171 protein-coding genes and 6 pseudogenes (2 of these 177 running past the window's edge) are annotated in these 230,686 nt (G+C 44.5%); 129 read left to right on the top strand and 48 right to left on the bottom strand.

Going from position 1 to position 230,686, the window contains the following annotated elements:
- Window positions 1–3, top strand: the 3' end of a protein-coding gene (locus tag HP552_RS28730; protein WP_175398774.1) for an ABC transporter substrate-binding protein. 1,677 nt of this gene lie to the left of the window's left edge; the window shows 3 of its 1,680 coding nt (coding positions 1,678–1,680); its start codon lies off the left edge, out of view; it ends in the stop codon at window positions 1–3.
- 36 nt (window positions 4–39) lie between these two features.
- The gene (locus HP552_RS28725) at window positions 40–1,002 is read left to right on the top strand and encodes a glycosyl hydrolase (RefSeq protein WP_175398773.1); all 963 of its coding nucleotides are present in this window, start codon (window positions 40–42) and stop codon (window positions 1,000–1,002) included.
- 343 nt (window positions 1,003–1,345) lie between these two features.
- Here HP552_RS28725 and HP552_RS28720 read toward each other — a convergent pair whose 3' ends face one another.
- Window positions 1,346–1,525 (bottom strand): H-type small acid-soluble spore protein, encoded by a 180-nt coding sequence (locus HP552_RS28720; RefSeq protein WP_175398772.1) that lies wholly within the window; start codon window positions 1,523–1,525, stop codon window positions 1,346–1,348.
- An 11-nt stretch (window positions 1,526–1,536) separates the two neighbouring features.
- Window positions 1,537–1,707: a hypothetical protein gene (locus HP552_RS28715; RefSeq protein ID WP_175398771.1), complete on the bottom strand. Its 171-nt coding sequence runs from the start codon at window positions 1,705–1,707 to the stop codon at window positions 1,537–1,539.
- A 268-nt stretch (window positions 1,708–1,975) separates the two neighbouring features.
- Between HP552_RS28715 and HP552_RS28710 the strand changes: the two genes are divergently transcribed.
- The 21 genes and pseudogenes from HP552_RS28710 to HP552_RS28605 all read left to right on the top strand — a co-directional run bounded on the left by HP552_RS28710 (window position 1,976) and on the right by HP552_RS28605 (window position 36,678).
- Window positions 1,976–2,665, top strand: coding sequence for a glycosyltransferase (locus HP552_RS28710; protein WP_175398770.1), 690 nt, complete (start codon window positions 1,976–1,978; stop codon window positions 2,663–2,665).
- A 105-nt stretch (window positions 2,666–2,770) separates the two neighbouring features.
- A complete protein-coding gene (locus tag HP552_RS28705; RefSeq protein ID WP_175398769.1) occupies window positions 2,771–3,541 on the top strand; it encodes a glycosyltransferase in 771 nt (256 codons plus the stop codon).
- A gap of 529 nt (window positions 3,542–4,070) precedes the next feature.
- Window positions 4,071–5,783 (top strand): sensor histidine kinase, encoded by a 1,713-nt coding sequence (locus HP552_RS28700; RefSeq protein ID WP_175398768.1) that lies wholly within the window; start codon window positions 4,071–4,073, stop codon window positions 5,781–5,783.
- Complete coding sequence (locus tag HP552_RS28695; RefSeq protein WP_175398767.1) at window positions 5,780–7,177, top strand: response regulator transcription factor; 1,398 nt, start codon at window positions 5,780–5,782, stop codon at window positions 7,175–7,177. Before HP552_RS28700 ends, HP552_RS28695 begins: the two co-directional genes overlap by 4 nt.
- A gap of 388 nt (window positions 7,178–7,565) precedes the next feature.
- Complete coding sequence (locus HP552_RS28690; RefSeq protein WP_175398766.1) at window positions 7,566–9,302, top strand: extracellular solute-binding protein; 1,737 nt, start codon at window positions 7,566–7,568, stop codon at window positions 9,300–9,302.
- A gap of 61 nt (window positions 9,303–9,363) precedes the next feature.
- Complete coding sequence (locus HP552_RS28685) at window positions 9,364–10,278, top strand: ABC transporter permease (RefSeq protein WP_175398765.1); 915 nt, start codon at window positions 9,364–9,366, stop codon at window positions 10,276–10,278.
- Between the two features lie 13 nt (window positions 10,279–10,291).
- Complete coding sequence (locus HP552_RS28680) at window positions 10,292–11,185, top strand: carbohydrate ABC transporter permease (RefSeq protein ID WP_175398764.1); 894 nt, start codon at window positions 10,292–10,294, stop codon at window positions 11,183–11,185.
- Window positions 11,186–11,248: 63 nt separating this feature from the next.
- Window positions 11,249–12,877 carry a glycoside hydrolase family 13 protein gene (locus HP552_RS28675; RefSeq protein ID WP_175398763.1) on the top strand — a complete coding sequence of 543 codons (1,629 nt, stop codon included), beginning with the start codon at window positions 11,249–11,251 and terminating at the stop codon, window positions 12,875–12,877.
- Between the two features lie 222 nt (window positions 12,878–13,099).
- A complete protein-coding gene (locus HP552_RS28670; RefSeq protein WP_175398762.1) occupies window positions 13,100–14,767 on the top strand; it encodes a glycoside hydrolase family 13 protein in 1,668 nt (555 codons plus the stop codon).
- Window positions 14,768–15,083: 316 nt separating this feature from the next.
- Window positions 15,084–16,052 (top strand): LacI family DNA-binding transcriptional regulator, encoded by a 969-nt coding sequence (locus tag HP552_RS28665; protein WP_175398761.1) that lies wholly within the window; start codon window positions 15,084–15,086, stop codon window positions 16,050–16,052.
- A 171-nt stretch (window positions 16,053–16,223) separates the two neighbouring features.
- Window positions 16,224–17,180 carry an ABC transporter permease gene (locus HP552_RS28660; protein ID WP_175398760.1) on the top strand — a complete coding sequence of 319 codons (957 nt, stop codon included), beginning with the start codon at window positions 16,224–16,226 and terminating at the stop codon, window positions 17,178–17,180.
- A 13-nt stretch (window positions 17,181–17,193) separates the two neighbouring features.
- Complete coding sequence (locus HP552_RS28655; protein ID WP_175398759.1) at window positions 17,194–18,090, top strand: carbohydrate ABC transporter permease; 897 nt, start codon at window positions 17,194–17,196, stop codon at window positions 18,088–18,090.
- A 123-nt stretch (window positions 18,091–18,213) separates the two neighbouring features.
- The gene (locus HP552_RS28650) at window positions 18,214–19,830 is read left to right on the top strand and encodes an ABC transporter substrate-binding protein (protein WP_175398758.1); all 1,617 of its coding nucleotides are present in this window, start codon (window positions 18,214–18,216) and stop codon (window positions 19,828–19,830) included.
- A gap of 28 nt (window positions 19,831–19,858) precedes the next feature.
- Window positions 19,859–22,327, top strand: a complete 2,469-nt coding sequence (locus HP552_RS28645; protein WP_175398757.1) for a PfkB family carbohydrate kinase — start codon at window positions 19,859–19,861, stop codon at window positions 22,325–22,327.
- Window positions 22,324–24,597 carry a GH32 C-terminal domain-containing protein gene (locus HP552_RS28640; RefSeq protein ID WP_175398756.1) on the top strand — a complete coding sequence of 758 codons (2,274 nt, stop codon included), beginning with the start codon at window positions 22,324–22,326 and terminating at the stop codon, window positions 24,595–24,597. The genes HP552_RS28645 and HP552_RS28640 overlap by 4 nt, the downstream gene beginning before the upstream one ends.
- Window positions 24,598–24,761: 164 nt before the next feature.
- The gene (locus HP552_RS28630; RefSeq protein WP_246311099.1) at window positions 24,762–29,258 is read left to right on the top strand and encodes a GH32 C-terminal domain-containing protein; all 4,497 of its coding nucleotides are present in this window, start codon (window positions 24,762–24,764) and stop codon (window positions 29,256–29,258) included.
- Between the two features lie 285 nt (window positions 29,259–29,543).
- Entirely contained in the window at window positions 29,544–31,742 is a 2,199-nt protein-coding gene (locus HP552_RS28625) for a M1 family metallopeptidase (protein WP_175398755.1), read from the top strand.
- 141 nt (window positions 31,743–31,883) lie between these two features.
- Window positions 31,884–32,262, top strand: a pseudogene (locus tag HP552_RS28620) (response regulator transcription factor); the annotation flags it as partial.
- A 767-nt stretch (window positions 32,263–33,029) separates the two neighbouring features.
- Complete coding sequence (xynC, locus tag HP552_RS28615) at window positions 33,030–34,712, top strand: glucuronoarabinoxylan endo-1,4-beta-xylanase XynC (protein ID WP_175398754.1); 1,683 nt, start codon at window positions 33,030–33,032, stop codon at window positions 34,710–34,712.
- 305 nt (window positions 34,713–35,017) lie between these two features.
- Complete coding sequence (locus HP552_RS28610) at window positions 35,018–35,905, top strand: aldo/keto reductase (protein ID WP_175398753.1); 888 nt, start codon at window positions 35,018–35,020, stop codon at window positions 35,903–35,905.
- Between the two features lie 290 nt (window positions 35,906–36,195).
- Window positions 36,196–36,678: an HIT family protein gene (locus HP552_RS28605; protein ID WP_246311098.1), complete on the top strand. Its 483-nt coding sequence runs from the start codon at window positions 36,196–36,198 to the stop codon at window positions 36,676–36,678.
- 281 nt (window positions 36,679–36,959) lie between these two features.
- Here the strand turns inward: HP552_RS28605 and HP552_RS28600 are convergent, their stop codons facing one another.
- Window positions 36,960–37,364, bottom strand: coding sequence for a VOC family protein (locus HP552_RS28600; protein WP_175398752.1), 405 nt, complete (start codon window positions 37,362–37,364; stop codon window positions 36,960–36,962).
- Between the two features lie 461 nt (window positions 37,365–37,825).
- Between HP552_RS28600 and HP552_RS28595 the strand changes: the two genes are divergently transcribed.
- The 5 genes from HP552_RS28595 to HP552_RS28575 all read left to right on the top strand — a co-directional run bounded on the left by HP552_RS28595 (window position 37,826) and on the right by HP552_RS28575 (window position 43,781).
- Window positions 37,826–38,656, top strand: a complete 831-nt coding sequence (locus HP552_RS28595; RefSeq protein WP_175398751.1) for an amidohydrolase family protein — start codon at window positions 37,826–37,828, stop codon at window positions 38,654–38,656.
- Between the two features lie 181 nt (window positions 38,657–38,837).
- Window positions 38,838–39,617, top strand: a complete 780-nt coding sequence (locus HP552_RS28590) for an alpha/beta hydrolase (RefSeq protein ID WP_175398750.1) — start codon at window positions 38,838–38,840, stop codon at window positions 39,615–39,617.
- Window positions 39,618–39,896: 279 nt separating this feature from the next.
- Entirely contained in the window at window positions 39,897–41,117 is a 1,221-nt protein-coding gene (gene hmpA / locus HP552_RS28585; RefSeq protein ID WP_175398749.1) for an NO-inducible flavohemoprotein, read from the top strand.
- Window positions 41,118–41,488: 371 nt separating this feature from the next.
- A complete protein-coding gene (locus tag HP552_RS28580; RefSeq protein ID WP_175398748.1) occupies window positions 41,489–42,916 on the top strand; it encodes a PAS domain S-box protein in 1,428 nt (475 codons plus the stop codon).
- A gap of 337 nt (window positions 42,917–43,253) precedes the next feature.
- Entirely contained in the window at window positions 43,254–43,781 is a 528-nt protein-coding gene (locus HP552_RS28575; RefSeq protein WP_175398747.1) for a hypothetical protein, read from the top strand.
- Between the two features lie 266 nt (window positions 43,782–44,047).
- Here HP552_RS28575 and HP552_RS28570 read toward each other — a convergent pair whose 3' ends face one another.
- Window positions 44,048–44,920, bottom strand: a complete 873-nt coding sequence (locus HP552_RS28570) for a helix-turn-helix transcriptional regulator (protein ID WP_175398746.1) — start codon at window positions 44,918–44,920, stop codon at window positions 44,048–44,050.
- A gap of 309 nt (window positions 44,921–45,229) precedes the next feature.
- Here HP552_RS28570 and HP552_RS28565 point away from each other — a divergent pair, with 309 nt between their 5' ends.
- Entirely contained in the window at window positions 45,230–51,610 is a 6,381-nt protein-coding gene (locus HP552_RS28565) for a rhamnogalacturonan lyase family protein (protein ID WP_175398745.1), read from the top strand.
- Window positions 51,611–51,885: 275 nt separating this feature from the next.
- A complete protein-coding gene (locus tag HP552_RS28560) occupies window positions 51,886–52,701 on the top strand; it encodes a helix-turn-helix domain-containing protein (RefSeq protein WP_312884364.1) in 816 nt (271 codons plus the stop codon).
- 236 nt (window positions 52,702–52,937) lie between these two features.
- Here HP552_RS28560 and HP552_RS28555 read toward each other — a convergent pair whose 3' ends face one another.
- A complete protein-coding gene (locus HP552_RS28555) occupies window positions 52,938–54,101 on the bottom strand; it encodes a glycoside hydrolase family 27 protein (RefSeq protein ID WP_175398743.1) in 1,164 nt (387 codons plus the stop codon).
- A 794-nt stretch (window positions 54,102–54,895) separates the two neighbouring features.
- Here HP552_RS28555 and HP552_RS28550 point away from each other — a divergent pair.
- Window positions 54,896–56,107, top strand: a complete 1,212-nt coding sequence (locus HP552_RS28550; RefSeq protein ID WP_175398742.1) for a GNAT family N-acetyltransferase — start codon at window positions 54,896–54,898, stop codon at window positions 56,105–56,107.
- A gap of 194 nt (window positions 56,108–56,301) precedes the next feature.
- On the opposite strand, the gene HP552_RS28545 is transcribed toward HP552_RS28550, so the two are convergent.
- The 3 genes from HP552_RS28545 to HP552_RS28535 all read right to left on the bottom strand — a co-directional run bounded on the left by HP552_RS28545 (window position 56,302) and on the right by HP552_RS28535 (window position 57,831).
- Entirely contained in the window at window positions 56,302–56,724 is a 423-nt protein-coding gene (locus tag HP552_RS28545) for a hypothetical protein (protein ID WP_175398741.1), read from the bottom strand.
- A gap of 155 nt (window positions 56,725–56,879) precedes the next feature.
- Complete coding sequence (locus HP552_RS28540) at window positions 56,880–57,332, bottom strand: hypothetical protein (RefSeq protein WP_175398740.1); 453 nt, start codon at window positions 57,330–57,332, stop codon at window positions 56,880–56,882.
- A 52-nt stretch (window positions 57,333–57,384) separates the two neighbouring features.
- Window positions 57,385–57,831, bottom strand: a complete 447-nt coding sequence (locus tag HP552_RS28535) for a hypothetical protein (protein ID WP_175398739.1) — start codon at window positions 57,829–57,831, stop codon at window positions 57,385–57,387.
- 332 nt (window positions 57,832–58,163) lie between these two features.
- Between HP552_RS28535 and HP552_RS28530 the strand changes: the two genes are divergently transcribed.
- The 11 genes from HP552_RS28530 (at window position 58,164) to HP552_RS28480 (ending at window position 74,667) form a co-directional block, all read left to right on the top strand.
- A complete protein-coding gene (locus HP552_RS28530; RefSeq protein WP_512698971.1) occupies window positions 58,164–58,475 on the top strand; it encodes a kanamycin nucleotidyltransferase C-terminal domain-containing protein in 312 nt (103 codons plus the stop codon).
- A gap of 94 nt (window positions 58,476–58,569) precedes the next feature.
- A complete protein-coding gene (locus tag HP552_RS28525; protein WP_175398738.1) occupies window positions 58,570–59,178 on the top strand; it encodes a transglutaminase-like domain-containing protein in 609 nt (202 codons plus the stop codon).
- Window positions 59,179–59,625: 447 nt separating this feature from the next.
- Window positions 59,626–61,464 (top strand): sensor histidine kinase family protein, encoded by a 1,839-nt coding sequence (locus HP552_RS28520; protein ID WP_175398737.1) that lies wholly within the window; start codon window positions 59,626–59,628, stop codon window positions 61,462–61,464.
- Window positions 61,442–63,025 carry a helix-turn-helix domain-containing protein gene (locus tag HP552_RS28515; RefSeq protein ID WP_175398736.1) on the top strand — a complete coding sequence of 528 codons (1,584 nt, stop codon included), beginning with the start codon at window positions 61,442–61,444 and terminating at the stop codon, window positions 63,023–63,025. Before HP552_RS28520 ends, HP552_RS28515 begins: the two co-directional genes overlap by 23 nt.
- A 149-nt stretch (window positions 63,026–63,174) precedes the next feature.
- A complete protein-coding gene (locus tag HP552_RS28510; protein WP_175398735.1) occupies window positions 63,175–64,080 on the top strand; it encodes an ABC transporter permease in 906 nt (301 codons plus the stop codon).
- Between the two features lie 2 nt (window positions 64,081–64,082).
- Window positions 64,083–64,952 carry a carbohydrate ABC transporter permease gene (locus HP552_RS28505; protein ID WP_175398734.1) on the top strand — a complete coding sequence of 290 codons (870 nt, stop codon included), beginning with the start codon at window positions 64,083–64,085 and terminating at the stop codon, window positions 64,950–64,952.
- A 64-nt stretch (window positions 64,953–65,016) separates the two neighbouring features.
- Entirely contained in the window at window positions 65,017–66,588 is a 1,572-nt protein-coding gene (locus HP552_RS28500) for a type 2 periplasmic-binding domain-containing protein (protein ID WP_175398733.1), read from the top strand.
- A 115-nt stretch (window positions 66,589–66,703) separates the two neighbouring features.
- On the top strand, window positions 66,704–69,370 hold the full coding sequence (locus HP552_RS28495) for a glycosylhydrolase-like jelly roll fold domain-containing protein (RefSeq protein ID WP_175398732.1): 2,667 nt from the start codon (window positions 66,704–66,706) through the stop codon (window positions 69,368–69,370).
- Window positions 69,371–69,661: 291 nt separating this feature from the next.
- A complete protein-coding gene (locus HP552_RS28490; RefSeq protein WP_175398731.1) occupies window positions 69,662–71,701 on the top strand; it encodes a serine hydrolase domain-containing protein in 2,040 nt (679 codons plus the stop codon).
- Between the two features lie 35 nt (window positions 71,702–71,736).
- Entirely contained in the window at window positions 71,737–73,650 is a 1,914-nt protein-coding gene (locus tag HP552_RS28485; RefSeq protein ID WP_175398730.1) for a serine hydrolase domain-containing protein, read from the top strand.
- A 222-nt stretch (window positions 73,651–73,872) separates the two neighbouring features.
- Complete coding sequence (locus tag HP552_RS28480) at window positions 73,873–74,667, top strand: undecaprenyl-diphosphate phosphatase (protein ID WP_175398729.1); 795 nt, start codon at window positions 73,873–73,875, stop codon at window positions 74,665–74,667.
- Between the two features lie 387 nt (window positions 74,668–75,054).
- Here the strand turns inward: HP552_RS28480 and HP552_RS28475 are convergent, their stop codons facing one another.
- From HP552_RS28475 to HP552_RS28455, 5 genes are read right to left on the bottom strand one after another with little or no spacing between them, the layout of a single operon-like run.
- Window positions 75,055–75,351, bottom strand: coding sequence for a spore coat protein (locus HP552_RS28475; RefSeq protein WP_175398728.1), 297 nt, complete (start codon window positions 75,349–75,351; stop codon window positions 75,055–75,057).
- Between the two features lie 11 nt (window positions 75,352–75,362).
- Window positions 75,363–75,563, bottom strand: a complete 201-nt coding sequence (locus HP552_RS28470) for a hypothetical protein (RefSeq protein ID WP_175398727.1) — start codon at window positions 75,561–75,563, stop codon at window positions 75,363–75,365.
- Window positions 75,564–75,593: 30 nt separating this feature from the next.
- The gene (locus HP552_RS28465) at window positions 75,594–76,730 is read right to left on the bottom strand and encodes a zinc-dependent alcohol dehydrogenase (protein ID WP_175398726.1); all 1,137 of its coding nucleotides are present in this window, start codon (window positions 76,728–76,730) and stop codon (window positions 75,594–75,596) included.
- Complete coding sequence (locus tag HP552_RS28460) at window positions 76,727–77,113, bottom strand: spore coat protein (RefSeq protein ID WP_175398725.1); 387 nt, start codon at window positions 77,111–77,113, stop codon at window positions 76,727–76,729. Before HP552_RS28460 ends, HP552_RS28465 begins: the two co-directional genes overlap by 4 nt.
- Before the next feature lie 11 nt (window positions 77,114–77,124).
- Window positions 77,125–77,367: a spore gernimation protein GerQ gene (locus tag HP552_RS28455; RefSeq protein WP_175398724.1), complete on the bottom strand. Its 243-nt coding sequence runs from the start codon at window positions 77,365–77,367 to the stop codon at window positions 77,125–77,127.
- Window positions 77,368–77,549: 182 nt separating this feature from the next.
- Between HP552_RS28455 and HP552_RS28450 the strand changes: the two genes are divergently transcribed.
- On the top strand, window positions 77,550–77,831 hold the full coding sequence (locus HP552_RS28450) for a hypothetical protein (RefSeq protein WP_175398723.1): 282 nt from the start codon (window positions 77,550–77,552) through the stop codon (window positions 77,829–77,831).
- Between the two features lie 249 nt (window positions 77,832–78,080).
- A complete protein-coding gene (locus HP552_RS28445) occupies window positions 78,081–79,169 on the top strand; it encodes an L-dopachrome tautomerase-related protein (protein WP_175398722.1) in 1,089 nt (362 codons plus the stop codon).
- A gap of 707 nt (window positions 79,170–79,876) precedes the next feature.
- Here the strand turns inward: HP552_RS28445 and map are convergent.
- Window positions 79,877–80,623 carry a type I methionyl aminopeptidase gene (gene map, locus HP552_RS28440; protein ID WP_175398721.1) on the bottom strand — a complete coding sequence of 249 codons (747 nt, stop codon included), beginning with the start codon at window positions 80,621–80,623 and terminating at the stop codon, window positions 79,877–79,879.
- A gap of 7 nt (window positions 80,624–80,630) precedes the next feature.
- Window positions 80,631–81,215, bottom strand: a complete 585-nt coding sequence (locus tag HP552_RS28435; protein WP_175398720.1) for a TetR/AcrR family transcriptional regulator — start codon at window positions 81,213–81,215, stop codon at window positions 80,631–80,633.
- Window positions 81,216–81,547: 332 nt separating this feature from the next.
- Here HP552_RS28435 and HP552_RS28430 point away from each other — a divergent pair, with 332 nt between their 5' ends.
- A complete protein-coding gene (locus HP552_RS28430) occupies window positions 81,548–81,910 on the top strand; it encodes a VOC family protein (RefSeq protein WP_175398719.1) in 363 nt (120 codons plus the stop codon).
- A gap of 24 nt (window positions 81,911–81,934) precedes the next feature.
- Here HP552_RS28430 and HP552_RS28425 read toward each other — a convergent pair whose 3' ends face one another.
- Both HP552_RS28425 and HP552_RS28420 read right to left on the bottom strand, forming a co-directional pair.
- A complete protein-coding gene (locus tag HP552_RS28425) occupies window positions 81,935–82,390 on the bottom strand; it encodes an Rrf2 family transcriptional regulator (RefSeq protein ID WP_175398718.1) in 456 nt (151 codons plus the stop codon).
- A 625-nt stretch (window positions 82,391–83,015) separates the two neighbouring features.
- Window positions 83,016–83,957, bottom strand: coding sequence for a zinc-binding dehydrogenase (locus HP552_RS28420; protein WP_175398717.1), 942 nt, complete (start codon window positions 83,955–83,957; stop codon window positions 83,016–83,018).
- A 124-nt stretch (window positions 83,958–84,081) separates the two neighbouring features.
- Between HP552_RS28420 and HP552_RS28415 the strand changes: the two genes are divergently transcribed.
- Window positions 84,082–84,960, top strand: coding sequence for a hypothetical protein (locus HP552_RS28415; protein ID WP_175398716.1), 879 nt, complete (start codon window positions 84,082–84,084; stop codon window positions 84,958–84,960).
- 389 nt (window positions 84,961–85,349) lie between these two features.
- On the top strand, window positions 85,350–85,973 hold the full coding sequence (locus HP552_RS28410) for a histidine phosphatase family protein (protein ID WP_175398715.1): 624 nt from the start codon (window positions 85,350–85,352) through the stop codon (window positions 85,971–85,973).
- 122 nt (window positions 85,974–86,095) lie between these two features.
- On the opposite strand, the gene HP552_RS28405 is transcribed toward HP552_RS28410, so the two are convergent.
- On the bottom strand, window positions 86,096–86,584 hold the full coding sequence (locus HP552_RS28405) for a ferritin family protein (RefSeq protein WP_175398714.1): 489 nt from the start codon (window positions 86,582–86,584) through the stop codon (window positions 86,096–86,098).
- A gap of 878 nt (window positions 86,585–87,462) precedes the next feature.
- A pseudogene (locus HP552_RS28400) lies at window positions 87,463–87,633 on the bottom strand (SDR family NAD(P)-dependent oxidoreductase); the annotation flags it as partial.
- A gap of 21 nt (window positions 87,634–87,654) precedes the next feature.
- On the opposite strand from HP552_RS28400, the pseudogene HP552_RS28395 reads away from it, so the two are divergent.
- A pseudogene (locus tag HP552_RS28395) lies at window positions 87,655–87,875 on the top strand (winged helix-turn-helix transcriptional regulator); the annotation flags it as partial.
- Between the two features lie 212 nt (window positions 87,876–88,087).
- Window positions 88,088–88,669 carry a TetR/AcrR family transcriptional regulator gene (locus HP552_RS28390; protein ID WP_175398713.1) on the top strand — a complete coding sequence of 194 codons (582 nt, stop codon included), beginning with the start codon at window positions 88,088–88,090 and terminating at the stop codon, window positions 88,667–88,669.
- 361 nt (window positions 88,670–89,030) lie between these two features.
- Here HP552_RS28390 and arr read toward each other — a convergent pair whose 3' ends face one another.
- From arr to HP552_RS28375, 3 genes are all read right to left on the bottom strand, one after another.
- Window positions 89,031–89,447, bottom strand: coding sequence for an NAD(+)--rifampin ADP-ribosyltransferase (gene arr / locus HP552_RS28385; RefSeq protein WP_175398712.1), 417 nt, complete (start codon window positions 89,445–89,447; stop codon window positions 89,031–89,033).
- A gap of 437 nt (window positions 89,448–89,884) precedes the next feature.
- Window positions 89,885–90,793 (bottom strand): alpha/beta fold hydrolase, encoded by a 909-nt coding sequence (locus HP552_RS28380; RefSeq protein WP_175398711.1) that lies wholly within the window; start codon window positions 90,791–90,793, stop codon window positions 89,885–89,887.
- Between the two features lie 203 nt (window positions 90,794–90,996).
- On the bottom strand, window positions 90,997–91,605 hold the full coding sequence (locus tag HP552_RS28375) for a DUF2239 family protein (protein WP_175398710.1): 609 nt from the start codon (window positions 91,603–91,605) through the stop codon (window positions 90,997–90,999).
- 723 nt (window positions 91,606–92,328) lie between these two features.
- Here HP552_RS28375 and HP552_RS28370 point away from each other — a divergent pair.
- From HP552_RS28370 to HP552_RS28305, 14 genes and pseudogenes are all read left to right on the top strand, one after another.
- Window positions 92,329–92,697: a VOC family protein gene (locus tag HP552_RS28370; RefSeq protein ID WP_175398709.1), complete on the top strand. Its 369-nt coding sequence runs from the start codon at window positions 92,329–92,331 to the stop codon at window positions 92,695–92,697.
- A gap of 327 nt (window positions 92,698–93,024) precedes the next feature.
- Window positions 93,025–94,200, top strand: a complete 1,176-nt coding sequence (locus HP552_RS28365) for a sensor histidine kinase (protein WP_175398708.1) — start codon at window positions 93,025–93,027, stop codon at window positions 94,198–94,200.
- Window positions 94,187–94,831 carry a response regulator transcription factor gene (locus HP552_RS28360; RefSeq protein WP_175398707.1) on the top strand — a complete coding sequence of 215 codons (645 nt, stop codon included), beginning with the start codon at window positions 94,187–94,189 and terminating at the stop codon, window positions 94,829–94,831. The genes HP552_RS28365 and HP552_RS28360 overlap by 14 nt, the downstream gene beginning before the upstream one ends.
- Before the next feature lie 153 nt (window positions 94,832–94,984).
- Window positions 94,985–95,872: a CPBP family intramembrane glutamic endopeptidase gene (locus HP552_RS28355; protein ID WP_246311095.1), complete on the top strand. Its 888-nt coding sequence runs from the start codon at window positions 94,985–94,987 to the stop codon at window positions 95,870–95,872.
- Between the two features lie 358 nt (window positions 95,873–96,230).
- Window positions 96,231–96,521: pseudogene (locus tag HP552_RS28350) on the top strand (formylglycine-generating enzyme family protein); the annotation flags it as partial.
- A 293-nt stretch (window positions 96,522–96,814) separates the two neighbouring features.
- Window positions 96,815–97,762 carry an ABC transporter permease gene (locus tag HP552_RS28345; protein WP_053781115.1) on the top strand — a complete coding sequence of 316 codons (948 nt, stop codon included), beginning with the start codon at window positions 96,815–96,817 and terminating at the stop codon, window positions 97,760–97,762.
- Window positions 97,763–97,775: 13 nt separating this feature from the next.
- Complete coding sequence (locus tag HP552_RS28340) at window positions 97,776–98,645, top strand: carbohydrate ABC transporter permease (RefSeq protein WP_175398705.1); 870 nt, start codon at window positions 97,776–97,778, stop codon at window positions 98,643–98,645.
- Between the two features lie 69 nt (window positions 98,646–98,714).
- The gene (locus HP552_RS28335; protein ID WP_175398704.1) at window positions 98,715–100,301 is read left to right on the top strand and encodes an extracellular solute-binding protein; all 1,587 of its coding nucleotides are present in this window, start codon (window positions 98,715–98,717) and stop codon (window positions 100,299–100,301) included.
- A gap of 94 nt (window positions 100,302–100,395) precedes the next feature.
- Window positions 100,396–102,138: a sensor histidine kinase gene (locus HP552_RS28330; protein WP_175398703.1), complete on the top strand. Its 1,743-nt coding sequence runs from the start codon at window positions 100,396–100,398 to the stop codon at window positions 102,136–102,138.
- Entirely contained in the window at window positions 102,138–103,757 is a 1,620-nt protein-coding gene (locus HP552_RS28325; RefSeq protein ID WP_217506576.1) for a response regulator, read from the top strand. Before HP552_RS28330 ends, HP552_RS28325 begins: the two co-directional genes overlap by 1 nt.
- Before the next feature lie 99 nt (window positions 103,758–103,856).
- The gene (locus HP552_RS28320) at window positions 103,857–106,073 is read left to right on the top strand and encodes an FAD-dependent oxidoreductase (RefSeq protein ID WP_246311094.1); all 2,217 of its coding nucleotides are present in this window, start codon (window positions 103,857–103,859) and stop codon (window positions 106,071–106,073) included.
- Between the two features lie 17 nt (window positions 106,074–106,090).
- The gene (locus tag HP552_RS28315) at window positions 106,091–107,299 is read left to right on the top strand and encodes an SGNH/GDSL hydrolase family protein (RefSeq protein ID WP_175398700.1); all 1,209 of its coding nucleotides are present in this window, start codon (window positions 106,091–106,093) and stop codon (window positions 107,297–107,299) included.
- A gap of 258 nt (window positions 107,300–107,557) precedes the next feature.
- The gene (locus HP552_RS28310; protein WP_175398699.1) at window positions 107,558–112,621 is read left to right on the top strand and encodes a golvesin C-terminal-like domain-containing protein; all 5,064 of its coding nucleotides are present in this window, start codon (window positions 107,558–107,560) and stop codon (window positions 112,619–112,621) included.
- A 302-nt stretch (window positions 112,622–112,923) separates the two neighbouring features.
- The gene (locus HP552_RS28305) at window positions 112,924–114,663 is read left to right on the top strand and encodes an ABC-F family ATP-binding cassette domain-containing protein (RefSeq protein ID WP_175398698.1); all 1,740 of its coding nucleotides are present in this window, start codon (window positions 112,924–112,926) and stop codon (window positions 114,661–114,663) included.
- A gap of 324 nt (window positions 114,664–114,987) precedes the next feature.
- Here HP552_RS28305 and HP552_RS28300 read toward each other — a convergent pair whose 3' ends face one another.
- On the bottom strand, window positions 114,988–115,935 hold the full coding sequence (locus tag HP552_RS28300; protein WP_175398697.1) for an NAD(P)-dependent oxidoreductase: 948 nt from the start codon (window positions 115,933–115,935) through the stop codon (window positions 114,988–114,990).
- A 201-nt stretch (window positions 115,936–116,136) separates the two neighbouring features.
- Between HP552_RS28300 and HP552_RS28295 the strand changes: the two genes are divergently transcribed.
- From HP552_RS28295 to HP552_RS28275, 5 genes are all read left to right on the top strand, one after another.
- On the top strand, window positions 116,137–116,697 hold the full coding sequence (locus tag HP552_RS28295) for a helix-turn-helix domain-containing protein (protein ID WP_175398696.1): 561 nt from the start codon (window positions 116,137–116,139) through the stop codon (window positions 116,695–116,697).
- 215 nt (window positions 116,698–116,912) lie between these two features.
- The gene (locus HP552_RS28290) at window positions 116,913–118,145 is read left to right on the top strand and encodes a CynX/NimT family MFS transporter (protein WP_175398695.1); all 1,233 of its coding nucleotides are present in this window, start codon (window positions 116,913–116,915) and stop codon (window positions 118,143–118,145) included.
- 5 nt (window positions 118,146–118,150) lie between these two features.
- Window positions 118,151–118,582 (top strand): universal stress protein, encoded by a 432-nt coding sequence (locus HP552_RS28285; RefSeq protein ID WP_175398694.1) that lies wholly within the window; start codon window positions 118,151–118,153, stop codon window positions 118,580–118,582.
- 382 nt (window positions 118,583–118,964) lie between these two features.
- On the top strand, window positions 118,965–119,900 hold the full coding sequence (locus HP552_RS28280; protein ID WP_175398693.1) for a VanZ family protein: 936 nt from the start codon (window positions 118,965–118,967) through the stop codon (window positions 119,898–119,900).
- Between the two features lie 391 nt (window positions 119,901–120,291).
- Window positions 120,292–122,223, top strand: coding sequence for a fructose-1,6-bisphosphatase (locus tag HP552_RS28275; RefSeq protein WP_175398692.1), 1,932 nt, complete (start codon window positions 120,292–120,294; stop codon window positions 122,221–122,223).
- 559 nt (window positions 122,224–122,782) lie between these two features.
- Here HP552_RS28275 and HP552_RS28270 read toward each other — a convergent pair.
- Window positions 122,783–123,331, bottom strand: coding sequence for a TetR/AcrR family transcriptional regulator (locus tag HP552_RS28270; RefSeq protein ID WP_175398691.1), 549 nt, complete (start codon window positions 123,329–123,331; stop codon window positions 122,783–122,785).
- A 248-nt stretch (window positions 123,332–123,579) separates the two neighbouring features.
- Between HP552_RS28270 and HP552_RS28265 the strand changes: the two genes are divergently transcribed.
- The 16 genes from HP552_RS28265 (at window position 123,580) to HP552_RS28190 (ending at window position 142,924) form a co-directional block, all read left to right on the top strand.
- The gene (locus HP552_RS28265; RefSeq protein ID WP_175398690.1) at window positions 123,580–124,581 is read left to right on the top strand and encodes an NADP-dependent oxidoreductase; all 1,002 of its coding nucleotides are present in this window, start codon (window positions 123,580–123,582) and stop codon (window positions 124,579–124,581) included.
- Between the two features lie 41 nt (window positions 124,582–124,622).
- The gene (locus HP552_RS28260) at window positions 124,623–125,411 is read left to right on the top strand and encodes an SDR family oxidoreductase (RefSeq protein ID WP_175398689.1); all 789 of its coding nucleotides are present in this window, start codon (window positions 124,623–124,625) and stop codon (window positions 125,409–125,411) included.
- A gap of 71 nt (window positions 125,412–125,482) precedes the next feature.
- Entirely contained in the window at window positions 125,483–126,061 is a 579-nt protein-coding gene (locus HP552_RS28255) for a TetR/AcrR family transcriptional regulator (protein WP_175398688.1), read from the top strand.
- 217 nt (window positions 126,062–126,278) lie between these two features.
- A complete protein-coding gene (locus HP552_RS28250; protein WP_175398687.1) occupies window positions 126,279–126,977 on the top strand; it encodes an SDR family oxidoreductase in 699 nt (232 codons plus the stop codon).
- A gap of 43 nt (window positions 126,978–127,020) precedes the next feature.
- The gene (locus tag HP552_RS28245; RefSeq protein WP_175398686.1) at window positions 127,021–128,100 is read left to right on the top strand and encodes an alkene reductase; all 1,080 of its coding nucleotides are present in this window, start codon (window positions 127,021–127,023) and stop codon (window positions 128,098–128,100) included.
- 659 nt (window positions 128,101–128,759) lie between these two features.
- The gene (locus tag HP552_RS28240) at window positions 128,760–129,200 is read left to right on the top strand and encodes an NUDIX hydrolase (protein WP_175398685.1); all 441 of its coding nucleotides are present in this window, start codon (window positions 128,760–128,762) and stop codon (window positions 129,198–129,200) included.
- 284 nt (window positions 129,201–129,484) lie between these two features.
- Complete coding sequence (locus tag HP552_RS28235) at window positions 129,485–130,201, top strand: class I SAM-dependent methyltransferase (protein WP_175398684.1); 717 nt, start codon at window positions 129,485–129,487, stop codon at window positions 130,199–130,201.
- A gap of 289 nt (window positions 130,202–130,490) precedes the next feature.
- Complete coding sequence (locus HP552_RS28230; protein WP_175398683.1) at window positions 130,491–131,864, top strand: extracellular solute-binding protein; 1,374 nt, start codon at window positions 130,491–130,493, stop codon at window positions 131,862–131,864.
- Window positions 131,865–132,047: 183 nt separating this feature from the next.
- A complete protein-coding gene (locus HP552_RS28225) occupies window positions 132,048–133,064 on the top strand; it encodes an NAD-dependent epimerase/dehydratase family protein (RefSeq protein ID WP_175398682.1) in 1,017 nt (338 codons plus the stop codon).
- On the top strand, window positions 133,064–134,155 hold the full coding sequence (locus HP552_RS28220) for a dihydrodipicolinate synthase family protein (protein ID WP_175398681.1): 1,092 nt from the start codon (window positions 133,064–133,066) through the stop codon (window positions 134,153–134,155). Before HP552_RS28225 ends, HP552_RS28220 begins: the two co-directional genes overlap by 1 nt.
- Window positions 134,152–135,024: a Gfo/Idh/MocA family protein gene (locus tag HP552_RS28215; RefSeq protein WP_175398680.1), complete on the top strand. Its 873-nt coding sequence runs from the start codon at window positions 134,152–134,154 to the stop codon at window positions 135,022–135,024. Before HP552_RS28220 ends, HP552_RS28215 begins: the two co-directional genes overlap by 4 nt.
- 69 nt (window positions 135,025–135,093) lie before the next feature.
- Window positions 135,094–136,683: an extracellular solute-binding protein gene (locus HP552_RS28210; protein ID WP_175398679.1), complete on the top strand. Its 1,590-nt coding sequence runs from the start codon at window positions 135,094–135,096 to the stop codon at window positions 136,681–136,683.
- Window positions 136,684–136,772: 89 nt separating this feature from the next.
- On the top strand, window positions 136,773–137,750 hold the full coding sequence (locus HP552_RS28205; protein ID WP_175398678.1) for an ABC transporter permease: 978 nt from the start codon (window positions 136,773–136,775) through the stop codon (window positions 137,748–137,750).
- Entirely contained in the window at window positions 137,744–138,607 is an 864-nt protein-coding gene (locus HP552_RS28200) for a carbohydrate ABC transporter permease (RefSeq protein WP_175398677.1), read from the top strand. The genes HP552_RS28205 and HP552_RS28200 overlap by 7 nt, the downstream gene beginning before the upstream one ends.
- 26 nt (window positions 138,608–138,633) lie before the next feature.
- Window positions 138,634–139,641 carry a zinc-dependent alcohol dehydrogenase gene (locus tag HP552_RS28195; RefSeq protein WP_175398676.1) on the top strand — a complete coding sequence of 336 codons (1,008 nt, stop codon included), beginning with the start codon at window positions 138,634–138,636 and terminating at the stop codon, window positions 139,639–139,641.
- A 25-nt stretch (window positions 139,642–139,666) separates the two neighbouring features.
- Entirely contained in the window at window positions 139,667–142,924 is a 3,258-nt protein-coding gene (locus HP552_RS28190) for a PQQ-binding-like beta-propeller repeat protein (RefSeq protein WP_175398675.1), read from the top strand.
- Between the two features lie 355 nt (window positions 142,925–143,279).
- On the opposite strand, the gene HP552_RS28185 is transcribed toward HP552_RS28190, so the two are convergent.
- Genes HP552_RS28185 through HP552_RS28160 form a run of 6 tightly spaced genes read right to left on the bottom strand, consistent with a single transcriptional unit; the run spans window position 143,280 to window position 150,429 of the window.
- Window positions 143,280–144,257 (bottom strand): formylglycine-generating enzyme family protein, encoded by a 978-nt coding sequence (locus tag HP552_RS28185; protein ID WP_175398674.1) that lies wholly within the window; start codon window positions 144,255–144,257, stop codon window positions 143,280–143,282.
- A gap of 25 nt (window positions 144,258–144,282) precedes the next feature.
- Window positions 144,283–145,755 (bottom strand): sulfatase family protein, encoded by a 1,473-nt coding sequence (locus HP552_RS28180; protein ID WP_175398673.1) that lies wholly within the window; start codon window positions 145,753–145,755, stop codon window positions 144,283–144,285.
- Window positions 145,752–147,302: a sulfatase gene (locus tag HP552_RS28175; protein WP_175398672.1), complete on the bottom strand. Its 1,551-nt coding sequence runs from the start codon at window positions 147,300–147,302 to the stop codon at window positions 145,752–145,754. Before HP552_RS28175 ends, HP552_RS28180 begins: the two co-directional genes overlap by 4 nt.
- 7 nt (window positions 147,303–147,309) lie before the next feature.
- Window positions 147,310–148,176 carry a carbohydrate ABC transporter permease gene (locus HP552_RS28170; RefSeq protein WP_175398671.1) on the bottom strand — a complete coding sequence of 289 codons (867 nt, stop codon included), beginning with the start codon at window positions 148,174–148,176 and terminating at the stop codon, window positions 147,310–147,312.
- A 9-nt stretch (window positions 148,177–148,185) separates the two neighbouring features.
- Window positions 148,186–149,079, bottom strand: coding sequence for a carbohydrate ABC transporter permease (locus tag HP552_RS28165; protein ID WP_175398670.1), 894 nt, complete (start codon window positions 149,077–149,079; stop codon window positions 148,186–148,188).
- A 48-nt stretch (window positions 149,080–149,127) separates the two neighbouring features.
- Window positions 149,128–150,429: an ABC transporter substrate-binding protein gene (locus HP552_RS28160; RefSeq protein WP_175398669.1), complete on the bottom strand. Its 1,302-nt coding sequence runs from the start codon at window positions 150,427–150,429 to the stop codon at window positions 149,128–149,130.
- Window positions 150,430–150,649: 220 nt separating this feature from the next.
- On the opposite strand from HP552_RS28160, the gene HP552_RS28155 reads away from it, so the two are divergent.
- Together HP552_RS28155 and HP552_RS28150 are read left to right on the top strand one after the other, a co-directional pair.
- Entirely contained in the window at window positions 150,650–151,609 is a 960-nt protein-coding gene (locus tag HP552_RS28155) for an AraC family transcriptional regulator (RefSeq protein WP_175398668.1), read from the top strand.
- Between the two features lie 702 nt (window positions 151,610–152,311).
- Complete coding sequence (locus HP552_RS28150; RefSeq protein WP_217506575.1) at window positions 152,312–153,487, top strand: serine hydrolase domain-containing protein; 1,176 nt, start codon at window positions 152,312–152,314, stop codon at window positions 153,485–153,487.
- A 302-nt stretch (window positions 153,488–153,789) separates the two neighbouring features.
- Here HP552_RS28150 and HP552_RS28145 read toward each other — a convergent pair whose 3' ends face one another.
- Window positions 153,790–154,047, bottom strand: coding sequence for a GlsB/YeaQ/YmgE family stress response membrane protein (locus tag HP552_RS28145; protein ID WP_024630063.1), 258 nt, complete (start codon window positions 154,045–154,047; stop codon window positions 153,790–153,792).
- A 154-nt stretch (window positions 154,048–154,201) separates the two neighbouring features.
- Between HP552_RS28145 and HP552_RS28140 the strand changes: the two genes are divergently transcribed.
- From HP552_RS28140 to HP552_RS28130, 3 genes are all read left to right on the top strand, one after another.
- Window positions 154,202–154,909, top strand: a complete 708-nt coding sequence (locus tag HP552_RS28140) for a response regulator transcription factor (protein ID WP_076323558.1) — start codon at window positions 154,202–154,204, stop codon at window positions 154,907–154,909.
- Window positions 154,910–154,980: 71 nt separating this feature from the next.
- Complete coding sequence (locus HP552_RS28135; RefSeq protein ID WP_312884363.1) at window positions 154,981–156,333, top strand: sensor histidine kinase; 1,353 nt, start codon at window positions 154,981–154,983, stop codon at window positions 156,331–156,333.
- Window positions 156,334–156,447: 114 nt separating this feature from the next.
- Entirely contained in the window at window positions 156,448–157,167 is a 720-nt protein-coding gene (locus HP552_RS28130) for a hypothetical protein (protein ID WP_246311093.1), read from the top strand.
- 706 nt (window positions 157,168–157,873) lie between these two features.
- Here HP552_RS28130 and HP552_RS28125 read toward each other — a convergent pair.
- Both HP552_RS28125 and HP552_RS28120 read right to left on the bottom strand, forming a co-directional pair.
- Window positions 157,874–158,845, bottom strand: coding sequence for an aldo/keto reductase (locus HP552_RS28125; RefSeq protein ID WP_175398666.1), 972 nt, complete (start codon window positions 158,843–158,845; stop codon window positions 157,874–157,876).
- Window positions 158,846–158,861: 16 nt separating this feature from the next.
- Window positions 158,862–159,284, bottom strand: a complete 423-nt coding sequence (locus HP552_RS28120; RefSeq protein ID WP_145950312.1) for a MerR family transcriptional regulator — start codon at window positions 159,282–159,284, stop codon at window positions 158,862–158,864.
- Window positions 159,285–160,909: 1,625 nt separating this feature from the next.
- On the opposite strand from HP552_RS28120, the gene HP552_RS28110 reads away from it, so the two are divergent.
- The 4 genes from HP552_RS28110 to HP552_RS28095 all read left to right on the top strand — a co-directional run bounded on the left by HP552_RS28110 (window position 160,910) and on the right by HP552_RS28095 (window position 163,529).
- A complete protein-coding gene (locus tag HP552_RS28110) occupies window positions 160,910–161,116 on the top strand; it encodes a DUF5316 family protein (RefSeq protein ID WP_175398665.1) in 207 nt (68 codons plus the stop codon).
- Window positions 161,117–161,354: 238 nt separating this feature from the next.
- The gene (locus tag HP552_RS28105) at window positions 161,355–161,501 is read left to right on the top strand and encodes a hypothetical protein (protein WP_175398664.1); all 147 of its coding nucleotides are present in this window, start codon (window positions 161,355–161,357) and stop codon (window positions 161,499–161,501) included.
- 350 nt (window positions 161,502–161,851) lie between these two features.
- Window positions 161,852–162,298 carry a GNAT family N-acetyltransferase gene (locus tag HP552_RS28100; protein WP_175398663.1) on the top strand — a complete coding sequence of 149 codons (447 nt, stop codon included), beginning with the start codon at window positions 161,852–161,854 and terminating at the stop codon, window positions 162,296–162,298.
- Window positions 162,299–162,908: 610 nt separating this feature from the next.
- Window positions 162,909–163,529, top strand: coding sequence for an NAD(P)-dependent oxidoreductase (locus HP552_RS28095; protein WP_175398662.1), 621 nt, complete (start codon window positions 162,909–162,911; stop codon window positions 163,527–163,529).
- A gap of 355 nt (window positions 163,530–163,884) precedes the next feature.
- Here HP552_RS28095 and HP552_RS35195 read toward each other — a convergent pair whose 3' ends face one another.
- From HP552_RS35195 to HP552_RS28085, 3 genes are read right to left on the bottom strand one after another with little or no spacing between them, the layout of a single operon-like run.
- Window positions 163,885–164,223: a type 1 glutamine amidotransferase family protein gene (locus tag HP552_RS35195; RefSeq protein WP_246311092.1), complete on the bottom strand. Its 339-nt coding sequence runs from the start codon at window positions 164,221–164,223 to the stop codon at window positions 163,885–163,887.
- Window positions 164,224–164,252: 29 nt separating this feature from the next.
- A complete protein-coding gene (locus tag HP552_RS35190; protein ID WP_246311091.1) occupies window positions 164,253–164,453 on the bottom strand; it encodes a hypothetical protein in 201 nt (66 codons plus the stop codon).
- Entirely contained in the window at window positions 164,443–165,831 is a 1,389-nt protein-coding gene (locus tag HP552_RS28085) for an MFS transporter (protein WP_175398661.1), read from the bottom strand. Before HP552_RS28085 ends, HP552_RS35190 begins: the two co-directional genes overlap by 11 nt.
- 115 nt (window positions 165,832–165,946) lie before the next feature.
- Between HP552_RS28085 and HP552_RS28080 the strand changes: the two genes are divergently transcribed.
- Entirely contained in the window at window positions 165,947–166,834 is an 888-nt protein-coding gene (locus HP552_RS28080) for a LysR family transcriptional regulator (protein WP_175398660.1), read from the top strand.
- A gap of 387 nt (window positions 166,835–167,221) precedes the next feature.
- On the opposite strand, the gene HP552_RS28075 is transcribed toward HP552_RS28080, so the two are convergent.
- A complete protein-coding gene (locus HP552_RS28075; protein WP_175398659.1) occupies window positions 167,222–168,109 on the bottom strand; it encodes an NAD(P)H-binding protein in 888 nt (295 codons plus the stop codon).
- 229 nt (window positions 168,110–168,338) lie between these two features.
- Between HP552_RS28075 and HP552_RS28070 the strand changes: the two genes are divergently transcribed.
- From HP552_RS28070 to HP552_RS28055, 4 genes are all read left to right on the top strand, one after another.
- On the top strand, window positions 168,339–168,980 hold the full coding sequence (locus HP552_RS28070) for a TetR/AcrR family transcriptional regulator (RefSeq protein ID WP_175398658.1): 642 nt from the start codon (window positions 168,339–168,341) through the stop codon (window positions 168,978–168,980).
- 283 nt (window positions 168,981–169,263) lie between these two features.
- Window positions 169,264–169,836, top strand: coding sequence for a TetR/AcrR family transcriptional regulator (locus HP552_RS28065; protein ID WP_175398657.1), 573 nt, complete (start codon window positions 169,264–169,266; stop codon window positions 169,834–169,836).
- A gap of 105 nt (window positions 169,837–169,941) precedes the next feature.
- Window positions 169,942–170,574, top strand: a complete 633-nt coding sequence (locus HP552_RS28060) for an NAD(P)-dependent oxidoreductase (protein WP_175398656.1) — start codon at window positions 169,942–169,944, stop codon at window positions 170,572–170,574.
- Window positions 170,575–170,644: 70 nt separating this feature from the next.
- Window positions 170,645–171,553 carry an oxidoreductase gene (locus HP552_RS28055; RefSeq protein ID WP_175398655.1) on the top strand — a complete coding sequence of 303 codons (909 nt, stop codon included), beginning with the start codon at window positions 170,645–170,647 and terminating at the stop codon, window positions 171,551–171,553.
- A gap of 418 nt (window positions 171,554–171,971) precedes the next feature.
- On the opposite strand, the gene HP552_RS28050 is transcribed toward HP552_RS28055, so the two are convergent.
- Window positions 171,972–173,399: a VanZ family protein gene (locus HP552_RS28050; protein WP_175398654.1), complete on the bottom strand. Its 1,428-nt coding sequence runs from the start codon at window positions 173,397–173,399 to the stop codon at window positions 171,972–171,974.
- Between the two features lie 387 nt (window positions 173,400–173,786).
- Here HP552_RS28050 and HP552_RS28045 point away from each other — a divergent pair, with 387 nt between their 5' ends.
- Complete coding sequence (locus HP552_RS28045) at window positions 173,787–175,289, top strand: alpha/beta hydrolase family protein (protein WP_175398653.1); 1,503 nt, start codon at window positions 173,787–173,789, stop codon at window positions 175,287–175,289.
- 689 nt (window positions 175,290–175,978) lie between these two features.
- Here the strand turns inward: HP552_RS28045 and HP552_RS28040 are convergent.
- Complete coding sequence (locus tag HP552_RS28040; protein WP_312884362.1) at window positions 175,979–179,011, bottom strand: hybrid sensor histidine kinase/response regulator; 3,033 nt, start codon at window positions 179,009–179,011, stop codon at window positions 175,979–175,981.
- A gap of 781 nt (window positions 179,012–179,792) precedes the next feature.
- On the opposite strand from HP552_RS28040, the gene HP552_RS28035 reads away from it, so the two are divergent.
- The 6 genes from HP552_RS28035 (at window position 179,793) to csaA (ending at window position 184,151) form a co-directional block, all read left to right on the top strand.
- Window positions 179,793–180,056, top strand: a complete 264-nt coding sequence (locus HP552_RS28035) for a hypothetical protein (protein WP_175398651.1) — start codon at window positions 179,793–179,795, stop codon at window positions 180,054–180,056.
- A gap of 333 nt (window positions 180,057–180,389) precedes the next feature.
- On the top strand, window positions 180,390–180,965 hold the full coding sequence (locus HP552_RS28030; protein ID WP_175398650.1) for a TetR/AcrR family transcriptional regulator: 576 nt from the start codon (window positions 180,390–180,392) through the stop codon (window positions 180,963–180,965).
- A gap of 359 nt (window positions 180,966–181,324) precedes the next feature.
- Window positions 181,325–182,176 carry an SDR family oxidoreductase gene (locus HP552_RS28025; protein ID WP_175398649.1) on the top strand — a complete coding sequence of 284 codons (852 nt, stop codon included), beginning with the start codon at window positions 181,325–181,327 and terminating at the stop codon, window positions 182,174–182,176.
- Between the two features lie 14 nt (window positions 182,177–182,190).
- Window positions 182,191–183,282 carry an FAD-dependent monooxygenase gene (locus tag HP552_RS28020; RefSeq protein ID WP_175398648.1) on the top strand — a complete coding sequence of 364 codons (1,092 nt, stop codon included), beginning with the start codon at window positions 182,191–182,193 and terminating at the stop codon, window positions 183,280–183,282.
- Window positions 183,283–183,400: 118 nt separating this feature from the next.
- Complete coding sequence (locus tag HP552_RS28015; RefSeq protein ID WP_062327794.1) at window positions 183,401–183,724, top strand: putative quinol monooxygenase; 324 nt, start codon at window positions 183,401–183,403, stop codon at window positions 183,722–183,724.
- A 94-nt stretch (window positions 183,725–183,818) separates the two neighbouring features.
- On the top strand, window positions 183,819–184,151 hold the full coding sequence (gene csaA, locus HP552_RS28010) for a chaperone CsaA (RefSeq protein ID WP_175398647.1): 333 nt from the start codon (window positions 183,819–183,821) through the stop codon (window positions 184,149–184,151).
- Window positions 184,152–184,663: 512 nt separating this feature from the next.
- Here csaA and HP552_RS28005 read toward each other — a convergent pair.
- Window positions 184,664–184,807 carry a hypothetical protein gene (locus tag HP552_RS28005; protein ID WP_246311090.1) on the bottom strand — a complete coding sequence of 48 codons (144 nt, stop codon included), beginning with the start codon at window positions 184,805–184,807 and terminating at the stop codon, window positions 184,664–184,666.
- 325 nt (window positions 184,808–185,132) lie between these two features.
- Between HP552_RS28005 and HP552_RS28000 the strand changes: the two genes are divergently transcribed.
- From HP552_RS28000 to HP552_RS35670, 3 genes are all read left to right on the top strand, one after another.
- The gene (locus tag HP552_RS28000; protein WP_175398646.1) at window positions 185,133–185,735 is read left to right on the top strand and encodes a DUF7010 family protein; all 603 of its coding nucleotides are present in this window, start codon (window positions 185,133–185,135) and stop codon (window positions 185,733–185,735) included.
- Between the two features lie 701 nt (window positions 185,736–186,436).
- Window positions 186,437–188,077, top strand: coding sequence for a glycoside hydrolase family 127 protein (locus tag HP552_RS27995; protein ID WP_312884361.1), 1,641 nt, complete (start codon window positions 186,437–186,439; stop codon window positions 188,075–188,077).
- Entirely contained in the window at window positions 188,074–188,421 is a 348-nt protein-coding gene (locus HP552_RS35670; protein WP_312884360.1) for a hypothetical protein, read from the top strand. The genes HP552_RS27995 and HP552_RS35670 overlap by 4 nt, the downstream gene beginning before the upstream one ends.
- A 218-nt stretch (window positions 188,422–188,639) precedes the next feature.
- On the opposite strand, the gene HP552_RS27990 is transcribed toward HP552_RS35670, so the two are convergent.
- The gene (locus tag HP552_RS27990) at window positions 188,640–189,560 is read right to left on the bottom strand and encodes a helix-turn-helix domain-containing protein (protein WP_175398645.1); all 921 of its coding nucleotides are present in this window, start codon (window positions 189,558–189,560) and stop codon (window positions 188,640–188,642) included.
- Between the two features lie 111 nt (window positions 189,561–189,671).
- On the opposite strand from HP552_RS27990, the pseudogene HP552_RS27985 reads away from it, so the two are divergent.
- From HP552_RS27985 to HP552_RS27975, 3 genes and pseudogenes are all read left to right on the top strand, one after another.
- A pseudogene (locus HP552_RS27985) lies at window positions 189,672–189,917 on the top strand (arabinose transporter permease); the annotation flags it as partial.
- Between the two features lie 299 nt (window positions 189,918–190,216).
- On the top strand, window positions 190,217–197,533 hold the full coding sequence (locus tag HP552_RS27980; RefSeq protein WP_175398644.1) for a DUF5695 domain-containing protein: 7,317 nt from the start codon (window positions 190,217–190,219) through the stop codon (window positions 197,531–197,533).
- 347 nt (window positions 197,534–197,880) lie between these two features.
- Entirely contained in the window at window positions 197,881–199,443 is a 1,563-nt protein-coding gene (locus tag HP552_RS27975) for a glycoside hydrolase family 43 protein (RefSeq protein WP_175398643.1), read from the top strand.
- On the opposite strand, the gene HP552_RS27970 is transcribed toward HP552_RS27975, so the two are convergent.
- On the bottom strand, window positions 199,435–200,325 hold the full coding sequence (locus HP552_RS27970; RefSeq protein ID WP_175398642.1) for a helix-turn-helix transcriptional regulator: 891 nt from the start codon (window positions 200,323–200,325) through the stop codon (window positions 199,435–199,437). The two genes, HP552_RS27975 and HP552_RS27970, sit on opposite strands and share 9 nt — an antisense overlap.
- 71 nt (window positions 200,326–200,396) lie before the next feature.
- On the opposite strand from HP552_RS27970, the gene HP552_RS27965 reads away from it, so the two are divergent.
- The 3 genes from HP552_RS27965 to HP552_RS27955 are packed head-to-tail and all read left to right on the top strand — an operon-like array spanning window position 200,397 to window position 204,462.
- A complete protein-coding gene (locus HP552_RS27965) occupies window positions 200,397–201,287 on the top strand; it encodes a pectinesterase family protein (protein ID WP_175398641.1) in 891 nt (296 codons plus the stop codon).
- A 41-nt stretch (window positions 201,288–201,328) separates the two neighbouring features.
- Window positions 201,329–202,462: a glycoside hydrolase family 88/105 protein gene (locus HP552_RS27960; protein ID WP_246311089.1), complete on the top strand. Its 1,134-nt coding sequence runs from the start codon at window positions 201,329–201,331 to the stop codon at window positions 202,460–202,462.
- A complete protein-coding gene (locus HP552_RS27955) occupies window positions 202,459–204,462 on the top strand; it encodes a GDSL-type esterase/lipase family protein (RefSeq protein ID WP_175398640.1) in 2,004 nt (667 codons plus the stop codon). Before HP552_RS27960 ends, HP552_RS27955 begins: the two co-directional genes overlap by 4 nt.
- Before the next feature lie 77 nt (window positions 204,463–204,539).
- Here the strand turns inward: HP552_RS27955 and HP552_RS27950 are convergent, their stop codons facing one another.
- Window positions 204,540–206,843, bottom strand: a complete 2,304-nt coding sequence (locus HP552_RS27950) for a helix-turn-helix domain-containing protein (RefSeq protein ID WP_175398639.1) — start codon at window positions 206,841–206,843, stop codon at window positions 204,540–204,542.
- Between the two features lie 435 nt (window positions 206,844–207,278).
- Here HP552_RS27950 and HP552_RS27945 point away from each other — a divergent pair, with 435 nt between their 5' ends.
- The 4 genes from HP552_RS27945 to HP552_RS27930 all read left to right on the top strand — a co-directional run bounded on the left by HP552_RS27945 (window position 207,279) and on the right by HP552_RS27930 (window position 213,166).
- Window positions 207,279–209,609 carry a glycoside hydrolase family 95 protein gene (locus HP552_RS27945; protein WP_175398638.1) on the top strand — a complete coding sequence of 777 codons (2,331 nt, stop codon included), beginning with the start codon at window positions 207,279–207,281 and terminating at the stop codon, window positions 209,607–209,609.
- A 92-nt stretch (window positions 209,610–209,701) separates the two neighbouring features.
- Window positions 209,702–210,649 carry an ABC transporter permease gene (locus HP552_RS27940; protein ID WP_175399137.1) on the top strand — a complete coding sequence of 316 codons (948 nt, stop codon included), beginning with the start codon at window positions 209,702–209,704 and terminating at the stop codon, window positions 210,647–210,649.
- Window positions 210,650–210,663: 14 nt separating this feature from the next.
- Window positions 210,664–211,542 (top strand): carbohydrate ABC transporter permease, encoded by an 879-nt coding sequence (locus HP552_RS27935; protein ID WP_175398637.1) that lies wholly within the window; start codon window positions 210,664–210,666, stop codon window positions 211,540–211,542.
- A 34-nt stretch (window positions 211,543–211,576) separates the two neighbouring features.
- Window positions 211,577–213,166, top strand: coding sequence for an extracellular solute-binding protein (locus HP552_RS27930; protein WP_175398636.1), 1,590 nt, complete (start codon window positions 211,577–211,579; stop codon window positions 213,164–213,166).
- A gap of 85 nt (window positions 213,167–213,251) precedes the next feature.
- Here HP552_RS27930 and HP552_RS27925 read toward each other — a convergent pair whose 3' ends face one another.
- Together HP552_RS27925 and HP552_RS27920 are read right to left on the bottom strand one after the other, a co-directional pair.
- The gene (locus HP552_RS27925; RefSeq protein WP_175398635.1) at window positions 213,252–214,808 is read right to left on the bottom strand and encodes a glycine betaine uptake BCCT transporter; all 1,557 of its coding nucleotides are present in this window, start codon (window positions 214,806–214,808) and stop codon (window positions 213,252–213,254) included.
- A 175-nt stretch (window positions 214,809–214,983) separates the two neighbouring features.
- Entirely contained in the window at window positions 214,984–216,225 is a 1,242-nt protein-coding gene (locus tag HP552_RS27920) for a cation:proton antiporter (protein ID WP_175398634.1), read from the bottom strand.
- Window positions 216,226–216,659: 434 nt separating this feature from the next.
- Between HP552_RS27920 and HP552_RS27915 the strand changes: the two genes are divergently transcribed.
- From HP552_RS27915 to HP552_RS27900, 4 genes are all read left to right on the top strand, one after another.
- Window positions 216,660–217,445 (top strand): glucose-1-dehydrogenase, encoded by a 786-nt coding sequence (locus HP552_RS27915; RefSeq protein WP_175398633.1) that lies wholly within the window; start codon window positions 216,660–216,662, stop codon window positions 217,443–217,445.
- A 311-nt stretch (window positions 217,446–217,756) separates the two neighbouring features.
- Complete coding sequence (locus HP552_RS27910) at window positions 217,757–218,611, top strand: ABC transporter ATP-binding protein (protein WP_175398632.1); 855 nt, start codon at window positions 217,757–217,759, stop codon at window positions 218,609–218,611.
- Window positions 218,608–219,312 carry a fluoroquinolone export ABC transporter permease subunit gene (locus tag HP552_RS27905; protein ID WP_175398631.1) on the top strand — a complete coding sequence of 235 codons (705 nt, stop codon included), beginning with the start codon at window positions 218,608–218,610 and terminating at the stop codon, window positions 219,310–219,312. Before HP552_RS27910 ends, HP552_RS27905 begins: the two co-directional genes overlap by 4 nt.
- Complete coding sequence (locus HP552_RS27900; protein WP_175398630.1) at window positions 219,309–220,037, top strand: Rv2686c family ABC transporter permease subunit; 729 nt, start codon at window positions 219,309–219,311, stop codon at window positions 220,035–220,037. Before HP552_RS27905 ends, HP552_RS27900 begins: the two co-directional genes overlap by 4 nt.
- Before the next feature lie 548 nt (window positions 220,038–220,585).
- On the opposite strand, the gene HP552_RS27895 is transcribed toward HP552_RS27900, so the two are convergent.
- Window positions 220,586–221,164 carry an isochorismatase family protein gene (locus HP552_RS27895; RefSeq protein WP_175398629.1) on the bottom strand — a complete coding sequence of 193 codons (579 nt, stop codon included), beginning with the start codon at window positions 221,162–221,164 and terminating at the stop codon, window positions 220,586–220,588.
- A 130-nt stretch (window positions 221,165–221,294) separates the two neighbouring features.
- On the opposite strand from HP552_RS27895, the gene HP552_RS27890 reads away from it, so the two are divergent.
- From HP552_RS27890 to HP552_RS27875, 4 genes are all read left to right on the top strand, one after another.
- A complete protein-coding gene (locus HP552_RS27890; RefSeq protein ID WP_175398628.1) occupies window positions 221,295–222,176 on the top strand; it encodes a TetR/AcrR family transcriptional regulator in 882 nt (293 codons plus the stop codon).
- Between the two features lie 504 nt (window positions 222,177–222,680).
- Entirely contained in the window at window positions 222,681–223,574 is an 894-nt protein-coding gene (locus tag HP552_RS27885) for a helix-turn-helix domain-containing protein (RefSeq protein ID WP_175399136.1), read from the top strand.
- Window positions 223,575–223,640: 66 nt separating this feature from the next.
- A complete protein-coding gene (locus HP552_RS27880) occupies window positions 223,641–224,741 on the top strand; it encodes a phosphotransferase enzyme family protein (RefSeq protein WP_175398627.1) in 1,101 nt (366 codons plus the stop codon).
- A gap of 950 nt (window positions 224,742–225,691) precedes the next feature.
- Window positions 225,692–226,201, top strand: a complete 510-nt coding sequence (locus tag HP552_RS27875) for a pilus assembly protein (protein WP_175398626.1) — start codon at window positions 225,692–225,694, stop codon at window positions 226,199–226,201.
- On the opposite strand, the pseudogene HP552_RS35665 reads toward HP552_RS27875, so the two are convergent.
- Both HP552_RS35665 and HP552_RS27870 read right to left on the bottom strand, forming a co-directional pair.
- A pseudogene (locus tag HP552_RS35665) lies at window positions 226,195–226,380 on the bottom strand (hypothetical protein); the annotation flags it as partial. The gene HP552_RS27875 and the pseudogene HP552_RS35665 overlap by 7 nt on opposite strands.
- A 694-nt stretch (window positions 226,381–227,074) precedes the next feature.
- Window positions 227,075–228,673: a PucR family transcriptional regulator gene (locus HP552_RS27870; protein WP_175398625.1), complete on the bottom strand. Its 1,599-nt coding sequence runs from the start codon at window positions 228,671–228,673 to the stop codon at window positions 227,075–227,077.
- A gap of 271 nt (window positions 228,674–228,944) precedes the next feature.
- Here HP552_RS27870 and HP552_RS27865 point away from each other — a divergent pair, with 271 nt between their 5' ends.
- The 3 genes in view from HP552_RS27865 to HP552_RS27855 are tightly spaced (at most 30 nt apart) and all read left to right on the top strand, a layout consistent with a single transcriptional unit that may run on beyond the window.
- Window positions 228,945–229,742 carry an ABC transporter ATP-binding protein gene (locus tag HP552_RS27865; RefSeq protein ID WP_175398624.1) on the top strand — a complete coding sequence of 266 codons (798 nt, stop codon included), beginning with the start codon at window positions 228,945–228,947 and terminating at the stop codon, window positions 229,740–229,742.
- A gap of 30 nt (window positions 229,743–229,772) precedes the next feature.
- Window positions 229,773–230,651: an ABC transporter permease gene (locus HP552_RS27860; RefSeq protein WP_175398623.1), complete on the top strand. Its 879-nt coding sequence runs from the start codon at window positions 229,773–229,775 to the stop codon at window positions 230,649–230,651.
- A gap of 26 nt (window positions 230,652–230,677) precedes the next feature.
- A protein-coding gene (locus HP552_RS27855) for an ABC transporter substrate-binding protein (RefSeq protein WP_175398622.1) crosses the window boundary here: on the top strand, window positions 230,678–230,686 show its 5' end (the start). Its footprint extends 1,020 nt past the window's final position; only the first 9 of its 1,029 coding nucleotides appear in the window; its start codon is at window positions 230,678–230,680; the stop codon falls past the right edge of the window.

The raw sequence follows: 230,686 nt of genomic DNA, 5'->3' as shown, positions 1-230,686 counted from the left end.
TAACCATTCAAATGTGAATAGACAGAAAGGCAGGATAAAATGAAACCGATACCATGCAATCCTAATGCATCTGAAGAAGTACGATCTGTGCTCAACTATTTCCACGAGATTCAAGGGAATGGCATCATTACGGGACAGCACACACAGACCCTAGCGCAAGATGAATTGAACTACATTCATCAAGTAACGGGGAAGAGTCCAGCACTATGCGGCTTCGAGCTTCTTGGTTATTCTCCAAACATCAATTATGAAGATAGTGGTGAAGATTGTTTACTGGAAGTATCAGAGAATCAGGATACGCTGCAAAAAGCTTGGGAATGGACGCAGGAAAAAAGAGGCTTGCTTACGTTCACATGGCATTGGTTTTCTCCGCTTGGCGGACGAGATAAGAGTTTTTACACGGAACATACGGACTATAATGTAAGGAAGGCCATTGTAGAAGGGACCCAAGAACACAAAGCCTTGTTGTCTGATATGGATCACATGGCCGACATTCTCCGGGAATTCAGGGATAAGCGCATACCAATCTTGTGGAGACCCTTTCATGAATCGGAAGGAACCTGGTTCTGGTGGGGCAGCCAAGGTCCGGCTATTGCCAAAGAGCTGTACCGGATCATGTATAATCGGTACACGAATTATCATGCGTTGAATAATTTGATTTGGGTATGGAATTCACCGTTGGCTGAAGGCTATGTTGGGGATGACGTGGTTGACATTATTTCCAGGGATATGTATCCCCCGGCTCACCAACATACTGATTTGCGAGAGGAGTATGAGGAACTAGTTCGGGTCACACAAACACCCAAATTTGCTGCTATCGGGGAGATTGGTCCTATTCCGAGTGTCAAAAGCTTGTCCACCTCGCGTATTCCATGGCTCTGGTTTATGACTTGGTCCCAGGACTTTGGTAAAACAGAGAAGTTTACAACCAATGAGGAGCTGCGTAGCGCATATCATTCTGACTATGCCATTACACTTGATAAACTGCCAAAGCTCTATTGATACCTGAAGAATTTAAGAGAACTTTTCATGAAAAGTCGCTAAATTATTAGCGGCTTTTTTGTATTGAGGAATTAAGTTCCTGTCCGAAGCCGATGAGAAGAAGAGCTATCGCTTAAATCATTCGGTTTGGCAGTATCACATCAATTGGATCGGATATTTTACCACCGGGATATTGGATGATGCTCTGCGAAAAAAACAAAGCGGCGGCAGCATTTTTATTCCTGAAGAAGGCCGGCCAGTTATGAATCTTTGTTAACCGGAGCTTAAACGCCCCGGTTTTATTGTAAACCAAGAAGTTTTAAGGATGTATTACAAGGTGATAGCCTTCCTAACCCGTCATCTTCTAAGGATGCTCAGTCAGACTGGACAAAGGAACGGTCATTTCCTGCTCCGAGTTTCCGATCGGATAGATTCGAGCCGTCTCATCCTCATTAACATGCTGGATAAAGATAGGGGCATCCTGGTAGGTTACATTTTTCATAATGGCCGATTCCGAAATTTCAATCGCTCTTTGTTTGTTCATGAGAGTTCTCCTTATTCTGAATGCTCGTTCGATTGATTCAGATGACGGTGGGTGGCTTTTTTTATTTCTTGGTCGAGTTTCGATTGTCCTTGAATTTCTGCCGCAGCCTCCATCTGATTATTCAGCTGATGTTCAATCTGCCCGATTCCATGCGCTTCCTGTTGTTGTTTGCTCTTAGCCAAAACGATCCCTCCATGTAGTGATTTCTTTAATATACTTCCGCATCACTACATTGCACCAAACAGTTAGAGCTTATGCAAAAGTTTTTCTTGTACTCTGATTTGATTGCCTTTGCGTTACATTTGATATGAGAAAAATGAACTGTTTTACAGAAAGAGTAAGCCGCTTGGAAAGTAGGTGTTAAAGTGTCCGTTACGTCTTGTTTAGTTTTTCATAACTTATAGAGTTGGAAGATTTGAATAAAGACAGATTTTAAGAGGAGGCGGAAACATGAGTAGAAAAGTTGCGATTGAAATTAACTTCAACAACTACGGTTTCGACCCGCAGCGTCTGACGAAGGTATGGTTGGAGCGGAGAATGGACATTTTTCGCAGGTTTACCCTGAACTGTCTCAAGGCACAGACGAATCAGGATTTCTTGACCGTAGTGAAGCTCTCCAAGGAATCAGGAGAGTTGATGCAGGAAATTTTGGCAGAGCAGGAACCATTGCCGGCCAATATCCGTTTTGGTACGCATATCGAGAGCGTTCGCGCCATACTCGCCTTTGCAGAAGGGCATGAAGACATCTATATTGCCAGACTGGATTCGGATGACCTGTACCACAGAACGTTTGTCCAGCAGCTTTATAGCGTGGAGCCAAAGCCAGACACGATGGCACTAATCAATCAGAACGGGTATTTGTGGGACAGCGTTAATAATGAGATGGCACCGACGTTCCACCGTTCACCGCAGTTCTATGTGTATCTGTATAAAACGGAGCAATACGCCTCAGGATACCGCGTCAAGTTACCTGGCAGAGGTACTCATGGGAATGTCATCGATTTACCACATGAGCTGCTTTCTCCTCGCAATTATATCAATGTCGTTCATTCCAGCAATACCTCGGTAAAAAAGGTTCCACTTAAAGACCGACTGAGCGAAAGCGAGATTGAAGAGGTATTACGGGAATTCATGATCTGACAAGAACGCCTTGTCCGTATATGGTTTCATCCATTGCAGGTCTACCGGAAAATCATAAACTATTCACATGCTATATGATCCCTGTAACAAAGGAGGGCTAAGCGCATGTCTAAGGAAAAAAAGCTCATTGTAGAAATGCTTTTTAATAACTGGGGAGCGACAGCGGATCGACTAACCCAGACCTGGATAGAATACAGAATGGATTTATTCATGAAATATGCATTCAAGAGCCTGCTTTTTCAATCTTCTCAGGATTTTACCTGCTACGTGCTGTATGATCCGAAGTCAGAGAAGCTTATACAAGAGATACTAAACAAGTATCCTCCGCTGCCTTCAAACGTCGGTTTTGTAACACCCAAAGAATACCAGTCTCATATAATCCAAGATATTGTAGAGTTCAAGTATTTGTACCGCGTGTATCTGTCCAGTGACGATATGTATCACCAAGATTTTATCAGAAGGCTGCACGCCTATAAACCTCAAAAAGACACGGTTGCCTTGGTGCCGCAATACGGTTACATCTACGACTCGGTACAAAAGCGGCTGGGGAAATTTTTTTTCTGGCTTCCAAGCTACGGTGTCACAATTATCAATGTGGATGAGTATTTGAAAGGACAAGCGGCCCGTTATACCTGGCGCGATGCATACAAGGTTCCCAGGGAATTCATTCATATCAAAGAACCAATCTGGATTAATCATATTCATGGACAGAACACAGGAACAACTTTTGACAAGGTACTAACCTGGAAAATAGCAAATGTCCATGATGCTTGTACGTTGGAGCCTTGGAATAACAGTAAACAACCTAAAGCTGCTTTCGGTCCTGAGATCACAGAGCCAAATGAGATCGAACAGATCCTGAACCGCTTTTTCTAATGACGCAACTTTACCCACTGCCATAATGACTATGCTTTAGATAATGCTGCACCCAATGTGCTCCAAAAATCAATGAACGTGATAAATTCTAATCGTGCCCATGTCGCCTGAATGGCGACTTTTTTGAGGTGGAAATGGTATTTGATTAGTTGAATGGTAAAGTGAATAAGGGAGATCCGGACCTACTAAAACGCACAGGCTGTTTTTTGTATCATTGCATTAATTATTTTTCATTACATTAATTACGGGCTGGATGATGAGGTACCGGTATATTTCCCTTTAGTCCAATGCATGAAAGCGTTTGACTTATTTGAATATCAATCTATAATTATGAAAGTAAATTGGACTTGAACGTGTCGCAGCAGAGTGTCCTAGTTTGTGTCCGCCTGAATGGATTGAAATGCCGACGAGCTTCAAAATGGCCGAGGCCTATGGGGAAAACGATAATCGGTATAGCTGTATGATATTCACAGCAAGCTTCCATAACCAGGGGGCTTGCTGTTTCATTTTAGAAGGAGAATATGTCAGAATGACACTTAAAAAAAGAATCTTTTTACTGTTCTTTCTCAGTGCGTTTATCCCCTTTATCAGTATATTTGCGATATCTTACTATACCATCGACTCCATTTTCGCAAATAAGATCGATGATGGCATCCGCAGCAATTTACAGCAGGTGACATCTTCATTGGAGAATTCGATCACCAATCTGAATCACGTTACGCAGCAATTGTCTTACAGGGGTACTATAGGCAAAAGGCTGGATGAATTCTTGAAACCGTCTTCTGATATTTTCGAATTGATCGAGGCCAGGGACGAATTAAAAAGCGAGTTAAGTGTTGTCACATTTACCAATCCGAATATCGGTTTGACCTTATATTATTTCCAGAAAGAGGGCAATACGCAGTTCGGCAACTTTCCGATCAAGGATCGTTTTTCTCCTGAATCTTTGCCTGTGCTCTTCCAAACGTATGGCATCAAATACTATGGTCCTCATATCAGCATGAATCGGTTCGATGACCAACTCGTTCTGTCTGCTATGCGAAAAGTACAACTGCCTGAAAGGGATGACGTGTACATTTACGTAGAATCCGGCTTTCGCCTTACACAGGATGTCTTGGCTTACAATCAATACAATGGCGCTTTATCTCATCTGATTCTGGATGGTGAAGGTAACATTGTGTACAGTGAAATACCCGAAGCCATGAAGGTCGGGGAGAATTTCACAAGCTTAACGGCCGCCCCTGCCAAGGACGGAATATCCCGTGGGTATCACTGGTTTAAGGAGGATTCCTCACAGAAATGGAGTGTTGTATCGGTCATTTCGCAGGCGCAATATCAACAGGAGAAAAACCAGTGGTTGCTTCAAATATTGCTGGTTGCTTTATTTTTCCTCGGCTTTACCGTATTTCTTGCTTGGCTCCTGTGGAAGATGGTCTACAAACCACTCGGCCTGTTCCACTCAGAAATCAATGGGATGTCCAAAAATCCGCAAACGACAGGGAGCCGAGCTCGCACTCAGATTCCCGAATTTGATTTTTTGTTGGGTGAATTTTCAAATATGCAGCATCAAATCGGCGACCTCTTCAAGGAAGTGCAGCAGAAAGAGAAGATTCGTGCAGACCTGGAAGTGGAAAAACTGCTCTATCAGATTAATCCGCACTTTCTGATGAATACGCTGGATACGGTGCACTGGCTGGCCGTCATGAACGGGCAAGGGGAGATCGACAAGCTGGTGCAGTCATTAAACAAACTGCTCTATTACAATTTGGGCAAATTAGGTCAAGTATCCACGATGGAAGAGGAAATTGATGCGTTAAGGCAGTATCTGATTTTGCAGCAGATTCGATATGACTTTGAATTTGACGTCCGCATTACTGCAGATGAGCAAGTACTTCAGATTCCTGTGCCCCGCTTTATTCTGCAACCGCTGGTTGAAAATTCGCTTTATCATGGATTGAGTGATGAAGGTTTTATTCAAATTGAAGTTACCTGTACTTCAACGTTGAACATTATGATACAAGATAATGGTGCTGGCATGACGGAGGAAACCATTCATAAACTGCTGAACAATCGGGTAGCTGAACAACAAAAAGTAGGGATGGGCATCGGACTCAATTACGTTCACCGCATGTTGAAGGCACAGTACGGCGCTCAAGCACAACTGATAATCGAGAGTGAGTTGGGAACGGGGACAAGCATACTGCTCATATTGCCTATTAAAGGAGAAGATATCTCGGCATGATTAAGGTATTGATTGTGGATGACGATAAGCTGGTACGCAAAGGCATTAGCTCTGCAATGCCATGGAGCGAGTTCAACATGGAGGTTGTAGGGGAAGCAAGCAACGGAGCGAAAGCACTGGACTTCCTAAAATCCCAACCGGTCGATCTGATGCTGACAGATCTTGCGATGCCAGTAATGTCAGGGATTGAACTGATGCGAGCTGCGAGGCAGCTCTATCCTAAACTTCATATCGTAGTGTTGACGCTGCATCAGGATTTCGATTATATCCAGGAAGCGCTCAGGCTGGGTGCCATCGATTATATTGCCAAAGTCCAGCTGGAGAAAGAGCAATTCGAACATGTTCTGCATCGGATACATACGCGAATTGACGGGTTGACGAACATTAACCCAAGGATGCCTTCTCAGAATGAAATTAATGTCCATTATCAAAATGTGTATGCACTTGTTTCACAGGACCACAAATCAGATCAAAAGTGGCCATTGGAGCTGACTTCCCAAGGAGAGGAGATAAGATGGGAGGTTGAGCGGAATAGCTGGATGTGGGCAGCACCCCAGTACGGAGAGGAACAATTGTTTCATCAATTAAAGGAATCCCTGGATCAAGTCCCCCAAAGTACGTTGTTGGTTTTGTCTGATGTACAACAGCGAACGTGGTCGCAAATCAAAGACTGGATTATGAATTATACAGAGACGTCTTTATTCTATGCGTACAACCCCCATGAGCAAGTCATTGCCGTTTCAATGAATGAGGAGTACACATTTTCAAAAGAACCGCAGGATGAGGACATTGACCGGATAAAGAAAAGTTGGTTCCAAACACCATGGGCCCACCATGACAGTTACTACAACCAACTCATTGAGCAGTTCAAATCATTACAATTACGTAAAGGTCAATTGATGGGATTGCTGTACTCGATCGTGATGGAGTGGAACCACCTTTTTGCCCGAACTACGCTTGGAAAAATCTCAATGATCCATTCTTTCGAGTCCTGGTACGAGGTTGAAGAATGGATTAAGCAGACTGCTGCAGGCATTCGAAAGTCCGATGAAAAGACTGCCTATTCACAGGAAATCATCGATGCAGTGAAAAAAGCAGTAATGATCATGCAGCACGATATGGAGCAGGCGTACACAGCTTCTGGCCTCTCTCAACAACTCAACATCAGCCGAAGCTATTTTAGCCAATGTTTCAAAGATCTGATGGGGAAAACCTTTAATGAGTACTCCCGGTTCATCCGGGTCGAGAAATCCAAAGAGTATTTGCTCAATACGAACAACACGATTTTTTGGATCGCGGAGCGAGTGGGTTATACGGATGAGAAATATTTCAGCCGGATTTTTCGGGAGCTAACAGGTCATCTGCCAAGCGAGTATCGACAGCTAGGCAGATGAATTAAATAGCAGACATTTTTCAATGTTCGAACAGCCATAAATTGAAGGCAGTAACCGCATTTCATAATGATCGTTGATCGTTGCAGACCCTCATGTTAATGATATGCGAGACATTTTATTGCTTTTTGATAAATTAAGGCCGACAGTTTCCTGTTTTAGGAGCTGCCGGCTTTAATTTTCGATCAAGTATAAGGAGAGATAGACGAATGTAAGTCAGCAGGTAGGATAAATGCTCACCAGTTAACCATGCATCAGGGGACCGCTTGAAAACAGTAACCATTTCTCTATCCAAACGGACGTACAATCCCTATCTCGATTGGTGCTCACTTCAATTTATAATGAAAGCGTAAACAAAAATTTGATATCAGAATAAGGGGAATCGAATTAGATGAGAACAAAATGGTCCTTGAAAAGCAAAGTGTTGACGAAACGACTGGCCGTACTGTCGATGTCTGCCTTAATGGTTGCAGCCCTCGCGGCATGTGGAGGCTCTTCCAATCCTCCTACTGCTGAGGAAGCAGGCAAGTATGAGGTAACGCCGGGAGATCCGTTCAGTGCCTATAAAGACCAAATCACGGTAACCATGGGTCGCGTAACCACAGCTAACCCGAAACTGCCAGCTGGAGATACCTACGAGAACAACGCGTATACTCGACTGGTCAAAGACACGTTTAACGCTCAGATTACAGATCAATTTGAAGCCAATGGGGAAGATTATAGCCGTCAAGTTTCGCTCGCCATCGCATCCGGGGAATTGCCTGACATGATGCGCGTCGATTCCAAAGATGAACTGAAAGAATTGGTGGATAATGACCTGATTGAGGATCTGACGGCCATTTACGATCAATATGCCACGGATAACATCAAGCAGATTTACGATTCCTATGATGGCCGTGCATTAGACAATGCGACGATCGATGGACGTTTGATGGGCCTTCCGGCGACTTCCCTGGATTCCGCACCAACGATGGTTTGGGTCCGTCAAGATTGGCTGGATCTGCTGGGGATTCAACTGGATGCAGATGGAGACGGCGCCATCTCGCTGGATGAAGTGGAGAAAACAGCGCTGGAATTCCTAAAAAGAGATCCAGGCCAATCCGGGAACCCGGTAGGTATTCCATTTGTAAACACGATGAATACAACAGATTATAATGGGTCTGCTTATACCATGCTGGGTGTTGCCTCAACCGAAGGGGCGTTCCCGCAATATTGGATGAATGGGGAAGACGGCAAAATCGTGTATGGTTCCACGACAGAAGAAACGAAGCAAATGCTGGGGATCATGGCGGATTGGTTCAAGAACGGCATCATTGACCCGCAATTTGGTACCCGTACGTTTGATGATATTACCGCACTCTACGCCAATGGCCAAAGTGGTATTGCTTTTGGACCATGGCATATCCCTGACTGGGGACTGATTAGTGCGAAGCAGATGGATAAAAATGCAAAATTCTCGGCTTATACGCTGGAGGATGCTAACGGTAAGGTCAACGTGGCTCACGCCAATCCATCCAACCAGTTTATTGTGGTGAGAAAAGGATATGAGCATCCTGAACTGGCCGTTAAAATTGTAAACCTGTTCTACGATAAACTGGCCAATGATAAAGATGTTGCAACGACCATGCCGGAAGCTGCCAAGTATCAGGAAACCGGGGTAGACGGTTCCACGAGACCTTTCAATATCGAAGTCAACTCGGCTACATCGCTGCTGGATGATTACTCCGACGTCGTTCGCGGCATTAAAGGAGAGATTGGCTTGGATGAGGTTCGTACAACCGAATCGAAGAACAATATTGGAAGCATTAAAACCTATTTGAGCGACATGGATACAGATGACGTGACTGCTTGGTCCAAATATCATTCGCGGATCAACGGAGTTGGACTGATCGACAAATTGACAAAAGAAAACAAATTCGTATGGATGACACCTGCTTTCTCTGGAACTACACCAAGCATGAAGCAGACGTGGGCCAATCTGACGAAGCTCGAGCAGGAATCGTTCATCAAAATCATAACGGGTTCAGAACCGCTCGATTACTTCAATACATTCGTCAGCAACTGGAAGAAACAAGGCGGCGATCAAGTCATTCAGGAAATTGAAGACGAAATCGCATCGAAACAATAGACATCCATGAACAGGAGGAGGGCTGCGGTAAGCAGCCTTTCTTCAGGAAAGGGGCTCATCCATGAAACAGGAGAAATTGAAAGCAAGAGGCCGGCTAGGCCCAGGTGCCATGTACCATATGATGATGCTGCCGGGCATTTTGTTTTTGCTTGTATTCAGCTATGTTCCAATGGTCGGCATCATTACTGCGTTTCAGGACTATATACCGGCCAAGGGCATGTTCGGCTCCGAATTTGTAGGGCTGAAACATTTTATTTATATGTTCAAGCTGCCGGATATCGCGCAGGTCGTCAGCAATACATTGATAATTGCGATTGGCAAGATTCTGCTCGGAACGATGATGGCGATCATTTTTTCCGTTTTGTTAAATGAAATTCGTATCAAATACGTAAAAAAATCCGTGCAGACGATTGTTTATCTACCGCACTTTCTATCCTGGGTTGTACTGGCATCCGTCGTTGTCAACATGTTCAGTTTGGACGGAATCGTGAATCAGATGTTGGCGTTCTTTGGTCTGGAAAATATTAATTTCCTAGGCAGCAACACCTGGTTCCAACCATTGATTATAGGAACAGACGTGTGGAAGGAGTTTGGTTACAGTTCCATTGTCTACTTGGCGGCGATTACTTCGATTGATCCCGGTCTATATGAAGCGGCAGGAATGGATGGAGCCAGCTGGTGGAGAAAAGTATGGCATATTACGCTGCCGGGTATGCTGCCTATTATTCTGCTCATGGGCGTAATGAGCCTGACTAATATTTTGAGTGCCGGTTTCGATCAAATCTATAATCTGTATAATCCGGTGGTCTACGAATCGGGAGATATTCTGGATACTTATGTCTACCGGATCGGTCTCGTTGGGCGACAGTACAGCTTCGGTACGGCTGTTGGCTTGTTCAAGTCCGTGATCGGCATTGTTTTACTCTTGTCTGCCAATCAGCTTGCCAAAAAATATACGGACCGAAAAATATTCTAAGGAGGCCAAATCTGTGTCCTATTCTGCAAACTTCAAAGATCGAATTGGCCGGTTTGTCATCTATGCCATCGTCATCATGCTGGCATTGGTCTGCCTTCTTCCGTTATGGAATATCGTCGCCATTTCATTCAGCAGCAGCGAGGCGGTATCAGCTAATGCAGTAGGCCTCGTTCCGGTCAATTTTACAACAGCAGCGTACACGAAAATTATCGATGATGCACAGTTCTGGCGTTCCTTTGGCATATCTGTTCTACGTGTCGCACTTACTCTTGTGCTTAACATGATTCTGATTATTTTGATGGCATATCCGTTATCCAAATCGAAAAGGGAATTTAAAGGCAGAAACATTTATATGAATATCATGATTTTTGCCATGTTGTTCAGTGGAGGCATGATTCCGAGTTACCTGCTGATCAAAAACCTGGACATGCTGAATACGATATGGGCACTTGTTCTCCCAGGCGCTGTTCCGATATTCAGCGTCATCCTCGTGATGAACTTCTTCTCAGCTGTACCTAAAGCGCTTGAAGAAGCAGCGTTCATTGATGGAGCGAATCCTATTCAGGTATTGTTCAAAGTGTATGTCCCTGTGTCCATTCCTGCGCTGGCGACAGTCGCCTTATTCAGTATCGTGGGTACATGGAATGACTTCTTTAGTGGTTTGATCTACATGACCAAGGTCAGCAACTATCCGCTTATGACCTATATTCAGTCCCTTAACGTAAATATTGCCGATCTGCTTCAAGCCGGCACGAATTCCAGCGAGCTCAGCAACCTGACTGAAATTTCGAACAAAAACCTGAATGCAGCCAAAATCGTAGTCGCGGTCATCCCGCTATTGCTGATTTATCCGCTGCTGCAAAAATACTTTGTGACAGGCATCGTCGTAGGGTCGGTCAAAGAATAACGAGATACGGTGAGATGATGAAGATAAAACCACGTACTGTGTGATAGAGAGGTTGAATGGAGCATGGAAAATAAAAAATGGTGGAAAGAAACTGTGGTCTATCAAATATATCCAAGGAGCTTTCAAGATAGTAACGGAGATGGAATTGGCGACTTGAAGGGCATTGTGTCAAGGCTCGATTATTTGCAGGAACTCGGCATCGGTGCGATCTGGTTATCCCCCGTATGCAAGTCTCCTCAAGATGATTTTGGATATGATATTTCAGATTATCAGGACATCGATCCGATGTTCGGAACTCTGGAAGATATGGAATCGTTAATTCATGAAGCCGGAAAACGAGACATTCGCATCATTATGGATTTGGTGTTGAACCATACCTCGGATGAACACCCCTGGTTTCAAGAAGCCAAAAAAGGCAAAGACAATCCATACCATGACTACTACGTCTGGAGAAATGGAGTGGAAGGAACACCTCCGAACGACTTGGGTTCCACCTTCGGTGGTTCAGCCTGGGAATGGGCGCCTGAGATCGGGCAATATTATTTGCATCTATTTTCCGTAAAACAGCCGGATCTCAACTGGGAAAATCCAAAAGTCCGGCAGGAAATATACAACATGATCAATTGGTGGATTGACAAGGGTGTTGGTGGTTTTCGACTTGACGTGATCGACTTAATCGGCAAAGAACCAGATTTGAAGATTACGGGAAACGGGCCGAATCTGCACAAATATATCAGGGAACTGAGCAAGGAGACGTTTCAAAAAGCGGAAGACCTGCTAACGGTTGGAGAAACATGGGGTGCTACTCCGGAAATCGCCAAACTGTACAGCAACCCGGACGGCAGTGAATTTTCAATGGTATTTCAATTTGAACATATCGGCTTGGATGAACAAGAAGGGAAAGGAAAGTGGGATCTTAAGCCTTTGGATGTGATGGCATTAAAAAAAGTGCTGTCCAAATGGCAGACAGAGCTTAAGGGCGACGCCTGGAACAGTTTGTTCTGGAATAACCACGACTTGCCTCGAATTGTTTCACGTTGGGGGAATGATGGAGAATACCGAATTGAATCGGCTAAAATGTTGGCCACCCTTCTTCATGGCATGCAAGGCACGCCATACATTTATCAGGGTGAAGAACTGGGCATGACGAATGTTCAATATCCTATTGAAGATTATCGGGATATTGAATTGCTCAACTTTTATAAGGAAAGAATGGAGACAGGTTATCCTGAACACAGCGTTATGGAGTCGATCTATGCCAAGGGACGCGATAACGCGAGAACACCTATGCAGTGGGATGCTTCCGATAACGCGGGTTTTACACAAGGGGAACCTTGGATTAAGGTGAATCCGAATTATACGGATATCCATGCCGAGCAAAGTTTGAATAACCCTGAATCCATATTCCATTATTACCGGAAGTTAATTCAATTAAGAAAAGATCATGAAGTCATTGTATATGGCGATTATGAGTTGATCTTTCCAGAGAATCAAGACGTGTTTGCTTACACCCGATCGTTGAATGGTACAAAAATTATTGTTGTATGCAATTTTCAGGGTGATACGACCGAACTCCCGCTCCAGGAACAATTGGCTGAGACGAATCAACTGCTGATATCGAATTATCCAGGTAAATTGCCTCTGGACGAACTGCGTCCATATGAAGCGAGAATGTACCTTATGCATGCGTAGAAGAGGCAGAACCAATCTGGAGAAGCGAAGCATTCGCCTAATAGCTTTCTGAAGGAAAGCTGCATCGGAAGCATACGCTTAACACCGGATTTTCCCTTTAGAAAAGGGGAGTCAAAAAATCTGGGGATAACAGCGATCGGAAGATGGTACTGCGCTCGTAGTGCCCTTGTGTGATCGATTAGTGCAGTTTATATCGTGGTTGAGAAAGAAGGATTGCATCAAATGAAAAGAGTATGGTGGAAAGAAGCCGTAGCTTATCAAATCTATCCGAGAAGCTTTATGGATTCCAACGGGGATGGGATTGGCGACATTAAGGGGATCATTTCAAAACTGGATTATATCCAGGATCTCGGTATTGATCTGATATGGATCTGTCCGATGTATAGGTCACCCAACGATGATAATGGTTATGACATCAGCGATTACTGTTCCATTATGGATGAATTCGGCACAATGGCGGAATTCGATCAATTACTGAATGAAGTGCATCACCGCGGCATGAAACTCATCATGGACTTGGTGATCAATCATACAAGTGACGAACACCCGTGGTTTATTGAATCCAGAGCTTCGCTGGGTAACCCTAAACGAGATTGGTACATCTGGAGAGATGGAAAGAACGGCGAAGAACCGAATAACTGGGAAAGCATCTTTGGCGGTTCTGCTTGGGAATATGATGAAGTCTCCGGACAGTACTATCTTCATCTGTTCTCCAAAAAACAACCGGACTTGAATTGGGCAAATGAAGAAGTTCGGAAATCCATTTATGAAATGATGAATTGGTGGCTGGATAAAGGGATTGATGGTTTCCGTGTCGATGCGATCAGCCATATTCACAAAGAAGAGGGCCTTTTGGATATGCCAATTAAAGAAGGCTTCAAATACATCTCTTCTTTTGAAAAGCATATGAATGTCAAAGGAATTCAGCGATATCTGCAAGAAATGAAAGAGGAAACATTATCCAAATATGATGTTGTAACAGTTGGGGAAGCAAATGGAGTAAAGGTAGAGGACCAGGAAGATCTGTATGATTGGATATGTGAAGTCAGAGGGAAATTTAATATGGTCTTCCAGTTCGAACACCTTGACCTATGGAAAAACAGCACAGACAGGCAACTGGATGTTCCCAAATTGAAAAACGTCTTGAGCAAGTGGCAAAAATCGCTGGAGGGCATCGGTTGGAATGCATTGTTTATTGAAAATCATGATCAGCCTCGCAAAGTTTCATCCTGGGGAAATGATGCGGAGTATTGGTATGAAAGCGCCACAGCGCTTGGAGCCATGTACTTTTTCATGCAAGGCACCCCATTCATTTATCAGGGGCAAGAAATAGGTATGACGAATGTGGCTTACCCTTCCATAGAGGATTATAACGACGTAGCTGATCGGAATTTATATCAGATCAAACGTGAAGAGGGGATGTCGCATGAGGAGATCATGAGCATCATTTGGGCTTCGAGTCGCGATAACTCCAGAACGCCGATGCAATGGTCTTCGTCAAAACAAGCAGGGTTTACCACCGGTACTCCATGGCTGAAGGTGAATGATAATTACGTCAATATTAATGTTGAGAAACAGCTCCAGGAACCACGTTCCGTCCTTCACTTTTATAAACAAATGATTCAGCTGCGAAAAGAACACGATACGTTGACATATGGTATTTATGAGCTTCTTATGCCGGATCATCCCAGTGTATTTGCATATACACGTACACTGGCAGACCAACAGGTGCTGGTAGTAATCAATCTTACTGGACAAGTCGTGGAGCTTGAGGAAGAAGAGTCTCGCTTCAATTTTTCAGAAATCTGGCTCACCAATTACGATAATGACAAGCTGCCAATGATGTTGCGACCATTCGAAACAATCGTTGGTTTAAGTAATCAAGTATAATTCGGAGATCCCTCTGATATCGAATGGAACAAACAGGAAAGTTTATCTCTAATCCCTGATGGAAGGTGAAGTGCACCCTAAGAATAGACATTGGAATAAACCCTTAGTTTATCCGATGAAATTTTGGGGTGCATTTTTTTTACGCCAACGGTTATTGGTGTACCTCATACAGGTCAGACGTAGACAAGATGGATGGTTGAATATTCATGTTTTCACTGTGTCCTCATAATTTTGGTATCGCTCTCAAAATAAATATTGAAACGTTTCCAACTTGATGTTATTATGATTTTCATAACAGAGCTAAGTGGGGGGTTAGATGTCAAGTATTAAAGATGTAGCCAGTCTAGCTGGCGTAGCTGTTGGAACCGTCTCCCGCGTCATTAACAACTCGGGAGCCGTAAAGCCTGATACACGCAAAAAAGTAGAGAAAGCCATAAAAGAGTTAAATTATTTTCCTAATGAAATCGCTCGTAATTTTAAGATGCAAAAATCAAAGACAGTAGCATTGCTCCTCCCCAGTATATGGAACCCTTTCTTTTCTGAACTGGCTTACTACATTGAAGATGAACTGGATCTCGAAGGCTTCAAGCTTATGCTGTGCAATAGCGGAGGCAAGCCGGAAAAGGAACTCTATTATCTGGATATGCTTCGGCAAAACAAAGTGGCTGGCATAGTCGGTATTACTTACAATGATATTGAAAGCAGTGTGAGGAATAACATCCCGATTGTAAGTATTGACAGACACTTTAACAAGAAAATCACCTGTGTGACCTCGGACAATTATGAAGGAGGACGTCTGGCTTTAAGGGAACTGGTCAAGGCAGGTGCCCGAAAACCGGCCTTTTTGGGAAGCGTCACTTCCGTCTTTAGTGAAACCATGAATCGCAGAAAAGGGTTCGTTGACGAGGCCGAAAAAATGGAAGTCGACTATGTGATCTATGAAAAGCCAGACCCCATTATGGACGACGATGCCTACTTTGACGAGTTTTTCAAAACGCATCCCGATGTGGATGGAATTTTCGCTATTACCGATTTACTGGCTGCCAACTACATTGACAGGGCAGGAAGGATGGGTTTTCGCGTTCCGGAAGATGTTAAAGTCATTGGGTATGACGGGATTCAGGATCATCCCTATTTCCATCCCATATTGTCCACCATTAGGCAACCTGTTGAGGAGATGGCACGAACGACAATCAGACTTCTTTATCAAAAATTCGAAGGGGTAACTTTGGAGAAGGAAGTATATCGATTGCCTGTGTATTTCAGACAGGGAGAGACTACTTAACTTATACAAATGATCGTTAGCGGTGATCTCCTCTAGCGATCAAAGTAAGACCCCGATTCAGTTATCTAATTAGTAGATGGATATGCAGCAGGGATGTTTTTTTAAACTTTAAGTTGGAAACGTTTCAATTAAAATTGGAAACGTTTCAATATATCAACAAAGAGAGGACATATGAGGGTGAATCCAAAAGACTCCGCGAGCTATCAACCCGGAAGCCAAGTGAAACGTAAAACGTGGGCTCGGGTCAAACGTGACTATGAACTGTATCTGTTTCTGCTGCCAATCATCATTATTTATGCCGTATTCAAGTACTACCCGATGTACGGGGTACAAATTGCCTTTAAGGACTTTTCACCAAGTCAGGGAATATGGGGGAGCGATTGGGTAGGTTTTCAGCATTTCATTGATTTTTTTGATTCCTATAACTTCTGGTCCATCATAACAAATACGCTATCGCTTAGCTTCCTATCACTCCTATTCGGTTTCCCGGTTCCGATTATCATTGCGATCATGCTGAATCAGATGTTAGGCAAGCGGTATAAGAAATTTATCCAGACCGTCATTTATGCTCCGCATTTTATTTCTACGGTAGTGCTCGTAGGTATGCTCCATGTTTTTTTATCGCCCAACAGCGGTTTGGTGAATCACTTGATCACCTGGCTTGGCGGTGACCCAGTTCTCTTCATGGCGGACGAAGGATGGTTCCGACCCTTGTACATATTGTCAGGGATTTGGCAAGAGACGGGTTTCGCCACCATTATTTACCTAGCTGCATTAGCGGGAGTCAATCCGGAACTTCACGAAGCAGCAATTATGGATGGAGCGAGTAAATGGAAACGAGTATGGTACGTGGATATTCCAAGTATTTTACCGACAATCGTCATTTTGCTGATTCTCGCTCTAGGGAACATCATGAGCATTGGTTTTGAGAAGGCGTTTCTGATGCAAAACGATTTGAACTACGCCACTTCCAATATTCTTCCGACCTATGTTTATGAGATGGGGATTCAGAAAGCACAATACAGTTTTTCCACGGCAGTTGGACTGTTCAATTCCGTGATCAATATCATCCTGATTGTCACCGTCAACCGAATTGCCAAAAGATTGACAGAAACCAGCCTTTGGTAAAGGAGAGTTTAATTTGAATCAATTATTGAAAAGAAAAAGCAGAGGGGACATTTGGTTTGACGTGATCAACCTTGTTTTATTGAGCTTGATTATGCTTCTCGTGTTATTCCCGTTGTATTTTGTGTTGATTGCTTCATTCAGTGATCCAAATCAGATCTACTCCGGGAATGTTTGGTTGTTTCCAAAAGGGTTCACGTTAGATGGTTATATTCGAATTTTCAGCGATTCTTCGATTTGGATCGGTTATGCAAATTCCATTCTTTATGCGGGTGTAGGAACGCTGATTGGTGTAGCCGTTACCGTATTTGCAGCCTATCCTTTGGCTCGTAAAAATTTGATGGGCAAATCGGTAATCATGTGGTTTTTGATGATCACCATGTTTTTTAGTGGGGGGCTAATTCCCACATATCTGTTGATTAAGGACCTTCAGATGTTGGATACCATCTGGGCTCTAGTTATTCCAGGAGCCGGCAGTGTTTTCAATGTCATTATCGTGAGGACGTTTTTTCAGTCATCCATTCCGGATGAATTGTGGGAAGCGGCTTCAATTGACGGCTGCTCAAACACCCGATTTTTCTGGAGCATCGTAATGCCTTTGTCAAAATCAATCATTGCTGTCATGGTTTTGTACCATGTTGTTGGTTTCTGGAACGGTTTCTTCGATGCTTTGATTTATATGAATGATGAAAGCAAGTATCCACTTCAGCTGGTACTTCGCAATATCCTTGTCCAGAACCAGGTTAACTCCGGCATGATGGTGGATGTAGAATCATACGCGGCGAAGATGCGTGTTACTGAACTTATCAAATACGGTGTCATCATTGTATCCAGTTTGCCGCTGCTAATCTTGTACCCATTCCTTCAAAAGTACTTTGTTAAAGGCGTAATGATCGGTTCGATCAAGGGATGATATTGACAAAGTACTTGAAAGGGGGGATGTACGGGAGATTTATACGTCTCTGCAAACCGGATCCAACAAAGATGAAAAAAGTTGACCAGAGATTGGAATAAATTCTTGGGAGGTTTATGCATCATGAAATCTGTATTTAAAAGTGCGGGAATTTTAATACTGACTGGCGCATTTGCACTAAGTGCATGTTCAGGAGACGGGGGATCGAAGAAACAGACTTCCAACCAACCTGCCGATTTCAACAAAACCGGTCTTCCGATCGTTGAAGAAGCGATTTCCTTAAAAATGGTATCCCCGAAAGCTGCATTAGCACCGGAGTATGCGCAAATGGAAATATTTAAGCGTCTTGAAGAGCAGACCAACGTTAAGATCGAGTGGGAGAATATCCCGGACACTGATTTTGCAGAAAAGAAAAACCTTTTGCTCGCAAGCGGAAATTTACCAGATGCATTTTACGGGGCTGGTTTTACAGATTACGAACTCATTAATTACGGTGAAGACGGAACCATCATTCCTTTGGAGGATTTAATTGAGCAATATGCACCTAATCTGAAAGCGCTTTTAGATAGCAGACCTGATATCAAGTCCTCCATCACAGCACCTGATGGGCACATTTACGGCCTGCCTTCTTGGGAGGAGAACAACCTTGGAACCAACCCCTTCTTCCATGTGATTAATAAAAAGTGGCTCGACACACTGGGTTTGAAAATGCCTGAGACGTTGGACGAATATACGGAAGCTCTGGTTGCATTTAAAACTCAGGATCCAAACGGAAACGGAAAAGCCGACGAGATCCCATTGAGCTTTATGCATATGCAGTGGTGTATGGATATTGCAGGGATTTTCGGAGCGTTTGGACTGCCGGATAATCTGGAGCACCGGGTTGTTCGCGATGGAAAAGTTATTTTTACTGCGACGCAGCCCGAATATAAGGAAGCCCTTAAATATTTTAATGAGAAATGGTATAAGCAGGGATTGATTGATCCTGAATCCTTTACCCAGGACGCAGCGCAGTATCTGGCCAAAGGCAAAACAACAGACGAAACGCTCGGCTCCTATATCTGGTGGGAGGTGGAGGAAGTTGTTGGACCTGATCGAGGAAAGGATTATGCATTGTTGTCTCCGTTAAAAGGATCTAATGGTGCCCAAACCATTGGACGAAGCAATGGGGGTGGCCCCGGTCGTGGTGCGTTTGTGATCACGAAGGAAAACCAGAACCCAGAAATTACGATGCGCTGGATCGATCAGCAGTATGAACCGTACATGGCAGCTCAAATTCATTGGGGCCCGCTGGATGTTGTGTTCGAGAAGGATGAGAATGGGAAATTGGTAAACTTGCCCCTACCTGAAGGGACATCAGCAGGAGAATTTCGTCAAAAAGTAGCTCCGGGCACAGGCGGACCAGGTGTCATTACGATCGACGACTTCGGAAAAGTTGTAGACATGGAGCCTAGGGCACAACAGCGCGCTAAAGATTTGGAAAAATATTACGAGCCTTACATGGAGAAGGAAAGCTACCCAAGTATCTTCTTTGAACCGGAGGAGCTGGACAAAATTAATAGAATTGAGTCCGAGCTGATTAAATATGTAAATACCCAAAGAGGTAAGTTCATTGTCGAGGGCGGCGTGGATGAGCAGTGGGACAATTATGTGAAGACATTAGAGAAAATGGGATTGAACGAGTTGATGGAAATCTACCAAAACGGGCTGGATCGATATAACGCAACTTTAAAAAAATAATTTAACAAACGATGGGTGGAGAGAAGTTGTGCTTGATGTTATAGCTATAGGAGAAGTGTTGATAGACTTTACGCCAGTGGATTCTGCTGGGGGAAGCACCGAACAGTATGAGTGTAATCCAGGAGGGGCACCGGCTAACGTAGCAGTGGCGCTATCCCAATTGGGAGCCAAAGCTGCATTAATCAGCAAAATTGGAGAGGATCGTTTCGGTTCGTTACTGCACCAAGCCTTGCTTAGCAGTGGGGTTGATGTATCAGGGCTCTCATTTACCGATGAAGCGAATACAACGCTAGCCTTTGTTCACTTGGATGATGACGGCGACCGGTCATTCAGTTTTTTTCGGAAGCCAGGAGCGGATACCTTTTTATCCTCACAAGATGTTCCTTTCGATTTGATCGAGAACGCCAGAGTCCTGCATTTTGGATCATTGTCGATGACCCATGAGCCCGCACGGACGGCAACGAGAGCAGCTGTCGTTAAGGCCAAAGAGGCTGGTGCACTGCTTTCATTCGATCCGAATATCCGTCTTTCGCTATGGGAGACTGAAGAGGCAGCGAAGCAGAATATCCTTTGGGGCTTGCCGTATACCGACATTTTGAAAATATCGGAAGAAGAACTTGGCTTTATCACGGGTACAACAGACATCGAAAAAGGATCTTTGGAACTGCAGCAACAATTTGGGATTCCCTTGATTGTCGTAACGTTAGCAGATAGAGGCTCCTATTACCGGATGACCGCTCATGATGGATATGCTCCAGGTTTTCCAGTAAAAGCCATCGACACGACAGGCGCTGGCGACGCGTTTCTGGGCTGTTTTTTAACCAAGTTGCTGGAAATCGGGAATTTATTAAATCAGCTGACAAAACAGCAAATCATCGACATGTTAACGTTTGCCAATGCTGGCGGTGCAGTAGTAACAACACGGAAGGGAGCTCTCCAATCTATGCCAACGACAGATGAAATAAACAAAATGATAGACTCTAATAAAGAGTTCAAAATGGACAGTTTCAGACCGGGATTTCATTTCTCTCCTCCCACCCATTGGTTGAATGATCCGAACGGATTAGTTTATTACGAGGGCGAATATCATCTGTTTTATCAGAACCATCCCTTTAGTACCCAATGGGGCCCGATGCACTGGGGCCATGCCGTAAGTGAGAATCTGATTCACTGGCAGCATGCACCAATCGCTTTGTTTCCTGATGAGCATGGAGCAATATTTTCTGGCTGCTGTGTAGTTGACTGGAACGATAGCAGCGGGCTGTTTGAAGGTCACCATGGATTGATTGCAATCTTTACTCATGCGGATACATATCCGGAGACTGATCAGCCTCGACAACGGCAAAGCTTGGCTTACAGCCGCGATAAAGGAAAAACCTGGCACAAATATACGGGGAATCCGGTCCTTGCCGAACCTGATCTGGTTGACTTCAGGGATCCTAAGGTATTCTGGCATGCAGAAAGTAAGCGATGGATTATGGTTATAGTCGCGGGGGACCATGTTCGTTTCTATCGATCGGAAAATTTGATTGATTGGGCGCTCGTCAGTGTATTCGGTCAAGAGGAAGGTTCCCACGACGGTGTTTGGGAATGCCCAGATCTCTTTGAATTGCCTATCGATGATACGGGGCGTACCAAGTGGGTGCTTATCATAAGCATAGGGGATAATCCTTCTTGTCCGGAAGGCTCACGTACACAATACTTTATCGGTGAGTTCGATGGAGTGAAGTTCATTAACGATAACTCAGCTGATCACATCATGTGGCTAGATTATGGTCGGGACAACTATGCCGGGGTCAGTTGGTCCGATATACCTGAGGAAGACGGACGGCGCGTGATCATTGGATGGATGAGTAACTGGAAATATGCCAACGAGACGCCAACAGGTATTTGGAGAGGGTCAATGACTCTGCCTCGGACCTTGGCATTAAGCTGTCAGGATGAAGGGGTCGTTTTAACCCAAATGCCTGTTCGAGAAATAGAGCAGTTACGGAAAGACCTCATGAGTTGGTCTGATGTCAGAGTGACGGCCGAGACACCGTTTAGTCAAAAAATTAGCGATGATCTGCTTGAGATTGAAGCCGACATTGATATGGGTTCCAGTGACGAGGTACAGATCATCATGAAATCCTCCGGGGAGAGTGAAACGGTTATTGGATATGATTCGATGCGCGAGTGGTTGTTCATTGACCGTACGCAGTCGGGACTGACTGACTTCCATTCATCGTTTCCATGCAACCACGGTGCCAGCATGTCCCAAGAGAACGGGAAGATTAAGTTGCATATCTGGCTGGATCGCAATGCAGTTGAAGTGTATGGGAATGATGGCCTGGTTGTGTTGACCGATCAGATTTTCCCCGACGCGCCAATGGATAGCATTTCTATTATTACGAAATCGGGACAAGCGAAACTGAACCTGCTGCATATCCATGCTCTTCAGTCGATTCATGCTTCTAAAGATGTCATAAAGCAGACATTAAGGAGGGGGGAAATATGACTTTGGGAAATCAGGGGTTGATAATGTCTTGGACCTTTGACGAAGGAACAGGATCCAACACTATGGAGAGCATATCGAAAGTTCGGGATCGTATTCATTATGTTTTTAATCAAGCAGAATTTACCGAACCGTGCGACCCGCAGTGGAGAAAAGGAGTGTTGGGAAATGGACTCCTATTCGATGGTTACTCGACTTATATTGCCCATGCGATTCACGAGAAAGATCCGAACATCACGTACCAGTACCGATCAGAGCTAAGTATTGGAGTATGGCTTGCACCGCGTTCTTATGAATGGGGGTATGAAGGAAAGTTATCTGCCATTGTGAACCACCACAACATGGATCGCAAGCAGGGATATCTGCTCGGGATGTATCGTCATGGCTCTTGGTCCTTTCAAGTCGGTCTGGAGAGTGGGGATTGGAAGGAAGTTTGGGCACCTGACGGACATGAACTTCCCAAGAACGAATGGTCTTACGTGAATGCAGTATTTGATGGGAACGAAGGCATCATGAAGCTTTATTTAAACGGCAGTGAAGTCGCTTCGACTGATCTACCTCGTGGTTCCCGGCTGGTCGAGGCGGTAGACACGGAATTGCTCATCGGTAAAAACAATCACAGCAGCCTGCTGGCAGATGTATTCAGCCTTCACATGTTCAGCGGTATGCTTGATGAACTCAACATCTATAATCGGGCTCTGAGCGAGCAGGAGGTGATTGATGCTTATCGATATGTGATAGACACCGACCACGGAGGAGCCCATCCGCAATTAAATGATGAGGATATTCAGCTGGATCGGACGCCGCTGCTACCGGATCGCCATAGACCGCAGTATCATGTCAGCCCACCAGCGCATTGGATGAACGAGCCCCATGCACCGATTTATTTTAACGGGCAATATCATTTGTTCTATCAGCATAACCCCCTTGGCCCGTTTTTTCATCAAATCCATTGGGGACATTGGGTAAGCAAGGATCTCGTACATTGGCGGGATCTTCCTGTGGCCTTGGCTCCCGAAAAAGATCAGCTCGCTCCGGACGGGATTTGGTCGGGAAGTGCAACTTATGATGCTGAAGGTTTGCCTGTCTTATTTTTCACGGCGGGAAATGACAGTGCTTCGCCGAATCAGAGCGTGGCCCTTGCCCGAAGCACCTATCCCATGGATAACGATCCGGATCTGGTTCATTGGGTCAAACATCCGGAGCCGTTGATCGTGCAGAAGAAAGGAATGGGTGCATTCGGAGATTTCCGGGATCCGTTCGTATGGAAGGATGATGATGGCTGGTATGCCTTGGTCGGGTCCGGTATTGAAGACGAGGGAGGAGCCGCGCTGGCCTTTGTGTCCCAGGATATGCTGAATTGGACGTACAAAGGGCCTTTTTTTAAAGCAGATATTCAAAAGTTTCCTTATCTTGGGCCCATCTGGGAGCTTCCTGTGCTTCTTCCTTTAGGTCGTAACCCAAAGGGGGAGAACAAATTTCTCCTGTTAGTCAGCCCTGTGGGACAGGGAGCGGACGTCGAGGTATTCTACTGGATCGGGCAGCTTGACATGCAAGAACTATCATTTATTCCTGATCAAGAGGAGCCTCAGTTGATTGATGTTGGTGATTTTCATTTTACTGGCCCTAGCGGAATGGTAGATCCCAAGACTGGCAGAAAGATCGTATTTACGATAGCACAAGGTGACCGAACGTCGGAGTTGGAATATAAATCGGGCTGGGCTCATAATGGCGGCTTACCGTTAAGTGTGTATTTACGGGAAGACGGACGGCTGGGGATTGAACCCATTCAGGAACTTGAATCATTACGAGGTGCTAAGCGGTTGTCGTTATATGACAAAACATTGGCTGAAGCGAACGAACTGCTGCAGGAGGTCCAAGGCGACATGCTTGAGATTCAAGTGGTAATGGAGCCGGTTAGCGCAAAACAATTTGGAATAAAGATACGTCGTACGCCAGGTGGAGAAGAAGAGACCCTTCTGTTTTATGATATGAACGAATCAATGTTCTTGGTAGATCGAACAAACACCACCCTTCATCCGGGAGAAAAGTGCAGAGGTGTGCAAGGCGGTAAGCTTGAACTGCTGGAAGATTATCTAAGGCTTCACATTTATATGGACCGCTCTATGGTCGAAGCTTATGCCAACGGATTAAAAAGCCTGACAACCCGGGTGTATCCAAGCCGTCTGGATGCATTGGGACTTGAGATTTGGGGAGATGGGGAACTGTTGGTTAAATCGTTGGATATATGGGAGATGAAATCCATTTGGTAAACAGAGCGCTTAGGCGCTCCTTACCCTTTGGGCAATCTGATCTAAGACCCATTTATGGAAGCGTTCTATTCTTACTCTCCTTTATGCTTCATGATTATTCTTCCTTGTAGAAGGGGAGCTGTCAAAATTCCGGTGAATATAAAATCGTGAAGGAGAGCTCTTGAATGAAATATGAAAGTACAAGAAGAACCTGGATGATAAGAATGATCATATGGACAATGCTTCTCCAGCTTGCTGTACCTGAAATATCAATGGCAGCCGAAATACATGAAGAGGTGGGGCAAATTTCGACGACTGAAACGGAACTGTCCGTTATGGATTCCGTCTATCAAATTCAAAATCCTGGGTTTGAATCAAAAGATTTGACGGGGTGGACGGTAGTCAAGGGCGATGCTTTCGGCGAGAACAGCGTATCGGACGAAAAGGTTTGGTGGGCGGAAGAAATACCATACAACCAGGAAGGCGATTATCATTTAAACGGTTGGAGGTATGATGAATCAGCAACTGGTGTGCTTCGCTCCAGCACTTTTGAGCTTGGCGGCAGCGGCTGGATCAGCTTCAAACTTGGCGGTGCGAAGAACCCTGACAAGGCATATATCAATATCGTGGAAGCCGGGACGGGGCAAGTTATTGGCAGGTATGGCAACAGCGCTTTTGCTGACGTTGGTTTCCCGGATCCCACACAAGGCCTGCGGTTAGCTAATATGGAGCAGTATAAGGCAGATCTTTCCGAATATTTGGGCAAGAAGCTCTATGTGGAGATCGTCGATCATGCAACCACGGACTGGGGAGTGATATTTGCGGACGCATTCTTCATGTATCATGAATCCGAGCCTGATGAAGGAATTATCGCCAAGGATATCAAGCCTGATTTCAAACGCTATCAGATCGAAAATCCCAGCTTTGAATCCGGGGACTTAACCGGATGGACGGTTGTCGAAGGTGAGGCATTTGGTCCGAACAGTGTATCGGACGACACAACCTTTTGGGATGAACAAATCCCGTACAACCAGGAAGGCAATTATCATTTGAACGGCTGGCAATATAATGAGGCTGCGACCGGTGTGCTTCGTTCGAGCACCTTCGAGCTGGGCGGAACAGGCTGGATTACCTTCAGACTGGGTGGAGGCAAGAATCCGAATCAAGGGTATGTGAGCGTCATTGAAGCGGATACGGGAGACTTGATTGCCAGGTACGGTAACAGTGAATTTAATGAGTCCGGGTTCCCGGATCCTGCGCAGGGTCTGAGACTGGCGAATATGGAATTATATAAAGCCGACCTGTCCAAGTATATTGGAAAGAAATTGTATCTTGAAATCGAAGATCATGCATCATCCGATTGGGGACTGATATTTGCGGATGCCTTCAATACCTTCAGTGAAACCGTACCGGATGAAGGTGTCATGGCAGAGAACATTATCCCGGCCGAAATCACAAACCGCGGTTTTGAAACCGGAAATTTGGATGGCTGGACAGCTGAAGGTACTGCTTTTCGAGTAACCCAGGAAGCTCAAGCCGGTAAAGAAGGGAACTTTTTTGCCAAGTCTTCTGCGGAAGAACAGGGCTCCATTACTTCCAATACTTTTATCATGCAGGGAACCGGAAGCATTACCTTTACGGTTTTGAATATCGACGATCCGGAGGACGCTTACGTCGCAATTTATGATGCGGGCACAAATGCGTTACTTAAAAAGACCGGGGATGTTAGTGCGAACGAAAAAATTTCCTGGAACATGCAGGAACACTACAATAAAAAACTCTATGTCAAGGTTGTTGATCAATCCAACCAAGCCAGTATTGCGGTTGATGCTTTTCAAGCTCATGGTAAGGGGACCATCTTCTATATGAGTCTTGATGAAGGCGCAGGAAAGAAGGCGCTTGAAGAAGCAAGCAATCGGGAGCATGATGTGAACTATGTATTTAACAACGCCAGATACATGGCTTCGAAGGATCCGAGATGGACTCCGCGCGGAGTCAAAGGCGGCGCCTTGCTGTTTGATGGATATTCAAATGATATTGAGATCAATACAAAGGATATCATACCTGTAAGCGATGCGTTTACGCTTGAAGCTTGGGTCGCCCCGCGAAGCTACGAATGGGGGGACGGGAACAAGCTGTCTGCGATTGTAAACCAGTCAGATCAGGATAAAGCCGAAGGCTTCGCGCTTGGCATGTACCGACACGGCACATGGTCGATGCAGGTCGGGATCGGCGGCCAGTGGATTCAGGTATGGGTAAAGGATCACCCGCTCGAAAAATACAAGTGGAATTATGTGGCCGCTACCTTCGATAAGAAAGAAGGAATGATTAAGTTATATCTAAACGGTGAGGAAGTGGCTTCCCAGGCAACACCAGTCAACGTCCCGATCACACCATCTGGAGCAAGTCTGATTATCGGAAAAAATAATAAACCGGTAGAATTGGCTGGCTTGTTCTCCTACAATATGTTCAGCGGACTCATTGATGAAGTGAAGCTGCAGAACAAAGCCCTTACCGCTCAGGAGCTGCTAGCTGAATACGACGAGGTGACGTCGCTTCACGGGGGCGCAGTTCCGGTAATTCCGAATGGTGACATTGATGAAGACCCAAGTGTGTTTGATGGAGATCAGCACCGCCCCCAGTACCATGCGATGCCTCCTCAAAACTGGATGAATGAAGCGCATGCACCGATTTATTATAACGGAAAATACCATTTATTTTATCAGCATAACCCGCAGGGTCCGTTCTGGCATCAAATCCACTGGGGACATTGGGTTAGTGACGATATGGTTCACTGGGAAAATGTGAGACCAGCTCTTGCTCCTGAAGTGGGCACCCTTGATCCTGACGGCGCATGGTCGGGCAGTGCAGCGTATGATCGCGATGGAAATCCCGTTCTCTTTTATACGGCCGGCAATGACTCCTTGTCTCCGAACCAAAGAACAGGGCTTGCGACCCCAGCGAATGTATCGGATCCTAATTTAGAACAATGGGTGAAACATCCCGCGCCAGTAACAGAGCAGAACGGGAATGGCATCCATAACGAGTTTCGTGATCCATTTGTATGGTACGACGAAGAGGTCGATAAGTGGTATCAGTTAGTGACGTCCGGCCTTGAAGATTTCAGTAGTGGCACAGCTTTGGTGTATGTGTCCGACGATATGTACAACTGGGAGTATAAGGGACCTTTATTCATTAGTGACAGAAACCAGTATCCAGAGCTCGGTACGGTATGGGAACTTCCCGTATTACTGCCGTTAGGCAAGGACAGTACGGGTAAGCAAAAGCATATTTTTATGATTAACCCTCATGAAAAGCCAGAGCATGTTCCTCCTGCGACCGATGTGCAAAGAGACGTTGAGGTCTTTTACTGGATTGGCACCTGGGATCGGGATAACTTTAAATTTATACCTGACCATGAGGCTCCTTCTAAATTGGACGTGGGTGATGGCTATTTAACTGCAGAGAGTGGAATGGTCACACCTGACGGAAGAACGGTTGTTTATTCCATGGTTCAAAATGTAAGAACACCTCAAGCTGAATACCAAGCTGGATGGGCCCATAATTTAGCATTGCCGATTACACTTAGCCTGGATGAACAAGATAAATTGCGGATCGAACCCATACAGGAATTGCAGAGTCTTCGGGGAAATAAAGTGGTTGATTTTGCAGACAAAAACCTGGAAACCGCCAATCAATTGATCCAAAATGTCAAAGGCGACATGCTGGAGATTGTAATGGAAATTGATCCCGGCGAAGCCCGGAAATTCGGCCTCAAGGTGCGGCGCTCCGATAACGGCCAGGAGGAAACACTCATTTATTACGACAAGACAAACGGGACTTTTAATGTGGATCGCACGAAGAGCAGCATTGACCCGGATGTACGTGTGGACGGCATTCAAGGCGGATATGTGGATCTTGACGGAGAAAACTTGAAGCTGCATATTTTTCTTGATCGTTCAGTTGTCGAAGCCTTTGCCAATTACAAGAAAAAGCTGACAACCCGCGTCTACGTTGGCAGGTACGACTCCTTGGGATTGCAGGTCTGGGGCGACAACGATATCACTGTCAAGTCGATGGAAGTATGGAATATGAATGCCTTAACAGGGGAAGCGGCTGCTCCGGTCGATGTGCCTGATCACTGGGATAACTCGGTGTATACCGATATTACAGATTTGCCTAACCATGATTTTGCTGCAGGTGACTTAACTGGCTGGATAACCGAAGGAGACGCCTTCTCGGATGTTCATGTGACAGATACCCCGTTTTTCTGGGACACCATATATTTTAATCCGTCGCAAAAAATTCCGGGTGGCTATCACTTATGGGGCTTCAACGAGGAAGCCGGGGGTGATAGCTTAACCGGAACGCTAAAATCACAGAATTTTGTCCTTGGCGGGAACGGTAAAATCAATTTTTTGGTTAGCGGCGGGCGTGATATAGATAAGCTGTATGTTGCACTGGTCCGGGTATCGGACGGTAAAGAGTTATTCAAAGAGACTGCCACCAATTATGAAGAGTATCAACGGAAGATGTGGGATGCGTCGGAGTACATCGGTGAGGAGCTTTACATTAAGGTGGTTGATCAATCCACAGGCGGTTTTGGTCATATTAACGTCGATGACTTCAATGTACCAGTTAAGGTGAACAATTTGACGGGTTTAACCGTTACTTCGCGATAAACCAAGAATCGAAGCCGTTAGTTGAAATTCAAAAACGGTTACAAATTGATGATAACAGGATAGTTCAAATGATAACCCTCAGGAACGCAATAAGGCGTCCTGAGGGTTTTTGCGTAAATTTAAGGTTCCTGTAAGGTTAGGTTTAACACAGTGTAAGCTGCGGTCTTTAATATAGAATTTACGACCTTTACAGCAGGCAAACAGCTGAGCAGAGCTGAAAAGAAATACTCCATAAGGTGAATCCAGATCTAGTCCATTCAACACATATTAGAGGGAGAGAATTTGATGTATCGATCAACCATCCAATCAGTATCCAAGAAAGCGCTGGCTTATTCGCTGGCTTTTACACTTGCAGCCTTCCCCGTGGTCAACGCCACTCAAGCCTTAGCTGCGCCAGCGGCTTCATCCGCTCGGTCTTCCTTGGCTGCAGAAGCTCTTGCTCCGGTCCAGTACCGGATCGACGCCCGGCTTGACGAAAACAACATGCGCATCAAGGGAAGCGAAACCGTCACTTATAGGAACACTTCCAATGATACCCTGCAGGAGATCGTATTCCATACGTTTGCAGACGCCAACCGGTCCAAAGCGACCCAAACTTCAATGTTTGAGCGAAACAACGAGGAGATCCAGAAAGAAAATCCACAGAAGAAGCCGGAAGACTTTCTGGGCAGCATTGACATTCGGAGCGCGGCGGCAGACGGGCAATCCTTGGTCTTTTCGAACAGCAATCAGGCTTTGACCGTTGAACTGAAGCAGGAGTTAAAGCCTGGCGAAGCAGTGACGGTCGAAATCGGCTTTGAGGTGAAAATCCCTTACGGCATGCAGCGTCTCTCGTACTACAAAGACATCATAAACGGTGCACATTGGTTCCCGGTTATGTCGGTCTATGACGAGAACAAACATGAATGGGACAGAACGAAATACAGTAAAACCTTCGAATCCGATTATTACGTTTCGTCAGACTTCGAGGTGCATTTTAACGTGCCGGAAGCCTATCAGATGCTGATGCCAGGAAACATAACGACGCAGGCCGACCCAAAGGAGCCCGGCCGCAAAATCGTAACCGCTAGGGCCGATAACACCCGGGAGTTCGTCTTCTTTGCCAGCCCGAATTATAAGGTGGAGAGCGTTACGCGGGATGGACTCACGGTTGAATATTATTACTCAGACAACATGCCAGGCAAGAAAAAACTCGTCGACGGATACATCGACACCGCTTTTGAGGCTATTTCATTTTTTAGCGAAAAATATGGGAAATACCCTTACTCTGAATTCCGGATTGCAGAGTCATACGTTGAGGGGGTGGCGGTTGAGTTCGCCCGGGTCATTCAAATGGGGCAAATCCAACCGAACAGCGATCCGGCACATGATTACGTATTCGTGCATGAAATCGCCCACCAATGGTTCCATGCCTTGATCGGCAACAGCTCGGAGACAGAATCGTTTTTGGATGAAGGACTTGCCGATTTTTCGAAGGTCTATTTCGCGGAAAAACAAGGTGATGATCTGAACGGGTTCAAGTCGATCCAAATCGATGATGTGTCATGGATTGACAAGCCGATCGCCTCAACCAATACGGAAGTGGGTGACATGGAAAGTCCGACTTTTTATAATAAAGGACGCCAGGCCATCTACCAGTTGTACCGCATGGTGGGCGAGGACAAATTCGATTCGTTCATGCAGGAATATTTCAAGCGGTACGAGTATAAAAATGCGACGATCCAAGGGCTTTTGCAGACGATCCAGGATACCCTTGATGATGAAGCGCGAAAGGAAATGGACACAATACTGCATGATTCCGATTTTGTGCTGAAACCCGAATATCAATTGTCTGAGGCGGAAGCAGCCGCGTATTGGCATGAGCAGTTCAAAAACACATATCACTCGTCTCTGACCCAAGTTCCCAATCTTCCCTCGGAAACGATGAGCCGCATTGTGGATAAGGCGCTGCAAGGCGAACCGCTGACCATTGTGCTGAGCGATCAGGCCGTCGGCAAAGCGAAAGAGCAGCAACAAACGATCTTGTCAAAGCTTGAAGGAACACTTGGGATTATGGGCACTCCATACGAGGTGATTTCCGACCGGCAAACACTCAAGAACATACTGAAAAAGGAGCTCGGAACCAGCAACATCATTGCCATTGGTAATTACAAGACCAACGGACTCATTCAGGCGCTTAAACCTGGCATCATACAAAAATCGGAGGCCATTGGCTTCGACTGGAAAAACAAGTTGAACCAAAAAACATCTTCGGGCGCCTACGTCATTAAGCATCCATATAATCAGAATCGCCTGCTGCTGCATATTTTCTGGAACGATGAAGCCTTAAGCAGCAATGCGGTCGAATTGTTTGCGGAGCAAATGCTGCGTGGGATCAGTTTTAGCAGTGACTTTTATCAATATTACGTCTTGGACAAAGCAGGCAGCATCGCGACAGACAAAAAGATTACGAATCCGATGTCGAAATTGTTTGCCGAAGACTAAAATTAAGGTTGTCTCTGGCCAATACGCTCGTTTCAATATATGGTTATTTATTGACAGGGCGGGGAAGATGATTACTAGAGAGCGGAAGGTTTTAAGCTGCCGCTCTTTTGCCCTGCCTATAGAAAGGAGGTTCGAACCGAATTGCTGCTAAGTCAAAAAATACTGATCGTGGACGATGAGGAGGATATCGTCAAGCTTCTGAAAACCGTGCTGGTTAAGGAAGGCTTCGAACATGTGTATACCGCCACTTCCGCCGAGGAAGGCTGGATTCAGTTTCAGGACAAGCAGCCCGACCTCGCCATTTTGGACATTATGCTTCCGGACGGTGAGGGCTATGACGTATGCAAACAAATCCGCAGTGTTTCGAACGTGCCGATTTTCTTTTTGTCGGTTTGAGTTTGACGAACAAAAACTTGAACTGAAGAAGAACAGCGAAATCATCGAGCTCAAACCGAAAGAACTTGGTCTCATTAGCTATTTGCTAAAATATCCGAACCGAATTATAAGCAAGGAAAGCCTTATCGCGCTCTGCATCGCTTATTTGTTCAGCAAAAGATTAACCCGGCAGCTTTCAATGCTCATTGACGGGATCAAGCAGCTGTCTCATAAAAACTTCCAGGTACACTGTGAAACGAAGGGCATTTACAAGGTGCGCACGATATTGTGAAGGCCCATAGCGGTGAGATCCATGTTGTGAGCGAATTTCATAACGGAACAAGAATTTTGAAATTTTGCTTTAAAGCGGAATGATAGAATCAGACATAATTACTACTTGCCTCGAGCCCATAAAAACAAGAAGGACAGCCGGTCATTTTGATTGGCTGTTTTTATTCAACTAACGGGCAGATTATTTTAAAAAATTCACGGCAGTTACTATATCCAACCTACTGATTTACTAAGGCAGAGGGGCGAAAGGTGAGGCGTGAATTTCTTAGCTTGTCTGAAGATGATTGGCCGCAGCAAGAGAGTATGTTGGGAAGGACCCTGCCCAAGCGTATGGTACCTGATGGAAATATTCTCCTCGGGAACTGGTTGCAATGGAAGTGGGGGAACCGTTCATATAAAAAATTGTATCTCTATTAAAAGAGATAACAGTCAGCAAATAAACTATAATCTATCAGGTTTTAGCCCTAAGAATAATATAGTAAGATTTACAAATAAAACTAAATAATTTGCATTTAATGCAATTTGAGAGGAAGTGGTAAGTAAACTTCTATTGGCTGCTGAAAAAGTTGACATTGTTGAACACGCTTTCATTTGTACAATAAGTTGAGGAGGGTGAAGATATTGAAATTGAAATTAAAAAAATCAGTTCATATTTTATTGGCCTGTTTAACGGCTCTGCCTCTGATGTTAACCCCAACACACGTGTCAGCAGCTAGTGATGCCAACATTAATTTGGCCTCCGAAAAACAGATCATCAAGGGCTTTGGGGGAATTAACCATCCAGCCTGGATCGGTGACTTGACGGCAGCTCAACGTGAAACGGCCTTTGGCAACGGACAGAATCAGCTTGGTTTTTCCATTCTGAGAATCTATGTCGACGAAAATAGAAATAACTGGTACAGAGAGGTTGCTACCGCGAAAAGAGCGATTGAACAGGGCGCCCTCGTATTTGCTTCACCGTGGAATCCTCCGAGTGACATGGTCGAAACCTTTAACCACAATGGGGATCCAAACGCCAAAAGACTGAAATACGACAAGTATGCCGCGTATGCGCAGCATCTGAACGACTTCGTAACTTATATGAAAAACAATGGCGTAGACCTGTATGCCATCTCGGTACAAAATGAGCCGGATTATGCCCATGACTGGACCTGGTGGACACCACAGGAGATCCTTCGTTTCATGAAAGAGAATGCTGGCTCCATTCAAAATACCAAGGTCATGGCACCTGAATCGTTCCAGTATTTGAAAAACATATCTGACCCCATCCTGAATGATCCTCAGGCACTCGCCAACATGGACATTCTGGGAGCACATACGTATGGAACCCAGTTCAAAGACTTTGCATACCCGCTCTTTAAGCAAAAAGGAGCCGGCAAAGAACTGTGGATGACTGAAGTTTACTACCCGAACAGTGATAACAACTCGGCGGACCGCTGGCCAGAGGCATTGGACGTATCCTACCATATGCACAACGCCATGGTTGAAGGGGATTTCCAGGCTTATGTATGGTGGTACATTCGGAGACAGTACGGTCCGATGAATGAGGATGGCACCATTAGCAAACGCGGATATAATATGGCTCATTTCTCCAAATTTGTACGGCCAGGTTATCGCAGAGTAGATGCAACCAAAAATCCAGATACCAATACTTTCGTTTCAGCCTACAAAGGTGATAACAAAGTGGTCATTGTGGCGATTAATCGCGGCACCTCGGCTACAAGCCAAAAATTCGTTTTGCAGGGCGGTAACGCCTCCACCGTATCCTCATGGGTTACGGATAGCAGTCGAAACCTGGCAAGCGGAACACCGATTACAGTGTCAGGAGGAGCCTTTACGGCACAGCTTCCTGCCCAAAGCGTAACCACGTTTGTAGCCAATATCTCTGGCAGCGGTGGCGGTAATCCAGGAACTGGGACCACATACGAGGCAGAGACCGGTACCACACTTACCGATGCTGTCATTGAAACAATCTATCCAGGATATACAGGCTCCGGATATGTTAACTTCAACGCTCTGACAAATTCGACCATTCAATGGAATGCCATCAATAACGCGATAACAGGAACCAAAAACGTAAAGTTTCGTTATGCACTGGAAAGCGGAACGCGTAACCTCGACATATTCGTCAACGGAACCAAAGTCATCAGCAACGAGCCTTTTCCGGAAACTGGAAGCTGGTCGACTTGGAGTGAAAAAACAATTCAGGTCCCCATGAACACGGGAAGCAATACCATTAAAGTGGTAACAACCGGCACAGAAGGGCCGAATGTGGATAACATTACGGTTACAGCGGTGCAGTAAGGCCATCTTTCTGTTTATATAAGATAATCCAAGCCCCCGTCAGGATATGCTAGCCGATATCCTGACGGGGGTTACTCATTTTTTTCATAGAAAATGAAAAGCGATACTCAACAATTGGACGAATGGTGCTAATTTCAAAAATGTTTTAATAGACGGGAGCCCTCTTCTCGGATAACAAAACAGAAATGATTCTAGATTGATAAATATTCGGATATCCATTATCATGAAAGCGTTATCGGTTAGGTATTATATCGATTGTACGATCTGGTCACTTGACCAACATATTAAATCTCGAGGTGAGAAGAATGAAGTACAGAAGATTGGGCAAGACCGAACTGGATGTATCCGTTGTAGGCGTGGGCACGTGGCAGTTTGGCGGTGACTGGGGCAAGGATTATACCCAGAAAGAAGTGGATGACATTCTCTACCGAGCGAAAGAACTCGGCATTAATTTGATTGATACGGCCGAATGCTACGGACCCCACCATATGTCAGAGAATTTTATCGGCGATTTTATGTCCCGGGACCGGCGTGAGGATTGGGTGATTGCAACCAAGTTCGGTCACCAGTGGCATGATCACTGGACCAATGCCTGGAGCGTTGGTCAGATTCGCGTTCAATTGGAAGAATCCTTGAAAGCTCTAAGAACGGATTATATTGATTTGTATCAGTTCCATTCCGGATCGGATGAAGCGTTTGATAACGACGAGCTGTGGACCATGCTGGACAAGCAGGTGCAGGCCGGTAAAATCCGAAATCTCGGTATATCAATCGGAAGCAATGATAATCTGCATCAAACAAGCAAGGCTACCGAGTTGAATGCGAAGGCTATTCAGGTTGTGTATAATCGTCTGGACCAGAAGCCGGAAGAGAACGTATTTCCGTCATGCCTGGAGCAGGATCTTGGTGTGCTGGCAAGAGTCCCGCTGGCGAGCGGCTACCTGAGTGGAAAATACAAGCCGGGCGTAGTGTTCAATGACAATGTCAGAAAGGGACGCGAGCGCGAAGAGATAGATGAGAAGCTGAAGCTGGTGAGTGAAATCCAAAAGAACGAAGTACCTGAAGGTGTCGACATGGCCTCGTGGGCCCTTGCATGGTGTCTGAAGCATCCAGCTGTTAGCTGCGTTATTCCAGGCTGCAAAACTCCGGAGCAGGTCGAAGCGAACGCTCGGGCGGCAGATCTGGAGCTGTAAGGGAGCTTAATAGATATAAGTATTTTTACAAGATAGAGACGTAACAGAGCTGTTTTAAATGAAATTAAAGAGGCGTGCCGAGTCTGGAACGTTGCTCCATTCAAAGTCGCTATAATAGCGGCTTTTTTGGTTTTTTTAAACAGGTGCTGAAGATGAAAAAAATACTTTTCTGACCTGGGGGCTTCGACCAGACATATAACTAATACTCATTAAGTCAACGGGCAGTATAGCGCAACGAACAGAAGTTGCCTGCGTCTAATAGCTGGTTGGAAAAATATGAAAGGAGTTGAATGAGAAAGATGACAGTATCATTTTCACATAAGCCGGAAGGATACGAATGTCCATTTTGCGGTGTTTGGGGCATCGAGGGACCAGATCGGGGAACAAAACAAAAGGATATCATCTATCAGAATGAAAAGGTAACGGCATTTATAGCGAGCAAATGGTGGCCAAACAATAAAGGACATGTTCTTATTGTTCCTAATCAACATTTCGAGAACATCTTTGAACTCCCTCTGGATTACGCAGTTGAAATTCACCGCGCGGCCCAGCTTACAGCATTTGCAATGAAAAGTACATATGGATGTGAAGGAATTTCTACGCGGCAACATAATGAGCCTGCTGGCAATCAAGACGTTTGGCACTATCATCTTCATGTGTACCCTAGATATGTGAACGATCAACTTTATCTGTCACAGGGTACTCAGTCCGATCCAGATGAACGCTCTTTCTATGCTGATAAGCTGCGTTCTTGGATAAAGGAAAATATGTAATGTCCAATGTTTAACTGTACCTGGCGAAGGAACAATGTGAATTTTACGAATGAAGGTAAACTTTAAACTAAGCTTGACCAGTTCGTCGTTGAGGAAGGACACGACCAAGGTACAGTTCAATTACTACACCAAGGGTATAGGCGGGCTTGTGAAGATCATTAACTTGTGTTTTGTTGCATCCAAGGGAAAATGAAGAAACCATAGCTGGTCGCTATGGTCTCTTTCATCAGTCAGTAAAAATACCTAATTACAATATTCGCCTCACTCACTTAAGCTGACTGTCAATGCCTACCACTGAACAGTTTGATTGCTTCCGCGGTAACGGGCGAGAAAAGGTTAACAAGATTGCCGTCGGGATCGCGAAACAGCATTGCACGGTTCCCCCATGGCATTGTGGTAGGTTCCTTTACCCACTCATCGACAAACGGCTTCAAGCGCTTATATTCGCTATCGACGTCGTGGACGTGGAACTCAATGATGACAGTGTGATTGTTGGCCGCGACTGCTGAACCAGCGCCGAACAGTTGTACCGTCTGGGAGTGGCCGATCGCCAGGGTACATGATGGCATTACGAGTTCAGCAAAAACTGGGGCAGGGCGTTCTGCCGAAACACCCGTGATTTTCTCATAGAACTCGACAAGGCGATCCACGTCATCAGTAATGATGCGTACAGAAGCAAAATTCACGAGATATCATCCTTCCTTTAATAAGTGATACAATTCAGTATCCTATTTATTTTGGTCTCTCAATACTTCACGCTTAATCACTATACAAAAACGCTACTGACAACAGTATGTCAGTAGTGTTTTATGAAGAGAGTATGGGATAAAAGAGTGATCGGACTGAACTAAATGAAAACAATAACAATAACAATAACGAATAAAACCTGAAGGCTGTCGATTATTATGGTCGTCAATGAATTTAGGTGAACTTTGGCATCATTATGAGGCAGACAAACGAATTTAAGAATTTAGCTATGATACATTACGTGCCTATTCTTGTTTCGGAGCTCTGTGCTAATTCCCTTAGCGTGAGTAAATAACATCAAGATAAGCTATAAAAATGCACTTAGTAACAATTACTTTGCTTTCTTCTATGATATAAAATTAACTATAGTTTAGTCAGATTGGGAAGGGGGCAATTTCTGATGCGAATCGATGCTCATCAACATTATTGGAAGATTGAACGTGGGGACTATTCTTGGATCACTCCAGACCTGCCCATCTTATATCGGGATTATTTACCAAAGGATCTAGAGCCGATGTTAAACAGGCATCATATCGACGGGAGTATCGTCGTCCAGGCAGCACCTGCGATTGAAGAGACTAATTTCATCCTGTCTCTCGCTGATCAGACACCATCTATTCTTGGGGTTGTAGGATGGTTGGACCTACTCCAAAAGGAACATAGGCAGCACTTCGAGAAATTTCGACTTCATCCAAAATTCAAAGGATTTAGAGTTATGATCCAGGATATGCCCGACCCCACCCTTATTTTGAGTGAAAAGTTTGTTGACGCGCTTCGTAGCTATGCTGATGAGGGGGTACCAGTAGACCTGTTATTAAGGCATGAACAAATGGATTTAGTTCTAAAACTTATACAGCAAATGCCGGAGCTTCGTGGCGTTATTGACCACATCTCCAAACCGCCCATTCTTAGTAGAGAGATGGAGCCTTGGTCTCTTTACTTGGCCGAAATCTCCACTTATCCGAATATCTATTGCAAATTATCCGGTATGGTAACCGAAAATGGTCGAGAAGGATGGAGCCTGGAAGACTTTGTTCCCTATATTCGCAAGACATTGGAATTATTCGGACCCAATCGAGTGCTGTTTGGTAGTGATTGGCCGGTATGTCTGTTAGCTGCGGAATATGATCAGGTCATGGAAATACTCCTTCATGCGATTCCAGAAAATTGGGGGGAACAGGAACATAGTCGTTTGTTCGGCCTCAATGCGAGAGAATTTTATAAATTATGAAAATGATCAAGTCGGAGAGATTATCACTAGTTGTGTACTTACTTCGGTAATCGTTTCTGAAAACTTGAATTATGAAATGAAAATTAGTCGGATTTGTTGTATATGGTTAGGAAAGCGCTTCCGTTACAATATATTAAAAACGTTGTTTAGTTCAATACATCAAAAGTGAGGAGAATGTACAATGGCAATGATGCGATGCAATTATTTCTCGGAAACGTTAGGACTCAGCACGTCAATGACCGTTATTATCCCTCAGGCGACTACGGGGCAAGTCGGAATGAAGGGAGTCGTCAACCGGGAGCGGCATCCCGTCCTCTGGCTGCTGCATGGCGGCTCCGATGACGATACGATCTGGATGCGACGGACATCAATTGAACGTTATGTTTCCGAGTTGGGAATTGCTGTCGTGATGCCTCAAGTCCAATTAAGCTTCTATACGGATATGGCGTACGGAGGAAAGTATGGCACCTTCCTGATGGAAGAACTTCCTCAGATTGCCCGGTCCTTGTTCCCGCTCTCGGACGCTCGCGAAGATAATTTTGTTGCTGGGCTATCGATGGGAGGTTACGGCGCATACAGATGGGCGCTGAGCAAGCCTGACATGTTTGCTGCTGCTGCTGGACTGTCGACCGGTAATTTCCCGTTTTGGAGCCCGGGTCCGGGAGGTGAGTTTCCTCCATTTCTACGGCTCGCATTCGGAGACGGACCGCATACAGGCACCGATAACGATCTTTATCATCTTGTGCAGTCTTGTGATCGCGCAGCTGGTCCGAAACCCGCGTTTTACCAAGCTTGCGGTACAAATGATTTTCTGTACGATCTAAATGTCGAACTGAAGGAAGTGTTCGAGCAATCTTCACTGGATTACACTTACGCTGAAGAACCGGGCGTACACGATTGGGCATTTTGGGATAAAACCATTCAAGATGTGTTGAGATGGCTTCCTTTGGAACGTGTGTGACATTACTGTCCACTAAACCTCACGCCTTTACAATTTTAGAGGGATTATCATCTAGTCCTTTATAAAAATATAACCCTGGTCAAGGGTACAATATCGCTCTTAAGCACATCTAAATGTTCCTTTTGGTCATCGACTGGAAGGTTCAGCTAGCCTTCCAGATCTATACTGGATCTCCCTTATATATTACGCTGAATTCATTTTGGGAATTTTAGGGTATACCACTTACCCTTTAAAGCAATACTCTATAGGGAAGATCATTTACTGAAGGGATTAACTTACATGTTAAATGCTAAAACAAAAGAAATTGTTAAAAATACAGCGCCGGTCCTTAAGGAAAATAGTCACCAAATCGGAAAACGGTTCTACGAATTACTTTTTCTCAGTGCTCCTGAGTTAATGAATATTTTTAATCAAACCAATCAGAAGAAAGGAATCCAACAGGAAGCCCTTGGTTATGTTGTTTATGCTGCAGGCGAGCATATTAACAATCTTGAGGTACTTACCCCAGTTATTCGAAGAATTAACGAGAAACATCGGGCCATTGGTATTCGAGCCGATCAATATCCAATCGTTGGCGAGACATTACTACAAGCGGTAAGAGATGTGCTTGAAGATGCTGCAACTCCAGAGATTTTGGATGCATGGGGGCAAGCATACGGATATATTGCCAACCTTTTTATACAGATGGAGAAGGAGTTGTATGAGGAGACTGAAAAACAGGCAGGTGGGTGGTCTGGTTATCGGCGATTTATCGTGGATAAAAAAGAAGAGGAAACCAAGGAGATCACCTCATTCTACTTGAAGCCGGAGGATGGAAAGGCCATAACTTCATATAAAGCTGGACAATATTTGACGCTAAAAGCAGATATTCCTGAAGAACCCTACACACATATCCGCCATTACAGTCTGTCCGAAGCGCCAGGTAAGGACTATTACAGAATATCGGTCAAACGGGAGGATGCAGCAAGCAATGATCCAGAGGGAATTGTTTCTCACTATTTGCATGACCACATTCAAAAAGGGGACAAGCTACTTTTCTCTGCTCCCGCAGGTGATTTCGTTTTAAGTACAGACGAATTCCCAGTCGTTTTAATTAGTGGAGGAATTGGAATTACTCCATTACTCAGCATGTTAAATGACATCGTGGAAAGACAGCCCCAGCGTGAGGTCCGTTTTATTCACGCCACCAAAAATGGCCAAACCCATGCGTTTAAAACACATTTGACAGAGATTGTGCAATCTAACAAAAATGTAAATTGCTTCGTATGTTATACATCACCCACGCAGGAGGACAAGGTCTCTCACCAATTCGATAAAGAGGGATATATTGATTTAAATGTTTTGTCTTCAATAAAACCGGTAGAACCAGCGCAGTATTATTTGTGTGGATCTCCCCCTTTTATGGAGGATATTATAAAAAAACTTAGTAAACTAAATGTGCCTAAGGAGAATATTCATTTCGAATCTTTTAGCCCAATAGCAATGCTAGATGAGGAGTAAGGTTTTATTATTTAAGCACGCATAACATCAAAAAGCCTAGATTAAATGAAACGCACCATTGAGTACTCCCGCTATAGCCAATTTTAATTGGAGCATTAGCCATTATCCATAACCAACCGATGATGCTTGCTCCAGCATGTTAGAAATAAAACTTTCCTTTAGAAGAATGTCTAGACGTAACGGCTTCTTAGGAAGGTTTTTTAGCGTCTGTATAAGGCTGACAAACGAATTCAAGGGTCTTGTTCAACTTACACACCTCTAAGATTTAAGCTACGACATTCACCGTCTCCAGTACATTATCTGGAAGGAATATGTTATATGATCGTCGAATCTACCCTTAAAATGATTCTCATCTGGAGTGAAAATAACTTATGAACAAAAGACTAGGAGACAATTTTTTAAATTTCGCCGATCAGGAATATAGGGAAATTCTCTCGGAGCAACAAGGAATGACTTTTAAATTTAAACTAAAGCAAGGTCGATTTATACATACGTTCTGTGCTGGACAGCTGCTATATAAAATTGGCTTGTCTCCTGAAATGATTATAGGAAAGGAGCTTAGGGATTTTCTTCCCTATGATGTAGCTGAATATAAAGAGACCTTTTATCATGAAGCATGGCAAGGAAAAGAGGGAATATCATACGAAGGTGAAAAAGGAGAGATATTCTACCTTGCGTCATTACGACCCATCAAACAATCAGGTACTGTGATTGAAGTAATTGCATCTTGCGTAGACATTACAGAACGAAAAAAAGCTGAGGAAGAACTGAGAGCTACGAAAGAGCTCTTGGAATCTTTATTTGGGCATCCCGTTGATGGTATTTGTGTTACAAACATAGAAGGGATTGTAATACGAGTCAACCATTCTTTCGAAAAAATATTTGGTTGGACTGAAGAGGAGCTTGTTGGAAAAAGCGTCTCTTCTCTACCCTTAAACATGAAATCTGACATTGTAGAAATAAGCAAACAGTTACAAAAGGGAATGAATGTGATAAGTTTTGAAACAGTTACACAACGAAGGGACGGTGAAATGATCTATATCCATTTAACAATGTCCCCTATAAAGGATGCTCAAGGAAATGTAATTGCTTTGACCGGTATAACTAGAGATATTTCTGAACGTAAAAGGTCAGAAGACTTTCTTCGAAAAGCAGATAAATTAAATGTAGTCGGCCAATTAGCTGCTGGTTTTGCGCACGAAGTCCGTAATCCTTTAACCACTTTACGTGGTTTCTTACAATTAATGCAATCAAAAGAAAACTGGAATGCAGAATATGCCGACATTATGGTTGCTGAAATAGATCGTATCAATAGTATAATTAGTGAGTTTTTAACCATTGCAAAGCCACATTCGCTGAGCTTAAAAAAATACGATATAGGGATTATCTTGCAGAATGTCATCACGCTATTAGAAGCTCAGGCCACTTTGAACAATATCCAATTTCATGTGCAAATGGAGAGCAGCCTTCCCTTAGTTAAGTGTTCAGAAATTGAAATCAAGCAAGTATTCGTTAATATTATAAAAAATGCAATTGAAGCTATGCCAAGTGGCGGTGAAGTTAGTATCGTCACTGTTGTTCAAACGAACTATATCTACATTCGTTTTATAGATCAGGGAGTTGGTATTCCTGAGACTTTGATTCAACGGTTAGGTGAGCCTTTTTTCACCACGAAAGAGAAAGGAACAGGTTTAGGCTTGATGATGTGTTACAAAATAATAAGCGATCATAACGGAAAACTAACAGTTAACAGTATCGTTGGTGAAGGAACGACATTTGAAATCAAGCTCCCTCTTTGATAGTTGGAATGAAGATGAAAAACGAGTGACTCTTCTTTGGAATTTTACTTCCGATTAAACCAATCATTGTTTAACTTTCAATTAGTGGAACAAAACTAAACTATCCACTCATAGTATGGAGAATTTGGAACGCAATGGAGAATAAGAACAAATGAAACCTACTTTTTTGTTTTGATTTGTCACATCAATGGATTTAGGTTAGACAGAAAGAGTACTGCAAACGCCGTAAAAAGTTCCCTTCTGGAAATTTGTTGACATGAAGCGTCATCCTTTTGTAGTATTAAAAGCTGAGTAAGTAACTCGGCTTTTATAGACGGAAAGGATGGTCTCTCTTCACATGTTTCTGCGTTCGTTATTTATTTGCAGCTATTTGGCGATTATCTATTATGTATCCAGTCAATTCCCATCGATAAGGATGGTATTTTATCCGACCCTTGGCGCATTCAGTTTCTTGTTTATACACCGAGTGGGGAATATTAGAGATATAGGACGGATTAGTATTGGGGCGATAATTGCCGCGACACTTGGAAGCTTTTTTTATACAATCGATACAGGGGCGTTTTCATTTTTTGTCACTGCAATTCTTACAATCTCGCTGATAAAGTTCTTCCAATGGAACGCTGCTCCAATCTTAGCTGTCTCATTGATTCCCTACTTCGCCCATCCCGTTTCAATATGGGCTTTACCAGTTGCTGTTTTAGCCTCGCTAGTCGGTCTAGTACTGACTCTTTGGTTTATTGATAGGATAGAACAGTTGACCTGGATTACAAGACTAGATCCAGCCTTACGTAAAATGGCGTCGGTGATCGTCAGAACTGTAAAACGCCAGCCAGTTACTGGGGTAACACAGGAAACAAGAAATTAATTTGTTCGCCTTCGACACTATGCTCCACTTTTTCCAGACACGTGTTGGTGCAGCAAATGAGACAAGTTTTTGCCCTTGTTTATGAGGGAAACAATCAATAATAAGCCACAGTTCGTTCGCATTCTTGATTAATATTGAGGGATAAGAACTTAGTTCCATCGAAAGTCGCTATTTATAGCGTCTTTTTTATTTCTTCGGTACTGCGTAGCGGAAAATTAAACATTAGAAGAGCCTGGTGACGGATTACTGGCAAACAGCAAGCGTGGCTATTCATAATAAATAGCTTCATAAGGAAACTCTAGCTTATTCATGCGATATTCTTTGGGCGACATGGACATATATTGCCGAAAAACTTTGCCGAAATAGCTGGGACTTTCAAAGCCGCATTGTTGACCAATTTGGGAAATCGGAAGTTCCGTTGTGCGGAGTAGTCGGATTGCAACCTCAATGCGTCTGTCTTTGAGATAGGCTAGCGGTGATGTTTTCTCGGATTTCTGAAATAACCTGCACAAGTAGTGTTTATTGATATCGCAATGGCTCGCCAGCAGATCCAGCGTCAATGGAGATGCATAATTCTCTCGGATGAACTTTTTACATTTCTCGATCGTTGTTATTGAAAGGGCACCAATATCCCTCTCCGCATCCCGACTCGTCTGTACCAGGATAAGCAACCACCGATAGACTTGCATGGACAAACGATACTTGTCCGTCACGTTCTCCTGATGAATCAAATGGATAATTTGCCATAACTCTTGAATCAAGGGAGAGTCCGCGTTTCGCAGAATGACATGCCCCTCATTATCATGGATCATATCCCAAATTCTGCTCGCTTCATCCCCACGAATGTTGATCCATATAAATTCCCAAGGTTCGTTGTTCTCGTGTTTATAGTAATAGCAATGTTCTCCCGAGATTTTAACAAGTAGGGCATGTCCCTTTGGTAAAGGAATTGTTTGATTTTTAATATCCAGATAACCCTGACCATTAAGCGTGTATTGAAAAACGACGTGCCCCGGGTCCGGTCTATCATCACTTGGACAACGATATTCCTTGCTTGAAACGATCTGCCATCCAATAGAGTCCAGTGTCATGATTGATGTATCGTCATTACGAAAAGCGTAAGAGACCGTATGAACCATCGTTAATCTCCTTCCTAAAAAAGTCAATTATCTTATATAATACGTCACATTTTTTAGATTGTCTGTCTTTTTTTAGACCTGTAAGATAAATGTAAGCGGTAACATAAAAAAGGGGGTGACTGTAGTTTGTGTTCTATGGATCGTGAAAACAAGTTTTAAAGCAACAAAGGAATAGTTCTGTAAATGACAGCGAACGACAAACAACATGCGGGACAGATTGAGCTTATGATTCCATGGGGCTGCCTGAATGCCAAAAGATTTCTTTCCGCACATTCTAAAAATGTTTTTAGATAAGGAGGAGCTAATCCAATGTACCGAAGAACTGTTTCCATCCAGAAATCGATGTTTGTAACTTTTTTAGCATTCCTAATGGTTATTTCACTGGCTGTACCTCCAGCTCCGGCGCGTGCAGAGTCATCAAGTCACCTTCCGGGTCGCCAGGCAGAATATCTAAACCGGGGTTTGGTTGCGGTTCTCGTAGACAACGGCGTTTTTTTAAGCTGGAGGTATTTAAACAACGACCCGGATAATATCGCTTTCAACATATATAAAAATGGAACCAAAGTGAACACATCGCCCATACGTGACGTGACGAACTATGTGGACACCACTGGTTTCGACAGCTCGCAATATCAGATTTCGACTGTCATTGCAGGCAAGGAGCAAATGCAGCCGGAGGTTGTATCGGTCTGGCATAACGATTATCTGCCTATTTCACTCGATAAACCGGCCGATGGCCGGACTAAGGACGGCGGAACATACTCCTATTATGCAGGAGATGCTTCCGTAGCTGACTTGGACGGAGATGGCGAATATGAAATCGTCTTCCTGTGGAGTCCGAGCAATTCCAAGGACAATTCGCAGGCCGGTTATACTGGCAATGTTTATATCGATGCCATTAGGCTTGACGGCACGAAGCTGTGGAGGATTGACCTGGGCGTTAACATCCGCGCCGGAGCGCATTATACGCAGTTAATGGTGTATGACCTGGATGGCAACGGAAAGGCCGAAGTTGTTGTCAAGACGGCGGACGGCACAAAGGACGGCCAAGGCACGGTCATTGGTGACGGCACGAAGGATTATCGCAACGACGGCGGATACATACTTTCAGGTCCAGAATATCTCACGTTGTTTGATGGTGAGACCGGAGCAGCCGTATCCACCGTGGACTATGATCCACCAAGAGGCAACGTCAGTGATTGGGGTGACGGCTATGGCAACCGTGTAGACCGTTTCCTTGGCGGCATCGCTTATCTGGACGGTACGAAGCCAAGTGTCGTGATGAGCCGGGGTTATTATACCCGCACAGTGCTTGTTGCTTATGATTATGTTGGCGGGGAACTCGTCAAGCGCTGGACGTTCGACACGAATGAAGCAGGATCACAATATCAATCACAGGGCAACCATAATCTAAGTGTGCTGGATGTCGACAAGGACGGCAAGGACGAAATTATGTTTGGCGCCTTGGCCATTGACGATGACGGCAGCTTGATGTACAGCACCGGACTCGGCCACGGCGACGCCATGCACGCCGGCCAGCTCGATCCGAACCGGGAGGGCTATCAAGTCGTAAGTGTGCACGAGCATTCCGATGCGGCATACGGGCTGGAGATGCGCGATGCGGCAACAGGTGAAATCCTCTGGGGTGAGAAAACAGGTTTTGACACCGGTCGCGGGATGTCGGCGGACATTGATCCGAACTATCCGGGTTATGAATCATGGGCCACGACCGTTACCAATGGGCAAAGTGTACCTGTAACCAATACCTATTCAGCAGCCGGAGAGGCTATCTACACTGTGGACGAAGGGCCCAAAACCGCCAATTTCGCCATCTGGTGGGATGGAGATCTTCAGCGGGAGCTGTTGGACCATGAGTGGGATAATAGCACAGCCAAAGGAATTCCGCTCATCTATAAGTGGGACTACCAAAACAAGAAGCTGAATGAAATCTTCCGGGCAACCGGTACGTTAACGAACAACCATACCAAAGGCAATCCGGCACTCCAGGCGGACATTCTGGGCGACTGGCGTGAGGAGCTTCTGCTGCGGAGCGAAGATAGTTCGGAGTATCGTCTCTACACGACGACCATTCCTTCAGACTACCGCATCCCTACGCTGATGCAAGACCCTGTGTATCGACTTGGCGTAGCCTGGCAAAATGTATCCTACAACCAGCCGCCTCATACCGGCTTTTATCTTGGAGCGGAAGCTACAGCATTCCCTAAAGCCAATCTGACGCTGACTCGCGAAGCTGAAATGCTGGAGCCGGTCTACCGCTTTAATTTCGGTACAGAGACTACATCAGGAAGTACGAACATACAGGATACGCTCTACGCACAAGATCCGGGATACGGCTTCAAGGATACAAATGGTGTTACGGTAGGGGCAAACCAGGTTTCGGTCGCGACAGGCACGACATTTGCCGTTGACCTGCCAAATGCCAACTATAAAGTGACGCTGCGATTGGGCAATGATGCCAATGACTCGAACGTTGGAGTCAAATCCGAATTCGTCCAGAAGCTCGCCGTAACCAATGTGACAGCGGGAGCACCACTGGAGTATTCCTATGATATTGCTATGGTGGATGGACAGCTCGATCTTCTCTTCACGGGTACAGCGATAGACATCCAAGACGTCATCATCGAGAAATATCCAGAGAAAACGGCTGGTGCGGCAACAACGATCTATATGGCTGGTGATTCAACCATGCAATCGTACAGTGAAGCGCAGGCTCCTCAAGAAGGATGGGGCCAGCAGTTCGGACGTTATCTCTCCAATGGGGCAGTCGTCGTGAACGATGCGATCGGCGGCCGAAGCAGCAAATCCTTTATGGTAGACGGTCGTCTGGATACGATCCTGCAGCGAATTAAGCCGGGGGACTTCTTCTTCATTTCCTTTGGTCATAACGATGCCAGTGCAGGGATACCGGACCGTTACGCATCACCAGAGGACTATAAGACTTACTTAGCTCGTTATGTAAACGGTGCCAAACAGCGCGGCGCTACACCAGTACTGCTCACTCCGGTTGGACGCAGAGATTTCAACACGGTGACTCAAGAATTCAACGTCAGCTTCCCGGCATACGTGCAGGCTGCAAAAGAAGTGGCGGAGGAGCAGGACGTGCCGCTGATTGATCTCAGCAAGTTGAGTATTGCTTACTACGACAAAATTGGAAATACAGCTACGGAAAAAGTGTTCCTCTATGCTAATCCGGGTGATTATCCGAAATACCCGAATGGGATCAACGATAATACGCATTTCAGCAGCTATGGTGCACAGAAAATTGCCGGACTCGTTGCTGGTGCGGTCAAAGACATGGAGCTGAGCATTTCGCCGCTGGTCATCGACCCGGATAATTCTGAACCCGAGCCAGAGCCGGAAGCCCAGCTATATGAGGAGGATTTTGAAGGCGACGCTGCCGGTTACCAGTATGCGATGGTCAATGCCACGGGTATTGGAGGAACCATGACGGGGACCGTTGTTGAACAGTCTGGAAATAAGGTGCTGTCCGTCGCGGGCTCAGGTTCAGGCAATCGGGCCAAAGTATTCCGTCTGTTTGATGCCGTAAACGGCGATCAGGTGAACGTGAACTTTGACTGGCAATCCGGTAATGTGAGTGCCTATCCGTCAGAAGGCCATCTCACGATTCAGGATTCCAACGAAAATGCCCTTTTCACGCTGTATACCAAAACCGGAAGCACCAAAATCCATTATTATGTCGGTGCATATAATCCGGACTACGGTACAGGAGACACGGCCATACCCGAAGGAGGAACCGCTACAGAGATTTCCAAGAACCAGTGGGTCAATGTGGATGCAACTGTTAATTTTGCCGAGAAAACATTGGATCTGACATTAACGAACCTGGCGGATCCGACAGTTACACAAACGATTGCAGATATCTCGCTGAGTTCCGCCGCATATGCGGACAACGTCAGATCCATGCGATTCCTGGGAACGAGAAAAGGCGGTGGAGGCACGTTGAACTGGACTACCCAAATCGACAACGTGCGAATAGAAGGTACTCAGCTCTCTTCAGAGGGCGGCGATCAGACTGCCTTAATCGCTCTGTACGATGAGATCAAAACACTGAATCTGTCGGATTATACAGATGCATCGAAGGCCGTGGTGAACCGGGCTTTGGCAGCTGCGGAAGCTATATTCAATACGGAAGCCACGCAGGCTCAAGTTGACCATGCGTTTAACATGTTAACTGTTGCGAAGGATTCATTGACAAGTGAACCGAGCGAAGAGATAAGCGAATACAAATTTGACTTTGGTTCCGGCAGCGCAGCCGACGAATACATCAAAGTTGATGACAAAAGAGCGTACATTGAAGGCAACGGGTACGGCTTTGCCGATACTGCGCTGACCAGAGATGAGAACCGTGAAACTGGAGATTCACTCAAAGAGGATTTCACACGAGTAAACGGAACCTCCTTCCTTGTGGAGATGGAGCCGGCGAATTACCGGGTAACGATGACCATGGGAGATGCTGCAGAATCGACCAGTGCAAATGTCGTTGTAGAGCAGATGACAAAGCTGCCGCTCACAACCATTGCCAAGGGCGAATTCAAAGAAATCACGTATGACATTGCCCTGATCGATGGGGTATTTAACTTCAACTTCACCGGAAATGCACCGAAGATCAATGCACTGAAGCTGGAGCGCCTGCCAGATCACAGCGCAAGCGAAAAACCAGTTATTTATTTGGCCAGCGATTCCACTGTGGCCAATTACGCAGAGAACTACCGTCCGCAAGCGGGCTGGGGCGAAACGCTGGATGGATATTTTGATAAGAATGAAGTCAGTATAGATAACCGGGCAGTTGGCGGGCTGAGCAGCAAGACCTTCCTGGTCGGTGGATATCTCAACGATATTTTACTCGACATTCATGAAGGCGATTATCTGTTCATGCAGTGGTCTCATAACGATTCCACGCCGTCCCGTCCGGAGCGTTATCTAACGCCCGAGCAGTTTAAGGTTTATTTGAAAGATTACATTGACGGTGCTCTGCAGAGAGGTGCAATTCCAGTTCTGGTCACGCCAGTGAACCGCCGTGATTTTACCGGAGAGGTGCTGAACAAGAGCTTCCCGGAATACGTACAGGCGATGAAAGAAACGGCGCAGGAAACGGAAACGCTCATCATCGATCTGAACCAAGCCAGTTGGGAGTATTTCCAGGAGCTTGGCACAGAAGGAACCAAATCAATATTCATGTGGGTAGGCACAACGGAAGACAATACACATTTGCAGATGAATGGTGCAATCAAGGTGTCTGAACTCGTGGCACGCCTTGTGAAGGAATTGAATATACCGCTATCTGATTTGGTTACGTTGGAAGGGGAATCTCCGGAGCAGGGAGCCCCGCATACTACGGCAACTGTGGAAGGAGAATCGCGGCACGACTGGTATACTTCTCCAATACAAGTAACCTTCACAGCAAACGATGAAGATTCCGAAATCGAAGGGACCTATTATCAAATCAATGGTGGGGAAGCGGTGAGTGGCGCGCAGTTGACCCTAACTGAAGAAGGTACACATACCATCACCTACTGGAGCGTCGATGTCGATGGTAACAAAGAGAGCGAACAGTCATTGTCCATATTCATTGATCTCGTACCTCCAACCATTGAAATTCATGGTCAAACTGAATACAGCATTGATCAGCACGTGGAAATTGGCTATACAGCCTCCGATTCGGTATCCGGTGTAGAAGAACCAGAGGGTGTGCTTCTCGACACTCCTGCGTATACACTGGAACCCGGCCTGAACCAGGTTACGGCAACGGTCTCCGATTTGGCTGGCTGGGAACAGACGGTAGAATATCGTTTTGGCGTTATCGCTACATTCGACAGCCTGATTAATCTGACCAACGCCTTTGCTGATGAATCGATCGATCCTAATGCCAGCATTCTTGCTGATCAGCTCACAAACACGTTACAGCAGGCCAAACAGGCAGCAAATAATCTTGAAGGAGTTAAGGCGCGTAAACTGCTCACATCCTACGGTAATGATGTTCAGGCAGCTAGAGGAACTGTATTCACGGATGAGCAGACAAATGTGCTGCTTAAGTGGGAGGAATGGCTTAACATAGCAACTCCGCTAGCGAATGGGGCCCCTGGGACTCCAGTGCTGTCTGACAATAACGGTTATGACACAGGGCTCAAAGACGGCGACTACACGGTCACGATGAATCTGTGGTGGGGCAATAACGGCAATCAGTTCAAACTGTATGAGAATGGTGAATTGATTAAGGATATTTCTCTGGTCGATCAATCCCCATCCGCACAGTCTGTTAAAGTGGATATTACTGGACAGAAAAATGGTACCTATACCTATACCGGGGAATTGATAAATGCACTCGGTACGACCGTAAGTGTACCGCTGACAGTCATCGTCACTGATGCTTCCCCAGGGCAAGCTGTTCTGTCGAATGACAACTGGGACGGTGACGGCAACTTTAATGTCACCATGAATCTATGGTGGGGAACAAATGCAACCGAATACGAACTTTACGAAAATGGTGTTTTGATCGATGCGCAATCGCTGCAAGCTCATACGCCTAGTGCACAGTCTGCAGTTACTGCAATCACCGGAAGGGTACCTGGTACGTATGAGTATGAAGCTGTACTTCGTAATTCATCAGGGGAAACCAGATCATCCAAATTAAATGTGACGGTAAGATAGTATGCTGAAGTGTTTGAGGCAGTCCAATAACACTAAGTGATTAGAACTGAAGTAAGGACGATAACAAAAGTGCTAATCCTCATCATTTTGAGGGTTCGCACTTTTGTTTATTTTGAAGTTAATACATCGTTTTTTTATTTGAAAAAAATCTCTGAGTTATTAGCCCTCTGTCTCTATCATAAGCAACTTGAAGCGTTGTTCCCAGCACCTGAAATAAATCAATAACTCCTCATAATGATATATAATGACAGGTAACAAGAATGGAGGTGCCGGATGTGGACTCGTTATGGAGAGACGGGAGCAGGGCGAGCCAGGTTTATTTTATCAGCGGCGGGCATAAACCGGTAAATCTTCACCAGTGGGGACCTGGGGTGCGTGACGTCTATGCACTGCATTACATCATTCATGGGCAGGGCACACTGGAAACAGACGGCCAGTATTTTCGGCTGGGCGCCGGAGAGAGCTTTATCATTTTTCCGCAAAAAGAAATCTATTACTACCCCGACCCTGCCGACCCGTGGGAATACGTATGGATGGAGTTCAGCGGGCGAGATGCAGAACGGTTCATAGAGTTGACTCAGCTTTCGGTCCAGCACCCTGCACTGCCAGCAGCGCCGGAATGCTTGGAACCCTTGTTTCATTTGGCCTGGAATGCGGGGACATCGCCATGTGAAGTGTTAAGGGCGGATGCACGTTTGCGCCTTTTATTGTCGTATTATATGGAGTTTTTTCCAAGCGAGAAGCAGGAGGAAGCCAGAGATTATGTGTGGCTGGCGATAACGTATATTGAGCAGAACTACTGGAAATCGTCCTTGACGGTTGCGGAGATTGTACAGGCCGTAAATCTGGAGCGAAGCTACCTGTTCCGCAGGTTCAAAGAAGCTACAGGCGAATCGGTTTCTGCGTATATCGCGGCATGCCGCATCCGGCGCGCCTGTGAGCTGCTGAAGTCATCCAGATTATCCATTCAATCCGTTGCCTATTCAGTGGGATACAATGATCCGCTTTATTTTTCCAGAGTGTTCAGAAAGGCAACATCACATACGCCATCAGCATACGTAATGCTGTATCAGAAACAAGCAGAACGTTAGGAGAACAAGCAAACGGATAAGACACACTACGTTTAACGAAAAAGAGCACAGTTCCCCGATTCCCGGAAATAACGGATAAGCTTCTCGATCGGTTTCCGTCCACAGTTCAGCTTCACACCGAGACAATCAATGCAGAGGAACTGCCGGGCTGTGCGCGAGACCAGTTTAATATAGATGCCGACATCGTCCGAGGAGAGCGGAACGGAACAGGAGGTGCACAGGCGGCATTGTGTCATTTATTTCACCAATTTGGCCCGGACGACGAGACAATCGTGGGCCCCAACAACTGGTGCATAACGCTCACGGAATACACCCAGCTCCTTGTGCTCCCAGCAATCGTAGAGTGATAGGGCACAACCGGCGGCGTAAGGCAGCCCCATATCCCAGAATTGAAGGGACAGCTCGCGCTGACTGTCGCTCATGTTGAAAAAGCCGATGGCGAGATCTCCGTCTGTCAGCACCTTCACCAGCATGAATACATCGTCTGTGTGGAACCACTGCGGCTCGGGTTTGATGCGATAAGCTCCGCGTGCCTCCGCGTCCTGGTTGATGGCAAGCAGGTCCGGATTCAACAAAATTTCCTTGGTGGCCTGATTGGCTTTACGTACATCACATCCAATCATGAGCGGTGAACCCATCATGGACCAGAGGGAGAAATGGGTTTTGTATTCAATGTTGTTACAGCCTCCAATCGTTCCGATAAAGTCGTTGTTGCTTCCACCGTACATGCCAACAATCAGCATGTCCATGTCATTATGGCAGAAGGAGCCAGTGTAGCTTTGTTTGCCGAGCTGAGAAAGAGCCAGTTCTTTGACCGATTCCCAGTTGTCTCGTATGTCACCGGTGGAGCGATACATATGAGCCCCTGATCCACGAATCCAGTGATATACGTTATCCTCTCCCCAGTTGCAGGCAGAGAACAGGATATCTCGTCCACAGTTTTTGAGCGCAAGGCTCATCCGCTTGTATAACAGTTCACCAGAGATATGACGCGGCTTGAAACAGTAGTCATATTTCAAAAAATCCACACCCCACTCGGCAAACATCGCTGCATCCTGAAATTCATGCTCGAAGCTGCCTGGATAACCTACACACGTATGTGTACCGACACAGGAGTACATGCCGAACTTCAGGCCTTTATCGTGGATATAATCTGCAAGTGTTTTCATTCCGCTCGGGAATTTCTCTGGATCAGCGACCAAGTTACCATCAGCATCCCTTTCCTTCAGGCTCCAACAATCGTCAATGACGATGTATTCGTAACCAGCTGCTAGGTAACCATCCGACACAAATACGTCAGCGACATCCCGGATTAATTGCTCATTGATATCCCATGTGAAGGTATTCCATGAATTCCAGCCCAGCGCAGGAGCTAACCCCATTAAAGAATGGTTTCTCATAATCTCGCTTCCTTCCTAATTCTGTTTTCACGTTATGAAGAGAGTGAACATTATTCTTATTTCAAAATAACTACAATGAATTTAAACGATAAATGCGCATTCAGCCATAGCTTGACGTTGCTTGAACATGGACGGATGTTGTTTAGGTGCATTAAACAAAAAGATACATGCTTGCAATAGATGATGGTATATGAATGAAATACATACAATGGCGCTTATTCTTTATTAGGAAGGCGGTTCTAAAAATGTACACTCAAACGAGGTTAAAACGATACTAATGCCGCGGGACAAGAACATGTTTCATTCATGCTGAATCCGTTCCGTTTTTCATGGTTATATTGGGCGGGAAAATGTTCTGGCCATGGAAAAAGTCGAAGATCATGTCGACAGTCGTTTATGGGGATTCTTGTCAAGGTAGTCCCAGGCCAATTGCAGGATGGCATGTCGGCACTCCAAGTTGCCATGTAGTCGACCAATTCAATGTTATTACACATTTTGAGTTCAGATTTTCCCTAACCTATTTAACCATTACAATAGAAAGAAGAACTCGGATACAGAATAAGAAGAAGTTTCGAATAAATTATGTTTAAACTAACGGGGGCGTTTTTTCAGCAATCTAGTATGTATGAAGCAAGTTTACTGTGGGCCACGTTGCAAACCAACGTTATACCGTGAAAAAAGATCATCTGATTGGGGGGGGAATCCGTTGTGGTCTCTGAAGAATATAATTCAACTCTGGAATTATTCTGATGTGATTCGCAAATGATAAAACAAAAAAAGGGAGCATCACGGACATGCGTAAGAGAAATTTAAAAATGCAGAAAGTAGAATTATCACATTTAGAACAATATAGTGAGCTTTTGCGTTATGTGTTTCAGGTTACAAATAATGATCTTCACAAACTGGGTTGGGGAGCAAAGGAAATTCTCCATGAGAAATCACCTGTCTTACAACAAGCAGATGTACTTGGTTGGTTTGATGGAGAAAAACTGATTTCTCAGGTTTCTACATATCCATTTGAGGTCCGAATTTTTAATCAAACTTATGCTATGGGTGGTGTTACAGGCGTAGGTACTTTTCCTGAATATTCTGGGCAAGGCCTAATGAACAAACTGTTGTTACAGGCTCTCACCAATATGCGTGAAAAAAAACAATCCATTTCTTACCTGTATCCGTATTCTATACCCTATTATCGCCGTAAAGGATGGGAAATCATTTCCGATAAAATTGTGTTTGAGGTTCAAGACTACCAATTACCCAAAAACAAACCAGTGCCTGGTGATGTGGCCCGTGTAGAACCGGAAAGCGAAGATGTGAAAACGGCCTATGAACGCTTCTCGCTGCAAACACATGGAGCCATGTTAAGGAAAGAACTTGCGTGGAGTGAGTATTGGCGATGGGATTCAGAAGATTTAACAGCTGCTATCTATTACGGTGAAGACAATAAACCCGAGGGATACTTACTGTATTGGATAGAGGAAGAAGTATTTCATGTCAAAGACATGATTTTCATTCATGAAGAGGCACGAAGTGGACTTTGGAACTTCATTAGTGCGCATTTTTCAATGATATCCAAAGTGGTTGGCAATATTCATACAGATGAACCACTTGCCTTTTTACTGGAAGATGCTGATATTAAAGAAACCATTTCACCTTACTTTATGGCACGGATCGTAGACATTGAGCAATTTGTTTCTAAATATCCATTCAAACCTGCTCCAATAGAACGAGAGTGGACATTCACCTTGTTAGACCCGCTGCTATCTTGGAATCAAGGTACATTTACTCTACAAATTGAACCAAATGGATGCGGTCGAGTGATCCGAGGTCATAATCGTCGTAGCGAAGATAGCATAAGTATCCAGACAATGACAACGATGTTGTTAGGCTATAAGCGTCCTGAATACTTGCATAAAATTGGTCGAATCAAGTGCAATCCGGAAATGCTAGATGTATTAGAAGATGCTATTGAACAGCAGACACCTTATTTTTCAGATTTCTTTTAATTAATGTATAAGGAACAACAATATGATTGCCCGCCGGGAGTCATCGCGGCAGGCTAATATCCAATAGAGGTAGATTCATGATCTACAGTAAATATGATATGAAAGCAGTCCAGGATATGTGCAAACCCAATTAATATTAAAAAAGCCCTACCGGTGACAATCCGATAGGGCTTCAAGCATGGCATCAGTGCAAATTAGTCGGAAACAACAAGTCCATCGAAGTTTTCGGGCCCTACACGAACTGTTCCCAATAGGTTGGAACTAATAAATGCACTGTACGTCAATTGAGGTAACAGTGGTGGGTTAAAGTCATCGGCAGAGAACGTGATAACTTGTGGAGCAAGTACGCTCAAACTGAATGTGGATGTCGCTGAATAAATAACCGGATCGGTCGCCAAAGTACCCCTAACTATTCGAATGGTGATACCAACAAGAGCCAGCGGTAATTGCACGGAAACGGTCCCTTTCATCTGCACTCTAAGGTTAGCTCCTGCTCCTGCAGTCTGCAGACCAATCTGGCCAAATAATTGAGGAGTATTGATGACGAGAATCGGCACTGCTATAGAGTTAGCCAAACTGGCATTCTGTGATGTTCTTGCATCAAGAAATGTGGTCATGAAATCTACCTCCTATTCTGTGGGATAGAATAGTATATTCTATGGCTGCTAATACGCTTGGACGTAATTCCAAGTTAACTTGATTTGTAAAGTTTATATGGGGCGATCTATACCTATCTTTATTCTAACAATCCAGAACAAGATGCAATTAGATATTATTCCTCCGAATAAACGGTCGCATTGAAACTCTCAGGGCCTAACCGGATATTACTAACGGGAAATAGAGGATTAAAAGTGAAGGTGGCATATACCGAATAGACAAGTTGCCCATTCACTGGTGGAGGTACGTTGAAATCCGAACCAGTAAATTTGAATACGCAAGGACTGAAGAATTCATTGGCAATAACAATTGTGCCTGCACGATAAACCAAATGTTGTGAACTCCCCAAGTCTCGGTAAACTTCAATGACAAGCTCACCGTTTGTAGAGAGTTGACTGGCTGTCAATTCAACAACACCAGAGAAAAACGTCCGAATAAATGCGCCCGGATTGTTGAACTGTAGGCCTACTTGAGCAAATAAGAGTGGGACACCGTTTGTAAAACTCGGAGTTAAAATGTTATGACCATTGGAGCCTTGAGATGTACGTGCATCTAACGTTTGGACCATAAGGATCTCCTCCTTCCTCATTAATTGTTGAGGCATAACGAAAAAAAGGGGGTTAGTCGTCACTGTATGCAACGGCGTTAAAACACTCAGGCCCGATGCGTGTGGCTTGTTCCGTTGGGGAAGCTGGAACAAATGTTATATAGCAAGAATAGATTAGTTGCCCGGAGGGAGGAGAAGGCACATTATAATCGGAGCCTTCGAAGCTCGCCAGAATACTTCCTTCAGATGGAAATATCGGCACAGAGACTACATAGATTGGTGTTCCTGTATTGGTCGAGGTTCTGAAAATCTCAATTCGTATAGATGAAGGTTGGGAAGACAGATTTCCCACCGAGAGTCGATAGGTTCCGTTGAACTGAGTTCGAATAAGCGGGCCAGGGCTGGCAATGTTTAGTCCAAGGATGCCCACCAAAGTTGGCGTGTTTGCAGTAAGTGGAACGTTAAGCGGAGTAACACCGTTAGAACCAAGAGAAGTACGAGCATCAAGTGTACGAACCATAGGAATTCCTCCAATTTAAATCATGAAATGTGAACATCAAGGAGCAGTGGTTGATTATAATCATCACTTGAATCATAATGATCTGTTTTACAAGCACAGTAAAACCAAAAGTAGAAGGGATAAACGGCAGTCGGAATTGTAAATTCTGCTGGTGCTAAAGGGAGTTTGGTCTGAAATCTTACCTTTAGCTGAACACGAACACGAGGCTTGTCCCAACTTAAGGTCATCTATAAACCTATTCCGACAAACTAGCATCCTATGAAGATCGTGCATCTAAAAAGGTAGTCATATTCTTGTTTATTACCTCCTTTTAAATTGGAATAGAATAATATATGGAATATTTTGTGTCGTTGTATGGACGTTTCTACTCAAACAGAAAAAAAGGCAGATTCATATGGCAAATGGCTAAATTGATTGGACTCTTGAATAAACAATATTACACCAGCAGATCCGTAACTCTGGAAGAATCCATAGAAAAAACAATCAAGCCGGAAGGATCTGTTGAGTTAGCAACAAAAGTAATACGTGGTGAGCTGACTGACAAGGAAGAGCTTTATTTACTTTGTGATAACTTGTGGTTGGGTTTAAATAATTTGCTCGAGGATATAGGAATAGAATATCGAGACGATATTCTAGAATTGTGAGAGCCTATAATATAAAATTACTTAAAGAAGCGTTAAACCATTTTTTGAGATGATTGTTTTTGTATGAATTCAAGTATCGAAAGGTGTTGATGAAATGAATCTAATCTGTGAATCTCAAGTCGTTACCGATTATTTGACCGTGACAGCAGAGGTCGATTATGATCACCCGCTAATTGTTGGACTAGCTTCGGATTTAGCAGCAGCATCACAAGATCAAGTAGATTTTATTGAAAAGTCATATATCTATGTCAGAGATCAAATTGCCCATTCTTGGGATATCCAGAGTTCTAGAATCACTTGTTCCGCATCCGAGACATTGGTTTACAAAGAAGGTATTTGTTATGCCAAGGCAAATCTTTTGTGCGCCATATTACGAGGAGCAGGAATACCTTCTGGCTTCTGTTATCAACGACTTACGATTGGGGACACCCCAGATACGGGCTATTGTATCCATGCTTTAAATGCTGTTTATATTCAAAAAATAAATTCATGGATCCGCTTGGACGCACGAGGGAACAAGCCTGGAATCCAAGCAGAGTTCTCACTGGATGGAGAAAAACTTGCTTTTATGATCCGAAAGGAGTACGACGAATCTGAGTATATGACTATATTTAAGTCGCCAAATCTGAAGACCATCGAAACTTTGAAGAATAACACAGACTGCATAAACATGTATCTGCACGGACTACCCGATCGACTGTGATCATTAATTTATTGGGAAACGATAGCTCAATATTACCAGGAATGCAGCCAAGCAAACTTGAGCGGCTGCATGTGTTCAACTAACGGGCAGGGAGCCTGATCGGCTCCCGTGAAGATATTATCTAAACCACGACATGAGCCGATCACCAGTGATATCGGTGGCTCTTTGTGAAATGTCAGCGGGAAAATACGATTTTTTATGGACATGTTCGCTACTGATCAGCAAACTACCCTTTGGACGATTGGTCAAGTTTGCCTAAACAACAAGGGTGATTTTATAGTGGAGGTCACTCCGGTTACTGCTGAGAAACTTATCAAATCTCCAATAAACGCTTTACAAGGAACAGAAATTGGATGTAAAGTTAACGAAATTACTGAAAATACTAATGGAGAGTTAAATATGGAGTATAACAACCGGATCAGAAAGTTACATATATGGATTAAAAACATGAGATTTCAAAACAAGTTAATGATAAGTTATCTTCTGGCGTGCATTATTCCAGTATTAATTGTAAGCGTATTCATATTTCAGCAGTCAGCCAAAGGACTGGAAGAATCCTCACAGGAATTTGCCTCCCTCTATACGTCTCAGATCAAATCTTCATTGAATGAATTCATCAAAGAATATGACAAGATTACAAAGTCCGTACTGGTTGACAACGAATTGATCTATAAGCTCGGAGAAGGGTCAAGTGTACCCATGAACGAGGAGGTAAATCAGCGGGTTGCTGTACAGCAACTTCTCATGAGAGTTTCATTGCTCAAATCCGAAATTGGTACCGTAATGCTGATCAGTCGCGATAACAGTGTGTATCAATATACGACTACGACTAGCAGAGTGGATGAGAAAAGACTATTATCCCGGGATTGGTACAAACAGCTCCGTCATTCCGATCAGACCTTTTTTATTAGCGGCCTGCACGATCGTTCTTATTATGAGGACAAAGGCGCAGGGGCTGTTGTGACTGTGGGCAGGGTTCTGTTTAACTCCAAGGGGGCGTACGCCGGCATGCTTCTTATTGATCTCGATCCATTTACGCTGCTTCAGCTTGAGCTTGAGTTTTTGCAGGCTCGCGATAAGTATGGTATTAGCGTAATTATAAGCAATAATCGAAGAGAAATCGTTTATCATTCCGAAGCAGCCAGTGGCCGGATGACATGGGAGCAGCTGCTCCATTCAGGATCCGATCTCTCTGGAGACAGCGGAACTAAAGATCGGATTATTTTATCGGAACAGACTTCTCAAGGGGAATTATTCATCAAAACCGAGATTCCCAGGTCCAAATTGCTGCATAAAATCAATCAGATGAAAGGGCTGACCATGATCGTGATCGTGGCAAGTTGTCTGATTATTTTCCTGATCTCACTGTGGCTAAGCTATACGATTACAAGACCCATCAAGGCACTTCGAAGAAGCATGAAGCAAGCAGAAGTAGGTCAATATCTGCCCATAGAGAAAGAAACGACCAACGATGAGATTGGAAACCTGGTGTATAGCTACAACAAAATGATTATCACGATCAAAACGTTAATTGAAGAGGTGTACGTGGGAGAGATCAAGCAGCGTCAAGCCAAATTCCTTGCTCTTCAAAATCAAATTAACCCCCATATGCTATACAACACATTGGAATCCATTCGAATGAAGGCATTGGTGAAAGATGACGAGGAAACGGCAGGGATGATTAAAATTCTGGCTCGCATGTTTCGGTTAACGCTTGGGAAAGAGGGAAGGCACCATTCGATTAAGCATGAACTGGAGTACACAGCCAATTATCTGCAGCTTCAAAACATCCGATTCGATGATATGTTCGAATTGTCTGTTAACATGCCGGATGAAATGCTGGAGTACAGCATCATTCCTTTGGTATTTCAGCCTATCGTGGAGAATAGCATCAACCATGGTTTTGCAGGCTACAGCCAGGCATTATGTATCGAAATTGAGGGGAGCTGGACGGAAGACGGAGAGATTCTGATCCGAATTTCAGACAACGGAACCGGAATGACGACAGAGAAATTGGCGGAGCTGGATGCGCTGCTGGAACAGGCGGCTTCAAATAGATACAGCCTGGATAACCCAGATGATTTGGGAGAGAACGGTCTGGGTCTGATCAACATTGCAGAACGGATTAAGCTCCATTATGGAGATTCATATTACGTTAAGGTGTTGTCTGGTATCAAAAATGGAACGACCATCGAAATTCTTATTCCAGGGATAGGCATACCTCAGCATATAAGTTCCAATGCGAAGAAGGAAGGTGAGAGAAATGAAACTGATCTTGGTCGATGATGAAAAAGGGATATTGGAAGGACTCAAAAAGATGGTAGATCGCTATATTCCGGAATGTGAAGTGGTTGGAACAGCCTACAATGGGCTTGAAGGCTTCGAGCTGATTCAAAGATGGCAGCCGGACATCGTTATTACCGATATTCGAATGCCGCAGGCCGGTGGACTGGACATGATCCAAATGCTCAAAACGGTCGATATTCAGAGCAAATTCATTTTGCTAAGCGGATATGCCGACTTTGAATATGCCCAGAAAGGCATAAAGCTAGGTGTGAACTTTTACATTAACAAGCCGGTTGAGGAACAGGAGTTGCGAGACTGTGTCTGTCAGGTCATGGAGATGATTCGCCTAGAGCGAAGCAAAGTCCAGGAAATGGATGCCTTAAAGCAGGCAACGTATCTCCGCATTCAGGAAGATGGCTTGCGAGATATTCTGGATATGGGCAGCGACCATACCGAAATTGAAGAGGAGCTGCTAAGGATCGGATGCATGCCTGGGGAGGGAGCACATTTTGCGTGTATCCTGATTGATATCAATAGTAACGCAGAAGGTCTGAAGGATCTTGGTTTTGATTCCGTTTTTAGGCAGATTGATCTGGTCTTCAGACATTACGGTAGTGTATATCGTTTTCGCTATACAGGCGCACAAATTGCGGTAATCGTGATCCACGGTGCAGCTTTGGAGAACAGAGATATGGTTCACAGTGCACAGCGCCTTCATGAGGTCCTGTTCAGACAACTGAACGTTTCCAGTGTGATTGGCATCGGAAGCGTGCAGAAACAGCCAGGTGGTATTAGCCAATCCTTTGAAGAAGCGCGAAATGCGCTTAGCTATCAGGTGATCAAGGGCGGAGAAGCCGTCATTTCGTTTACCCAGATCATGGATATGAGCGGGAAAAGCGAGCTGGTTACAGAGGAGATGATCGCTGGCTTGGAGGCCGCGATCGACAACATGGATGAGAGAGAAAGCGTGGAAATGATCCACCGAATCTTTAGGAGAATAGAAGCTGAACCAGGTTTCAGTCCGGCAGATCTCCAACTGCAATGCTTGAACTTGCTTCTGTTAAGCATTCGAAAGGTATCTTTTCAGCAGCTTCAGCAGAATAAATTGTTGAGTCGTCAGCTGTTAACTTTGGAGGGTATTTCACGGTTTAAGACACTAGCGTCTCTGGAGCAATGGATGGTAGACGTCATTGGCGGAATCATTGCATTTATGCTGGAACATCGTACTTCCAAAAAGAAGGACATGATCTCAGAGATCAAGGAATATGTTACAGCCCATTATGATGAACCCATCAGTCTAGCTGAATTAGCTGCTCGTTTTTACATGAATCCATATTACCTGAGCCAATTTTTCAAACAAAAGACAGGCGAAACGTATTTGAATTTCTTGACCCACATACGGATCAGCAAAGCCAAGGAGCTGCTTGAACAGACGGATTTGAAGGTATATGAAATCTGCCATAAGGTGGGTTATTCGGATGCGCAGCATTTTGCACGCATGTTCGAGAAATGGACCGGATTCAAACCAAGGGAATATCGGAAAAGTCTTGCAAAACAATAAAAATTAAGGATGCCACTTCATTTCGAAGTGGCATCCTTTTCCTTAAAAATCACTTGTTTTAACTTAAAAATGCCTAATTGAGAGAGGATTATTCTGGCTGTATAGTTATCTTGTAAGCGGATTCATTAGAGGATACTGGGGGGGATAAGTTGAAGGTTTTTGCGTTTCATCGAATGAAAGTGTTTTGGCCACTATACGTGATGGCTATTCCAGGTATCGTTTTTCTCATTGTGTTTAAATTTGTCCCGCTGGGCGGTGCGATCATCGCCTTCAAGGATTACTCGGTATTTCAAGGGTTCGGTGACAGTCCGTGGGTAGGACTCAAACATTTTAAGGCCTTAATTGACCACCCCGATTTTGCCAGGGTTTTTGGAAATACCCTAATGCTCGGATTTCTCAAACTTGTATTGGTTTTTCCGGTGCCTGTATTGCTGGCACTGATGATTAACGAGATTCGCAAATCGGCGTTAAAAAAAGGAATCCAAACGGCGCTGTATATCCCGCATTTTTTATCCTGGGTTATTGTGGGCGGAATCCTGTTCGATTTCTTTTCTTTAAGCGGATTGTTCAATATCGTTATTGGGTGGTTTGGTTTGGAACCTGTGCTGGCCATGCAGGAGAGTGCATATTTCAGACCCATCTATGCAATCTCGTCCATCTGGAGAGACGCCGGGTGGGGAACTGTGGTGTACATGGCAGCGATTAGCGCGATCGATCCTCAACTCTACGAATCGGCAATGATTGACGGTGCATCGAAACTCAGGCAAATTCGCCATATCACGTTCCCGCTGCTTTTACCAACCGTACTTGTGCTTTTCCTGCTGGAGATCGGAAACTTCCTGGATCTCGGATTTGATCAGGTATTTAATCTGCTCACGCCGATGACATACAGTGTGGGAGATATTTTGGACACCTACGTGTTCCGGACTGGCATTCAGCAAGCACAGTATAGCTTCGCGACGGCAGTCGGATTATTTCAGTCGGTGATTGGCTTTATCCTGGTATATGTATTTAATAAACTGTCCAAAAAAGTGTCGGATGGGGGGCTTTGGTAGGAATGGTTGAATCCAAAAGAGAACGAGCATTTGTTACCGGAGTTACCATTTTTCTCATCCTGTTTTCCATTGCAGCCATAGTACCGCTTCTGTCCGTAATCTCCACGTCATTTAGTTCCAAAAGCGTCGTGGACATGAACCTGGTAACACTGTGGCCAAAAGAGTTTACGCTTGATTCATGGAAGTATATCATTGATCGACCGGATCTGTGGAAGTCCTTCTTCCTGACGGTAGGCACTACGGTTATTGGGACGGTACTGGCTCTTCTGATGACAGCCTTGTTCGCGTATCCGCTGTCCAAGTCAGAGTTTCGCTGGGGCTCCTTGATTATGGTATGCGTTGTGATTGCAATGATCTTCAAAGCGCCGATCGTTCCATATTTCCTGACGGTCCGCAGCATTGGACTTTATGATAATCCGCTGGTCCTGATCCTGCCGCATATTCTAAATCCCTTTAATTTAATCATCATGAGAACCTTCTTCAAACAATTTCCCAAGGAGCTGGAGGAGGCAGCCTTTCTTGAAGGCTGTGGATATTTCCGAATGCTGTTCCATTTCGTTCTTCCATTATCCAAGGCCGTTATGGCAACTCTTGCTTTATTCTACGGTGTGGTGTTGTGGAACCAGTTTCAGCATCCGCTATTTTTCCTGCAGGATACCAACTGGTTTCCGCTGCAGATCAAGATCAGGCAGTTTATCACCGATGATAGCGTCATGATGGCAGGTGCTGCTTCAACGGTGGACCTGAATTATAATGAGCGGACACTGAGAGCGGCAACTGTCATTTTTGCGATCATTCCGATCATCATTGTGTATCCCTTCCTGCAAAAGTATTTTGTCAAAGGAGCCATGCTTGGCTCAGTGAAGGGCTGATCTCGTTTTACCAATGAAACAGGAAGAATGTACAAGAATAACCGTGATTGAAGGGGGATTAGCTATGATTCTTAAAAAGATGGGTTTAATGATGGCCGCAGGTGTTCTTGCGATAAGCACGATTACCGGCTGCAATTCAAGCTCTACAGGTGATACTTCCGCTTCTGGCCAGACTTCCACCAATGAGGATGGAACGGTCGATATCGAAGTATGGGGAACGAACATTGGTTATAAACCGATTACCAAGGGCAGCAAGTTATATGATTTTTATAAGGAAAAGCTTGGCGTGGGTGTGATTCATCCGTATGTGGAATGGAACGGGGGCACCAATTATCTGAACCAGCTGAATCTGAAAATCGCCGCCAATGAAATGCCGGACTTATTCATACCTCAGCAGGGGATTGAAGACAGCTTGGCTAAAAATGGTGCCATTGCCGATCTGACCGACCTGCTGCCCAAATATGCGCCCAATGTATGGGAGGCCATTCCGCAGGATATGTGGGATGTGGTCAAAGCGAACGATCCTACGGGTCAGGGCAGAATCTATTATATTCCCGGTGTTGTGGAGTACGGGAGATACGCTGGCATGATCCGTCAGGATTGGCTCGATAAGCTGGGTCTGACGATGCCGAAGACGCAGGACGAATACGTTAATGTACTCGAAGCATTCCGGGACAAGGACCCGAATGGTAACGGCCAGAAAGATGAGCTGCCTACGGGCGGCAGGGAGCAGGCTAGATGGATGGACCACCTGTTCGCCATGTACGGGGTAGCCATGTTCGAAGGTTATCCGGAGTGGGATATCTACAATGGTGAGCTGACTTATTCTGCAGTGACTCCGAATATGAGAGCAGCGCTGGAATTCGCGGCCAAACTGTACAAGGAAGGATTAATTGACAAGGAATCACTTTTGAACACAAAGGATAAGTGGGATGGCAAAATTCAGTCTGACAAGGCTGGGAATTATTTTCACTGGGTTGAGCATGGCAATTTGATTTTGGAGAATCTGGAAAAGAACACCGGCGTGAAGGCTAACTTTACCGTGCTCCCTGTACCGGAAGTCGAGGGATATGAAGGTTTCTACACGATGAAGAGATTTGCACCTCCACAATGGGTCATCAAGAACAATAAGGACGAGAACAAGCTGATGGCCACCCTGAAGCTGCTGAACAATATGTATGACAAAAAGAACTGGAAGGATCTGTTTCTGGGCGTGGAAGGTATGCACTATGAGATGAAGGACGGCAAGGCTGTTAAACTTCCCGATGACAAGAGCAGTCAGGAAAATCAGCTTTTAAATCCGTATTCAACGTTGGCGACACTTGATTTTACGATAGATCTGTTTAACAGTACGTCATCGGAAGACAGTAAATGGGCGATCGACCAGGTGACCCGAAATATGCAGGAGGCCCAGAAATACGCGAAAGTCATTGCCGGTGACGGTATGCCAGCCAGCGTATACGACAGCTTCCCGGACATTAATAATCGTACATTATATGTGGAATACGCCACTAAAATCATTCTGGGACAGTACCCGATCAGCAAGTTTGATGAGTTTGTAGATAAATGGAATGCATCGGGCGGGGAAGAAGTGACAAAGCGCGCAAGAGAATGGTATGCCAAGGTACAAAAATAATAACCATCAAAACGTATATCCGCCCTCTATTCAGTTGAAGACGGGCGGATATTTCATATTGTTAGGGTGTGTTGGACATCGTCTGGTTGAAATTAGACCGAAATAGGAGGTAATCATGAGAAATCGTTTAATGGACGTGCTTGAGGGAAGGGAACATAATTATATCCTCCCATTTCTATGGCAGCATGGGGAGGAAGAACGCGTGATACGGGAAGAGATGGCTCGCGTACATGAAGCAGGCATCGGGGCCGTATGCGTTGAAGCCCGGCCTCATCCTGATTTTCTGGGACCGAAGTGGTGGACAGACATGGACATTATTATGGATGAAGCCCGTAAGCGCGGGATGAAGGTATGGTTGCTTGATGATGATCATTTTCCAACGGGACATGCGGCAGGCAAGGTGAAGGAAGCCCCGGAAGAGCTCCATCGCTTGTTTCTGGGTGAACGATATATTGATACGATTGGGCCTGCTCAAGGAGCATCTTTTTTGATAGATACTTTGCTGATGGCGGGGCTTCGACCTACCGTGTCCCTAAACCAAAACGCGAGTAGTCATAACAAACTCGTTGCCGTTGTGGCTGTCCGCCGAAATCCAACCGATGGAACATTGCTTTCTGAATATATAGACATAACAGAATTTGTGAATAATGGTACCCTTTATTGGGATGTCCCTGATGGGTATTGGCGTATGTTTATTATTTCGGAAAATAGAGAGGGCGGCAGCAAGGCACAGGAAGAATATCTGAACCCCTTAGTACGCGAATCAGTACAAATTCTGCTGGACACGGTTTATGAGGCTGTTTATGAACGTTACAAAGAAGATTTCGGAAAAACGTTTGCTGGATTCTTTTCGGACGAACCTGGATTCTACAATGATAAAACCACGTTTGACTTTAATTCTAAACCCGGTAAACAAGAAGTATCGCTGCCTTGGAGCAATGAAGTATCCGTTTTACTTGAGCAGGCGTTGGGTGAGGATTATCGAAAGCATTTATATCTACTTTGGCAGGATGTGGGGGGGAAATCCAATATCGTACGGTACACTTATATGAATATCGTCAGCAAACTGTACGCGGACAACTTCTGCAATCAAATTGGAACCTGGTGCAGAGCCCGTGGAATAGAATATATCGGACATGTACTCGAAGATAATAACGTCCATGCAAGACTAGGTCCCGGCGCGGGCCACTTTTTCCGCTCCCTCTGGGGACAAGACATGTCGGGTATTGATGTAGTACTTTGGCAAATCGTCCCTGGCTTCGATGAAATGAGTTTCCGCACAACATTTGGGGAGACAGATAGTGAATTCTTCCACTATGGCTTGGCTAAGCTTGGTGTGTCTCTAGGGCATATTGATCCGAAAAAGCAAGGACGGACGATGTGCGAATTGTATGGAGCATATGGTTGGACAGAAGGGCTGAAGCTGATGAAGTGGCTTACCGACCATATGCTGGTCCGCGGCGTTAACTACTTCGTACCACATGCCTTCACTCCAAAATCGTTCCCGGATCCGGATTGTCCACCCCATATGTATGCAGGTGGGAAAAACCCGCAGTATCGTTATTATAGGTATTTAAATCAATATATGAATAGGATGAGTCACCTGATTTCCGGCGGAAGACATGTGGCATCTGCTGCTGTCTTGTATCATGCAGAAGCCGAATGGGCGGGAGAATCCATGTATTTTCAAAAGCCTGTAAAGGCATTGATGCAGCGTCAAATTGATTGCGACGTTCTTCCTATCGATGTTCTATTAGAAGGTGCCAATGTGATTGAAGGTAGACTGCATGTTCATCAAGAGGATTACAGATGTCTGATCGTACCCTATTCGGAGGCACTTCCTGCAGCGATGCTCCAGCGTTTAGTCCAATTTGTCGAACAAGGACTTGCCGTTCGGTTCGTTGATGGGCTGCCAGCACGATCGAGCGAAGGCCTGGAGGTTTCCAATGAACTTCAACGACTCGCCAGTCACATGAACGTTAAAGTCTTGTCTTTGGACAAATTGGCACAAGATCTTGTCGCAGACGGACATTTCGATATTCAAGTGGATAACTTTCAACCTTATCTACGGAACTACCACTATATCCATGACGAACTGGATGTTTTTATGTTCTTTAATGAAAGTCCATTTGATACCGTACGTACGAAGGTTGTCTTGCCTGTAGAAGGTGATGTATATGCCTATGATGCATTCCTTAATCGCTTGAACAGCTTGAGTTCGAGAGAGACCGATTTCAAGGCGTTGTCACTTGTTTTGAAACCATATGAATCCATTATCTTGATTCAGGGAAAAGGCCTTGAATGTTATGCCCAAAATCCGCTTTATATAGAGAAAGAGAAAATGAAGGTTATGGATTTCGAGGCAGAATGGACGGTTTCCACTGCAGTTGCCGAACACTATCCTTACTTTGTTGAATGGGGAAAATTAAATACTCTAACTAATATGAGTTTGCCTGATTATCTACCGCATTTCTCTGGCACATTCCGTTATGAAACTGAATTTGAATGGAACGAATCGGTGACTCAAGTGCATTTAGATCTCGGCGAGGTATTTGAAACGGCAGAAGTTTGGCTGAATGGTGAGCATGTAGGAGTTCGCATCTGTCCACCTTATCGGTTAGAAGTCTCAGGTTTGTTAAACAAAGGAATTAATAACATCGCTATTGAAGTCACTAATACATTGGTCAAAGATCAGCGGGATTTCTTATCAGCTTTTGCCCAACAGGAGCCAAGCGGACTTATTGGACCTGTTACATTTCTAACATCATTTCAAACAGACTGAATTTTGAAAGGGGGGGCTTGGTTCAAGAGGAGTATGTTTTAATTAATAGTTACTAATATAGCGTATCAGGTGGTTAACCAGTAGTTACTGGTTGACCTTTTTTGATTAATAGAACCAGCAACATCTCAAGATTGAACTAGACCAAAGACGAGTGAATACTGGACTAAAGCGGGGGAAGTTTCTCAGCCCTTAATCACAGATGTAATCCTGCTTTAGAATGATGGAAAATAAAGGGTCTACTATTATGATATACAAGTAAAACATTTGGATACTAAGAAATGAGGTTATTCAATGAAAAAGAAAAGTGCTTTAAAGGGATTTACCCTAATGACAGTTGGTGTGTTATTTTCTTCTTTACTTGCTGGGCCAACAGCATCTGGAAACTCAGTATTATGGAGTGAGAGTAAGGCTGGATTAGAACAGACAGCCGCCCATACAGGGCCGATGTCTTCGGTCGAAGTTGAGCAATTTGCAGATGATTTCTTTAATCGGCCGGAAATCAAAAAAAAGCTAGTTGGTGCAGCTTTTACAATCGTTGCAGATAACAAAGTATTGTTAAATAAGGGCTATGGCTATTCCGACTTGGAAACCAAAACTTTCGTGGACCCTGAGCAGACGATTTTCCGGATGGCCTCCATTTCCAAAGTAATGACTGCCACTGCTGTAATGCAGCTTGTAGAGCAGGGGAAGATCAATCTGGACGAGGACATTGAAAAATATCTTGGTGGGATGAGGATTACGAATCACACGGGAACACCTGTCACCATGAGGCATTTGTTGACGCATACATCAGGGTTTGATTTCACCGACTATATTTCATCTAACAATGTAAAAGACGAACAATCATTAGAGGAGTTTATTGAAGATAACCTGCCGACTGTTATACGAACACCAGGTGAGAGTTACCGGTATGATAATTTTGCTTTTAATCTTCAGGGATACATTATTCAACGAATGGTTGGCTATCCATTTGAAGAATACATACAGAAGCATATTTTTAAACCTCTGGATATGAAAAATAGTGATTTTCTCATGACTGAACAGGTCAAAAAACAGCTGGCCACGGGCTACGGAACAAATGGCCAACCCAAGGAGCAGTATCCAAATGACCCGGTTATTATGCCAGACGGAGGTATGTTTGGCACGAGTGGCGACATCGCTCAATTCATGTTAGCCCATTTGAATGAAGGAAGCTTCGGTACCTCTCAAATCCTCTCCAAAACGACAACAGAAGAAATGCATCGCACGCAAGTCCAAGTTCAAGAGCAGATGCCCACTATGGCTCTGGGTTTCGAAAAATTTTACCGGCACGCATATCATGGCCAAATGGTTATTGGAAAAGGGGGAGATTTACCCGGCTATCATTCATGGATGTGGTTGATTCCAGACCACAAGATTGGTGGATTCGTCATCACCAATAGTGATGCGAGCCAAGACATCGGGGAAGAGTTGTTTACAGCATTTATGGATCACTATTACCCCCAAGAAAAACAGAAAGCAAAGGAATGGCCGCTCCATTCAAATGAGCTCGATCAGTATATAGGAACCTATCGCTATCTTCGCCAGCCTTATTTGTTCTTTGACATCGTGAAACAGAAAGGGGAACTTTCGATTTCAGGTCCAAATGGAACACATACGTTAAAACCAGTCGGAGATCAGTTGTTCGTTGATGAAGAAGGAAACCAAGCCGTCTTCAAGAAAGACACGGACGGTAAAATCACCTATCTGGATTACATTTTTCCAGACTCTTGGTTCGGAAAAATACCTGATCTCCCTCAATATTCTGACGTAGCTAACGACGACTATGCTGAGGCTATTTATCGCTCAACCAAATTATTTATGCCACAGCACAGTGAAAAACGTTCTACCCACTATTATCCTGATGAGGCTATTACGAGAGGTGAATTTGCATCCCAATTGATTCAGTTTGCTAATTTAAGACCTTCTGATAAGCCGGTAGTGTTTAAAGATGCCGAAGGACACAAGTACGCTTCTGCCATTCAAACCCTCGCAGACCTTGGAATATTGGTAGGCACTTCAACTGAAATGTTTGATCCGGATCGTACAATCAGTCGCCAAGAAGCAGCAACAATTCTCTGGAGACTCTCATCGAGCGTGGACTTACCTATAATCTCGGCAGAAATCGCTGATCAACCAGCGCCTTGGGCGGTTGATGCGGTGAAATTTTTAGTCGGAGCAGGAATCTATGGACCTGATGTAACCAGAAACGAAGAGGGAATTGTCAACTATCGGTCGCAAGAACCTTTGCTGCGTAAGGAAAGTGCAGTGATTTGGGATTGCTTCAGCAGAATCCTGACTTCAGGTTTATGAAATAGAGTCACGAAGTAGAAAGGAGAACACCCAAGGTGAATGTTAAACTACTGAGGTCGTTTATATTGTTCTGTATTAGTGTATGTCTTCTTTCTCAGTTCTCAGTTCCGGCCTACGCTACAGATCTAATAGAATCAGGAGAAACCCCTTCTGGAATTCCCTATAGCCGGCTGGGGCAGGAGATTGATAACTACGTCAATTCCCACATTGGAAAGTCAACTCCCGGCGCTGCGGTTGTGATCACAAAGGGCGACAAGATTGTTTTCTCCAAAGGCTATGGCTATGCCAATATGGAGCGTAAGTCTGCTGTCGATCCTGCTTCTACCGTATTTGCCTATGGATCCATTAATAAAGCGTTTGTCTGGACTTCTGTGATGCAGATGGTGGAAGCAGGCAAGATGAGGCTAGATCAAGACATTCGAACATATTTTCCAAAAGAGGTCACGGAGAAACTGCGTTACAACAAGCCGATGACTATACTGGACATTATGAGTCACACCGCAGGCTATGAGCAGCATCCACTAAGTACATTTACGCGGTCAGAAGAGAGTCTGACCGCGCTGGAAGAAACGATACTGTCTAACCAGCCGGAACAAATTTATGAACCCGGCACAGTCATAGCCTATTCCAACTTTGCCACGGCACTGGCTGCCCTAGCGGTAGAGAAGGTGAGCGGGCAATCATTCTCCGACTACGAGATGAACCATATCCTTAAGCCTCTTGGAATGAATCATAGTTCTGGTCATCCTACCTTAGCGGATCACCGGGATCTGCTGAAGGAAAAAGCAACAGGTTATGCGAGAAAGCGGGAAGGAGGGTTTGAAGCAAGAGCACATTATTATGTTCCTCTGTATCCTGCGGGAGCCATGGAAGGGACGGCGGAGGATCTAGCTCGGTTCGCTATGGCACTATATGCACCAGATAGTTCGCTGTTCAACCGGTCGGACACCGCAAGGAAGATGCTCTCCCGGAGTTATACCCCGCACGAAGAGATCCTGTCGAATGCGCACGGCTTCTGGGAATATCGGGCAGAGCCTCACGTCGTTGGCCACAGTGGGAATGTTAAGGGATTCTCCGGCAACATAGCAATCGCACCCGAGGAGCAGCTTGGCATCGTCGTCTTGACGAATATGGAGATAGAGCAGGAGCTAACCTCTGGGATCATTAATCTGCTGATACAGGACCGTACGAAAAAAGCTGAAAACCCTGTTCCCCCTGCCGAATTGTCTCCATCCGGGGAACTGGCCGGATATTATGTACAGTCGGGTCGCACTTACTCTTCATACCATGAGGTTATTAACTACCTGGGTTTGATTAGAGTACAACCGAAAGGTGAGCATGACCTTATACTAAGCGTAATGGGCATGACGGGAGAACTCAAACAGATACGTCCGAATGTTTACCAATTTGCCAGATCCGACAGTCCAAGATTTGAAAGATTGGCACCGATTCTGTATGCGGAAATTTCTGATGAAGGTGTAAAACGATTGAGCAAGGGGATCGCCACGGATATATTACCGATCAAGGGAAACCGTTCGCTTCCTGCCTTGATCATCTATTTGGTATGGGCTATCTTGGCTATCGCATTCTTTCTGGTTGCTCCATTCGTTCTGCTGATTCGATGGCTTCAGCGTAGTAAAAAGGGCGCTTCGTCCGCAACCAGTCACATCATGTCATCTGTAATCTTGTGCGGTACACTTTTGGTAGCCAATGTCATATATCAGGTGGTGAATGCTTTGATCAATGAAAACGTGACCGTGGACCAAATGAACTTTGGGATCTCTATAAATTGGGCACTGACCTTGCTTGGCACAGTATTATTGGGAGTTTCCATTGTTAAACGTCCATCATTGATATGGAAGAAAGTGTGGAATATTGTTACAGGGGTGCTGTTTATTGGCTTCGCTTTGATGATGGCGCAATGGAACTTTTATCATTTTATTCCGTAAGGACTGCACGGTAACTTCGATACCACGGTTTAGTCATAGTATATCCAGGGAATAGCATGCCCGTTGGCAGCTACTTCTTTTTTTCATTAAGCTAACGGGTAGGTGACAATAATGTCACGTTAAACTCAATATTGTTATGCGAAACGATGGGAATATATTGTTATTAACCCTTATACTTGAACTTGTTGAACGAGTTTATTTTCGTAAAGGGGATATCTTCTGATGACTGATGTACTAAAAGCAATAATACTTGGCATCATAGAAGGTTTAACAGAGTTTTTACCAGTATCGTCTACTGGACATCTTATTTTAGCAGGCAATTTGCTTAACTTTGAGGGAGATGCGGCAATAACCTTTAAAATTGTTATACAATTGGGTGCAGTGATGGCAGTTCTAATTCTTTATTGGAAAAGTTATATGGAAATTGGGTCAAACTTCATTAAAATGGAATTTTCAAAAAGGGAAGGATTAAACGTAATACATATGATTTTGGCTATGTTACCAGCATTAATCGTATATCTTCTACTAAAAGACACTATAAAAAGCCAATTATTCGGCCCAACGCCTGTCTTAATTGGTCTAGTTGCTGGTGGTTTGTTAATGATTATCGCAGCAAGGAGTAAGAGAAAAAATAGCGTTGATACGATTAGTTACAAACAAGCATTTGGGATTGGCTTATTCCAATGTTTGGCTTTGTGGCCGGGTTTTTCGAGATCGGGATCGACGATTTCTGGTGGCCTTCTGCTCGGAACTAGCCAAAAAGCTGCCGCAGATTTTACGTTTATTATTTCTGTACCTGTTATGTTTGGTGCTACCTTGTTGGATTTATACGATAGCCGCAATTTGCTTAGTCTAGACGATTTATATCTCATGCTCATCGGCTTTTTGGTATCCTTCCTTGTGGCTATGATCGCGGTAGTGACGTTTATTAGACTAATCAAGCGACTTCGATTGGAGTGGTTTGCTCTATACCGTTTTGCATTAGCAGCTCTTTTCTATTTTATCGTCATCCTTTAATTGTTAACAATAGTTGATAAACTCTCATACCAACTAACGGGCAGGATAGTTCAGTAAATGGTATAATATTGAAAACAACTTACTTGCTGACTTGCCAAACTCTGCGCAGGAACGCTTTTTTGCAGACTATTAGAGGTCAGATGACAATGATGTACTTGACGGAAACTTTTGCTTCCTGGTAGCCAATACCCCTCCGCATTTTTGTGGAGGGGCTTTTGTAAAATTTCTGTGTGATCTCCTGTTAGCTACCATAAGGGATGCGCACATCCTTGACGTGAACCTGTTTGACTATACAGGGAACTTTTTGCTCTCTGGAGTCTCCGGCTAAATCTGAAATAGTCCTGAAACCATTGTGTATTAAGCATTTTGCGGGAACGGAAAACGGTGTCAGGACGGAATAGTCATAGCGGTCTGAATGTTTTTCAGGTCGAGCTGGATTTGCTCTGGAATATGGTAGGGATGGTATAAGCCATGCTGCATCATGTAATTGGATATCTTTTCATGAGAGTCTATGGCCTCATCGAGCTGTTTCATCAAAATTTGCTTGATTTCAGGGGTGGCACATTCGGTCACGGCCATGGCATAGTTTCTGACTCCGCTCTTGGCGTTCATCAAAAGGTCCATTGCGATGATGTCATCCGTCAGCGTATGAAGCCCTGTCATGTGTTCTAATATTGGATTCATTTTTTTATCTCCTATACAGTCACTTTAGACAGCACTCCACCGAGCTCCTGAAGCTGCTGTTGTGATAATGTCGCATCTTGTTGCAGAATTTGCATGAGCTCCGGGTCGGTTACCAGAGCTTGCATGGTTTTAGATTTAGTCAAGCAAACCGTCTTGAACGCAGCTATTTCATGCACCTCGAGCATCTCATGCAAAGCGTAATTGGCATTCATTCAGATTGTCCTCCATGTATATATCCATATTTAAGGTTTTAAGATGACTTTAATGCAATTGTCCGTTTTGGTATCGAACACTTCATAGCCCTGCTTGGCCTCGCTGAGCGGAATGACGTGCGTAACAATGTCACCAGGGTCCACCTTGCCGGACGTAACCAATTCATACATATACGGCATGTAGTGAATGACCGGGGCTTGTCCTGAACGAATATTCACGTTTCGCTGCATGATGTCGCCGAGCGGGAAACCGTTATAACGTCCGCCGTATACCCCAGTGATTTGGATAGTGCCGCCTTTGCGGACCGCCTGAGATGCAATGATAAATGCGCTCATGGTTCCGCCTTGCAGTTTCATACCGCTGGCCAGAAATTCGAGATCGCTCATCTTACCGTCCATTCCTACCGCATCAATCACGACATCAGCGCCGCCTTTGGTCATTTCCTTGAGAGTGTTCCCAATATTCTTATCCTGTTCGAAGTTTACGATTTCCACATTGTTAGTTCGCTTCGCATGCTTTAAGCGGTAATCGACATAGTCAACGGCTATGACCCGTTTTGCTCCTTTGAGCCAGCAGAATTTCTGAGCCAGAAGTCCGACTGGACCACATCCGAGCACAATGACCGTATCTCCATTCTTAACACCAGCGTTATCTACACTCCAGAATGCCGTCGTCATGGCATCAGCGATCAAGCTCAGATTTTCATCCGGTTGTTCGCAGTTTTCGGGAATCTTAAAGTGGGTAAAATTAGCAAATGGAACCCGTAGATACTCGGCTTGCCCGCCAGGATATCCGCCGGTCGTTCCGGAGTAACCGAAATATGCGCCCATATCCCCGTGTTCGTTTGAATTGTCACATTGGCTTTCCAGCTGATTTTTGCAAAAAAAGCATTCTCCGCATGCGATGTTGAATGGGATGATCACACGGTCGCCTTTTTTTACCTTTGTCACGCCTGGGCCCACTTCTTCTACAATTCCCATCGGCTCATGTCCAATGACATAGTTCTCCTGAAGGTTAGGGATCATCCCGTGAATAAGATGGAGGTCGGAACCGCAAATGGCGGAACTGGTAACCTTTACGATCATATCGTCCGGTTTCTCAATCTTCGGATCCGGCACCTCTTTGACCACGACATTTTTAATCCCTTGATACGTTACCGCCTTCATGCGTTATGTCCTCCAATATGTTCATCTGGGGTCCGATCAAACATGCCTTTACGCGACGTATCATCCGGGAACAGATTCATCTGCCCGATCATCACCGTATTTTTCGCAGAAAGCTGGTCGAGTTGGTACTGTTCATTCAGCTCGTAAGGATGGAACCATTTTTTGCGAATCATGAGCTCCGAGATTTCTTGGTGCATTGCAATTCCCTGCTTAAGGTGATTGTGCAGCAGGGCTCTTACATCCGGTGAAGCTGTTTCCGTCAGGGCGATGGACAAATTACGCACACCTTCCTTGGCACGAATAAGGAAGTCCATGGCAAAAGTCATATCTGCCATTTCCGGCATATTTAATGAATTAATCGGGTCTAAATAATCGGTATTCATTTGAGCTCCCCTTAATGTGTTATAGGTGTCGGACTATTCGGAACAGGCGCTTGGAAAGGAGCTTTCGCGTAAATTGCTTGCAGCTCGGCGATCTGTTGTATGGATTGAATGACGTCTTTCTGCATTAAGGCTTTTAGTTCTTGATCAAAGACCAGGCCTTGCATAAGTTTTGACTTAGCGAGGCACAGCGTTTTAAAGTTTAACGCTTCATGCAGTTCCATCGATTCGTGCGGCGCTAGCGTTGGATTATTCATTGAGAAACGATCACCTCCTTTTCATCATCGTTAGATTTTCCAATGAATCGGATCTTATACTAAAATGGATTGCGGCAGATGGAAGATCCGGATATTCCCATACAGTTGCAGGAATATAAACAAAATCCTAATCCGATACTTATTTTTGTCTATATGATCTTGGAAAGGGAGGAGGATTTACTGTGCCCAATAAAAACAAAATTGATCTAAGCACCGAAAATGCAAGAAAACCGGCAGAAGGTACACTTCATTCGAGTGCTAATACGCTGGAGCAGCATTCATCTAACTCGGTTTCTGAGGTGCAGACCGCTTTAAATCAGGCAATAAGCTCGATAAGTGAATCTAATGCGGCAACAAATTCAAAAGCGTTGGAGACTGCCCGGCAGCAATTGACCCGAGCAGAGGAATTTTTAGATCAAGCGCAAACTTCAGCAAACGCATTACGTCTGCCTGACCAACAATAAAACGTTCTTGGTGCTGATCCCATGGGTAAATGCCCTGCATTGACGCTCGGGGGAACTATTTGCCTAGGACACGGAGAACCACCAAAAGGCTTCGGCTTGCGCCGAAGTTTTTTTGTTTTTTTAAGATGTCTCGGACATTTTCAAAAATACGTATAAAAAGAATGATTTAGGGCCAGGCATTAGAGAATGTCATAAACATACTATAGGTAATATCTATTCAATTATGTTGAGGAGGATATCATAAAACCTATGTTACCTATGGAAGAGTATTTCGGTAAGTTTGAACTCGTTCATTCATTTTATGGGGCTATGCCTACAGGCGTTAGTGTATCCGAAACGGGGCGTATCTTTATTTGCTTTCCGAAATGGGGAGATGACGTTACATATACGGTAGCGGAAATTGTTGAGGGTCGGTTGCAGCCTTATCCCAATGTAGAAACGAATTTGGTCAACCCATTGAATATCGCTATGTCCTTCATCAGTGTCCAAAGTGTAGTTGCAGATGGAAGGGGGACCCTGTGGGTACTGGATACGGCTGCGCCCAATTTTTCTGAGCCTATTAAGGGAGGGGCAAAATTAGTCGCTGTAGATTTAAAAACAAATTCAATAAGAAAAGTATATACCTTTGCAGATGATGTAGTCTTGCCGACAACGTATCTGAATGATGTCCGATTTGATTTTCGTGTAGGTAAAGCAGGTTACGCATATATAACGGATTCTTCTTCCAATGGTCCAGGCGCTATTATCGTCGTAAATTTAGAAAACGGAAATGCGTATAGACGGTTGCATGGAGCAAGCTCAACCTCACCCGATCCGTATTTTGTACCGAAATTGGAAGGTAAAATTTTGATGAATCGAAACACGGATGGTTCGACATCTCCCTTTCGATTGGCCTCTGATGGAATAGCCATTTCCCCGGATGGAAAAATGTTATTCTTTTGTCCATTAACCAGTCGCCAACTATACTCGATCTCAACAGAAGCCTTAAGAGACAGAACGATACCGGATTTCAAGTTAAGTGACCTTGTGCATTATTGGGGAGAGAAGGGCGCATCGGATGGGATGACCACGGATGCAAAAGGAAACGTTTACGCTGGAGACTATGAAAACGATAGTATTCGAAAGATATTGCCGAGTGGAATCATGGAAACCATCGCCCATGATCCCAGAATTTTATGGCCGGATACTTTTTCTATTGGTCCGGATCAATACTTATATGTAATTGTGAACCAATTACATAGGCAGGCAAGATTTCATTACGGAAAAGATATGCGACAAAAACCTTACAGCTTACTTCGTATAAAAATTGATGAATTACCTGCTCCAACCCTTGGATAAATATGTATTCTCGTTCAACACTTCCCTCTCGTCAAATCTCAACAGTGACGAAAATTATGGCTACCGCTATTTTTCCGTTCATGTATCTACTAGTAGAGATAGGGTTGATTTGATTATGCAGGAGTTTTTCATTTGGAGTAATTATAGCGGACGATTTTTTATCTAGTTCGGAATCTGTTGTAAGTAACAAATTAAGGGATTGAAACATCTGAAAAGCTTCAATGACCGATGAAAGCTCTTGTTCATATTTCTCAGGGGGGAGTGTGGATGAATAAGATAACTGGGCGGGAGAATGGATCTTGGAAGAGAAACAATCATAGCGGAATGGTGATGCCTCTGATCTACAGTACCTCCCAATTGAACGATTTCTTGACGTGCTAGAGCATGCTCATCTGTAAATAATAACACAGTCTGCATGGTTTAATACCTCCACAAACGATGTGGAGTATATCTTGATGAGCTTCTTGGATACAATTTACCATCTTTTATCCATAGAGGTTACCTATTTTATAACTAGGAATTTCTTGAAAATCTTAAGGTATCAGCTCAACAGTTGAGCTATGAGATCCGCTGAGAGTATTAACTCAACTAAGACAAGAGAGCCGCTTATTCAATTTAAGTAAAATAACGTCATGGGGTTAAATAAAGATGCTATGCCAAATACAAAAAAAGAAGTCGACCATTATGTTGGTCGACCTCTATTTGTTCTATTGCATGGTCAAAATTTGTGGACCTTCAGACGTGATGACGATCGTATGCTCGTATTGGGCGGCAAGCTTGTTGTCCTTCGTCCGTGCAGTCCAGCCGTCCGGATCGATTGTCATGAAGTAAGTGCCTTCGGTAATCATGGGCTCAATTGTAAACACCATACCCTCCTTGATACGAAGGCCTTTTCCAGGCTTGCCGACATGCATATAAGTCGGCTCCTCGTGCAGGTCGCGGCCGATGCCATGGGCGAGAAGGTCGCGTACGACTCCAAAGCCTTGCGATTCCGCATGCCTCTGAATCGCGCTTGTCACGTCGCCGAGCCGATTGCCCGGCTGCGCCTGCGCGATGCCGAGGTCAAGACATTCCTTTGTGACGCGAATCAACTTCTTTGCCATCGGCGAAATATCCCCAACCGCATAACTCCAAGCCGAATCACCGAGCCAGCCATCGAGTTCAGCGACCGTGTCGATCGTCACGATATCGCCTTCCTCAAGTGGCTTATTGCTTGGGAAGCCATGCGCGATCACATCGTTGGTGGAAGCACAGGTCGCATATGGATAGCCCTTATAGCCTTTCTGGTATGGCTTTGCGCCGTGCTTCATCATAATGTCCTCGAAAATGCGATCAATCTCGTTAGTGGTAATGCCCGGTTTGATAAGCGGGGCGATTGTACGATGGCATTCTGCCACCACTTGACATGCCTTCCGGATAGCCTCAATTTCATACTTGCTTTTTAAAATGACCATGTTCGTATCAGGACTCCTTCGTAATAGCTTGCATGGCGAGACGGGCAATTCGATCGACGTCAAGGTCGGAATGGCCTGCATAATAGTACAGTCCACAGCAGCCGACCAGCACAGCAAGCATATGGTCGACGCTCTCATCTTCGCACTTGGTGATCGATTGCAGTGGAACATACAACCGTTCCATAAATCTTCTCTTGGCGTAGTAGCGATCTTTCTCAGGCAAGCCTGCATAATGTTCCGCCGCCATTTTGTAGACAAGATATGCACGAGCGTCCGATTGCCAGAGCAGGAGCAGCGCTTTACAATAGGACAACACCTGCCTGTCATCCGGGTGACTGTCGCTGGTGTTCGCCCATTCTGCGATAACTTGCTCGCATCTCTCAAATCCGCTACACAACACATCTTCTATTAATAAATGCCGGTTGGGATAATAATGGTACACTGTGCCGTAACCAAGCTCTGCCTCGCGGGCAACGTCACGAATATCAAAGCTTCCGCCCGTTCGAAAATAGGAGCGCGCGGCAACGTCCAGGATCTGTTCTCTGCGCTGTATGCGTATAAGCTCATTTTGTTCTTTGGTACGGGGAGACATGGCGTGTAACCTCCTTATGTAGACCTGCAAATTTGTCAATATAAAAATAGTAACGCATGGGGCAGAGAAATGCAAAAAAATTGTTGTTGTTTGATAAAATGAGGTACTAAACAATTTATCAATCTGGATCATGCGTTAGTCCTATTTTCCAAGCTAACGTGTCATGGTCAGGAAGTGAGTCACCCATGCATCTGTCAAGTAGACGAAACAAGTACACAACATTATGAGAATACTTACCAAAAAAAAGTTTGACAAGATCAAATTGTTTATGTATAACTAAGTCAGTTATAACCATTATGGTTATGACTAAAAAACAAAAATCGGAGGCAAACATGAAAATCATAAATCATTTTATCCCCGTTTTTACCGAGCAGCTGGAATCAACCGTTGCTTATTATGAATCTCTTGCTAACCGATCTATGGATCGCACGTGGGATATTCCCGAAGCTGGCTTGTCTTTAGCCACAGTATACCCTTACGTTATTGTATCTGGAAGTGTCGAGGCCATGGAGCCTGCTAGGTCACTCCGTGCCGTGGTGTATGTTGATTCCATGACCGAATTGAAGGAAGAATTAAAAAAACAAAATACCGTTATAGTAAGGGATCAATATGGTCCTATTGGTCCAAGCGTTTTTGTGCAGCATCCAGATGGCTGTTTTATTGAATATGTTGAGCCTGTAAAGACTGTTATTTAATGATGAATTAAAAATCAAATAAAGCTACTCCACGCGTGGAGTAGCTTTATTTGCATTTGCCTGTTTCAGAATTTGCTCCACAATCTGAGCTAGGGTAACAGAAGCGAGTTCATGCTCCATGACCTTCTGAGCGTTAGAGAGTTGTGGTAAAAGGACCGATTCAATGTTCATTCCTACAGAGCAATTGGGGTCAGTGTCCTTATGAAAATTGAAAAGCTGATTACCTTCCACAGAATCGACTGCTTGGAAGATATCCAGTAGGGTTATTCTTTCGGGAGATACCCGAAGAGAAGCCCCCGCGACTCCAGGTTTTGTTTCAATATACCCTGCTTTTTTGAGCTGGGCCATAATCCTTCTAATTACAACAGGGTTACTATTGATGCTTCGTGCAATTCGGTCGCCTGTGCTATATATGGGGTCCAACGTAATCATAGAGAGAATATGGACAGCCATCGAAAAGCGACTGCTTATTTGTTTCATCTATTCACCCTCTTTGCTACAAAGTATAGTTCCAATTAAAGAACAGGTCAATCGGCTTCTTTTTGTATGATACATATGGAGGTTGCAGACGAAGACATTGATTATGACCACTCCAATAGAGATGGAACACACATATTCCCACATAGGTGTCATCAGTGAGTATTTCGGATTTGTCGGTTTGTTTACTTTCACTTGTCTGATTTTATTGTTGATCCCCGTATTGGCATAGCTAGTCCCGTAGGGAGAGCCGAAGCCTTTACAGTTCGATGTATTATTTGCCATTCTTGCAGTAGCAAATGCAAGTTCTTTATTGATAGCAGTCATGCAGCGCTCTATTTTCAGTTTATCGGAAGTCTCCTATCGTTTGTAATCCATGCATGGTATATGAGCAAAGTTAAGAAAGACACCTTCATCAAAATAGGCAGGCTTATTCCAAATCTTGATCGAAGAAATCATGAAACCGGCGAATGGAATGGAACAGTTCGAGATGAAAGAGCATGCAACCTGATCTCCTTCCTGGTGTAGGAACTTTAAGCCGGGTTCATTGAAAAGCATAAATACTCCCTACTCGAAACGAGTGAGGGAGTACTGCATTACTAGCATTGTTTGTTGCAAGCTTATACGATCAAGCTATGTGAAGCACGGCCTTGCCTGAGAATTTACGTTCCATCATATTCTGGGCAACGGTGTTAATTTCGGTCCAAGGAGCCTCCACTTCGATCCGGGGGATTAACCGCTTATCTGTAACCAGTCGGGCTAGCAAACTCAGATCGTCCGCGACTGATTGGCGGGTGAGTTCCTCACCTAGAAAAAAGCTGTACAAGGTTCTTCCTCCGCTGGTCACCAGATTCATCATATCGATCGTTGAGGTATTTGAAGAGGAAAATCCTACCGCAACGCAAACCCCTTGGTGTGCTAGCTGCGGTAGTAACGCTGCTAGTGTATTGCCGCCTACTGAATCGATGATCAGATCGTACGGCCCGAATTTGCGGGCTGATGAAATGGCGGAATATCCAATGATCACTTCGTCGGATCCAGTCTCCCGAACAAGATCGGCCTTCTCTTCCGTGCTTGCCGTACCTACGACATATGCGCCGGATTGGGCCGCAAGCTGATGGGCGAATAGCCCAACCCCGCCGGTAGAGCCTGTAATGAAAATACGTTTGCCAAGCAGCATGCCGCCTTTGCGGAGTGCATAGAGCGCCGTGAGCCCTGCTACGGGGAGGGTCGCCGCGTCCGCAAAAGTTAACTTTTCTGGGATTTCGGCCAGCATCGATAAGGGGGCAGCAACTTGTTCGCTCCAGGCTCCCATCGGGAGCAATCCAACAACCCTGGCCCCTTTTTGTGGACCTTCGCCGTTCTTGGCCGGCTCAATGACAATTCCGGCGAAATCCCAACCGGGGCGGCTGAATGCTTCCTGATCCTTAGCGTCTTTCACTTCACCTCGATTGAGAGAGACGGTCTTCACTTTAACGAGCGCTTCCCAAGGCTTGGCCTGGGGGGCGTCAACTTCCTTGAACGCGAAATGTGACGGGGCAAGCGGATCAACTACAATTGTACGAATCATATGGTTCCTCCTCCATGTATGGTTGTGTATGATTAAATGACTATCTCTATCAATGAGGAGTATACTTTAGATAAATGTTTGACCCAAGTGCAGAAGTACACTTCATAAAAGGAGGGAATAGAAGATGGATATAGATACGGAGAAATCCAGACATAAGCTCGTTATGGGAGAAATTGAAGCGCTGCGGATGAAACGTCAGCAGAAGCTTGCAGACCAACCTCACCCGTCCTTGAAACGGTTTACTCAACAAGAGCTGAATGATGAGGCTTTTCCTTCGTATAAAAATCTGCTGGTTGGACGTACCCGGCGCATACCAAATCGTCAGACGATTATCCATATTGCTGATTACCTTGAGTGTTCATCCGACGAGCGTAATGATTTACTATTGGCAGCCGGCTATCTTCCGATCCAGACCGAAATGGAGGGGCGGCCGTTGGAGCGTGCATTGGAGTGGGCTCACCAAACGATGAGGAGCATTCCTTTTCCCTCCATGATCGTAACACATACACAGGACATCAATGGGGTTAACGAGCCGTTTCGTCATTTGTTCGATATCCCTCTCGACCGTTCATATGACGCTTTGATGAATAGAGTCGATTTTCATTTTAATTCCGATTTGCCAATCCGGCCCCGCTCCACTTTCGACAAATCGTCGTTTAAGCAGTGGGAGCAGCACGCCAAAAACGGGATACACACCTTCAAGAGGGAGCACATGCTCTCGCGTTATGATGCATGGTTTCAAAAATTGCTTGATAGAGTTCAGAAATATAACGTGGATGAATATCTAATTGAACCGGATGCAGAGACAATGGTTGATCATACACAAACCATACTAGCCAGAATGGAAAGCACCAGCGAGCTTGTTCCCATTCGCTACAGACAGGTTTCGATTTCCGAAGGCAGCCGCCTGTATCCGCAAATTGAGGTTTTCCTGCCAGTAGATTCTGCCGCGCGTACAGTTTTCGAGAACCTAGGATGTCCAACTGATTGTACGTTTCTCTAGCCCAACACGAACAAGAGGATGAAATCAAAAAAAAGGTATTGGTAGCTGATAATTCGAGATTTATTAAGTTAACTCGGAATGCTAGCTCCATCATTACAAGAAGGCAGCCAGCTAAATGACTGGCTGCCTTTTGTCAGCTTACGAGCAGGTTAATTCAATCGATATGTGGGGGACAAGAACATATTTCCCATTGAAGTTGCTTTTATAGCGGCTTGTTTTATTTTATCGGTACAATTTCTTGTCTCTAGCCAAACCTCAAGATGTTATTTATAAAGGACCAATAGTTTCTGCAGACCTGAGTTTACCCCCGGATCTATCTGATATACCTTCTAAACGTTGAATAAAAAAAATAACATAGGGGAGAGTAGGAAGAAAAAGGTGGAAGAGATATGTACCGTTTATCCGTTTTCGTAATCTGTCTTTTTCTGTTGCTGGGAGCATCTTATAATGCCGAAGCATCTGAGATTTCTGGATCTCCTCTCATAAATGATCTACAAAAAGGAGGTTACGTACTTTATATCCGACATGGAGATGCAACAGTAGGGGAAGATCAACAAGAACTTAGCCTGTCAGATTGCTCGACACAAAGAAATTTAAGTGTAACTGGAAAGGAACAGGCAGAAAAGTATGGCAATGCTATTCGAAAACTGAATATACCCATCCATTTGCCCGTAGAAGCAAGCCCCCTGTGTAGAACTCTCCAAACTGCTCAGATTATTTTTGGAACACAAAATGTAAAATTAAATGGACTCTGGATAAATATATATAGGCTCAGTCAGAATCCGAGCAATGAAGATATAGACAGTACACTTCAAGCATTTAAGAATGAAGTTGAAAAAATACCTCCAACTTCCAACAGGGTAATTGTAGCTCACTCTTTCCCTCCAGGGATGGGATTAGGAGAAATCTCAAGTATGGAAACAGTAATTATAAAACCACTGGGAGATCATAAAGGATATCAAGTGATTGGAAAATTGAAACTTGAAGATGTCTTACAGCTAGCCGGAATGTAAATATTATTTAGAAATTTCTATGTACTGTTGGTCCCATATTATGAAGGATTTAACCATGGAGGACAGCTTTAGATGACAAAAGCTGCTCCTCTTTGATTTCTTCATTGAATTTATGTTCATCTTTATGATTTGTTGATAAGTTCATCTTGCAAGTTATAGGTTATCAAATTGTTGTATTTATCAGCATGTTTCTGTTCATCAAGAATGATTCCCCAAAGGGTATCTTTGTAAATTCCATAAGGAAGTCCAAACCAGATCCTTCTGTAATTTTCAACAGCTGCTAATTCACCTTCAAAAGCTCTTTGCAATCCATTTAGATAAGAGTTTATTGGATTATAAGGTTCATTATTCCCTCCAGAAACTTCTTGGCCTGTGAGGTCTTTATACATTTGTCTAAACATCATGTTGTGTCCACGTTCATCATTTCTGATTCCTGTAATAATTGTAGCTTGTGTAGAATTTGGAGCGAGTTTTATTAGAGCGTCGTAAAATAGCTCATCATTTCTTTCGCCCTGAACAGCTCCTTTAATTAATTCAATGGCCTCAACTGTTGTGGTAGACCATATAGGTGCAAAAGTGTATCTAAGGTAATTAGGATGAACTCCATACATGTAAATCCCTCCAAGATCATAATGGTCAATATATGATCAAAAGCCTATATAGGTTAACTACAATTTTAGGCTTGAAAAATTAAATGTTAAAAATATGGATGAAACACTCGCAAATTAGAATTACCAATAATAGAAACTAAGACAAAGATACTTTTAAATTGCAATTAATTGTTAACCAATTTACTGGAGGTCATTTGAGATGATTTCTACAATTTCTATACATGACGAGAGTAGGTATATAGAAGATATCTGAAACAACATAATGGGACTGCCATGATAAACAGAGACTCACCTTTTTCGATAATGGTCACAATTTTAGATGACATTGATCGAATCTATAGCGCTCATTAATGCGGCAAGAGTATAACAACATGTAATCCACCATTCGACCACCCCTACATAAGCCGTCCCCATAAAGCGCAGCATGACCTCTTTTGTTAATTCATGATTTCTCCTCGGAGGGGTCCACCTCGTCATTGAACTCTTCGATAATAAATTGAAGAAAAAGACTGCGGAAGGAAGGTTGGCAGGGAGCTGTTCCTTCGATCCATTCGCGAAGGCTTCATTCAAAAGGAAATACCAGTTAAGTTGATTGAACGCTCTACAGTATGACATATCCATTTTTACGACCACGAACATTTTCAACAATATTAAGCTATCTTAGTCCGGTTTTGTCCTGAACTAAGATAGCTTAAGGCTGTTTTTTTAAGGCTGTCTGCTTGACAGGGGTAAGACCAAGACGCGGGTTTTCATTTTCCCAAATATCTTTACCGATTTACTAAGAAACTGCGAGGGTAAAATGACGCGGAAAAGAAAATGTAATAAGAAATATGGATGTCAGATTTTTTGAATATTAAACCCAGTTTATTCCCTTTGTTTTACCAAGGTACAACTCCATTTTCATCAAAAAAGACGCCTGCATTATTAATCAAAATATCAAGGTGTCCATATTCTTGTTCAATCCATTCAACTGCGGAGAGAATGGAGCTGGGGTTCGTGACATCAAGGACCACTGTTCTGGCTTTAATTTTCTCCGTTTCCAATAAGGTTACGGCCTCATGTCCTTTTTAAAATCGGTCAGATTTAATGAGTTGAAACGATTAATACCGGGGATTTCACAACGAATGCTGACTTTACAGCTCAGGGAACTCTAGGCGGATGGAATTGTGAAGAGAGTGGTAGACGACACAGTGCCACCCAAAGTAGAATACTTCCTAACACAGAACAAGGAAATAAATTGTCGAGTATCATCGATTCTATAAGAGGATGGGGAAAAGAGTTTCTATCCTGAGTCTGCGGCCGGGAAGTCTCTCTGGATAGCCGTATACGTACTCTCTACTTATTGATATAACGATCCACCGGCCAATTATATGGATAATTTGGTGGCTGACGATACAACAGGGCTATCTCTTACACATTTTGTATATTGAATGTTAGTGAAAAAGTTACTTTCTTGACTGTATAGTCTTGAAAAAATATAATGAGGATCAAAGGAGGATGAAATTGGGAAGAAGCAAAGAGTTTGATACGACAGAAGTATTGCATAAAGCTATGGAAGTATTCGGTCATTACGGCTATGAAGGAACCACACTTCCCCAGCTGCTGAAAGGACTAGGTATTGCCCGGCAAAGCTTATACGACACTTATGGTACGAAGAAAGACTTGTTTATCCTTGCGCTGAAGCATTACGTTAATGAGAAGAGTGACACAGTCATGAAGTACTTAGCGACCTCCGAATCTGCAAAGCAGGGGATAACTTATGTATTCCATGAAGCGGCAAAGGTATTAATGGATAAGAACCGGCAAAAGGAATGCTTTATTATTTTTTCTGCTATTGACCAGATGGCTCATGACATGGAGATCAGAGCTTTTATATTAAAAGATTTGAATACACTGGAAGAGGCCTTTTATGAAACTCTGGTTCGGGGCCAGGGGAATGGAGAGATCCCGATAGACCGAGACCTTCGAGCCTTGGCACGTTACTTGAATTTTGCAAGACACTCTTTAACTCAATTGGCGAAAATGACGAGTGACCCTAAGGTTATGGATGATTACGTCAAGGTAAGTTTATCTACCCTAGACTAATAATGAAGCGATCATTGCTTCATTATTATTTTTCAAAATTGTAGACTGAACAGTCCGGTATTATTGCTTTTCCTGCTTATTTTGAACCAAATGACTCTCTACAAAAGGCAGGTGGGGCAGAACTTGAGATGAATATTTCCGTGGTGTTCCTAGAACATGCTGCTATATAATCCCATAGCTTGTAGTAAGAATTACCTTGAAATGAAAAACCAAACCATATAAGTTGAATTAAAGGCTTTGATAAAGCTTGGCAAGGGGAGGTGAGAGATTGCCTCTAGATTTTTGCTCTAAAAAGAAAAAGGACGCTTAAAAGCGTCCTCTAAGTGAATAAGGACTTTCTTGAATCTGTTAAATTTGAAGGTTAATCATATATTACATTTTTTCCTTCTTCACTTAACTTTTTTAAAGATGTAATCATATGATTAATCTCTTCATCGGAGTGTCTTTCCCACGAAGCTAATTCAGCTATTATTTTAAGTGGTGATTTAGATCTGTATGAGCGTGTTGGATTTCCAGGAAACCTTTTATCAGTTAAGTTAGGATCATTTTCAAAATCCCCCAATGGTTCTACAATGTAGATTCTTTCTTTTGAATTAGATTTTGCTAATTCAGCACCCCATTTGGCAGCATTTAATGTAGCAGTAAAGTATATATGGTTAGATTTTTTTTCTTGGTAATTTGATAAGTATTGTGGTTCTAATAAATCGCCAATTTTCAGTTCTGCTTTTGTACCATGAAAAAAGGGACCTTTATCTAAGATAACTTTTTTGTCATCCATACGATACCACCTCTTCTTTTTTAGATTTGTATTTAGCAGTATAGTGTAGGAAGTACAAAAAAAACAGTCTATAAAAAAATATAAAATATCGGTATAATTTAAGTAGAGAGAATGAAATTGAGCGGAAATTACCTAGCATTACGTTTTAATTAGTATGCTGGTATTCTTTGGAGAAGAGCAGTTTTCGCTGTTCTTCCTTTTTTTTGTGTTTTTACCGATGGAACTCATGTGGCGAGATAAAAGCGGGTTAATATTAGTGTTCACTTCAATAATGTATTTTTTTTATCCGTGACCGGTTTTTTCTAGCCTAAGGTAAGAACTCAGTTTAATGCTAATAAGGTACACCTGGGTCGTATGCGAGAAGGGTGCAAATTGATCAACGCTTCGCCCTTGGGCTAACTCAATCCTATTGGGCGCCGCGGGAATCCGGGTGGTTACTATTCAGGAAGCACGTGTCGATTGCGACGAGCAGTTTGTTCTATGCTATCAGCGATTACTTTGTACAGTTGGTGCGGCAAGTCGTGTCCCATGCCCTTAACCAACATTAGTTCAGCACCCGGGATGGCAGAAGCCGTGTCCTCGCCACACGCCGGGTCGAACAGGGGATCGTCTATCCCATGAATGACAAGTGCTGGCACTTTTATGGTCCCCAGCCGCGGACGGCGGTCACCAGAGACAGCTATCGCAGCGATTTGTCGTCCGACACTGCCTGGATCGTAGGCTCGCTGGACTTCCTCCAGAATGAGCGCTCGATAAGCATTTTCTTCAAATGGATAGCCGGTGCCGGCAATGCGTTTGGCAAAAGAGATGCTGTGAGCCAAAAATCCTGCTTGATCCTCGAATGGGTTCGGCGCCGGTTTAGTCATCAACGCCATGACATCCGGGGGAGTTTGCGGAAGTGTAGGATTACCGGAACTAGACATAATAGAGGTGAGTGATAAAACCCGTTCAGGGTACTCACTGGCAGCAATCTGGGCGATCATTCCGCCCATCGATCTGCCAACGAAATGTGCCTGATCAATTGAAAGGGCGTCGAGGAGTCCGACAGCGTCGTTGGACATGTCATCAAGGGTGTAAGGAATGTCCGGTCGCTGTCCCGACATGATAGCAGTCGCCAGTGCTTCAAAATCCAGCGATTTATAATGACTAAAGTGTAACGAGCAACCTGCATCTCGATTGTCAAAGCGAATCACGCGAAAGCCTCGCGCTGCTAATATCCGACAAAACGGAATCGTCCATCGGATCATCTGAGTTCCAAGTCCGGAGATAAGGATAATTGCTTCGTCGTTTTCGTTACCGAAACTATCATAGGCCAAATCAACGCCGTTGACTTTCAGGATGTTCATAATTTATTTCTCTCCATTCAGTTATCGGTAGTTCTTTAATAAGCAGAAGGCGTGAATCTTCGACGGCTGCAGTCCGATGCCCGATACAGTGTTGTGATGACTCGATTTAATGAATAGATTTAAACTCTGTCATAGTCTGGTTCCATTCGTAGTTTCTTTTATTTCCAAATTTAGTTCTATATGTCTACACATACTCTCTTTTATTAGTCCCTTTCAGGGAATGCATTAGAGGCTAATTTTTTGATATAGTTTCTGATATCAGGTGTCCAATCATTGATGAAGTGGTAAAAACGATCCAAATCACCAGCATACAGTGCCCGCAGAGCTTCTTCATATTGTTGGAAGTTCCCAGCCATAGCTGTCATAAAATTATATGTTGCCTCTTGTGACTCTCGTATCCTACTCTGTTTTCCTCCAGAACGGCGAGCCTCACCAACGAGTTTTCGTAATGTTACCGATGCTCCTCCAGGTTGACTCTTTAGCCATTCCCAATCCCTTGGCAATAACGTAACCTCACCAGATACAACCCCCAGTTTAGGTCGACCAACCCGCCGTGTAGGCTGGTGATTCATTTCCTTATCAGACAAGTCACCAAATTGCTCTCCTAGTCGTAAGAGCGCGTCATCTGTCTTCCCACGAAAATCAACATCTATTTGTTTCCCCGTGGTATCGTCAAATATAAGCAGCTGTGTGAGGTCTCTGTCATCCATAGCATCCTTTACTGTAGAAACAACGTGATGTAACGTACCGCTAGCGACGACTCCCATACCCAAAAATGCCGTGTAGTAAACGCTCGTTTGATCATCTCTCATTCTGTACATCCTCCTTTTGAATACCTCAGTAATTTTACCCGGGTAGAAATGGAAAGTCAATATTACCCGGGTAAAATATAATTTTGTGTTTGTTATAGAGGGATAAATGCAAAGACGCGGCCTAAGAGAAACCGCACTGTTGAGGGCTAGTGTTTGCATGAAGTTGTACATGTGTGTTTTGTCGCAATTTCAGCTTACGAGCAAAGGTTAATTCATTACATCCTCGAATAAACAAGAATAATAAATGAAAATGCGTTAATCGACATGTGGCGAGACAAGAACATTTTCCCATTGAAGTTGCTATTATAGCGGCTTTTTTTATTTTATCGGTACAAATTCTTGTCTCAAGCAAGGACAAGAACTTGTACCGATTGTCCAAATGGGGCAGGGAACATAGTCCGATTACTCGAGTAAGAGAAGGAAATCGAGAAAATGAAAGAACGCTACTGACATACTGTTGGCAGGAGGGGCTTATATAATCAAGACATCCAAAGTGAGAGTGAGGTTATTAACATGACTCTATAATGAAACGAATGGCTCGAAGATGCTTATTTCGAGGCGATGGCGAATGACCTACGACAGAGTTATGAGTAGAGAGCCTGGCATTTGAGACAAAATTTCTAGACACAAATAGTACGTTGTAGTCATGCCGTCTGGTCACAAAGTGCTTCCATTGCCATGTGCAGTGAACAACCCCATATAACAAAGGAGGACATTAACATTATGTCAGCAATTGGACCCGACTTCATTTCACTTCAAGTAAGTAATCTTGAAAGCTCTGCAGAATTCTATCAAAACTATCTTGGACTGATTCGCTCCCAGGCAGGTCCACCTCATGCTGTAGTCTTTGAAACAAAGCCTATTGCATTTGCTCTTCATGACCGGTTGCCTGAAACAAAACTCGGTACAGGTACTCAGCCTGGACTTGGTGTCGCTCTCTGGCTTCATGCCCCTAATACGCAAGAAATTCACGACAAGCTAAGTGCAGCAGGCGTAAAGATTACATCTTCACCAATAGATGGACCATTCGGTCGAACTTTTACATTTGCCGACCCAGACGGTTACCTAGTCACCCTACACAGTAAAGCCTAATACGAAAGTGTATCTAGCTTAACAATTGTGATAACTTCTTCTGTGACAGTGAGCCAAATGTTATACAACATTAAGACCTTATTCCTAAAAGTTGTTTTCTCCCCATACGGTAGACAGGTGAATAATATCCCCTGTTACAGTGAGGGGAGTTTTTTTCATATTGACGAAATGTCAAGCTATCAGCAGCACTTTTTCCTGGTTATACTACTTTGTTTAATCAACAGGTTCACGAACATATGCGTCTTTAATGAAACAAACTAACCAAAAGTGATACACTAGATTCATAGGTACTGATGTTTTTAATGAAAAACAGTGTAGGATGATGACATGAGGAAGATATTATCTTTTATGGATTGGGGTATTTTTGCTCTTCGTTTATACCATTACATTTTGCTGTTATCACGGCTATTTACAGAAAGTGACCTGTCGAATCAAACATGGTTAAATGTCATTTGGCTAATGGTAGCGCTTATCGTTCCTTTGGTATTCTGGTTTCCTCAACGGCGGATGAACAAGGTCTGGTTTTGTATCGCGGAGCTATTGCTGGGAGGTTCTTATTATGTGAACTCTGTCATCCATCCGGAACTGACTTCCAAAGCAGACTATCTGCTGCCGAGTCTAACAATGGGGTACTTATTGACCAAGCAGACACTCTGGATCATTCCCGCAATTCTATTCATTCCTTTTATCTTCCAGTCTTATTTAAAGTTACCTTGGGAACAAGCCTTTAGTAGCGGGACAGATAATGTGTTATTCTGCTTCATTGGCATATGGGCAAGCTTCGTAGCCAAAGCGTATTACCAGAAAAATGAACTTGTGGTCGAAGTAGAGCAGCAAAATAAGCTGTTAACCCTCTACGCAGCTGAAATTGAGAAAATGACTCTGCTTGAAGAGCGCAATCGTATGTCCAAGGAACTTCATGATACCCTGGGGCATACCTTTATTTCAATCATTATGAGTCTTGATGCTTCCATCGCTCTTATGGATCGTAAGCCTGCCGAGGTTAAGGAACGGTTAATTCGCTTAAGAGCATTGGCTGAACAAAATCTGGACGAAATGAGAAGTATTGTTCATGAGATTGGAGAAGAAGAGGAGTCGAGTCTTGTACGGCAAGTTGAGGCTCATGTCGCCAATTTTCGGGAACATACAGGAATTCTCCTGACGTTAAATGTACTAGGAACAGAGCAGCGCACGCATTTTGAAGTACGGCAGGCGATCCTGCGGGTCATCCAGGAGTCTATTACGAACGCACTAAAACACGGAAAAGCGTCTCAACTGTATCTGGAGCTTCAATTTTCCGAATTCGTTCTGCACTTGGTTGTTCGAAATAATGGGAAACCGATTGACAAATTGGAATATGGCTTCGGGTTGACTACGATGAAACATCGAGTGGAGCGGCTGGGGGGCAGCCTGTTTGTATCATCAGAGGTGGGAGCTGAAACGATTACTGAAGTCAGATGTGAAATTCCCCTCAAAGGAGTGGGGCTACATGGGGAAAATTAGAGTATTACTTGCGGATGATCAGGAATTAATTTTGGAGAGCCTACATATCGTGCTGTCCATGGAAGATGATATCGAAATCGTTGGTTTAGCTAAAAATGGGGAAGAAGCAGTCCAAGGCTGCTATCAGTTTCAGCCCGATATGGTATTGATGGATATCAATATGCCAGTCATGAATGGCGTTGAAGCAACAGCTCTGATCAAAGAGCGAATGCCTATCATCAAAGTCATGATGCTGACCTCCTATCAGGAAGTGGAATATGTCATGGCGGCATTAAGCCATGGAGCAGAAGGTTATCTTCTCAAGGCCATCCATCCCAGGGACCTAGCTGCAGGCATACGGGTGGTTCATGCGGGCGGGACGTTAATTTCGCAGGAGATGGCGAGTAAAATGATCAAAAGAATGAATACGGGATCTGCTATTAAAAATAATGAATACCGGCTTAGTAGCCGTGAAATTGAAATACTGCAAAAGCTGGCTTCAGGCATGCGTAATCAAGATATTGCAGAGGCTTTGTTTCTTAGTGAAGGCACGATCAAGAATTACATTTCAACGATTTACTCAAAGCTTAATGTTAAGGGAAGACAAGAAGCAGCCCGTAAAGCCAGAGAGTCGGGAATCATGAATGACTAAGACAACATACTAAAAGCCGGTAATTTTTATAGTTGCCGGCTTCTTAGCCGTTTAGTCACATGACTTTATCATGACCAAAGCGCACTGTCACTTTATGACTTTTTCAGCCTATACTCAAAACTATCATCAAGCGTAGAGGGGCTGAGTCAAGACATGAAGAACAGATCTGCACGTAAAGAACATTCGCAGATGGATGAGAAATTAAGCAAATGGAGTTTATTTTGGCGCTTTCCAATCATCTGGATGATAGCGGGGGCTATCGGCATAATTCTTGTGGATGCGTTCATCCGGCCGCTAGTAGAGCAATCACACGGCTTGGTTTCTCTTCTGTGGACATTAACGTTGGGCTTTCTGGCCATCATGGTGTATATGCTCACCATGAAATATATAGCCCGTCGGTCCATTCCTGAGTTATCAAGAAAGGGCGCAGGGGTTGAAGCTGTTATGGGAGCACTAACCGGGCTTATCTTTATTGCCTTATCCACTATTATTATTATCTCATTGGGAGGTTACACCTTTCAATGGGCGAATGGTGTGGATACGGGTACTGTTCTAATCGTTTCTATTAAAGCAGCTTTAGGCGCAGCCATTGTCGAGGAACTTATCTTTCGTGGACTAATGTTTCAAGCTATCAATAAATGGATGGGAAACTGGGCCGGGCTCGCTGTCACTTCTCTATTCTTTGGAATAGCCCATCTTGGGAATACAGGAGCAACATTATGGAGCGCGTTCGCCTTAACATTAGAAGCGGGTATGCTTCTCGGAGCCGCGTATTTGTGGAGACGAAACCTGTGGTTTGTCATGGGGCTGCATTTTTCCTGGAATGCACTTGAAGGTTTGCTTGGCATTCCTGTTTCTGGACACAGTTCAGTCGGTCTGTTTATTGTAAAAGTGAACGGCCCTTCACTACTTACTGGAGGGGATTTTGGACTTGAGGGGTCTATGGTTCCGGTTATTATCAGCCTTCTGATTACCATTCCCATGCTGTATGGTGCTATTCGCAATCGCAACCACTATGGTATGAAGCTCCCCGAGAACTGAAAGAAATTATGTTTAAAACAAATGATGTAAAGGGGAGTGGTTTTCCCAGCGTATGTTTTTCGATATCTCTTCAGCTGTAGCGTTCCGATAAACGATTTGGTGACGGATGCGTAATCGAAGTATGCTAGGAAAATAATGAAGTTAAAAATGATTTTTAGAGACCGTTGATCAATGATCGACGGTTTTATGATGTTTGAAAAGTTGAAGGAAAACGGACCAAAAGAGAGCTTTTTACAACAGTTTTAAAAATCTCATAAGGTAAGGGCGAACCCCGCTAAATTAATTAAAATAAAACTATAGCATGTTCGGAGGGAGAAGTTCTTATGGAGGACGTTAAAGCGCAGACCCCTTGGTGGCAGTAGGAACAGCTCCAGTGGATGAATATGAGCCGAACGGATACGGGATTTATAATATGGCGGGCAATGTATGGGAATGGTGTGTGGATGTGTTTAATCCATATTATCATCAGCAAACGCCTAATATTAACCCTCTAGGAAATAGAGGAGGTCATATGCGATCCATGAGAGGTGGTTCCTATTTGTGCCATGATTCTTATTGTAACCGATACCGAGTAGCCGTCCGCAATAAGAATACACCAGACAGTTCTTCTGGTAATGTCGGTTTTCGCTGCGCAGCAAATCAAATTTAATGGGATGGCTTGTACCGATTGCCGCAATGGATAAGAACATCTTTCGGTTACCCGATTAGATGGATATCTAAATAAAACCATGAATCTTAGCTTTTCTTTTTTTACGGTTGAATTGATTTTTGCAATACTGGGTTCTTGATGTCCTAATCATTCTGAAATAGATAATAAATCAACCTTTACCTTCGTAGTAAAGCCCACTTGCTAAATATCTTATAAGAAATTCTTGAAATTTCAGAAATTTATCCGATAGGGGGGTGCTAATATACAAATACAAACAAAGACGAGGTGATGATATGCAAGTGAAATTGGCAGCGGACGCCATTCCCCTCTCCAAAAAGCGGAAGTCATGGATAAGGACGATCCAAAAATATAAAGTGATGTATGCTCTCTTATTACCAGCTTTAATTTACTTTGCCGTATTCAAATACATTCCTATGGCGGGAATATTGATTGCTTTTAAAAACTACAACCTGGCTTTGGGCGTATGGGATAGCCCATGGGTGGGATTCAAAAATTTTACGGATTTTATGAACGGCGTTTATTTCTGGGACATCATGAAAAATACGATTGTTATATCGCTGTATAAGCTATTGTTCGGTTTCTCCGCTCCCATCTTACTTGCTTTACTCCTCAATGAAGTTCATACCCAATGGTTTAAGAAAATCGTACAAACCATTACTTATTTACCTCACTTTCTGTCTTGGGTCATTGTATACGGATTGATGGTAGCCTTATTAGCCCCAGGCGATGGCCTTTTTAATATGATTTTGAAGGAAAGTGGTTTTCAGCCCATCTCATTTCTTACGGAGCCTGCTTGGGGGAGACTGCTGGTCATCGCTTCTGAAATATGGAAGGACATTGGATGGGGAGCGATACTGTACCTCGCCGCATTAGCAGGTATTGATCCAAGCTTATATGAGGCGGCTCGAATGGATGGCGCTTCCAAATGGAGACAGCTCTGGCATATCACGTTACCCGGCATTCGAGGAGTCATTATTCTGATGCTGATCCTTAAATTAAGCCATATTCTGGATGCTGGCTTTGACCAAATATTCATGTTTGCCAACACCTTTAACCAGGAGAAGATCGACATTATCGACACATGGGTATACCGTGAAGGGTTGGAGCGTCTGAAGATTGGCTTGGCTACTGCTGTAGGATTGTTTAAAGCTGTCATCGGATTTGGTTTAGTTTTGGCAGCAAATAAGCTCGCCAAAAAATTCGATGGGCAAATTTGGTGAGGTGGTTTTTAAAATGATCCATTTGACAATCGGGGAAAAAGTCTGGCAATCCGTCGTTTATGTTATTCTTATTTTTTTATCCCTACTTTGCTTATTACCCTTTTTATATGTGATTGCCGTCTCCGTGACGCCGGAATCGGAAGTGTTAAGAAGAGGAATTGTGATTATACCAGAATCTTTTACCTTTCTGGCCTATAAAGAAGTATTCGTTTCTCATGGGATCTGGCAGGCGTATAAAATTACGTTGTTTCGAACGATCATAGGTACGGCGTTAAATGTGTTTTTTACGGTCATCGCAGCGTACCCGTTATCCAAGAAATATTTGCCGGGACGCAGTCCGTTTTTACTATTCATTGTGTTTACCATGATGTTCAGTGGGGGGTTAATTCCGACTTATCTACTAATTCGCTCTCTGGGGTTGCTAAACAGTCCGTGGGTATTGATTATTCCAAATCTTATTAGTGCATTTAATCTGGTGATCATTAAAGGCTTTTTCGAGCAATTGCCTGGTGAAATCGAGGAATCAGCGAGGGTTGACGGTGCAAGTGAACTACAATCGTTATGGCGGATCATTTTACCACTGTCTTTGCCCGTCATTTCCACCATTTCTTTATTTTACGCAGTGGGGCATTGGAACAGTTATTTTGATGCTATTGTTTATATCAATGATTCCAACTTGATGCCGCTTCAAGTCGTCTTACGCAACATCCTGCTTAACGTCGCAACACAAAGTGCTGAATCGCTTGCCAATTCCGGAACGGTAAGTACATTCGCTGTGCAGATGGCTACAGTTGTCGTGACTACGATCCCGATTTTGATCGTTTACCCATTTTTGCAAAAGCATTTTACCAAAGGTGTACTCCTGGGATCCGTTAAAGGGTAAGAGGTGTTCCAAACTAACTGAGTTATTACGGGGAAACCGTGATAATATACAAGCAAAGGAGAGGTCAATATGCAGCGTAAAAAGATTTCATTTGCTATTCTGTCGGTAATCTTGGGACTGGGAACGTTATTGTCGGGATGTGGGGGAAATGAAGAAGTTACATCGACAACTTCGGGTAATTCGCAAGGACAGTCTGGTCAGTTTGAAAGCAAAATGAAAATTTCGATGTTTAACCAAGGTACGTTCAATGCTGCTGCTCCGATCCCTCCACGTGATGAAGATATTCAACGCCAAATGTTGGAAAAGGAGATGAACATCGACTTGGATATGGTGATTCCTCAAGCTGGGCAGGCAACAACCAAATTGAATACGCTCATTGCAGGCGGAGATATTCCAGATTTGATCTTCTTGAAGAGTCGTGCTGATCTCGCGCAATATTATGACCAAGGTGTTCTTGCAGATTTGACACCGTATCTGGATCAATTCCCTGAATTACAGAAACGGTTTGGCAGCGACTCCTGGGAGGCAATGTCCTATCAAGGAAAAACGATTGGAGTTCCAGGTTATGATAATGTAAACGGTATCAGTAGAAGCTTTTTCATTCGGAATGATTGGCTGAAAAAGCTGAATCTGAAAGTACCAACGACACCGGATGAGCTGTTCGAAGTTATGAAAGCCTTTACAGAAAAAGATCCAGACGGTAATGGCAAAAACGATACGTACGGATTCATCGGCGGTATGAATAAAGAAGGCAATCTGCAAACCTACGGCTTCGATAGCTTGATGTGGATGTTCGGCGTCAATCCTCCTTCGGCCATTGAAGTGAAAGATAATGAACCGATATTCCTGTTTATCGATCCCAAAATGAAAGAGGCGCTTGCTTACATTAATAAAATGATGACAGCCAAAGTGGTAGACCCAGACTGGGTGACGATGAATTCGCCTGATTTGTTGGATCAAAAGATGTTTAAGGGGAAAGTTGGCTTCATGATCAGAGATGCTCGCAGGCTGGAGCCGGATTATCAGCAAAAAATGAAAGAAATTAGTGGCGAAGTGCCGGAATGGATCGTTATTCCTCCGATGAAAGGTCCTTATGGTGATCAAATTGTAGAGAGAAAATCGTTCCAAGGCAATTCATGGGCCATATCCGCGAAAGCGGATAAGGACAAAATCATTCGGATCTTGTCCATGCTGAATTATCTCTTTACGGACGAAGAAGCCTATCCGAACTTTGCATACGGAATTAAAGGGATTCATTGGGATGTGGTGGACGGCAAGATCAAAAATAAAACCTCCGAATTATCGAAGGAAATGAAAGAGAAGTACCTGTGGGTCGATCATTATAGAATGCCGCGCCGTGGTGATGATGCGGAGTACTTCAGCTTCCAGAATCCGAAGACAGCGGAAGCTTTCAAGAACAACCAGCAATACGTGGGGCCAACGCTGCCCGGAAATTTATTGACTCCAGACCCCAGCGATACCCTGGATGCTGACCGCCAACGCTTCATTAATGAAAGCTTGGTTAAATTTATGACGGGCAAAGAGCCGCTCTCCAACTGGGACAATTTCCTCCAGACGCTGGATACCAAGTTTGACATGCAGAAATATAAGGAAACAGCAATCCAGCAATTTAAAGAAGCCGGCCTTATCAAGTAAAATAAATAAACGAAGAGAGAGGCTATTCGTAGCTCCTCTCTTTATTAGCATATGCTATTCTTAGTTTAAAACGGAACTAAAAGGAAGATGATCGATGCAAAGAAGAATCAGCTTGCCTTTAAAATTATTTTTGATCGTGTTTGCATTTGTACTAGGCTGCATCATCTTGATCAGCCAATTGTCTTATCGCTACGTCCAAAAGGAAATAAGAACCAATGATATTTTTTACACTAACCAAATCCTTGACAAGGTAGACCAGTATTTCACCGTTAATTTTTCCTCCTTCCAGACGATTCTCTTCTCAGTCGAAACATCAGTGAAAGCCAACATTAACAATACCGAAGTGATTAAAAAGCAATTAAGAGAACTGTATGAACTCAACAGTAATTACGTCAGTAATATTTATTTGATCAAAAGTGATTTATCCATTCTGGGCGGAAGTATCGCTACCCGAATATTCGATGAACCTTTACCTGAAAGAGAACCTTTATTTGATGCGGCTGACAAGAACAGAAGGACGACCTTTGTGAGTGAACCTTACAAATCGAAGTACTCCGGCTGGACCGTTACGATGGTTCGATATCTGAACGGCGCTCCGTTTCCTATGGCCATTGCGGTTGACTTGGATCTAAATGCCATTGAAGAAACGTTGTTCAAGATTAATAAACAGGAACAAATGAATCTGGCACTGATCACCGCGTCAGGTAAAATCATTGCCGGATTTTCTGAAAATAAAGGACCACTGAATATTCAAGATCATACGTTTTCAATCGGGGAAACGTCAGCGGAACAAATTTTGAATACGACAGAAACAAGTCTTCAACTGCATACCAAGGATGGCATGCCGGTCTCTCTTCTGAAAAAACCAACGGAGAAATTTAACTGGACTCTAATCTCAATCAACGATGAATCACGTTTGAAAGCAGCTTTGTCCAGATTGGAAACCTATTATATTGAGCTTCTAGCTGCTGGTTTTCTCTTAAGTTTGTTCATTTCTTTTTTTATTGCCAAATATATAAGGAATCCGCTCTATGCGCTCAAAACTAAAATGAAAAGGGTGGAACAAGGCAACCTCACAACGACAATAACGATTAACCGAAACGATGAGTTTGGAGATCTTTCACGAGCATTCGATCGGATGCTGCAGCAAATAGTGGAACTGATTCGGCGAGTTGAACTTCATAATGAACTTGAACGGAAGTTGGAGATCCAGGTGCTGCAGTCTCAGATTAACCCTCATTTTCTGTATAACACACTTGGTTCGATCAGCAACGTTATACGTCTCGGACAAATAGAGAAAGTAGATGTGGTGATCGGATCGCTCATTTCATTATTGGAATACGGGATAGACGACGCTTCAGAGAAGGTTTCCTTACGTCAGGAATTAAGCAATGTAGCGGATTATATCGAGATCCAGAACATTCGGTATAACCGTAACTTTCACTTGATTGAACATATCGAAGCAGGGTTAATGGATTTCCCTGTTTTTCGAATGCTGCTGCAGCCTCTTGTGGAGAATAGCATCTTCCATGGTTATAACGGAGGGGGAATTGAGGGACCTATTACGATTCATGCGTACAGGGAAGACGGTATCGTCATCATAGAAGTTGTTGATCAAGGTGAGGGAATTCCAGCTGATCGAATAAAGCATGTTTTAAGAACAGAACCGAGTGAAGAGGAAGTGAAAAGGAAAAGAATCGGGCTGAATAATATTCATGGTCGAATAAGACTTCACTACGGAGATCAATTCGGACTGCAGATCATTAGCATACCTAAGGAAATAACCCGTATACGCGCCTTATTCCCGACAGATTCGCAAAAAGGAGATGCATCGTGATGAGAGACTATACCTGCTTCATTGTTGACGATGAAGACCTGATCATTCAAAGATTGGAATTGTTTTTTAATGAGCTCTCTCATAGAGATAAGCGATTTGTTCTAGTCGGAAAAGCGAATAATGGACTGAATGGAATCGAGGAGATTTTAAAACTTAAACCGGATATCGTCATTTCTGATATCGTTATGCCGCGAATGGATGGAATCTCCATGATTGAGCAGCTCAAGACGGAGCTCCCCCATACCCAATACGTCCTTTTGACCGCTTATTCATCCTTTGAATACGCCCAGCGTGCTATTCAAGCCAACGTATTGGAGTACATTGTAAAGGTTCCGCTGAGAGAAGCGGATTTGGACCGAGCTTTGAATAAGGCAGCCGGGATTTTAAATGAGTTGAAGAAAAAAGAAGCGGAGTTTCAATCGTTAAACGTATCCGTGCTTGAAAATAAATATAGAGTCCGCAAGCAATTTTTTAACGAGCTGATCCGAGGCGAAATCCCCTCTCATCGTGCATCAGATTTTGCCAACCGCATGCAATTTCATTTCTTTCAAGCGAGCTATTGCTGCTTCATTGTTGAAATGAATACATATGGGAGTTTCCGAAACGAATACTCCGCCGCTGATCAAAACATTTTGAAATACGCGATGACGAATATCATCGAAGAAACGGTGATGAATGGGGGCAGCGGCGTAGCTGCGGATTTGTCCGATCATCGTTTTATTGGCTTTCTATCCTGGGAAAACAACCGCAGTGATATGGAGACGGAATATGCTTGTCAATCCTTGGGAGGACAGATCGTCTCTTATTTGCATCAATATTTGAATCAAAGGGTATCCGTCGCTTTTGGAGGGCCACACCGAGGCTGGGAATCGATCAAACAAGCGTACACGGAAGCTAATCATGTGAGTGACGATTTTTATTACCATACAGAGAAAGTCGTAAAAACACCCATGCATCGGTTCCAATACCATAATGACAAAAAAGCTGACTTTCAACAGAAACTGACTGAGTTTCTGATGTATGTGAAAAGGAAGATTTCCAAAGAAGATCTGGAGAAGGCACTCGCCGATCTGAACCAATTTGTTACGGACCATAAAATCCACAAGTCCATCATGGTGCCGATGATTAGAGACTTGTACAGAGACATTACCGTGAAGTTTAAATCGGGGAACAAGCTGTACACGGAAGCAGCCGAATTCCCCATGGAATTTATGGCGTTTCAGGAACAGCTCGCCTATATTGGCGACTTCACATTCGAATACGTACACGCGGGTCAGCTCTTACATCGTGCAGAAATTATGAGTGCCATGCATTTTATAGAGAACAACCTGAAACAGCGTTTAACGCTGGAGGCTATTGCCGAGGAAGTAAATTTAGCACCATCGTATTTTAGCAGCTTATTCAAAAAAACAATGAACGAAGGCGTGATCAGCTACATCAACCGTAAAAAAATCCAATTAGCCCTCGAGCTGTTAAATGCCCGGGATTATTCTTTGTTGGAATTGTGCGAGGAAGTAGGCATCGTCAATGAAGGCTACTTTTGCAAACTGTTTAAAGAACATACGGGGGATACGCCTAAGCAATACCGGATAAAAATGACACGGTACGAATCCAAATAAGGATGCAAAAAATGTATGATTTTTTCGCGAAATCCTGTAAAAAAAAGGGGCCCAAAACCATTACCATGATAGGAGCATCTAATCATGGAGGTTAACAAAATGGAGCTTATACAAGCAGATGTAACCGTCGTAGGCGGAGGTATTGCCGGGATATGCGCTGCCATTGCTGCCGCACGCCAAGGGCTGCAGGTTTCACTTATTAATGATCGGCCGGTCCTTGGGGGAAATGCGAGCAGCGAGGTCAGGGTTCATATCAACGGGTCGGCATATCTCGGAAACAGTCCATCCTACTATGCTCGCGAGGGTGGGTTGGTAGAAGAACTCAAGCTGAAGATCTTTCATTATAATCCGTTATACAACAAGAAACTTATGCTATCGCTTTCGGATACCGTCTTGCTCGACATGGTTTATGATGAACCTAACATTTCTCTATTCCTGAATACATGTGTGCATGAAACGGGCATGCAGAACGGCAGAATTCAATGGGTAGAGGGTCTTCAATTAGCTTCGGAAAGAAAATTTCGCTTTGAAAGCCCGACCTACATTGATTGCTCCGGCGATGGAATTGTTGGATACCAAGCAGGTGCTCACTTCCGATGGGGGAGAGAGGCGAAGCATGAATACAAGGAGGAGCTCGCTCCAGAAGTGGCGGATCATTACACCATGGGCGATACGATTCTGTTTCAAGCCCGTGACGTAAACTATCCCGTTCCTTACAAAAGGCCTGGCTTTGCGTATGACATTACGAAGTTGGCCTTTTTCGATAGTATCCGAAATGGCTTAAACCATCGGTCTTTTCCAAGGAAAATCAATGGGCTTGGCGGATTGTGGTGGCTGGAATACGGTGGACATATGGATATTATCAAGAATAATGAAGACATCGCATTGGAACTGCGGAAATTGGTGTACGGGATATGGGATTATATCAAGAATAGCGGCGAGTTTGATGATGTAGACAATCTTATTCTGGATTATGTATGCCCGATTCCGGGAAAGCGCGAGTCGAGACGGTTTATAGGGGAACACATGCTGTCTCAGAACGATCTTACAGCAAAGCCTCATTTTGAAGATGCTGTATCCGTCGGTGGCTGGTACATGGATCTGCATGCAAATAAAGGCATCTACGATGAAGGGCCGGCCACTGCGTGGAATTTTGTGCCGGGATTGTATAATATCCCTTTCCGCAGTTTATTTTCACGTAATATTCCTAATCTCATGTTCGCTGGCCGCAATATAAGCGCCACCCATGTGGCTTTCGGATCTACAAGGGTCATGGCAACCTGTGGTTGTATGGGGCAGGCGGTAGGGACGGCTGCTGCGTTGTGCGTAAAATATGAGGCAGACCCTGCGGCCATCGTCAAAGCCCATATGGGTGAGCTTCAGGCACAGCTGCTTCGAGACGGGCAAACGATTGTAGGGCTTCAGGAGCCGTTGGATCCTTATTTCGCTGACGGATTAACGATTCGTGCCTCGTCCCAGCGAAGCTATGAACATCTTTACCCAACCGAAGAGATCTCCTTGGAGAAAGCGTTATGTTTGGTCCTGCCGATTCAGACATCCGTGGCTGAAAGCGTGCAGATCAAAATTAAAAATAGATACGGGCATGCGGAAACGTTACAAGTGAAGCTGTTTGGCGGTGAGCGAAAGGAAAACTATATTCCTACCAGCGAACTGAAACACTATCGCTTGCAAATTCCAGCGGGATACTATGACTGGATTACGCTGGACCTAAGCTGCAAGAAGCCGGCTGATGACAAAATCTACATCGTATTGGAAGGTACGGCGAGCCTTGCCGTATACGGCAATGAAGAGACAATAACAGGGGCGGTCAGCTTTTATTATAGGCCAGAAGTGCCGTCCAGGTTAAAAAAGCTTAATAAGAGCATTTGCTTCAAAGAGCTGTTGCCTTCTCAAAATATGTATAATCCCGAGAATGTTGTTAACGGCTTCTCCAGACCTTATGGTCTGCCGAACAGCTGGATTTCTAAACGTACGGAAGGACAGGAATGGTTGGAATTTGGTTTTGCAAGCCCCAGAAATCTGGATGAACTCCATCTTGTTTTTAATTCACAGCTGAACTTGGAGCATTTCGATGATCCGATCGAGCCACTGATCCAAGATTATGATGTGACCTTAACCTTGGAAGACGGAACCGAGAGTAAAATTCATATCCGTGGGAATTATCTTTCGTTGAACAAACATCAGGTACACGCAAACGGTGTAACCCGAGTTCGGATTCATTTCTTCTCAACGTATGGTTCGCCTTATTATGAAGTGTTTGCTGTAAAATTTTTTGCTCCTAAAAACGCTAAGTGAGGTCAGGTGAATTCGCGATGAAGGAATTTTTCCCTCGAAGAGGGCTGCCTAATGTCATTACAAAGTTGGAAAATGGAGAAACCGTAACCATCGTCTATTTCGGCGGCAGTAATACACGTTCTGAAGGATACAGGGTCATGACGGCAGATTGGCTGCGAGGGCAATACCCCCATGCGGATATCCACGCTGTGAATGCAGGCATTGATGGGACAGGATCGGACCTGGGCTGCGCCCGATTGGAGATAGATGTCCTGCGTCATCAGCCTGATCTCGTTTTCGTTGAATTTGTTGGAAACGATGGGGGAGTTCCCGAATCGAAGGCACGGATCGAAGGCATTGTCCGGCAGATCCGCAAGCACAGCCGGTTTACCGATATCCTGTTTGTGTATACGGTTAAGGAGCGGGATTTAACCTTATTTCAATCCGGCCAATACCAGAAGGGAGCTCGTATGCAGGAGGAAGTCGCCAACTATTACGGCATTCCTTCGATTCATCTGGGCGTAGCCGTCAGTCAATTGGTTTCGGATGGAAAGCTTATATTTACCTCAAAGTCAGATGTATCCATTCCTGGTGCCGTTATTTTTACACATGATTCGATCCATCCAACGATCCCCGAAGGACATCAGATTTACACAGATACAATCACCCGCTCGTTTGAGAAAATGAGTGAACTTCGAGATCATGTGGGAAAGGTCGAACATCACTTGCCGCAGGACCCTTTGGTCCCGGCCAATCCTTGGGAGTATGCAACCATGCTGCCACTGGATCGTCTTAGTCATTTTTCGGCTGGATGGTCTTACATGACTCCCGATGATTTTGCCTTAGTAAGCCAGTATGATTGGTTGTTCCCCGGCCTATGGCGAGCAGTTGATCCCGGAGAGACGGTCACAGTGGAGTTTGAGGGAACACACATCGGCTTATTTGATATCGGGGGGCCGGATTCTGGCAGATTGATGGTGTCGGTAGATGGAGGGGAACCCTTTCTTATTGATCGATTCACACCCTATAACGATCATAATCGAAATCAATATGTTTTATTGCCGGAGCTACCCAATGGGAAACATACAGTTCGCTTCGAGATCGATCACGAGAAAACTGACAAAGCGGCCGTGTTTGAGGCAAGTGGCAATAAACGAAGTATGGAACATATTAGGCAGCATCCAGCTTGGTATGATCAAACGGTCATTCAGCTTGGGAAGCTGCTATTGGTGCAGCCACCATTATAATTGATTGTTACACTTGGAAGACCTACATCTTATCTGACTGCAATTTGGCAATCAAATTAGGATGCAGGTTTCTTTTTTTGCTTAAAATCGTATAAGAAATGCTTAAAATGATAGAAATTTCACAGTGATGTGCCATGCTATGATACAAACGACAGAGCAAGACTTGCCAGAAGGATAAAACTGTTCTTTTAGGATCATGCGAGCAAAGGGCACTATTATTTTGGAGGCGTTATCATTACAAGAGAGGCTGTGAGTTGTATGGTCAAAAGGAAGCTGTTTTTCTTCATCGTTTTCATGTTGACGATAGGAGTTCCTTTCAGCCTGATCGGAATAAGGACCGCTTATGCGGAGACCTTACCTTATCAGACGATTATCATCGATGACGGGAGTATCACGATCAATGATGTTGTGACACCTGATGCGGTTAACGAGAACAATGGATATTCGGCTCCAAATTGGACCACAAGCACAGGGGTAAAGGGGTATGATCATTCCAGCTCCGCATATACGAGTACTGTGGGCAAAACAATAACATGGAATCCACGTTTGGAAGCAGGAACGGCGAAAATATCGTTTTATAAGCTGGATTGGGCGGATAAGGCAGATAGTAATGTGAAAATTGAAATTGTTCATAATGGAACAACGGATGTAGTCTTTATGGATCTGAGACCTTCAGTTGACGCTCCAGCGGGATGGGTTGATTTGGGAGAGTACTATTTTTCCGGAGTTGGTGAAGAATTCGTTCGATTGACTCGGTCTACCAGCACGACGAACACGATCCTTACGCGCGCTGATGCGGTCAAGTTCGAAGGGAATATAAGGCAGAAAGAGCCACATAAGACGATCATCATTGATGATGGGAGCCTCACGATTGATCATGTCGTCACGGTTGATTCCGGCAACGCTAATAACGGATTTTCCGCTCCTTATTGGAGCACAAGTGCGGGAGTGAAGGGTTACAATAATTCCAGCTCCAAATATACAGACGCCGTAAATAGAAGCATCACATGGAATCCACGCCTGGAAGCAGGGACGGCGAGAATATCGTTCTATAAGCTGGATTGGGCGGATAAAGCAGATAGTAATGTGAAGATTGAGATTGTTCATAACGGGATTACGGATGTGAAGTTTATGGACCTTAGACCTTCGTCAGGTCCATCGGTCGGATGGGTTGATTTGGGGGAGTATGAGTTCAGTGGTGATGATAGCGAATTTGTCAGGCTGACTCGAACCCAACCTACTACGGGTACAATTATTACTCGGGCTGATGCAGTCAAGTTCGAAGGAAATATCCGGCAGCAGGCACCGCCGTTGCCCCCGCTGCGGAGCCGCACATTAACCAATCTCAGTTACACGGAAAAAGGCAGCATCGAAAATGATAACTATAAAGCGACCTTCTATGAGGCAGCATGGGATGGAGGCAAATCCATCGTTCGTGACATGTTCTACAAGAACACGGAGACGGGAAACTGGACGCCCATCAATAATGTTTCGGAAAGACTTGAGGAGCAATGGGTTTTATTGGATGGGAATGCGGGCAGTCGAACCAATTACTACGATACGATGAACAAACGCTGGATTACATTTGACGGGATCACTTTTCCCGACAACCACACGGCGGTATTAACAGATTCCTCGCATGAGAGTGATTACGATTTTGAAGTGAACTGGTCCATGGCAGGGGATAAACCAGATGTTTCCTATGCTTTTACACCTCGCCGCGACGGCAACTATGTGATTGGATATCAGTCCTTCACAACAGAGGTAGTCTCCGGCATCAATGAAGTGTTAAATGGATTCAGGTCGCATGCCAAAATGGTAGGTACCGTAGAATCAACAAGTTTGAGGGAACTGAGCGCTCCGATGAGTCTGGTTGAGAAGAATGATGGTTCAGGGAATCCGTTGACGTATGGGGTATTTGTACCTTCGACAGAGCTTCCGGTTGAGTTTGAACCGACGGGAGGCGTTACAAAACAACGGCTCGGCATGAGCCTTGTCAACAACGAAGGCAGCGTGCAGCCCATCCTGTATGCGCCTCAATTAGGGACTTATTCGCAAATGACCGCAGAAAGCACTTATCAATTTCATATGGGGCTAATCGTTCAAAAAAGCAATCTGTATGAGTCCTACGTGGATATTCTTCGCAATGAGTACGGTTATTCAGCATACCGCGAAAATGTGTCCCATCAGTCGCTTACTGACGCAATGTTCAATATGATCGATCTGCTTAAGATTGAGCCGCAAGGGGACGACTCTGTTGATTATGTGCCTTCACCCAGCGGGTGGTGGAGCCGTGCCAAGGGCTTTATTGATATCGAAAACGAGGATAGCGTTCGAACAAGCTCGAATGCGGTTCTTTTGGGAGCTTACTATTTAACGGGGGATGACCAGCTATACGATACGAGAGCACTGCCGTCCGTCCAGTATGGCGTATCGCGAAATGGTATCGGTTGGTCGCCGACGCAGAAGAAAGTATATGGCGTACCTTCGTTATGGAAAATGGCTACACTGCCATTCGATGTTTCAAGCGTAGCCGCTGTCAACCAGATGATGGGCACCTCGGCAGGAATTGGAGCGCTGGCACAGGAAGAGTACCTCGTGCGAGATCCTGACCAGAAAGATCGGGGCCCTGTCATTCAGCCTCTGATGATGTATCGGATGACGGGAGAAGCGCAGTATTTGCAGGCTGCCAAGGATGCAGCCGATAGTTATATCTTGCAACATATCGATACGCCCTCATCCGTCGATGTGAGTAAAAATGAGTTCATTTATTATTATAGCAAGCTCTGGATGGAGATTTTGGAACTATATGAGGAAACTCAGGATCCCAAATACTTGAATGCTGCCTATAAGGAAGCCAAACGGTATGCAACCATGTTTGTTGCTCGTCCAGTTCCTGAAGGTAACGTTACGATTCCTCAGCCGGAGACATATAATTACGCGGAGTCGTTCCATTGGCCGGAAAGTGGTAAATTTCAATATCCTAGACTCAAGCTTCCAGAAGATATCGCCGGAGGGGTTCAAGCGGAGCGTTGGCTAGTTTCACCGAACGGATTGACGTTTGAAGCAGGCAGTACAACCGGCTATTATCGGATGAATGCTCAGGAAGCTCCTTTCATGCTGAGATTGTCGCTCTATACAGGGGATAAACTGCTGCAGGATATTGCTCATAATGCGGTGATTGGACGATATTCCAGTTATCCAGGTTATTACTATAAAGGCTTCGCCGTTAGCCAACTTGAACCGGATTTTCCTCTGGAAGGCCCTAGCGGTGCAACATCCATCTATTATCACCATATACCGGGGCAGCTCGGGCAAACGATGGATTATTTGATCAGCGAACAATCATTGAAATCGAACGGGAGCATTGCATTTCCTTCCGTATTTGAAACGAATTTTTTATGGTTCAAATATCATCTCTATGGGAATAAACCAGATCAATTTTATGGTAATTCCGACGTTTGGCTTTGGATGCCCAAGGGGATTATTAAGACCAATCATCCTCAATTGAATTGGATAACGGGTGAGAGCGGCGATAAATTCTACATCGGATTAAGTAACGCATCTTCAGATGAAGTTCAGACTCCAATTGAATTGAATGAACAAATTATTGGGTTCAACCCGGCACAGGATTACACCGTAACGATCATCCGCGACAATGGTACACCAGAACAAGCAGTTATGAGTGGTGGAATTATTCAAGCCACGGTTTCAGGCAAGGGCATCACCGCGATCATTGTAGAGGGACTCGATATTGATGTGCCGCTGCATCAGGTCAGAACGGCAGAACCATCGGATGCAAGCTATTTCTTTGATACCCACAGTCCAATTGATGCGGTTAAAGGCATGCTGATCGTTAAGCCTGACGAAACGGTCTATGATGCTTATGTGCAGGCCAAAACGACAAAACCAGCGACAATCCACTATTCATTGGATGGTGGGGCTACGTATACAACCATCCCAGATACGATATACCCGATGGAATGGTCGATACGAGTGGATGATTTATCCCAAACTTTCACGTATTACGTGGAATCGGAGGGGAAACAGACCCGCAAGCGGACACTTTATCTGCCTGATCAGGTAACGGAAACTCCAGTCCAGCCCGACTGGCAGGAGAGTTCATCCATCATTATGGATAATACGGAAGCGGAGACAGAGGGCGTCTGGATAAGGGATACCACGGCGAACGACTATTACTACGATAACTATGTGTATGCCAAATCTACGACTGGCACAGCGACAAGCAAAATGAGATGGCGGCCTGATCTCCCGGAAAGCGTAACTTATAGTGTGTATTACAAGCTTCCGCAAATCACCGCTGCGAGTGAAAATTGGGCAACGAATACCTCATTTACCGTTCATTATAGCGGAGGCTCCGATACGGTTACTGTTGATGCGACAACGGCGAATGGAACTTGGGTGCACCTAGGGGATTATCCTTTTGCTGCAGGCGATAGCGGGTACGTGGAACTAACCAATAAGGCCAACAAGTCCAGAGTCGTTGCCGATGCAATCATGTGGGTGGACCCAAACAGGATACCGCAATTGGAGTCTGCTGTGATCCTGTCCGATCGGAACGAACTGCAGATGACTCAAACCGCGCAACTGAGCGTAACCGGTTATTTGGATAACGGTTTGATCGGTGATCTAACCCAGGCCAATGTGCAGTATTACGTAGATCGTACGGATCTGGCTGAAGTGGACAGCAGCGGATTGTTGACTCTTCTGCATCTCGATGGGGCAACGGATCACATTGAGGTGTGGGCAACTGTAACGATGGACGGAGTGACCTTAACAACGCCGCCTTTGAACATCACGATTAAGGACCTAACAGTTATCGTGGACAGTACAAATACAACCGGGTTATACACCACAGAAGGGTCTTGGAGCCAAAGCAATTTAGCCGGATACAAGATTGGGGTTAAGTCCCGTTACTCTACAGTTCAAGGCTCATCAGCAACGTGGAAAGGCGAGTTTCCAGAGGGGAAATATACCGTCTCCATCTACAAGCTCGTCCATACGACGGCAAACGATAACAATGTCAAAGTGGAAGTGAAGCATAAGACGGGTACCGAGGTCACCTATATCGATGCAACGGTCGGCCCATCGGGTTGGGTTGATCTAGGGACGTTCGACTTTACGGGGGACGGCAGTGAGTATGTTCGGTTAACCAGAGTTACTCCTACAACGGTGGACCCGCCAACGCTTCCTGCCGATATGATCTATACGAGGGTTGACGCAGTGAAGTTCGAACGGCATTCCGATGATTCGGAGCTGCTTGCAAATGAGGAGCCAGATCTACCGACACTTTCCGAATGACCTGGCATTTATCAATATCCCGGTGAATATATGAATGGAAGTGGAACAGCGGTAAGTGATGTTATACAAATTTTTGTCAAATTTACCCTAAGAGCTGAGTGGATGAGAACGATCCATTCGGCTTTTTTGTAGAGTGTCGAGGGACTAAACATGCTCCCATTACCGATTAAGCATTAATTCGAAGTGAGGGTAAGGGCTACAAATGGATTGTACTTGGTGGTAAACAGTGTTACTCTAAAAGTCTATGTTCGACAATACATTTAATAATAGTCACCATTTTAGTTATAAAGAAAGGTAACACTATGATAAAAGTTGAAAACTTATCCTTCTCATTTCCACAAAAGGAACTGTATAAAAACATTTCATTTACGTTTGAAGAGGCACAACATTGCGCTTTTATCGGAACAAGTGGCAGTGGGAAAAGTACACTGATCGATATCCTGATGGATCCGGAAAGATATTTGTTCGAGGGCAAGTTAGAGATAGACCCGGATTGCAGAATCGGGCATGTGAGTCAGTTCTCGCAAGTTGATAAAACCAAAGAAATGACCGTTTTTGAATATATCGGAGAAGAATTTATCAAGATACAAGATGAAATCACAGCGATGTATGCTGAAATGGAAACCACGTCGGATATGGATGCGCTGCTGGAAAAGGTTCAATTGTCTTTAGACGCATTCGATTCGATGGACGGAGATAATTTTGAAAACACCATTAATAAGCAGCTAAATCTGGCAAACCTCATGAAGCTAAGAGATCTTAACGTATCCTCCTTAAGCGGCGGGGAATTCAAACTCATTCAAGTGATGAAGGAAATGCTAAGTCGTCCGGACCTGATGATTATGGACGAACCTGATGTATTTTTAGACTTTGAAAACCTAAATGCGCTAAAAAATCTTATTAATTCCCACAAGGGAATGCTGCTGGTTGTTACGCACAACCGATATCTATTAAATCATTGTTTCAACAAGATTATACACCTCGAAAACACGGAGATCCAAGAGTTTGACGGGCGATATATTGATTATAACTTCTCATTACTTCAGACTAAAATTGAGTTGCAAGAAATTACAGTCGCTGAAGCTGAAGAAATTGAGAGAAACGAGAACATCGTTCATAATCTTAGAGCTATCGCAACTTATAACGCAGAAGCAGCTAGAGGTAGAGCGTTAAAGGCTAGAGTAAAGTTTACAGAAAGATTGGAAGCACGTAGAATTAAGGAGCCATTTGTTGATATTAAGCAACCAAATATTAGTTTTGGTATGGATAATGAAATTGAAGACACCACTGTTGTACGTGTCAACAATTATAGCGTTGCCTTTGATGAGTTGCTTTTAGACAATGTTAACTTTGAGATGAAATCTGCAGATAAAGTAGCCATTATCGGTTCAAACGGTACCGGGAAAACGACTTTACTCCGAGAAGTCTTTAAAAATAGTCATGATTCAATTGAAATAAATGCTGATGTTAAAGTGGCCTATTTATCTCAGCTTCAAGGCGAAATGCTAACGGATTCCAATACAATACTAGATGAATTCATCGATGCCGGATTTAAAACGTATGATGAGATTAGATCGTATATTTCAAACTATGGCTTTGAAGGAGAAATCCTTAACCAAAAGATAGGTTCTTTATCTGGTGGAGAAAAAAACATGCTTCAATTGGCTAAAGTTTCTGCCAGTAAAGCAAACGTATTACTTCTGGATGAACCGACAAGCCATTTAGACACCTATACACAAATAGCACTTGAGAAAGCCATTGAAGACTATAAAGGTGCAATTCTTATGATTTCTCATGATTTCTATTCTGTTGTAAATGGTATGGATTATGTTTTAATCATTGACGATAAGACGATTAGAAAAATGAGTATGCAAGAATTTAGAGAGATGATTTATGCGAGTCATTTTAATAAAGACTATTTGGAAACGGAACAAAAGAAAAAATCAGTTGAAATGAAAATAGAATTGGCTTTGAAAGATACTAATTTTGAACTTGCAAAAGTTTTGGTTGATGAGCTAGAAGCGCTAATAAAGTTGCTTTAAATGAAAGGGCTAAAGTGAATTAGTCTGAGATCAACGATGAAACATGATGTTGGTGGAAAAAGTAGCCTTAAAAAAGACACTGATGAATAGAATATCAGTGTCTTTTTACTGCATTGATTTCTTGATACAGTTATCAATCGTTGTATCGGGACAAGAACATTGTGTCATTTTCGATTAGATTATTATCGAATGGAGCCTCTGTTGTTTCGGCAAAGTGGATCATTTCTCCATGACCGGCATTATTCACCAGATGATTAGGGGCGGACACAGCTCGATAGAACAGACTCTATATACTTCAAAACAGACGATTCTGTTATCTGGCAACTATAATAACTGATTGAGCTTGCTTTCAGGCTCTTCACCATTTTCTACACGTTTTATATTCTTTATAAAGAAATCATATCTTTTTTTATGGAATTTTCGACCATCAGGCATTCCTGCTGTATGGGGAGTAAGTATCACATTACCCAGATTCCGGAGCTCACTGTCCATAGGAAGCGGTTCAGTTTCAAACACATCCAGGCATGCGCCAGCAATATCCCCGTTTTTTAATGCATCAATCAAGTCTCTTTCGTTGACAATCCCGCCGCGGGCTGTATTGATAAAAAGAGTGGTATTCTTCATTTTCTTGAATGCTGCTTTGTTGATGAGCTGTTTGGTTTGCTGATTCAAGGGTATATGTACACTGACGATGTCCGATGTGCTTACAAGCGTATCGAAATCCGTCATTTTCACAAAATCGTCCGATTGTACAATGGCATTTCTCGCATAAGCCAGGACATTCATATCAAAAACCTTGCAAAACGCAGCTACTTTTTTTCCGATCGCGCCCAAACCGATTATCCCAATCGTTTTGCCCTTTAATTCACTCCCTGTATAGTCCAATTGATTTTCATCCATCTTGTTTTTCATAAAATTATCAAGAAACGGTATGTTTTTATAATAAGACAATATCATTGCCATTACGTGTTCGGCCACTGCCTGCGCATTCACTCCTGCAGCATTGGCCACCCAAATGCCGTGCTGTGTACAGGCAGGGACATCTACATTATCAAATCCTGCACCCGTCTGTACCAATTTTAAATTTTTTGCGATAGAAAGCAGGCTGTGATCCACTTTAATATGTTCAGGGATGATTACCTCGCAATCTTCAATATGATGCAGCATTTCTTTTCCGGGCGGGACAACTACAACGTTCCAGTCTTGCGGAAAACACCTTGCAATATTTGATTTTGAGGTCTCGCTAAAATAGCCAACGATGAGAATCTTCATTGCTAAACCACCTTTCATAATCTATACCATGCTTCTACGGACCGAGAGTATCAGCAAAGCGTGTTTCTTTTGCTTGTTGGAATAATTTCCTCAACACATATAGTAGCAGAAGCTAGTGACGGAACAAATACGAATCGTATGGAAAAGAATCTAGATAAACAATATACTAGCTATATAGTTTTATGTTGAGGTGAATATCAAATGGATGAAATTGATGAGTCAAAACAAATTGTATTACAAATCGGCGGTGCCTTGAAAAAGTACAGAAAAGAAAAAAACATGACCTTAGACGACTTATCAGAATTAACGGGTGTAAGCAAACTTACTCTGGGAAATATCGAACGTGGCGATACAAATCCAACTTTGGCAATGATATGGAAAATTTCAAAAGGCATATCTTTGCCGCTATTGTCTTTGTTTCAATCAGAGAAACCTGTTAGTTTGTATCGCGCAGGCGAAGGATTGCGGTTTTCTAATGATGAAAAAAATTGGGTCATTGAACCCGTCTTTAAAAGCAACGATATTGAAATGTGTCGGGCATACTTACAGCCAAATAGCTCGTATTACCCTGAAGGTCATCATGTGAATACAACCGAAATTGCGACAGTAATGACTGGTTCCATTGAGATACAAGTCAATGGAGAGATGCACACATTGAATCAATATGATACGATCAGTTTTCGTGCAGATTATCCTCACGCTTATACCAATCATACGAATGGTGAAACGGTGCTCCATATATCCTTAAAATATGGTTTCTAGTATCGAAAATACACTTATTAAATACAACTCCGAATTCCATGACGGGAATTCAGAGTTGTATTTTTTTAATTAATTTTAGTACGTTATAAAATAATTATTGTTTTTAAAAGTATATTATAATATACTTTCGTTATTCGCGCGGATGTTATAGCAAAGTTTTTTAGCCAACAAGAAGCAGACATAAGACGTAAGAATTCAGGAAGGAGAAATGAAGAATGCCGAATAAACAAAATAAAAAATTCGTGCCATCCTCTGTAGCGCTGATCATTCTCGGCATTATTGTTATTGCAGCTAATTTACGTACTCCCTTAACCTCAGTTGGTCCTTTAGTGGGTTTTATAAGGGATGACGTTCATATTTCAAATACATTAGCAGGCCTGATCACAACGGTACCTTTGCTTGCCTTTGCTGTATTATCACCTCTTGTACCAAAATTAGGACGGAGGTATGGGGTTGAGCGTATCATTTTGATTGCCCTAATCTTTCTGACTGGTGGTATTGTAATACGTTCATTATCTGGCGCAGTTACTCTGTTTATTGGAACAGCAGTTCTTGGATTCGCTATTGCCGTATGTAATGTATTATTGCCAAGTATAATCAAAAGGGATTTCCCAAATAAAATTGGCTCCATGACAGGAGTTTACTCCATTTCAATGAATTTATGTGGAGCAATCGCATCGGGAATCAGTGTACCGCTAGCCATGAACGCAGGGCTAAAATGGCAGGGAGCATTGGGTATATGGGGGATTCTAAGCTTTGTATCAATCCTCTGTTGGTTACCCCAATTAAGAAAACAAACGAAACAAACTGCCACGACGAGTCAACAAATGGCCAGCAACGATGTGAATGTTTGGCGATCCCCGCTTGCTTGGCAAGTAACCTTGTTCATGGGTATACAGTCTATGGTTTTCTATGTATTGATCGCATGGTTGCCTGAAATTTTAAAGCAGCAAGGAATTGACTCTAACCAATCTGGATGGTACCTCTCGCTCATGCAGTTAGCGATGCTTCCATTTACCTTTATTGTCCCTGTTATTGCCGGGCGTATGTCTAGTCAACGTTTGTTAGTGGTCATCACAACCATTTTACTTTTGACGGGGACGCTCGGACTTCTTTACGGAAGTTCTAATGTCATTCTGTTGTGGATCGTCATACTCGGAATTGGTGGAGGCTTCGCCTTTAGTTTGGCCATGATGTTTTTCGGGTTACGCACTGAAAATGCGCATCAAGCAGCGGAACTATCTGGCATGGCCCAATCGATCGGATATCTTCTTGCCGCAATCGGTCCAGCCCTTATAGGATATCTGCATGATGCAACAAATAGTTGGCACCTGCCACTTTTCATTCTTCTTGGGGCTTCCGTGTTACTATTTATAGTTGGTATGGGAGCAGCAAGTAATCGTGTTGTGGGTAGCCGAAATAGTTACGAGCTGCCACGGAAAGGATGATAACGATGTTTGACAAAATTATGGTGGCTATTGACAAAGCTGAAATAACGAACAAACTCCTTGATGCAACCGTTGAAATAGCCCAAAATAAACAAACTCAAGTGACCTTGGTTAATGTCAGCCAGGATTATGTGTCCAGCGGGATGACATTTGTACCAGAGAATTTTTTGGAAGACGTACTGAACGAAATGGAGAAAGCGAGTTTGGAACAGCTGCACCAAGCCAAATCTAAATTAAAGTCAGCGGGGATTAACCCGAAAACGGTTCATCTTAAGGGAGACCCTGGGCATGAAATATTGAATTATGCAAGGGATACCGAGCAGCAACTTATTATTATCGGAAGTCGTGGGCTAAGGGGCATTAAAGAAATGATGCTTGGAAGTGTAAGTCACAAGGTTTCACAATTATCAAGTTGCCCAGTCCTCATTGTACATTAGCTCCTTCGGGAACTGTTGAGATGATGCATTGTTATACTGGCGGGGGAGCGTTTATAGTATGAATCATACAGCGGCATTCCAGGATATTTGTGTCCTACAATGCCGCTGTTTCTATATCCCTTTAGTTGCTCAAATGCTGACGCTAGATTACCGATTAGGCATATCTCTAATTGATTTTAGTCCGCCACAATTATGCTATGGCAGGTATCTGATACAACAGGAGAGTGCATTTGTATAATGTCTAAACGGCACTTGCAAGTTCAAAATGTTTTCATCACCTGATGCCGTAAGCAGTACTGATGAGCGGTTTAATTATGATATGTGCTAAGATTGATGGGGCAATGAGCCCAGTTAATAAATGCATCCGGCAAAGGAGTCAATCATGACCAAACCACGTAAGATTATTTTAACCATAACCATATTCTACACATTGTTTATTCTTTATTTTATGTTCTTCGCCTTCGGTAGAGGAGATGCTGCAGAGACAACAGCTGGCTACACCTTTCTTTTTTTGCCCGAAAGCTTCTTCAGGCTGCCGGCTCTATCTGATCTCCTGCATCCCAGCCTCATGACTTTGGTGGATCTCGGTAACATTGCCGCCTTTATCCCTTTCGGTATATTGATTCCATGGTTGTACCGGATCACCTTTGCCCGGTTCATGACCTTGTTCTTTATAGCCATTCTTGTGCTGGAAACCATCCAGGCCCTTACTTTACTTGGCAGCTTCGATATAAACGATGCCATTCAGAATACGATAGGAGCAGCCGTCGGTTTTGGGGCGTACAAACTTGGTTTCCGTTCCAGGAACCTCTGGCGCAATCTGGCGACAACGGCTATTTCCGGTATGGTTCTTTTACTAGTCGTATGGGGATTATTCGGGGTGATCGATAAAGCAGCAACAAAAGTAGAAGGCCCGTTTGTGGCGATCAACGAATGGGTGGACAGTTCGGGGAGTTCATCACCTGGAGACAAGCCGGGCAGCATCAAAATAGGCGATCAGAATGTAAAGCCTCTCTATAACATGTACGGTGCTGGAGGCGATTCTATAACGTATACGTATACGTCTGAGGGGGAGACGATTTTCTCTTTTTATTACGGCATCCCTGAACCAACAGATTATTCCGGAAGTATCCGAGTTACCCTCGATGGAAGCGAGATAATGAGCGGCTCTGGAGAAGATCAGCGGAGTGATCCTGAACTATTCCCATTGATATTCAAGATTCCTCTCGAGCCGGGGAGCAAACTGAAGATTACCATTGAAGGGAACGAAAAAGTATGGGATGTCGGGTATCGGAGGATGCAATATTTTTGGAGCTGAGTGCTTGATCTTCCATACTGATCTGCCTGGAATGCTGAGGGACAAGAACCTATTCCCATTGAAGTCGCTAATTTAGCGGCTTTTTTATGTTGTCGGTCCAAGTTCTTGTACCGAGCAAAGGACAAGAACTTGGACCGATTGCCGAATTGGACAAGAACGTAGTCGGATTAACGATTAGATGTATATCTAAATATTAAGCGCATGCACTTAAAAACTTTATTAAGTATCATAATACATGAAAAGCGGGATATTACATGATTCGGTGGGCTTACATGAGCAACTCCAAAATACATCCGTTCAATGAAATTTGTTCAAATATGAGGAACTGGAGTACGATAGGGGAAGGCAATGCTTAATAATCACCATACTTCCTTGAAAGGGGACATCTGTTTTGGATGAGCAGTTTCTAGATTTATTGGCACAGAAATATGATACGGAAGAAAAAATCATAACAGAGATCATCAACCTTGAAGCGATCTCCAATCTCCCGAAGGGAACCGAGCATTTTGTCAGTGATTTGCATGGGGAGTTCCAGGCTTTTCAGCATGTACTAAGAAACGGTTCGGGTACCGTTAAAGAGAAAATCAAAGAATTATTCCGGGAGGTTTGGACGGATCAAGAAATCAATGATTTTGCGGCGCTCGTTTATTATCCGGAAGAAAAAATAAAGCTGGTTATAGGGGAACTGAGCAATAAGCAGGCTTTGAACCAGTGGTATAGATCAACGATTGAACACATGCTTAAGCTTATTTCTTATGCCTCTTCCAAGTATACGCGCTCGAAATTGCGTAAAGCTCTGCCAGAGCAGTATGTATATATTGTAGAAGAGCTTCTATACAAGACGGATTCGACCAACAATAAGGATCCTTATTACGAGGAAATATATCGGCAAATTATATCCTTGGGCCAGGCGGACAAGCTCATTATCGGCCTTGCTTATACGACCCAGCGCCTGGTGGTTGACCATCTTCATGTGGTTGGAGATATCTATGATCGGGGGCCGGACCCCGATAAAATTATGGATACGCTAATCAACTACCATTCTGTAGACATTCAGTGGGGGAACCATGATGTCCTCTGGATCGGTGCCTACGCGGGTTCTCTGGTCTGCCTTGCGAATATTATCCGGATCTGCGCCAGATACGACAATCTGGACATCATTGAAGATGTATACGGAATCAATCTGCGACCACTGCTAAACTTGGCGGAGAAATACTATGAAGACAATCCGTCCTTCAGACCTAAGCTGCAGGCTGGCCACAACGTATCGGAGCAGGAAATTCTGCAGATCACCAAAATTCACCAAGCCATTGCCATGATCCAATTTAAACTTGAAATCCCGATTATCAAGCGACGCCCATACTTTAATATGCCTGAGAGGCTATTGCTGGAGCAGATTGATTACGACAAAAATGAAATCAAAATCTGCGGTAAAACGTACCTGCTGGAAAAAACCTGTTTCGCTACCGTAAATCCGCAGCAGCCTGCACAATTGCTGGAGGAAGAACAGGAAGTGATGGAAAAGCTGCTGTTCTCCGTTCAGCATTCCGAAAAGCTGGCCAGACATATGAATTTTCTCATGAAAAAGGGCAGCCTTTATTTAAAATATAACGGGAATTTGTTAATCCACGGCTGTATTCCTTTGGATGAAGAAGGAAACATGGAAGAAATGCAGATTGAAGACAAGACGTATTCGGGCCGTCAGCTGCTTGATGTTCTTGAAAATTATTTGCGTTACGCCTTTGCGCATCCGGAAGAGACAGAAGATCTGGCGACGGATATGGTATGGTACATCTGGACAGGGGAATGTTCCTCGCTCTTTGGAAAGAGAGAAATGACCACTTTTGAACGGTATTTTATCCAAGATAAAGAAGCACATAAGGAGAGAAAGAATCCCTACTACCATTTACGTGAAAATGAGGAGATCTGCCGGAAAATCCTGCTGGAGTTTGGTTTGAATCCGGATCATGGGCATATCATTAACGGCCACACGCCAGTGAAAGAAATTCGTGGGGAGAGCCCCGTCAAAGCAAACGGGAAAATGGTCGTCATTGACGGAGGTTTTTCCAAAGCTTATCAATCCACAACGGGCATCGCCGGATATACCTTGTTGTATAACTCCTTTGGTATGCAGCTCGTCGCCCATCAGAAATTTAATTCAAAAGAAGATGTATTATGTAACGGAACGGACGTGTTATCTATAAAAAGATTGGTGGACAAAGAACTGGCGAGGAAGCTGGTGAGAGAAACCAATGTCGGGGAGAAACTGCTGCAGAAAATCACAAATTTGAAGGATCTACTCGAATATCGCTACATGAAATGAAACTATTGCTAAAAGTACACACCCGGATCAACTGTTTAAGTACAATTTGATTTAGACGCTCATACTGGACAGGGAAGTAATAATACTCTCCCTGTGTGAGCCTTTCTTAACGAGCCCGGCTGATCCAAACTATACCGTTGTATTCGGTCATACTTCCACGTTTCGGTTCAAGGTGCCACCTTGGGAAATTTGGATAGGTAACGGGAAAGTGGGTATCGATACTGGAGCGGGCCACGGTCATTATCTCAGCTTAGTGGATTTTACGTATCGAAATCGTTGGTATGTGTCTGTGCAAGAACCGTTTCAAGTTCAGTCAGAGTCTGTCATCGAGCTAGAAAAGAGCGGGAGAGCAACACAGCTGTTTCATCATCAAGAATCAAATATGATCTCTGATACAAGATAGAGATTCGTTATGCATAAAGACATTGAATGGCTGCGTGGCCTTCAATGTCTTTATTTTTTGTAGCAAGTATAGGGATTGAACTTGGAAATGGCACAGCGGGGAATATTCCTTTCACTTCAGATATTCAATTGCTCCTTGTTTTAATAGGATATCATTTCAAACCCCCTGTTTGATTAAACTCCAGATGCGTTCAAACCGCTCTTGGTAGTCTGGTGAATTCCAGGATTCTTTAAAAGAGGGGAGACTAAAAACTGCAAACGCAGATAGGATTGCCTCTGCCCGTTCAAAGTGAGGATCGTGATAATCCATAAACCCGTCAATAATTTGATATGAATCCCAGAGCACATCACGTAATACCAATGGATTATTATCCACATATTGTGTATTCAAAGCGAACATTTGGGGATTCTCATTATAAGCGCGTTTTTTGGCATTCACGAATGCCCAAAGCCAATCATGGAGCACTTCCTGCGGTGAGGCCAAATTAGCCATGTTTATACTGATTTGTTCTGAAATCATCCGATTGAACCAGTTTTTAGATACAGCTGCCCAGAGTTCTTGTTTATTTTTAAAATGCTTATAGAGTGCTGCATGGGTGATATTCAATTCATCCGCTATTTGTGAGAGTGTCACTTCGGATTTCTCCGTGCGCTCAATTAATGCCTCGGCGGTTTCAATAATTAGCTGTTGCGTGATTTTAGCCATTTGTTAGGGCAGGTGAATATGGGGCGTTTTAAAGCGATCAGTTACTAAAATACCCCAGTGTCACACCGTGCTGCCAACCCTTCTTTCGTAAATTAGTTTTTACGGACCGATAATTATACCTTTATTTTAGCATATAAAATATATAGTAACAAATGTTGACTTTTGTAACCAATGATATTATGCTTGCTGTGCAAGTTACAAAATATAATAAATGTTACTTGGTAAATTGCGTATAGGAGGATATTTTTATGAAGGCAGCACAGATTACCAAATATTCAAAACAGTTTAAAGTAGAAGTGCATGATATCCCAGTCCCGGAAATAACGGATCACGAAGTTTTGGTTAAGGTGAAAGCTGCGGCGGTTAACCATTTGGAACTGCTTATCGCTACTGGAAGCGTGAAGTTAATTCAGGACTATGAGTTCCCACTGACACTTGGTAATGAGCTCACAGGGATTGTCGAGAAGATTGGCAAGAACGTCACTGGTTTCCAAGTTGGTGATATCATTTATTCACGCCTGCCGCTGCAAAAAATCGGAGCGTTTGCCGAATACGTAGCGATTCATTCGGATGCCATCGCTCACTTACCGGTTAATCTGGATTTTGTAACCGGTGCGGCTGCGCCTTTAACAGGGTTGACAGCCTATCAAAGTTTACATGAAGAGCTAGCCGCTAAAGCTGGCGAAAGCTTGTTCATTCCCGGCGGCTCTGGTTCATTTGGCCAAATGGCTATTCCTATCGCGAAAAGCATGGGGCTTAAGGTCATCGTAAGTGGAAGTCCAAAAGCCCGCGAACGCACAATGGCCGCTGGAGCGGATCAATACATTGATTACACGACCGAGAACTATTGGGAACGACTTCGTGATCTTGATTATGTGATTGATACCTTGGGACCCAGTGAATTTGATCGTGAACTCTCTATTATTAAACCAGGCGGTCATCTTCTTTCTCTAAGAACCGGGCCAAACAAACGATTCGCTAAAACTATGGGCTTGGCAGGTTGGAAACAAAAGCTATTCAGTATTGCTGGGGCTAAGTATGATCACAAAGCAAAGAAAAAGAAGATCGAATATCATTTCGTCTTTGTACGCAGCGATGGAGAACAATTACGGAATATCACAAAAATTATTGAAGAGAACAGAATTGTACCCGCGGTGGATCCTACAGTGTTCCATATTGAAGATATTAATGAAGCCCTAAATCTGGTTGCTACAGGTCATCCCCAAGGGAAAGTTATTATTCGATTCTAAAGAACACGCAACCAAGGCCATATTGAAAGTGGGTGATGATCATGAAATTAAAAGGTAGAACAATTTTGGTGACCGGCGGTACGTCTGGAATTGGTTTTGCTTTTGCGAAACGTTTGCTCGATATGGAGAATACTGTAATCATAACGGGGCGTTCGCAACAACGAATCGACCAGATCGTAGAAAACAATCCCGGGCTTATCGGCATAGTGGCTGATGTTAGTGATCCGGATAGTGTAGGGCATCTTGCTAAAGAACTAATAATTCACTATCCCAAACTGGATATTATCTTAAATAATGCAGGTGTAATACACGAATTCGATTTGTTTGATGAAACTGTCACCTACGAGCAACTTACTATTGAAATCGCCACAAATTTGAACGGAACAATATATATTACCAAGGCATTATTGCCATTGTTAGCCAAACAACAGGAGGCAATGATTGTTAACGTTAGCTCTCTACTTGCTAATATTACAGTTGCCAACGCACCAACGTATTCTGCTACAAAGGCCGGTATTCACATGTTCAGTGATGCATTGCGTGAGCAAATCCGGGCCAAAGGTAAAAACATCCATGTAATGGAACTTTGTCCACCCGTAATTTCTGAAACCAATCTCACTGACACTTTTGACGAAGGCTTCTTGAATAAGATCATTTCTTTGCCTTTGGAGAAGCTTGTACATGTCGGTATTAGAGGGATGCAGAAAAACAAACTGCGAGTGAATGCAGGATTTACGAAAGTTATGCGCTTTTCCATGAAGTTTGCTCCAGATTTTATCACACATACTTGGGGGCAAATGCTACTTAAATCAAAGGGAGCAGAACATTAAAGATTGATATGTATAAAATTCTTTACCGATCGTTCTCAATATGTTATATTGAGAAACAGGGAGGGAATCGAATGGCAAGAAGCAAAGAATTCGAAGATAATGAGGTATTAGAAAAGGCGATGAAGCTCTTCTGGGAACAAGGTTACGAAAAAACATCGATATCTGACCTAGTTGAGCATATGGGAATTCATCGAAGAAGTTTATATGACACCTTTGGCGATAAACACACGCTATTTTTGAAAGCCCTGGACCGATTTCACGATAAGTTATGTGATGGGCTTGTAGGAGAAGTTAAACGCTCTAAGACTGCTACGGAGGCATTACAGCTTATTTTCAGTTCCGTAATCTGTAGTGTAAATGACTCACCTTCCGGTTGTTTGATGGTAAATTCAGCAGTGGAATTGGCAATGCGGGATACCGAGGTGGATAAAAAGACCACAGATTTGTTTTCTTTATCAGAACAGTTGTTCAAAGATATTATACAGTGGGGACAGCAGAGTGGAGAGTTTAGCGCTGAATATAGTGCCGAAGACCAAGCAGAACATTTGCATGCGATTTATGTAGGGATAAGAGTTATGAGAAGAACCTCTATACGCAAAGAAAAATTGCAACATATGGCCGATGTATCGATTAAACTTTTATCTAAATAATTATTGAAGTACTGGTTGAGAAGATTATTGTATCATTCCCTGTGCATTTTCTAGTATGATCGTTCTTGAATCGTTCAATCTTTCCTTCATTCAAATAACCTTTTATAAAGGGTGCTTTATTCTACGCTTATTAGAATGATCATTCTTGAATGATTTAGCCTTTCGATCCCTGATTTATAAAATGATTAATTACATTCAAAAAAAAGGAGCTAATACAATGAACATTTCTGAACAAGTCGCATTTGTTACTGGAGCAAACCGGGGGCTTGGCCGCCAGCTTACGCTTGAACTTCTATCTAGAGGGGCTATGGTTTACGCAGGAGCAAGAAATCCGGAGACCATCGATATTCCAGGGGTTACACCTGTTAAGCTTGATGTAACCAACCCTCAAGAGGTAGCAGCAGCTGCCAACCTTGCTAAGGATGTTACGATTTTAATCAACAATGCAGGATCATCTACAGGTGCTTCTTTGCTGGAAGGGGATATGGAAAAAATCCAGTTGGAATTGGATACGCATTTTTTCGGTACGTTATCCATGGTTCGCGCTTTTGCACCGGTCATTGAAAACAACGGTGGAGGATCGGTGCTGAATATTCTTTCCGTATTATCTTGGTTTAGTGGCGGAGCTGCAGGTGCATATACAGCTGCGAAGGCTGCAGCATGGGCGTTGACGAATGATCTCCGTTTGAATTTGTACCCTCGTCATATTAGAGTAGCAGGATTACATGTGGGTTATATGGAGACAGACATGACAGCCGGCTTGGACACTCCCAAATCAAACCCTTCAGATGTTGCGAAAATGGCTATTGATGGCATAGCAGCGGGCAGCTTTGAAATTCTTGCCGACGATAACAGCCGGATGATCCAAGCTGGACTTGCAGGTGGCGTTTCTACACTTTACCCGCATCTTTCCTAATCACAATTACCGTTTGAACTAAATTTAAAGAGGAGTGTACAAAATGAAAAAATTATGGAGTGAAATCAAAGTCGGAAACATGGATTTACCGCATCGTTTAGCCATGGCTCCCATGACACGCAGCAGAGCAGAAGAAGATGGTACACCAGGAGAATTAAGCGCCCTGTATTATGCACAAAGAGCATCAATGGGACTTCTGATTACGGAAGGTGCACAGCCTTCTGACGATGGTCAAGGATACTTATGGTCGCCGGGGATCTATACGGAACAGCACATAGAAGGGTGGAAAAAGGTTACAGATGCGGTTCATGCAGCAGGCGGATTTATGTACATCCAGTTAATGCATGCTGGCCGTATGTCGCATCCCGACAATACACCTCATCATCGTCAGCCCGTTGCGCCGTCAGCGATTGCTCCCGGTGTTCAGATGTTTACCGCTACAGGAATGCAGGACATCCCTGTTCCGCGCGAGTTAAGCAAAGAGGATATTCAGACGACCATTGCCGATTTCCGCAAAGCAGCAGCAGCGGCTATTGAAGCCGGTGCAGACGGCGTTGAAATTCACGGAGCCAATGGATATCTCATTAATCAATTTATCGGTGAAAATTCGAATACACGGACAGATGAATATGGGGGATCGATCGAAAACCGGGCCCGCTTCGCGATTGAAGTGACGAAAGCCGTCGTAGAAGAAATTGGCGCAGCTAGAACAGGCTTCCGTATTTCACCGGGAACCCCTCTCGGAGGAATTCAGGATGGGGAACAAGGTCCTGAACTTTATCTCTACCTGGTCAAAGAATTAGCGAAGCTGGATTTGGCTTACCTTCATGTAATGCATCTTGGAAATGAAAAGCTGCTCCAGGACGTCCGCTCCATTTGGACCAATCCATTGTTAGTCAACCGGGCGGGACGTGCACTGGAAGATCTGAGTATTGATCTTGATAACGGTATAGCTGATATTGTACCGGTCGGTGCATGGTCATTAGCCAACCCGGATTTAGTAGAACGCCTTAAAATAGGGGCTCCATTAAATGATGCAGATCCCCAAACCTTCTTCGCGGCGGGAAGCAAAGGTTACACGGACTATCCTACCTTGAAAGAATTAGAAGCACAAAAGAGCTAAGGAGTAGTTAGATCAAAAAATCAGTATTATACAGAAATCTATGGTGTGCAAATATACAATTGTACGCCATAGATTTCTCTCAAATGATCTGGTTCTGAAAAATCAATCCACCAAAGAAGACGTATATCTTACACATTAAGAAGGTGAGTAAGGAATGAAAACAATGGTAATCGTCGGTGCTGGGCCAGGTCTGGTGTGTAATCCAAACAATTATGATCCCCTTTAAGTAGACACTTGAAAAAACCTTCATGTTATCGTAGGGTTCAAGTGACACTTGAAGGGGATATTTTCATGGCCAAAAAGGAGCAAACATTTCAGACGTAACTAAGAGTTTAAATTGAATGCAGTTAGATCATATCTCGAAGGTTCTTCAAGTTACAAGATGGTCGCTGATCGCGAAGGAATTCGAAACATGTCTCAGGCGTACAACATAAGAGTTTGATGCATTCAGCGTGAAGGGCAGCCACGCTCGTAAAGCAACCTGCCTGGATAATGCATGCATCGAATCCTTCTTTTCAAATCTCAAGACAGAGAAGCTGTGCCTTAACCAGAGCAATTCAGAAGTAGAGATTCGACAAGCCGTGGAACGGGCAGGATAGTTCAGATAAAGTAACGAATTGTTGATCATTCACATTTCTTCGAGAAGGGGATTTATTAAAATGAAAAGAGTAGATGTTGCCTACGTGCTTCTCTTTGATGAACAAGGAAAGAATGTATTGATGGTCAAAAACAAGGGTGTGAAATCTTCCTACTATACACTTCCTGGTGGAACAGTAGAACGGGGGGAAACACTTGAAGAAGCTGCTATTCGTGAGGTAAAAGAAGAAACGGGTTTAGAGGTTGAATTAAACGGTATTTTCAGTGTAAGTGAAGCGTTTTTTGTAGATAGGGAACATCATACAATTTTTTTTACCTTTAGAGGGAATGTAATTGGTGGAGAAATAAATATCTCATTTCCAGAAGAAATTGAGGAAGTCTCTTGGATGGAACCTCAAAGAGCAGAAGAATATATCCATATACCAAGTGAGTTAAAGGGATTAATAATTGGTAAATCATCAGCACCATATGTACTCAGGGGAACTATTAATCACAATTCATAATACTGTTGGGAACCGATAGCTCAATAAAACAAAGAAAGCAGCAGATCAACGTGATCGGCTGCTTTGGTTCAACTAACGGGCAGGATAGTTTAAACAATGATATCAGGAATATCCGTTTATACTTTTGTAATATCCAGATTCAGCGTTTAACGTGTCCGGGTTCATGCAAACGAAGTGAGAGGTGAATTTTAAATATAATTAACAATTCCTTTGACCCTTGTTTATTGAACCATTTATTATAAAGACCATAGTAAAATGCTATAGAAAGTGGGAAGAGATTATTTATGATTCCATTAGTATATGACCAGATTAACCATTGGGGAAAAGACGATGAATTTTTCCTTTCATTGCTAAAGAGATTAAAAGTAGAATTTATAGCAGACCTAGGCTGTGGAACAGGAAGATGGACTACTCATCTTGTTCAGTACGGTTACAAAATTACAGCTATAGACCCCAATGAAGAAGCGATTGAAGTGGCGAGAATTAAAGATAATTCAGGCAATGTGAAATGGATTGTAGGTGATAGTTCGGATTTACAAACCAATACCTATGATGCGGTAGTTATGACAGCCAATGTTGCACAGGTATTTCTTACAGATGATAGTTGGAAGCAAGTCATTACTGACGTATTCCGTTCCCTAAAAATAGGTGGTCACTTTATTTTTGATACAAGAAACCCTTTGGTAAAAGTATGGAAAGAGTGGGAGAAGGACAAGACTCCTGACTTAGCTAAAGATAGGATAAGTGGAGATCCTTTAGAAATCTATACAGAATATGAAGGGTTTGAGGGAGATATTTATACCTTCTATGAAATTGTAAAAAATACAAAAACAGACAAAGTCCTAGTTCATGAAAAAATGCAGCTTAGATTCCGAAATCAAGAAGAATTTGATGAGTCGCTAAAACAAATAGGTTTTTCGAAAATTGAAACATATGGCGATTGGGAGTTTAAATACGCAAATTCTGAAAATGGATCGTTTATTTTTCATTGTGTAAAATAGAGTCATTGAAAGCTTGATCATTTCGCAAAACCGCCATAGGATAAGCATCTGTGGTGGTTTTTTTGAATCCGATAAATCCTTCATGGAATGAGTGGTTTAGAACCCCGTGTAAATTGTATCTAAAGTATCCAAAAAGACGTGAAAAATTTGAAAATTTTATTTTAAGTGAATTAATGTACTCACTACTGCGAAACTGGTTCATATCTGGTATAATAAAAATAATAATTAGGAAATACAATGAATTATAGCTAGACCATAAATAGATGAAGAGGATAGGTGGAAATGGCCCATGGCGAAAATCGATCGTCATACTTTTCAGACCAGAACAAGACATATGTCTGCCGATCTGAAGCAAAAAATTAACTCCGGAGCATACAGTCCGGGGGAATATCTGCCTTCCGAGTTGGCACTAACAGAGCAGTACAAACTAAGTAAAAACTCCGTGAGATACGTTCTGGATGAGCTTGTTCAGGAGGGATTGATTATTAAAATTCCACGGGTGGGCACACAGGTGGCAAAGCCTGCTGCCAAGGAAACCATCCGTTTTGGCGTTTACCCCTCGTTGTATAAGGAAGCGGGGATGGAGGAATTGATTGAACGATTCCACGAGAAATATCCACATATTCATGTGGAAACGATTGAGCTTCCTTACATGAATTCGGACAGTATCGCCAACCTCATCAAACTAGGGATTGTGGATGCGTTAACGATCAATCTGCAGGATATGTACCAATTCCAGGAAGGAAAATACCTTGATTTGCTTGTCGATCAGGATCGACACGATCATATATATCCTTTTCTTACACCTTATTTTGAGAAGGAATCGGGTATTTTGGCTGCCCAGCCTTTCGTGTACTCACCCGTTATTTTGTGTTACAACAAGGAGCACCTGAGAGAGAAAAGACTTGGAGAACCTAACAGCAGTTGGAGTTGGGATGAGCTGGCAGCGCTGCTCAGGGAGCTCAAGGCGCCTCATCGCTACAGCATTGCTTTTCAATTATTTTCCATGAACCGATGGCCTATTTTCTGGATGCAAAATGAGGACGATCCATCTTCGCTCGATTACAGTCCAGTCCAGAACGGAACCCCCTTGCCTACAGAAGGATTACGCTGGCTCAGGGATCTAGTGACGGAGGAAGGAATATTTCCGCTTGCCTTAGCCCAAGGTGAATTTGAAGCGGAGAAATTGTTCAAGGAGCAGAAGGTATCGGTCATGCTTACCACGTATTACATGCTGAATGAGCTGAAGAATGCGAATTTTTCCTTTGATATCGCTCAGCTGCCTCATTTTAAGAATGATAGGACACTCCTTCTGTCTACAGCCATTGCTCTCAGTGCAGAATCGAGCCATAAGGATACGGCAGCCTGCTTTGTGAATTATCTCACTTCAGACGAGGCTCAGACCTATATCAGACAGAACACATTCAGTTTACCTGCAAGCAGATATATTACGGAAACGTTTTCCGTAGAGCTTAAAAATAAACCGTCCAGGTTGGAGCTTCATCGAGATTACAGTTCGAAATACACCACGTATCGCGATCTATCGATTTCCATGCAAACCCAAATTCGTTTCGGAGAAAGCCTGAAGCAGTACATGTCTTATTTAACGGATGAAGAGGGACTTGCTGAAGTGCTGCTTCCATCCAGCAGTCTCAATTCATAAAAAAACATATAGCAGCTCAAAAAAAAGCACTACCCAAGGGCAGTGCTTTTTTTTTGAGGTTTTATATGAACTACAAAAGAACCAGTTGACAGATAATGTGGCATATGCTAATTTCTTATTGAAAATAAGTACCACATATGATCCAATCATAAGGATTTAACAAGGAGAGGTGACCTTATTCGGATGAAGACCGTGGCTGAATTGGAAGCAAAGCTTTCGGAGGCATCAGACCGGCTAATCAACGACTTACATAAAGTGGACGGGGATCTTCTTATTTTAGGTGCAGGTGGAAAGATGGGTCCAAGTCTTGCTAGATTGGCCGCGGAAGCCATCAAGGCGGGAGGAATGAACAAGAAGGTGACAGCTGTATCCCGATTTCAGGATCAGGAGGTGAAGAACGATCTGGAAAAGGCTGGAGTAAAGACGATTTCCTGTGATCTTTTAGACGATCAAGAGTTAATGCAGCTGCCTGAAGCGGACAACGTCATATACATGGCAGGCAACAAATTTGGTACAACGGGTAGAGAATATTTTACGTGGGCAATGAATACTTACTTGCCCGGAAGAGTGGCAGAAAAGTATAAAGATTCGCGGATCGTCGTTTTTTCTTCAGGGAATGTTTATCCCTTCTCCCCAGTGGGTCTCGGCGGAGTAGATGAATCGGTAACCCCTGAACCTCTCGGTGAATATGCACAATCCACACTGGGGAGAGAGCGGATATTTGAATACTTTTCTCACAAGTATGGCACACCGATGCTGATGTACCGCTTGAACTATGCCATTGATTTACGCTATGGGGTGCTGCTCGAAATTGCCAAAAAGGTGCACGAAGGCAAGGAAGTGTCGCTTGCGATGGGGCATGCCAACGTAATATGGCAGGGAGATGCCAATGAAATTGCGATAAGAAGCCTGCTCAAGTGCCAGAGCCCTCCCGAAATTTTGAATGTAACCGGCCCTGAAACCATGTCGGTTCGCTGGACAGCGCAGCAGTTTGCCGAACGGTTCGGTCTTGCACCATCATTTGAAGGAAGCGAATCCGAAACGGCTCTGCTCAGTAATGCAGCCAAAGCGTATCGCGAGTTCGGTTATCCGAGAGTAAGCTTGCTGGAAATGATTGATTTCATTGCCGAATGGGTTGAATCAGGCGGACATACATGGAATAAACCAACCCATTTTTCGGAAAGGAAGGGGAGGTTTTAATGCACAAAACACAAGCGTCACTTACCCCGGAGCAGGCAGCTGCTCTCCATGAAGGCCTGGTCATCCCGGCTCATCCGCTGGCCTTGAATGAACGCAGAAAGCTGGATGAAGTCTATCAAAGACTGCTGACAAAATACTATATCGCTTCAGGAGCTGGCGGAATTGCGGTTGGCGTGCACTCAACCCAGTTCGAGATTCGGGATCCTCAGGTTAACCTCTATGAACGGGTGCTCCGCTTGGCCGCGGAGGAAACGGAGCAAGCTCGTCTGAAACGTCCGTTCATCAAAGTGGCAGGCATTTGCGGGGACATAGAACAGGCGGTGGAAGAAGCCAAAATCAGCAAAGGCCTTGGATATGATGCTGCCCTGCTGAGCATGGGTGGACTTGACGGATGGAGCGAGAAAGACCTGCTTCGGCGTACGGAAAGGATAGCCGATATGATGCCGGTGATCGGATTTTATCTTCAGCCTTCTGTCGGCGGCCGTATGTTGAGCTTCGCTTTTTGGCAGGCTTTTGCCGAAATCGATAATGTCGTCGCCATCAAAATAGCTCCTTTTAACCGATATCAAACCATCGATGTCGTGCGCGCGGTTTGCTCTTCAAGCCGTCGGGATAAAATTGCGCTGTACACGGGAAATGACGACAACATCCTCATAGATTTACTCACAACCTATCGCTTTGATATGGAAGAAGGCACCATTGAGAAACAGATCGTGGGCGGGTTGCTGGGTCACTTCGCTGTATGGACACATAAAGCGGTCCAGCTGCTGGAAGAAGTGAAACGACTCCGCAAGCAGGAAGGATCGCCGTTGTCACCGGAATGGCTCACACGCAGCGTGGAGATCACGGATGCCAATGCCGCTTTTTTCGATCCCGCCCATCAGTTTGCCGGCTGCATACCAGGGATACATGAAGTTCTACGAAGACAGGGTCTCATGAGAGGGATATGGTGCTTAAATCCACAGGAGAACTTATCCAAAGGGCAAAAAGAGGAAATCGATCGTGTATACCTCCAGTATCCTCACCTTCATGATGACGATTTTGTGAAGCAGCATCTGGATGAGTGGCTTAGGCTTGCTTCTCAGCCATGAATATCGGAATTATCGGACTTGACAGTTCGCATGCCCTGGCATTTACCCGTATTCTTCACGAAAGTCAGGAGACTCTTTTTTCAGATGTGACCGTGACGGCTGCATATGCGGGCGGATCTCCGGATTTTCCACTTAGCGTGAGCCGTGTTAACACTTTTGCCGCCCGGATGGCGCAAGAATATGGAGTGAGATTGATGCCCACCGCTCAGCAAGTTGTGGAAAGCACCGATGCCATCTTTATCTTAAGTGCCGACGGAAGGGTGCATCTGGATCAGTTCAAGGCAATCTGTCCTTACCGTAAGCCCGTATTTATCGATAAGCCTTTTGCTTTATCAACAGGAGACGCAAGTCAAATCATCAGACTCGCAGAAGAGTATCAAACCCCGTTAATGAGTGCTTCAAGCTTACGTTATGCAGAAGCCCTGCCTGAATGCACAAGAGGGGACATCTTGGGTGCGGACGTATATGGCCCAATGCACGTCGAATCGACACAGGGACATTATTTTTGGTATGGCATCCATGCGGCAGAACTGCTGTTTCGAATCATGGGCCCCGGATGCAGGGAAGTAACAGCCTTATCCACGGATCACAATGATCTCATTACCGGAACCTGGAAAGAGGGGAGAATGGGAACGATCCGCGGAATCCAACGTGGCTCAGAGTCTTTTGGACTAAGCCTGCACACCAGAAATGCCACCCGGCAAGTCCCGCTTGAACCGAGTTATAAAGAACTTCTAAAGTCTGTCATGAACTTGTTCAAAAACGGTGTATGCACTGTTCATCCCTCCGAAACGCTCGAAGTCATCCGGTTTTTGGAATGTGCAGAGCAAAGCCGTCTACAAAAATGCACCGTCCTCATGGAAATGTGATAAAGCCTTATACGGGGTGACCCCTTGCTCTTGTTAATCAGATCCACCTATCTGAAGGAGGAATGTTTGATGAAGCTGAAAAAGAGGATTTCCATGCTGCTTGCGATCACGCTGTTAACCTCAATCCTTGCCGCATGCACCAGCGGTACGGACAAAGGCGGTTCTGCCGCCTTGCCGCCCCAGGAACCTGGACAGTACGGTGATACCGGCGGCTTGACTCTGCCCCTTGTAGATGAACCGACTACCATCACTTACATGCTGCCAAGCAACGCAAAAGATCTCGGTCCGAGCAAACTGGTCGTCCAGGAGCTTGAAAAACGGACCGGTATTAAAGTTAACTTTCAAACCTATTCTCCGCAAACCTATCAGGATAAATTAAAAGTTATTGTCGCCTCCGGTAAGCTGCCGGACATTTTTACAGGGCTTAAACCGGCCGAACTCAAAAAAATCGGTAGACAAAAAGGTGTAGCTGCCATCAATGAATACGCCGATCAGCTCCCTAACTTCAAAAAGTTATATATGGAAGAAAACGACTGGGTCATCAAATCCTTCGGCGATGAAGCCGGCAATGTTTACACCTGGCCAATTTACAATCTGAATCGCAAAGTGAATCATGGATTCATGTACAGGAAGGATATCTTTGATGAGCTTGGTATTAAGGAATGGACGAACACGGACGAGTTTTACGAAGCTATGAAAAAAGTAAAAGAAGCGTATCCCGATTCCTACCCCTACGCATCAAAAAGCTTAGCCAATATCTTCAGAGATTGGGCTTTCGGGTGGGGGCTCGGCAACACAGATCAGTACCCGGCCTATTACGATGAAAAAGACAGCACCTGGAAGTACGCTGCAGTACAGCAAGAGCATAAGGATATGCTCGATTTCATGAAGAAACTGTACAACGAAAAACTGCTTGATCCGGAATTTTTGACGGATACGCAGGATTCCTGGACGACCAAGATGACGACGGACAAATCGTTTGTCACTTTTGACTGGATTGGACGCCTGGATCTCTTTTACAACCAGATCAAAGAGCAAAATCCAGACTATGACCTCAGGTACGCCAATCCCGTCGGACCGACCGGCAATATCAGAACCCTGCCAGAAGTTTCGGATTTCAGCATTGCTGTAGCCAAAAACAAAAATACGGAAACTTCGCTCAAACTGCTCGACTATCTGACCAGCCCGTCCGGAAGTGAACTGATGACCCTCGGGGTGGAAGGGGTTAACTTCGAATGGGGCGAAGATGGATATCCAGTATACCCTGAACTCATGGATCTTCCACTTGTGGATATTACCGTGCTTGAGGATCGTTATGCCATGTGGCTGGAAGGAGCTTACCTAAGACCAGACCATCGAAGCATCTACTATCGTTTCTCGGAAAAAGAGCAGGAGGCACAGGATAAAATCGTGAACGAGGATCGTTTCGAACCGCTTGATCCCATCCTTAATTTTACGGACGAAGAAACGTCCAAGATTGCCGAGCTGCAGACCTCGCTGCAAAAATCAGCTGAAGAATTTAACGCGAAATATATTCTTGACGCCGGATACGGAGATGCCGAGTGGGAAGGTTTCAAAGCCCAAATCAGCAAAGGCGGCGTGGAGGAACTGATGACGATCTATAATGAAGCTCAAAAAAGATACGATGAGTCCAAATAAAAGGCCTTAAGCCTGTGAATTCAACAGGAGAGGACGATGCATGGAACGGTTCTCTCCTTATGGGAAAAGGTATTGGAGGCGAAAATCTTATGGCAGACATCGGCACGGAACATCCGACATCTTACCATAATGCTGTGCCCAAGAAGAGCTTCAGAAGCCGTCTAAGAAAAACGTGGAATCATATCAAGCGCGACAGGCAGCTGCTTCTGCTGTTTCTTCCCTGCATCCTATTTTACGTCATCTTTCGTTACGGGCCACTATATGGGCTGATTATTGCCTTCAAAGACTACAGCGTATTTACGGGAGTGCTTGGCAGCGAATGGGTGGGATTGGAGCATTTTATCAAGTTTTTTACGAACCAAGATTTCTGGATGCTGTTCCGGAACACGCTGCTCCTTGGGTTGTATTCGCTCATTTTCGGTTTTCCTTTTCCGATCATGCTGGCCCTTCTGCTGAACGAGGTCAGAAACAAATGGTTTAAAAAATCGGTTCAAACCTTCAGTTATTTGCCGGCATTCCTGTCCGTCGTCATTATCAGCAGCATGATCATCGATTTTCTCTCTCCGAACCAGGGTATTTTGAATCAAATGCTGGCTGCGTTCGGTTTCGAGAAAAAATACTTTCTCGTTGATCCGGGGTGGTTCCGTCCAATCTATGTCATTTCGGAAATATGGGCGAACGCGGGATACGAATCGATCATTTATCTGGCGGCGATTGCGGGGATCAGTCCGACGCTCTATGAAGCGGCCAAGGTGGACGGGGCCAGTCGTTTCCATATGGTTCGCCATGTTACGCTTCCCGGACTATTTCCCACGATGCTCATCATGTTTATATTGAAAACCGGTTCCTTGATTCGTGTCGGCTATGAGAAAGTGCTGCTGCTTTATAATCCGATGACGTATGACGTAGCGGACGTATTTTCAACTTATGTTTACCGAAAGGGATTGCTTGAAACGAATTACAGTTACGCAGCTGCTGTAGGGCTTTTCGAAGCGCTGGTGGCAATGGTGATGCTATTATCCGCTAATGCGATCAGCAAACGGCTGGGAGGAAACGGCTTATGGTAGGAGAGCGCAGAATATCTATTTTTGGAGTCATTAATACGCTGATACTCAGTCTTGTTGCTGTAGCGACACTCTATCCCATCGTGTACATTACAGCCGTTTCTTTAAGTGATACTGCAGCGGTCGTTCAGGGTAAGGTATTCCTTTTTCCTAAGGGTCTTAACTTGGAGGCTTATGTCGAGGTGCTTAAAAATGACACGATTCCAAGAGCCTACCTGAATTCTATTTTTTATACGGCATTCGGCACGTTTGTGAATTTACTCTTTACGGCTGTCGCTGCTTATCCCTTGTCCCAAAAAGGATTTTTCGGACGTAAGTTCTTTATGATGACCATTGTTCTAACCATGTTCCTGAATCCAGGCATTATTCCCACTTATGTGGTCGTGCAGCAGCTGGGGTTAACGGATTCGGTTTGGGCCCTTGTGCTTCCCAATGCCATCTGGACAATGGAGCTGATCATTTTAAAAAGCTTTTACGAAAACATGTCTTCCCAGATACGCGAAGCGGCCCTGATTGACGGCGCTTCCGAATACCGGATTCTGTTCAACATTGTTATTCCTTTATCCAAGCCTGCGCTTGCTTCCATCGGTCTATTTTATTTCATGGGCCATTGGAACAGCTTTTTCCTGCCGCTGATTTACTTGAACGATCCCGATAAATACCCTTTGCAGGTTGTGCTGCGGGATATGTTAATCTACAGTGCAGAAAACGATGCGGGACTCGTGGATCGTTCGGCTCTGGCCCCTCAGTCCATCAAAAATGCAACCATCGTGCTTTCCATGATCCCCGTTCTGCTCATCTATCCGTTTGCCCAGAAGTACTTCGCTAAAGGGGTGATGCTCGGATCGGAAAAAGGCTAAATAGACATGAGGAGGAACCATATCTAATGAAAATCGTTGCCGCGAAGGAAGGAAAAGTCACGATACTGCAAGCGGAGATACCCGAACTGAACAAACGACATGTCCAAGTGAGAACCGAATATTCAGGCATTAGTCCCGGTACGGAGATGAGTGCTATTAAGAGATCTGGTTTATCTCCCGTATATCTTGGCTATAGTGCGGTCGGGATTGTGGAAAAAACGGGAAGTGAAGTCAGGGATATTCTTCCGGGAGATCGAGTGGCATGTTACGGTGTGCCTTACGTAAGACATGCAGAAGTGATTACGGTACCGACCAATCTGGTAACCAAAGTGCCTCATCACGTCAAACCTGAGGAGGCCGCCTTTACAGGGCTTGGGGCTATTGCCATACATGCGCTGCGTACAGCCGATGTGAAGTTCGGCGACAAGGTGCTTGTCGTTGGACTGGGTATTCTCGGTAATCTTGTCGCCCAAATTGCCTCAGCCGCTGCATGCCACACTGCTGCATACGACCTGAGCGAAGCACGGGTGCAGCTTCTTCGGGAGCAAATGGGAATTGAAGCAGGCTTTTCAAGTGAAGAGGAAGTAGAACGTTTTGTGTTGAACGAGACGGGGGGAGTCGGATTTGACTCCATCCTCTTATGCGCTGGCGGGCCCGGAGAAAAGCTGATTAACAAGTCGCTTGAGTGGCTTCGTGACCGGGGAAAAGTCGTGATCGTCGGTGATTTGTCCATGGAGTTTTCAAGAGATTTGATGTTTCGCAAAGAAGCGCAGGTCCTGATCTCAAGAGCGGGCGGGCCGGGAAGGTACGATATGCAGTATGAGAAAGACAATCAGGATTATCCCATTGGTTTTGTGCGGTGGACGGAAGGAAGAAATATGGACGAGTACGTAAGGTTGCTTGCCGAGAAGCGAATCACAGTAAGTCCCGCCATCACGCATATGTTTGCTTTGGAAGAGGCGTTTGAAGCCTACGGAAATTACCAATCCGACTCAGCTCAAGGAGTCCTAGCCACGTTGATCAAGTATTTTTAATGACATGAAGAAGGGGAGATAAGTGATGAAAAAGCCTTTTTTCAACCTGATCACCATGTTCATGAGTTGTTTACTTGTTTTTGTAACGTTTCCCGTACAGCCTGCTCCTGCTGCAGCAGAGGCATCCAAACTTGCTCAAAAAAACTTCAGTGAACCCGAAGAACTGCTTGTTCCCAACAACTACACCGTAGCTGTCTTTAACGGAACCGTAGGTTACGAGGATGGAAAACCCGTGATGTATGCCACGAGCAAAGGTAAGCCAGGTTATCTGAATGTGATAGACCTGGATGAGTACAAACTGCTTCGGACCGTTTCCCTTGCGCCATCCGAAAGCTCATGGGCTCATACGGTTGCGCCGAACGGTACGCTTTATGTGGCGGCCGAAGGATCGGGTGCACGATTATGGGAGTATTCTCCAGTCACCCATGAGGCCGTGCAAGTGGCCTCATTTGATGGAGAGTCTGTCTCCAACAGCATCACGACGGATGAACTGGGGAGAGTATACGTCGGGACTTATCCTGGCGGCAAAGTTTGGCAGTATGACCCTGCTACCAAGCAAGTGAGGGATTACGGCCGCGTTATTGGCGCGCTGGATCAGGAGTATGTCCGCTCTATAGCTTACCAGGGAGGATATATTTATGCCGGTACGGCCCACGAACAAATCGTGCGTGTGGATCTGGCTACAGGTGAGAAAACGAATATCGCCGCTTCGCTTAACGTCAAAAACGATACGGTATACGATCTGAGTACGATTGATAACCGTTATTTGTTCGCCCGTTATACGGACGGAAGCGGTATACCGGGTGAAGGTTACATCTACGATACGACAACAGGATCATGGCTAGATGTGGAGCTCCAGCAAGTAACCGGCCTTCATGCGACCGACTCGGTGGATGGAAAGCTGTATTATATGTCAGAGAAAAAACTGAAAACCTTTGACCTTGCGACGCATCAAGAAGAGGAAACAGGCATGACCTATGAGAGTGGGTTCAGGGGGGCCGACTGGGTAGAGTTTCAGAACAATTCAGAACTGCCTGGTAAAACGCTCGTTACGGTCCGTTATGACGGCGGGGTAGCCATGCTGAATATCGATACCAAAAAAGTAATTGTAAAACCGCCGATTATCCCGGGACTTCCGGGCGTTGTCAATCGGCTTCAAAGTGTATCAGATAAACAGCTGATAACAACAGGTTCTCAAGCCAGGTCTTCGTTGGTTGACTTGGAGACCATGACGGCAAAGCCTTTCAGCATAGGTCAGGCGGACAGTGTGTACCCGGTTGGAAACAAAGTCTATATGGGTGTCTATCCGGAAGGTGGCTTGTACGTTTATGATCTGAATCAAGAACCTGGGAGTGCGAATCCGCAGCGTCTCGCGGTGCTCGGGAACGATCAGGAACGGCTAGTGCATATGTCTGAAGGGGACGGTAAACTGTTTATTTCGACCATCTCTGGATACGGGACATTGGGAGGATCGCTAACAGTCCATGATACAGTGACAGGGGAAACCAAAGTCCATCGCAATGTGGTTCAGAATCAGAGTGTGCTCAGTACCGCTTATGTGGACGGAAAGATTTTTGGATCAACGACCATCAGGGGCGGACTGGGCTCCACGCCAAGCGAGCAGGAGGCTAAAATTTTCGTATGGGATGTCGAGAACGAGCAAAAAATTACGGAGTTTACCCTGGATATTCCCGAGCTTATCGATCCTATTTTCATTGGGGACCTGTCTCTCGGACCAGATGGATTGATCTGGGGAGCATCCTATGAATATATTTTTGCGATCGATCCGGACACATACAAACTTGTAAAATATAAAAAAATCTATCCAAAACTTTATTACACCCAGTGGCATCATCATCCGATGCGTTGGTCGGAAGACGGACTTCTGTATGTCCTGTTTAACAACAAGCTAACGGTAATTGATCCGGAAACGCTGGATTTCAAAACATTAACGGATGCATCGAGATTTGATCTTGGAATGGATGGTAATCTGTATTTCACTGATCTCGCAACGAATACGGTTCTGTATAGAATTAATATCGATGGAGAAATTGTATCCGATCCGCCGGGGGTGCCTTTGCCGGTAAACAATGCCGGGGTGGAGCTGGTGCCGGATGGGAACGGAAAGCTGCCGGGCTGGACTTCGATGTTTGCGACCAGCGGAGATGCTCATTTTGAGAGAAGCGGCGACAAGCGTTATGCGGGTGACTACAGCCTGAAAACAACGGATCTGATTCGTACTGCGTCCGTCGCGGTGCAAAGCGATCCTATCGCAGTATCACCTGGAGGAGAGTATACCGCTAGCACCCAAATTTATATTGAATCAGGCCAGCCTGGGTTCATGTTCAGATTTTATAATGCGGAAGGGCAGAGTTTATCGACTTTGGAAACGCATCTGGATGAATCGCGACTCCACCAATGGCAAAAAGTAACCCTACGCGGTACGGCACCGGAAGGAACGGCTTATGCCAGACTGATTGCTGTAACCAGCCGCTATAATATTTCAACAGCTTACTATGACGATTTTTCTGTAACTTTTAAGGATAATACGGCTCCCTTGACTGAACATACCTTTAATCCAGAGGCAAATGAGCAGGGCTGGCACAATGGAGATGTTTCCATAACGTTGAACTCGGAAGGAGCAGCCTCTCTCTTCTACGAGACTACGGGTGCTGAGAGAATTGATCAGCGTGAGACCGTTGGCAGCAGCACAGGATTTACAGTAAGCGCAGAAGGTGTAACATCAGTAACGTATTGGGCAGCGTCGGCTTATGGCGTGTCCGGGGTGCCTTCGACTATTGAAGTCAAGATAGACAAAACGGCCCCCGTAATCGAATTTTCAGGAAAACCCGTTTATGAAGTGGATGATGTGATTCGGATCGAATGCTCCGCTCAGGATGCATTATCAGGTATAGCCAAAAGTGATTGCGATGCTGTGCTTGCAGATAGCCCCGCCTATTTGACGGGTCTGGGGGTGCATTTGGTCAATGCATCCGTGGATGATATAGCAGGGAACGCGGAAAACTCCTCTTTTTCTTATGAAGTGATTCTAACCTATGAGGGCATAGCAGGACTTATAGACAAGTTCCTGGCTAATGATCAAGCGCTGGCTGAGAGGCTGAAGGAACAATTGATTAAAGTACAAAGAGCAGAGGAATCGGGTAGCGAGGGAGGGAAAAAAGGCGCATTAAACGGATTTATCCATCAAGTGCAAGCCAAAAGTGGTAAGGAATTAGCACAAGAACATGCTGAGCTGTTGGTACAACTTGGGTCCCAAATTTAATCTCCCGATTCCGGAACAGGACAGCATGCTGCATGAAACACTTGAAACCTTTGTCCACGAAAAAAGATTATAGAGCGTCCGGTCCACGTATTGCAGGAAGGCTCTAATACAGGGTGGTACCGCGGTCTCTCGTCCCTTTGGACGAGGGGCTATTTTTTTATTAAGTAGATGAAATGTGGATTCAATTTCGGCCGTACTCACCAGGAAACAAGAACTCTCGAAAGTCTGCTATTCGCCCCGATCGAGGTAAAATTCTTGGTGTGAGTAGAATCATAATTGCGATGTGATGTAGTAAAAGCCAATTACCATGGCAGCGGGCTTTTACTCGTCCATCCCAAATTTGTTCTACACCAATTTAGTGAGCAACCACTCGAAAACCGCAGTTCCCCGACGAACTGTCTGGTGTATTTCCAGTTCGAGCGGCAACGCGATACCGATTGCAATACGAGTGGTGACACAGATAAGATCCACCGCGCATCGAAACTTTGTCCGAATGTCCTGCAAATAACGGATTACGTGTATCGGTAATTTCGTGATACCTGTGCGTGAAACGGTCAAGGCACCATTCCCATACGTTCCCGGCCATATTGTATAGCCCATACCCGTTAGGTTGATAGGCATCAACGGGCGCCGTTCCCGCGTAACCGTCCTCCACCTTATTTTCATGTGGGAACTGTCCTTGCCAAATGTTGAACTGGTGTTCACCACCGGGCAGTAGTTCATTGCCCCATACGTACGTTTTCTCTACCAAACCGCCTCTAGCTGCATATTCCCATTGTGCCTCGGTTGGCAGGGAAGTGCCGGACCACGCGCAATAGGCCAAGGCATCGTTCCAACTAACGTGCACGACGGGGTGGTTAGCCCGTCTCTCGATGTTAGAATCTCTTCCTTCGGGACTGTGCCAGCATGCGCCTTCCACGACAAGCCACCAAGGCACACCATAAGGCACGCGTTGTACTTCATTTCGAACCTTATCTGACGCAAGCCATTCAAAAACGTACGACCAGCCGAACTGTTCCGCCTCGGTCACGTAACCAGTCTCCTGAATAAATTCTGCAAAATCTTGATTAGTTACCGCATGGGGAGAAATCAAAAAATCATCCACTTCCACAGTTCTAGCCGGGCCTTCGCCGTCCGAGGAGAAGCCCTCCAGGTCATTCGTTCCCATGATGAAGATGCCACCTTTTATGCGAACCATGCGGTCCTGAAGTTCAGCTCGCACAGTTTCTGTACTGGTGCCCAGCTCCGCGTGAGGAAAGGGGAGTGGACCTGTCACAATTCCGACGGAATTGCGCGTAGCAGAACAGCAGCATTCGTCGTTAGTTATTTTCATCCGTGCTCATGCTCCTTTCGCTCTATTATTCACGTTGTGCGCGTTGATGAGGAACGACATCACAAGTCCCCTGGTAAAAATCGAGCATGCGCTCCTTTAATTTTAGCAATTCTTGCGCGAGGGAAGGATCGTTAATCCGGTTATAGGTCTCACCCGGGTCGAGAACAAGATCGTATAACTCGTCTAGCTCGTCATACCTTCGCACGTACTTGTACCTCTTGGTACGAATCATCGTTGCTTTGGTATGCTCTGGACCTTCGCTGCGCTGCGTTTCACCTCTTGGCCAATACAGGCTATTTCGGTCTTCGTTGAATGGCGTCGATTCATTACAGTGCAATTCGTCACGTAGTCGGCCGCCCTCACTAAACACGGCATCCCGATGTTCCGTCAGTTGCCCGCCAATGACACCGCGAAGTGAACGACCGAAATGGGTGTATCCTTCGTCAATGTCCGCATAATCGTATACCGTGGCGCACAAATCTATCAGCTCGATCATAGCATCCGAAATACCGGGCCTCAATGGTTCACCTGCGGGTGGTTTTACGATAAAAGGGACGCGGGTCAGGCAATCCTCGAACGTGTTTTGCGTTTTTTCCACCAGCCCGTAATCTCCCGTGAAATCGCCGTGATCCGAGAAAAAGAAAATAGCTGTATCTTCGTAAATCCCCGCGTCTTTCAGAGCCTGGACAAGCAGGCCGAACTGTTTGTCCACTCTGGCACACATGCCGTAATACGTTGCTCGCAGTTCGTCCCAACGTTGTTCGGTCCATCCATGCAGCTGCATCTTATCTCTCAGTCCAGTTAACATGGATGGTTTACCTCCCCAACTCGGCTCTGCGACTCGGGGTGGAAGCAAGGAACGGTTAATCAAACTGTACCATGGTTCTTCTACGGCATAAGGTGGATGAGGGTATAGGATTGGCAGATAAATGCATATAGGCTGATCGGACGGTGCGTCTCGGATTAGATCAATCGCGCCATGGATATGAGCCCAATCCGAATCGGGGTAATGAACCTCTCCGTCGCCTTTCTCGATGTTACCAACGTAAAACGAGTAGAATGTATCTTCATGGGGTTCGCCACGCTTCCAATCCGGCCCAAACATGCGAGCAGTGGAATCAGGAGGGACATGCTTGACGTCACAATAATCGTCATAGCCCGATTCAGGATCAATCAGGTCGTTTTTTCCGCCCCACCAGACGAAATAGCCAGCCTCTTTTAGTTTCTGCAGCAACATGGGTTCATCCGGTTTAAGCAAGTGATACATGGTCCGGTGTCCTCTTACATGAGGATACCATCCTGTCATAAAGGAGCAGCGACTCGGCGTGCACACCGGATTCTGACAGAAAGCACGGCTAAACGATACGGCATCTTCGGCCACGAACTGGTCCAGATTCGGAGTTCGAGCTGCCGGGTTCCCAAGGTGGCCGAGGACGTCGCCCCGCCATTGATCCGGGTTAAACAGGATGATGTGTGGACGTTTCACTTTCGCAGTCATGATTGATGCTCCTTTACTCCTTCGTTACTCCGTTTACTCGAATGAGTTACTTCCTCGTCACGAGTGCTGCACGGTTTGAGTCCCAATCGCTCATATTGTTCGATCGGCGCATCGTTCTCTTGCATATGCCAGATGAGCAAAGCGACCATTTTGGCCTCCAGCTCTTCATCCTGGATTGGATGTTCCTGGCGAGGGTCTGTTTCCAGGTCAAATAGCAGCGAGCCGAACTGGTGCAGCGTCCCCCGGCCCGCGCTTCTGATCTTCAAGACCGGCGTACCTTTGGTAAACGAAAGTGGTCCAGCAAGTTCCATATCCTGCAACTCTGATGGGCTGAATCGGCTCCGCATATGTGTAGGCATTAGGGTGTAATCATACAATGGCTGGTTGTCCTCACGTACAGCGGCACGCATATATACGTAGCGCCCATCCGTAACGCATACGTGGCCGCCATGCAATCCGAACAGGGCTGCTTTGCGCACGGGTAGATCACTGGTGATTGTGGCACGAAGGGACTGACCCTGCATATCTGATGTAGGCTGGACCCCGAAATAATCGAGCAGCGTTACGGGTAGGTCGATGGTTTGAACAAGGCTGTTTCTCCGTTCCCCCTGAACCTTGCTGCGCGGGTCCCAGATAAACAGCGGCGTGTGAGCAACCTCATTGTAAAAAGGCTGTACGCATTTAGCCCAGTGACCGTGCTCGCCAAGCAAGAAGCCATGGTCCGTATTGACGATGAGTAACGTATTTTTCCATAGATCCAGCTCGTCCATAACATCCAGCACTTTGCCGAGGTGGTCATCACACATAGTGAGCAGGGCTGCATAACGATGCCGCATGCGCTCTACCTCGTCATCCGTTTCGCTGACGGGGCCATAAGCTGGCCAATCATTCCCGCGATCACCGATCAGCTTCGGATACAGGCTGCGGAACGACTCTGGACTGTAGAACGGCTCATGCGGATCAAACGTCTCCAGCTGCAGGAACCAGCGGTTCTGCTGAGCATTACGACGGATGAAGTCGATGCCCAGCTCAAAGGTCTGTGCCTGCGGAAATTGTTCCTCGGCTACGATATGTTTTCGGTTGATTCGGTCGTGATGAAGGATCTTCTGATACGTCAATGGGATGCCTGAGTTAGGCTTTCCTTCGGTAGCCTCTGGGCTTACCTCGCCTTTCCAAGGGTCTCCTTCCTGACCACGTACGAATTCAAAACTTTCATAACGGGGGTGATATGTACCTCCGCCATCTTCCCAGTAATGTTGGTGATCTGTCACGAGATGAGTATATACACCTGCTTGCCCAAGCAGCTCGATCGCAGAATCGTCGAACGGTTCCAGGGGACCCCAGCTTCGGTGGAGGAAATTATGACGACCTGTGTGCAGTTCCCGGCGTGCCGGCATACACGGCATGCTGCCAATGTAACTGTTCAAGAAGACGGCGCTGCGCTGAGCAAGCCTATCGAAATGGGGCGTTTGCACCCAATCGGGTGCGCCATAGGGGGAGAGCATATGCCGATTTAACGTATCAAACATAACCATAATTGCTTTCATGCAGAAATCATCCTTTCACACCCGAAGATACCACACTGCGGATGAACTGTTTTTGAAATAGGAAAAAGGCAATGACGATGGGCAAGGACACCATCAGCGTAGCGGCCATCAACAAGTTGTATTGAACCTGATATTCGCCCCGGAAAACTTGAAGGCCGAGCTGGATCGTCCGCATGGACGGGCTGCTGGTGTAGATGAGTGGGTGAAAGAAGTCATTCCACACTCCCACGAATTTGAAAATACCAAGTGTGCCGAGCAGCGGCCCGCTCAGAGGAATGTAAATGTAGAAAAACAATCTTAGAATACCGGCTCCATCGATATAAGCCGCTTCGTCTAGCGCCCGGGGCACTTGTTGGAAAAATTGTCGTGCCATGAAGATGCCGAACGCACCAGATAGCTCAGGAATGATCAGAGCGTAATAGCTATCCAGCCAGCCAGTTCCTCCACTTCCAAGCCAGTCGTTGCCGCCAAAGAATGGAACGGACTTCAGCAGCAAGAATTGGGGGATGATCGTAACTTGTGCCGGAATCATGAGGCCGAGCAATAATAATAGGAACATGAACTGGCTTCCCCGAAAGCGGAGTCTGGCAAAAGCAAACCCGGCAAGGGTATTCAATAAAAGACTTCCACCCACAGCGATGGCGGTGACGATAGTGCTGTTGCGGAAAAAGAGACCCCATTCCGCCATGCCCAATGCTCGGGCATAATTGTCGAATTGCAACCCGGAAGGCAAGATCGCCGTACTACCCAATCCAAACTCATCATCCCCCTTCAAGGAAGTGAAGATGAGCACCAAGAGCGGCAGTATGGACAGCGCGGTGACGAAGGCGAGCGCGGCATAGGCTAAAGATCGTTCTAGTTTTGTCGGTTTCATGTCATTCTCCTAATCTGAGGCAGAATTACGTCCGCCCAGCCAGTACTGCAACAGCGTGACGGCCAGCGTGACCAGCAGTAAAAAGACGGCCATTGCCGAAGCGTATCCCATGCGGTATTCCTGAAAGCTGGCATTGACGATCTGGCTGACGATCGTTGTACTCGAATTGGCAGGGCCGCCCCCGGTCAGAATGTATACCAGATCGAAAACCTGAAACGATCGAATGGTTGCAATGATAAAGAGAAACAACAGCATGGGCTTCAGGAGAGGAATTGTAATGTAAAAAAACTGACGCAAGCTGGAAGCGCCGTCGAGCGCGGCTGCTTCATACAAACTTACGGATATACCCTGAATACCGCCGAGCAGAACAATCATACAAAATCCAATTCCTGTCCATATGCCAATCACAATGATGGAAGCAAGGGACGTATCGGGACTGTTCAGCCAGTTTCGCCCGGTAATGCCGATGAACGACAGCCAGCGGTTCACTGGCCCGCTGGACGGATCTAGCAGCCAGAGCCAAGTCATGGCAACGGCAACGGACGACAACGTGCCAGGTAAGTAGATCAAAGCACGGAAAAGGGGAAGCAGCTTCAGTCGCATGGACATGAGGACAGCCAGAACAAGGCCGATGGCCATCGAGGGCAACACGGTGCCGAGCCAGTACCATGCGGTGTTTCCCACCGCTTTGGCGAACAGCGGATCTTGGAGTAGACGTACATAATTGTCGAGCCCTTTCCATACAGGGGGCTGCAGCATGGAGTAGTCCGTGAAGCTCAGGTAGACGATCCAAGCGATCGGAATCAGCCCGAACCACACGAACAGCAGCATGCTCGGAAAAACAAATAGATAGGGGGATACGCGATTCAAGCCTTTATTCATCGTTACACGTCCTTTGGGCAATAGAGATGCCCCCATTCCAGCCATAATGCTGGATTAGGGTGCGCATAGTTACTGGATGGACTTAATTTCGTCCCCTGCAAGCTCGGCGTTGGTCGTTAAAGCATCTTCCACCGATTTGGAGCCATTATAGGCTTCTTCGAGGGCTGTTCTGAGATATTTAATGTTCACCGACCAGTATTTCGAGGCGATATACCCCTGTGCATCGTTCATCGCTTCGTAGATGACCTGGTTTTGCGGGAAGTTTGTCAGATACTCATCTTGAATGGATTGCAAAGGCGGGAGTGCTCCCGTCTTGGAAGTATAAGCAATTTGATTGTCGGGGCTGAACCAGAACTTGATAAATGTCCAAGCTTCTTCCGGATACTTAGATGCCTTGGCTGCCGTCAGAAACGTGCCCAGCATAAGCGATGTGCGTTCTCCATTTGGTCCAGCTGGCGGAAGTGCCCAATCCACTTGCTCCTTCCCAACGGATTGAATCAGGGATGCGATGTTGGAAGGAGAGACGAATGCCATCGCGGCCTGCCCTTGAGCGAAAGGTGTTCCTCCGGTCTGCTGCTGGTTGCTGGCTGTGAATACACCTGCTTTGTACAGTTCGGTGAGTTTCTTCACCAGAGCGATGGACGTTTCCGAATCAAAGGTAGGATTGCCTTCCTGATCGTAGAAGTTCTCCCCATATAAAAGGAGAAGAGATAAATAGGATTGCTCGCCGTTACTTGTTTGGATATCTAGTCCGGAACGTATGGTCTGTCCGTTCTGAACCACTTTCAGCTGATCAGCGTACTGGAATAGCTCATCCAGGGTTTGTGGCGGAGATTCCGGATCCAACCCGGCTTCGGTCAAATAATCTTTACGCCATGCAAGAGGGCGCAAATCCGGTATCAACAACCCATATTGTCCGTTTTCCCATTGTCCTGCCTTAAGGATATCGGGGTAGAAGTCAGTTGTTCCTTCCCACTGGTCTTTCTCAATGTACGGTTGCAGGTCCAGATATTTGCCTTGATCCACCGTAGATATCAGCTGTCCGAAGCCGAGACCGTGTACGTCTGGCTGCGTACCGCCCGAATAGGCTACGGCGAGTTTCTGGAAGTATTGGTCCCAAGGGACCGAGGTCAGATTCACTTTGATATTGGGGTTCTGTTGTTCAAAGGTCTGGATGGACTCTTTTACGGCATTTACGGTCACTTGGTCGGTTCCCGGAAACCAGAAGTTTAGTGCTATCTTTCCGGTTTTCTCTCCTTTATCGGTGCTGGAAGCGTTAGGTTGGCCACTACTCGTCAGACCGCATCCGGAAAGTAGCAGACCTAGGACGATTGTAGTCATGATGGCGCGAATGAGTGAGTTTGCTTTCATTAATGTTTCCCCCTAGATTGTTCATCATCGTCGTTTGAGTCTGGGTGCTTCTCCATGCGTACGGTCAAAACACATCACAAGTATTCCGACTGAAATACTTGATTTTTAAATGTTTAATGCCTATGATTATAGCACTCCAAAAAACAAGAGTATTTACTCGGAAAACGCGAATTGTTGTCCATTATGCAGATTTGCTCAATTTAGATAGGGAGAGAGGATCATGCAAAAAAACACCCATGTAATGGATGTATTTTCGAAGGAACGGAATGACCGCTGGCATTCCCAAACTCGTCAGAGTCTCGAATTCGATACACGAAACTTGCTGGAGCAACTCTCCATCCAGATCAGATGGCTCAAAGAATGGAATGTGCGGGAAGGCCATACCGGACAGTTTGTTTTTCCTTATACCGCCATTTGGCTGGTTACCGGAGGAGAGGCGACCATCTTATATGATCAAACGCTGTACACGATCGGGAAAGGGGACATCGTATGCATTCCGCCCCAAACATGCCAGTCTTGGCATAGCATAGATGATTCGGAACCTTTTCATTATTATGCCTTTGCTTTAGAGGCCAAGATCGGACTTCTTGATTTTATCCGCCTGTACCGTTTTCCTCGGGTGGTGTCTGCAATTGACCCGTCAGCCTTCCGCAACCTGCTGCAATTGTGGCACTCCATCGCTGATCAATGCATGTCCTATATTACAGTGAAGGAAGGGCGCACGAACGGTTTGCAACAAGCGAAACTGGACACGAATGTAACCATCCAGTATTTGAAAATGCAAACGCTTGGTTTGTCGTGGTTACTCCAATTGTTCGAGACGTTGCGTCCTACCTTGCCAGATCAGCCCGTGTTATATGATTACCGGATTTACCAAGTATGCAATTACGTTGAGGAGCATCTGGACGATCCGTTGACACTGGATGATCTGGCCGAACGAGCCAATCTTGGGAAGGAGCAATTTAGGTCCCTTTTCCAACAGACTATTGGGACTTCTCCGATGAAATATGTACAACTTATGCGCATACAGCGGGCCAAGGAGCTTCTATCCTTGACCGTATATCCGATCAAGGAAATCTCGGCTCAGGTTGGTTTCGAGAGTCAACATCATTTCTCCCGTGCCTTTCGTAAACACGCTGGTATATCGCCGCTTGAATATCGTAAGCATCATACAGAGTAGGATAGGGCAATAACCAATCATAGGGGAACGTATATGCTCATTAAGACAGAGATGGCCAACGAGAATTAGATTTTCAATGTACATTTCAAAAGAAAAATTGAAAATTCAGTCAAAGACAAATGGCATGAAGCGATGAAAGGGAGTGTATACATTTTCTACTATTCACCTCCGGACATAACTTAGGAGCATCAAATTAGGTCACATAGAGTTCTTCATTGTCTGGAGAATCCATGAACAAAAAAAGATAGCGATATATAAAACCGATATGAGACAGAATACACTTGGAGTCCCGATAGATTATCGGGACTTTTCTAAATTTTCCTACATGAAATAAACTTGAGAATGCAAAGGAAGACAGTTGATGTGAATTGCTAGTTCTTTGAATTGAAAGAGTGACATAAATTATCATCTACACCACGATCGGCCACGTCAGAGAAGAATAGGAGACAAATTACCAAATGGTTTCCACATGAAAAACTGTCGAGGGACAAGAACATGGTCCCATTGAACTCGCTATTTTAGCGGCTTTTTCATTTTAATGAACGAAGTTCTTGTCCCTTTGCCAAAAAGACAAAAACATTGTAGAAGTGGCATTATTAGCGTTTAAACGGATTCTTTGATAAAGGAAAATGCCAAGCCGGGAGAGAATGGATAGTTAAAAACAGTAGGGCTGACAAAAAAAGGTAAAGTGAGGGAAACTAAATGGAAAAGAAAACAACAGAAGATTTTAGTCCGTCAGAGAATATGAAGGAAAAAAGATTCGCTGACGGGCAGGATCGCCCGGAGCTGCAGAAGGTCATCGAAGAGATAGTCGATTCCGGTTTCCTTGGGGTGCAGCTGCGCGTGCACGATGAGCAGGGCGAGTGGGTCGGCAGCGCCGGGGTAAGCAGGCTGGGCGAGGCGGCGAAGCCGCCAACAAACGGACACTTCCGGATAGGCAGCAACACCAAGACCTTCACGGCATCCGTGGTGCTCCAACTGGTTGCCGAGGGCAGGATCAGGTTGGACGACCCGGTGGTAGACTACCTGCCCGAGTTCGGGCTGGACCAACGGATCACGGTGCGAATGCTGCTGCAACACACCAGCGGGGTGTTCAACTTCACCGGCGAGTACTATGAAGACGGGACGGTCGTGCCGGGTATCCCCTGGCAGGGCCAGGAGTGGGTAGACAACCGGTTCAAGACCTACCGGCCGGAGAAGCTGGTTCGGCTGGCATTGTCGAAGCCAGTGCGATTCGAGCCGGGAACGGACTGGAGCTATTCCAACACCAACTACGTTCTGGCCAGGCTGCTGATCGAGAAGGTCACCGGCAGCTCGCTCGCCGAGGAGATGAAGCGGCTCATTCTGGGGCCGCTTGGGCTGTCGGGTACCGTGGTACCAGACACCCAGCCGGAGATCCCCGGACCGCATGCCCATGCCTACTACCGGTACGAGGACGCCGGCGAGCAGAAAACGGTCGATGTCACCCGCCAGAACCCCTCCTGGATCTCCACCGGAGGTGACATGATCTCGACCACACAGGATCTCCACACATTTATCTCCGCGCTGATGGGCGGCAAGCTCCTCCCGGCTCCGCTCCTGGCTGAGATGTGTAAACCGTATCCCAAAATCGGCTATGGTTTGGGTGTGTTCGTGCAGGACGTCGGCCAGAACGGTGACGGTACCATCATCACCCACAACGGCGGTATTTCGGGCTACGCGGCACTAATGTACAGCACACCCGACGGCAGCAAGACCCTGACCGCCTCCGTGAACTATGTGGACGACGTCACCATGTCCCTGGCTGTGGCGTTCCAGAAGGCAACGCAGAGACTCGTCGAGGAGGTGTTCGGCGCTGGGCTGTCCGGGTCGGCTGAGCCGGACAGTAAACTGGGCTGAGCACCGTGGCCCCATACGCCTTGACGCTGGACTCCTTCCGGATATGCATGGGGTCATGAATTGATCATATGTTGATCTATCAACCTGAGTTTTATATAGTGAATCTATCAAAGCGATGGAGACCATGTTCAGGCACGGAAAGAATGGATGAAATCAGTACAAAAATAAAAAAAGGACCGTAAGTGTTCATCTTCCATCGATGAATGCTTTCGGCCCTTTTATGTTTATCTTTACCTTTATGTCCTGGCAGCATCTTTTAAAAATATCTAATGAACGACAGTATCGGTTTCCGTCTCTCTTTGTTAACGTCTTCGGAAGGCTCCGCCGCGTGCCAGAGCGAAGAAGATGAGCAGGGCAATAATCGAGCCAACGATGGCTGGAATAATATGAAATCCGCCAATCACGGGCCCCCTTGGTCCCAGCAATTCCGTTCCTAGCCAGGAACCGATAAAACCTGCAATAATGTTCCCAAGCACACCGCCCGGTACGTCCCGCCCAATCAAGTTGCCGCTTAACCAGCCAATAAGTCCCCCAACAATGAGTACCCAGAGCAGATCCATGGATTGTTCTCCTTTCTTCGGGTTTGTTACAAGTTATGTCGGGCTCAGTGGAATATACCTCATCATCCAGTTGGTGGAGGAATCTAAAGATGCTGTGCTAAGATGAGGGTAAATGATGATTCAAGCTGGGAAACAAGGCTAGAAGGGGTGCACATTGAAGAAAATTCTTGTCATTGACGATGAAGTCGCAATCAGAGATTTAATTGAGCTCGTACTGAGAAGAGAAAACTACGTCGTTCAAACGGCTGAAAACGGTAAAATAGCCCTGCAGCTGCTGGATGCTTTTGGGCCGGACCTGGTGGTGCTTGACTTGATGCTGCCTGATTGCTCCGGATATGACCTGTGCAAGGAAATCACCGGGAAACGTGCCGTTCCTGTGATCATGCTCTCTGCCAAAAATGAGGTAATCGACAAGGTGCTCGGACTAGAGCTAGGGGCGGAAGATTACATGACCAAACCCTTTGACAATCGTGAATTGCTCGCTCGGATCAAGGTGATTCTGAGAAGAAACGAGAGCAAGGAGGAATCTAGTGAAGGAACAGAAGTGAAATCTACACGCATCATTCATGAAGAGCTGACATTTGATCTGGAAAGCCGAAGGGTGCTGAAAAACGGTGTACCCGTGTCTTTAACGGCCAAAGAGTTCAAAATTCTGGAAACGTTACTCAAAAGACCAGACAAAATCTTTACCCGGGATGAGCTGCTGCAGATCGGATGGGGATATGACTTTATGGGAGACAGTCGCAGTGTGGATATGACCATCATGCGATTACGGAAGAAGCTGGAGGATAACGCGGACGAACCGAAGTATGTCAGGACGATCTATGGATTTGGCTATCAACTTGGAGGTGGCGAGGCCTGAAGTATGCAACCCGGTTACTGCTGAATTATTTATTTTTCTCCGTGCTGTCCTTTGGCATCATCATTTTTGCGGTGAATAAAGCCATCGATTATTACAGCTTCATTACCATTGAAAAACAGATGATGGAGAAGGCGGATCTGTCCGAGTTGTCCTTCCGCGAGGTGTTGGCACAGCATAGATCATCGTCAGGAGAGCCGCAGACCAAAGAAATTGTCAGACTTGCTCTGGAGAAACTGAAAGCTTCAGGCAAGGAAGTACGTATCTATGATAGCTCCAAGCAGTTGCTGGGCTTGGCTGTGGATGGCATCATCATTAATGATGGCAAACCTCTTATTTTTGAAAAGAATATTGAGAAAGCCCTGAGCGGCAGTTATACCTACACCGTAACGGAAGATCATCTGCTTTATTTTGCCACTCCCATCCAGGATCAATACTACCAAAACGCTTATGTGTATGAGTTCGTGGAGGACATATCCTACTTTTATGCGATTATGGATCAAATCCGTTATATCCTGTTTGCGGGTGCAGGCGGATTTATTGTACTGATTACGTTATCCAGTCTGTGGATTGCCCGCAACACTACCAAGCCGATTAAGCTGTTGCTTGGCGCTGCGCAAAGTTTCTCTAGACAGGAGTTTCGGAGAGTTCATCTAAACCGGAAGGATGAGCTGGGCATGCTGGCAGATGGGCTGGATTCCATGGGGCGGCAGCTTCATGATTACATTCAGTACCAGAAACAATTTGTCTCCAACGTATCTCACGAGTTAAAAACACCCTTGGCAGCCATTCGTGGTTTCTCACAATACTTGGTTGAAGGGGAGAACGAGAACAAGGAGCTGCAAAAAATCTATGCTCATCTGCTGCAGGAATCGGATCGGCTGACGCGCTTGATTAATGAACTGTTGCTGCTATCCCGATTCGACAAGGCTGGTTCTAACGAACTGGAAGCCCGGAAGACGGAAATGAACGAACTGATTCAGCAAGTCGCAGCGAGTATGGGTGCCAAGGCCAAAGATAAAGGAATCGAGATTAGGTTCAGGAAGGAGGAAGCGGAACCGGAGGATAAGCTTCAGACGAGAGTCCACGCCAACGTGAATCCAATGCTGATGTCCCATGCAATCGCCAACCTTGTGGACAATGCCATCAAATATTCAGGCAGTCCATCGCTAATCGAATTGAAGTTGGATCATACGCCAAGCGAGGTAGTTATACGGATACGTGATCAAGGTATCGGTATCGCGGGCGAAGAGTTGGAGAGAGTGCAGGAACGTTTTTACCGGGGGAAAAATGCAAGCACAGCGAACGGTTCAGGTCTTGGACTTTCTATTTGCAAAGAGATTGTAGAGCGGTTTAATGGATATATCGACATGGAAAGTCAAATCGGGGAAGGAACCACCGTTACGATCGTGTTACCCCGTGTGTAAACACGCGCGTAAATCGTTAACGTTACAAGATTGATACAATTCTGTTATGAGACTAACAAATGCTTTTTTTATAATCACTTCATAAGAAGAAATCACACATTTTATGGAGGGATCATGATGAAATCGATAAACAAAGCTACAGCTGTAATTCTGCTGAGTATTTTACTAACGATGGCACTGACGGGCTGTCAGTCCAATGGTGCCAAGTCGCCAGAAGCGGCGCAGAACTCGGCTGAAAAAAACACGCCCGACGAACAGGCCAAAGGTGAAGGAGCATCAGATTCTACTGCGCCTGCTTCAGAAAACTCGGAAGGACAAAGTGCTGAAGCTATTAAGGAAGGTTCGATGGAGAAGGAAGGCAATGTGGTGCTGAAGGAGCTTGCTTTTGTCTATAATGAGCACACCATTGCGATTTCGGATACAGCGAATGAAGATCAGATGGAACAGATGCTGGGCAAACCGGATAACCTGAAATCTCATACGTACACTGCCGACGATGGAACAAACATGGATACGTTAATCGGTTTTACAGAAAAGGTTTATACGTATCCTGGTCTGGAGATTAAAACAATCAGTATACCGGAGGGGAAACAAGACTCCATCTTTCACATCGAAATTACAGATCCTAAGTATGCGACAGTGCGAAACATTAAAGCGGGAGATAGCCTGGATACACTCAAAAACGCCTACCCTGAGGGGAAACTGCTTGGTGATGGAGCCCCTAATGAGGAGGATGACTTCCGCTACGAGCCATCCAATTATGTGGATGTGATGTCGTTTCATATCAAGGATGCCAAGGTAGAGAGCATTCAGATCTACAGCCTTCTGGATTAATATTTAGGGATCGATGTTGGTAAGCCATTCATACCATTCACCTTTAATACCTGCCCGGGAGAGGGGCAGGTATTTTCCCGTTTATAGACATCTATGCTGTCTGGGTGCTTAAAACGAAGGGTTGTCGAGGGACAAGTCCGATTTAAGTCGCTATTATAGCGGCTTTTTATGTTATCGATACAAGTTCTTGCCCCAGCCAAGGACAAGAACTTGTATCGATTGTGGAATGGACAAGAACATAGTCTGATTATCGATTCGATGAGCAACTAAATGAAAAGTGATGTAAATTAAAACCTCATTAAGTATCATTATGCAGGACAGTTTTCGTAATTCGATTAGATGAAGATCTGGGTAGAAGTGTTGTGTCTCTTTTGATTGACTGAAACGCTGAATGCAGTTTATGGTCAAAGAAATCAGCTTCAATGATCAAAAGAACTTCAATTGACTGTGATCTCATTTGAATTAGATAAAACAAACTCGTCACAGCACTTTAGCAAAGAAATGAAGAGGATGGTGGATGTGTCTTTTGGCTTAAGGGGTGACAAACTTATACTGAGATCGTACCTAGTCCTGATCCTGTCATTGTTGAGGGACAAGAACAAGTTCCTATTATCGCTTAGGCGTTCATGGCTGCCGACTTCCTGAGACAATCTCCAATTGCAAATGGTCCACGGAGCACGTGGACCATTGCTTCATCTGATTATGTCTAGCCGTCGAGCAGCGTCATCTGTTCTTTCATATAACGCGTGCCGTGAACGACATTCTTGGGGCTGACCTGATCGATTCGTTCGAGGTCCTCCTTCATGAGAAGGATATCAGCCGCGGCTGCATTTTCCTCCAGGTACTTGATACGCTTCGTACCCGGGATAGGCAGCGCCCCGTTGGCAATCGTCCAGGCAATGGCCAATTGGGATGGTGTACAGTTCTTCTCCAACGCGATCTCCTTAATCTTGTCGACAACCTCAATGTTCTTCCGGAAGTTGTCTCCTTGGAACCGCGGCATCCATCTGCGAAGATCGTCGGCGGCCAGATCTTCGAAAGTTCGAAGCTCGCCGGAGATAAAGCCCCTGCTCAATGGACTGCAGGCCACATGGGTAATCCCCAGCTCTCTTACGGTAGGGAGTATCTCCTCTTCGATGTCACGGCTCCAGAGCGAATACTCACTCTCTAGCACGGAGATCGGATACACGGCATGAGCGCGGCGAATGGTGGAAGCGGAAGCCTCGGACAGGCCGAGTGCCCGAACTTTGCCTGCCTTGACCAAGTCTGCCATCGCTCCGACCGTCTCCTCTATCGGGATTTGCGGATCGACGCGGTGTTGGTAGTATAGATCGATGTAATCCGTATTCAAACGGCGAAGGCTATCCTCCACTGCTTTTTTAACGTAATCAGGATGGCCACTGATGCTCTCGTAATTAGGAGTGTACGAGAACTTGGTGGCGATAATGGCTTGCTCGCGGCGCCCTTGAAGAGCACGGCCCAGCAGATTTTCGTTATGGCCGTTCCCGTACACGTCTGCGGTATCGAACAACGTGACGCCTATGTCCAAAGCACGATGGATCGTTTGGATCGACTGTTCGTCGTCAGTCTCCCCGTAAATGCCTGGAGACATTCCCATAATTCCCAGTCCGATCGAAGAGACGAGGATATTGCTATTGCCCAAAATTCTTTGCTGCATTTGTTAATCCCTCATTCTATGTTTGTTGTCGCTCTGACTCCTCCATCTTGATTAACAACTGGCTCTCCGAAGGGATTCTCCCTTTCTCGATGTCTTCGTATATCGACAGTTTGTTATTGACGGCGTCGAGCGCTTCGGCCAATTCGTTCTGGCGGCGAAATAAATCTTCCTTGTACTGATTCAAGATCGCTTTGCGCTGTGGAATCGTGGAATCACCATCGAGCGCAAGATCCACCATCTCCTTCAGCAACGACAGCTTCATCCCTGTCGCCCGGAAACATGTCATCAGCCTGATCCAATCTAGGTGATCTTGTTCGAACAGTCGATTCCCGTTTTTATCTCTCTTAATGTAAGGGAGCAATCCCTCCTTCTCGTAAAAACGAATCGTATGAGCCGGGCAACCAAGCCGCTCTGAAGCTTCTTTGATCGTGAATGCCATTGCCGGATCGCTCCTTATCGGTTATTTTCAGACGGAATCGGCTGGTTCTTCCTCATCCTAAATCTTAAAGTACACTTTAAGGCAAGCGTTATTTTGGGAGACAGCAATCAACGCCTGAACTACTGGTAATCATTATAATGTCCATCATTGACCCTATTAGGGGGAGTTGTGAAAACTGGAGCTATAATAAAGGCACCTTGGCGTTAAAATACGCACAATGTTCGTTCCAATATCGTTTATTTTCGAATCCTTCTTGCTTACTCAATGGACAGTTCGTGCATCTGAGTGTTTTATCAAAAATAGTCGGCAGTAAACAGAGAAAAAGGCAGCTGTATTAAATACTCGCTGCCTAAACTATACTGCCAGTTAGCTCAATGAAGCATCTTCAGTCTAATACTTAGTTTCTCAGTCTACAACTTTATTTGCCTAGTCTAACACTTTTTTTAGCCTAGAACTTTATTTTCTTTTGAGTGCAGCCGCTATAATATCCTTAATGGTGATATCTATAAATCATTCTTCATGGATAAGTTGATAAACGTATACATAATCAGCTTACGGGTACGTGTACTACGGGGATCAATAGGTTTTTTCATAGATGTTCCTCCTGTTTTTAAAAACTTCGGGCAATATGTCGGATATACAATGTTTTTTCTCATTTTGTCAGTTGTTGAAGTAACACCTACTTGGTATGGTTCTTAACTCTGTGATCAATATACCCCTTCTTTTAAATTTCCTTCGATAGTTCGTAGGACTGAGACCATAGTAGCTGGTGAAACGAGGGGAGAAATAGTCCGGCGTATTGAATCCAACCCCCAACGCAATCTCAGTAATAGGTCAAGCGATGGAATCAATTGGAGTGTCGTTTCGAACCAGACTGGACAGACATCATGTGAACAAATACGAGTGGGACCGCTTTGAAGCGAATGGGAGGTATGTAAAAATCATATACAATGGATGCCCAAAGGAGTACAAGCAGGACATTATGCTTTTGAGGTATACGGCAAATAAAATGGAGGAGAGTTCAATAGATCCCGTGTTTAAATAGTGATTTTCAGAGCAAATCTGATCAACTTTTAAGGCCCTATCAGAGATATATTAGTGACTAGGATCTAAGTTGGATAGTTTGAGTATTTTAAAGAATTACCACTCTAATCACTCTAATCTCCATCCATCTGTACCATTATCATCTATACCTAATAAGGTTCTAAATTTCCAATTAGAAATCCCCATTGGGACTAGCCAAAAGCTAATTTTTCCTATTTCATTCCTTGTAATTAATTCTGTGTCATGGATCCGATTTGCGTAGGGAGTTTGATCCAGTTGTGATCCATATTGTAATTTGTCTTGATTTCATAATCGCTCGTACGTATTTCTGAAAGCGTTCCCATAACACTTAAAGTCAATAGAACGATTAAGAACATTTTACTCAGGTCTAACACCTCATATTAAGAATGTCCTGATGTTACACTTATATGTAGGGACAATTAAATAGAAAGGTAATATACGATAGCATCATTAAGCTAACGGGAAGTTTAACTTAAATAGAACTTCACTTCTTCGCTTGCAACCTTTACTATGATAAACGTTTTATTAAAAACAAGGGTGATTGGGAAGGAAGATGAAATATGAATTTTTTTATTTATCAAGGGATCATTCTCATTGTTGTTTCTGGACTTAGCATTGGAGCATGGACGACTGGTTACCAACAAAGAGGTAATTTTTATTCAGAGTCTAAGGAAGACCGCGAAATAAAGAAGAAAGTTGCTACATGGTCTGCTTTAGCAGGTGTCTGCTCGTTTGCAGTTGCTGGATTGATGTATTTATTAAGCTAACGGGCAGGTTAGCTTAATGGAAAGTTCCTGTATGATTGTCCTCAACTAAGAAAGCTACAACTTTATTGAATACAAGGGAAAGAATTCTTTTACAATCATTGTAAGTACGTTATAATACAATCACCAGGTGGAATATAAAGAAAAAAGTTAAATAATGCAATTCACTTTTCGTAGTATTACCCGCGGCTTGTCATCGTCTTGAGTTGCTTTTTACATAATAGATACCGGAGGTATGGTTATGGTCAAGAAGAAAATTTCCACAGCCCTCAGCGCAACTCTAATCGTTTCTATGCTGGCTACTGGCGTCATAGTCGCTATCCAAGGTAAAACAACGTTAGATGTAGCGAAGTCAGCAGGGGATAAAAAGGTTGAAGTTATTAAATGAAGAAGCTAGTTGCGACTCTAGTAGTCCCCATTTAGGGGTATTCGAAGCACCTGATGCGAAAGTCAACGGAATCAAAAGAAAAGACACCACAGTGGTAAAAGCCAATGATAGAAATGAACAAAAATAGTAAATACATTAACCTCAGCTCGGTTAACCCAGCTGAGGTTCTTCATTATGGAATGGAACAGAGTACGAAGGCAATCAGTACAAGTTCTTGTTCTTAAATTTTGATAATGTCGAAGGACAAGAACATGTTCCAAATTATCGATTAGTCATGTTTTGTTTTACTAATTCATTAAGCTAATGGGAACTTTACTAATAAAAAACTTTCTATCTAAGGCGGTATATTAATGAACAAACTTGAAATTAAAGTATCCAACTATAATCCCAAGTATGCTGAACATACAGTGAAAATGTGGAGAGATAGTAAGGAACGGGCAATTGGTCAGGCTGAAATCCATAGCTTCGAAAACCATCTATATTTTTTAAATCATATACTATCTAAACAGTATCAAATAGATTTAGCGTTAATTGATGAAAAAGTAGTTGGAATGATTGCCTATAGTGAAACGGAGATAAGCCAACTTTATATTCATAATGATTATCAAGACAATGGAATAGGGCGAACCTTGCTTAATAAAGCAAAAGCACAAGCAAATGGAAACTTAACTTTATATACATTTGAAGTTAATAAAAATGCCCAAAGATTTTATGAGAAAAATGGATTTAAAATGATTGGTAGAGGACAAGAAAATGAAGAGAACTTACCTGATATTCGATATGAATGGAATTTGTAGAAATCGAATATCAAATTACATTCAAATAAATGAGCATTTTGCAGGTTAGCAGGATGCTCATTTAATAGATGAGATTAAAATTGAAAAGATGAACGGCTGTACTTTACGAGATTCGCCGGCAATCTTCATATTGAGATTTATCCGGTTGGTGAAGGATTATTTGCAGGCAAATATTGTGACCAGACCCATCCTTACAGTACTGCTGAGAACGAAATGGAAAGATGACGTTTTTCGGGTATGACTTTGAACCTGGGGACGAAGTCATGATGACGGCAGGTACATTGGAACACTATCGTAAAAAGTCATTATATTGGTTTAAAGATGTGATCCAAAGCGATGGAGGAAGTTTGTTCGAAAAATAATTAGTGCATTTGTGGATTGCAAGTTAAATCAAACTTGTGTTTCAACAGTTATCTTGCAGATGTTGATGATTCATTAGTTGATGTTCACAAGAGCCGCGAATAAGCGGCTCTTCGTTTTTAGAATTAGCTGTCTAATATTGATTTTGTTATCATACTGTTGATACTTATAATTCAGTGATCTTATTGCCGCCTGAGTGGCGGAAAAGATTGTGTTGATATTACAGAACTTGGAGGTGGATTAGTTATTTATGCAAATTTTAGTATTAGGTGCATCTGGACGTGTTGGGAGTCATATCGTTGCCAACGCGCTTAAGGATCAACATCATGTAACTGTACTGGTTCGTAATCCGGAAAAATGCCAGTCTCATGATAAAAATTTAACAATCATTCAAGGTAATGTATTGAATCGAGAGGATATTATGCGTGCTTTCCATGGAGCCGATGTCGTTATTAGTGCACTGAATACGGATGGTACCAATACGCTATCCGAAAGTATGCCGTTAATCATTGATGCAATGCGTGATGAAGGAATAAAACGAATCATTACTATAGGAACAGCTGGTATCCTACAAAGCAAACTGTCTCCGAGTGTTCTACGATATCAATCCAGTGAATCCAGACGTAAATCCACCCGTGCAGCAGAAGAGCATCATCGAGTATATATGATGCTTCAAGTTTCAACACTGGAATGGACGATTGTGTGTCCTCCATATTTAACGGATGGAGTACATGTAGGCGTATACCGTGTGGAGCGAGATGTTCTACCTGAAGGTGGCACTGAAATATCCGTGAGGGATACAGCCGAATTCACGTACAATCTAATTAAAGATGACTCTTATGTCAAGTCTCGTGTAGGCATTTCTTACTAATGGATAAGGAGGTTCGTACAGCAGATCACCTTGCAGAATTTCTAACTGAGAAAGAGATTGATACATTGGTTTCACTGGTTGCAACTTTCCTAACTGTCCGTGCACTAGTATATATGAAGCTAGTGAAAGAGATTTTAAGGTGGTAATAATGAGCGCTGATGCTATCTGGTGTGTATAAAAAGGGATTAGTGTGTCGTGATATGAACAACTGCCGAGGGACAAGAACATATACCGATTACCGATTAGATGAAACGACATGTTACATTGCAACTTATGCTCGATTCCTCACTTCTCGACTTTTTTCTCCGGTGCAGACAGTTGCTCTTTTTTAGACGTTTCCTGGCTCGTCTCAAAGTTAATCGGCGGTATGCCGTGCTTGCCACACCGTTCCTCTACGCTCGTACTCGAATAACTTCTCTATGGCATTCGCAATCTGTGGTCCGACTTCACGCTCAACCAAATACAAGGCCACATCAAGTCCAGAAGTAACACCTCCGCCAGTTACCAAACGAGGGCCATCTTCCACGATTCTTGCATTAACCGGAATTGCACCGAGAGCTCCTAGTGCACCCATGCCTATTTGATTGGTGACTGCATATTTATCTTTCAATAAACCATCCATAGCCAGCAGCAATGAACCTCCACACACGGTAGCCACCGTAACGTCTTTATTTTTCATAGCTTGTTTCATCATCGTTGTTAATCTCGAATCCTTAGCCTGCCTTAATATGTTGGGAATAGCATCTGCGGTGTTCCCCGCTGGCTTCCCCGAAGCGCCAGGAAAACAATAATCCCGGAACGATCAGGTTCTAACACATCTTGCGGCTCAACAAGATAATACGGTAGCCGATTCTCACGATCAGCTGCCGCTTTCTGTTGAGGGAACGGAGGATAATTTACATCTGTCAGATAACTAGGACTCATGCAACTGCATTGACTCCTTGTGCCGCCAATTTATGAATACCAAGGACAATGCAATTAACGTGAGGATTATCCCAAGTATTCGAAATCCTTCGAAGCTGAAGTTATCTCCCATTACGCTGCTAATCAGTAATGAAGAGAGAATGGTTCCCAGGTATCTTGAGGTGTTAAAAATTCCAGATGCTACACCTATAATTTCTTTTGGTGAACTTTTGAATAAGGCTGCCTGCATAGCGACACTGTTCAACCCGTTGCTAATACCGAATGCAGCTAAGGCCAGACACACACTGATAACCGGTGTAGTCTGATCCAGTGTCACGATCCACACGGACCCAAATGTCATCAGGATTCCGGACATAAGCAATGCTGGTCGAGGTCCTGATTTATCGATCCATCGTCCTGCCATTGGAGAAGCAACGAGAGAGCACAAGCCTAAGCATAGCATGAGCATCCCGGTATGGAACTCGCTGACATGACGTACGATTTGCAAGTAGGACGGAAGCCCGAAAAAGAGAGAGTAATAAAGCAAATTAACGACCATGAATTCGACATTGACCCAAGTCATTGCAGGATATTTAGCGAATGTGCGTAAAGGAATAAAGGGTGACTTCGCTTTTAACTCATGTCGCACGAAAGCTCCCAGTCCAACGAAGCCAATCAGCGCGACAATAACGTTACTTAATGAGATTTGACCAGATGATTTTGCGGACAATAATCCAACGAGCAGAGCAACCAGACCCACGGTGAATAGCAGAACTCCTGACGCATCAATCAAATCATACCATTTGCGAAAGGACATGTTGCGAACATTGGAGGTCGTAGACGGACTATCCTTTGGAATATGCCTCCAAGCTAATAGAAAGCTTGTCATCACGAACGGAATATTAACCAAAAAGATAGAAGGCCAGCCCCACCAGTGAATGATGACCCCGCCAATAAAGGGGCCAATCGCAGCCGCTCCGGATAGGAATATAGACAAAACTGACAGTGCAGTCGCTTGTTTCTCTATAATATGAATTCGCACAATGGCCATTCCAACTGCAACCATCATGCTTGTTCCGATGGATTGCACAATGCGGAACACGATGAGCCATCCAAAGTTTGGGGATAGTGGAGCTAATAATGATGCAACGAAGGATACAACAAGCCCGCTAAGAAATATCCTCCTCCTACCAAATAAATCACTGGCTTTTCCCATGATAGGTTGAGCGATAGCACTCGCAATGTAGAACGAAAAAATAATCCAGGATACCACTGTAAAGTCGAGATGGAACACATTTTGCAGCCTTGGAATAGCAACTGAAACCATTGAAGAATTCAATGGGTTCAATAAAATCCCTAGTCCAACGGAAATCATCAACCACCTACTGCGAATACTCATTTCAATCCCCCACTTTGTATATTAGTGTCATCATCGTACTTGAAATCATTTATTTATTCCAATGCATTTTATGTTATGATTTCATTGACTCAAGGGAATGAGTGGAGGGTGTAAAATGGAACTTCTTCAACTGAGATATTTTCTCGAGGTAGCGCGTTTGGAACATATGACCGAAGCAGCACGAAGTCTGCATGTCACTCAATCGTCACTAAGCAAAACGATTGGGCGCTTGGAGGAGGACTTGGGAGTTCCGTTATTCGATAGAATAGGGAGGAAACTCCGATTGAATGAGTTTGGAAGCAAATTCTATCGCCGTGCAGAAAGGGCGTTGTTTGAATTGGAACAGGGAAAGCAGGAGATTAGCGATTTGTCTAGCCCAGAACATGGAACACTCGAATTGGCGGTGACCACCGCAAGCACATTGCCACAGATCCTTCGAGAGTTTAGGAACAAGCGACCCGATATCCAGTTTCATGTGCAAATGCTCACCACACAGGAAATGGTTACGCTTCTTCATAGAGGAGAGGTTGATTTTTGCTTGTCCTCACCTCCTATTCAAGGGGAAGACATTGAATGTCAAATCATGTTCATCGACCCGATTCTTGTAGCTGTTCCCAAAGGGCATCGGCTTGCTGACCGAAACAGCATATCTTTAACTGAGCTAAGGGATGAATGTTTTGTTGGTGTAAAAAGAGGCTACGGTACTCGCGATCTGGTGGATTCTATATGCAAATCGGTTGGATTTGTACCTACGTATGTGTATGAAGGAGATGAACCCGCAAGGCTAATTTCTCTAGTGGAAGCGGGAATTGGCATAGCTTTTATACCAAGTACGGCAAAGATTTCTTGGGAACATATCAAATATCTCAAAGTAGAAAATCATGAATTGGTACGGGAGATCGCTTTGTTATGGCACAGGAGTCGGTACATTTCGCGGGCTGCTCTCGAATTCCGTGAAATAGTTGAAGGATATTTCGGGAAGATATCCAAACAGACAATTTAAGTATCCGACAACTAATACCGTCTCTAATCCGTTTATTCCGCTAACGGGAAAAGTTATTCCTAAAAACCAGGGAAGTTGTTGACCATCATGATCGGCTGCTCTTGTTAAACTAACGGGCAGGTTAGTTTGAAGCCATTCGATAAGAACCTTATCACAGTTAAGGATATTTTTTTGTGCGAATTATCAGAAAAGAACAAAGCTCGCTATCACTTCAGCGAGCTTTTGTTCTTTATATGTCAAAACCAAGTCAGAGGAAAACCCTGTGCGAGGTCTGAGATTAGAGCAGGATGAACAGGCTGCCATCTCAAGATTTTTTGGGTCAAGTTATCGAAAGAAATAGCGTACTTAGGCGCTCTCATCCGCAGGATAAACAGTATTCTGGAATGTTTAAACAGATTTATTATATACGTCTGCAAAAACTTTCGCAAAGTCTCCGACCTTGACTTTACCGAGGTGGTAGTCGGTGGCACGGAGGCTGGTGTAGAACTCGTCAGCATTCTCGCAGGCGCGGTTCATTTGGGCAAAGCCGTTGGCAGTGTTTTCGTGGAAGCCGATTTTTTTCATATTCTCAGTGAGATCTTCAACGGGGATTGGTTGGTATTTGGCTTCAATACCATTCTCAGCAAGGGCGTTGAGCCAGTCGTTGCCTGTGGCCCAGTCACTAACTACGAACTTCGAGCTTTTACCCGCTGGGGTGTGAGAAATCATGGCGTAAGCGACGTCCGCGATATCAATGGGGCTGACCCAGCCTTGAGGGATGTCAACTGAAATTGGACTGAAGATGGTTTGCTGGGTTTTGAGGCTTTGTATGTCGGCAAAAAGATTGCTGTAAAAGCCGACAGGGCGGATGTGGACAACGTTCACGCCTTCAAGCGAGTTTAACGCGTCTTCTGCAAAATGATAGCTGTAGAGAATGCCGGCGTTTGGGTTGTCGGCGCCGACTGAGCTGAGGTTGACGACGTTTTTTACGCCTGATTTTAGCACAGCGGCCTTATAATTTTCAGCAAGATCAATGGCGGTCTGCCACATGTCGGTGCCAGAGGTATAATTGATTCCCGAAATCATGAGGTAAACGACGTCGCTACCTGCAAAGGCCTGCGCGAGGAATTCGACGTCGAGGTTTGAGCCGACCGCCGGTTTGGCACCGAGCGCTTCGATGTCGGCGATACGATCTTTGGAGCTTGTGATGACGGTGACATCGTGGCCGTCTGCGATTAGGGATGGGAGGTAGTTACGGTTGATATTGCCGAGTGAGCCGAGAACTGTGATTTTCACTGTGTATTTCTCCTTTTTATGTGTGATTTCGCGGAAGGGATATCGCTTCTGAGACCGTTATCCCTTCCGCGATTGGATATTCATTACAAGAGAGATTATACAACTATAAATTAACTAAGTAAACTAATTTAACGAAATTAGTTAATTTAATATTTTAATTAAATATTGTTTATTGATACAGCAATTTTGATATAATATGATTTGATGAGCATTAGAGGAGGCTTCAATCGTGAGAAAACCCGTTAGCGCAGATCAATATCTCAATAAAATCAAACCTGTAATTAGAAGAACCAGATTCAGCCAAATGAAAATTGACGATATCGCAAAACATATGGACATTAGTAAAGTGACGCTTTACAAGCACTTTTCATCCAAAGATGAAATCATCGAACAGGTTGTAGAGTATGGAATTCAGTATTTGCAGCAGGCTGACACTGTTGTATATGATGATTCCATTTCATATATTGATCGATTTCAAAAAACGTTTCTGGAATCGTTAATAGGTGTTATTTATTTATCCGATTTGTTCCTGCAAGACCTCAAGGAGTTTTATCCACGACTTTTTGAAAACATTTCCGTTGCTCAACAAAATAGAATTAAAAATTTACAATCTTTTTTTCAATCCGGTATGGATAAGAAGATTTTTAACAGAATGCACGCTGCGCTGTCCTTAGTTCAAGATGATGCTACGCTTCGGCGCATTATGGAACCGACCTTTAGTATTCAATGGTATGATCTCACCTTGAAACAAGCCGTTATGGAATTTTATAAAATGAAACAGTATCAAGTGATTAGTCCTGAGTATCTGGATACTGTTGACGATTCCGTTATCGAAAAAGAAATCACTCGTATTTTACAAACCATTTCATAGACGCGTTCGTTTCCCCCGACTTGTTCTTATTGATGCTATCGTCCCGTTATCGAGTAATCGTTGCCAAATTTGTAGCTTGTAACGCTAAGAAAGCCATCCGTGTAGATGACCATTAAACTTGCCGGTTGCAGACAGCGCGGTGAAACGTATCCAAGTAGAGCGAATTTTTAGGCTGAGATTCTTTCTCGGGGCGTCAAGTTTGGGGGCAGGTAAAGAAAAAGCCCCAACCAATCAAGCAATACTTAACGTTGACAATAAATAAACGATCGTTTATTATTGCTTCATGAGATATAGAGATGATAACAAAGTCGAAGCAATATTTGACGCGACCATACAGCTAATTAATGAGATCGGTTTCTCTGATACGTCGATATCAAAAATCGCCAAAAGAGCGAGTGTATCGGCAGCAACGATTTATATTTACCATGAGAACAAAGAGGATCTGCTCTACAAGACTTACTTGAAGATTAAAGGCAAGATGAGCGAGGAAATGTTTCAGGGAGTGGATCATACCCGAACAGTTTACGAACGATTTGAGGCCATCATCCGCAACTATGTTGATTTTATTCAATCCTTCAAAGAATATTTTTTGTTTCTGGAGCAAATAATGAATTCGCCTTTGCCCCAGAAATGGTGCCTAGAGGATACGGCAAGTCAGTTTCAACCGATCTTCGAGATGTTTGAAGACGGCATCCGACAGGAGATCTTGAAGAAGGAGGATATTAACATGCTAATTGCTTACTCCATCTTGCCGATAGCCGAATTGTTGAAAACACATTTGAAGAACGGGACCATGTTGAATAATAAACAATTAGACTCTGCCATCAAGATGAGTTGGGACGCTATTAAGGCATAGTAAATTATTTTAAGCGATGCTACGCATCGCTGTTCTTTCCACCAATAAATAAATGAATATTCACTTATTACTGGTGAGATACAGATAATAGAGAGGCAATAAACTATGAAGTTTACTATCTTTGGAGCTAGCGGGGGTACGGGCTTACAGCTAATTGACCAAGCGATTAACAAGGGACATACCGTAAAAGCCTTTGTACGTGCCGCAGATCGAATCCCGTTTACCCGGGAGGGATTAACAGTTGTAGAAGGCAATGTATTTAGTGAAGATGATGTAGGATCGGCTGTTGAGGGGCAAGATGCGGTGTTTGTAGCTTTAGGAGCCACAGCAGGAAGTCCTTCAGATCTATGCTTACGTGGGACTCGTTCAATAGTGAATGCGATGAGAAGGCATAAAGTAAAGAGACTGGTCGTTCTTACGGGCTTTGGCACCAGCAGAGAAAGCAGGAATCAGCTTGGAATTGGGATGAGAATGATTGTAAAACTAGTTTCTTTAATAACGTTCCGCGAGTTTTACGATAAGGAAAGGCAGGATGGTATTGTACGGAAAAGTGGATTGGACTGGACTATCGTTCAGCCTTCAAGGCTCACCAATGAGCCGGGCAAAGGACGTTATAAGCACGGTGCTTTTACTCCTTCCATGCTAGCTAAAATTTTTCGCGACGACGTGGCTAGATTCATGATCGATTCAGTCGAATATGCTCGGTATATCAAACAATTCTCGTTTATTCACGACTGATTGAAACAGCTTTGCATGTAGTAAGGACCCGATTACATATTAAAAAAATAATCTTTCGGAGGAATAAATCATGAGACCAAACTGGACGCCTGACGATCTCCCAAACTTAAGAGGAAAAACCGCTATCGTGACGGGAGGCAATGGCGGGGTAGGCTATTATACGGCATTAGAGCTAGCGAAGCACGGTGCCAAAGTGATCATCGGAAGCCGTGATCTTGGGCGCGGCGAAGAAGCAATCATAAAGATGAAACAAACGGCGCCAAATATAGATGTGACAGTGGAGCCATTGAACTTGGCTGATCTGAAGTCAGTTCGAAGCTTTGCCGACACGATCCACGGGAAAGTGAAAGGAATAGACGTCCTTATAAACAATGCTGGGGTAATGGCAGTTCCTACTCGTGAATTGACGGCCGATGGTTTTGAAATGCACTTTGGAACCAATCATCTTGGACACTTCGCGTTGACAGGTCTGTTATTGCCGTTAATTGAAAAGAACCACGGTCGAATCGTTACCGTTAGCGCACAGTCAGCTCAAATGGGTGATATCGATTTTTCTGATTTAAAAATGGATAAGAAATACAGACCAATGGCAGGATACAATCGCTCGAAACTTTCAAACATACTGTTTGCCCGAGAATTAAATCGACGTGCGAAGAAGAAAGGTATCACTTCTATAGCAGTACATCCTGGTACAAGTCCTACAGGAATCGGGAGAAACGCACCGAAGGGAACCAAAGCATTTGGACTGCTATTAATGAAAATATTTGGAACTCCTCCTGATCAATCATCTTGGCCATCACTTATTGCGGCCACGGATTCAACAATCACCGGAGATATTTACGTAGGGCTAGGAATGAATCCTCTAAAGGCTAAGAAACCAAAGTTTGTAGATTTCCCTAAAAAGGCATTGAATGTGCAGCTTGCGGAAAAACTTTGGTTACAATCCGAGAAGTTAACCGGAGTACATTACGACTTGTAAAAACTATCAAAGATGGCTCCTTTTTTTTCGGCTATAGACCCGTTAAGATGAACCGTATCACATATGCCAGGTCATTACGGTAAAGGGAGTCGTTAATTTCAAAATAGCATGGAGCAGTTGGCAGGTTGGCAGCTGGCTTAGTACTTAAAACACAAAATAATGTTTTTGTTATATAACAAATAGAAACCATCGGTGCTTTGCCACAAAGAATTTCTACTATAAAGGTGTGTTCAATCATCCATATTTATAAAACGTTAACGCGGTGTCGTCTTAGATAAATTAGATGTAAAATAGGCTGTCGAGAGTTTCTCGACAGCCTGAGCCGTTAAGATAGCGGCTCTCGTTGGGAATATGTTCAAGTAACTTCAAAGCTCGTATTTGAATAGATGGAGCATTTAGTTCGAAGGTAATACAACTTTTAATTCTTCATGGCCGGAATCAAGGTGCTCCATTCCGCCCCGTTAACGGTTCCCTCAAATTGGTACACCGGCTGGTAGTAACCTTTTGAATCATAGGTATAGGTCAGTTCATAACCCTTCACTATCAGTTCGTCGCCTGCTTTCAAATCATTATAGATGGAGAAATTGCCTTTGAGAATTTCTTCATATGCCTTAGCCGGACTTTCCACATCTACTGTACGGATATACGCGTTTTTATTCATGGAATAGAACAATTCCTGTGGAATTAGACTTTCTGCTGCAGGAACTATGATGATCATTCCGTTATCAAAGTCTTGCTGTCCTATTATCATATCTGTATTGGTCATATGCAAATCCCACCGAACGGTGTCTTCATTTTGAGTACTGAATTCTGCGTTCTTAGGCAGTAATCCATGTTGACTTAGCCACTTGTCATAAGCTTCGCCTTTTTCTGTAAGAATTTCCGTTTCCATTGAGCTTGATGACCTCTGACCACGTGCCAACCACCAGTTACCGCTGTTTACGTTGTAATTAAACGTGTACTCTTTTCCGGTACTGTCGTACAGACTCCATACCCGGTTGAAACCATCTATGGAAATACGACCACGCTGTTGTAGTTGAAAATGATCTTTCATTAAAGAAGCCATCTGCTTGCCATATTCCATGTTGTGAATTTCATGGCTCCGATATAGTGCTGCTGGTTCTCCGTAGTCAGGCAGCTTCGTGTCCAGCATGACGCTGACCTGATTCATCTTCTGGGAAGTCGCCGGACGTACGGAAAGATTCCCGAGTTCTTTACTTGAGTAAATGATAAATGCTCCCGTAAATAATAGCGCAAAGGCCAATGGAATGCAGACCGCACTAAAGATTGCTTTGAATGAGATTTTTTTCTGCTTCAAGATATCGAGGATCGCTCTCATTAACCCGTATCCGGCTAAACTGCCCAGTGTATTGTGCAACAGATCATCCAGTTCGAAGATTCCCCTGCCGGTAACCATCTGGAATGCTTCAATACCTAGCGTGACAAGCAGCGATATAATAAGTACAAACTTGAAACGACGCGTCTTCATCCCGAGAAGAGGGAGCAAAAAGCCTAGTGGTGCAAACATCAACATATTGAAAATGATAAGCTGAAATTCGCTGAGTGACCATTGATTCCATGCACTTACATAGCCGCTAAACAACTCCAGGTTAACCCAGCCATCAAAATGAGCACCTCTGCTGAAAGTAGTTAACATCATGACAATGATCAGCCAGCCAAGAATCGAAAACGACGCTATAAATTGCCAGATGGTTATGATGCGTTTGCCTCCCATTTTCCTGTAAACCTTGTACGCTAAATACACCATTCCAAGGACAATCAGACCCACTGCCAATGCAACACCCGCAATCGGCAGTAGTTTATGTATCACTTGACTGAAATCCATCTGTAACTCCTCCCATGTTATCCGCTAAACTTAGCAGTTTTTATGGTTTAAGTATACCGAAAGCCAAATGCAGCTCCTATTTATTAAGCTTTCACCATCCTTTCAATAATGTAAGACTGCGCCACGACTGATCCGCTGAACATCCGAGTGATTATTGTGTAAACCAAAAAGCAGCTGATCAAAATGATCGGCTGCTTTTGCTCAACTAACGGTCAGTTTACTGGGGTGGACAAGAAAAGGGTCTGCAAGAGCAGTCTCTGGAATGGTTACCACTTCATGGTTACGTGCTAAGTAAGCGTCTTACAAAATTGTAAGGTAGATTAAAGGCAAATCGATAGCAAAGGCTAGCGTGGCAGGATAATATTGGAGAAAAAAAGGAGAATCGAGATGAGGCTGTTTGAACTGTTGCTTTTATTGTCAAACATCGGCTTGATTGCATTAACAGTCCTATTAAAAAAAGGACGGCGTAGAATTCCAGTATTCGCTGCAAGCGGGATGGCCACACTTTTACTGGGCATTCATTGGACGGTGGAAGGATACAGAGTTCAGCTATTTTTTCCATATTGCATAACGATCATATTTTTAGTCATTTCAGGTTGTAGCCATTTCAAAAAAAGCGGCCCCAAAAAAATCCCACGATTCATGTTGGGCTCAGCTTATACAGCAATAGCGATATTGCTGGTCGTAACAGCAGGTCTCATGTATGCTTTTCCTGTATTTAAACTACCTGAACCGACAGGCGAATTTAAGGTAGGAACGCAAACTTTTCATCTCGTGGATACAAATAGGGAAGAGATTTTCGACGAAGCCAGAGATGGGAAGAGAGAATTGATGGTTCAGGTATGGTATCCGGCTCAAGATGGAACCGGCAAGTACGCTCCCTTTATTCCCGATACCCGGATTTTACAATACATGGCCGCGGATTATGGCCTTCCCGGGTTTACTTTTCAACACCTGAAGTACGTATCCAGTCATGCCTATTCGGGGGCCGAAGTCTCTTCGGTACAAAATTCATATCCGCTGATCCTTGCGAATCCCGGCAACGGCTCTTCCAGGTTCCTCCACACGTCGCAGGCCGAAAATCTCGCGAGTCACGGATATATCGTGGCCGTGATCGACCACACCTACAATACATTCGCAACCGAGTTTCCGGACGGGCGAATCACGACCAGCACAACCAACGACTTATTTTCGCCCGGCCATGATTACCAGACGAGTAGAAGAAATCGCGACAAGTTGGGAAAAGTTTTAACCGACGATGTGACGTTTGCGTTGGACCAGTTCGAGCTCATCCAATCGGGGCAGATTCCAAGTCATCTAAAAGGGAGGATAGATCTCGGTCATGTCGGGGTGTTCGGTCATTCCATCGGCGGAGCGACGGCCTATGACGCATCTTACGATCCGCAAATCGCGGTTGGAATAGACCTTGATGGAGGACTTTATCGTCTGGATGACAGAGAGGATCTGCGAAAGCCTTTTTTGTTCCTCAATTCGGAAAGCTATTTCGAAAAATTAAAAAGGGTGATGGATAACCGGGTCTACACGGATTCAGAGCTTAAGCGTATGGGCTCAACAAGAGAGTGGGAGGATCAAGTAACGGAAGATAAAAAGTTGGAGCTTGAACGGATGCGCCAAACGGTCGACGAAGGGGGACAATTCCTCTATATCGAAAATACGGAGCATTTGAATTTTGCCGACATACAGTTTATTTCTCCGATCTTCGACAAGCTGGGCATTACAGGAAAGATTGCGCCCGAAAAAGCGAACTCCGTAATCAATGCCTATATGCTGGATTTTTTCGATATGTATCTGAAAAATCAAGTCGGAATCTTAATGAAAGGACCGGATACCCGTTTTCCGGAGGTGAAGTTCGTAACCTCGCTATTATAAATTACCGAACGTTAGTTCAATTAAGATAAAAGGCAGCGGTCATACTAAAGTGTACCCTATGTAAAGGACATTTCTAAAAAGACCTACATGGCTTGAAGAAAGTGATCTCAGTATTCTACAGGGGCCATCTTTTATAAGTTCCATTGGTATCTGTAGTGATTATAATAAGTCATATAGGCTTTAATTTCTCGTTTAACCTCATCTAATGTTGTGCAGTTGCTCAGTGAAACTTAATTCTTATTTGTTCGGAGCTAAAAATGAAAGTTCTAGCTTCGTTACACTAAGGGGAAATGATAGCTTATAAAACTAAGAAAGCAGATGATCAAATTGACCGGCTGCTTTTGTTCAGGTAACGGATAGTTTGATGAGAACAAAAAAATTTAATTCGCGGCGGGCTAAGATATCTGATATAGGTAGATTCATGATCTACAGTTATATGATATGGAGATCCTTTGCATGAAATATTGAATTATGCAGAGGATACCGAGCAGCAACTTATTGTTTCGCGAGTGTGATATCAGGTATTCCGGCGATCACTTCTCTTGTACTAATCATTTTGTTTACTTTATGATTAATGTCATCAGCAAAATATTGGAGGGATCTCGAAGAAGCATTTTCTGCCTTCCTGATTATACACCTGCCTAATAAAAAGGAGAACTGCCTGTATACAGGCAGTTCTCCTTTTTACATTATTTCAGTTTAGCTATAGAGTCTGCCGGAATCCTAAACGAAACGGTAGTTCCCTGATTTTTTGTGCTTTGAATGTTCAAGCCGCTGCCGAAGGTTTGCATAAGTCGATGATTGGTATTGTACAGTCCGATGCCGCCTTTTCTCTGCCCGGGAGCATTCGATAGTTGGGCGACTTGGTCAGGTTCCATTCCAACCCCGTTATCCGCCAATTCAATGACAATGAAATCTTCCTGCCTTTCAATCTTTATCCGGATTGTACCACCTTTGACTCTGGTTACAATACCGTGCCGGACGGCATTTTCCAATATCGGTTGAATCGTTAAAGGGGGGATAAGTACGTTAATATTCCAGTCAACTTCCCATTCGATGTTCAATCGAGCTCCGTAACGTTCCTTTTCTACGTATAAATAGGCCTGTATAAGTTCAAGCTCCTGCTGGAGCGGTATCAGACGATTTTTATTTCGGTAATGAAAGCTGATTTGTAGATAGGTGCTAAATGAATCCACAAGCTTGCGCATACGATCAATGTCGATGTCGCTAAGTGCGACAATCGAATTCAACGTGTTGAACAAAAAATGAGGATGAATTTGTGCCTGCATATACGCGGCTTCCATGCTTAGACGATCATCAACAGAGTGTTTTAAAGTAATCAGAGAATGGATGCGGTATCTTAATTCCACCGGGTCGACTGGTTTTGTGACATAATCGTTAGCCCCAGACTCAAAGCCGGCATACACATCATTCGATTCACTTCGGGCCGTCAGTAGAAGTACGGGCAACTCAGAAGCATTGTAGCGCTCTCTTACAGCGCGTGTGAGTGCATAGCCAGACATTTCAGGCATCATTACGTCAGCGATGAGGAGATCCCAGGATTGCGTACCGAGGAGCTCAAGCGCTTCAATCGCTGAAACAACGCATCTTAGATGATACGACTCTGTAGATAGGATGCCGGCCAAAACTCTCAGGTTAATAGGGTCGTCATCAACAACCAGAATACTCACGGGATGTTCGGTCGACAGTGATCTTGTTTGCATCCTCACCGAGACAGGTCTTTGCTTGTAGTCGGCGCTGGCTGCAATTTCGTTTAAGGTATCTCTCCCGACAAGAGGAAGGAAAACCGACTGTATACTGTTTTCTACGTCCATATCGGCAGACGGAAGTGTGAATTCAAACGTCGTTCCTATATGTTTCTCCGATATAACGGTGAGCTCTCCGCCATGAAGTTCAACGAGCTCCTTGCTAATGCTCAGCCCAAGTCCGATCCCCCTGGCGTCATTTAATCCTTGCTCACCCTGTTCATATGGAAGAAATATACGCTTGATGGTTTCTTGATCCATTCCAATGCCCGTATCCGTTACTTGGATAGTTACTCCGCTTCCCTCAGGATAAGCGGTTACCGTAATTTCCCCATTCTCCGTGTATTTGATCGCATTATGAACCAAGTTCAGTACAATTTGAAACAGCCGCTTTTCATCTGCGTGAACGGCAGGGAGGGAATTGGGAATATCAGCTTTCAACTGTACAGATGAACCTTCCATCATAAATTTTAATAGATCAAACACTCCGTTTACGACAGATATGAAAGAAGTTCTACTCGGATACAGCTGAATTCGCTTCTCTATAAGGTGAGTGATATCCAAGAGATCATTTAACAAATGGGACATTTGGTAGCTGACTTTAACCAGAAGATCTAGGTCTTCATTACTCTGTTTACTTAGCGTTTCTTTCTCACGTTCTGCAAGACTTATCGCAATATTCGTGATTCCATGCAGTGGTGTACGCAGTTCATGAGAGGTATTGGCAAGAAATCGATTTTTCATCTGATCCGCCAGCTGCAGCTTATCGTTCAATTCACTGATTCGTTGGTTGTTACGAACATACCGCTTAAACCAATAGGCAGAAAACCCGATAATGGCTGCAAGTACATCGATTGGATAATAAACAGCAGGAAGTGCCGTATATCTACTAATTGCTCCCCAAATTGAGCTGGCCAACACGCCGCTGGCCGACAGGAGTAAGAAAATAGAATCTTCCTTGTTCTTTATAACCATTTGAATAAAGAGAAAAAGGGACGTTATCATCGGCAGTAAGTAAAAAACACTAAACACTTTGTACTCTACAAGAAAATGAACCCATTGCACCGGTATGATAAAGATCAGAACGGTATACAACGCCAAAAGCACACTGAATGCGGTAAATAAGCCACTGTGTTTGGGAGAGGCAAAACGTCGACTCATTTTCAAGATAAAATAGGAAAGCCATGAATAAGAAAGTACGGATACTTTAACTTCCCATGTGTAGTTTAATGGGAACACCTTCAGCAGAAGGGTATCGTTTGATGCTGCTACGGTTAAAGCAGCAGAGACAAGCAGCAGAAAAAAGTCAAGCAGGGACCACTGCCTCGGGTTGAATGAGTATAAAATACAGCAATATAATCCGTGCAATATAAGGATGACAATCATGATGAGCTGGAAATCAACGGATGCCCCGTTTTCTTTCTGGATCGCCAAGTGGGACCCCAACTTGATCGGCTTAACGATTCCCCCAGCGTATGGGTGATCATAATTAGCGACTCGGATGAGTATATCCAGTTCATGGGTGTTTCGGTCAGGCATATAATCGACGATAAACGAGCTTCGGTTTGGCAGGTAAGTCTGGCCGGACTCACCAGTATTCCCCATGGATGCGATCGTTTCACCGTTGATATCCAAAGTGGCTGCAGATTGGATTTCTTGAACCCAGAGTGATATAGGGGCTGAGAGTGGACGATCCAGCAAAATGCGAAGCTGGTATGTTCCGAAGCCATATGAATTTTTTGTTTCATCTCCCCATGCGTTTTTCCAGTCTCCAGGAACAGGCAAGAGGAGAGGCTTATCCGATATCGCCATTTCGTGTTGTTTTGCATACGTATCTGAATGAAAAATCCATTCTCCGTTGAGATTGATGGGTTTGGAACCTAATAAATCCCAGTCCCTCAAATCGAGAATACCATTAGATACTTGCGGCTGATCTGCTGGAGGAGCATAAGTCACAAGCCAAAGCCAACGGATCCCAAGGAGTAACGACAAAAAAACAATAAATGTAACAACATACTGAATTAGCTTAGAAATTTGAGTTTTATCGAGTAGGGTTCTCACGTTCACGTTCCTTTAATAAATTCTTACTTTCCAATATAAGCAATATAGAAACGTCAGTACAGCCGTATATTGGTAATTTTAGAAGAGAAAGAACTTTAACGTATGGAATCGTATAAATGATTCTAGCCTAATTGATCCAAATCTGAATGTTTAAATCATAGAGTTGCATTTGTAAGCAGGGCGGCAATACCTTTAATTTGATACATTATCGCCGAGAAAAAGAAAGTGATAGATCAAGTACATATTGTCGAGAGACAAGAACATAGTCCAATCGACGATTAGGCAAATATCTAATCATCATTTTAGCCGTTAATTCATTAAGCTAACGGGCAGAATACTTTAATACATTTTTATTGAGATGATGTAACTAATACGGCAAAATCACGTTTATTGTTTTAGAGTTAGGAGGCTAGTGATACATCAAAAAAAGATATTTATAATATTTGTTACGTGATTTGTAGCATTACTAGTGGTGCTCATTTATTTAACTCCTTTTGTAGGAAAACTCGTAGCAAATACAAGATTTGAAGGATACGCTACGAGCATAGGTATTAGAATTACAAAGAAATCGCCACCTCTTCCCAGTGTTATTTCGGGACAAACCCAAATTCCAGTTATCCAGAGTAGTTATTGTTGGGGCAATTTAGGATGTGCAGATTTTGCAGGGGGAAGAACAATGTTACAAGGGGTTACTCCTACTGTTATAACTCCTGAAGGAGACATTGCAGTTTCTTTTGCTTATAAACCGGCACCTAAACGTTTGAACATTCAGCAATTTTTCGACGATAAAACATTACAAATTCCTTTGAAAAATGACTCTTTTAATGCACCAAATGAACAAGGTACGTATTACTACGAGATTTCAGCCTTCTGGACAACCGATGATGGGAAATTTTCGCTGGGGGATACATCAGCAGTTTTTGTTATTGAAGTTAGATGATTAAACTAACGGGAAACGATAGCTCAATAAAAAACCAACAAAGCAGCTGACCAACGTGATCAGCTGCTTTTGTTCAACTACGGGTAAGATAGTTGAAGATTATTCGCGGTGAAACTTATCTCAAGTAGCGCGAACCATATTATTGCGATTTCACTACTAGGTTTGGTTCTTCCAAACCTAAAATATCCTCAACAGTAGCTCCATCTCCTCTGTACAATGAGGAAGTAATCTGAAAGAAAAATGCTCAGTACCTTTTTTGGCTACAGGGATAATGGTCACAGACGTACAACCGTCGTCATGGACATACATATATAGCACTGCTATAATGGACGTATGAACACATATGATAAAATATTGGCAGCTGCTCTTAAGGTACTCGAAGAGGAGGGCGGAGCCCAATTTTCGACGCGAGCTGTAACTTCGATCGCGCAGGTTACGGCTCCTACACTCTACCACCATTTCGGTAATGCCGATGGACTCCTGAGTGCAGCTATAGTGGAAGCGTTCAAGCAGTTATTTGAAAGCAAAATTGCCGCAGTGGAGTCCCCTATTCCAGAGATGGCACTTCGTCAGGGGTGGGATGACTATGTTCGCTTCGCGGCAGCCCGTCCTCGGATTTATGCGGCAATGATGGGGCGGTTACTCGAGGGCGCCCATATCGAGGCGGCAGATCAGTCGTACCAAGCACTGGTGCAAAATGTTCAAAGAGTTGCCGCCGAAGGAAAACTAGCTGTTTCAGCCGAAGCTGCGGCAGATCTGGTCTGGGCTTCTGCCAATACGGCCTCTTGGCTGTATGTGACGTCCCGAATTCGCAAGGTACCTCCCCCCCAGCCCGACGTCGTTGATCTCATTCGGGAAAGCGTAATGCAGATCATTTTGATCCAAAAGCCGGACGCCGGTTCAAAATGAGGGATCGATGACAGAGCCTGGAGACTCCAGACAAAGCCCCAATGTGGGCTTTGTTTTGTTTCATGGTAAAGATGAAGGACCACAAATCGTGGCACATAAGAGATCGCCTATCCAAGCAGGATGGCGATCTTTTTCATTTTCAGAGGAATTCGATGATCTCATTCCTCACGCCACGGTATCTCGTGAGCGTCGAAGTAAATCACGCTGCCCCCGCCATAAATGATGTTCAGGTCGCATGAGGACAACACTATACAAAAATATATAGCACCGCTATAGACAGTTCTGTATAGCGGTGCTATAATGGGCGTATAACAGTGCTATACAGTGATTCATAACTAATCAAACTCAGGAGGTTTACAATGCCATATAAAACTCAAGAATTGGTTGTCGTCACAGGTACTTCAAGTGGAATCGGAAGGGCTACCGCGGAGCAGCTCGCCGCTGAAGGATTTCATGTTTTGGCAGGGGTTCGTCGTCAGGAAGACGCCGACAAAATCAGACGCAAAAATATCGAACCAGTGATCGTTGATGTTACCAATATCGACACACTAAGGGAGCTGGCCGAACGAGTGGAGCAAGATCCGCTAGGTCGCCCTTTGCGCGCCGTGGTCAACAATGCCGGCATAGCCGTTAATGCACCTCTAGAGATGGTTCCGCTCGATGAATTTCGCCGTCAGATCGAAGTCAGCGTGATCGGGCAGGTCGCGGTTATTCAGGCGCTTACTCCGGCCTTGCTGAACAGCGGCGGACGCATAGTCAATATCGGATCCGTTGGCGGCAAAATCTCTATGCCCGGTTTCGGAATTTATTCGGCTGCAAAGTACGCGATGGAAGCGATCAATGACAGTCTCCGCAGAGAGATGTCCTCGTTCGGACTCAAGGTCATCATGATTACTCCGGGTGGTGTCAGCACCAGCCTATCGGAGAAAGGGGTTACGACAGCCGATCGACTGTCCAAGTTGATGACGCCCGATCAGCACAGACGCCATGATCGTCTTTTTGATGCCGTGAAGGCTCAGGCTGAATCGTGGGCAGCGGTCGGAATTCCTCCTAAGAAAGTGGCAGATGTGGTTTCACGAGCCATCCACGCAAGTAAGCCACGCACCCGCTATACGGTCGGTCGCGATTCGGCACTGCTGACCCGACTTGTCCGTATTCTCCCAGACAAAGTCCTCGACCGGATGCTCCGCAGCCAGATGAAACTGCAGTAAAGGAAGAATGAAATATGCCACAAAACAAGTTTGAACATGCCATTATTGTAGGTGGATCTTTAGGTGGTCTAATGATGGGGCTTGCGTTATCTCGTTCTGGTTATACAGTTACCATTCTTGAACGTGCAGATTCATCTTTAAGAAATGGTGCTTTTATTCGTTTGCAAACAAAGCCTTATAGTCATAGTAAAATTGAACGAGATTTAAGACACTTGGCATCCAATGGTAACAACAATGTTGAAGCCTGGTCAGCCATTCAAGAACGTTTGCGCAATGCGGTTGCTAAAGAACCTGGTATTACCCTTCTGCACCATACACGTATTGTTAGTGTTGGGCAAAATGAATCATCTGCTTGGGCTACCAGTGAAGAGGAGCAGACCTTTAAAGGTGACTTTTTGATTGGCGCAGATGGATATCGCAGTATTGTCCGCCGCTATTTAAGCCCTGACAAACCATTTGCAGATTATGCTGGCTATCTGGTTTGGGTAGGGAAGGTGGACGAAGAACTGCTGCCAAAGAAAGACTGGAAAAAACGGCAACTTTCGAGCGCTTATTTCAACGATAGTGCTGCCGGTACATTGACAACTGCAGTGATGCCAGGGATAAAAGGGGGAATCAATCCTGGCCAGCGATGGATTGGCTTTTGCTGGTTTGATCATTCACATAATCATTTGCTGTCTGAATTAGGTGTATTAAAGGGCGGGATTGCCCAGCATTCCTTATACGGTGAAGCAATTCCGGATTCGCTACTAGAAGAACTATCACAAACCAGCCAAGCAAATTGGAATAAAGAAGATGATGCAATTTTGCAAATCGCGATTAAGGACCGCAGTTTAATCGGGGCACCTGTTAATGAATACATCCCTAATATATTGTCAAAAGGAAGAATAGCCATGATCGGCGATGCAGCTCATACCATGTCACCAATGACTGGCGCAGGCTTTAATGACTCACTTGATGATACAGTTGCCATTATGGACTCCATTAAACAGTATCCGAATTCGATAACACAAGCTTTGGGTGAATACCAAACACGTCGTTTAGATGTGGTTCGTCAAGATGTTCTTGGGGGCCAAGGCTTTAATCGTTCTTTTGGACGATTTTAACAGCATTTAACTAAGCCATTAATACACTGGAATTTCAAGCATAAACGGCGAATCCCCCATTTGAGAAAACGGTAAAGCAAAAAAAATACGAAGTGTTTATAACTTAGGAGGAATTAGTATGAACGATACAAAGAACCCTTACGTTACTGTACTCTGGGAAGCGAGAGCTAAGGCAGGGAGAGAAGCCGAGATGAAGGCATTCATGACTGCTGCTGTCACCCCGTCGCGCAACGACCTCGGCAACATTGACTACGAGGCTCACGAGGTAGAAGGCCAGCCTGGCACATTCATCATCTACGAGCGCTGGGAAAACCGGGATGCCCTCAATCGGCACCTGAGCGCCCCCCGGATGCAGGAACTGGTGCCCCAGCTCTTAGAACTGATGGAGGGATCCATTGAGGAAGGGATTCGACTCCTGCAGCCGTTCCGCCCAGCGCAGTAAAACGCAATACCGAGTGGAACTCATTAAGTTCTGCCGGAAAGCGTGAGAAATATTTTCGTGAGCGGTTAAAGACTTTAGTGGAGGAGGCAAAACGTTGGCAACGATCGATGATTTTGCAGCACTAGATATTCGTGTCGGAACGATTAAGGAAGCGGAGTTTTTTGAAGAAGCAAAGATCCCTGCGATAAAGCTTAAGATTGATTTTGGACCGGAGATCGGGATGAAATCCTCAAGTGCACAAATAACTAAGCGTTACAAGGCTGAGGAAATTATAGGAAGGCAAATTATAGGAATCGTCAATCTACCTCCTCGGCGCATTGCCGGATTCAAATCGGAGGTATTAGTTTTGGGAGGAGTCCCGGAAAAAGGAGATGTTATTCTATTAAAGCCGGATACTGAAATAGCCAATGGCACTCCTATTGCGTAAAAATAAGGCTCTAAAAGCGGCTCAACCTTAAAATCAGTGCTTGACGATTAGAGCAACAGGCGGTGCAATTTGCATTTCCAGAAGAATGCCTTTTTGTAGCGGTTACGATTGTAGCCCAACAAGATGCCCAGACGTTTTCTACTCTCACCATTTAGTGCATCCGCTAGAGGATTTAGCAAAAGATGTTGCGATTTCAAATGAGCTTTCGCCCATGATAATAACGAATGCAGAACGTTTTTCGCACTGCCTGGCAGATCTCATTTAGGGATCTGTCACCATTTTACTATCAGGCAAGTTAGTTCAATCGTATCGAGAGTACCTCAAAATTGTTATTTGCCCATCAATTCGCTAAACTAACGGGCAGATTAGTGGAAAATACATTCAAATGAAATTACATACATACTAGTTGAATAGGAAAATATGCCTTCTAAATGGATATTGGTACTATATCCTTAATAAGGATATTTTCTACAATTAATCACGAATGTCATGGAAAAGTGAGATAGTCAGAACTACTGTTGATAAGATACCTGCTGCAACAAAAGTATTATTCTCCTTTTATTATTCTCTTTGTTTTCTTCTGAAGATTTAATAATTTCTTGTGATAACACACTCCATATGACAATAGAGACGAAAGCCACGATTACAATCCACATATTATCACCTCCTGCTTAATACACAGAGCACTCCATACTTAATTTCTTGAAAGTAGAAAAACTATATCATAGGTTTCATATTCCAAATTAAATTTCATGTTTTCTTCATTTTTTGTCCATATGAGATTCATTAGGCTGATAGAGGATTTATTAGTATTTGCATACTAACGGACAGGATAGTTCCAATTTAATCCGTTATCCATGCTTAGATCCATAGATTTATCTCCCCCAGGTGAGGAGATGTAATTTAACAGGGTATTTCCTGAAAGGGAATTTATGGTACATTAAAGTGGTTAAAATTTGAATTGTAGGAGACATGGTTAGTATGGAACATTTAGTAAAACCACCGAAAGCTGCTGTTTTTGGAGCTGCAAACGGGGTAATGTTCATGACTTTTTTTGGAGCGCTTTGGTCTGCAATTGGTATTATTGGTTCAAATAAACTGGGAGCTCCTTGGCTGCTTGTTCTTTCAGGTATTGTGACATTAACATTGCTAATCGGAGCTATTTCACTATTTGGGAAAGCACGTAACATGAACAATGTCACTGCAGAGAAAGAGAGGGAAAAGTGGAACAGAATTAATCGAAAATTTGGTATGATCTTTGGTTTAGAAGGTCTGGCAATATTGATTGCAAGTGTGCTTTGTAACTTATTCGATCATTTTGAAGTCTTTTTCCCGATCATGGCTATCATTGTTGGTATTCATTTTTTTCCTTTAGCTCGATTGTTTCGACAGAATTTTTATTATGGTACAGGTATAGTGCTCAGTATTCTAGGCATCATTTCTTTGTTTATACCACTGAATACCACTTTTGGCGATGTATCTCTAATTGCGAGGTCTACTTTTATCGGTTTCGGTTCTGCTTTGACGCTGTGGGTGACAGGTTTCAGGATCTGGATAACCACGCTCAAGCAATTGAAGAATTAGAATAAGGATTTGCTCTACTGGATCAATTCTTTTCATGGAGTCCGCGAGACTCTTTCAGGGTACTTATCAAAATCCAAATCACAACGATTTCCATTCAATCAAAAGGGAATATTGCATAGAGCTTATTTGGCTAGAAGCTTTGGTTAAAAAACCAAATCTCGTCGTACCTGCCCCTGTAAGAAATCTTCAAGGTGATAGAGTGGTCTTGGACACCGATGCAGTAGATGTCAATATTGAGCAACTATCGTCTGATTGAGGAATTGATCAGAAAATACATTCGTATACACACTTAAGCGATATCACAATTGGTAAACATTAGTTCCGTATCAACCACCTAATCAATTAGGTGGTTTTTCTTTTGAATCTTCAATAAAAGATGGAATATTAATTTTATTAAAGACGGCTGGCAATAAATAGTTTTCCTTTGTTGAGGTAATCGGTAGGATAGTTTATTGCTAATCTGGATGTTTAGAATATTTATTGTACTAATGAATCCCACGATGTTTTATGTAGCTATTCCTGGGATTACTGAAAGAACTTCAACACTCGTTTGTGGAGAAAAGACTGAATAAGAACAATGGCAGCAAGGAAGGCGCTCGTGCAAGGTTGTAATCATATAAATTTCAGTTGGAAATGATGATTTCACCCTGATGTAATGATTTGTAAAATAAGGATATTGAATAGAACAAGGAGAGGTTCCCATGACAAAACCAGATGTACCGCTTTATCCACAGACACCAGGGTATAGCCATAAAATCAATGATCCATTCTGGTCACATTATATAGAACTGGTCCGCAACGTGGTTGTTCCCTACCAATGGGAAGCGCTCAATGACCGTATCGAAGGAGCTGAACCAAGCCGGGCCATTCGGAATTTCCGCATCGCTGCAGGAGTGGAAGAGGGCGTTCATTATGGGATGGTATTTCAGGACAGCGATGTTGCAAAATGGATTGAAGCAGCTGCGTACCTGCTCTCTGCGAAGCCCGATCCGGAACTGGAAGTCCTCGTGGACTCCGTTGTTGAGACCATAGCACAGGCGCAGCAGGCTGATGGTTACTTGAACACCTACTTTACCTTGCGTGAACCTGGGGCGCGATGGACAAACCTCGCCGAATGCCATGAACTTTACTGCGCAGGACATATGATTGAGGCTGGTGTGGCGTACTATCATGCCACTGGCAAGCGCATGCTTCTGGATGTGGTTATTCGTCTGGCAGATCATATAGGCACCGTGTTTGGTACAGAGCCGGGACAATTGCCTGGTTATGATGGGCATCAGGAGATTGAACTTGCACTCTTTAAGCTGTATGAGACGACAAAGGAAGAGAAATATCTCGAACTAAGCCGTTATTTTCTGGATCAGCGGGGAGCGAGTCCGCATTTTTTTGTAGAGGAATGGGAACAAAGGGGCCGTACCGTACATTTTGGCGAGTTGGACATGGTGCATAAGCACACCTACTCCCAGTCTCATCTCCCCATTAGGGAGCAGTCGACAGCTGAAGGCCATGCGGTTCGACTGGTGTACATGTGTGCGGCTATGGCAGATGTAGCTGCAAAGACGGGGGAAACATCACTGAAAGAAGCCTGTGAACGATTGTGGAGCAACACCGTGAGCAAGCGAATGTACATTACGGGAAGCATTGGTTCATCAGCAAAAGAAGAAGCATTTACAGGCGATTATGACCTGCCGGGAGATACGGCCTACGCAGAGACTTGTGCCTCGATTGGCCTGATCTTTTGGGCGAAGCGCATGCTTCAGATGAAGCCGGATAGCCGGTATGCGGACGTTATGGAGCGGGCTCTGTACAATACGGTGATTAGCGGGATGTCCTTGGATGGTCAACGCTTCTTCTATGTGAATCCGCTTGAAGTCGATCCGGAGATTCAACGTGTGAATCCTAATTATGCTCACGTGCGAACACGTAGGCAAGGGTGGTTTGGCTGTGCCTGCTGTCCGCCGAACATTGCACGATTACTGGCCTCATTGGATCAATACGTGTATACCCCAGTTGTGGAACAGGCTACGTTGTATGTGCAATTGTATATCGGCGGGGAAGGGGAATTCACACTGAAGGATAGAAAAGCAGCGCTAACTATGGCGTCTGACTATACCTCCACCGGAGAAGTGAAGCTGATCGTTCGGCCTGATTCCCTAGAGGGTATGGAGTTTACGGTAGCTCTGAGAAAGCCGGACTGGTGCGAAATTCCCGAGCTGTGGATTAATGGGGAGAAGACAGAACAGGATGGGTTTACTTTTGAATGCGGTTACATGAAGGTGACCCGTACGTGGAAAGCCGATGATGAAATCAGGCTTCGCTTCCCTATGAAGTGCTGCGGATGAAAGGACATGATCACATCAGAGCCACTTTCGGAAAAGTAGCCATACAGCGGGGACCGTTTATGTACTGTCTCGAAGAAGTCGACAATGGCCGAGGATTGCATCGCATTCAGCTGCCCCGGGACGCCCAGTTTCATATCGGTAGCGGGGATCAGATGCCTCTGGGGGTTCCGGCATTTACAACCATTGGGCAGCGAATAGTATCCCATGAAGACTGGGGAACACATCTGTATCGCAGTGATGTCCACTGGGATGCCCAGCCTTCCAATCTTTGCTTCATTCCCTACTTCACTTGGGCCAATCGGGATGAAGGAGAAATGAGCGTTTGGATTCGGGAGTGCGAATAAGGGGATGTCTACGAGGAATTTACCGTTCGAGGAACAGTAAAGCTGGTCACAGTAGATTACCAGTACTGCGGAACAGGAACCAGAAGCAGGGCAAGGTGAAGCTTAGGTTGAAAGGTACTTCTTCATAAAGGATAGACAAAAAAGGGAAAGCGTCCGATAGACCCAGAAGGCGTGTTACGGGATAACGCGATCTCTGGGGATCGGACGTTTTTTAATGTTCAGGGTATCCGTTCTGAATGAGTTGGTTTATTTTCTCTATTGGTGAACTTGCTGCGGAAGTTGGAAGGAGAGATGCCCTCTTTTTTGGAGAAACAGGAAGAGAAATAGGATACATGATTGAAGCCGATCTCTTCGGCGATACGAGCAACGGACCAGGCGGTTTGCAGCAGCAGCTTTTTGGCCTGTTCGATTCTGTAATGCAGCAGATATTCCATGGGTGTCATGCCATACACTTTCAGCATGCTGCGCGCGAGATAGTTTGGATGATAGTTGAGTTCCTTTTGCAGCAATGGATTGGAGATCGGTAGAGGGTAATTGTGGCGGATGTAGAGTTCAATTTTCTCGGCAATCCGAATGGCGGCAACGTCGGACAGTGAGGACAGCCCAAGGTCCAGATGCTGCATAAATTGCTGGAAGGTCGCCTGTCGTTTCCAGTTGCGCATGGACTGAGGCTCCTGATCGAGTTGAGAGAAATGCTCCAGCAGTTCCATGTCTTTGGTTACAATGTGTATATGTTTGGGGATGAAGATGGAACAGACATCACAGTGGTTCAGATACGCGCTTACCTTATGTGTCTCGATTAGTTCGGCCTGATTGGCGAGGCATTCGTCCATGTTCGCAGACTCTCTCCAGCTGCCATAGGTTTGAAAATGAATCCAGATCATTTCCGTTTCCGCCTTACAGGCAGCGCTGCCGTAATGGTGTCCATCCGGCTTAAGGATCAGTGCTTCTCCTTGCTTTAGAAGCCATTCTGTCCCGTTCTCACTAATAGCGAGTGAACCACGTGTAACAACAATCAGGTCGAAGACACCGATGTCACTACGGCTGATGTGGTATTCACCGGCTTCGTAATAAGCACGTCCGCAATCAATAAAATAGGGAATGGGCGGGGTGATGAAATGTAGGATGGGCGAGTCCAAACCGGCACCTCCGAACAGGTTGAAATATTTAAAATTCATGTTGGCATCGAGCATTTATTTTTTATGATACAACAAGTAACATACTAAATAAAGCGCTTACGAAATTGGCAAGGGGCAATTGCCATCTTGCAGGCCATGAACAGCTGGAATAACTTTCTTTGGCCGCTCATTGTGCTGCGGACAACGGAGCAATTTACCTTGCCGATTGGGCTGGCTTCCTTCGTATCCCCACTGGGCAATCATTATGAGGAACTGATCTCAGGAGCCGTGCTTGCCATTGTACCCATCTTGATTCTGTTTCTGCTCTTTCAGCGCTACTTTATCTCAGGTCTCACGGTTGGCGGGGTGAAAGGTTAAAGTAAACTTCCTCTATATGACGAAATGGTTGTCCCAAGCTTCATTCATGTTTTTTGCCTCTGTCCTCGAACTAGGAGGTGGGGCATTCAATGATCATCTGAAGGGATGCTAAACGATGGTGGAGTAAAGGTTACAGGATTCGATTATCTTAACAAACTACTTAGAGATTCTACTTTAAACGAAAGCATGAGCGTCATTTTCGATTGATCGGTCAAAGGTATTTTTAGAAGGGCTATACTTACCGGTTTAAGTGAATTAATCCCCTAATTGATATGATCACATGTATACAGGAGGTTATAATGACAATGATTTCGAAGAAGTGGAAGCCGCTGGTGATCGCGCTACTGCTTGCTTTTCCAAGTCTGCCGTTGCAGGTTAGCGCTTTGCCTGAGGTTGCGGCGACCGCAGTAAAGACCGGTATCTCCAATGCCAGCCTGTCGGCAAAAGTCGGCGATTTAGGCCAGATTGAAGAGCTCTATATCAACAACAATCCTGTGAATAAACAGGGAGAGCCGATCAATTTCGTCCTCCCTAACACGATGTCACCGCAGAATGGTACCCAGCACCAGTGGATGGGTGAAATGATCTTCTCTTACCGTGTGGATGCCGATGGACAATTCCCTGACAACAGGGAGGGCTTTGTAGAAGTTGATACCAATAAAACATTGGCTGCCGGGGGATCCACACAATATTCGACCATTAATCCTGATAACCCCTACATTAACAAGACAGCATCAGCAGACGGCAAGAAGGTAGAAGTCAACTTTATTGGACAGAACCTGAACTCTACAGACCAGCGGGTAATGAAGGGCTTCGATGTGAAATCCGTTTTTGATATGGAGACTAATGATGGTTCAATGCTTTGGGAAATTACGCTGAAGAACAAGAGCAACCAATATATTGAATTCGGGGATATCGGCTTGCCGATGCCTTGGAATAACAAATACCAGACCTTATCCGATACCTATGATGACCGTGTGACGGTGCATAATTTCGCAGGTGCTGACAGCGGGTACTCTTATGCTATCCGCACCAGTGGTGAGGGGAACTATATGCTCTTCACCCCGGTACCGGAAAGCGGAGCTCGAATCGAGTATGTGGATTATTGGATGCATGAAGCGGGAGAGCGGCGTGCTGCAGATACCTTTAAGAACTGGACAGGGGACAGTGGCGGTTGGTATCCGGGGCTGAATGTGCTCTATATCCACTCCAAAGATATTCAAAAAACGGGACGCGGATACTTTACCGATGCTTCCAGCCTCGTCCTAGGACCGGATGAGTCCAAGACGTATAAGTTCAAATTCTCTGCCGTCCGTGGAGGCGACAATACGCCGCAGGAAAGCGCAAAAAGCCCAAATAACAGTTCGACCTCGATGGAGGATCGTGAAGCCAATCTCCGGTCCATCTTATATAAATCAGGCATGATTGATGCCGTAGCGGTGCCGGGCTTCCAGACAGCGATCAATATGCCTGTAAAGCTAGACCTGCACTATGACGACAGTATCGTTGATATACAGTCCATCGATATTCAGAATGTGGCAGTGAATGATCCGTTTGACGAAGCGCATATTCCGGATATCAAGCCTGGAAAGAGCAGAAAGGAAATGGTTGACAACTCGCGGAGCGGACGTGGACTCCCTGACGGGAACCCGGGTTACAACGAGTCGGTAGAGTTTGTAGAGACTACGATCGTCAATGGTGAACAGCATCATATCTATTCACTTCAGTTTGATTCGGTCGGCAACAACAGCGTGCGTATCGAATATAAGCTGAAGGACGGAAACGAATCGGTGGATAAATTCACACAATTTGAATTCAATGTTCTAGCCGAGCTGGATGCCATCTCGGATGCCCATTCCGAATTCATGGTTCAGCGAACACAGGATAAGAACCCGGAAAGTCCGACTTACGGTAACTATTTCGACTGGTATCTTTCAAGCGGCATCGATCTCAACATAAGTCATTGGGGAGATGACTGGAGCCATGACAACATCAACTTCATGACGATGAAGAACTATTTGGCCCCCAATCCCGATGAAATTCGCTCTATCGAGACATACCTGATCGACTTCATGTGGGAACGATACATGAAGAATACTCAGGATAACTACATCGTTGCGAACTGGCTGAAAGATTCAGGAGCGTACACCGACAAAGATAAGCCTTATACACGTACGTTCTCCGAAATCATGGAAGCTACCGGATTCTTCAACATGTATCGGATTCAGAAGGCATATCCCAATCTGATCGAGTACCGGGAATCGCCTCAGTTTTATCTGGAGAAAGCTTATAACATCTACTATAAGCGTGTTTCCACCGGGGCCATCGGCTTCTATGGCGAGCAGCAAATCCCGGATATGATTGAAGCACTGAAGGAAGAGGGGATGCAGACCGAGTCAGGCAATCTGCAGAAGAAGTTCGCCCTCGACAAGGGACGGAATATGACGAGAGCCACTTATCCTTACGGCTCGGAATTTGAATATGATAATACTGGCGAAGAAGGGGCTTATGCAGCAGCGAAGGCGCTGCGCACGTACTATCCTGCAGACGCGCTTACAGGTGCAGCTGAGAGAAGTATGGAAATGGCCGACTGGAAAACACGTGCTATGCGCGGGATTCAACCTACATGGTTCCATTATTCCGTGCCCGTTTTCCGCGGCGGTGAAGGCTGGTGGAATTTCCAATATACTGCGTCTTTAGCAGGATACATTATGGATGACTGGCTAAGGTATGAGAATGATGGCAGATCGGTGGAGCAGAAGGCAATTGCACAGCAGCGCAATTATGCCGCGAAGATTTCGAACTTTAACGCCGTCAATATGGGTCAGATTTCGGCTAATTCAGTTGGCAGCACCTCTTGGAGATATTCGATGTATAAAGGAGGCACGGGTACTAAGGACGTATACGATGGCGGCTCACGCGTCATGAGTAACGGCTGGAATGATTTTTCGGGTGAATCGGAAGAAGGCCTCTATGGTTCCCTTCTCAGCATCAGCTCCGATATTGTTACAGATCCGATATTCGGGCTATTCGGTTATGGAGCGCTGGTGAGTGACGAAGGAGACAGCTACAACATTACGCCAAAAGACGGTTTCGGCAAGCGGATCAATCTGATCGATGAGAAAATCTATTTGGAGCTGGAAAGCGATAAAGTGGAAAGCGCGCAAATTCAAAAAGATGGTAAGGGTTTTACTCTCCAGCTCCTGAATCCCTCAGGGAAAGAGCATACTTCACGGATTTTGTTCGATGGAGTGGGGATGGAGAATGGATACTATTCCATGAAGCTGAATGGTGCAGCTGCCGGACAGTTCTATGTTCAGAATAATGAAGGCGTTGCCATGTTTCAGCTGGGTAGCGTGCAGCGTGCTGAATTGATTATTGAAAAGTCAGCCGGCGGTGAAAATGAAGCTCCGCAAATCACTGTAGATCTGGCGACACAACATCCACAGGCGTTACTTCCATTTATGCTGAATGGGATTGTAACCGATGATGGCGCGCCGGAAGGAACTCTGTCTTATCAATGGGAAGTGGTCAGCGCCCCGGAAGGCGGCAAGCTAACCTTTACTCATCCGAAAGCAAGCATTACACAGGCTACGGGTACCAAAGCAGGCTCTTATACGGTTAAGCTTAGCGCAAGTGATGGACAACTGACTGGATCCAGCCAGTTAATCTTCGAACTGGCTTCTCCTCCGGATAAACAGCCTCCATCAATTGGCCAAGTGACCGCGGTTCAGGATGTTGCCAATAACAGTATCGTAGTATTGTCCGGGGAGGCCATTCCTGACCCTGTGCATAGCGAGGCAGAAGAACCCCAGTTGAAGTACTCTTGGACCGTCAAGCAAAAGCCTGAAGGTTCAGCCGACATTTCATTTGTTGATGGTGACAAAGCAGCGGCCTATGCGCGTGTAAGCATGGCAGGCACCTACTCGTTTACGTTCAGTGCGGCAGACGGAGACAAGAAGGCCAGTAAGGATGTAACGATAGAGATCAAGGAAGATACAGTTGATGTTTACCGGGCACTCAGCGTAGTGACCAAAAAGGATACTGAACCAGAACTCCCCAGACAAATCTATATTCTGTCAGAGGACGGGTATCTTGAGCAGGAAATCGCTTGGGATGCTATTGATCCGGACCGCTATGCTAGTGCAGGCCAATTTGAAGCCAGGGGAAACGTCATTGGTAGTGTACTGGAGGTTCGGGCTACCGTATATGTCGTGAATACAGGACTGCAGAATGCAGCGCTGACGGCCAAAGCGTCCGCTAGCTTCTCTGGTGGCGACGGATATCCGGAAGCAATGAATAACGGCATTGAACCTAAGAGCTCTTCAGATTTCTCGCCGAACCGCGGTGCAACCAACAGTGCATGGCATAACTGGGGTAGAGAAGGAGATCCGGCATGGGTGACGTATGAATGGGATCAGCCATTCCTGGCTTCTTCCATGGATGTATATGTTTTTCAGGACAACGGCGGGAACTTCCGACCGAAGGATATGCAGCTTATGCTTCGCGGCGAAGATGGGAAATGGTATACCCCGCGGGCCATAAAGGGACTTGGCAATGAGCTTAATCAGTACAATACAACGACCTTTGAGCCTGCATATATCACAGGTGTCCGTATGGACATGAAGCCTTCGGTTAATGGCTCCGGTATTCTGGAGTGGAAGGTAAACGGCTATACCGGGGCGGTAGATAAGTCGGAACTGATCAAGGTCTATAATTATGTAAATACATTAAATGCCTTGAACTTTGCAGATCCTGGCCTTGCGCCAATTGAAGCGGCGAAGGCAGAAGCTTCTGCTGTGATCAAGAATATGAATGCCACAGACGGAGAAATAACCCTGGCGCTTGAGAAGCTGCTGACGGATTTGCGTCTACTCAATCCGAGAGACGGCAATATGGCCTTCCTCGCAAATGCTTCTTCCAGCTACACCTCCCCTTGGGAGAGTCTGGCGGCAGTGAATGACGGAAAGAAAGATGGCAACAACATCCCCCATTGGGGAACCTGGGGCCATGAAGGCGCAGAGGAGTGGGTGCAATATGAATGGCCGCAGGGTGCCTCTATCCGGAGTTCGAATCTGGTGATGTGGTCAGATGCCGGCGGGATCAAGCCTCCTACCCAAATGGTGTATTCCTACATCCCGGCGGATAGCGCTACTGATGAATGGGTAACAGCGGGAATGGTTACGGAAGGAATCAAAGTAGTTGAACATTCACCGGCAGAATCCTTCAATCCGTACACGTTTGATCCGGTGCTGAATGTAAAGGCAGTGCGGGTGACCCTGACCAAGCAATCACAGGCAGGCGATACCGGTGTCGGCCTATGGGAATGGGAAGTTCTCCGGGTAGGATCCACTCAAGATCGCGAGGCTCCAGTAACACCGGCCGGGGTGGCACCGTCCGTTCTCCATGGAGATGACGGCAAACTGATTGGTGTGACAACAGAAATGGAGTATAAGAAGGAAGGCGAAGAAGAATATACAGCAATTGCAGGAACTGAGGTTACAGGTCTCACCACCGGTAAATATTATGTCCGGTATATGAAGACCGGTTCGCTGAGTGCCAGCCTGGATAAGGAAGTCGTTATACCGGAAGGGCAGACACAGGAGCAGGCTGCACCAGATGCGAGTGGGTGGGTAATCTCACACGCCAATTCGGATACCGACATAAAAGGCAAAATTGAGGGTTTGAATGATACGATGGAATACCGGAAGCTGGGCGAAGAGGATTACACGCCTGTTAAAGGTTCAAGTATTAGCGATCTGGAGCCTGGCAGCTATCAGATCCGGTATGCAGCGACAGATAGCCTAAAGGCAAGTCCGCCCGTAACCGTGGACATTCACAATGAAGCCAAGGAAGACAGAGAGGCACCAACAGCGGAAGGACTCATCATTACACCGCCTACAACAGCAGGCGGAAATGATGGCAGAATCGAAAATGTGACTGCCGATATGGAGTACCGGAAGGTGGATCAAGGTGGTTACATGACGGTCAGTGGAACCAGCATTGAAGGCCTGAAGGCCGGCAGCTACGAGCTCCGGTACGCCGGAACGGACATGAGCAATCCAAGCCCTGCGATCCTGATCGTTGTGCCTGACGGAACCAAGCAGGAGCAGAATCCGCCGTCCAGTGCAGAGGTCAAGGCTGTAAATGTCAGTGCAGCTGGGGCCAAGGATGGTAAGATCACTGGTGTAAGTCCTGTAATGGAATACCGGCAAGAGGGAGGAGACGCTGGCAGCTGGAATGCGATCACAGGCACAGAGGTTACAGGTCTTCGTAACGGAATCTACGAAGTGAGATATAAAGAAACGGCAACTCATTATGCGAGCCAATCCCTTACTGTCGTTATCAGTAATCCAGTCATCAATCCGAAGCCTACGGAAACACCGCCGTCAACGAATGCACCTGTGTCAGTCACTGCACCTTCACCGACTCCTGAAAACATTAAAGTCGAAGGGAATTTGATTAAGATTTTGGCAACAAAGGCGGATAACAAAACCGGTATAGCTAAAGGAGTACCCATCCAGCAGGAAGATCTTAATAAGGCTCTGGAGCATGCAAAGGCGAATAGCAGCAATGTTAGAACGCTCTTGGTGGAAATAACAAAAGCAGAGGGAGCAAATGCCTATGCAGTTGAGCTTCCTGCAGCTGCACTAACCGCAGATCATGGCAACATCAAGATAGAGATTAATACGGAATTTGGTACCATTACCGTACCTTCTAATTTGCTGAAGCATGCATCAGGTGCCAAAAGTGTGGAACTGGCACTTAGCCGACTAGATACTGCAAAGCTTCATTCAGAAGTAAAGTCCGTAACAATCAGCAGACCTGTTATTGCATTAACTGTCCACTTAGATGGAGTAGAAACGGTAGCCTTGAATGCACCGGCTGAAATCAGACTGCCCTATGCTCCAGGTGTTGAAGAATTGACCAATTCGAGTTACCTTACAGTTTCGTATGTGGCTGTAAACAGTACGTTTGTTCAGCTACTGAATGGCAAATACGACAGTGCTCTACAAGCCATGGTTTTTCCAGTGACAAACACAGGTGAATATGCAGTTGTTTACACGAAGAAGTTCTTCAATGATGTCATCAAGGATTCGTGGTACGCACCAGCGGTTGAAACAATGGCGTCCAAAGGATTCATTGACGGGACATCAGCAACAAGCTTTAGTCCCGGCCAAAAGGTCACAAGAGGTGAGTATCTAGCCTGGTTGGTAAGGACACTGGATCTCACAGCAGAGTTCAACACCACCTTCAGTGATATTGAGCGAACAGACCTCTATTATGAGGAAATCGGAATTGCCAAAGCACTCGGGATCGCCCTGGGCTCGAACGGCAGCTTCCATCCGGAAAAGGAAATTGCTAGACAAGATTTGGCTGTGCTGACCATGCGTGCCTTGCGTGCAGTGGGAAAAACCGAGCAGAACGGTACAGCTGAGGATCTCAAGAGATTCACAGATGCCGTAAATGTAGCAAAATACGCTGTTGATGACATGGCAGCAATGGTTAAAATGGGTTTCATAAACGGGCGAAGCAATGTCACCTTGAGTCCTGCTGGGACAACAACCAGAGCAGAAGCTGCTCAGGTTCTGTATAAGATTTTCTCACAGCTATAATAAAAGAAAGCGGCCCTGATCCTGTATGAAACAGAATCAGGGCCATTTTCATATTGGAAAGTTGGTCACAGGTGAAAGCCATTAAACAGGTTTTTCACTTAACTTATTTTAAAAATTGAAAATAAACAGCGTAGATACCCAGTAACGATCTTTTTTGTCCTGGAATTTAAACTTCAGCTACATTTCTTTATCGATTTATATCTAAGCTCACACAATTTCAAAACAAAAAAATAGAGAACACGAAAGTATAAAAAGAAGGCAACTGAACATGGAATAAGCAAGAAATTCACAGCGGATTGAACTATAATGGGCGTGTTTACAATACATTCGCTGGAGGAGAGCTGACATTGAGAACATTTCAAAACCCCGTAATTTCAGGATTTTACCCTGATCCATCAGTCATACGGGTGGGAGAGGATTATTATCTGGTAACTTCAAGCTTTGAATATTTCCCTGGTGTACCTCTGTTTCACAGTAAGGATATGGTCAACTGGCGTCAACTTGGCCACATCCTGGATCGTCCTTCTCAATTGAATCTGGATCATATTGCTCCATCTATGGGAATCTGGGCACCTACCATCCGATATCATAAAGGGATCTTTTATATGATTACAACTTACGTTGATAATGATAAACAACAGCATAATTTCTATGTTACGGCTACTGATCCTGCCGGAGACTGGTCAGACCCTGTTTGGTTGAAAGATGCTCCTGGTATTGATCCATCCCTGTTCTTCGATGATGGCCGCGTTTATTATTCAGGCAACCGAGTACCCCCAAGCGGGCAGGAATATCCGAAACACATGGACATCTGGTTGCAGGAAATCGATCTGAGTCAAGGAAAGCTCATTGGAGAAAAATATAGTATTTGGCAGGGTGCACTTAAGGTCGCACATGCGCAGGAAGGTGCTCATATATACAAGATTGGCGAATGGTATTACGTGACGGTTGCAGAAGGAGGAACCGGGCACACCCATGCGATTACTATAGCAAGGAGCCGGAATGTCAAGGGGCCTTACGAGGGGTACAAAGCTAATCCCATTTTGACACACAGGCATCTAGGAAGAGAGTTTCCAATTGTAAACGTGGGCCACGGGGAACTGGTGGAGACTCAAAATGGGGAATGGTGGATGTTTTGTCTTGCTTCCCGAACCGCTGGAGGTTATTACCGTAATCTTGGTCGGGAGACATTTCTTGCACCTGTGATTTGGGAAAATGAGTGGCCAGTAGTTAGTCCTGGTAAAGGAATGCTGGAGTTTGAGACGGTTGCCCCGAACCTACCGGAACATAAGTGGGATCTCCCCTCTGTAAGAGAGGATTTTAATGGCACAGAACTATCTCCTGTTTGGAATTTTCTTCGTACACCCCGTGGAGAGTTCTGGAGTCTAACTGAACGTCCAGGATATCTGCGTATGAAACTGAAGTCGGAACAGCTGTCTGAACAAGCTAATCCCGCCTTTATTGGACGACGCCAACAGCATTTAAGTTTTAAAGCTGCGGTAAGTCTTGTATTTGAGCCCCAAGCTGATGGTGAAGTGGCTGGCTTAGTGCTGCTGCACAACGCGAACTTTCATTTCCGCTTTGTGTTAGCGCGTGAAGGAGATAAGTATATTCTTCGGCTGATTGAGCGTTTTAAGGGAGAAGAAAGAGAGCTTGGTTCAGAAATATGTAATGGAGGCAGAGTTCAGCTGAAAGTGGAAGCCCACCATCAGGATCATAGCTTCTACTTCAGAACAGAGGAGGCAGATGGGTGGAAGGTGCTCTGCAGGAATGTCGATGGAAGGCTGTTAAGCACTGATCTGGCTGGCGGTTTTACGGGGACCTACATTGGACTGTACGCTAGCTCTCAGGGACATCATAGTACAGCGGTTGCCGACTTTGAATGGTTTGATTATGAGGGCTTAACTTAGGGTTCTTGATTGGTTTGAAACAGGCTTGCCTCCCTGACGAAATTTGATTTCTTTTCGATAATGTGAAGGGTTGTAACCCGTAACCCTCTTGAAGGTTTTGTTGAAGTGGGACAGATACTCGAACCCGACAATTGAGGCAATTTCCTGGATTTTGCTGTTCGATTGGGTAATGAGTCGTTTGGCCTGTAAAATTCGAATATGCACGACATACTCACGAAAATGAAAGCCTGTCAGTCTGTAGAATATGCGGCTCAAGTAGGATGGGCTTATGAAGAATTGTCTAGCCGTTTCTTCCAAAGTCAGTGGTTTCTGATAATGCTCGCGAATGTAAGTAGCTACATCGGTAACCAGGTGGTGCAGTGGGTGCTTAGTTCTGTCACTCTGTGTGCGAGGTTCTATACGTTGAAGCAGAATCATTAATTCAGCAAATAAGGTAAGAACGCTTGTTTCATAAAAAGGCCGACATTCCTTACATTCCTCAAGCATACGTAGCAGGAGGGTTTCTGCTTCATTCTGCTCGCGCAGCATTAACCGAAAAAGATGAAAGCCGCGCTGATTAAACCATTGCCTATCATCTTGAAGCGGGGTGGGCAGCAGTGCTGGATTATAGTTAACTAGAATTCGTTCAAATTCAGCAATTTCGGAGCTTGCGGTAGCGTGCATCTCATCAGATTGAATAAGAATGAGCTCTCCTTTTTGAAGGGTGACCACTTGACTATCTACAAAATAAATGCGTTCACCTTCTGTAAGGTAATACAGTTCAATGAAGGGATGACTGTGGGCACGAGGCATAGATGTCATGCCGGCACGTTTCATATGCTGGATGCTGAATTGTTCGTTAGCCACATGAAATTTCGGGTGGGAAGCGTTTACAATTTCCATAGCTACTCCTTCTCACTTCGTAGTTATCACCATTATAGTTTATTTCCAAAGCAAGTTGAAAGGAGTAATGTATGTTGATTACCGTGTCTGCAGAAAAAGATGGAGATTTCACCCGTCTCCAGGCTGCCCTGGATTCGATCTCTCAGAAGGATTACTCGGAGGTGACGATTCGAATCAAGCCGGGCGTCTATCGAGAGAAAATTGTCATACCATCTGATGCGCCACCCATTCTATTGCTCGGCGAAGATCCAGAAGCCACCATTATAAGCTGGTCGGATAATGCCCACACATTGGATGAAGACGGGAAACCACTGGGAACATTCCGCTCGGGGACGATGAATATATTTTCCAAACAGTTTACAGCCGAGAATATAACGATCCAAAATGCATCTGGACCAGGGACGGGGCAGGCTGTGGCAGCTTTTGTCGATGGAGACCAAGCTGTCTTCCGCAGAGTGCGCTTTCTTGGAGATCAGGATACGTTATATACAGGGCAAGGGAAGCAATATTATAACGATTGTTATATTGAGGGTGATGTTGACTATATATTTGGTCCGGCAACAGCCCTTTTTGACCGATGTCATCTTCATAACAAAAGATCAAGAGGATACATTACGGCAGCTTCCACGCCGGAAGGTACGTCATTTGGTTATGTTTTTCTGGATTGCCGGATTACAAGTGGAGAAGGAGTTCGTGATATGTATCTTGGACGGCCTTGGCGTCCTTATGGGCATGTTGCCTTCCTGCGAACCGTTATGGATGGTTCCATTACAGGGGAAGGCTGGCATAATTGGGGGGCACCGGATAGAGAGAAAACTTGCCGCTATGAGGAATACGAAAGTAGTGGTGCAGGCGCCAATCCTTCGGAACGAGTTTCTTGGTCGCGGCAACTGACATCCACTGAGGCGAGTAAGTATCAGATTTTGACCATTCTGGGCGGCTGGCATCCCGAAGGTTACTGAGGAGCGTTACCATTGAATTGGATGACAGGAGGATCACGAATATGACCAAGATGCACGAGGAAGTTGTAAGCATTTCCAGGAAAATTGCGGATACTATTTTAGGGCAGTGTAATGAAAAGGGAGAGCATGATTACGTATTGAAACGGTGGGCTTATGTACCCGGAATGCTGCTGATGGCAATGATGCGCACTGGGATTCAGTTTAACGAGCCTGCATATGCCGCGTTTGTAGAGCGCCACATGGACACCTTTATTCGGGAGGACGGTTCCATTCGCACCTACTCACTCGAAGAATACAATCTGGATCAGATCAATCAGGGAAAGAATCTGTTCTGGTTGCTCCAAGAAACAGGAGATGAGCGGTACGCCAAGGCTTCTCATTTGCTCGCCGCACAGCTTCTTAGTCAACCTCGAACGTCTGAAGGCGGATTCTGGCACAAAAAGGTTTATCCGTTTCAAATTTGGCTGGATGGTCTGTATATGGCATCCCCCTTTTTGGCGGAATATGCTAAGGTATTTGGACGTCCCGAGCTACTGGACGAGGTGGCTCATCAATTATTGCTCATTGAGCGTAAAACACGTGATCCGCTGACCGGTCTGCTCTACCACGGATGGGACGAATCCCGCGAACAGGAATGGGCAGACAGCCGCACGGGCTTGTCATCACAATTCTGGAGTCGGGCAGTGGGCTGGTACATGATGTCACTTGTAGACTGTCTTGATCATTTTCCGGTAACTCATCCGAAGCGTGGGACCATAATTGGTATCTTCCATCGTTTGTCCCTTGCCCTTCTTCAGGTTCAGGATAAAGAAACCGGGCTGTGGTATCAAGTACTGGATAAAGCCAACCGGAAGGGCAATTACATAGAGGCGTCCGGTTCATGCATGTTTGTGTATTCTCTGGCAAAAGGGCTTGGGCGTGGTTATCTGGAGAAAGGATTTGAAGATGCGACGCTTAGGGGGTATCAGGGCATCGAAGAATATCTAACAGAAGAAGATGCGCATGGTATACATCTGAAGCAAATATGCCACGGAGCGGGACTAAGCAAGGAGAGAAATGGCTCCTATGACTATTATATTTCAGAAGAAGTAGTTGAAGATGTACCTATGGGATTGGCTCCCTTTTTACTTGCTTCCCTTGAAGTGGAACGTTACGTCAACAGGAGGGAACTATGATACCAGAGCAAAAAATACAGTTTAATTTTTCGTCCACTCCGAAGGAAGGATACGTGTCTATGATCCCGGGAGAGAACGATACCATTCCGCGATATGATCATGTCAGAGGATTTGGATTTGTAGATCAAACATGTGCTATGCCTCCGCGTCAGGTCCATCTCGATTCCATTGTTGCTGCACAGGAAGGATACTTAATTCGCGAGGCTGAATTTAGGGAAGACGATGGAGAGCCGGTTGAACATCATAACCGTTACGGCCTCTGTTTTCGAGTGAAGGTTCCTCCGGGTGCATACAATGTTCAAGTGAGAACAACCTCTGACCAGGCTGATATGGTGATTGCGATTTCCGGAATGAATACTCAAGCGCTTCTGCAAACCGAATTCTGGGATGCAGCCAAGCTGATTACTAACCAAACGCGCATTCAAATAGATGATAGGCAGTGGAGCTATAATTACGTCAATGGGCGAGAATATATAGATATTGAAATAGAACCGAAGCGACTCAACTGTATTGTAGGCATTTCAGAAATTGTAATAACGAGAATTCCTCAGAAAGATCGCCCGGAGCATCAGCTGCCCACTGTTTTTACTTTAGGTGACTCCACAGTTAAATCATATATTTTCGAAGAAGCACCGATGAGTGGATGGGGTCAAGTATTTGATAACTTGTTTGATCCGTTACAAGTTCGCGTGATCAACTATTCTATGGGAGGACGTTCCTTTAAAAGCGCTTATACGGAGGGGCGGTTTAATGATATTCTGATGACTGGCTGCGCACAAGATTACGTCTTAATCCAGTTCGGTCATAATGACGAGTCGATGGATGAAAACAGACGTTTTGGCAGAGGATCTACTGAGTCGATGTATCGAACATATTTACAGGAGATTTATATTCCTGCTATACGAGCACGAGGAATGATACCAATTCTGGTTACCCCGATGTCCCGTGTAGATGCAGCAGCTAAGTCCAGACATATTTACACGAATTCATTTAACAATCGAAAGTTCCCCCAAGTCATGCGTGAGATGGCTGCAAAGCTTGGGGTAACGCTCATTGACCTAAATAAGGAAAGCCTGCGTTATTACAATGAGATCGGTGTGGAAGCAACCACCGCAATATTTATGTCCATTGAAGCAGGGGAAACACCGGGAAAAACGAATGATGGCAGTTTTGCCAATGGACACCCCATTCAACGAAATGACGGCACTCATTTTAAGGAAAGTCTCTCCAAACAATTTGCTCGTATGGTGGCGACCTGCCTTGCTAAGGAGGCAGAGCAAGGTAACCAAGCCGTTAAAAACGTTGCCTCTTGGTTGAAAAATGAGGTGAAGACAGCGATCCAGACAAATAACTGGTCCACTGTTTTTCCCGAAATAGCTGTTGATACGTTGACCGGATCAGGAGCTTACTATCGGAATCAGATTGAAAAGCTGGTTCAATTGGGTGTTTTCTCTCTGGATGACGGTGCTCGGTTTAATCCAGAAGAGTTCGTCAATATCCGTGAATTTAGCTTGGCACTGTCTCGACTGTTGGAGATAGATTCAGCTATACTCAGTGATTGTTCGAACAATGAGTTAACACGAGAGACCATGGGTAAGCTGCTTCACGATGCATATCAAGCAAAATTTGATGTTCCGCCCCCTTATATGACTGAATATAACGGGGATGCCATCACCCCCGATCACCCGGCGTATGACCCGCATCTCGCTCCAGATCAACGTGGAACAATGTACTACCCCTTAATTTCGTATGAGCAGCTTGAGGATACTGCAGAGATTACCCCTGAGTTGCTGAGTAAAGTAAAAAAGGCTTATCAATGGGGGCTTTTTCGATCAGAGAAGGGAATCGAACGGGGAAAGCAGTGTAACGGAAACGTGCTAGAGCCCAAAAAAAGGGTAACTCGGGAGAAGGCAGCTAAAGTTCTCTATTATATGTGGGTGTTAGCACATCCTATAAACATGGAGAACGATATTTCGTGTCTTAAGACTCTGAAATCATGACGATCATATTTCCTAATATTTCCTAATAAAGAGGCTTTCCCAATGGGAGAAGCCTCTTTTTGGGTTATCTGCATACTTTAAGGTTTGCTTTGAGCAGTTGTGGTATCACTCTTCTTGAAATCAGGTGCCTGAGCGCGATTTCGATATTCTCCGGGAGTCATACCGTTTAGTTGTTTGAAGCGCCGGATGAAGCTTGACACGTTGTAATACCCCACTTCCTCTGCTACGGATGATAGCGGTTTCATAGTTGTCATCAGCAAATGCTGAGCTTTTTTCATACGTAATTCGGTCACGTATTCAAGTGGAGTTTGTCCAGTCTGTTCCTTAAACAATTGACTAAGATTGGGTAAAGCCATACCAAATGACTCAGACATTCCCTGAAGAGAAAATTCACATTGGTCAAAATGCCCCTCAATATATTGGGTGATCAAGTCGATGGATCGCGATGTTGGCTCTTTTGAGGGCGTTTCCTTATTTTGATTTTTAAATGCGACGGACAAATCCTGACTGATGGAATGAATCAATTTCTCGAATTCATCGATCGTTTCCAGGCGCTCCAGTACAAATATATCGGGATATTGGGCTGAATGTTGCTCGCTCATCCCCAGTCCAGTCCACATATCATTAACGGAACGAATAACATCGTAGCAGAGACTACGGGCTATGATTAAAGGTACCTGTTTTTGTCGGATAAAATCAGTAATGTTCGAGAGAGAACTTTGGATTTTATCCATCCTGCTTTTGCGTACAGCCCGCTGCAGGCTCTCCATCTCGGAGTGGGGGTAGGATTCCTGATGATTAAAGTTCATTGGTATTTCGTCATACCGAATGACCCGGTTAACACCTTGAATAAATCGATAATCCATGGCTGTCTGTGCTTCAAGGTAGGAACGGGGACTTTCCGAAACCAAGGTTCGGGTACCCACTCCAAGAGTGACCGTCCCGCCTAATAATGCACGCAATCGATCTTGGTATTGATCCCAACAGGCATGCGTGTCTTCAGTAAGAGAATCCTGAATGAGCAGGAGAAATACATAACGACCCGAGTCAAAATGCTCAATCCCAAAAATGGGATGGGGACCAGGATAGCTTCGTTCCATTTCCTGAATGGTATGATTATTCATGGAATGTACATACTCGGCAGTTTCGATGATGATAACCTGGGTTTGTGCCTCATCTGTCAGATCTACAAAGTTGGCATCATATTTAGCGATTTCCGAAAAGGATTCAATCTCTCCCTTTAACAGCGCGAAAACCATTTGTTTTTTGACAGCAGGGGAGTGATTTTTCACACGGTTATCGAGATCTTTATTTTGATTAGCCAGGCTGGTTAGCGTATAACGTACGGTTTCAAGTTCATTCAGTGATTTCATCTTGTGGGGGAATAGGCGATGACTTTCCTTACGCAACATATGGATTGGTCTATAATTGGAACGCATGCTTATATAAATGATCCCCCCTCCGACAATCAAAATCGCTATAATTCCGTAGGTCAGCCAGTTTTGGGCATGATTCACTTTATCCATTACGACATCAATCGGAAGCAAAGTTGCATATTTCCATCCAGACTGTTCGGATTGCATGAGAAAAAGATAGTAGTTGGTCCCCTCCAATGTGATTTCCTGATAAGGGGCGTGAGTACCTTCCGTTATGAGCTTCGAAAAGGCTAGACGGGTGGGGCTGCCTTCTTTTGCCACAGACGTAACGAGTTGATTGTTCTGGTCAAAGATCCACATGGATCCTTCAGCTTTTTCATAGGTGGACATTAACTGATGAATGGATTTCTCATTTATCAAATAGACTATGGTTCCATAGGGTTTAGCTTGATTTGGAAACATGGGTTGAATCATTCTCAGATAACGTTCATGCGATTTTTGATCATAACCTGGCGAGAGCAGGGAAGCTGTTCTGGATTCCTGTAAATCTGTAATCATGGTTGATGCAGACCAATCTTCAAATTGATAAATTTGTTTGGAGATCATTGGCAATGAATACACACCACTGCTTGTAAAAACAGCAGGGTCCGACTTGAAATATACCCAGATTTCGTGAATAAACGGGCTCATCCGTTGATAACGTTTTAATTCACGCGTAATTCCCCAAGCTTTATATCCCCATTGGTCTGAAATCCGGTAAGGGTACAGGCTGTTATCTTCAATCAGCATTTGCCTCGTTGTATCTTCGATTCTACTTAATTGCTCGTCCATGGATTCCCGCATGTTATCCAGCGTATTCAGATTGCCGGCGATCACTTCCTCCTCCAGTTGGTTCACAAAGAAACTATAGACCAGCACCGCAATCAGCGTGATGGGAATCAGAAGAAGGATGATGTAGGACAACAGGTATTTTATGAAGATTTTATAGGGATGGTTGTCGTTCATCTCGTTCAAGCCCCCTTGAAAGTGTATTGGTTCACCTGTTCAATTCTTTGCAAATTTTCGTGGCGAAGCTCGTAGCGGGCGAGCATGTTAGTGACAAGCAAGGTGATTAGCATTATTTTAGATGATTCTATTCCATACATCTACCTTTTTTTCCTTTTTCATTCAGACTGGTGATGGCAATAATGGTTGACAGGCAAATATTTCGGCTGTAATTAAACCAATTAGCTTGATTATAGAAACTTAAAAGCCTTATTTAGGCGATATCAAATAAGCTGCTTATAAATAAAGCACATAAATTTTGTGCATTGTAAGCCTTTTCAAGACTATGATAAGGTCGTTTTGCACTAAAGGTTTGAGCGGATTGAGCAGGGAAACCTGCTTCAATTCAATTTGCAAGTTTCCCTTTGCTAAATAAAAAAGAAAGAGGAGAAGCGAATGAAATTAAGATCTGAATCCATGATGTGGTATGATGCTCCTGCTCGTAACTGGGAGGAAGCGCTGCCCATTGGGAACGGACGGCTAGGTGGAATGGTCTTCGGAAACATCAAGCAGGAACAGATCCAGTTTAATGAAGACTCGATATGGTCTGGTGGACCAAGAAATCGGAATAATCCGGATGCCAAGGAACATCTGTCCCACATACGGCAGCTCTTGTTCGAAGGCAAGTTAAATGAGGCCCATGCACTCGTGGAGGCGGCTCTTTCCGGTACGCCCTGCAGCCAAAGGCACTATATGACAGCCGGTGACTTGATGATTCGCATGAATCATCCTGTAGACCAAGTGGAGTCCGCAGATTACAGGCGAGAACTGAATCTGGAGGAAGCGATCGTTTTAACGGAATATGTATATGAAGGCGTCAGGTTCCGCAGAGAAATATTTTGCAGCTACCCTGCGCAGGTCATGGTGATTCGGCTAGAAGCGGATCGTCCGGGGACTTTGAGCTTCACGGCAAGGTTTGAACGAAAAAAAGGTCGACATATGGAACTGTCCTATCGGAAAGGTGAAGATACCATCGTTATGTCCAATCCATGTGGAGGAGTTAACGAAGGGTCATATACGGCGGTGGTAAAAGCCGTTTCCTCTGGGGGAACAGTTCAGGCAATCGGGGAGCATTTGAATGTACAAGGAGCGAACCAAGTAACATTATTTCTGTCCGTTGCCTCCGGCTTCCGGCACGATAAACCGGAGCAGCAAGCGTGCGAATGGATTGAAAGAGCCGCTGCCCAATCCTATGAAAAGCTAAAAAATGAACATGTACTTGATTACCAGCAGTTGTTTAAACGGGTAAAGCTGGAGCTTGCGGACCTTTCAGGAACTGATCTTCATCTATTGCCTGTTTCGAAGCGGCTGGAGCTTGTACAAAAAGGGGCCGAAGATACCGGACTAAATACGCTATACTTCCACTTTGGTAGGTATTTACTTATTTCATCCAGCAGGCCTGGTGCTCTTCCGGCTAATTTGCAAGGGATCTGGAACGACTCCATGACGCCGCCGTGGGACAGCAAATACACGATTAACATCAATACCCAGATGAATTACTGGCCCGCTGAGACTTGTAACCTGGCAGAATGCCATGAGCCGTTGATCGAACTGGTCGAACGGATGAAGGTCAATGGGAAAGTGACGGCACAGATGATGTACGGTTGCAGAGGTTTCGTCGCTCACCACAATACGGATCTCTGGGCAGATACAGCTCCTCAGGATATTTATGCTGCAGCAACACAGTGGGTCATGGGCGGGGCTTGGCTTACGCTCCATCTTTGGGAGCATTACCAATTTTATCCGGATAAGGTTTACCTGGAACGAGCATATGACACAATGAGGGAAGCGGCTTTGTTTTTTGTGGACTTTCTCGTTAAAAGTCCTGAAGGCTATCTGGTTACCAATCCTTCTGTTTCACCAGAGAACCGATATAAGTTACCGAATGGAGAAGCAGGAACATTATGTTATGGGCCTACGATGGACACGCAAATTATAGAGGAATTATTCAGGGCATGCTTGGAAGCGAGTCAGGTGTTAAATGTTGATCAAGAGTTACGGGAGCAATGGGAAAAAATGATTAAACAATTACCACCAATGCAAATTGGCAAGCATGGACAGCTGCAAGAATGGCTTGTGGATTATGACGAAACAGATGCGGGTCACCGTCATATTTCACACTTGTTTGGGCTTCATCCTGGTTCCACCATCAGTCCGGACCTGACAGCAGAGCTGGCAGAAGGTGCGAAAACTACACTGATTCGACGACTGGAAAATGGAGGAGGGCATACGGGCTGGAGCAGAGCCTGGATTATTAATTTCTGGGCAAGGCTGCTGAATGGAGAGCAGGCGTATGAGCATACACAACAACTTCTTCGGCAATCAACCTTGCCCAATTTATTCGATAACCACCCCCCGTTCCAGATCGATGGTAATTTCGGTGGTATAGCGGGTATTGCGGAAATGCTGCTGCAAAGTCATTTGAATTACATTCGGTTTCTTCCAGCCCTTCCATCTGTATGGAAGGCGGGTAGTGTGACCGGCTTGCGGGCCAGAGGAGGATTCGTCATTGACATGACATGGGCTGACCAACAAATGAAGACAGCGTCAGTACGCTCTGAGATTGGAGGAAGTATCCGTTTATTTTCACAGCACCCGATCCATGTGACCACCATTGACGGTCTGCCGGTACCTACAGATCGAAAAGGGAATATTACCGAATTCAATACAACCGCAGGTACTGTATATTCATTGGTCCCTACAGGTAAGTATAAAAATCGCACATAATTATTGAATATTGTAACCGCTTTCTTAATGGTGGTATATTCGGCGTGCACCATCAAACACCACCCAAAGGAGGTGAGACTCTGAAGCTGGCTATGAGACAGATTAGAAAGGTACGGCATTCAGGGCTGAGCCAATACTTTAATATGCTGGGTAAGGACTTCCAGAAGCATAAGGTTGTTTATTTTCTGGGATTGTTCGGGATTAGTTACTACATCATTTTCAGCTATATACCGATGTATGGCGTGACCATCGCCTTCAAAAATTATTCACCGGTCAAGGGTATCTTGGGAAGCGAGTGGATCGGCTTTCAGAACTTTGTAGATTTCTTCCAAAGCTTTTATTTTTGGAGGTTACTCCGGAATACCCTGATCATCAGCATTTACGAGCTGCTCATTGCTTTTCCTGCGCCCATTATTTTAGCACTGTTGTTAAATGAGGTAAGGCACACCTTTTTCAAACGGTTGACACAGACGATCACGTATCTGCCGCACTTTGTTTCGATCGTTGTTATTAGCGGCATGATTGTAGACTTCTCAAGAAAAGCCGGACTGTTTAACATTATATTGAGCTGGTTTGGCGTAGAGGCGCAAAATTTATTGCTTGATCCATCCCTTTTTAGAACCATATTTGTGGGTTCGGGAATTTGGCAAGGTATCGGTTGGGGATCGATTATTTATCTGGCGGCATTATCGGCCATTGATACTCAGCTATACGATGCAGCCACAGTGGACGGTGCGAACCGGTGGAAGCAAATGTTGCATGTCACGTTACCCGGCATTATGCCAACGATCGTTATCCTGCTGATTCTACGAATTGGCGGCATCATGGATGTCGGTTTTGAGAAGGTAATCCTGCTGTATAATCCTCAAACCTACGAAACGGCAGATGTCATCTCCAGTTTTGTATATCGGCGTGGACTTCTTGAGGCTAACTACAGCTACAGCACTGCTGTCAGCTTGTTTAATTCCGTCATTAACTTCATTCTTCTGATTCTGGCAAACCGGATTAGCCGGAAAATCAATGATACGAGTCTATGGTAGAGGAGGCATCCGGCATGATAAGACGCAGCTTGGGAGATAAAATATTTGACACGTTAAACATTGTGTTTTTGACAGGGCTGATGATCATAACTCTTTATCCTTTTCTCTATGTGATCTTCGCATCGCTTAGTGTGCCGTCAGAATTGGTCAAACACTCCGGCATTCTGCTGTGGCCAAAGGGTTTCTATCCGGAAGCCTATAAATTAGTGCTCCAAAACCCGATGATTATCTCCGGATATAAAAACACTTTGTTTTACGTGGTGGTGGGTACCTCGCTGAACGTATTTTTTACGGCGTTGTTTGCTTTCGTTCTATCACGAAGAGAAATGTATTGGAAAAAGTATATGATGATGATGGTTGTCTTCACCATGTTTTTCAGCGGTGGTCTCATTCCCGGCTATATTTTGGTGAAAAACCTGGGGATGTTGGATACGCGTTGGGCTCTCATCATTCCTGGTTTGATTGCCACTTGGAATCTGATTATTATGAGAACGTCGTTTCAAGCTATTCCTGTTGAGCTTGAAGAGGCGGCTAAGATTGATGGTGCATCGGATTTCCGAATTTTTGCCCAGATCATCTTACCTCTATCGGTTCCAGTACTTGCTGTGATGGCACTTTTCTACGGAGTAGGTCATTGGAACTCATGGACTGGGGCGCTGATTTATCTGCGGGACAGAGAGCTGTTTCCGCTGCAGCTGGTGCTGCGGGAAATACTTATTGAGAACAGCACAACGGACACAACCAACCTGTCCACTACGACGGGGGATCCATTTCTGGGAGAAGTGGTCAAGTACGCTACTATAATCGTGGCCACTTTACCTATTCTAGTGCTGTATCCGTTTATCCAGAAATATTTCACGAAAGGTGTCATGATAGGGGCCCTGAAGGGCTAAGTACCTAATACTAGCTGAATAATGGGGGATGAGTATGAAGGTTATAAAGGTTGGAAAAATGTCCTTAAGCATCCTGATGGCAGCATCGTTAATAGCAGGTTGCGGTGATGACAAATCGGGTGATCAGGCAGGTGCAGCTGACGAAAACAACCAAGCGGTCAGCTTTCTCTGGAACGGTAAATTCAGCAGCAAAATCCCTGAACTTAAGGGCTACGGGGACGTGGAAGCCTACAAAGAGATTCAGAAGCGAACCGGGATAACGATTAATTTTCAGGAAAATGACACGAGCAATCTCTCCCAATTTAATATTATGCTGGCCTCAGGTACCTATCCCGACATTATTTATGTACCGAGCAACTACCCTGGGGGCGTAGCCAAGCTTATTGAAGACGGTGTAGCCATACCGTTGAACGATTTAATTGATAAATATGCGCCAAACTACAAGAAACTGCTGGATGAGAATCCTGAAATCAAAAAGCAGGTCATGCTGGATGACGGTACAATTGCTAAATTCCCACAGGTCAATCTCGATCTTAGACGCAACGCATGGGCGGGAACAATGATCCGTCAGGATTGGCTGGATCAGGTGGGGCTTCCGATGCCAAAGACCATTGATGAATGGTATACAGCACTAAAAGCTTTTAAAGAAAATGATATGAACGGAAACGGCGATAAGAATGACGAAATTCCGCTCGGCGATCAAAACCGAATGGGCAGCATTACATCATTCAGCACCGCATATGGTTTACTCGTCACCTTCCAGATGAATCCGCAGACTGGTAAAATCACCTACGGTCCCTATGAATCAGCATTCAAAGATTATCTTGAAATGATGAACAAATGGTACAAAGAAGGCCTGATTGATAGCGAGTTCGCGGCTACGGACAAAAAGGGCTTTGAAGCGAAGTTTTCAAATAATATTGTAGGCGCTTACGGTGGTACCATTTCCGGCATAAATACGTACAAAAACCAAATGCAGGCGGCCATTCCCGATTTTAAACTGGTAGGCGTGTCGCCTCCGGTAGGACCTGCAGGTCAATCGTTCAGTGCTGCAGAACAACTGGCTCAATATGTACCTCTCGAGGGAGCTGTTGTCAGCTCACAGGCCAAAGATCCAGAGAAGGTAATGAAGTTGCTTGATTTCATGATTAGTGAGGAAGGAAGCGACCTACAGAACTGGGGTCTGGAAGGGGAAAGCTATGTCATTGAGAATGGCAAGAAGAAATTCACGGATGCCATATGGAACGACCCGAATTATGAAGCGCGAGTGGCGGTTTCGCGTTATGCCTATCCGACGTCGGGGATGGTAAAGGTGATGAGTTATGATGCCTGGGCTTCGTTTGAGTTGGAGCATCCCGAAGCCAGGGAAGCCAATGAACGATGGTTCAATGCGGATCGCACACTGTTGCTGCCACCGCTCTTGTTCAGTGGAAGTGAAAGTCAGGAAATCAGCAGAATTATGAGTGAAGTGGATACTTACATGAAGGAAATGCTTTTGAAGTTCGTTATGGGTAACGAACCGCTGGAGAACTTCGACACATACAGAGATACTCTACAAAAAATGAATATTGAAAAAGCGATCGAAATTTATCAAGTAGCGTATGACCGCTACCAGCAAAGATAAAAGTCAAATACAACACTAGCCGGAAACAATTACTGCTTCCGGCTGGTGTTATTCATGAAAGGGAGGAAGCTAACGGGTAGAGCGTTTACCTACCGGGAATTCCATTCTGCGAGTTTTCATGTTCCTCCAGCAATCGTTTCAGCTTTTGGCGCTGCCATTTTTCTTTCTGGCGGCGCTCTCTGTCCTCAGCCTGCAGAGCCTTGAGTAGGGAGACACACATACCGATAAGGACAACAGCGAACGGTAGTGCGGCAACAATGGAGGCCGTCTGGAGGCCGTTCAACCCCCCACTTATCAGCAGTACTACCGCGATGGCGGACTGCATGATTCCCCAGGTTAATTTCACTCTTGTACTCGGGTCCAGCTTGCCATCTGAAGACAGCATGCCCAACACAAAGGTAGCAGAATCAGCCGACGTAATAAAGAAGGTCATGATCAGAAGTGTAGCGATGAATGCTATGATCGTGCCCAAAGGCAGTTGCTCCAGTGTAAGGAATAAAGCGGTTGTCGTATCTTCTTTGACGGCTTCCGCCAGATGGGCGGCATTGAACAATTCCAGGTGAAGTCCTGTTCCACCGAAGACGGAGAACCAGATAAATCCGAACAGGCTTGGAATAACCATGACGTAAATTACAAATTCCTTTATGGTTCTTCCTCTGGATACCCTTGCGATAAAAGTGCCGACAAAGGGAGCCCACGCGATCCACCATGCCCAGTAAAATAACGTCCATGCTCCAATCCAGGTTTCTCTTGAGAAAGGCGTCAGTCTCAAACTCATGTTAATAATATTCTGCATGTAACTGCCCAAGGTTGTCGTAAATGTGTCAAATATAAAAGAAGTCGGTCCAGTCACCAATACAAACACCATCAATAGCACAGCTATTATGAGGTTGGTGTTGCTCAGAATTTTAATACCTTTATCCAGACCGGTGGTTGCCGAGATCAAAAACAGCACGGTTACAATTGAGATAATGACAATCTGGGACATCGTCGAGTTGGGAATACCGAATAAGTAATTCAGACCCCCACCGATCTGAAGCGCACCCAGTCCAAGCGAGGTCGCAACACCGAAGATGGTGGCAAGGACCGCCAGAATATCAATGACCTTGCCAAGCCAGCCTGCCGCAAGACGCTCACCTATCAGCGGAATAAAGGTGGAACTGATCAGCCCTTTGTAGCCTTTCCGGAACTGGAAGTAAGCAAGCGATAAACCGATGACGGTATAGATAGCCCAAGGATGCAGCCCCCAGTGGAAAAAGGAATAACGCATTGCAAGTCTTGCTGCTTGCGTTGTTTCGGGTACCGCCCCCTCCGGTGCAGATAAATAGTGGGACAGTGGTTCAGCCACTCCCCAGAAAACCAGTCCAATGCCCATACCAGCGCTAAACAGCATGGACAGCCAGGAAATCGTAGAATATTCCGGTTCATCATCGTCATCTCCCAGCCTGATACCGCCAAATCGGCTGAACGCCAGATAAAAGGCGAAGATCAGGAAGAACAGTGTCGCTAACAAATAAAACCAGCCAAAATTCTGAATGGAGAAGTTGTAGGCAACGTTAGCCACATTCGCCAGCTGATCAGGAGCGACGGCTCCCCATATTGCAAACAGTGCAACGATGATAATTGTGATTGTAAATACCATGAAGAGACCTCCGTTATGTAAGCTTCAGCCAACTGTTTCTTAGTATGTGCTAGTCCAGCTTGTAATATTTCGAAAAGCCAGCTGTTGATAAAATAAAACAAACCGACGTGTAATGAAACACCCGTCGGTTTGTTTTGATCTTGCCAGAATAATATATATTGCCTATAATCACTTGTTAATCTGAGGATTTTGAATTGAGAAGTTGTTTGCCGAGCCCCAATTTCTTAAGTAGCGGTTTGATCGTGAGTCCTTGTACGAGAAGAGAGAAGAGTACGACACTGAAGGTTAGTACAAGTATATCGTCACGGCCTTCAAAGGTCGTGGGCAAGCTTAATGCCAGAGCGATGGACAAACTGCCCTTTAGTCCGCCCCAATTCAAAATCACTTTCCAGGAAGAAGGAAAGGATTTCAGGAAAATCATACTGATGTAAACGGCAAATGATCTTCCGATCAGAACAATAAGAACCGAGGCACCAATAAGAGCCCATTTGTCAGTGAAGTAGATGTGCTTAATTTCAAGACCGATCATCAGGAAAATCAAAGAGTTTGCAACTAAAGTAATAACGTCCCAAAACGAATTGATGTTCATCTTTGTCGTATCAGACATGCCAATATGTGCACCGTAGCTGCCGAAAATTATACCCCCAACGACTACGGCAATGACACCCGAGACGTGAAAATGTTCAGCGATAAAATAACTTCCGAAAAACAGGAGCATGGAGAAGGCGATTTCGAGTGGGTAGTCGTCATAAAAGCGAATTAATTGCGAGAAGAGGAATCCCAGAACAGCCCCAACTGCAATTCCGCCCAAACTAAACTTTAGGAAGAGCAATACACCGCTTCCGATCCCTATCCACCCCATTTCAATATAGGTGAGTAAATATACGGAAGAGATTTTAAACAAGACAACGGCAATCCCATCATTAAACAAAGATTCCCCTTCAATAATGGTTACGATGTTCTTGGGAACGCCAAGGGATTTGAAGATGGATATCACACTGATCGGATCTGTGGCGCTCATAAGTGCGGCAAAAGTAAATGCAACAACTAACGGTAATCCCATCAATCCGTACATCGCCAAAGCGATGAGAAGGAATGACAGCAACGTCCCACCGAACGCCAAAGCGAGCACCGGCTTGCTTTGTTTACGAAGATGTGAGAACGGAAGCTTTAAGGTTGCGTCTCCAAGAAGGATAGGTAGGAACAAGGAGATGATGATCGCCTGAAATACATTCGATTGCGTTATGAACGTTTCGGCTTCTTCCAATACAGGCACATGGATTAATCCCAGGAGCAAACCGACCAGAACGAGAGCAATCGAATAAGGCTGATTAACTTTTTTGGCTATGGCGATAACCCCTATCGATATGGCGAGTAAAATTAACAATTGAACAAAAATCTCATTAAAATGATGCATAAGGCAACCCTCCATCAAATGATAACTTCATCACTCATCGTTCCGAAAGCCCGCTCAACTCCAAATCGAGAGCCATTCGATTATAGTAAGAGGACCCGTGTGTATAAAAATGAATTTATTCATACGTCCATTATTAACCGGAATATGTATCGATATGCTCAGCAAATCTACTGTAGATGAAGAACGGTGTTAAATGCCCGTAAACGAACGCACGAAACCAATTCAAAAACAATACAAGCTTGAAGAACACCATTCAACATCCTGCTGCATCTGCATACTCGCTCCGAAAAATAAACATATTAGTTAGAACTAATGGATAATTTCCCTTTTGCTCCCGCTGAATGGATCAGTGGATCAGATCATGTTCATGGCAGAAAGGAATGGTTAATGTAACTTAGAACATATCAGTCAATGGATACAGGAGGTTAGCAGGGATGTATCAGGATCTTCAAGGACAGACAGTTGTCATTACTGGTGCTGCCACCGGCCTGGGAGAGGCGATGGCACGACGTTTTGGTCAGGAAAAAGCAAACGTTGTGATTAATTACTACAGTAACAATCAGAATGTACAGCCCATCATTGAAGAAATCAAATTACAAGGTGGACAGGCCATTGGGGTACAGGGTGATGTCTCCAAAGAAGAGGACGTAAAGAAGCTCGTTCAGGCGGCGCATAAGCACTTTGGCTCCCTGGATATTATGATCAACAATGCTGGGATAGAGAATGAGGTTCCGTCAGAAAAGCTGAGTTTGGCTGACTGGAAGCGGGTCATTGATGTAAATCTAACCGGAGCATTTCTCGGTTGCAGAGAGGCCGTGGAATATATGCTTGAGCATCATATCAAAGGCCGCATCATTAATATTTCCAGTGTGCATGAAGTGATTCCGTGGCCGCATTTTCTTCATTACGCTGCGAGCAAGGGTGGGGTCAAGATGATGACCGAGACGCTGGCTCTGGAGTTTGCCCCAAAGGGAATCCGTGTAAATAGCATCGCCCCAGGTGCGATCAATACCCCCATTAACGCAGTCAAATTTGCCAATCCCGTGCTGCGAGCATCGGTTGAGGATTTGGTACCGCTCGGATACATCGGTAAGCCTGAAGAAATTGCGGCGGCGGCCGTTTGGCTCTCTTCATCGGAATCCAGCTATGTCACAGGGATTACACTATTCGCAGATGGAGGGATGACAAAGTATCCTTCTTTTCAAGGCGGACGTGGGTAATAGACAGTAGGAATACATGATTCACTAAGCCATCTAAAATGATTGTAGCCAAAATTATCTAAACGTGTTAAATTTACATGAATACTTAAATGGATGAATTGAAAATGGTTGTAAATGGAGGAGCCTGCACACAGCGGGCTCCTTTTGTCTTTTTTTGTCTTTATACTGACGTTAATTCAAGAGGAGATGATGTGTTTATATGAAGGACTGATCAAATGAACATCTTCATATTCTAGTTGTGGATCTATCGGCCTTTGGAGTGTTGAGAAGCACATTGAACCAGTGTTGAAAGACGGGGAGGAGGATTGGGTGTGATTGATGTACGGAACCTTAAATTTACGTATCCGGGACAGACAGAGCCTGCGATTCATCGTATGGATTTCCATATTCCAAAGGGAGAGATTTTTGGTTTTCTTGGTCCATCAGGAGCTGGAAAAAGTACAACGCAAAAAATACTGATAGGTGTTCTTAAGGGGTATCAAGGCAATGTTAAGGTAATGGATAAAGAGATCAAGGATATCGGACCTGACTACTATGAACGAATTGGAGTCGCCTTTGAATTTCCAAACTTTTACTCCAAGTTTTCTGTGTTGGAGAACTTAAAACTATTCCGGTCACTTTATGCTGGGCGAACAGAGGACCCGAAAGGGTTATTGGAGCAAGTGGGTTTGGATCAAGCAGCTAATTTGAGGGTGTCTCAACTTTCAAAAGGGATGAAAATGCGTTTGAATTTTTGCCGTGCACTTTTGAATGATCCTGATATTCTCTTCCTGGATGAACCGACCTCAGGTTTGGATCCGGTTAATGCCAAACAAATGAAGGATCTCATTCTGGAGAAAAAAGAAGAAGGTAAAACGGTTCTAATAACAACACACAACATGCAAGCCGCAGAGGAGATATGCGATCGTGTAGCTTTTATCGTGGATGGACAAATCAAACTGATCGATTCCCCTCGGGAACTTAAACTTCGTAAGGGTCAAAAAAGAGTCAGGGTTGAATATCGTCAAGAAGGGGAATTAATTAGCGCAGCTTTTCCCCAGCAGGGATTAGGGGATAATGAATTATTTTTAAGTCTTATACGAAATTATTCAATTGAGACGATTCATTCCCAGGAGGCTTCACTGGAGCAAATATTCATTGAAGTTACAGGGAGAGAGCTCGCATGAGATTCATTTCTGCCTTTGCCTTTGATATCAGATTCCAGAGGCGCCATGGATTTTATATTGTGTATGCCTTTGTGTGTGCCTGTTATTGGACATTGCTGAATTTTGTCCCTGATAAGTACTTGGAAAAGACCGTCATTCTGTTAACTTTCAGCGATCCGAGTGCACTTGGATTGATATTAGCTGGAGGAATCGTGCTTCTAGAGCGAGATCAGGGCGTTCACGATCCCCTTTTTGTTACCCCTATTCGTATTCGTGATTATTTATTCGCAAAAGTAGCTTCGTTATCTGTGTTATCTCTGATCGCGGCGTGGGTGATTCATACAACATCAATTGGAGTTCCGGAATCCCCTTTTTTGTTTTCAGCGGGTGTGGTGTTAACTTCGAGTCTTATGACGTTATTATCGATCGGGGTTGTCGTTCGGTACCAGACGATTAACGGTTTTATCCTGATGTCTCAAGTCTATGCGTTGCCATTATTACTTCCTTTGCTTGCTTTTTTTGATGTATGGAATACTAGACCATTCCATATTCTTCCAACTGAGGGTACATTACTTCTTTTAAAATCAGCATTCTCTCCCTTGTCAACTGAAGAGATTCTTTACGCCTTTTTTATTTTGATCGTTTGGAATTATGCGATCTATAGCTGGGCTAAACTTTCTTATAAGAAGTATGTTTTAGGGGAAAGGGGAGCTGGAAAGTGAATCGATACCGAGTACTTTTAATGAACGATATTCGTTCCGCAGGAACGGATCCGGTATTACTGGTTGGCTTTTTGGGCCCGGTGATCTTGATCTTACTCACTCGGTTTGGATTTCCGGTGGCAGCTCAATGGCTGCAGGTAAGTTACTCTTTCGATTTAACCGAGTTCAGAGACTTTACTGCAGTTCTCCTGATTGTAACGATCCCCATGCTATTAGGTATGATGACTGGATTATTAATGTTGGATGAACGAGATGAAAACCTCATCTCCTATTTTGCAGTAACCCCGCTCATGAAAAGAGGTTATCTGTCTTACAGATTAACTTTGCCTTCAATCTTAAGTGCCGTGCTAACCGTGATGTTTATAATATGCTCAGGACTAATCGAGTTTCATGCGGAGATTTTGCTTATGCTATTGTTATTGGCCATAGAAGCGCCATGGTTTGCACTACTGGTGGCGGCTTTCTCTGCTAACAAAGTAGAGGGATTAGCTTTATACAAGATTGGTGCGCTTTTATTTATCGCTGGTCCTATTGTTATTTTTTTTGTGCCAGATCCATGGCAATGGCTAGGCATGTGGATTCCCACCTACTGGCCAGCAATGGTTTTTATAACAGGAATATCGGGTGAATCACTCACTGCATTGACTTATTTTAGTGTAGGATTTATTTTTCATATTACTATACTGATGATGATGATCCGGGTATTTGTTAAAAGAGCAGACTAGATATATTCCACGAAAAATGGAGGGATGTACATACGAAGTCGAATCGCCACTTGCTGCCCGGATTACTTTTCCTGCTAGTTAATGCGGGGTACTGGAGCAGCAAGGAGATCGAGGACCTTAGTGTATATGTTGGACTTGGAATTGACCTGGAGAATGAATCTCCGTTTTAAAAAAAGTGTGAGCATAAATTCTCAGGGGCAGGTGTCTACAGTAGGAAGACCAATCGGTGGATCGGTAGTTTGACTCAAATCCATATGGAGGGGCTACCCTGGATTCAAGGCAGGGCACATGGAGGTGTAATTAAACATATCGGGAAAAATCGGAGAGTACCGTGACGTATGAGATCAAACACACCAAAAGTAAAATCATCCCTAGGATTAAAGGAAGTGATCTAAGAGCCAACAGATTAGAAAAGTAAAACAAAGGCACCTTGTTGCGTGCCCTTGCTTTAACTTGAAGAGGCCAGTGTCGTAGAAAAATAACATTGTATTATTTCAGAGGCGTGGTTGTTAACGCACCTCTCATCGATTAAGTCCTTTGATGTGGATCTATGATTGAAGTGCTGCACAAGCGAGAATCTCGTCGGTCGTGCGGATTCGGCCGATACGTGGAAAGATGACTTTGCTTACGTGCTCATGTTCTGCCTCACTGAATCCGGTCATGGCGTCGATCGCGAAAATTACCTGGTACCCATGAGCAAATGCTTCTCGAGCCGTGGTATCAACCCCGATCCCTGAGGCAATTCCGCAGAGTACAATCGTTGTAATGCCTCTCCTGCGCAACTGCTGATCCAGATCCGTCCCGTAAAATGCACCCCACTGACGCTTAGTAATTAGATGGTCGTTAGCAGTGACTCCAATTTCAGGCACAATTTCATCCCAACCAGGCACCAGATTGATCGCTGGAGGTTCTTGATCCAGCAGGGGACGAGGCATGTCTTTGAAATCTTTCGAAGAAACGCGTACGAGTCCAACGAAGGCACCTGCCTCACGGAAAGATTGAACCATGGCAGAGGCACGTTCGACAACTTGTTCTGCCGAATGAGGGGCGTATTGGTTTCCGATCCATTTCTGTAAATCGATTACGATTAAGGCCGTTTTAGAAAATTGATATAAATGTTCTTTCATGTTAATCACACTCCAGTTTCAGTTTATCCATTCTTGACTGTCAGTTCAAATTTTTGAACTTGAGTTATTTGACTGCATGTTCATAATTTTGTACTATGGGTTTAACGTTGTCAAGAGGGGATGCATGAGCATGAGCGTAACGAAGCAAGATATCATTTATTCGGCTTCTAAGATGTTTAAAGAAAAAGGTTATCTGGCCACATCCATTCAGGAAATTGCCCAGGACTGTTCCATAGCAAAGGGCTCCGTGTACAAATATTTCCCTTCTAAAGAGGATTTGTTGTGTGAGGTTTTCGACCAATGCCAATTGGCTTACTTTGATCAGGCTGAACGTTTAAAAGATATCGGAACGGGAAGCCCTCAGGAGCGACTTGTGGATCAGATCGTATTTCGTTTTCAGTATTTCATGGAATATCGTCATATTATGGTGGATTTCATTGATCTACCGATTACGCAATACGAAACATTCCGCAAATTAAGGAACCACGTTCGCGAGCGAATGATGGAGTGGCACAGATCATGGCTTGTGGAAGTCTATGGTCATAGAATTAAACCGTTTCTCTGGGATTTGATCTTTATTTACCGGGCAATTCTTAAAGATTATCTGCAGCGCGTCATCTCCGAAGAGAATCTATTGTCCGTTGAGGATACGGCTTGGTTTATCGTTGATAAAATGGATGCGTTAGTCAACCACATGTCCAAGTCAGGTTCGAACGGACTGCTTGGGAAAAGCGCATATGATACATTTATTCATTCAGGCTCAAACGACTGGAATAGTGAAAAAGAACGGATTACCGAAGAGCTGCTCGGCAGAGTGATTGCTATTATTGAGGCATGGAAGGGTGGGGCAGAACGGCGTAAGGAATTGCAAGAGATTGTTCAATTGTTGAATAGCGAGATTGCACAGACCGAGCCAAAGAGGTCGGTTATTCAAGCGTTGTGTGCTTACCTGGAACAAGAAAAAGACCTAAGAAGTTCAGTTATTCAGTTAAAGCAAACCGTCCTTTTATAGGTTAGAAATATTGGTATAGGTAAGATAAAATGTTTGCGTGACGATTGTTCCAATGATGATAACTAGAATTTATTTCAGAACTAACTGTAACCTCTTGAATTTATTGTCAGTGACAAGATATATTCTTGTATTTAAACGGTTTCTTTACTTTAGCGATAAATTATATCCGTCTGATATTCACCCTGTAATCATTAAGCTAACGGAAAACGATAACTCAATAATACAAAGAGAGCAGCTGATCAAAGTGATCAGCTGCTTTTGTTGAACTAACGGGCAGATTAGTTTAATTCTAACCACGCAGAGTCGTAGGGGCGGGGAATTTGATAAGCGGGCTAGTGGCAAAAAAATGAATATAAGTAATTCTAGCCTTCCAATTGACTCAGACTTTTTCTTTTATTCAAAAAATAAAGATGATTCCCATCTGTGGTATGATTTCACTAATAGCGAATATGTTTCGTTATGAATTTTAAGGAACAAATATATATTAGGAGAGTGACATAGGCTATACAACCATACAACATTCTTTCTGAGCTCCTGTCTCGAATAGAAGAGGTTGTTTCTGGTACGAGCGAGACAGATTATCTAAACGATCTCCCGATTTCCATTGTTCACTTACGTCGACTTTTCAAGTTCGCTTTTGGCGTACCGCTACAAAGCTATATCCGCTCTCGAAAGCTAGCCTTCAGCTTAGAAGATTTGATGCAGACTGAGAAACGGGTTCTAGATATTGCCATCGACTGCGGTTATGAACATGAGCAAACCTACATACGTGCATTTAAACGCGAATATGGAATGACGCCTGGTGAATGTAGAGACTCCGGCAAAAATATTCACGTAACAGCCCCAATTCATCTATTTCCAAAGAACGATGTTTGCGGAAATTTAATATATGGACCAGAAATGGTTATGATCCCGTCCTTTCATGTCATGGGGCGAATGTATCAAATTGAGATTGCTGAATCGCCGACCGAAGCGCCCGAAGCGGCCAAACAGTTTTGGTGGGGCAAGCGGCATGAAGTGCCTAATCCGATAGAACCCAATATCTATTACGGTCTAACGAGGACACCTGATCCATCGCTTAGTTGGACGTACTATCTACCATCTATGCGTGTAACGGATCTGAATAACATTCCTGACGGCTTTGTAGGAGATACAGTCCCTGCGTCAATGTGTGTCAGTTTTCGCTATGTTGGAAATCATCATTATGAGGAGATCAACCAACTACGCGCAGAGGCGCTGTATGCTGCCATTGATAGGCTTGCCAAAGAGCACAATGGGAAATTCGACCTTCTGGATGGCGATTTCTTCTTTGAAAAAGTGGATTTGGATGCATATGATGGGGAGTATTGTCAAATGGAATGGTTTGCGCCCATCAGAGTGAACCGTTTCTTAAAATGATCAAAAAAGTCCATTGCGCGTGCCGATACGATGGTATGCTCTTTTTAGTACATTAATCACAAATAGATGTTTGTAAGAAGAGGAGAGATAGTTATACATTATAACGAAGTCGTTGCAATCGGAGATACCTATTTACTTACAGTTGTATCAGAGACGTTCGGATTAGAAGGATATGAAATCCAGCGGATTCCGGCACATGATGGCGGGCGGAATGTCGTTTACACATGTGAAAAAGAGGGCGAGAGTGCTAAAATACTCAGAATCGCTTTCTTACCCGACAGGAGCCGAGAAGATTTCCTAGGCGAAGTGGAATTTGTTAGATATCTATTTGAGCACGGAGGCAGTGTCTCGAATGTAATCAGCTCCCGAAAGGGGAATCTGCTGGAGGAGATCCCTTACAATAACCACATCTTTTTTGTCTGCCTGTTTGAAAAGGCTAAGGGGAAATTACTTGTAGAAAATAATTATCGGTACAGAGAAGGAGTTCCAATTACCGAATATTATTATAATTGCGGCAAAACCCTGGGGAGACTGCACCAAATATCGAAGGGGTATACGCCTGTTCATCACCGGTATAGCTTTTTTGACAAATATAATACCGAATATATCGATAAACTGATACCGAATTCCTTGTCTTTGCTTAAAGAGAAAATGGTAGGACTCCTTGATACCTTACAAGGATTGGATAGGGACCAGGAGACTTTTGGTATGCTCCATTTTGATTACAACGATGGGAATTATTCAATAGATTTTAATACCGGACAAATAACTGTATATGATTTCGATAATTCATGTTTCGGTTGGTATATGTTTGACTTGGCCAGCATCTGGGGAAACGGAGTCGGCTGGATACAATTTGAACCAGACGCTAGTAAACGGAAGGAATTTATGGATGATTATTTTGAAACAGTCCTTGAAGGGTACAGATCGGAGACCAATCTCGAAGAGTCTATGCTGGAAAAGTTGCCTTTATTTATCCAAGTGAACCTTATGGAAAATATCTTAGGCAGATTCGAGGATATGGGCAACAATTGTAAAGAGCCTGAATGTTACGAGGAACTGTCATATCTCATAAAATGTTTGGAAGAAGATATCCCGTATATAGGTTTTTTTCATGAGATTTACTCCATAGAAGACCCGTTTGAGTATGAGAAACGAAATATTTAGTCTTTTTTCTACAGTTTTATCCTTCCGACCTACAACCAAGATCTCAATGCCACCGAACGGTTCGGGAATATTGTTTATTGTTTAAGTTAATTAATTGGACCCTAGGAGCTGTCACGCCGCGACAAGCTCCTTCTTATTTTTCGCCAGTATTGTCATTAAGTTGACGCGTATCACAATTAGAACTGCCGCTGCGATCTTTGATTGTTGTAATAAACACGAGGAAATTTTGTTCGCATATATTGAGGTAACATGCCTTATGAATCAGAAGAAAATAAAGAATTTGTCCTATCCAATCAAATAGTTATGAGTGATGAGTGGATTTTCCCTGGAGAAAACATAGGCTTCGTTGGGGAGATCATTTGGTTTCAAACGAAAACAAAGACGTGCGATGAATATGGAAAGTTTCTTTAGATGCATTATTCTTTCTAAAGACGCAAATCTGTCCCAGTTTAATTATCTCTTCTATATGATAGAAGATGATGATTCGCCAGTTTTAGTTGTTTACGAATAGAAAACAGACTTTAAGGATGTACTTCTACCTAAGGTAAAGCACTATCTAACGGCATCCGATAAACAATTATGAGTTTGGTTTGAGGACGTTTATCTTACCAAGAGTAGTTTAGTACAGTAATTAACGTTAAAATGCTTGATCGATTAATGATCTAGATCCCATTTACTGGTGTTGAAATAACGCTAAAATCAATTTATGGATCGATTACAATTGGATCTAAAAAGCGTTTGTGTCATTCAACTAACCTAGAAACGATAGCTCAATAAAACCAAAAAAGCTGCTTATCCATGGGTTGCTTTTATTCAACTAATGGGCAGGTTAACTGAGTGCTATTTTGTAAATAAAGATGTAACTTTTATTGATTATTAGGCGTTATGAATAACGAGAAACATTTTATAGGTTTTACAATAACTAATTAAGGGATACGAGGGATTAAGCTGTGAATAAAAAAGGTCTTATTTTTGCCGTTTTATCTTTAACTTTAATGATAGCGATCGTAACTGCCTGTGATTCAACAAGTCCAGCTCAAGAGAATACGTCTAATCCAAAGTTTGGTGAACTATTAAGCAAGTCGGCAAGTACAACCCTTGCTAATTCTTTAAGCGAAGAAGAGAATAAACCCTCGCACTACATTGCTTCTGGAGGCGCAACTGTACAGCAACCTTTTTCAGTAGATCCTGGATTTGTACATATAAGACTTCTAATGAAGAACAATAGTAGCCATGAAGTCAATGTTAGTTTAACGCACTTAGATACTAGTAAACTGTATTTCGCTAGAACAATTGCTGCCGAGGAATCTCTTGATTGGATAAATTTTAATGAAGGTTTCGAACAAGGCATGCTTAATGGAGGCTATGTACTCCAATGGAGTGGTGGTGGTTATAGTGTAGATGGAGACGTATGGGGATCTGCTGGTTCAGAACCGGAATTTGTTCATCTATCTTATTGAACTAACGGGCAGGTTAACACAACAATCTCTTTTGAAATGAGTCCAGGAGCTTGCCTATAGACCAGCTCTCCGACGAGTTCAACAATAGTTCGCGTTAAGATAATAGTAGCAACTATTGAACTCCATTCATTAGGTAAGTAGAGAGCAAGGGGAAGCACAACTAAAGAATTTCGGGTACCAACAATTAAGCTTTCTGATAAAATTGGGTAGAATAATGGAAAAATTAAAGTAAGTATAAATGATGATATTATAGGGATATGGGATCAAGGGATAAGTGAGCTAAAAAAAATAGAACGAATTGATACAGAACTATATAGAAATGGCGAATATCACCATAAAGTTGCCTACCTGTCGAGGGACACGAACATGGTCCCATTATAGTCGCTATCTTAGCGGCTATTTTGTTTTATCGGTACAAGTTCGTGTCCCAAGCCACGGACAAGAACTTGTACCGATTACCGTAAGGACACAAACATGTTCCTATTACCGATTAGTTGACTATCTAAATGAAAAGCGATGTAATGAAAACCTCAAGAAGCAGCATTATGCAGGACAGTTTTCGCTTTTCGATTAGATGAAGATCTGAGAAGAAGTGTTGTATCTCTTTTTAGTGACTGAAACGCTGAATGCAATTGAAAATACCGAGATCAGACAACTGTTTGAAAAATTTTCATCTCTTTTGGTAAACGGTGAGACTGACTTTATTGAAGAGGAGTATACAATAACATTTGATTTTAATAATACATAGTATCAAGCTAACGGGAAACGATAGCTCAACAAAACCAACAAAGCAGCTGACCAACGTGATCAGCTGCTTTTGTTAAACTAACGGGCAACTAGGAATCGAGGCTTTCTAGGACCCCTAGTCCTTTCTCAAATTGGTCTCTCAGGTGACATCAAATGCCTAAACATAAGTCCCATCTTTAAGAGCAGCAGATGATCGGTATTCTTCAAATCCAGATTCAGCAGCCCCGAAATTTTCTCCAGCCTGTACAGCACCGTGTTTCGATGGATGAATAGCTCTCGTGCGGTCTCATTCACTTGGCCATTGTTGGCGAAATAGGCTTCAAGCGTGTGCATCATCTCGCTGGTGTACTCCTCTTCTTTGTCCAGCAGTGGACGGAATAAATAAGAGCAATACCTGAACATAACCTCCTGTGGAATATGCTTGAAGAGATAAATAAACTCCAGGTCAGCAAACATGACAATCGGTTCGCTTAAACCAAGCTCTGTACTGATTCGCTCAGCTTCCCCGCACTCCCGGAAGCCGTCGATGAACTCCTCCATGCCCGTTCTCACTTTACTGATAAAACATGTCCTTGTTCCGTGGTCCCATGAATGCATCAAATCCGCATACAAACGTACCGAATTCTCATACTTCCTTCGATCCTTGGCCTCTTCATCTAGAAGGGGGAAGAGTGAATATATGCGGTTCATCACATAAAAATGATGGGATTCCAAGGAGGACGTTTTGGGATGGTCCTGAAGCTTATTCTGAATCTCCCTCAGTTTGCGCCTCTGACTTTCATGGTCCCAAGCATCCGCTCTTGTGGAAGATACCATGCATACATAGGGAGTACTCCAAAATGTGCTTCCCAATGCTTCGGCAAATTCGAGCACCGTTTTCAGAGAGGCGTTCCCCTTTAAGTAACGTTCCATAGCCGTGCCAAGACGACTGCCTGCCGCAGCAGCCTCCTGATTCTGGATGACCTCCAGATGATAGGAAAGAATAACGGCAGCTTGGTGAAAAATGCCCTCCATTTCATGTGCTTCCATCAGATTTTCAGTTTGTATCAGCAAGTAACCGTATGACTTTCCATTTTTCAGCAGGGGTACCCGATACAGCAGGTTATTGGCTGACTTGTAAAACCGATTGTCCTGATTCCAGGGCCAATCGCTCAACAGCTCCATTTCGGAACAGCGTGTCATGTTATACAAGGTCTGTCCGTCAGAGGTAACGATGGCTAAAGGAATCCCTAAAATGCTTGTGATACATTGAAAATAATTGGTGTACTCATCCGCCTGCATCGCAAAATCAACCAGCTTCTTCTGCGTTTCAAGCAATTCATTCAGCCGGCGGGTATCGCGTTGGAACTCGGATTGGTAGAGAGCGGTGATCTGCTCGGAGAAGGTGAATTGAAAAGGCAGCTCAATTAGGGGCAAGCCCAGCCGATCGGCTTCCAGCAGGGCTATCTCTGGTATTTCCGCCCAGTATCGACCAAGCTTAATGCCCAGCCCGGAGGCCCCACGTTCATTCAGCTTTTGCAGCAAATTAACAAATTCCTCAGGTGAATCCCTAATCGCATAAGCTGTAGTCAACAATAGTTCCCCTTCTTTCATCCAGTTGATCACATCCGGGGCATCCATCAAGTTGATGGAGCTAATCGTTCGAGAAATTCCTTTTTTACCGGCTGCCAATTTCCCTTCCGATAACGGGTACACTGCCAACGCATCTTCTATAGTTAAATGCATGTCAATCCATCCTCCTAATGATACATATCTGAATCAGGTACCTGACACGACGTAACTTTTTAAGCAATTATATAGGCTCTTGTCGAATTCCTGCAATCATTTTTGTAATGTATATGTTATATAAGTTGACTCAATATATGAGTTTCACTGTTTTTGAACCAATGTAAAGCGTATACCGTTAGATAAAAAACCAAAATTGTGTCAGGAATATTTACACACATATTTTTTGGCTTTATGATAGGACCAACTTCAAAGAGAAGAGGGGATTCAGATGCAGCTCACCCAAAATCAACAGGCAGCGGCCCAAAAGGACAGCCGTTCCATGCTTGTAATCGATGATGTCGGCAAAATTTACCCCAATGGCACTGTAGCTGTGCAGCATGCGAATCTGCATGTGGGGGAAGGGGAATTTCTGTGTTTTGTCGGCCCTTCCGGTTGCGGGAAATCTACCATCTTTAATATGATTGCCGGTTTGACGGAACCGACCTCCGGTCACTTGACCGTGCTGGGTACTTCCCCAAAGGAAGCACGTAAACAGAATGAAATAGCCTTTGTATTTCAGGAGCATACCCTGCTACCGTGGGCCAAGCTGATTGATAATGTCACCATGCCTCTGACTTTGCGTGGCGTATCCAAAAAGGAGCGAATTACCGAAGGAGAACGGGTTCTAGAGCTGGTAGGCCTGAAGGATTATATGAAGGTGCTGCCCCGTGAGTTGTCAGGCGGAATGAAGATGAGAGTATCTATTGCACGAGCGTTAATATCCCGTCCCAAGTTGCTGTTAATGGACGAACCGTTTGGCGCCCTTGATGAAATTACCAGGCAGACGCTTCAGAATGAACTGCTAAATATCTGGGAACAGGACAAGAAGATGTCGGTTCTGTTCATTACGCATAACGTGTTTGAAAGTGTGTTCCTATCAACAAAAGTCGTGGTGATGACGCCTCGTCCCGGTAAAATTTCGGATTTCATTGATATTCCGTTTGCCTATCCGAGGGATGATGAATTCCGGACCCAGCCTGAATTCGGTGAATATGTACGCAGCGTGTCCAATGTACTGAAACATTAATAGCCAGAAATGAGAGGAGAGGGAAGCAACATGGAAGAGATGGTAGCTAATCCAGCCGTTGAAACGACAGCAGGTATCCGAACTTCTGGGAAGGACAATGCCCGCAGCCATCATCCGGCAGAAGAGAGCCCAGTTATTGGACTGCTGAAAAAAATTCTGCCGCCAATAGTCGTGTTCGTCCTGTTTATCGGCGGATGGGAATTAATCGTGCGGCTACTGGGGATGCCCCCATATATCTTGCCCAAGCCATCCGATATTGCCGCAGCGGCTGCTGAGAACAGCGCGAATCTGATTACGTCGGTAAGCACAACCATTGTTGAGGCGTTGATCGGTTTTACAATCAGTGTAGTGCTTGGGATTTCATTGGCCATTCTGCTAGCTCTGTCCAAAACAGTGGAAAAAAGCGTATATCCTTACGCTATTATCCTACAGACTATTCCGGTCGTTGCGGTAGCGCCAATCATTGTAATCTGGTTCGGAGCGGGAATAAATGCCATTGTGATCATTTCATTCTTAATTAGCTTTTTCCCGATTTTATCGAATACGCTGATCGGATTGAACTCAACGGATCAGAACATGAAGAATTTATTCTATTTGTATAATGCAAGCAAGCTGCAAACCATTTGGAGGCTTAGATTTCCGGCGGCACTCCCGTACATTATGGCAGGGCTGAAAATTTCATGCTCCAGTTCGGTTGTCGGAGCGATCGTGGGTGAATACATTGCAGGCATTGGTGGCGGACAAGGCGGACTCGGTTACGGGATTACCGTTGCGGCTACACGCCTGCAAACTCCTTACCTGTTCGCCTGCGGTTTAGCTGCATCCGCCCTAGGAATCGCATTTTTCCTGATCATCAACATGGTGTCGAACAAACTTTTGAAGTCCTGGCATGAATCAGCAATGAAATGATACCAGAACCGGGGGAGAGAACCAACATGTCCAAA

The sequence above is a fragment of the Paenibacillus xylanilyticus genome (assembly GCF_013359935.1).
Lineage (GTDB): Bacteria > Bacillota > Bacilli > Paenibacillales > Paenibacillaceae > Paenibacillus > Paenibacillus xylanilyticus.
This window is presented reverse-complemented; position numbering and strand designations above follow the sequence as displayed.

Bases quoted from the DNA above. Each gene is read 5' to 3' on its own strand.
- HP552_RS28725 (WP_175398773.1), top strand. From the start codon at position 40: ATGAAACCGATACCATGCAATCCTAATGCATCTGAAGAAGTACGATCT.
- HP552_RS28720 (WP_175398772.1), bottom strand. From the start codon at position 1,525: ATGAACAAACAAAGAGCGATTGAAATTTCGGAATCGGCCATTATGAAA.
- HP552_RS28710 (WP_175398770.1), top strand. From the start codon at position 1,976: ATGAGTAGAAAAGTTGCGATTGAAATTAACTTCAACAACTACGGTTTC.
- HP552_RS28705 (WP_175398769.1), top strand. From the start codon at position 2,771: ATGTCTAAGGAAAAAAAGCTCATTGTAGAAATGCTTTTTAATAACTGG.
- HP552_RS28700 (WP_175398768.1), top strand. From the start codon at position 4,071: ATGACACTTAAAAAAAGAATCTTTTTACTGTTCTTTCTCAGTGCGTTT.
- HP552_RS28695 (WP_175398767.1), top strand. From the start codon at position 5,780: ATGATTAAGGTATTGATTGTGGATGACGATAAGCTGGTACGCAAAGGC.
- HP552_RS28690 (WP_175398766.1), top strand. From the start codon at position 7,566: ATGAGAACAAAATGGTCCTTGAAAAGCAAAGTGTTGACGAAACGACTG.
- HP552_RS28685 (WP_175398765.1), top strand. From the start codon at position 9,364: ATGAAACAGGAGAAATTGAAAGCAAGAGGCCGGCTAGGCCCAGGTGCC.
- HP552_RS28675 (WP_175398763.1), top strand. From the start codon at position 11,249: ATGGAAAATAAAAAATGGTGGAAAGAAACTGTGGTCTATCAAATATAT.
- HP552_RS28670 (WP_175398762.1), top strand. From the start codon at position 13,100: ATGAAAAGAGTATGGTGGAAAGAAGCCGTAGCTTATCAAATCTATCCG.
- HP552_RS28665 (WP_175398761.1), top strand. From the start codon at position 15,084: ATGTCAAGTATTAAAGATGTAGCCAGTCTAGCTGGCGTAGCTGTTGGA.
- HP552_RS28660 (WP_175398760.1), top strand. From the start codon at position 16,224: ATGAGGGTGAATCCAAAAGACTCCGCGAGCTATCAACCCGGAAGCCAA.
- HP552_RS28650 (WP_175398758.1), top strand. From the start codon at position 18,214: ATGAAATCTGTATTTAAAAGTGCGGGAATTTTAATACTGACTGGCGCA.
- HP552_RS28640 (WP_175398756.1), top strand. From the start codon at position 22,324: ATGACTTTGGGAAATCAGGGGTTGATAATGTCTTGGACCTTTGACGAA.
- HP552_RS28630 (WP_246311099.1), top strand. From the start codon at position 24,762: ATGAAATATGAAAGTACAAGAAGAACCTGGATGATAAGAATGATCATA.
- HP552_RS28625 (WP_175398755.1), top strand. From the start codon at position 29,544: ATGTATCGATCAACCATCCAATCAGTATCCAAGAAAGCGCTGGCTTAT.
- HP552_RS28610 (WP_175398753.1), top strand. From the start codon at position 35,018: ATGAAGTACAGAAGATTGGGCAAGACCGAACTGGATGTATCCGTTGTA.
- HP552_RS28605 (WP_246311098.1), top strand. From the start codon at position 36,196: ATGAGAAAGATGACAGTATCATTTTCACATAAGCCGGAAGGATACGAA.
- HP552_RS28595 (WP_175398751.1), top strand. From the start codon at position 37,826: ATGCGAATCGATGCTCATCAACATTATTGGAAGATTGAACGTGGGGAC.
- HP552_RS28590 (WP_175398750.1), top strand. From the start codon at position 38,838: ATGGCAATGATGCGATGCAATTATTTCTCGGAAACGTTAGGACTCAGC.
- hmpA (WP_175398749.1), top strand. From the start codon at position 39,897: ATGTTAAATGCTAAAACAAAAGAAATTGTTAAAAATACAGCGCCGGTC.
- HP552_RS28580 (WP_175398748.1), top strand. From the start codon at position 41,489: ATGAACAAAAGACTAGGAGACAATTTTTTAAATTTCGCCGATCAGGAA.
- HP552_RS28575 (WP_175398747.1), top strand. From the start codon at position 43,254: ATGTTTCTGCGTTCGTTATTTATTTGCAGCTATTTGGCGATTATCTAT.
- HP552_RS28570 (WP_175398746.1), bottom strand. From the start codon at position 44,920: ATGGTTCATACGGTCTCTTACGCTTTTCGTAATGACGATACATCAATC.
- HP552_RS28565 (WP_175398745.1), top strand. From the start codon at position 45,230: ATGTACCGAAGAACTGTTTCCATCCAGAAATCGATGTTTGTAACTTTT.
- HP552_RS28555 (WP_175398743.1), bottom strand. From the start codon at position 54,101: ATGAGAAACCATTCTTTAATGGGGTTAGCTCCTGCGCTGGGCTGGAAT.
- HP552_RS28550 (WP_175398742.1), top strand. From the start codon at position 54,896: ATGCGTAAGAGAAATTTAAAAATGCAGAAAGTAGAATTATCACATTTA.
- HP552_RS28545 (WP_175398741.1), bottom strand. From the start codon at position 56,724: ATGACCACATTTCTTGATGCAAGAACATCACAGAATGCCAGTTTGGCT.
- HP552_RS28540 (WP_175398740.1), bottom strand. From the start codon at position 57,332: ATGGTCCAAACGTTAGATGCACGTACATCTCAAGGCTCCAATGGTCAT.
- HP552_RS28535 (WP_175398739.1), bottom strand. From the start codon at position 57,831: ATGGTTCGTACACTTGATGCTCGTACTTCTCTTGGTTCTAACGGTGTT.
- HP552_RS28530 (WP_512698971.1), top strand. From the start codon at position 58,164: ATGGAATATTTTGTGTCGTTGTATGGACGTTTCTACTCAAACAGAAAA.
- HP552_RS28525 (WP_175398738.1), top strand. From the start codon at position 58,570: ATGAATCTAATCTGTGAATCTCAAGTCGTTACCGATTATTTGACCGTG.
- HP552_RS28520 (WP_175398737.1), top strand. From the start codon at position 59,626: ATGAGATTTCAAAACAAGTTAATGATAAGTTATCTTCTGGCGTGCATT.
- HP552_RS28515 (WP_175398736.1), top strand. From the start codon at position 61,442: ATGAAACTGATCTTGGTCGATGATGAAAAAGGGATATTGGAAGGACTC.
- HP552_RS28505 (WP_175398734.1), top strand. From the start codon at position 64,083: ATGGTTGAATCCAAAAGAGAACGAGCATTTGTTACCGGAGTTACCATT.
- HP552_RS28500 (WP_175398733.1), top strand. From the start codon at position 65,017: ATGATTCTTAAAAAGATGGGTTTAATGATGGCCGCAGGTGTTCTTGCG.
- HP552_RS28495 (WP_175398732.1), top strand. From the start codon at position 66,704: ATGAGAAATCGTTTAATGGACGTGCTTGAGGGAAGGGAACATAATTAT.
- HP552_RS28490 (WP_175398731.1), top strand. From the start codon at position 69,662: ATGAAAAAGAAAAGTGCTTTAAAGGGATTTACCCTAATGACAGTTGGT.
- HP552_RS28480 (WP_175398729.1), top strand. From the start codon at position 73,873: ATGACTGATGTACTAAAAGCAATAATACTTGGCATCATAGAAGGTTTA.
- HP552_RS28475 (WP_175398728.1), bottom strand. From the start codon at position 75,351: ATGAATCCAATATTAGAACACATGACAGGGCTTCATACGCTGACGGAT.
- HP552_RS28470 (WP_175398727.1), bottom strand. From the start codon at position 75,563: ATGAATGCCAATTACGCTTTGCATGAGATGCTCGAGGTGCATGAAATA.
- HP552_RS28465 (WP_175398726.1), bottom strand. From the start codon at position 76,730: ATGAAGGCGGTAACGTATCAAGGGATTAAAAATGTCGTGGTCAAAGAG.
- HP552_RS28460 (WP_175398725.1), bottom strand. From the start codon at position 77,113: ATGAATACCGATTATTTAGACCCGATTAATTCATTAAATATGCCGGAA.
- HP552_RS28455 (WP_175398724.1), bottom strand. From the start codon at position 77,367: ATGAATAATCCAACGCTAGCGCCGCACGAATCGATGGAACTGCATGAA.
- HP552_RS28445 (WP_175398722.1), top strand. From the start codon at position 78,081: ATGTTACCTATGGAAGAGTATTTCGGTAAGTTTGAACTCGTTCATTCA.
- map (WP_175398721.1), bottom strand. From the start codon at position 80,623: ATGGTCATTTTAAAAAGCAAGTATGAAATTGAGGCTATCCGGAAGGCA.
- HP552_RS28435 (WP_175398720.1), bottom strand. From the start codon at position 81,215: ATGTCTCCCCGTACCAAAGAACAAAATGAGCTTATACGCATACAGCGC.
- HP552_RS28430 (WP_175398719.1), top strand. From the start codon at position 81,548: ATGAAAATCATAAATCATTTTATCCCCGTTTTTACCGAGCAGCTGGAA.
- HP552_RS28425 (WP_175398718.1), bottom strand. From the start codon at position 82,390: ATGAAACAAATAAGCAGTCGCTTTTCGATGGCTGTCCATATTCTCTCT.
- HP552_RS28420 (WP_175398717.1), bottom strand. From the start codon at position 83,957: ATGATTCGTACAATTGTAGTTGATCCGCTTGCCCCGTCACATTTCGCG.
- HP552_RS28415 (WP_175398716.1), top strand. From the start codon at position 84,082: ATGGATATAGATACGGAGAAATCCAGACATAAGCTCGTTATGGGAGAA.
- HP552_RS28410 (WP_175398715.1), top strand. From the start codon at position 85,350: ATGTACCGTTTATCCGTTTTCGTAATCTGTCTTTTTCTGTTGCTGGGA.
- HP552_RS28405 (WP_175398714.1), bottom strand. From the start codon at position 86,584: ATGTATGGAGTTCATCCTAATTACCTTAGATACACTTTTGCACCTATA.
- arr (WP_175398712.1), bottom strand. From the start codon at position 89,447: ATGGATGACAAAAAAGTTATCTTAGATAAAGGTCCCTTTTTTCATGGT.
- HP552_RS28380 (WP_175398711.1), bottom strand. From the start codon at position 90,793: ATGAACATCCTGAAAGTCAACGGCGTTGATTTGGCCTATGATAGTTTC.
- HP552_RS28375 (WP_175398710.1), bottom strand. From the start codon at position 91,605: ATGAGAGATGATCAAACGAGCGTTTACTACACGGCATTTTTGGGTATG.
- HP552_RS28370 (WP_175398709.1), top strand. From the start codon at position 92,329: ATGTCAGCAATTGGACCCGACTTCATTTCACTTCAAGTAAGTAATCTT.
- HP552_RS28365 (WP_175398708.1), top strand. From the start codon at position 93,025: ATGAGGAAGATATTATCTTTTATGGATTGGGGTATTTTTGCTCTTCGT.
- HP552_RS28360 (WP_175398707.1), top strand. From the start codon at position 94,187: ATGGGGAAAATTAGAGTATTACTTGCGGATGATCAGGAATTAATTTTG.
- HP552_RS28355 (WP_246311095.1), top strand. From the start codon at position 94,985: ATGAAGAACAGATCTGCACGTAAAGAACATTCGCAGATGGATGAGAAA.
- HP552_RS28345 (WP_053781115.1), top strand. From the start codon at position 96,815: ATGCAAGTGAAATTGGCAGCGGACGCCATTCCCCTCTCCAAAAAGCGG.
- HP552_RS28340 (WP_175398705.1), top strand. From the start codon at position 97,776: ATGATCCATTTGACAATCGGGGAAAAAGTCTGGCAATCCGTCGTTTAT.
- HP552_RS28335 (WP_175398704.1), top strand. From the start codon at position 98,715: ATGCAGCGTAAAAAGATTTCATTTGCTATTCTGTCGGTAATCTTGGGA.
- HP552_RS28330 (WP_175398703.1), top strand. From the start codon at position 100,396: ATGCAAAGAAGAATCAGCTTGCCTTTAAAATTATTTTTGATCGTGTTT.
- HP552_RS28325 (WP_217506576.1), top strand. From the start codon at position 102,138: ATGAGAGACTATACCTGCTTCATTGTTGACGATGAAGACCTGATCATT.
- HP552_RS28320 (WP_246311094.1), top strand. From the start codon at position 103,857: ATGGAGCTTATACAAGCAGATGTAACCGTCGTAGGCGGAGGTATTGCC.
- HP552_RS28315 (WP_175398700.1), top strand. From the start codon at position 106,091: ATGAAGGAATTTTTCCCTCGAAGAGGGCTGCCTAATGTCATTACAAAG.
- HP552_RS28310 (WP_175398699.1), top strand. From the start codon at position 107,558: ATGGTCAAAAGGAAGCTGTTTTTCTTCATCGTTTTCATGTTGACGATA.
- HP552_RS28305 (WP_175398698.1), top strand. From the start codon at position 112,924: ATGATAAAAGTTGAAAACTTATCCTTCTCATTTCCACAAAAGGAACTG.
- HP552_RS28300 (WP_175398697.1), bottom strand. From the start codon at position 115,935: ATGAAGATTCTCATCGTTGGCTATTTTAGCGAGACCTCAAAATCAAAT.
- HP552_RS28295 (WP_175398696.1), top strand. From the start codon at position 116,137: ATGGATGAAATTGATGAGTCAAAACAAATTGTATTACAAATCGGCGGT.
- HP552_RS28290 (WP_175398695.1), top strand. From the start codon at position 116,913: ATGCCGAATAAACAAAATAAAAAATTCGTGCCATCCTCTGTAGCGCTG.
- HP552_RS28285 (WP_175398694.1), top strand. From the start codon at position 118,151: ATGTTTGACAAAATTATGGTGGCTATTGACAAAGCTGAAATAACGAAC.
- HP552_RS28280 (WP_175398693.1), top strand. From the start codon at position 118,965: ATGACCAAACCACGTAAGATTATTTTAACCATAACCATATTCTACACA.
- HP552_RS28270 (WP_175398691.1), bottom strand. From the start codon at position 123,331: ATGGCTAAAATCACGCAACAGCTAATTATTGAAACCGCCGAGGCATTA.
- HP552_RS28265 (WP_175398690.1), top strand. From the start codon at position 123,580: ATGAAGGCAGCACAGATTACCAAATATTCAAAACAGTTTAAAGTAGAA.
- HP552_RS28260 (WP_175398689.1), top strand. From the start codon at position 124,623: ATGAAATTAAAAGGTAGAACAATTTTGGTGACCGGCGGTACGTCTGGA.
- HP552_RS28255 (WP_175398688.1), top strand. From the start codon at position 125,483: ATGGCAAGAAGCAAAGAATTCGAAGATAATGAGGTATTAGAAAAGGCG.
- HP552_RS28250 (WP_175398687.1), top strand. From the start codon at position 126,279: ATGAACATTTCTGAACAAGTCGCATTTGTTACTGGAGCAAACCGGGGG.
- HP552_RS28245 (WP_175398686.1), top strand. From the start codon at position 127,021: ATGAAAAAATTATGGAGTGAAATCAAAGTCGGAAACATGGATTTACCG.
- HP552_RS28240 (WP_175398685.1), top strand. From the start codon at position 128,760: ATGAAAAGAGTAGATGTTGCCTACGTGCTTCTCTTTGATGAACAAGGA.
- HP552_RS28235 (WP_175398684.1), top strand. From the start codon at position 129,485: ATGATTCCATTAGTATATGACCAGATTAACCATTGGGGAAAAGACGAT.
- HP552_RS28230 (WP_175398683.1), top strand. From the start codon at position 130,491: ATGGCGAAAATCGATCGTCATACTTTTCAGACCAGAACAAGACATATG.
- HP552_RS28225 (WP_175398682.1), top strand. From the start codon at position 132,048: ATGAAGACCGTGGCTGAATTGGAAGCAAAGCTTTCGGAGGCATCAGAC.
- HP552_RS28220 (WP_175398681.1), top strand. From the start codon at position 133,064: ATGCACAAAACACAAGCGTCACTTACCCCGGAGCAGGCAGCTGCTCTC.
- HP552_RS28215 (WP_175398680.1), top strand. From the start codon at position 134,152: ATGAATATCGGAATTATCGGACTTGACAGTTCGCATGCCCTGGCATTT.
- HP552_RS28210 (WP_175398679.1), top strand. From the start codon at position 135,094: ATGAAGCTGAAAAAGAGGATTTCCATGCTGCTTGCGATCACGCTGTTA.
- HP552_RS28205 (WP_175398678.1), top strand. From the start codon at position 136,773: ATGGCAGACATCGGCACGGAACATCCGACATCTTACCATAATGCTGTG.
- HP552_RS28200 (WP_175398677.1), top strand. From the start codon at position 137,744: ATGGTAGGAGAGCGCAGAATATCTATTTTTGGAGTCATTAATACGCTG.
- HP552_RS28195 (WP_175398676.1), top strand. From the start codon at position 138,634: ATGAAAATCGTTGCCGCGAAGGAAGGAAAAGTCACGATACTGCAAGCG.
- HP552_RS28190 (WP_175398675.1), top strand. From the start codon at position 139,667: ATGAAAAAGCCTTTTTTCAACCTGATCACCATGTTCATGAGTTGTTTA.
- HP552_RS28185 (WP_175398674.1), bottom strand. From the start codon at position 144,257: ATGAAAATAACTAACGACGAATGCTGCTGTTCTGCTACGCGCAATTCC.
- HP552_RS28180 (WP_175398673.1), bottom strand. From the start codon at position 145,755: ATGACTGCGAAAGTGAAACGTCCACACATCATCCTGTTTAACCCGGAT.
- HP552_RS28175 (WP_175398672.1), bottom strand. From the start codon at position 147,302: ATGAAAGCAATTATGGTTATGTTTGATACGTTAAATCGGCATATGCTC.
- HP552_RS28170 (WP_175398671.1), bottom strand. From the start codon at position 148,176: ATGAAACCGACAAAACTAGAACGATCTTTAGCCTATGCCGCGCTCGCC.
- HP552_RS28160 (WP_175398669.1), bottom strand. From the start codon at position 150,429: ATGAAAGCAAACTCACTCATTCGCGCCATCATGACTACAATCGTCCTA.
- HP552_RS28155 (WP_175398668.1), top strand. From the start codon at position 150,650: ATGCAAAAAAACACCCATGTAATGGATGTATTTTCGAAGGAACGGAAT.
- HP552_RS28150 (WP_217506575.1), top strand. From the start codon at position 152,312: ATGGAAAAGAAAACAACAGAAGATTTTAGTCCGTCAGAGAATATGAAG.
- HP552_RS28145 (WP_024630063.1), bottom strand. From the start codon at position 154,047: ATGGATCTGCTCTGGGTACTCATTGTTGGGGGACTTATTGGCTGGTTA.
- HP552_RS28130 (WP_246311093.1), top strand. From the start codon at position 156,448: ATGATGAAATCGATAAACAAAGCTACAGCTGTAATTCTGCTGAGTATT.
- HP552_RS28125 (WP_175398666.1), bottom strand. From the start codon at position 158,845: ATGCAGCAAAGAATTTTGGGCAATAGCAATATCCTCGTCTCTTCGATC.
- HP552_RS28120 (WP_145950312.1), bottom strand. From the start codon at position 159,284: ATGGCATTCACGATCAAAGAAGCTTCAGAGCGGCTTGGTTGCCCGGCT.
- HP552_RS28110 (WP_175398665.1), top strand. From the start codon at position 160,910: ATGAATTTTTTTATTTATCAAGGGATCATTCTCATTGTTGTTTCTGGA.
- HP552_RS28105 (WP_175398664.1), top strand. From the start codon at position 161,355: ATGGTCAAGAAGAAAATTTCCACAGCCCTCAGCGCAACTCTAATCGTT.
- HP552_RS28100 (WP_175398663.1), top strand. From the start codon at position 161,852: ATGAACAAACTTGAAATTAAAGTATCCAACTATAATCCCAAGTATGCT.
- HP552_RS28095 (WP_175398662.1), top strand. From the start codon at position 162,909: ATGCAAATTTTAGTATTAGGTGCATCTGGACGTGTTGGGAGTCATATC.
- HP552_RS35195 (WP_246311092.1), bottom strand. From the start codon at position 164,223: ATGATGAAACAAGCTATGAAAAATAAAGACGTTACGGTGGCTACCGTG.
- HP552_RS35190 (WP_246311091.1), bottom strand. From the start codon at position 164,453: ATGAGTCCTAGTTATCTGACAGATGTAAATTATCCTCCGTTCCCTCAA.
- HP552_RS28085 (WP_175398661.1), bottom strand. From the start codon at position 165,831: ATGAGTATTCGCAGTAGGTGGTTGATGATTTCCGTTGGACTAGGGATT.
- HP552_RS28080 (WP_175398660.1), top strand. From the start codon at position 165,947: ATGGAACTTCTTCAACTGAGATATTTTCTCGAGGTAGCGCGTTTGGAA.
- HP552_RS28065 (WP_175398657.1), top strand. From the start codon at position 169,264: ATGAGATATAGAGATGATAACAAAGTCGAAGCAATATTTGACGCGACC.
- HP552_RS28060 (WP_175398656.1), top strand. From the start codon at position 169,942: ATGAAGTTTACTATCTTTGGAGCTAGCGGGGGTACGGGCTTACAGCTA.
- HP552_RS28055 (WP_175398655.1), top strand. From the start codon at position 170,645: ATGAGACCAAACTGGACGCCTGACGATCTCCCAAACTTAAGAGGAAAA.
- HP552_RS28050 (WP_175398654.1), bottom strand. From the start codon at position 173,399: ATGGATTTCAGTCAAGTGATACATAAACTACTGCCGATTGCGGGTGTT.
- HP552_RS28045 (WP_175398653.1), top strand. From the start codon at position 173,787: ATGAGGCTGTTTGAACTGTTGCTTTTATTGTCAAACATCGGCTTGATT.
- HP552_RS28035 (WP_175398651.1), top strand. From the start codon at position 179,793: ATGTTACAAGGGGTTACTCCTACTGTTATAACTCCTGAAGGAGACATT.
- HP552_RS28030 (WP_175398650.1), top strand. From the start codon at position 180,390: ATGAACACATATGATAAAATATTGGCAGCTGCTCTTAAGGTACTCGAA.
- HP552_RS28025 (WP_175398649.1), top strand. From the start codon at position 181,325: ATGCCATATAAAACTCAAGAATTGGTTGTCGTCACAGGTACTTCAAGT.
- HP552_RS28020 (WP_175398648.1), top strand. From the start codon at position 182,191: ATGCCACAAAACAAGTTTGAACATGCCATTATTGTAGGTGGATCTTTA.
- HP552_RS28015 (WP_062327794.1), top strand. From the start codon at position 183,401: ATGAACGATACAAAGAACCCTTACGTTACTGTACTCTGGGAAGCGAGA.
- HP552_RS28005 (WP_246311090.1), bottom strand. From the start codon at position 184,807: ATGTGGATTGTAATCGTGGCTTTCGTCTCTATTGTCATATGGAGTGTG.
- HP552_RS28000 (WP_175398646.1), top strand. From the start codon at position 185,133: ATGGAACATTTAGTAAAACCACCGAAAGCTGCTGTTTTTGGAGCTGCA.
- HP552_RS27995 (WP_312884361.1), top strand. From the start codon at position 186,437: ATGACAAAACCAGATGTACCGCTTTATCCACAGACACCAGGGTATAGC.
- HP552_RS35670 (WP_312884360.1), top strand. From the start codon at position 188,074: ATGAAAGGACATGATCACATCAGAGCCACTTTCGGAAAAGTAGCCATA.
- HP552_RS27980 (WP_175398644.1), top strand. From the start codon at position 190,217: ATGACAATGATTTCGAAGAAGTGGAAGCCGCTGGTGATCGCGCTACTG.
- HP552_RS27970 (WP_175398642.1), bottom strand. From the start codon at position 200,325: ATGGAAATTGTAAACGCTTCCCACCCGAAATTTCATGTGGCTAACGAA.
- HP552_RS27965 (WP_175398641.1), top strand. From the start codon at position 200,397: ATGTTGATTACCGTGTCTGCAGAAAAAGATGGAGATTTCACCCGTCTC.
- HP552_RS27960 (WP_246311089.1), top strand. From the start codon at position 201,329: ATGACCAAGATGCACGAGGAAGTTGTAAGCATTTCCAGGAAAATTGCG.
- HP552_RS27955 (WP_175398640.1), top strand. From the start codon at position 202,459: ATGATACCAGAGCAAAAAATACAGTTTAATTTTTCGTCCACTCCGAAG.
- HP552_RS27950 (WP_175398639.1), bottom strand. From the start codon at position 206,843: ATGAACGACAACCATCCCTATAAAATCTTCATAAAATACCTGTTGTCC.
- HP552_RS27945 (WP_175398638.1), top strand. From the start codon at position 207,279: ATGAAATTAAGATCTGAATCCATGATGTGGTATGATGCTCCTGCTCGT.
- HP552_RS27940 (WP_175399137.1), top strand. From the start codon at position 209,702: ATGAGACAGATTAGAAAGGTACGGCATTCAGGGCTGAGCCAATACTTT.
- HP552_RS27935 (WP_175398637.1), top strand. From the start codon at position 210,664: ATGATAAGACGCAGCTTGGGAGATAAAATATTTGACACGTTAAACATT.
- HP552_RS27930 (WP_175398636.1), top strand. From the start codon at position 211,577: ATGAAGGTTATAAAGGTTGGAAAAATGTCCTTAAGCATCCTGATGGCA.
- HP552_RS27925 (WP_175398635.1), bottom strand. From the start codon at position 214,808: ATGGTATTTACAATCACAATTATCATCGTTGCACTGTTTGCAATATGG.
- HP552_RS27920 (WP_175398634.1), bottom strand. From the start codon at position 216,225: ATGCATCATTTTAATGAGATTTTTGTTCAATTGTTAATTTTACTCGCC.
- HP552_RS27915 (WP_175398633.1), top strand. From the start codon at position 216,660: ATGTATCAGGATCTTCAAGGACAGACAGTTGTCATTACTGGTGCTGCC.
- HP552_RS27905 (WP_175398631.1), top strand. From the start codon at position 218,608: ATGAGATTCATTTCTGCCTTTGCCTTTGATATCAGATTCCAGAGGCGC.
- HP552_RS27895 (WP_175398629.1), bottom strand. From the start codon at position 221,164: ATGAAAGAACATTTATATCAATTTTCTAAAACGGCCTTAATCGTAATC.
- HP552_RS27890 (WP_175398628.1), top strand. From the start codon at position 221,295: ATGAGCGTAACGAAGCAAGATATCATTTATTCGGCTTCTAAGATGTTT.
- HP552_RS27880 (WP_175398627.1), top strand. From the start codon at position 223,641: ATGTTTGTAAGAAGAGGAGAGATAGTTATACATTATAACGAAGTCGTT.
- HP552_RS27870 (WP_175398625.1), bottom strand. From the start codon at position 228,673: ATGCATTTAACTATAGAAGATGCGTTGGCAGTGTACCCGTTATCGGAA.
- HP552_RS27865 (WP_175398624.1), top strand. From the start codon at position 228,945: ATGCAGCTCACCCAAAATCAACAGGCAGCGGCCCAAAAGGACAGCCGT.
- HP552_RS27860 (WP_175398623.1), top strand. From the start codon at position 229,773: ATGGAAGAGATGGTAGCTAATCCAGCCGTTGAAACGACAGCAGGTATC.